This is a genomic window from Motilimonas thetidivivens (genome assembly GCF_046452435.1).
Classification (GTDB): domain Bacteria; phylum Pseudomonadota; class Gammaproteobacteria; order Enterobacterales; family CBDFNC01; genus Motilimonas.
This window is the reverse complement of record NZ_JBKFDK010000005.1, coordinates 1-193,421: the sequence shown is the minus strand read 5'-3', so window position 1 is coordinate 193,421 and position 193,421 is coordinate 1. Positions and strand designations below refer to the sequence as shown.

At 45.4% G+C, this 193,421-nt stretch carries 176 protein-coding genes, 12 tRNA genes and 2 pseudogenes; 89 read left to right on the top strand and 101 right to left on the bottom strand.

Annotated features, from left to right (window positions below; translation table 11 throughout):
• The first annotated feature begins 117 nt into the window (after positions 1-117).
• From ACK8OT_RS06210 to ACK8OT_RS06200, 3 genes are all read left to right on the top strand, one after another.
• Positions 118-465 (top strand): CPCC family cysteine-rich protein, encoded by a 348-nt coding sequence (locus ACK8OT_RS06210; RefSeq protein WP_410195623.1) that lies wholly within the window; start codon positions 118-120, stop codon positions 463-465.
• A 76-nt stretch (positions 466-541) separates the two neighbouring features.
• Positions 542-1,099 (top strand): hypothetical protein, encoded by a 558-nt coding sequence (locus tag ACK8OT_RS06205; protein ID WP_410195622.1) that lies wholly within the window; start codon positions 542-544, stop codon positions 1,097-1,099.
• A 226-nt stretch (positions 1,100-1,325) separates the two neighbouring features.
• Positions 1,326-1,616 carry a phosphoglycerate mutase family protein gene (locus ACK8OT_RS06200; protein ID WP_410195621.1) on the top strand — a complete coding sequence of 97 codons (291 nt, stop codon included), beginning with the start codon at positions 1,326-1,328 and terminating at the stop codon, positions 1,614-1,616.
• Positions 1,617-1,831: 215 nt separating this feature from the next.
• On the opposite strand, the gene ACK8OT_RS06195 is transcribed toward ACK8OT_RS06200, so the two are convergent.
• From ACK8OT_RS06195 to ACK8OT_RS06185, 3 genes are all read right to left on the bottom strand, one after another.
• Positions 1,832-2,827, bottom strand: a complete 996-nt coding sequence (locus tag ACK8OT_RS06195; protein WP_410195620.1) for a transposase — start codon at positions 2,825-2,827, stop codon at positions 1,832-1,834.
• A gap of 298 nt (positions 2,828-3,125) precedes the next feature.
• A complete protein-coding gene (locus ACK8OT_RS06190; protein ID WP_410195619.1) occupies positions 3,126-3,623 on the bottom strand; it encodes a GNAT family N-acetyltransferase in 498 nt (165 codons plus the stop codon).
• Positions 3,620-3,892, bottom strand: a complete 273-nt coding sequence (locus ACK8OT_RS06185) for a type II toxin-antitoxin system TacA family antitoxin (protein WP_410195618.1) — start codon at positions 3,890-3,892, stop codon at positions 3,620-3,622. Before ACK8OT_RS06185 ends, ACK8OT_RS06190 begins: the two co-directional genes overlap by 4 nt.
• Positions 3,893-4,139: 247 nt before the next feature.
• Between ACK8OT_RS06185 and ACK8OT_RS06180 the strand changes: the two genes are divergently transcribed.
• The 3 genes and pseudogenes from ACK8OT_RS06180 to ACK8OT_RS06170 all read left to right on the top strand — a co-directional run.
• Entirely contained in the window at positions 4,140-4,412 is a 273-nt protein-coding gene (locus ACK8OT_RS06180; RefSeq protein ID WP_410195617.1) for a hypothetical protein, read from the top strand.
• A 172-nt stretch (positions 4,413-4,584) separates the two neighbouring features.
• Positions 4,585-5,082, top strand: a complete 498-nt coding sequence (locus ACK8OT_RS06175) for a cyclin family protein (protein WP_410195616.1) — start codon at positions 4,585-4,587, stop codon at positions 5,080-5,082.
• Positions 5,073-5,192, top strand: a pseudogene (locus ACK8OT_RS06170) (type II toxin-antitoxin system YoeB family toxin); the annotation flags it as partial. The gene ACK8OT_RS06175 and the pseudogene ACK8OT_RS06170, both read left to right, overlap by 10 nt.
• Positions 5,193-5,264: 72 nt before the next feature.
• Here the strand turns inward: ACK8OT_RS06170 and ACK8OT_RS06165 are convergent.
• The 6 genes from ACK8OT_RS06165 to ACK8OT_RS06140 form a co-directional block, all read right to left on the bottom strand.
• The gene (locus tag ACK8OT_RS06165) at positions 5,265-6,089 is read right to left on the bottom strand and encodes an AraC family transcriptional regulator (protein WP_410195615.1); all 825 of its coding nucleotides are present in this window, start codon (positions 6,087-6,089) and stop codon (positions 5,265-5,267) included.
• A gap of 4 nt (positions 6,090-6,093) precedes the next feature.
• Positions 6,094-6,687 (bottom strand): LysE family translocator, encoded by a 594-nt coding sequence (locus ACK8OT_RS06160; protein ID WP_410195614.1) that lies wholly within the window; start codon positions 6,685-6,687, stop codon positions 6,094-6,096.
• Between the two features lie 135 nt (positions 6,688-6,822).
• Positions 6,823-7,236 (bottom strand): hypothetical protein, encoded by a 414-nt coding sequence (locus tag ACK8OT_RS06155; RefSeq protein ID WP_410195613.1) that lies wholly within the window; start codon positions 7,234-7,236, stop codon positions 6,823-6,825.
• A gap of 410 nt (positions 7,237-7,646) precedes the next feature.
• The gene (locus tag ACK8OT_RS06150) at positions 7,647-8,036 is read right to left on the bottom strand and encodes a hypothetical protein (RefSeq protein WP_410195612.1); all 390 of its coding nucleotides are present in this window, start codon (positions 8,034-8,036) and stop codon (positions 7,647-7,649) included.
• Between the two features lie 104 nt (positions 8,037-8,140).
• On the bottom strand, positions 8,141-8,452 hold the full coding sequence (locus ACK8OT_RS06145) for a GNAT family N-acetyltransferase (RefSeq protein ID WP_410195611.1): 312 nt from the start codon (positions 8,450-8,452) through the stop codon (positions 8,141-8,143).
• A 166-nt stretch (positions 8,453-8,618) separates the two neighbouring features.
• A complete protein-coding gene (locus ACK8OT_RS06140) occupies positions 8,619-9,167 on the bottom strand; it encodes an NAD(P)H nitroreductase (protein WP_410195610.1) in 549 nt (182 codons plus the stop codon).
• Positions 9,168-9,306: 139 nt separating this feature from the next.
• Here ACK8OT_RS06140 and sppA point away from each other — a divergent pair, with 139 nt between their 5' ends.
• Both sppA and ansA read left to right on the top strand, forming a co-directional pair.
• On the top strand, positions 9,307-11,157 hold the full coding sequence (gene sppA, locus ACK8OT_RS06135) for a signal peptide peptidase SppA (protein WP_410195609.1): 1,851 nt from the start codon (positions 9,307-9,309) through the stop codon (positions 11,155-11,157).
• A 215-nt stretch (positions 11,158-11,372) separates the two neighbouring features.
• A complete protein-coding gene (gene ansA / locus ACK8OT_RS06130; protein ID WP_410195631.1) occupies positions 11,373-12,386 on the top strand; it encodes an asparaginase in 1,014 nt (337 codons plus the stop codon).
• Here the strand turns inward: ansA and ACK8OT_RS06125 are convergent.
• Positions 12,383-12,667 (bottom strand): YeaC family protein, encoded by a 285-nt coding sequence (locus tag ACK8OT_RS06125; protein WP_410195608.1) that lies wholly within the window; start codon positions 12,665-12,667, stop codon positions 12,383-12,385. The genes ansA and ACK8OT_RS06125 overlap by 4 nt on opposite strands.
• 198 nt (positions 12,668-12,865) lie before the next feature.
• Here ACK8OT_RS06125 and ACK8OT_RS06120 point away from each other — a divergent pair, with 198 nt between their 5' ends.
• Complete coding sequence (locus tag ACK8OT_RS06120) at positions 12,866-13,684, top strand: DUF2989 domain-containing protein (RefSeq protein ID WP_410195607.1); 819 nt, start codon at positions 12,866-12,868, stop codon at positions 13,682-13,684.
• 73 nt (positions 13,685-13,757) lie between these two features.
• Here ACK8OT_RS06120 and msrB read toward each other — a convergent pair whose 3' ends face one another.
• Positions 13,758-14,141: a peptide-methionine (R)-S-oxide reductase MsrB gene (gene msrB, locus ACK8OT_RS06115; RefSeq protein WP_410195606.1), complete on the bottom strand. Its 384-nt coding sequence runs from the start codon at positions 14,139-14,141 to the stop codon at positions 13,758-13,760.
• A 567-nt stretch (positions 14,142-14,708) separates the two neighbouring features.
• Between msrB and gap the strand changes: the two genes are divergently transcribed.
• Positions 14,709-15,704: a type I glyceraldehyde-3-phosphate dehydrogenase gene (gene gap / locus ACK8OT_RS06110; protein WP_410195605.1), complete on the top strand. Its 996-nt coding sequence runs from the start codon at positions 14,709-14,711 to the stop codon at positions 15,702-15,704.
• A 656-nt stretch (positions 15,705-16,360) separates the two neighbouring features.
• Here gap and glgX read toward each other — a convergent pair.
• The 3 genes from glgX to malQ form a co-directional block, all read right to left on the bottom strand.
• The gene (glgX, locus tag ACK8OT_RS06105; RefSeq protein WP_410195604.1) at positions 16,361-18,472 is read right to left on the bottom strand and encodes a glycogen debranching protein GlgX; all 2,112 of its coding nucleotides are present in this window, start codon (positions 18,470-18,472) and stop codon (positions 16,361-16,363) included.
• A gap of 2 nt (positions 18,473-18,474) precedes the next feature.
• A complete protein-coding gene (gene glgB, locus ACK8OT_RS06100) occupies positions 18,475-20,856 on the bottom strand; it encodes a 1,4-alpha-glucan branching protein GlgB (protein WP_410195603.1) in 2,382 nt (793 codons plus the stop codon).
• A gap of 68 nt (positions 20,857-20,924) precedes the next feature.
• The gene (gene malQ, locus ACK8OT_RS06095) at positions 20,925-23,123 is read right to left on the bottom strand and encodes a 4-alpha-glucanotransferase (protein WP_410195602.1); all 2,199 of its coding nucleotides are present in this window, start codon (positions 23,121-23,123) and stop codon (positions 20,925-20,927) included.
• Between the two features lie 315 nt (positions 23,124-23,438).
• Here malQ and ACK8OT_RS06090 point away from each other — a divergent pair, with 315 nt between their 5' ends.
• Positions 23,439-24,329 carry a D-hexose-6-phosphate mutarotase gene (locus ACK8OT_RS06090; protein ID WP_410195601.1) on the top strand — a complete coding sequence of 297 codons (891 nt, stop codon included), beginning with the start codon at positions 23,439-23,441 and terminating at the stop codon, positions 24,327-24,329.
• Positions 24,330-24,556: 227 nt separating this feature from the next.
• Here ACK8OT_RS06090 and nadA read toward each other — a convergent pair whose 3' ends face one another.
• The 20 genes from nadA to ACK8OT_RS05990 form a co-directional block, all read right to left on the bottom strand.
• Positions 24,557-25,597: a quinolinate synthase NadA gene (gene nadA / locus ACK8OT_RS06085; protein ID WP_410195600.1), complete on the bottom strand. Its 1,041-nt coding sequence runs from the start codon at positions 25,595-25,597 to the stop codon at positions 24,557-24,559.
• Positions 25,598-25,705: 108 nt separating this feature from the next.
• A tRNA-Lys gene (locus ACK8OT_RS06080) sits at positions 25,706-25,781 on the bottom strand.
• 34 nt (positions 25,782-25,815) lie between these two features.
• Positions 25,816-25,891: transfer RNA gene (locus ACK8OT_RS06075), tRNA-Lys, on the bottom strand.
• Positions 25,892-25,926: 35 nt separating this feature from the next.
• Positions 25,927-26,002: transfer RNA gene (locus ACK8OT_RS06070), tRNA-Lys, on the bottom strand.
• Positions 26,003-26,037: 35 nt separating this feature from the next.
• Positions 26,038-26,113 (bottom strand) — tRNA-Lys (locus ACK8OT_RS06065).
• A 44-nt stretch (positions 26,114-26,157) separates the two neighbouring features.
• Positions 26,158-26,233: transfer RNA gene (locus ACK8OT_RS06060), tRNA-Lys, on the bottom strand.
• 75 nt (positions 26,234-26,308) lie between these two features.
• Positions 26,309-26,384 (bottom strand) — tRNA-Lys (locus tag ACK8OT_RS06055).
• Between the two features lie 197 nt (positions 26,385-26,581).
• On the bottom strand, positions 26,582-27,310 hold the full coding sequence (gene ybgF / locus ACK8OT_RS06050; RefSeq protein ID WP_410195599.1) for a tol-pal system protein YbgF: 729 nt from the start codon (positions 27,308-27,310) through the stop codon (positions 26,582-26,584).
• A gap of 29 nt (positions 27,311-27,339) precedes the next feature.
• On the bottom strand, positions 27,340-27,888 hold the full coding sequence (gene pal, locus ACK8OT_RS06045; protein WP_410195598.1) for a peptidoglycan-associated lipoprotein Pal: 549 nt from the start codon (positions 27,886-27,888) through the stop codon (positions 27,340-27,342).
• A gap of 27 nt (positions 27,889-27,915) precedes the next feature.
• A complete protein-coding gene (gene tolB, locus ACK8OT_RS06040) occupies positions 27,916-29,223 on the bottom strand; it encodes a Tol-Pal system beta propeller repeat protein TolB (RefSeq protein ID WP_410195597.1) in 1,308 nt (435 codons plus the stop codon).
• Between the two features lie 29 nt (positions 29,224-29,252).
• Positions 29,253-30,389: a cell envelope integrity protein TolA gene (gene tolA / locus ACK8OT_RS06035; protein ID WP_410195596.1), complete on the bottom strand. Its 1,137-nt coding sequence runs from the start codon at positions 30,387-30,389 to the stop codon at positions 29,253-29,255.
• An 11-nt stretch (positions 30,390-30,400) separates the two neighbouring features.
• A complete protein-coding gene (gene tolR / locus ACK8OT_RS06030; RefSeq protein WP_410195630.1) occupies positions 30,401-30,838 on the bottom strand; it encodes a protein TolR in 438 nt (145 codons plus the stop codon).
• Positions 30,838-31,518: a protein TolQ gene (tolQ, locus tag ACK8OT_RS06025; protein ID WP_410195629.1), complete on the bottom strand. Its 681-nt coding sequence runs from the start codon at positions 31,516-31,518 to the stop codon at positions 30,838-30,840. Before tolQ ends, tolR begins: the two co-directional genes overlap by 1 nt.
• 289 nt (positions 31,519-31,807) lie before the next feature.
• The gene (gene ruvB, locus ACK8OT_RS06020) at positions 31,808-32,818 is read right to left on the bottom strand and encodes a Holliday junction branch migration DNA helicase RuvB (protein WP_410195595.1); all 1,011 of its coding nucleotides are present in this window, start codon (positions 32,816-32,818) and stop codon (positions 31,808-31,810) included.
• Positions 32,819-32,900: 82 nt separating this feature from the next.
• Positions 32,901-33,515, bottom strand: coding sequence for a Holliday junction branch migration protein RuvA (ruvA, locus tag ACK8OT_RS06015; RefSeq protein ID WP_410195594.1), 615 nt, complete (start codon positions 33,513-33,515; stop codon positions 32,901-32,903).
• A 79-nt stretch (positions 33,516-33,594) separates the two neighbouring features.
• The gene (gene ruvC, locus ACK8OT_RS06010) at positions 33,595-34,116 is read right to left on the bottom strand and encodes a crossover junction endodeoxyribonuclease RuvC (protein ID WP_410195593.1); all 522 of its coding nucleotides are present in this window, start codon (positions 34,114-34,116) and stop codon (positions 33,595-33,597) included.
• Between the two features lie 68 nt (positions 34,117-34,184).
• The gene (locus tag ACK8OT_RS06005; RefSeq protein ID WP_410195592.1) at positions 34,185-34,931 is read right to left on the bottom strand and encodes a YebC/PmpR family DNA-binding transcriptional regulator; all 747 of its coding nucleotides are present in this window, start codon (positions 34,929-34,931) and stop codon (positions 34,185-34,187) included.
• Positions 34,932-34,944: 13 nt separating this feature from the next.
• On the bottom strand, positions 34,945-35,370 hold the full coding sequence (nudB, locus tag ACK8OT_RS06000; RefSeq protein WP_410195591.1) for a dihydroneopterin triphosphate diphosphatase: 426 nt from the start codon (positions 35,368-35,370) through the stop codon (positions 34,945-34,947).
• 4 nt (positions 35,371-35,374) lie between these two features.
• A complete protein-coding gene (gene aspS, locus ACK8OT_RS05995; protein WP_410195590.1) occupies positions 35,375-37,168 on the bottom strand; it encodes an aspartate--tRNA ligase in 1,794 nt (597 codons plus the stop codon).
• A gap of 70 nt (positions 37,169-37,238) precedes the next feature.
• Positions 37,239-37,454, bottom strand: a complete 216-nt coding sequence (locus tag ACK8OT_RS05990) for an FmdB family zinc ribbon protein (RefSeq protein ID WP_410195589.1) — start codon at positions 37,452-37,454, stop codon at positions 37,239-37,241.
• A 101-nt stretch (positions 37,455-37,555) separates the two neighbouring features.
• Between ACK8OT_RS05990 and ACK8OT_RS05985 the strand changes: the two genes are divergently transcribed.
• Complete coding sequence (locus tag ACK8OT_RS05985) at positions 37,556-38,422, top strand: DUF72 domain-containing protein (RefSeq protein WP_410195588.1); 867 nt, start codon at positions 37,556-37,558, stop codon at positions 38,420-38,422.
• A 34-nt stretch (positions 38,423-38,456) separates the two neighbouring features.
• Here the strand turns inward: ACK8OT_RS05985 and ACK8OT_RS05980 are convergent, their stop codons facing one another.
• Positions 38,457-39,770, bottom strand: coding sequence for a CDC27 family protein (locus ACK8OT_RS05980; protein WP_410195587.1), 1,314 nt, complete (start codon positions 39,768-39,770; stop codon positions 38,457-38,459).
• Positions 39,771-40,065: 295 nt separating this feature from the next.
• On the opposite strand from ACK8OT_RS05980, the gene cmoA reads away from it, so the two are divergent.
• From cmoA to ACK8OT_RS05955, 5 genes are all read left to right on the top strand, one after another.
• The gene (gene cmoA / locus ACK8OT_RS05975; RefSeq protein ID WP_410195586.1) at positions 40,066-40,794 is read left to right on the top strand and encodes a carboxy-S-adenosyl-L-methionine synthase CmoA; all 729 of its coding nucleotides are present in this window, start codon (positions 40,066-40,068) and stop codon (positions 40,792-40,794) included.
• Positions 40,795-40,832: 38 nt separating this feature from the next.
• Positions 40,833-41,822: a tRNA 5-methoxyuridine(34)/uridine 5-oxyacetic acid(34) synthase CmoB gene (cmoB, locus tag ACK8OT_RS05970; RefSeq protein ID WP_410195585.1), complete on the top strand. Its 990-nt coding sequence runs from the start codon at positions 40,833-40,835 to the stop codon at positions 41,820-41,822.
• 97 nt (positions 41,823-41,919) lie between these two features.
• Positions 41,920-42,687: an ATP-dependent zinc protease family protein gene (locus ACK8OT_RS05965; RefSeq protein WP_410195584.1), complete on the top strand. Its 768-nt coding sequence runs from the start codon at positions 41,920-41,922 to the stop codon at positions 42,685-42,687.
• Positions 42,688-42,759: 72 nt separating this feature from the next.
• Positions 42,760-44,271 carry an inactive transglutaminase family protein gene (locus ACK8OT_RS05960; protein ID WP_410195583.1) on the top strand — a complete coding sequence of 504 codons (1,512 nt, stop codon included), beginning with the start codon at positions 42,760-42,762 and terminating at the stop codon, positions 44,269-44,271.
• Between the two features lie 2 nt (positions 44,272-44,273).
• Positions 44,274-45,233, top strand: a complete 960-nt coding sequence (locus ACK8OT_RS05955; RefSeq protein WP_410195582.1) for an alpha-L-glutamate ligase-like protein — start codon at positions 44,274-44,276, stop codon at positions 45,231-45,233.
• Between the two features lie 72 nt (positions 45,234-45,305).
• Here ACK8OT_RS05955 and ACK8OT_RS05950 read toward each other — a convergent pair whose 3' ends face one another.
• The 4 genes from ACK8OT_RS05950 to rnm all read right to left on the bottom strand — a co-directional run bounded on the left by ACK8OT_RS05950 (position 45,306) and on the right by rnm (position 48,908).
• Complete coding sequence (locus tag ACK8OT_RS05950) at positions 45,306-46,028, bottom strand: YebC/PmpR family DNA-binding transcriptional regulator (protein WP_410195581.1); 723 nt, start codon at positions 46,026-46,028, stop codon at positions 45,306-45,308.
• Between the two features lie 283 nt (positions 46,029-46,311).
• Positions 46,312-47,175 carry a 23S rRNA pseudouridine(2605) synthase RluB gene (gene rluB / locus ACK8OT_RS05945; RefSeq protein ID WP_410195580.1) on the bottom strand — a complete coding sequence of 288 codons (864 nt, stop codon included), beginning with the start codon at positions 47,173-47,175 and terminating at the stop codon, positions 46,312-46,314.
• A 203-nt stretch (positions 47,176-47,378) separates the two neighbouring features.
• Positions 47,379-47,999 (bottom strand): L-threonylcarbamoyladenylate synthase, encoded by a 621-nt coding sequence (locus tag ACK8OT_RS05940; protein ID WP_410195579.1) that lies wholly within the window; start codon positions 47,997-47,999, stop codon positions 47,379-47,381.
• Positions 48,000-48,059: 60 nt separating this feature from the next.
• The gene (gene rnm / locus ACK8OT_RS05935) at positions 48,060-48,908 is read right to left on the bottom strand and encodes an RNase RNM (protein WP_410195578.1); all 849 of its coding nucleotides are present in this window, start codon (positions 48,906-48,908) and stop codon (positions 48,060-48,062) included.
• A 320-nt stretch (positions 48,909-49,228) separates the two neighbouring features.
• On the opposite strand from rnm, the gene ACK8OT_RS05930 reads away from it, so the two are divergent.
• The 6 genes from ACK8OT_RS05930 to trpA are packed head-to-tail and all read left to right on the top strand — an operon-like array spanning position 49,229 to position 55,840.
• A complete protein-coding gene (locus ACK8OT_RS05930; protein WP_410195577.1) occupies positions 49,229-50,821 on the top strand; it encodes an anthranilate synthase component 1 in 1,593 nt (530 codons plus the stop codon).
• On the top strand, positions 50,814-51,422 hold the full coding sequence (locus ACK8OT_RS05925; protein ID WP_410195576.1) for an aminodeoxychorismate/anthranilate synthase component II: 609 nt from the start codon (positions 50,814-50,816) through the stop codon (positions 51,420-51,422). The genes ACK8OT_RS05930 and ACK8OT_RS05925 overlap by 8 nt, the downstream gene beginning before the upstream one ends.
• A 10-nt stretch (positions 51,423-51,432) precedes the next feature.
• Positions 51,433-52,449 carry an anthranilate phosphoribosyltransferase gene (gene trpD / locus ACK8OT_RS05920; protein ID WP_410195575.1) on the top strand — a complete coding sequence of 339 codons (1,017 nt, stop codon included), beginning with the start codon at positions 51,433-51,435 and terminating at the stop codon, positions 52,447-52,449.
• Positions 52,433-53,821 (top strand): bifunctional indole-3-glycerol-phosphate synthase TrpC/phosphoribosylanthranilate isomerase TrpF, encoded by a 1,389-nt coding sequence (gene trpCF, locus ACK8OT_RS05915; RefSeq protein ID WP_410195574.1) that lies wholly within the window; start codon positions 52,433-52,435, stop codon positions 53,819-53,821. Before trpD ends, trpCF begins: the two co-directional genes overlap by 17 nt.
• A 22-nt stretch (positions 53,822-53,843) precedes the next feature.
• Entirely contained in the window at positions 53,844-55,031 is a 1,188-nt protein-coding gene (gene trpB / locus ACK8OT_RS05910; protein ID WP_410195573.1) for a tryptophan synthase subunit beta, read from the top strand.
• The gene (trpA, locus tag ACK8OT_RS05905; protein WP_410195572.1) at positions 55,031-55,840 is read left to right on the top strand and encodes a tryptophan synthase subunit alpha; all 810 of its coding nucleotides are present in this window, start codon (positions 55,031-55,033) and stop codon (positions 55,838-55,840) included. The genes trpB and trpA overlap by 1 nt, the downstream gene beginning before the upstream one ends.
• A 58-nt stretch (positions 55,841-55,898) precedes the next feature.
• On the opposite strand, the gene ACK8OT_RS05900 is transcribed toward trpA, so the two are convergent.
• The 7 genes from ACK8OT_RS05900 to ACK8OT_RS05870 form a co-directional block, all read right to left on the bottom strand.
• Positions 55,899-56,069: a DUF6435 family protein gene (locus ACK8OT_RS05900; protein ID WP_410195628.1), complete on the bottom strand. Its 171-nt coding sequence runs from the start codon at positions 56,067-56,069 to the stop codon at positions 55,899-55,901.
• 385 nt (positions 56,070-56,454) lie between these two features.
• Positions 56,455-57,552 carry an AI-2E family transporter gene (locus ACK8OT_RS05895; protein WP_410195571.1) on the bottom strand — a complete coding sequence of 366 codons (1,098 nt, stop codon included), beginning with the start codon at positions 57,550-57,552 and terminating at the stop codon, positions 56,455-56,457.
• 28 nt (positions 57,553-57,580) lie between these two features.
• A complete protein-coding gene (locus ACK8OT_RS05890) occupies positions 57,581-58,624 on the bottom strand; it encodes a DUF2955 domain-containing protein (protein ID WP_410195570.1) in 1,044 nt (347 codons plus the stop codon).
• Entirely contained in the window at positions 58,614-59,756 is a 1,143-nt protein-coding gene (locus ACK8OT_RS05885; protein ID WP_410195569.1) for an HlyD family secretion protein, read from the bottom strand. Before ACK8OT_RS05885 ends, ACK8OT_RS05890 begins: the two co-directional genes overlap by 11 nt.
• Before the next feature lie 191 nt (positions 59,757-59,947).
• Positions 59,948-61,378, bottom strand: coding sequence for a PTS glucose transporter subunit IIBC (ptsG, locus tag ACK8OT_RS05880; protein ID WP_410195568.1), 1,431 nt, complete (start codon positions 61,376-61,378; stop codon positions 59,948-59,950).
• 274 nt (positions 61,379-61,652) lie between these two features.
• Positions 61,653-62,432 carry a tRNA pseudouridine(65) synthase TruC gene (gene truC / locus ACK8OT_RS05875; RefSeq protein ID WP_410195567.1) on the bottom strand — a complete coding sequence of 260 codons (780 nt, stop codon included), beginning with the start codon at positions 62,430-62,432 and terminating at the stop codon, positions 61,653-61,655.
• The gene (locus ACK8OT_RS05870) at positions 62,429-62,761 is read right to left on the bottom strand and encodes a YqcC family protein (protein WP_410195566.1); all 333 of its coding nucleotides are present in this window, start codon (positions 62,759-62,761) and stop codon (positions 62,429-62,431) included. Before ACK8OT_RS05870 ends, truC begins: the two co-directional genes overlap by 4 nt.
• A 118-nt stretch (positions 62,762-62,879) precedes the next feature.
• Here ACK8OT_RS05870 and ACK8OT_RS05865 point away from each other — a divergent pair, with 118 nt between their 5' ends.
• From ACK8OT_RS05865 to ACK8OT_RS05845, 5 genes are all read left to right on the top strand, one after another.
• Positions 62,880-63,905, top strand: coding sequence for a DUF3549 family protein (locus tag ACK8OT_RS05865; protein ID WP_410195565.1), 1,026 nt, complete (start codon positions 62,880-62,882; stop codon positions 63,903-63,905).
• 39 nt (positions 63,906-63,944) lie between these two features.
• Positions 63,945-64,235 carry a DUF3301 domain-containing protein gene (locus ACK8OT_RS05860; protein ID WP_410195564.1) on the top strand — a complete coding sequence of 97 codons (291 nt, stop codon included), beginning with the start codon at positions 63,945-63,947 and terminating at the stop codon, positions 64,233-64,235.
• A gap of 65 nt (positions 64,236-64,300) precedes the next feature.
• Positions 64,301-64,531 carry a DUF2789 domain-containing protein gene (locus tag ACK8OT_RS05855; RefSeq protein WP_410195563.1) on the top strand — a complete coding sequence of 77 codons (231 nt, stop codon included), beginning with the start codon at positions 64,301-64,303 and terminating at the stop codon, positions 64,529-64,531.
• Positions 64,532-64,576: 45 nt separating this feature from the next.
• The gene (locus ACK8OT_RS05850; protein WP_410195562.1) at positions 64,577-64,879 is read left to right on the top strand and encodes a hypothetical protein; all 303 of its coding nucleotides are present in this window, start codon (positions 64,577-64,579) and stop codon (positions 64,877-64,879) included.
• 3 nt (positions 64,880-64,882) lie between these two features.
• A complete protein-coding gene (locus ACK8OT_RS05845; protein WP_410195561.1) occupies positions 64,883-65,653 on the top strand; it encodes a Zn-ribbon-containing protein in 771 nt (256 codons plus the stop codon).
• A gap of 53 nt (positions 65,654-65,706) precedes the next feature.
• Here ACK8OT_RS05845 and syd read toward each other — a convergent pair whose 3' ends face one another.
• Positions 65,707-66,264 carry a SecY-interacting protein gene (gene syd, locus ACK8OT_RS05840; protein WP_410195560.1) on the bottom strand — a complete coding sequence of 186 codons (558 nt, stop codon included), beginning with the start codon at positions 66,262-66,264 and terminating at the stop codon, positions 65,707-65,709.
• A gap of 56 nt (positions 66,265-66,320) precedes the next feature.
• Here syd and queF point away from each other — a divergent pair, with 56 nt between their 5' ends.
• The 6 genes from queF to ACK8OT_RS05810 all read left to right on the top strand — a co-directional run bounded on the left by queF (position 66,321) and on the right by ACK8OT_RS05810 (position 74,515).
• Entirely contained in the window at positions 66,321-67,175 is an 855-nt protein-coding gene (gene queF, locus ACK8OT_RS05835; protein WP_410195559.1) for an NADPH-dependent 7-cyano-7-deazaguanine reductase QueF, read from the top strand.
• Positions 67,176-67,248: 73 nt separating this feature from the next.
• On the top strand, positions 67,249-69,507 hold the full coding sequence (locus ACK8OT_RS05830) for a tetratricopeptide repeat protein (RefSeq protein ID WP_410195558.1): 2,259 nt from the start codon (positions 67,249-67,251) through the stop codon (positions 69,505-69,507).
• 124 nt (positions 69,508-69,631) lie between these two features.
• On the top strand, positions 69,632-71,245 hold the full coding sequence (locus ACK8OT_RS05825) for a diguanylate cyclase (protein ID WP_410195557.1): 1,614 nt from the start codon (positions 69,632-69,634) through the stop codon (positions 71,243-71,245).
• Positions 71,246-71,323: 78 nt separating this feature from the next.
• A complete protein-coding gene (ppnN, locus tag ACK8OT_RS05820; protein ID WP_410195556.1) occupies positions 71,324-72,685 on the top strand; it encodes a nucleotide 5'-monophosphate nucleosidase PpnN in 1,362 nt (453 codons plus the stop codon).
• Between the two features lies 1 nt (position 72,686).
• The gene (gene xni, locus ACK8OT_RS05815; protein WP_410195555.1) at positions 72,687-73,487 is read left to right on the top strand and encodes a flap endonuclease Xni; all 801 of its coding nucleotides are present in this window, start codon (positions 72,687-72,689) and stop codon (positions 73,485-73,487) included.
• Between the two features lie 116 nt (positions 73,488-73,603).
• Positions 73,604-74,515 carry an isocitrate/isopropylmalate family dehydrogenase gene (locus tag ACK8OT_RS05810; protein ID WP_410195554.1) on the top strand — a complete coding sequence of 304 codons (912 nt, stop codon included), beginning with the start codon at positions 73,604-73,606 and terminating at the stop codon, positions 74,513-74,515.
• Positions 74,516-74,612: 97 nt separating this feature from the next.
• Here the strand turns inward: ACK8OT_RS05810 and rlmM are convergent, their stop codons facing one another.
• The 10 genes from rlmM to hemA all read right to left on the bottom strand — a co-directional run bounded on the left by rlmM (position 74,613) and on the right by hemA (position 83,382).
• Positions 74,613-75,746 carry a 23S rRNA (cytidine(2498)-2'-O)-methyltransferase RlmM gene (gene rlmM / locus ACK8OT_RS05805; RefSeq protein ID WP_410195553.1) on the bottom strand — a complete coding sequence of 378 codons (1,134 nt, stop codon included), beginning with the start codon at positions 75,744-75,746 and terminating at the stop codon, positions 74,613-74,615.
• Positions 75,743-76,150 (bottom strand): DUF423 domain-containing protein, encoded by a 408-nt coding sequence (locus ACK8OT_RS05800; RefSeq protein WP_410195552.1) that lies wholly within the window; start codon positions 76,148-76,150, stop codon positions 75,743-75,745. The genes rlmM and ACK8OT_RS05800 overlap by 4 nt, the downstream gene beginning before the upstream one ends.
• Before the next feature lie 8 nt (positions 76,151-76,158).
• On the bottom strand, positions 76,159-76,794 hold the full coding sequence (locus ACK8OT_RS05795; RefSeq protein WP_410195551.1) for an alpha/beta fold hydrolase: 636 nt from the start codon (positions 76,792-76,794) through the stop codon (positions 76,159-76,161).
• A 1-nt stretch (position 76,795) separates the two neighbouring features.
• Positions 76,796-77,716, bottom strand: coding sequence for a transcriptional regulator GcvA (locus ACK8OT_RS05790; protein ID WP_410195550.1), 921 nt, complete (start codon positions 77,714-77,716; stop codon positions 76,796-76,798).
• Positions 77,717-78,098: 382 nt separating this feature from the next.
• Entirely contained in the window at positions 78,099-78,944 is an 846-nt protein-coding gene (gene kdsA, locus ACK8OT_RS05785) for a 3-deoxy-8-phosphooctulonate synthase (RefSeq protein WP_410195549.1), read from the bottom strand.
• Between the two features lie 9 nt (positions 78,945-78,953).
• A complete protein-coding gene (locus ACK8OT_RS05780; protein WP_410195548.1) occupies positions 78,954-79,760 on the bottom strand; it encodes a SirB1 family protein in 807 nt (268 codons plus the stop codon).
• Between the two features lie 3 nt (positions 79,761-79,763).
• On the bottom strand, positions 79,764-80,147 hold the full coding sequence (locus ACK8OT_RS05775; RefSeq protein WP_410195547.1) for a SirB2 family protein: 384 nt from the start codon (positions 80,145-80,147) through the stop codon (positions 79,764-79,766).
• Positions 80,148-80,151: 4 nt separating this feature from the next.
• Complete coding sequence (prmC, locus tag ACK8OT_RS05770) at positions 80,152-81,003, bottom strand: peptide chain release factor N(5)-glutamine methyltransferase (RefSeq protein WP_410195546.1); 852 nt, start codon at positions 81,001-81,003, stop codon at positions 80,152-80,154.
• The gene (prfA, locus tag ACK8OT_RS05765; RefSeq protein WP_410195545.1) at positions 80,993-82,084 is read right to left on the bottom strand and encodes a peptide chain release factor 1; all 1,092 of its coding nucleotides are present in this window, start codon (positions 82,082-82,084) and stop codon (positions 80,993-80,995) included. The genes prmC and prfA overlap by 11 nt, the downstream gene beginning before the upstream one ends.
• Positions 82,085-82,113: 29 nt before the next feature.
• Positions 82,114-83,382: a glutamyl-tRNA reductase gene (hemA, locus tag ACK8OT_RS05760; protein ID WP_410195544.1), complete on the bottom strand. Its 1,269-nt coding sequence runs from the start codon at positions 83,380-83,382 to the stop codon at positions 82,114-82,116.
• A gap of 128 nt (positions 83,383-83,510) precedes the next feature.
• On the opposite strand from hemA, the gene lolB reads away from it, so the two are divergent.
• The 12 genes from lolB (at position 83,511) to ACK8OT_RS05700 (ending at position 89,415) form a co-directional block, all read left to right on the top strand.
• Entirely contained in the window at positions 83,511-84,110 is a 600-nt protein-coding gene (gene lolB / locus ACK8OT_RS05755) for a lipoprotein insertase outer membrane protein LolB (protein WP_410195543.1), read from the top strand.
• Positions 84,085-84,948 (top strand): 4-(cytidine 5'-diphospho)-2-C-methyl-D-erythritol kinase, encoded by an 864-nt coding sequence (ispE, locus tag ACK8OT_RS05750; RefSeq protein WP_410195542.1) that lies wholly within the window; start codon positions 84,085-84,087, stop codon positions 84,946-84,948. Before lolB ends, ispE begins: the two co-directional genes overlap by 26 nt.
• A gap of 103 nt (positions 84,949-85,051) precedes the next feature.
• On the top strand, positions 85,052-85,999 hold the full coding sequence (locus tag ACK8OT_RS05745; RefSeq protein ID WP_410195541.1) for a ribose-phosphate pyrophosphokinase: 948 nt from the start codon (positions 85,052-85,054) through the stop codon (positions 85,997-85,999).
• A gap of 162 nt (positions 86,000-86,161) precedes the next feature.
• Complete coding sequence (locus ACK8OT_RS05740) at positions 86,162-86,770, top strand: 50S ribosomal protein L25/general stress protein Ctc (protein ID WP_410195540.1); 609 nt, start codon at positions 86,162-86,164, stop codon at positions 86,768-86,770.
• A gap of 2 nt (positions 86,771-86,772) precedes the next feature.
• A complete protein-coding gene (gene pth / locus ACK8OT_RS05735; protein ID WP_410195539.1) occupies positions 86,773-87,363 on the top strand; it encodes an aminoacyl-tRNA hydrolase in 591 nt (196 codons plus the stop codon).
• A gap of 16 nt (positions 87,364-87,379) precedes the next feature.
• On the top strand, positions 87,380-88,471 hold the full coding sequence (gene ychF, locus ACK8OT_RS05730) for a redox-regulated ATPase YchF (protein WP_410195538.1): 1,092 nt from the start codon (positions 87,380-87,382) through the stop codon (positions 88,469-88,471).
• A 277-nt stretch (positions 88,472-88,748) separates the two neighbouring features.
• Positions 88,749-88,825 (top strand) — tRNA-Met (locus ACK8OT_RS05725).
• 30 nt (positions 88,826-88,855) lie between these two features.
• A tRNA-Leu gene (locus tag ACK8OT_RS05720) sits at positions 88,856-88,940 on the top strand.
• 59 nt (positions 88,941-88,999) lie between these two features.
• Positions 89,000-89,074 (top strand) — tRNA-Gln (locus ACK8OT_RS05715).
• A 44-nt stretch (positions 89,075-89,118) separates the two neighbouring features.
• Positions 89,119-89,193 (top strand) — tRNA-Gln (locus ACK8OT_RS05710).
• Between the two features lie 45 nt (positions 89,194-89,238).
• Positions 89,239-89,315 (top strand) — tRNA-Met (locus ACK8OT_RS05705).
• Between the two features lie 15 nt (positions 89,316-89,330).
• Positions 89,331-89,415: transfer RNA gene (locus ACK8OT_RS05700), tRNA-Leu, on the top strand.
• 114 nt (positions 89,416-89,529) lie between these two features.
• Here ACK8OT_RS05700 and ACK8OT_RS05695 read toward each other — a convergent pair.
• Positions 89,530-90,696: an FAD-dependent monooxygenase gene (locus ACK8OT_RS05695; RefSeq protein ID WP_410195537.1), complete on the bottom strand. Its 1,167-nt coding sequence runs from the start codon at positions 90,694-90,696 to the stop codon at positions 89,530-89,532.
• A 527-nt stretch (positions 90,697-91,223) separates the two neighbouring features.
• On the opposite strand from ACK8OT_RS05695, the gene miaB reads away from it, so the two are divergent.
• From miaB to lipA, 17 genes are all read left to right on the top strand, one after another.
• On the top strand, positions 91,224-92,657 hold the full coding sequence (gene miaB / locus ACK8OT_RS05690; RefSeq protein ID WP_410195536.1) for a tRNA (N6-isopentenyl adenosine(37)-C2)-methylthiotransferase MiaB: 1,434 nt from the start codon (positions 91,224-91,226) through the stop codon (positions 92,655-92,657).
• Positions 92,658-92,667: 10 nt separating this feature from the next.
• A complete protein-coding gene (locus ACK8OT_RS05685) occupies positions 92,668-93,732 on the top strand; it encodes a PhoH family protein (protein ID WP_410195535.1) in 1,065 nt (354 codons plus the stop codon).
• On the top strand, positions 93,716-94,180 hold the full coding sequence (ybeY, locus tag ACK8OT_RS05680) for an rRNA maturation RNase YbeY (protein ID WP_410195534.1): 465 nt from the start codon (positions 93,716-93,718) through the stop codon (positions 94,178-94,180). The genes ACK8OT_RS05685 and ybeY overlap by 17 nt, the downstream gene beginning before the upstream one ends.
• 2 nt (positions 94,181-94,182) lie before the next feature.
• Positions 94,183-95,064 carry a CNNM family magnesium/cobalt transport protein CorC gene (corC, locus tag ACK8OT_RS05675; protein ID WP_410195533.1) on the top strand — a complete coding sequence of 294 codons (882 nt, stop codon included), beginning with the start codon at positions 94,183-94,185 and terminating at the stop codon, positions 95,062-95,064.
• A gap of 64 nt (positions 95,065-95,128) precedes the next feature.
• The gene (gene lnt, locus ACK8OT_RS05670) at positions 95,129-96,640 is read left to right on the top strand and encodes an apolipoprotein N-acyltransferase (protein WP_410195532.1); all 1,512 of its coding nucleotides are present in this window, start codon (positions 95,129-95,131) and stop codon (positions 96,638-96,640) included.
• 160 nt (positions 96,641-96,800) lie between these two features.
• Positions 96,801-99,380: a leucine--tRNA ligase gene (gene leuS, locus ACK8OT_RS05665; protein WP_410195531.1), complete on the top strand. Its 2,580-nt coding sequence runs from the start codon at positions 96,801-96,803 to the stop codon at positions 99,378-99,380.
• A gap of 14 nt (positions 99,381-99,394) precedes the next feature.
• Positions 99,395-99,886 carry an LPS-assembly lipoprotein LptE gene (locus tag ACK8OT_RS05660; RefSeq protein WP_410195530.1) on the top strand — a complete coding sequence of 164 codons (492 nt, stop codon included), beginning with the start codon at positions 99,395-99,397 and terminating at the stop codon, positions 99,884-99,886.
• Positions 99,887-100,918: a DNA polymerase III subunit delta gene (gene holA / locus ACK8OT_RS05655; RefSeq protein WP_410195529.1), complete on the top strand. Its 1,032-nt coding sequence runs from the start codon at positions 99,887-99,889 to the stop codon at positions 100,916-100,918.
• A complete protein-coding gene (gene nadD, locus ACK8OT_RS05650) occupies positions 100,911-101,579 on the top strand; it encodes a nicotinate-nucleotide adenylyltransferase (protein ID WP_410195528.1) in 669 nt (222 codons plus the stop codon). Before holA ends, nadD begins: the two co-directional genes overlap by 8 nt.
• Before the next feature lie 69 nt (positions 101,580-101,648).
• Positions 101,649-101,987, top strand: coding sequence for a ribosome silencing factor (gene rsfS / locus ACK8OT_RS05645; protein WP_410195527.1), 339 nt, complete (start codon positions 101,649-101,651; stop codon positions 101,985-101,987).
• Complete coding sequence (gene rlmH / locus ACK8OT_RS05640; protein ID WP_233069643.1) at positions 101,984-102,454, top strand: 23S rRNA (pseudouridine(1915)-N(3))-methyltransferase RlmH; 471 nt, start codon at positions 101,984-101,986, stop codon at positions 102,452-102,454. The genes rsfS and rlmH overlap by 4 nt, the downstream gene beginning before the upstream one ends.
• Positions 102,455-102,457: 3 nt before the next feature.
• On the top strand, positions 102,458-104,455 hold the full coding sequence (gene mrdA, locus ACK8OT_RS05635; RefSeq protein WP_410195526.1) for a penicillin-binding protein 2: 1,998 nt from the start codon (positions 102,458-102,460) through the stop codon (positions 104,453-104,455).
• Positions 104,452-105,558 (top strand): rod shape-determining protein RodA, encoded by a 1,107-nt coding sequence (gene rodA / locus ACK8OT_RS05630; RefSeq protein ID WP_410195627.1) that lies wholly within the window; start codon positions 104,452-104,454, stop codon positions 105,556-105,558. The genes mrdA and rodA overlap by 4 nt, the downstream gene beginning before the upstream one ends.
• A 232-nt stretch (positions 105,559-105,790) precedes the next feature.
• Positions 105,791-106,963, top strand: coding sequence for a serine hydrolase (locus tag ACK8OT_RS05625; RefSeq protein ID WP_410195525.1), 1,173 nt, complete (start codon positions 105,791-105,793; stop codon positions 106,961-106,963).
• A 146-nt stretch (positions 106,964-107,109) separates the two neighbouring features.
• Entirely contained in the window at positions 107,110-107,379 is a 270-nt protein-coding gene (ybeD, locus tag ACK8OT_RS05620; protein ID WP_410195524.1) for a DUF493 family protein YbeD, read from the top strand.
• An 87-nt stretch (positions 107,380-107,466) separates the two neighbouring features.
• On the top strand, positions 107,467-108,048 hold the full coding sequence (gene lipB / locus ACK8OT_RS05615) for a lipoyl(octanoyl) transferase LipB (protein ID WP_410195523.1): 582 nt from the start codon (positions 107,467-107,469) through the stop codon (positions 108,046-108,048).
• Complete coding sequence (gene lipA / locus ACK8OT_RS05610) at positions 108,045-109,010, top strand: lipoyl synthase (RefSeq protein WP_410195522.1); 966 nt, start codon at positions 108,045-108,047, stop codon at positions 109,008-109,010. The genes lipB and lipA overlap by 4 nt, the downstream gene beginning before the upstream one ends.
• Positions 109,011-109,098: 88 nt before the next feature.
• Here lipA and proB read toward each other — a convergent pair whose 3' ends face one another.
• From proB to ACK8OT_RS05585, 5 genes are all read right to left on the bottom strand, one after another.
• On the bottom strand, positions 109,099-110,202 hold the full coding sequence (gene proB, locus ACK8OT_RS05605) for a glutamate 5-kinase (protein WP_410195521.1): 1,104 nt from the start codon (positions 110,200-110,202) through the stop codon (positions 109,099-109,101).
• 167 nt (positions 110,203-110,369) lie between these two features.
• Positions 110,370-110,771, bottom strand: coding sequence for a sigma factor-binding protein Crl (crl, locus tag ACK8OT_RS05600; protein WP_410195520.1), 402 nt, complete (start codon positions 110,769-110,771; stop codon positions 110,370-110,372).
• A 167-nt stretch (positions 110,772-110,938) separates the two neighbouring features.
• Positions 110,939-112,198 (bottom strand): esterase FrsA, encoded by a 1,260-nt coding sequence (gene frsA / locus ACK8OT_RS05595; protein WP_410195519.1) that lies wholly within the window; start codon positions 112,196-112,198, stop codon positions 110,939-110,941.
• A 159-nt stretch (positions 112,199-112,357) separates the two neighbouring features.
• Complete coding sequence (gpt, locus tag ACK8OT_RS05590) at positions 112,358-112,819, bottom strand: xanthine phosphoribosyltransferase (protein ID WP_410195518.1); 462 nt, start codon at positions 112,817-112,819, stop codon at positions 112,358-112,360.
• Positions 112,820-112,865: 46 nt separating this feature from the next.
• Entirely contained in the window at positions 112,866-114,158 is a 1,293-nt protein-coding gene (locus tag ACK8OT_RS05585) for an NCS2 family permease (protein WP_410195517.1), read from the bottom strand.
• Positions 114,159-114,518: 360 nt separating this feature from the next.
• Here ACK8OT_RS05585 and ACK8OT_RS05580 point away from each other — a divergent pair, with 360 nt between their 5' ends.
• The 3 genes from ACK8OT_RS05580 (at position 114,519) to ACK8OT_RS05570 (ending at position 118,365) form a co-directional block, all read left to right on the top strand.
• Positions 114,519-116,156 (top strand): methyl-accepting chemotaxis protein, encoded by a 1,638-nt coding sequence (locus tag ACK8OT_RS05580; protein WP_410195516.1) that lies wholly within the window; start codon positions 114,519-114,521, stop codon positions 116,154-116,156.
• Between the two features lie 190 nt (positions 116,157-116,346).
• Positions 116,347-117,804 (top strand): aminoacyl-histidine dipeptidase, encoded by a 1,458-nt coding sequence (locus tag ACK8OT_RS05575; RefSeq protein WP_410195626.1) that lies wholly within the window; start codon positions 116,347-116,349, stop codon positions 117,802-117,804.
• A 129-nt stretch (positions 117,805-117,933) separates the two neighbouring features.
• The gene (locus tag ACK8OT_RS05570; RefSeq protein WP_410195515.1) at positions 117,934-118,365 is read left to right on the top strand and encodes a hypothetical protein; all 432 of its coding nucleotides are present in this window, start codon (positions 117,934-117,936) and stop codon (positions 118,363-118,365) included.
• Here the strand turns inward: ACK8OT_RS05570 and dinB are convergent, their stop codons facing one another.
• The 14 genes from dinB to ACK8OT_RS05500 all read right to left on the bottom strand — a co-directional run bounded on the left by dinB (position 118,366) and on the right by ACK8OT_RS05500 (position 131,515).
• A complete protein-coding gene (gene dinB / locus ACK8OT_RS05565; protein WP_410195514.1) occupies positions 118,366-119,430 on the bottom strand; it encodes a DNA polymerase IV in 1,065 nt (354 codons plus the stop codon).
• A 131-nt stretch (positions 119,431-119,561) separates the two neighbouring features.
• Positions 119,562-119,996 carry an IS200/IS605 family transposase gene (gene tnpA, locus ACK8OT_RS05560; protein ID WP_410195513.1) on the bottom strand — a complete coding sequence of 145 codons (435 nt, stop codon included), beginning with the start codon at positions 119,994-119,996 and terminating at the stop codon, positions 119,562-119,564.
• A 157-nt stretch (positions 119,997-120,153) separates the two neighbouring features.
• Entirely contained in the window at positions 120,154-120,378 is a 225-nt protein-coding gene (gene nqrM, locus ACK8OT_RS05555) for a (Na+)-NQR maturation NqrM (protein ID WP_410195512.1), read from the bottom strand.
• On the bottom strand, positions 120,375-121,400 hold the full coding sequence (locus ACK8OT_RS05550; RefSeq protein ID WP_410195511.1) for an FAD:protein FMN transferase: 1,026 nt from the start codon (positions 121,398-121,400) through the stop codon (positions 120,375-120,377). The genes nqrM and ACK8OT_RS05550 overlap by 4 nt, the downstream gene beginning before the upstream one ends.
• Positions 121,401-121,406: 6 nt before the next feature.
• A complete protein-coding gene (nqrF, locus tag ACK8OT_RS05545; protein ID WP_410195510.1) occupies positions 121,407-122,630 on the bottom strand; it encodes an NADH:ubiquinone reductase (Na(+)-transporting) subunit F in 1,224 nt (407 codons plus the stop codon).
• 41 nt (positions 122,631-122,671) lie between these two features.
• On the bottom strand, positions 122,672-123,280 hold the full coding sequence (gene nqrE, locus ACK8OT_RS05540; protein ID WP_410195509.1) for an NADH:ubiquinone reductase (Na(+)-transporting) subunit E: 609 nt from the start codon (positions 123,278-123,280) through the stop codon (positions 122,672-122,674).
• Positions 123,280-123,906, bottom strand: a complete 627-nt coding sequence (locus tag ACK8OT_RS05535) for an NADH:ubiquinone reductase (Na(+)-transporting) subunit D (protein WP_410195508.1) — start codon at positions 123,904-123,906, stop codon at positions 123,280-123,282. Before ACK8OT_RS05535 ends, nqrE begins: the two co-directional genes overlap by 1 nt.
• Entirely contained in the window at positions 123,899-124,678 is a 780-nt protein-coding gene (locus ACK8OT_RS05530) for a Na(+)-translocating NADH-quinone reductase subunit C (RefSeq protein WP_410195507.1), read from the bottom strand. The genes ACK8OT_RS05535 and ACK8OT_RS05530 overlap by 8 nt, the downstream gene beginning before the upstream one ends.
• Positions 124,671-125,879, bottom strand: a complete 1,209-nt coding sequence (locus ACK8OT_RS05525; protein ID WP_410195625.1) for an NADH:ubiquinone reductase (Na(+)-transporting) subunit B — start codon at positions 125,877-125,879, stop codon at positions 124,671-124,673. The genes ACK8OT_RS05530 and ACK8OT_RS05525 overlap by 8 nt, the downstream gene beginning before the upstream one ends.
• Entirely contained in the window at positions 125,879-127,216 is a 1,338-nt protein-coding gene (locus ACK8OT_RS05520) for a Na(+)-translocating NADH-quinone reductase subunit A (protein ID WP_410195506.1), read from the bottom strand. The genes ACK8OT_RS05525 and ACK8OT_RS05520 overlap by 1 nt, the downstream gene beginning before the upstream one ends.
• Positions 127,217-127,620: 404 nt before the next feature.
• Positions 127,621-128,727 carry a TRAP transporter substrate-binding protein gene (locus tag ACK8OT_RS05515; RefSeq protein WP_410195505.1) on the bottom strand — a complete coding sequence of 369 codons (1,107 nt, stop codon included), beginning with the start codon at positions 128,725-128,727 and terminating at the stop codon, positions 127,621-127,623.
• Positions 128,728-128,805: 78 nt separating this feature from the next.
• The gene (locus ACK8OT_RS05510; protein ID WP_410195504.1) at positions 128,806-130,185 is read right to left on the bottom strand and encodes a TRAP transporter large permease; all 1,380 of its coding nucleotides are present in this window, start codon (positions 130,183-130,185) and stop codon (positions 128,806-128,808) included.
• Entirely contained in the window at positions 130,185-130,742 is a 558-nt protein-coding gene (locus tag ACK8OT_RS05505) for a TRAP transporter small permease subunit (protein WP_410195503.1), read from the bottom strand. The genes ACK8OT_RS05510 and ACK8OT_RS05505 overlap by 1 nt, the downstream gene beginning before the upstream one ends.
• Before the next feature lie 179 nt (positions 130,743-130,921).
• A complete protein-coding gene (locus ACK8OT_RS05500) occupies positions 130,922-131,515 on the bottom strand; it encodes an alpha-ketoglutarate-dependent dioxygenase AlkB family protein (RefSeq protein WP_410195502.1) in 594 nt (197 codons plus the stop codon).
• 93 nt (positions 131,516-131,608) lie between these two features.
• Here ACK8OT_RS05500 and ACK8OT_RS05495 point away from each other — a divergent pair, with 93 nt between their 5' ends.
• The 5 genes from ACK8OT_RS05495 to pntB all read left to right on the top strand — a co-directional run bounded on the left by ACK8OT_RS05495 (position 131,609) and on the right by pntB (position 137,877).
• A complete protein-coding gene (locus ACK8OT_RS05495; RefSeq protein WP_410195501.1) occupies positions 131,609-132,172 on the top strand; it encodes a YajG family lipoprotein in 564 nt (187 codons plus the stop codon).
• A 12-nt stretch (positions 132,173-132,184) separates the two neighbouring features.
• Positions 132,185-132,766 (top strand): peptidylprolyl isomerase, encoded by a 582-nt coding sequence (locus ACK8OT_RS05490; RefSeq protein ID WP_410195500.1) that lies wholly within the window; start codon positions 132,185-132,187, stop codon positions 132,764-132,766.
• Between the two features lie 324 nt (positions 132,767-133,090).
• Entirely contained in the window at positions 133,091-134,569 is a 1,479-nt protein-coding gene (locus ACK8OT_RS05485) for an AmpG family muropeptide MFS transporter (protein WP_410195499.1), read from the top strand.
• A 375-nt stretch (positions 134,570-134,944) separates the two neighbouring features.
• Entirely contained in the window at positions 134,945-136,474 is a 1,530-nt protein-coding gene (locus ACK8OT_RS05480; protein ID WP_410195498.1) for a Re/Si-specific NAD(P)(+) transhydrogenase subunit alpha, read from the top strand.
• Positions 136,475-136,485: 11 nt separating this feature from the next.
• Entirely contained in the window at positions 136,486-137,877 is a 1,392-nt protein-coding gene (gene pntB / locus ACK8OT_RS05475; protein ID WP_410195497.1) for a Re/Si-specific NAD(P)(+) transhydrogenase subunit beta, read from the top strand.
• Between the two features lie 90 nt (positions 137,878-137,967).
• Here the strand turns inward: pntB and ACK8OT_RS05470 are convergent, their stop codons facing one another.
• The 3 genes from ACK8OT_RS05470 to ACK8OT_RS05460 are packed head-to-tail and all read right to left on the bottom strand — an operon-like array spanning position 137,968 to position 143,129.
• A complete protein-coding gene (locus tag ACK8OT_RS05470) occupies positions 137,968-141,027 on the bottom strand; it encodes an efflux RND transporter permease subunit (RefSeq protein ID WP_410195496.1) in 3,060 nt (1,019 codons plus the stop codon).
• Positions 141,024-142,055 (bottom strand): efflux RND transporter periplasmic adaptor subunit, encoded by a 1,032-nt coding sequence (locus ACK8OT_RS05465; RefSeq protein ID WP_410195495.1) that lies wholly within the window; start codon positions 142,053-142,055, stop codon positions 141,024-141,026. The genes ACK8OT_RS05470 and ACK8OT_RS05465 overlap by 4 nt, the downstream gene beginning before the upstream one ends.
• Entirely contained in the window at positions 142,056-143,129 is a 1,074-nt protein-coding gene (locus ACK8OT_RS05460; protein ID WP_410195494.1) for an efflux RND transporter periplasmic adaptor subunit, read from the bottom strand.
• A gap of 163 nt (positions 143,130-143,292) precedes the next feature.
• On the opposite strand from ACK8OT_RS05460, the gene ACK8OT_RS05455 reads away from it, so the two are divergent.
• Positions 143,293-144,042 (top strand): TetR/AcrR family transcriptional regulator, encoded by a 750-nt coding sequence (locus ACK8OT_RS05455; RefSeq protein WP_410195493.1) that lies wholly within the window; start codon positions 143,293-143,295, stop codon positions 144,040-144,042.
• Between the two features lie 36 nt (positions 144,043-144,078).
• Here ACK8OT_RS05455 and ACK8OT_RS05450 read toward each other — a convergent pair whose 3' ends face one another.
• Positions 144,079-144,939 (bottom strand): AraC family transcriptional regulator, encoded by an 861-nt coding sequence (locus ACK8OT_RS05450; RefSeq protein WP_410195492.1) that lies wholly within the window; start codon positions 144,937-144,939, stop codon positions 144,079-144,081.
• 145 nt (positions 144,940-145,084) lie between these two features.
• On the opposite strand from ACK8OT_RS05450, the gene ACK8OT_RS05445 reads away from it, so the two are divergent.
• Both ACK8OT_RS05445 and ACK8OT_RS05440 read left to right on the top strand, forming a co-directional pair.
• Positions 145,085-146,458, top strand: coding sequence for an MATE family efflux transporter (locus ACK8OT_RS05445; RefSeq protein ID WP_410195491.1), 1,374 nt, complete (start codon positions 145,085-145,087; stop codon positions 146,456-146,458).
• A complete protein-coding gene (locus tag ACK8OT_RS05440) occupies positions 146,455-146,802 on the top strand; it encodes an MGMT family protein (protein WP_410195490.1) in 348 nt (115 codons plus the stop codon). Before ACK8OT_RS05445 ends, ACK8OT_RS05440 begins: the two co-directional genes overlap by 4 nt.
• A gap of 10 nt (positions 146,803-146,812) precedes the next feature.
• Here the strand turns inward: ACK8OT_RS05440 and ltaE are convergent, their stop codons facing one another.
• The 5 genes from ltaE to ACK8OT_RS05415 form a co-directional block, all read right to left on the bottom strand.
• On the bottom strand, positions 146,813-147,826 hold the full coding sequence (ltaE, locus tag ACK8OT_RS05435; protein WP_410195489.1) for a low-specificity L-threonine aldolase: 1,014 nt from the start codon (positions 147,824-147,826) through the stop codon (positions 146,813-146,815).
• A gap of 77 nt (positions 147,827-147,903) precedes the next feature.
• Positions 147,904-148,344: a type IV pilus modification PilV family protein gene (locus tag ACK8OT_RS05430; RefSeq protein ID WP_410195488.1), complete on the bottom strand. Its 441-nt coding sequence runs from the start codon at positions 148,342-148,344 to the stop codon at positions 147,904-147,906.
• A 20-nt stretch (positions 148,345-148,364) separates the two neighbouring features.
• Positions 148,365-149,747, bottom strand: coding sequence for a hypothetical protein (locus ACK8OT_RS05425; RefSeq protein WP_410195487.1), 1,383 nt, complete (start codon positions 149,745-149,747; stop codon positions 148,365-148,367).
• A gap of 85 nt (positions 149,748-149,832) precedes the next feature.
• Positions 149,833-150,492: a PilW family protein gene (locus ACK8OT_RS05420; protein WP_410195486.1), complete on the bottom strand. Its 660-nt coding sequence runs from the start codon at positions 150,490-150,492 to the stop codon at positions 149,833-149,835.
• A gap of 12 nt (positions 150,493-150,504) precedes the next feature.
• Entirely contained in the window at positions 150,505-151,077 is a 573-nt protein-coding gene (locus tag ACK8OT_RS05415; protein WP_410195485.1) for a GspH/FimT family pseudopilin, read from the bottom strand.
• Between the two features lie 234 nt (positions 151,078-151,311).
• Here ACK8OT_RS05415 and ACK8OT_RS05410 point away from each other — a divergent pair, with 234 nt between their 5' ends.
• On the top strand, positions 151,312-151,713 hold the full coding sequence (locus tag ACK8OT_RS05410) for a type IV pilin protein (protein ID WP_410195484.1): 402 nt from the start codon (positions 151,312-151,314) through the stop codon (positions 151,711-151,713).
• A 72-nt stretch (positions 151,714-151,785) separates the two neighbouring features.
• Here ACK8OT_RS05410 and ACK8OT_RS05405 read toward each other — a convergent pair whose 3' ends face one another.
• From ACK8OT_RS05405 to ACK8OT_RS05375, 7 genes are all read right to left on the bottom strand, one after another.
• Positions 151,786-153,690: a transglycosylase SLT domain-containing protein gene (locus tag ACK8OT_RS05405; RefSeq protein ID WP_410195483.1), complete on the bottom strand. Its 1,905-nt coding sequence runs from the start codon at positions 153,688-153,690 to the stop codon at positions 151,786-151,788.
• A 23-nt stretch (positions 153,691-153,713) separates the two neighbouring features.
• Positions 153,714-155,297 (bottom strand): ABC transporter ATP-binding protein, encoded by a 1,584-nt coding sequence (locus ACK8OT_RS05400; RefSeq protein WP_410195482.1) that lies wholly within the window; start codon positions 155,295-155,297, stop codon positions 153,714-153,716.
• Complete coding sequence (locus ACK8OT_RS05395; RefSeq protein WP_410195481.1) at positions 155,294-156,334, bottom strand: ABC transporter permease; 1,041 nt, start codon at positions 156,332-156,334, stop codon at positions 155,294-155,296. The genes ACK8OT_RS05400 and ACK8OT_RS05395 overlap by 4 nt, the downstream gene beginning before the upstream one ends.
• Entirely contained in the window at positions 156,334-157,419 is a 1,086-nt protein-coding gene (locus ACK8OT_RS05390) for a microcin C ABC transporter permease YejB (protein ID WP_410195480.1), read from the bottom strand. Before ACK8OT_RS05390 ends, ACK8OT_RS05395 begins: the two co-directional genes overlap by 1 nt.
• Before the next feature lie 44 nt (positions 157,420-157,463).
• On the bottom strand, positions 157,464-159,284 hold the full coding sequence (locus ACK8OT_RS05385) for an extracellular solute-binding protein (protein ID WP_410195479.1): 1,821 nt from the start codon (positions 159,282-159,284) through the stop codon (positions 157,464-157,466).
• Positions 159,285-159,628: 344 nt separating this feature from the next.
• Positions 159,629-160,033 (bottom strand): DUF4124 domain-containing protein, encoded by a 405-nt coding sequence (locus tag ACK8OT_RS05380; RefSeq protein ID WP_410195478.1) that lies wholly within the window; start codon positions 160,031-160,033, stop codon positions 159,629-159,631.
• A gap of 135 nt (positions 160,034-160,168) precedes the next feature.
• Positions 160,169-163,300, bottom strand: a complete 3,132-nt coding sequence (locus ACK8OT_RS05375) for a sensor domain-containing phosphodiesterase (protein ID WP_410195477.1) — start codon at positions 163,298-163,300, stop codon at positions 160,169-160,171.
• A gap of 394 nt (positions 163,301-163,694) precedes the next feature.
• Here ACK8OT_RS05375 and hpf point away from each other — a divergent pair, with 394 nt between their 5' ends.
• The 3 genes from hpf to ACK8OT_RS05360 all read left to right on the top strand — a co-directional run bounded on the left by hpf (position 163,695) and on the right by ACK8OT_RS05360 (position 166,830).
• On the top strand, positions 163,695-164,033 hold the full coding sequence (hpf, locus tag ACK8OT_RS05370; RefSeq protein WP_410195476.1) for a ribosome hibernation-promoting factor, HPF/YfiA family: 339 nt from the start codon (positions 163,695-163,697) through the stop codon (positions 164,031-164,033).
• A gap of 77 nt (positions 164,034-164,110) precedes the next feature.
• A complete protein-coding gene (locus ACK8OT_RS05365; protein ID WP_410195475.1) occupies positions 164,111-165,994 on the top strand; it encodes a chorismate mutase in 1,884 nt (627 codons plus the stop codon).
• Positions 165,995-166,068: 74 nt separating this feature from the next.
• Positions 166,069-166,830 (top strand): DUF3108 domain-containing protein, encoded by a 762-nt coding sequence (locus ACK8OT_RS05360; protein WP_410195474.1) that lies wholly within the window; start codon positions 166,069-166,071, stop codon positions 166,828-166,830.
• A 58-nt stretch (positions 166,831-166,888) separates the two neighbouring features.
• Here ACK8OT_RS05360 and tyrA read toward each other — a convergent pair whose 3' ends face one another.
• The gene (gene tyrA, locus ACK8OT_RS05355; RefSeq protein WP_410195473.1) at positions 166,889-168,025 is read right to left on the bottom strand and encodes a bifunctional chorismate mutase/prephenate dehydrogenase; all 1,137 of its coding nucleotides are present in this window, start codon (positions 168,023-168,025) and stop codon (positions 166,889-166,891) included.
• A gap of 11 nt (positions 168,026-168,036) precedes the next feature.
• Entirely contained in the window at positions 168,037-169,110 is a 1,074-nt protein-coding gene (locus ACK8OT_RS05350) for a 3-deoxy-7-phosphoheptulonate synthase (protein WP_410195472.1), read from the bottom strand.
• A gap of 360 nt (positions 169,111-169,470) precedes the next feature.
• Here ACK8OT_RS05350 and ACK8OT_RS05345 point away from each other — a divergent pair, with 360 nt between their 5' ends.
• The 3 genes from ACK8OT_RS05345 (at position 169,471) to ACK8OT_RS05335 (ending at position 172,681) form a co-directional block, all read left to right on the top strand.
• Entirely contained in the window at positions 169,471-171,183 is a 1,713-nt protein-coding gene (locus ACK8OT_RS05345; protein ID WP_410195471.1) for a LytS/YhcK type 5TM receptor domain-containing protein, read from the top strand.
• A complete protein-coding gene (gene btsR, locus ACK8OT_RS05340) occupies positions 171,180-171,893 on the top strand; it encodes a two-component system response regulator BtsR (RefSeq protein ID WP_410195470.1) in 714 nt (237 codons plus the stop codon). Before ACK8OT_RS05345 ends, btsR begins: the two co-directional genes overlap by 4 nt.
• 170 nt (positions 171,894-172,063) lie before the next feature.
• Complete coding sequence (locus ACK8OT_RS05335) at positions 172,064-172,681, top strand: sugar O-acetyltransferase (protein ID WP_410195469.1); 618 nt, start codon at positions 172,064-172,066, stop codon at positions 172,679-172,681.
• Here ACK8OT_RS05335 and ACK8OT_RS05330 read toward each other — a convergent pair.
• Positions 172,678-173,529, bottom strand: a complete 852-nt coding sequence (locus tag ACK8OT_RS05330; protein WP_410195468.1) for an AraC family transcriptional regulator — start codon at positions 173,527-173,529, stop codon at positions 172,678-172,680. The two genes, ACK8OT_RS05335 and ACK8OT_RS05330, sit on opposite strands and share 4 nt — an antisense overlap.
• Positions 173,530-173,662: 133 nt before the next feature.
• On the opposite strand from ACK8OT_RS05330, the gene ACK8OT_RS05325 reads away from it, so the two are divergent.
• From ACK8OT_RS05325 to ACK8OT_RS05315, 3 genes are all read left to right on the top strand, one after another.
• A complete protein-coding gene (locus tag ACK8OT_RS05325) occupies positions 173,663-175,114 on the top strand; it encodes an MATE family efflux transporter (protein ID WP_410195467.1) in 1,452 nt (483 codons plus the stop codon).
• A 613-nt stretch (positions 175,115-175,727) separates the two neighbouring features.
• Complete coding sequence (locus ACK8OT_RS05320) at positions 175,728-177,158, top strand: carbon starvation CstA family protein (RefSeq protein ID WP_410195466.1); 1,431 nt, start codon at positions 175,728-175,730, stop codon at positions 177,156-177,158.
• Between the two features lie 235 nt (positions 177,159-177,393).
• Complete coding sequence (locus tag ACK8OT_RS05315) at positions 177,394-177,747, top strand: DUF2750 domain-containing protein (protein ID WP_410195465.1); 354 nt, start codon at positions 177,394-177,396, stop codon at positions 177,745-177,747.
• Positions 177,748-177,808: 61 nt separating this feature from the next.
• Here the strand turns inward: ACK8OT_RS05315 and ACK8OT_RS05310 are convergent, their stop codons facing one another.
• From ACK8OT_RS05310 to rlmF, 3 genes are all read right to left on the bottom strand, one after another.
• Complete coding sequence (locus ACK8OT_RS05310) at positions 177,809-179,212, bottom strand: methyl-accepting chemotaxis protein (RefSeq protein ID WP_410195464.1); 1,404 nt, start codon at positions 179,210-179,212, stop codon at positions 177,809-177,811.
• A gap of 463 nt (positions 179,213-179,675) precedes the next feature.
• Positions 179,676-181,019: an alanine/glycine:cation symporter family protein gene (locus ACK8OT_RS05305; protein WP_410195463.1), complete on the bottom strand. Its 1,344-nt coding sequence runs from the start codon at positions 181,017-181,019 to the stop codon at positions 179,676-179,678.
• 27 nt (positions 181,020-181,046) lie between these two features.
• Positions 181,047-182,069, bottom strand: coding sequence for a 23S rRNA (adenine(1618)-N(6))-methyltransferase RlmF (gene rlmF / locus ACK8OT_RS05300; protein WP_410195462.1), 1,023 nt, complete (start codon positions 182,067-182,069; stop codon positions 181,047-181,049).
• A gap of 402 nt (positions 182,070-182,471) precedes the next feature.
• Here rlmF and ACK8OT_RS05295 point away from each other — a divergent pair, with 402 nt between their 5' ends.
• Positions 182,472-183,392 (top strand): LysR substrate-binding domain-containing protein, encoded by a 921-nt coding sequence (locus ACK8OT_RS05295; RefSeq protein WP_410195624.1) that lies wholly within the window; start codon positions 182,472-182,474, stop codon positions 183,390-183,392.
• Positions 183,393-183,443: 51 nt separating this feature from the next.
• On the opposite strand, the gene focA is transcribed toward ACK8OT_RS05295, so the two are convergent.
• Complete coding sequence (gene focA, locus ACK8OT_RS05290) at positions 183,444-185,000, bottom strand: formate transporter FocA (RefSeq protein WP_410195461.1); 1,557 nt, start codon at positions 184,998-185,000, stop codon at positions 183,444-183,446.
• Between the two features lie 314 nt (positions 185,001-185,314).
• Between focA and ACK8OT_RS05285 the strand changes: the two genes are divergently transcribed.
• Both ACK8OT_RS05285 and ACK8OT_RS05280 read left to right on the top strand, forming a co-directional pair.
• Positions 185,315-185,797: a LabA-like NYN domain-containing protein gene (locus ACK8OT_RS05285; protein ID WP_410195460.1), complete on the top strand. Its 483-nt coding sequence runs from the start codon at positions 185,315-185,317 to the stop codon at positions 185,795-185,797.
• A 193-nt stretch (positions 185,798-185,990) separates the two neighbouring features.
• Positions 185,991-188,891, top strand: coding sequence for a M6 family metalloprotease domain-containing protein (locus ACK8OT_RS05280; RefSeq protein WP_410195459.1), 2,901 nt, complete (start codon positions 185,991-185,993; stop codon positions 188,889-188,891).
• Positions 188,892-188,962: 71 nt separating this feature from the next.
• Here ACK8OT_RS05280 and ACK8OT_RS05275 read toward each other — a convergent pair whose 3' ends face one another.
• Positions 188,963-189,592, bottom strand: a complete 630-nt coding sequence (locus tag ACK8OT_RS05275; RefSeq protein WP_410195458.1) for a LysE family translocator — start codon at positions 189,590-189,592, stop codon at positions 188,963-188,965.
• Between the two features lie 116 nt (positions 189,593-189,708).
• Here ACK8OT_RS05275 and ACK8OT_RS05270 point away from each other — a divergent pair, with 116 nt between their 5' ends.
• Together ACK8OT_RS05270 and ACK8OT_RS05265 are read left to right on the top strand one after the other, a co-directional pair.
• Positions 189,709-190,704 carry a Gfo/Idh/MocA family protein gene (locus ACK8OT_RS05270; RefSeq protein ID WP_410195457.1) on the top strand — a complete coding sequence of 332 codons (996 nt, stop codon included), beginning with the start codon at positions 189,709-189,711 and terminating at the stop codon, positions 190,702-190,704.
• 458 nt (positions 190,705-191,162) lie between these two features.
• A pseudogene (locus ACK8OT_RS05265) lies at positions 191,163-193,421 on the top strand (hypothetical protein); the annotation flags it as partial.

The window sequence follows — 193,421 nt, the reverse complement described above, 5'->3', positions numbered from 1 at the left end:
TCGCATTAAAATCGACGGCCAATACTCCGGTTGCTTTGTGTCGTTCGCTGTCGCTCCCAAATTAACACAAAGCAACCTACGTATTAGCCGCGCTTTATGCGGGCGTTATGAGTAAAGATGACTGACGAACTACCGTGCCCAGTTTGTGGTTTTAAAACCGTAGAAGACAATTATGGCAGTTACATGATTTGTGAAGTCTGCAACTGGGAAGACGACGGTGTCCAGCTTGCAAACCCATGTTCTAAAGGTGGAGCAAATGGTTATTCTCTTGCTGAAGCTCAAGCAAAGCTACTAAAAGAATATCCTATTCCTGTTAGCGAAGTGGATGGCATCAAGCGAAGTAAAACTTGGAGGCCACTAAACTCCAGAGAAATTGACGAAGCCAAAAGCCAGCTAAGTTCAGGACCTTGGCCAAACAAAGGGATTCTTTATGAGTCTGAAACTTATTGGTATAAAAACTCATAAGTGGGCGTTAGGCGTCAATTGGCTTTTTTAAACAACAGAGTACCTTTAACTCGTTTCAATTTAGTCGAGGCTGTATATGCACAAAGAACAATTAAGCCTACTGGTAGAGGAAGGGCACCCTGCGTATGAGTGGGCAAAAAAACAGTCGGATTCTGTAAGCGCTTTTGGTCACATTGGAACACACATAGATTGTTATGACTCAGAGCCAGAAGAGGCGAAATATGAAGTTGAAGCTGAGGTTTTAGACTGTACTGTTAGAATGCCGTTACTTAGTGATATTTCGGGTTCAGATTTTTCAGGAAAAGCACTTGTGTTGTTTACTGGGAATATCGAAAGAAATATCTATGGAACAGCAGAGTATGGAGCTATGGACACTTCAATTACAGCTGACGTTCTTGATTGCATTCTAGAAAAAGCTCCAGCATTTATCGTAATTGACAGCTACGGAATAGGTTCTCACGGTGATGAACATATTAGGTTTGATAAAAGGTGCGAGTCAAACGGCTGTTTTGTAATTGAGAATGTAAACTTATCTCAATCAGTAATAGGCACAATGAAGAAATTGCAAATTGAGTTTGATAAATCATCAAAATCAACAGGAAAAAGGTGCAAAATAACAGCGCTTTGCACCTGAATATAAGTCGCCTAACAAGAGACTAAGAATGATTCACACCGCTCGGCGCTGTCACTTCAAGCCAATTTAGTGTTTATGGCACAATGCCTTAGGTAAGGTGTCTGCGTTGTTCACACCTTAATTTGGCGTTATGCTACCGAGTCAAAATTGACTCAAATTTAACGTTTTGCAATAACAGAACGGTTCGTATAGTTTTGATAGTTATTGTTGTATTTTGGATTAACAAATGACTAAGAAGATATACGTTATAAGGCATGGTGAGACGGTGTTTAATTCAGAGCAAAGACTGCAAGGACATTGCAATTCGCCGCTCACGAACAAAGGAAAAGCACAAGCACGTTCAGTTGGCGCTGAGTTAAAGAAGCATTTGTCTGGACACAAATATCAAGTATATTGCAGCCCGCTTGGACGAACCGTACAGACTGCAACGATTATCTGTGAGGCAATTAATTTTCCCCAATTAGATTTGTTGCACGATGATCGCTTAAAGTGTACCAAATACTGGACAGCCATCTAAATAACCGCGATTTGATGGTTGAAGCTGGCGCACAAAAAGCCAGCGCAAAAGGCTGGAACTTGCTGAAAAGGTTCACTACTGATTCATTAATGAACGAAAGGTTTGGCTAAAATGTTATTAGAAATCCGTAGCTCTGACTGGATGTGTAATTTTTAGTCATGATCAATCTTGCTTGTTAAGCAAGTTACGCAGTTAGTTTGTACAGCTGGGAAAAATTAGCCAAATCCACTCAGTCGGTGACATGCTGCTTGGCCACGTGTCCAGCAGTGACCTGCTTGGATGCTATGTGCTGTGAGGTGTTCCCAGCTGCCTGCTGCGCTGCCAAAGCTACGGCTAAAGTGGCTGACAAGTTGCAGCCAGCTATCTTGCTCAATGCCCAGCTCGTGCAAAAGCTTTGGTTGATTGGCGGGAATGTAGCCACGCTTATCATCACGAATGGCGCGCCCTGTCCAGTCGACTAATTGCAGGTACTCTTCAAAATAGAATGGAATTTCATGGGGTTGGCGTGAATCAAATTGACGCTCAAAGGGCAATAGTTCGGATTTCGTTACCTGATTGGCATCTTGCTTTGCTTTATATTGCTGTATCCGCTCATAAATCGAGGTGTATTCTTGCTCTTCGATGCGCTGGCACATATCGGCACGTATTGGATTTAAATCGATATAAGCCATGCACGTCAGCAGCGCTTTTTCATCCAGCAAGGCTTGGCTTTTAAACCGCCCTTCCCAAAAATGGCCCTTACACTTGTCTTCCTGATTGGCTCTGCGGGCGATATCTTCGTTTAAACAACGCATAAACCAACTGATGTCTTTAAGGCGTTTACGCCACTTTGCAATCAACTCAGCAACCACCTCTTGTTGAGCATTGCTCTGTTGTTTACCCATTCGCCAATCATCCACCAACATGGGCATAGCAAACAATTGTTGCCAGCGGTCCACGACGTCAACATCCGATAAATCACGGTTATCGGCTAAATTAATGTGCAATATCATATGGTAATGATTACTCATAATGGCGTAAGCACAGATATCTATGGTAAAAATACTGGCGAGTTGTCTGATTTTATCCAGCAGCCAAGGCTTACGATGTTCGTAACTTTTTTGAGTGTAGTGGTCGATGCCGCATAAAAAAGCGCGACGCACGCAGCGGCTGGTGACATGGTAATAAGGCGTTGATTCAGGGCAAATCAACTGCTCGCGAGATAAAGTCATGGCCACATCCTGCTCATAAGTGGTCTGCTAACTATGGAACAGGATGTGAGTTAGCGCAAAAAGTGATGGGTGGCCTGTTACTCTCTTTTTGAGCTTTCTCCGTTTGGTTTTGTCACCGTTAGCATACCTAGGTTAAAGGTAGCTGGAGGAGGCTCAATGATTATCAAGGCGCTCAAGACGAACTAACAAACGCTTGTCATTTTTGGTTCGGTTAAGTTCAATGTTATAAGTGGTCATATTTAGTTGGGTGGTTGGTTTGTTATCCACTTAGCTTAGCGTTACTATAGGTAGCGGATCACTAGAATAAGCTTGCTCTCACATCTGCAATGGTGATGAAGAGTTTGTTTTCAGCATCTTGAAATGCTTGAAAACCATAGCGTTCATAGAAATGTTTTGCTCCGTCTTTAGCGTCAACGATAACAACTGGAAATGCAACGCTATCACTAGCGGCTAATAGCTTTCTGAGTGCGTCGATAAGCAGCCACTCACCAAAGCCTTTCCCTTTGTATCGGTCATCGACAGCAAGACGGGCAATCAGACCACCAGAGGTGGATGATTGGTGCTTTTTTTGTAACTTATCAGGCAATGCCTTTAAGTCAATTGGTGCCATTGTTAGCGTGTAAAAGCCGATGACATGTGAGTTTTCGCTATCATCTTCCAAAACAAACGTTCTGGTGTTGTCCTTCTTTGCTTGCTGACTCGCCATTCCTTTTAAGTAATTATTGAGAGCTTCGATGCCACAGTTAAATCGGTTTCTATCATGTTTAGCTTTATCTAGAAGTACCGTATTCATCATTGAGTTTTGCTCTCGTATCGATCAGCTGCAGCTTTTAGTTTTGAGTTTTGTGTTGCAGGACGGTCTAAAGCTTCCATGAGCAACATCGCATCAACTTGGCTCAGTTTTAAAGCTTGCTCACGTTCGATGACTTGTTTGGCTTTTTCGATTGCAGCGCTTAGAACAAACGAGTTGATGCTAGACATGCCAGCGATCGCGGCAGCCTTAGTAAGTAAGTCTTGTGTATCGACATCAACTCTAGCGGTGATGCGAGGCAAAGTAGTCGCCATAATGTTATCTCCTATTGTGTCAAAGTGTCACATGTGTATTATGGTCTTAAAGTGTGCAATAATCAATCTCTGTGTCACTTTGGCACGCAAACTAACAAACGACTATGGCATCAATAGGTCATTTTTACCAAATAGAGTAACTGGACAGTCATCTCTTTTGCGATTGTTATGGTGCCTTGGTATAACAATGCCTATTATTTTATGTGTCTGTCCGGTCATCCTTCGGTACAAAAGCATCGAGAAAGCAATGTCGAATAAATCCGTTTTAGAAAGGCTTTTAGTCGAAATAGATGAATACGATAAAAATCGTAAAGATCGAGATGCTTTTGCACAAAAAGTGTACGACTCAATCGAAGCCCTAGAGGGAATACCTTATTCAGTACATCAGGAAGGTAGAGATTGGCAGTATAAAATCGAAACAGAGGGTTACTTTCATGAAGAGGGCTTTGAGTCAGAAACCCAAGAAGTAATTCCCAAACTTAAAGAGTGGGTAAATGAGCTTATTCAGGCCCACAGTTAATAAGCTAGTGTTTGAAGCGTTATGTATTTTAGATCCAGTCATAATTAAAACGCGCTGAAAAAATACATACAGGGAATATAAACAAATCTAAAACAGTGAGTTACACTTCGATTTGCTACACGTTTAACCCACTATTTTTGGCCAATTGAGCAGCGTTAGACTCTGAGGGAAAATGTTCTCCGATTCGCAGAAAATTGAAACATATAAAGTTCTTGGGCAAATTGCGATGGGCTCTGGCACAAGTGAGTATAAGTGCGCTTGGGCTATGAACTTGCTTGAGCAAGGAGTGGATTCGGCACATCTTGCTGTCCTTGCGACTCTCCTGAAACCAATAAACGAGTTTGAGGCCGATGATTATTTCAATAGGGTTTTAAATGAGCTCAATATCAATCGCCCCTGTGATGAAGACGCCATAGAAGGATATGCCAGAGTTTTAATGAAAGAGGTGATCGACGGTTCTTTAACCCCAGAAGCTGGCGCCTCAATGATATATAACGCAAGCATTCAACTTGGTGTCCCCGCCTCTTTGGGAGAATTTCCAGTTCTCGAGGACGAATGGCATTGTGAATGCATTAATGGCTGGTCAAAAGAGCGCAGAAGAGCCGAAATTATTAAGGCATGCAAGGCGGCTTATAAAGCTCTTAATTACCCAAATATATTCAAAGCCTAACTGGTTTTTGGTCTCGCCATATTGATGACACTAATCGGCTTTTTTACGCTGTCGATGACCAAGCGATGACGATAATTTCGTGCCGTTATCACACTAAATCAGGTTCATAAATGCATGAACACATAGCGTGTGCTTACCCGCAAGATTAAACCCAACCAGATGAAATCCCCCTGTTGCCAACATCAAACAAAATGGGATTGGTAATACTTAGGTGTAACCGCCAATTTCTTTTTAAAATTGCGCTGAAAATGTGCTTGGTCAGCAAAGCCTAAGCTGAGCGCAACCTCACTGATGCTTTGCCCTTGCCTTAGCATGGCTTTTGACCGCTTGATCTTTTCGTCAATGAGATAGGCATAAGGGGGCTGGCCAAATTGATGGCGAAAAGCGCGGATAAACTGATAGCGACTCATCCCCGCTTCATTAGCAAGGGATTCTAGCGACTGCAGTGTGTTTAGCTCATCACACATTTTATCGCGCACCCGCTTAAGCACCGAAACGTGACTGAGATTACGCGCGACAGGCGCTTGCTGCCAAAAGCACGCCGCCACAAAATCATATAAAGCCTGCTCGGCTTGCAATTCACTTTCGGCGGCTAATAAGGCGCTAAATAAGGCTACAAATCCTTTTCTGATCAGTGGGCTACGCTCTAAATCATGCCTAAACGGGATGTAATCTACACTTTTCTGGCGCGCATTAAGTGAGACTAGATCACGCTGGATCTCACCCATTTTCAAGGCATCCACAAACAGCATGCTGTAAGACCAAAGCCCCGCTTTGGGGTTACATGAATGCAAGTCAGCCGGATTAATGGTGACAATATCACCTGTCCCCGCATCATGGCTGTGATGACGATTTTTGTAAATCGCAGCGCCTTGATCAATCATACCAAACGAAAATTCATCATGAGAATGCGCCGCATAACAAGCGCGACTTTGATTCGCTACCCGCATTTCAACCCAAGGCAGAAGCGAGCTTTGCTTAAAGTGCGTGCTGGTATCTTGCTTCATTTGATTATATCCATATCACCACGACCGAAAGAGTGAGCACCAGTGCCATCGCCCGATTAAACAGAGTTTGTCGATGCGGATACGAAAGCTGCTGAGCTAAACAATGCCCTAACCAAGCCCAAACACCAATTCCCACCAAGCAAACCAGCAGTGACACCAAAACATACAGGGCTAACCATAGCATTTTATGGTGCTGTCCGAGCACATATATACTCACACCCGACAAAGCATAAAGCCATGCTTTGGGGTTCAACAGCTGCGTGATGCTGCCCGTCCACCAGCCAGATTGAGTCCGCTTTTGATGAGCCAACGGGACGCTAGGCGCGGTAAAAATCTGGTACGCTAAGTACAGCAAAAATGCACTGCCAAACCATTGCATTAATGTTTCTAAAGCGGGTAACACGGTTAACAGACTTTGCATTAGCACACCACACAGAGCCACCACTAAAGCATATGCAAATGAGGCTGCCACCACGTGTTTTATCGCCTCTCCCACGCCCTGCGATGCTGCAGTACTGGTTGCAAGCAGGTTCACCGGACCCGGTGTAACAGCGCCAACAAAGGCAAATGTTATCATTGCAATAATTTGGCTAGTCATAACTTTCTCCTCAATCAGAGGTGTAAAGTACAGTAAAACAGCAGCCGATTATTGAATGATATTGCAGCCGTAAACTGAACGCGCTAGCAGCAGATTTTCGGCCACTAGCGCAAGTTAATCAAACGCGAGGGGAGCTTATTGGGCAGGTTTAAAACCCAAAATGGTTACTTTGGCACGCTTACTGATCAATACATTACCGAGAGAATCATAGCCTAGCTCGATACGCTCTAGTTTTATATCTTCCCCTTTGGGTAAGACTAGCGCACGTGTTTCCATGCCCTTATTCAACAGTCCCAACACGTCGTACTCTTTTTCATCGCCATTGCTCATGAAGACTTTTACGCTTTTGATTCGCACCGTACCTTGGTCAACATGCAGCTTAATTTTGCTGACGGCACGCTCTGCCATATATGGCTTTACTTCGTCGGTTTCAGATTTAAACGATACCGTTTTATGGCCAATTTCAATCCATTCACCCTTGCCCTCTGCTAATGACCACGGACTGAATACAGTGAGTAATAAACCAAAAACAAGTGCCAATTTTTTCACTCTTCCCCCTAAAGTTATGTATATCAACGCGCTAAACGTGATTCGCTGTTAAGTATATTTGATATTGCAGTGACTAATAAATATTGATTTATGCATATTTTCTTTATTTATGCACTATAAAACAGGGCTCACTGGTAAAAATTAAGTTGATTTACCTAGCTCAGTATTATCGTGGTTAAGATTGGAGCATAACTGACAGAGGAGTTTGATGGGGTATTATCGCAAAGCAGATAAAAACGAGGAGCTTGAATAGATAGCAAGAAGCTGGTTATAAAGCTTGCGCACTGTCGACACAGCGACCTTAATGCCTAGACGAAATAGAAATAACAGCGAAATAACAGGGCAGCAAGATAGTACACCTACCACTTTTTGCGCTAACTCACTTCCGCTCCCTTTGCTGGATAAGCTAGTTATATGCGCGTTGCACGATAAACCTCCCCTAAAGTCAGATCATCGTGCCATATATCCATTAGCTTTATCTGATACTTAGCGTCTATGTCTTCAGCCAAGGTTTCTATTTCTAGCGAATCTGCCATCCATTGATGGGGGTAAAGCGCACGATAGATATCAAGAATTTTATCTGTTGGTGCAAACTGCAGCCTGTCTCGCTCATCAAAAGCAAATGCCAAGGTGAAATCACTTAAAAAGCGTCGGATGTCTTGCTTAGTCGCATCAGGAAAGGCCCGCTGCCAACGACGTCCCGTACAGACACGCCGACGATACTGTTTTGGCAAAGGATCATTCCCGCAAACTAGAACAATCATAATGATGACAAATATAACAACCAGCATGAATTCCATCTTAACTCCTTGGCTAAGCTAGCTTACACGTCACAATGACAACCCACCAATCCATGGCCGAAACACCCAACTGATAACCTCACCAAACTCAACTGGCAATTATCTTATTTGCCTATTCCTAAGCCTCGCCAATCAGGGTCAAGATAAAACAGATTAACATAGCCACCTAACCTTGCGTCTTCTAGTTCAAGTCCAGCCTTGAACTCAAGCTGACCAATGATTTCGTCGCCAGCCATAACGTGTAAAAAACCACTCGGATTATGCTCTGACAAGTATTCAAACCATTCAACTGTCTCGTGTTCGCTGTAGCCAGCGTCATGGCCATAGCTAACCTTATAAGCATCTTTTCGAAAACCAAGGCAAATTGCTAAGCTTTTATTCAAATCAACTTGCGCATAGGTCAACTCTAAATCCATTTAATCATTCCAACTTAAGGCAAGCTATCCCTTTGGTATTTCAAATTGGGTAATTTAAACTGAATAAATCAAACTTGGTAATTAAAACGCAAGTAACAAAGGGCTAACCAATCATTGCCACCAGCGTGTTGCACTAAATGCAACACGCCTGATCACATACGACTAACTATAAAAAGCTGACAAAGTCATCCATGCTGAGGGTTTTCGGCGCTGGCGGCTCAGCGACCTTAGTGCCTAGATACAAAAAGCCCACTAGACTTTCGTGTTCGGTTAACCCTAAGCCTTGTTCCACGTCTTGGTTGTAGCACAATTCGCCCGAGCGCCAAATACCACCGTAACCAAGGGCTTGCGCAGCCATTTGCATCGCATGTACGGCGCAGCCTGCCGAAATCACTTGCTCGACTTCGGGGACTTTATGCTCTGGTGTCACACGGGCAACTACAGTGATCACCAAAGGCGCTCGCTGTGGCATATTTTGTGCCTTTTGCAGTGCAGCATCATCTGCACCTTGAGCTTGCATGGCTTGATAATAAATATCACCCAAACGCAATAAGCCATCACCTTGGGCAATAATAAAGCGCCAAGGGTGTAGGCCGCCATGATCGGGGGCGCGAAGGCCTGCTTGAATAATGGTTTCAAGTTCACAGCTATCGGGAGCGGGCTCGGTTAAGCGCGCACAAGAGCGACGTTTAAGTAGTAAATCCATGGCTAACATAAAGCGAGACTTCCTTTGCTAAATAGTAATCAATATCATAATAGTTGAGCTAACAAGATGAAACCTTTAGCACAAAGAGTTTTTTCTTGATGGCTTCTCTAGTAAAGTGAAGCGATAAATTAAGGAAGGGAATACGATTTTGCGTGCATTTAAGTGGATTTTTAGAACCATAGGCAAAACCATCAATTTTGTCCGGTTGTTAATATTAAATTTAATTTTTCTCGCCATTGTGGCCGTGGTTGTGCTGGCATTTAACACCGACAACAGTGTTCAAGTGCCCCAAGGTGCCGCCTTAACCTTGGATTTATCGGGGATAATTGTTGAAGAGCGCCGCCCGGTGGATCCGTTTCAAGAAATCTCCAATGAGATTTTTGGCCAAGATCCTAATCAATTTCGTGAAATTGCGTTAACCGATGTGATCCACGCTATTCGTTTTGCCCAAGCCGATAACCGCATCACCGCGATCGTTTTACGTCTCGAGCAGCTTCAGGGCACAGGGATGAATAAGCTTTTTGAAATTGGCGATGCCCTAGAAAAGTTTAAAACCAGTGGCAAGAAAATCTATGCTTATGGTGATTTCTATAGCCAAAGCCAATATTTTTTAGCCAGCTATGCCGATGAAGTGATGTTAAATCCACAAGGCGCTATCATTTTACAAGGCCTTGGGGTTTATCGTTTGTACTTTAAATCGGCTATCGAGAAACTCGATATCACCCCCCATGTATTTAAAGTGGGGACTTACAAATCCTTTGTTGAGCCTTACACTCGCGACGATATGTCAGAGCCGAGCAAAGCGGCCAATCTACACTGGCTAAATCAGCTTTGGGACAGTTATGTTAATACCGTCTCAGATCAGCGACAAATTGCCCAAGACGCGGTTGCGCCTAATATTGACAGCTATTTAAGTCGACTTCGCGCCGTCAATGGCGACCAAGCCGCTTATGCGAAAGCCACTGGGTTAGTTGATGAGTTGCGCACGCAGCAACAAGCCAAGCAATTTTTAATGGCGAATATAGGCAAAAGTAAATCAGGTGAAGGCTACCTAAACATAGATTTAAACAGTTACCTCGCCGCCATTCCCGAAGTATTTAACTACCAAGAACAAGGCCAAGATAAGGTAGCGGCGATTTTTGCAACCGGCCAAATTATGAGTGGTAAGCAACCAATTGGCGTGATTGGTGGGGAAACCTTATCCAAACTATTAAGCCAAGCTCGCGTTGATCCTCATGTTAAAGCCGTGGTACTGCGCCTTGATACTCCCGGTGGTAGCGCTTTTGCGTCTGAGCAAGTGCGCCAAGAGATTTTAGCGCTAAAACAAGCCAATAAGCCGGTGGTGGTGTCGATGAGTAGTACCAGCGCTTCAGGCGGTTATTGGATAGCGTCGGCCGCTAACGAGATAGTAGCATCACCTGTAACCCTAACAGGTTCAATTGGTATTTTTGGCATGTTTGCCACCATAGAAAATGCGCTCGCTAACATGGGCATAAATAATGATGGCGTTGGCACGCACGCTTTAAGTAGTGTCGATGTGACCCGACCTTTGCCTGATTACATGAAACAAATCATTCAAATGGGCATAGACAATGGCTATCAACAATTTATTTCAGTGGTCGCCCAAGGGCGAAATATGGATCTAGCTAAAGTGGACAAGTTAGCCCAAGGCCGCGTTTGGACCGGAAAGGATGCCAAGGAAATAGGACTTGTTGATCATCTAGGTGGTTTAGACATGGCGCTTAGCCGCGCTGTGAATCTAGCTCAACTCGAAGACTATGAAGTGAAAGTCATTCGCCCTGAGCTCAGTGCTAAAGAACAATTTATGGCTGATTTAATGGCACAATCGGCAGAATTAGTTGAGCAAAGCGTGATCAGTTCACCAACCCTGCGACAATTGCTCAAAACATTAGATGAGCAAACGGCTCCTTTAGTGCAGTTTAATGATCCCAAAGGGATTTATGCGTTATGTCCAGCATGTGATCAGGTCAAAATCTAATTTCATCTGATTGCTTAAATATTACCAAACAGCCTAGTTTTACTGGGCTGTTTGTTTTCTATCTTTACAAATGGTGTTGCACTACGTTGTTACGCTAATTTAGAGGTGCCTACATTCCTGTATTTGCGTGCCTACGGCGGCGCTCTGAAGCATGCATCTTCCGGTTGATTGGGTATATACTTAGACCATAAATTGTTTTAGCAAGAGATAAGATGTTGGCTAAAAAGTCCATTTACGTTGCCTACACAGGTGGAACCATCGGTATGCAGCGCTCTACTCGAGGTTATATTCCGGTCGCTGGGGCATTAGCGCAAAATATTGCGAACATGCCTGAATTTTACCGTGACGAAATGCCAAATTTCACCATCCATGAATACACGCCCTTAATCGATTCATCGGATATGTGCCCTGATGATTGGCAGCGCATTGCCGATGATATTGCAGCAAACTACCAAGAATACGATGGTTTTGTGATTTTACATGGCACAGATACCATGGCGTTTACCGCCAGTGCCTTGTCTTTTATGCTGGAAAATCTGGCCAAGCCGGTCATCGTCACCGGCTCGCAAATTCCCCTCACCGAGCTTCGCTCCGATGGCCAACGTAATCTTCTTAATGCACTTTTTATTGCAGCCAACTACCCGATTCCAGAAGTCAGTTTGTTTTTTAATAACAAGCTGTTTCGCGGTAATCGAACGACCAAGGTTCATGCCGATGGCTTTGAAGCCTTTGCTTCGCCTAACTTTGACCCCTTATTGGATGTGGGTATTAATATTCGCGTGGTTGCTGGCTCATTGCTGCCACCAACGGATTCCAAATTAAAAGTGGTGCAAATCACCCCTCAACCTATTGGTATTATTACGCTCTACCCTGGGATCTCATCCTTAGTCGTAGCCAATATGCTAAAGCAACCAGTAAAAGCATTGATTTTGCTCAGTTATGGCGTTGGGAATGCGCCGCAAGATAGTGCGCTACTTGAATTACTTGATCAGGCTCATCAACGAGAAATTTTGGTGGTAAATCTCACCCAGTGCATCAAAGGCAAGGTGAATATGGGCGGCTATGCCACAGGTAACGCCCTAGCTCGAGCAGGCGTGATCAGCGGGGCAGATATGACTAAGGAGGCCGCGTTAGCGAAACTGCATGCACTGCTTAGCCAAAACGGCAGTTTTGAGCAGCTAAAAGCAAGCATGCAGCTCAGTCTACGCGGTGAATTAAGCCCGGATTAATCCTGCTGAGTTATCTCGATTTTTTGCTTATATTGCTGTTTTAACTCTGATTTACTCTTCATGTGCACTTCACCACCTTTGGCTACGGTGAAGTGCTCAGGTTGCTCATTATGGTGAGCTTGCCAAGCAAAAACGGCTTGTAAAGCATACGCCTTTTGCTCTTCGGTTAACGGGTTGCCATCAAACCACTTGCCAGTTTCGACGGCGGTTCTCAAACGCTCATAAATTTCAGGGCTAAGATTGGCGACTAGTTGCTCTAACGACATATTGATTACATCCATAGTGACTGCTGTTGCTATCACGCTATCATGCCCTAAACAAGCGTTGAAATCACCTGAGATTGTTTTAATGCCAGCTTGTTAGCAGATTTGAAGTTAAAATGGTCACAATCAAATTTCTTAGGTTATCATTAAAGCTATAAATAAGACGTTGCTGCCTTGGGCAACTTCGTTATATCAATCAGTAAGATGGCAAAACTCATGTCGAAACGCTTAACCTTTCTCGTCCTTCCCTTGCTTTTTATGGCATCAGGCTGCGAGCAAAAAATCAATATCAAAGAAGTTTGCAGTAATACTCCAGAGCTTTGTAGTGATCTCAATACCGATGACGGTTGGTGTAAAGAAGAGCGCACCAATGTCATTCGTAGTCGCAAAGAACAAACGAACCCTGAGATTGATACCGACCTTGCCAAATACCATCTGCTTCGTGATTTTAAGTCTTATAAGACATGTATTGAACGCGCAGCACAGGTTGAGCCAATAATTTACAAAGATAAGAAAACCGGGCGCGTGAATGCATTAATTACTGCCGAAAATGAAATTCAACGCCTTGAACAAGAAACCATCAATTCTAATGAGCCTCACCTTGCTTACTATCATTGGCGAGTTCACGGCAATCAAGAAGCCAAAGCGCGGTTTATGGCGATAGAAGATTCCCCTGCTCTTGATGAGCCGGAGCTAGCATTAGCAATGGCCAGTTACTATTTTGAACGCGATCCAGACAAAACCGCTAAATTGCTCTATCGCGCGATCAGTAACTATAAAGGTGAGTTGCCGCCTGAAAGTATCTATGACTCGCTGACCACATTAAACCTACAAGAAAAACGCTATCCTGAGACTTATATTTGGATGCAAGTCGCTAAACAGCTTGGCAAGAAGAATGTCAGCTTACAAACATTAGAGCGCTATCAAGTATTTAGTGAAGAAGAGAAACAGAAACTAGATACGCTTGCCAAGGAGCTAGCAGAAAAAATAACCGACGGAACTTTTGTGCCTAAGGACGCAAGCTTTACGTTTTAGTGTCGCTAAACCTTACGCACTTAAGTTGAGTGTTGCTTTACTCACTAATGAGTTAAAGCAACACAGTCCCCATTTAATCTTGTTCAGTGAACTTCATACTCACCGAATTAATACAGTAACGTTTATGGGTTAATGTAGGTCCATCGTCAAACACATGACCTAAGTGAGCATGACATTGACTGCACTGCACCTCCACTCGCTGCATGCCATGGCTATTATCTTCCAGATAACGAATGGCCCCCTGAATTGATTCATCAAAAGAAGGCCAGCCACATCCAGAATCAAACTTATTTTCCGATGCAAACAATGATTGCCCACAACACACACAGTGATATACACCGGTGTCTTTGTTATGGAGCAAACCTCCGCTGAACGGGGCTTCGGTGCCTTTTTCAAAGCAGATGTGAAACTGCTCCGGAGTCAGCTTATTGCGCCAATATTCTATCGATTTTGTCATAATTTAAAGCTCATCATGTGATAGTGCATCGAAAACGGAGGGTGATTCCGCCAAATAAAGGATATTTTACCTAGTAACTGGCATACACCTCAACCAATACACAAAATATACCTTTGTACATAAGTAATTACGTAACATTTCTTGGGTCGGATTAGTCCTAAAACTTATTTCACCTTGTAAAAAAACTTGCAAAAACCCCCTTTTTGCCTTAAATTTTGTCCTAATTATGTAATTTTACTAACTTATTGTTACTTTCTTTCAGATTCCTTCTGGTTCATAGGTAAAGGTTGGTGTGAAGGTTAGCTGAGTTAGATTTTTGTAAATCGCTCACTAATTATGCAACAAAATTAACACTTGTTGTTAAAACCAATATGAACTAATGTAGGAAAATAACGAAATGCAATATCAAAAAGCGGCAAAAACAGCACTTTTTGCCATTTTGAATATTTCAAATGAAAGGATTTAACATCAAAGGCGTAAGTTTGATACGAATCAAGTTTAACACTCTTTGATTTAGGTAGTATCACCACAGTTTCCAGATAAACAAACCTGTAAGGATCTTAAAAGATGACTATTAAAGTAGGTATCAACGGCTTCGGTCGTATCGGACGTTTTGTATTCCGCGCTGCACAAGAGCGTAACGACATCGAAGTTGTAGGTATTAACGACCTAATCGACGTAGATTACATGGCATACATGCTTAAGTACGACTCAACTCACGGTCGTTTCAACGGTACTGTTGAAGTTGAAGGCGGTCACCTAGTAGTTAACGGTAAAACTGTTCGTGTAACAGCTGAGCGTAACCCAGAAGATCTAAAATGGGATGCAATCGGTGTTGACGTAGTTGCTGAAGCAACTGGTCTATTCCTAACTGACGAAACAGCACGTAAACACATCACTGCAGGTGCTAAGAAAGTTGTTCTTACTGGTCCTTCTAAAGACGCTACGCCAATGTTCGTAATGGGCGTTAACCAAGACACTTACGCTGGCCAAGACATCGTTTCTAACGCTTCTTGTACTACTAACTGTCTAGCTCCAGTAGCTAAAGTACTAAACGACAAGTTCGGTATCGAATCTGGTCTAATGACTACTGTTCACGCTACTACAGCGACTCAAAAAACTGTTGACGGTCCTTCTGCTAAAGACTGGCGCGGTGGTCGTGGTGCTTCTCAAAACATCATCCCATCTTCAACTGGTGCTGCTAAAGCTGTAGGCGTTGTTCTTCCTGAGCTAAACGGCAAACTAACTGGTATGGCTTTCCGTGTACCAACTGCTAACGTTTCTGTAGTTGACCTAACAGTTAACCTTAAAGAATCTGCTACATACGAGCAAATCTGTGCAGCGATGAAAGAAGCTTCTGAAGGCGAGCTAAAAGGTGTTCTAGGTTACACTGAAGACCAAGTTGTTTCTCAAGACTTCATCGGCGAAGTACAAACTTCTGTATTCGACGCGAAAGCAGGTGTTGCCCTAACTGACAAATTCGTTAAAGTTGTATCTTGGTACGACAACGAAATCGGTTACTCAAACAAAGTTCTAGACCTAATCGCTCACATCTCTAAGTAATTAATACTTAGTAGCGATAAGCTAGCATTTTAAAACCCGCCTAGGCGGGTTTTTTTGTACCTGTTATTCGTTGCACAACGAAATCGGACTCATGTTAAGCCCAAACAAAGTGCTAGGCCTAATCAGCTCACATCTCTAAGTAAGCATGAGTTCTTAAGAATTGAATAAGCCTGCTTTATAGCGGGCTTTTTTGTGCCTGTTATTCGTTGCACAACGAAATCGGACTCATGTTAAGCCCAAACAAAGTGCTAGATCTAATCGCTCACATCTCTAAGTAAGCATTAGTTCTTAAGAATTGAATAAGCCCGCTTTATAGCGGGCTTTTTTTGTGCCTGTTATTCGCTGCACAACGAAATCGGACTCATGTTAAGCGCAAACAAATGCTAGACCTAATAGCTCACATCTCTAAGTAATTAATACTTAGTAGCGATAAGCTAGCATTTTAAAACCCGCTTAGGCGGTTTTTTTTGTACCTGTCATTCGCTGTACAACGAAATCGGACTCATGTTAAGCCCAAACAAAGTGCTAGATCTAATCGCTCACATCTCTAAGTAAGCATTAGTTCTTAAGAATTGAAAAAGCCCGCTTTATAGCGGGCTTATATGTAGGACCGCAGCTCGCTGCGGGAAGGCTATAATGAAACGCCAGAAAAGTTATCACAAAGGATTAAATTCTTTGGCGGTGAGCAACATTAACGAATGAGCATGACTGGTGCTACGCGGACTCATTACACAGTTTGGATCACATAGCCGCCCCTCATTAACCGATGTATCAAACACACACTGCCAATTCACTAGGGTGTCTTTTAGCTCTGGCAACGTCACACTAACATCATATTCGGAGGCGTTGAAAATCAATAACCAATGTTCGGTATTGGATTCTAGCTCAAGCTGAAGCACTTGTGCGGTAGCACTATGCCACTGGCTTTTTTGCATAAAATGGCCATCGGGGTGATACCATCGGGCCTGCACAATTTCCGATTGATTTTGAAAACCATCATCCGCCAAACTCAATTGCGAAAAGATACTGGATTGCAAACGCAACTTTATCATTTGCTTACAGAAGGCTAGCTGTTGGCGCTGTAAATCAGACAAATTCCAATCGACCCAACTCACGGCATTATCTTGGCAATAGGCATTGTTATTACCGCCTTGAGTTCTCCCCATTTCATCTCCAGCCAAAAAATGAGGAGTGCCTTGGGATAAGAACAAAGTCGCAATGAGGTTACGCTTACGTTGCTCTCTGCGCTGGATCACTTGAAGATCAAAGCTCGGCCCTTCTACGCCGCTATTACTGGATAAGTTATGGCCATGGCCATCACGGCTCTCTTCACCATTGGCGTGATTGTGGCGATGCTCGTAAGACACCAAGTCCTCTAGCGTGAAACCATCGTGATAACAAATGTAATTAACACTGGTATGAATACTGCGTTTGTTTTTAGGGAAGATGTCACGCGAACCAAGAATACGGGTAGCAAACTCAGCTATTTGCCCCGAATCACCGCGCCAAAATGCACGGATATTATCCCGATATCGGTCGTTACATTCGTACCAATTGCTGGGAAATTGACCTAATCGGTAACCACCGGGACCAATATCCCAAGGCTCAGCGATGAGCTTAGCTTGGCTAAGGATAGGATCTTGAAATAGGGTTTTAAAAAAGGCGCTATAAGGCTCAAATGCGCCTCTTTCGCGCGCCAGAGTCACGGCTAAATCAAAGCGAAAACCATCCACTTGCATTTCAGTGGACCAATAACGCAATGCATCTAGGGTGAGTTTTAATGCCCAAGGTAAGTCCAAATTCACTGTGTTGCCACAGCCGGTAAAGTTAGCATGGCGAGTCGGTATGTCAGGATTATCTGCATGCTCAAAGTAGTAATAGCTGTTTTCAGCAAGCCCCTTATAGCTAAGTATTGGACCGCCGTCACCGCCTTCTGCGGTATGGTTAAATACCACATCAAGGATGACTTCAATACCTGCTTGATGAAATTGACGCACCATGGTTTTAAATTCGCTCACGGCATCTTTGATTGCATAACGTGGGTCGGGAGCGAAAAAGTTAACTGGGTTATAGCCCCAGTAGTTGGTCAGCCCTAATTCCATTAACCTTGGCTCAGCCATAAAGCTGGCAACGGGCATGATTTGCACCGCTTTAATTCCTAGAGCTGTTAAATGCGCTATTACAGCCGGGTGGCTTAATCCTAAATACGTCCCGCGTAAATCACTTGGTACAGCAGAATTAAGCCAAGTAAAACCTTTGACATGAAGCTCATACAGAATAATCTCGCTGGCCTTAAGATTTGGCTTAGTCACACCTTGCCAATCAAAACTATCATCCACAACAACGGATTTGGCCATCACATGGGCATTGGGTGCAAACTCCACCTCTTTACTCCATGTCACGGGCTTATTTAAGGCTTTGGCATAAGGATCGATTAGCAGCTTCTCGTTTATTTCGTTTTGCCTCACGTTGTGGTCGGCTTCAACAATATAGCCATATAGCTGGCCAACTTTGACCCCTTGAATAAAGGTGGACCAAAATTTACCGCGTTTTTCGGTTAACAAAAAACGCGTTTGCTCCTGCTCATGTTGATCAAATAGTACCAACCAGATCCGGTGGCAATTACTGTAAATCGAGAAGTTACAACCTGCGTCAGTCAGCTCAGCCCCCAAGGGCAAAATCCTTCCCTCCAATTGCCGAAACGGCATGCTTTGTAACGATAAAGACGTTGCATCTTGGCTTGCTACTTGGCTTAACACAGGTTTCATCTTTATGCCTTTTTACGGATGTAAAGCGTCGCTAACGGGGGCACATTGAGTTCAATTGAGTGAGATTGACCTTGATGTGCGATGGCTTGAGCATGAAAGTTAATTCCAGCATCATAATTACTGCCCCAGTAGTACTCACTATCGGTATTGACCACAATTTCATAGTCACCAGCTGTAGGTACACCTAAACGGTAATGTTCACGCGGCACAGGAGTAAAGTTACTGACGACAACAACCTGGTGCGTCTTATCCAAATTCTGACGCATAAAGGCATACATCGAATGCTCACCATCTTGATGATCTAACCAAACGAAGCCTTGTGGTTGATAATCCGCCTCATACATGGCTGGCTCAGATTGGTAGAAATGCCCTAGATCTTTACAAAGTAGCTGGTGCCCTTTGTGTTTATCGTATTCCAGTAGCCACCATCCGAGTTGCTCATTATGATTCCACTCAAATGACTGGGCTATTTCATTACCCATGAAGTTTAATTTCTTGCCGGGATGCGCAAACATAAAGCCAGCATAAGCACGTAAGTTAGCACTCGCTTGCCACTCATCCCCTGGCATTTTGCCTAATAAAGACTGCTTGCCGTGTACCACCTCATCATGGGATAGCGGTAAAATAAAATGCTCATTGTAGTGATAGACCATAGAAAAGGTCATTTCGTTATGATGATACTTACGGTACATAGGGTCTTTAGACATATACTCAAGCGAGTCATGCATCCAGCCCATATTCCACTTAAAGCCAAAACCTAAACCGCCTTCAAAGGTAGGTTTAGACACACCGGCAAAAGCGGTGGATTCTTCGGCAATAGTCATGGCATGAGGGTATTGCTGATACACTTCTTCGTTAAACCACTTAAGTAAGCTGATGGCCTCATAGTTATGATTGCCACCATCGACATTAGGCACCCATTCACCTTCGTTACGCGAATAATCCCAATACAACATGGATGCAACCGCATCAACGCGTAACCCATCAACGTGGAATTTGTCTAACCAAAACAATGCACTGGCCACTAAAAACTGGCGCACATTGTCGTTGCCAAAATCATAAATGTAAGAGTTCCAATCAGGATGCCAACCACGGCGGGGATCTTCATATTCATACAGTGGCGTGCCATCAAAGCGAGCTAAACCATGTGGGTCTGATGGGAAATGAGCCGGCACCCAGTCAATAATGACACCAATACCATGTTGATGACAGGTATCAACAAAGTGTTTAAAGGCATCTGGGTTACCAAAGCGACTCGTTGGCGCAAACATTCCCACTGGCTGATAGCCCCATGAACCGTCAAACGGAAATTCAGATACCGGCATCACCTCAATGTGGGTGTACCCCATCTCCTTGACATACTCAACCAGCTCAATCGACAGCTCATCGTAAGTTAAGTAACGACTGCCTTTGCTATCATCTGGCTTGCGACGCCATGAGCCCAAGTGCACTTCGTAAATATTCATGGCGCTGTAGCGCTTATCATTTTGCTGCGATTGGATCCATTGAGCATCTTGCCATTGATATTGGTTGTGATCATAAACCACAGAACAATGAGAAGGATACTGCTCGGCCGAAAAGCCCACAGGATCCGCTTTATGTGGCAAGCGATTACCGAGAGGGTCTTTTAGCTCATATTTATATCTTTCACCTGCGCCTAGCTCAGGGACAAACAATACCCAGTGACCACACAAACTGCGTTGCATTGGATGTCTACGGCCATCCCAATGGTTAAAATCACCAATCAAGCTAACACTTGTTGCACTTGGCGCAAATACCGCAAAACGCGTCCCACTGATAACTTCACCATTGAGTTCAAGCTCGGTTAATTGGGCACCTAACACTTGATACAGATTTTGTGGCCGATGAGTCATGGTGCTTAGCCCCTGGTAGGCTTGCTCATGAAACTGATAAGGGTCAATAAAACGATGCGCAGCGCCATTGGCATAAGTGGCCTGCAAACGATAATTAAAAGGCGCATCAATATCAGGCAGTGCTAGTTCAAATAAACCGGCTTCTCCAACACGGCTAAGTTGCGCCAAAGCTTGCTCTTCGCCAAAAGCAAACACCTCAACTTGCGTTGCTTCTGGTAACCAAGCTCTTAACAAATAGCCTTTGGCTTGTGGCAGCAAACCCAAATGCTCAAACGGTTGATTCAAGCAAGCCCCTTCAAGCGGGGTAAGTAGAGGATGTTGGTTAGCTGACGCCTTGGTTGAAGCCGCTTTCGTCACTGGCGCTTGTTTCGCTTGAGCCGCTGTTTTTGTTGTCTTAGTTACTTCAGATGAGCGGGTTGCTCGTTTTGTCGCAGTGGTTTTTTTCGCAGCGGCTTTTGGCTTAGCAGCGGCACGGGTTGTTTTTTTAGCTGGTTTTGAAGTTGTTGTCATAACGTACTCTAAAAAGTTAATGGCAACGCGCGCAGCGGGCTTCAAAATGCCCACAGCGCGCGTATCAATTATTCAGCTGCGATACTGCGGGCTAAGCTGATGTTACGGCATAGTGTTTGTATCTGTGGTTGATTAAAAATATCTTCCAGATTACAAGTTAACTTACGCCGCCAATTTGGATATTCATCACTAGTGCCTGGCACATTGACGGGTTTATCCATTTCTAAAAAGTCTTCCAGTTGCAAACTCAGCAACCGAGAGCGAGCATGAGCGAGGTGTTGTTGAATACCAAAGCTTAACTCTCGATCCATGCCAACAAAGTCAACACAATTTGATATCCGGTCAGAAATAGCCTGATGCCCAAATAAACTGTTTAGCATTTGTTGTTTGGCGCTGTGGCGATCGGCCATCAGTTGATCAACAAGCTCTTGGGTCGGATATAGTCCCAAAGTTTTACCTAAGGTAAGATCATCACAATGCCAGTAACCGCGTAAGGTTGGCATATCATGGGTTACCACGGTCGCCATTGCTTGAGCTGGGTATAAAGAAGGTGAGATATAACCGCCATCTTCGGCGGTCTCAAAACAAAAGACTCGGTAAGAATAAACGCCGGCATTTTCCAGTAACTCACCCATGCCATCAGGCACAGTGCCAAGATCTTCACCTATGATCAAACACTGATTACGTTGGCTTTCTAAGGCGAGTATTGCCAACATGATTTCAACTGGGTAGTAGACATACACCCCTTGTGCTGCACTTTCTCCAGCTGGCACCCACCATAATCGCAACAGCGCCATCACATGATCGATTCTCAAGGCCCCACAAGCTTGCATATTGGCTTGCAGTAACTTGATAAAAGCTGCAAAACCACGCTCAACTAGCTGTGAAGGATCTAATGGTGGCAAGCCCCAGTTTTGGCCAAGGGGGCCAAGCACATCCGGCGGTGCACCAACGGTGGCTTGGACACAATAATCTTGTTTGTTTGCCCAAATTTCACAGCCACCAGAAGCCACGCCTACCGCCAAGTCACGGTAAATTCCAATTTCCATTTCAAGGGCCTTGGCATGCTCATGAGCTTGGCTTAATTGCTCATCGGCTAGCCATTGTAAATAAGCCCAAAATTGGATTTCATCTGGGTGTTGTTGACGCCATTGTTGAACGCCAGCACTGTGATAGTCTTGTAACTCCTGCGGCCACGCTGGCCAACCCCAAGCGTGGCTATCTTGCTGAATTAAGTATTCATGCAGCGCATCAAACACGGCTTGCTGCATTAAGGCATCGCCCTTGTCTTTAACAAATTGATTAAAGGCATTTGCTCTCGCACTATTACTCATTAATTCGGCTTTAAACTGCTGATAGCTCAACTTTAATGCACTGAGCTTTAATTCATGAACAAGCTCATAATCGACATCTTCAACCACGCGGGCATAGTTAAGTTTGTCTTGAAAATCGCGGCTATTGAATAATGCTTGCGCGGCGCTGCTGGCTTTGAACTCAGGTAAACAGCTAACATCAATATAAATAATATTTAGCCATTGGCGCGATGAAGGGCTATAAGGGCTGGCGTTTTTGGGCATCATCGGATACAAAGAATGGATCGGATTTAAGCCGACAAAATCCCCGCCTTGCTGCTTAATATGGGCTAACAAGTGTTTTAGATCGGAAAAGTCACCTATACCCCAGTTCGTCTCACTGCGAATGCCGTATAACTGAACACTCACTCCCCACAGGCGTTTACCTGCGGCAACATTTGCTGGGGTATAACAAGCTCGAGGGGCGATAATAATTCGACTGATACCCAATGCATCTTCAACGTGTTGATCAAAAATGCGTAAATCGTGATAGCCAAGCTCTAACATCAATGGCAAGGTGACCGAATAAGCTTGAAACTCAACCTCATTAATGTGTTCAACCGCCAGCAACTGCCCATCAACCGGGCAAAATGACCCTTTGAGGATTTCACCGGACTCGGTTTCAATCTCATAGCTTAAGGTTTCGGCTACAAATTCAATCGGCAATTTAAGTTCAAGTTGCAACGGCTCTTGTTGGTAAGCCAAAATAACTGGCGCTAAGCTGGACAGCCAATGCTCCTTTAACGCATCAGCCACCTCACCAGCAAGATGCTCAGGTGAGGTATTACACCCCATCGCATTAAGAATGCGAGACACAACCTCTGGGCTGGCCTGAGTTTGATTACCCCACGCATCGGTATAATTGGGATCAATTCCCTTCATGCTAGCAAGATTTGCAAGTAGACTCTCTGACATACCACTCCCATTTTTTGGACGCTGGCCATAATAATTTAAAAATAACGCGTAAAGATGGAGCTTATATTACGCACTGACAAAAAAACGCTAGGCACAAACGTAGTTCTTCGTATTAACATCACTCGCAACGTTACTGGCTAAAAAGCACCACCAGAAACTCTGTTAGAGTTTGATTTAAAACAAACAAAGCCTCGTCTCGCCTACTGCCGAGTCGACGTGTGGCTGGTAGAATGATGACGTCAATAGCTTAATCCATCATTGTCTTTTTTATCAACTAACAATTAAAGCATAATTTTCAATGCTATATGAGGTTTTATGATAGACCATCTAAATTTAACGTCAAAACGAGATCTGTCCCCATCTGTGCAACTTATGGTAGATGGTAATGGTGTGGAATTTGTGAGTATAAACCACGCTGAGGCTCAGGCATGTTTTACCCTTCATGGCGCTCACTTACTTCATTTCCAAGCCAAAGACCAAGCGCCAGCAATCTGGTTAAGTAAAACAGCTATTTTTGATAATAGCAAAGCAATCCGTGGCGGCGTGCCTATCTGCTGGCCTTGGTTTGGTGCACCAGCTGCGGCTCTTGGTGAAGGTTTACCTGCTCATGGCTTTGCCCGCAATAGCCTATGGCAATTAGGAGAAATCAGTGAAGACCAAGATGGCGTCGTCATTTCATTCAAACTAAGTGATAGCCCTAAAACTCAAGCATTGTGGCCTTATCAGTTTGAATTAACCTTAACGGCCACCATAGCAAAAAGCTTAACCCTTAGCTTGGCCACAAAAAATACCGGCACTCAGCCACTGCAATACTTAGCGGCGTTACATACCTATCTTAATATTTCTGCGCCAGAGCAAGTTGAAGTCACGGGATTAGGTCCAACCTACATCGACAGCCTAGATAATCGAACAATCAAAAATGCAGCGCCAAGCCTGACCTTATCAGGCCCAGTCGACTCTCTTTACATTGAGCCAACTGATACCGTCAAACTCGCCGACCAAGGCCTTAGCCGCGAACTGAACATCATCAGCCAAGGCCATGACACGATAGTTGCATGGACACCTTGGATTGAAGGCGCTAAAAGCATGGCTGATATGCCGGATGACGGCTATCAAACCATGTTGTGCTTAGAGGCGGCCATCACAGGTAATGCGGTCACCGTTGCACCTGGTGAAAGCCATATTTTAAGCACCACCATTAACTAATCAACTTCAGCTTTGGTTAAAAGTATTTCAAACAGATATGGTATGAATAAGTAGCAAAGCTTCGTTTTCAGGGATGAAAACGCAGAGCGTATAAGGACATACTCACCGCGTTTTTGCGGATTACTCATACAATATAGCTTAACCAAAGCTCAGGTTAATCAGGTTTACAACGCATTAAAAAAGGGCCATCCGGCCCTTTTTATTTTAACTCAAACAATATTAAGTGATTACTTGTTATTGGCAGCAAAAGACAGCATGCGATCAAGTGGGATCATTGCTTGCTTAGCCAACTCAGGATCAACAAATACTTCATGCCCCGTTGCGTCTAATAGCGACTTTTCAATCGCTTGTAGACCATTCATGGCCATCCAAGGACAATGAGCACAAGTACGACATGTTGCGCCACTGCCCGCTGTAGGGGCTTCAATCATCTCTTTATCCGGACATGCTTGTTGCATCTTGTAGAAAATACCACGATCGGTTGCCACAATAAGTTTCTTATGTGGCAAGGTTTGCGCAGCTTTAATAAGTTGACTAGTAGAGCCCACTGCATCAGCAAGTTCAACAATATTGGCAGGCGATTCTGGATGCACTAATACTGCCGCATCGGGATAAACCGCTTTCATGTCTTTAAGGGCTTTAGCTTTAAACTCATCATGCACAATACACGCGCCCTGCCACATCAGCATTTCAGCGCCCGTTTGCTTTTCAATGTAGGCACCTAAGTGACGATCTGGCCCCCAAATGATTTTTTTGCCTTCACTGTCTAGGTGCTCAACAATATCCAATGCGATAGCGGATGTGACCACCCAATCTGCTCTGGCTTTAACCGCAGCCGACGTATTGGCATATACCACCACGGTATGATCTGGATGTTGGTCGCAAAAAGCAGAAAATTTGTCGACTGGACAGCCTAGATCCAGTGAACAAGTCGCTTCTAGAGTTGGCATCAGAACTTTCTTATGTGGTGTAAGAATTTTGGCCGTTTCACCCATAAATTTAACCCCGGCAATGATCAGGGTGTCAGCTTGGTGATCTCGACCAAAGCGTGCCATTTCTAAAGAATCAGCAACATAGCCGCCGGTTTCTTCTGCCAAGGCTTGGATCTCAGGATCGGTATAATAGTGAGCAATGAGTACCGCATTTTTTTCGATCAATAAGGCTTTGATCCGCGCTTTATACGCTTCACGCTCTGCTTCACTTAGCACTGCTGGCTTAGGTGGAAAAGGATAATCAGATTCTAGGATTGCTTGCTCAATTTGGCTCATTTGCTGTCCACGTTTATACGAGATCTAGTGGGGCGGTATTATACACGCGATGAGCAGAAAAACCATGACAGTAAAAACGAAAAAACCCCGCATTGCGGGGTTAAGAAATGGTGGGTTGTGAAGGATTTGAACCTTCGACCAATTGATTAAAAGTCAACTGCTCTACCAACTGAGCTAACAACCCGAATTGTGTCAGCGCTCTAGCGCTATTTTAAGTTTGGTGGGTTGTGAAGGATTTGAACCTTCGACCAATTGATTAAAAGTCAACTGCTCTACCAACTGAGCTAACAACCCGAATTGTGTCAGCGCTTTAGCGCTATTTTAAAGTTTGGTGGGTTGTGAAGGATTTGAACCTTCGACCAATTGATTAAAAGTCAACTGCTCTACCAACTGAGCTAACAACCCGAATTGTATCAGCGCATTAGCGCCATTTTAAAGTTTGGTGGGTTGTGAAGGATTTGAACCTTCGACCAATTGATTAAAAGTCAACTGCTCTACCAACTGAGCTAACAACCCAAATTTTTTCTATCTGCCGTTCAGCATGTCCGCTTGCTTTGTTCTGGTGGGTTGTGAAGGATTTGAACCTTCGACCAATTGATTAAAAGTCAACTGCTCTACCAACTGAGCTAACAACCCAAATTTTTTTTACCATTTACTCTTACTGAGTGTGTTGGTAATAACACTGTAACAGCGCTTGCTGATACTTGAATGTGGTGGGTTGTGAAGGATTTGAACCTTCGACCAATTGATTAAAAGTCAACTGCTCTACCAACTGAGCTAACAACCCAAGTACGCATATTGCGTGGCACACAATCATTTTTGTGTGGCTAACATCGTTTGCTAAGGGCTTTCACAGCCGCCTAGGCAACGGCGGCTTATATTACGGATTTATAAACCCAGTGCAACTTAAAAATGTATTTTTTTTCCTGACTGCCTACTAAACCAACAAACTAGCTAAATAAGCAGCCATAAAATACTTTTTTTTTATTTTAGTGCAGCTAAACGTGGCTCGGCTAGGTTTGCTGAAGCCGATCCCGGGTATTCAGAAATCACCGACTGATATAGCGATATCGCCTCGGATTTGTTACCTAGGTACTCGGCAATAATGCCGCTTTTTAGTAAAGCTTCGGCGCGTTTAGTCGAATCGGCATATTTTGTCGCAACTATATCAAATTCTACCTTAGCAGCTTCATGCTGCTGTGCATTGAACAATAACTGCCCTAACCAGTAGTGAGCGTTGGCCGAATAGCTTGAATCGGGATATGTTTGGATAAACCCTTTAAACGCACTGATGGCTTCATCGTACTTTTTATCCTGCAGCACCAGATTCACTGCCGCTTGGTAGGCCTGCTTCTCATCAGCAGGGGCCGCAGCTTCGACCTCACTAGGCTGCTCAGCTTCAACCACGGCAGGTTGTGCCAGCTTGGTATCAATTTCTTGGTATAGTTCGCGCTGTCTGGTTTGGATCTGTTCAATCTTGTAGTTTTGCTTTTCAATTGTACCAGTCAGTGTATTCATTTCGCGCTGTAACTGATTCAGCTGCTGTTGAATATCAAATTGCATTTGATTGCGTGCATCTAGCATCCGCTCAAGTGTTGCTAAACGCGTTTCTAGATCGCCCGATGCCCCAGCGGCACGAACATCCTTAACGGGAGCGGCAGCAAAAGCGTGATAACTTGTCGAAATAACGGCCATTAACATGGCCGTTTTCATAATTTTTCTCATAACCAGAGGGGGTCCCCTTAGTAAACTAGTACTGCGCGACGGTTCTCAGCATAAGCCGCTTCTGAATGAGCAAAGTTAACGGGTTTCTCTTCGCCGTAACTCACTGTACTTAGCTGTGATGCAGGTACACCCATACTTTGTAGGTAACGCACCACAGATAACGCACGGCGCTCACCTAATGCAATGTTGTATTCTGGTGTACCACGCTCATCAGTGTGGCCTTCAATGATCACTGATTTTTGTGATTCAACCAAATACTGCGCATGCGCATTTAATACTTGACGGTATTCAGGTGCAATTTCTGATTGGTCGTACGCGAAGCTAATGGTGTTTTCTAGGATAGCTTGGCCGTATTTAGCCGCCAATTGCTCTTCAAACGTCATATCGATGGGTGCAATCACTTCGGTATCAACACCGTTGCCACCGTTAGCACCATTGGCACCTTCAATACTGGTATCGACTTGAGTGCTTTCATCTTCTGTTGCTGATTGATTAGAGCTACACGCAGCTAGCGCCATTAAAGGTAGTGAAATTGCTATGCCCTTTAATACTTTGTTAAATTCCATACATTGTTCCTGTAATTTTGGATTTGATTAATTTAAGTAAGGCGACCATGCCGGTGCCCTTACCTCACCGCTACGAGCAGGTAGTTTCGCTTTAAAACGACCATCCATTGAAACCAAGGCGAGATTCTTTTTACCACCATAAATCGTGCTATAAATTATCATGCTGCCATTGGGCGCAATACTGGGCGACTCATCTAAACTTGATGTGGTCAAAACCTGTAAATCACCCGTGTCAATATCTTGACGAGCAATTTGATATTGGCCGTTATTTCGACTCACCATGACTAAGCTTTTGCCATCGAAAGTAAATGAACCGCCTAAGTTCATCTCGCCTTCCCAAGTCATCCGCTTGGTCTCGTTGGTGGCTAAATCTACTCGATAAATTTGTGGTTTACCACCCCGCTCCGAAGAGAAAATGAGCGACTTACCATCCGGCGCCCAGCTTGGCTCGGTATCAATAGCACGGTGTGATGTCACGCGTTTAAGGTCGCGGGTGCGAATATTCATCACATAAATATCGGGTTGGCCATCCTTAGACAATACCATCGCCATTTGCTGGCCATCTGGCGACCATTTTGGCGAGCCATTGATAGCCGGAAACGAAGTCAACTGGGTACGCTCTTGAGTAAAAATATCTTGGATATAGATTTGTGAGCGGTTGTTTTCAAAACTCACATAAGCTAAACGACGGCCATCGGGTGACCATGAAGGCGACATCAAAGGTTGCTGCGAGCGCACCACCATTTTTTCACCAAAACCATCATAGTCCGCAATGCGCAGCTGATAAGGAAACTCATCGGTTGGGTCTACCGCAATGTAGGCAATGCGAGTCAAAAACGCGCCTTTTTCGCCGGTGAGTTTTTCATACACTAGGTCGCTAATACGGTGGGCGTATTGACGCATTTGATTTTGATTAACCACGCTACGACGCTTATCTAGCACATAGCTTGCACTTTGAGTTTGACCAGCAATCACATCAACCAGTTCAAAGGTCACTTGGTACTTATTCGGCTCAGTCATGGTGACGACGCCCGTTACCACCGCTTCTGCTCCCAATGCAGCCCATGCCTTAAAGTCGACTTCACTGCTGTTTGCAGGCGTTTGCGGCATTTTGTCTCTAGCGACAGGATTAAACTTACCGCTGCGCATTAAATCCGTACTGACGATACTGGCTAAATCTTCTGGCACAGCCCCTTCGCCTTCAAATTTAAACGGGGAGATGCCCACCACGCGCGCACCATCAACACCTTCGGTGATGACTATTTCTAATTTGGCTTGCGCACTTGTCGCTAGCGCTAGCCATAATCCGATGAATAAAAACAGTTTCATTTTCATGATAACAAGGTTCCTTGATTGCCTTTAACTTATGGCTCTAAACGCAAATTAAAATCTTTAAATTCAGCTAACACAGCTGGATCCTTAGGTACAGGTAAAGTATTAGCTCGGTTAACCGCCGCGATTGCCGAACGACAAACCTGAGCATCCCCTTCAACCCGCTTGGTGCCAATCACTAAACCACTATTGGTCAAACGGATATTAAGTAAGCAATGCTTGCCTTTCCAGCCTGATTCAACGTGCCAGTTTCGCTCTACCTTACTTTTAATTAGCGCCGTGTATTTATCCTTTTCCGATAGCTGGTGCGACGTTAAAGCACTGGTTTGTTCCGCGGCAAACTCAGCAGCCATTAACGCTTCTAGCTCGGCTTTACGCTTGGCTTCCTCTGCTTGACGCGCACGCTCTGCGGCTTCTTTCTCTGCTTTTTCTTTTGCTTTGCGGGCCTCTTCCTGCTGGCGTTTTTTCTCAGCTTCGGCTTGTTTGGCCGCTTCTTCGGCTGCTTTTTTTTCTTCCTCGGCCTTACGAGCCTCTTCTAACTTACGCTGCTTCTCAGCCTCGGCTTTTTTGGCAGCCTCTTCAGCGGCTTTTTGCTCAGCAGCCGCTTTCGCGGCGGCTTCTTCTGCTGCTTTTCGCTGTGCTTCTTTTTCCTTGCGTGCTTGCTCGGCTTGCAGGGCTTTTTGCTCAGCCTCTTTGCGTTCAGCTTCTTTTTGCTGTTGCACACGCTGCGCTTCAAGGGCTGCCTCTTCGGCTAACTTCTGCTCGGCTTGTTTTGCTGCAACCTCGGCAGCAGCCGCCGCAGCGGCTTGCTCGGCAGCAATACGCTCTTGTTCTTTCGCCGCCCGTTGTTTTTCTAATTCTTCTACTTTTTTCTGCTCTGCCAATTGTCGCTCACGCTCTTGCTCAGCAAGCTCTTTCACCCGCTCTAGCTCTTCATTGGCAGCCGCGATACGCTCAGCCTCTTCTCTTCTTTTTTCGGCTTCACGTTGCTTAATCTTGCTTACTTGCGCATCAACCACAGACTGATCAACGACCACGGCATTGATCGCTGATCCCGATGGCGGTGGTGTAGGCTCTTTTTTAAAATCAATGCCAATAATAAACACCAGCAGTAATACTACATGCAGCGCACAGGCAATAATAAAAGGTACCCCAAATCGAGACTTCACGGCTTTCCCTGCTATTTTTGTTCTTGTGGCTGAGTCATAAGGCCAACAGACGGCACCCCAGCTTGTTGTAATAACACCATTAATCTAACAACTTGCTCATAAGCAACCGCGCCATCGCCTTTGACCACGACCGGCACTCCCGGCTCGAGTTGCAGGTGCGCTTGCACCATGGTTGTCAGTTCACTGTCTGACAATGCCGTTTCACTGTTATCGCCCACGTCAAGAAAGTAGTTGCCATCAATATCCACCGAGGCCACCAGTGGTGGTTTAGAATCTTCGGATAAGGATTCCGCTTCGGCGGTTTGCGGTAAGTCGACCTTAACCCCTTGGGTAATGATAGGTACTGTCGCCATAAAAATAATCAGCAATACCAGCATCACGTCGATGTAAGGGACTACGTTTATTTCAGCAACTGGGCGTCGATGTTTACGTTGGTAACCGCCATGCATCATGCTTGGCTCCCCTGCTCGCTCATGGATTGACGTTGCAAGATAGAAGTAAACTCTTCCATAAAGTTAGCATAGCTGTTTTCTAATCGGCCTACCTGATGAGAAAAGCGGTTGTATGCAATAACGGCGGGGATCGCCGCAAATAATCCCATGGCGGTAGCGATAAGGGCTTCGGCGATACCAGGCGCAACCATACTTAATGTGGCTTGTTGCACCTCACCTAAGGCGATAAAGGCTGTCATGATCCCCCACACCGTACCAAATAGACCGATATAAGGACTGATTGAGCCTATGGTCGCCAAGGTAGGCAGTGAAGATTCAAGTTCGTCAATTTCACGAGACAAGGTGACGCGCATTGCACGGTATGTCCCTTCCATAACGGTTTCAGGGGTTCTTCCCACAGATTTGTGCAAGCGAATGTATTCTTTAAACCCTGCATGGAATAATTTTTCACTGCCTTGGAGTGAATCGCGGCGCACCGCACTCTCTTGATAAAGCTTAGATAAATCAATGCCAGACCAGAATCTGTCTTCAAAACGGTTTACCGCTTTTAGCGCCGCTTTTAATGCCTTATTGCGCTGGAAAATAATCGTCCAAGACGCTAACGACATAGCAAGCAACATCAGCATTACCGCTTTTACCAAAAAACTAGCTTGTGAAATCAAGCCAATAAACGACATATCTGCGTGCACTAAATGATTCTCCTCTATCAATCTTTGCTTGCGCTAATGCTTCCCCTGCGAAGTTCTGCATTAGCAATCAAGAGCCATAAGCTAATCATACATGGCTCAGAAAATTTGGCGCCAATATAACCGAGCTTTAGCCAATAGAATACGACTTACAGCCTAAAATTTATTTGACCTGACCGCAAATAAAAAAAGATTCATATTCGATGGGGATCTTGTGTAAAAACAATTAACAACCTCTAACAACAAAATCCCATCAGGGGTTTAAGCCATCTGCAGCTTGTTAATTGCGACTTGGTTTATCAAATCCCAAATGATCATAGGCTCGGTCGGTGGCAATTCGCCCTCGCGGTGTGCGTTGTAAAAAGCCTTGTTGAATTAAATACGGCTCAAGCACATCTTCGATGGTTTCACGCTCTTCACCTATGGCTGCAGCTAGGTTATCTAACCCAACTGGCCCGCCCATAAATTTATCAATAATGGCTTCAAGTAACTTTCTATCCATTAAATCAAAACCTTGGTTATCTACTTCCAACATATCTAAGGCTGCTTTAGCGGCGCTTTGATTAACCACACCGGCGTGTTTCACCTCGGCGTAATCACGTACCCGACGTAATAAACGGTTAGCAATACGCGGCGTACCACGCGAGCGTCTGGCCACTTCAACACAGGCTTCTCTGTCCATGTTAAGCGCCAAAAAGTGAGCGCTACGCTCAACAATCGAGGTCAGCGCAGTCACATCATAAAACTCAAGGCGTTGTACTATGCCAAACCGATCGCGCAGAGGCGATGTGAGCGAGCCCGCTCTGGTCGTCGCACCAATCAAGGTAAATGGCGGTAAATCTAGTTTAATTGAGCGCGCCGCTGGGCCTTCGCCGATCATAATGTCGAGCTGATAATCCTCCATGGCGGGATAGAGGATCTCTTCTACCATAGGGCTAAGGCGATGAATTTCATCAATAAACAGAACATCATTAGGCTCTAAATTAGTCAGTAAGGCGGCTAAATCGCCCGCTTTTTCTAATACCGGGCCAGAGGTGGTTTTAATATTCACCTCCAACTCGTTGGCCACAATATTGGCTAAGGTGGTTTTCCCCAGCCCCGGTGGACCAAAAATCAACAGGTGGTCGAGGGCTTCTTGACGCCGTCTGGCCGCCTCAATAAAGATCTCCATCTGACTCTTAACTTGCTCTTGACCCGTATAGTCCTGTAGCAGTTTGGGTCTTATGGCGCGATCAACCACCTCTTCTTGTAAGGTGGCGCTACTGCTAATCAGTCTATCCGCTTCTATCATGATATATTCACTGCTTATTTATTAGAGACTTAGTTTTTGGTTGCAGGCGATGGTTGCTAACTATAGTTGCTAACTAGGGTTATTAGGCCATGCTTCTTAAAGCATCACGGATCAAGCTCTCACAGCTAGCGCCGTCAGTGTAAACTTGTTTAACCATGCTCTCGGCTTGAGCGGCTTTATAACCAAGGGAAATCAGCGCACCAATGGCTTCGCTCTTTTCATCCGTAGCACTCACACCGCTTTCACTGCCCGTTGTAACAGGCATAGCTGGATTGAATAAATCAGCCCCAACCCAACCCTTAAGGCGATCTTTCATCTCCACCAGCAAGCGCTCTGCGGTTTTCTTACCCACCCCCGGCAACTTCACCAAACCGGTTACGTTATTATCTTCAATACATTGCACAAACTGATTGGCCGTCATGCCAGATAAGATAGCCAAAGCTAATTTTGGCCCGACACCATTAACTTTAATTAACTCGCGAAACATGGCGCGTTCTAATTTGTCGGTAAAGCCATACAGTAACTGGGCATCTTCACGCACCACAAAATGGGTGTAAACAATCGCTTCTTGGCCCGGCTCAGGCAAATGATAAAACGAGCTCATCGGCAGTTGGACTTCATATCCTACCCCAGCCACCTCTATTAAAATTTCCGGTGCTTGCTTGTCTATTATGATGCCTCTGAGTCTTCCAATCACGACCTTTACCCTGTCTTTGCAAAAACGCTAGGATAAAAAACAACTGGATAAACATCCAGATATTTTTCCATTTTTACACTTACCGTAAGCGGCCACGCACGGTTTTGCGCACCTTACCCGCCATGGCTATCAAGCTACTTTGCGTCGCGCCATGACACATGGCCACCGCTAACGCATCGGCCGCATCCGCCTGTGGAGTCCCATCTAGCTTGAGGATGTGCTGCACCATATGCTGCACTTGCTCTTTTTTAGCGCCGCCCGTGCCAACCACGGCTTGTTTGATTTGCCGCGCCGAATATTCAGCCACAGGCAGTGCCTGATTGGTTGCGGCAACGATGGCCACACCGCGAGCTTGACCCAGCTTTAACGCCGAATCAGGGTTTTTCGCCATAAACACTTGCTCAATCGCAAACTGATCTGGCTTGTATTGCAAAATGATTTCCGTGATGCCGTTGTATATCGTGTGCAATCTGGGCGCTAGCTCGTCTCCTTGAGTGCGAATACACCCGCTCATCACATATTCAAATTTGCCATGCAGATGCCGTACTAAACCAAAACCTGTGATCCTTGAGCCGGGGTCGATCCCCAAAATTAACGCCATTAATTTGCCTTGTAAAAAGTGACATAAAAAAAGGAGCCTGACGCCCCTTATGTCTTTATCTGACTAGTTTATTCCAAGCTAGCGGCGACTTCATCGGATATATCACCGTTGTGATAAACCTCTTGTACATCGTCATCATCTTCGAGCATATCGATTAGACGCATAAACTTAGGTGCGGTATCAAGATCCAGCTCAGCCTTAGTCGATGGCACCATGGTCACTTCTGCGTTAAGGGCAACCAGTTCACAGGCATCGAGGGCATCTTTCACCGAGCCAAAGTCTTCGGGTGCTGTGTAAACCTCAAATGAACCATCATCATGGCTGATCACATCTTCCGCGCCGGCTTCAAGGGCGGCTTCCATCAGCTGATCTTCATCAACCTCTTCGCCGTAGGCAATCACCCCTTTTTTCTCAAATAAATAAGCAACCGAGCCGTCGGTACCTAAATTGCCACCGGCTTTACTAAAGGCATGACGCACACTGGCCACGGTGCGATTGCGATTATCCGTCATGGTTTCTACCATCACGGCGGTGCCGCCAGGGCCATAACCTTCATAGATAATGGTTTCTAATTCTTGACCATCCAGCTCACCTGCACCGCGTTTCACCGCGCGATCGACCGTGTCTCGCGTCATGTTATTAGACAGGGCTTTGTCGATTGCAGCGCGCAATCTTGGATTCGAATCGGGATCTGAGCCACCTTCACGTGATGCCACGGTTAACTCGCGGATCAGTTTAGTGAAAATTTTACCGCGTTTGGCATCTTGTGCCGCTTTACGGTGCTTGATATTGGCCCATTTACTGTGACCTGCCATATTAGCCTCCGAGTTATTGAGTTAGTTCAAGTAGTACCTGACGATTAGTGGCCGAACTGGCTAATGAAACTGCTTGGTTCAATGGCAACCATTTAAATTCGCTGTGTTCGCTAAGTTGAATATCGCACGTATCAGGTAGAACTAAGGTAAATTGATGTTCTAAGTTGGTGGTTACCCCAGGCGGATAACGCTTGCGCCATAATGGGCGAATGTCATATCTGACTTGTCTTGCTAGATCTAACAAGGGTAAATTTAGCACTTCAATATCGATGCCAGTTTCTTCAAGCACCTCGCGTACGGCCGCTTGGTAGGGCGTTTCGCCATCTTCTAAGCTGCCCGTGACGGATTGCCAAAACTGATCATCATCTAAGCGCCGAAGCAGTAACGCCCTGCCCTGCTTAGTGTAAATCACAACTAATACAGACTCAGGGCGCTTCACGCGATTAACCTTCAGCTTGGTCTGATTCTGGCTCTGCCGATTTAACGACTTCAATACCTAAATCATCTAAAGCAGCTGGGTTAGCGTAACCCGGTGCATTGGTTAATGGACATGCCGCGGTGAGGGTTTTCGGGAACGCCATCACATCACGGATTGAGCTAGCGCCTGTCATCAGCATCACCAAGCGGTCTAAACCAAAAGCTAGGCCGGCATGTGGCGGCGCACCAAACTTCAAGGCTTCAAGTAGGAAACCAAACTTCTCTTCGGCTTCTTCATCGCTAATGCCTAAGATACGGAAGATAGTCGCTTGCATTTTTTGGTCGTAAATACGCACCGAACCACCGCCTAATTCACAGCCGTTAAGCACCATATCGTATGCATCAGATAAGGCATTAGCCGGATCTTTTTCCAACTCTTCAGCGGTTAAGCCAGTCGGCGATGTAAATGGGTGGTGTAGCGGCGTTAAGTCACCGTTTGGTAGCTCTTCAAACATTGGGAAATCAACAACCCACAACGGCTTCCATTCGTCTTTGGTTAGGCCTAAATCTTCACCCACTTTCAAACGCAGTGCACCCATGGCTTCAGCAACCACGTTGGCTTTATCTGCACCAAATAGAATGATGTCACCGTCTTTGGCATTAGTACGCTCAAGTATTGCGGCAATAATTTCAGGGGTTAAGAACTTAGCAATCGGAGATTGAATACCGTCAGCGCCCTTAGCCACTTCATTCACCTTGATCCAAGCTAAGCCCTTAGCGCCATAAATGGTGACAAACTTACCGTAGTCATCAATGTTCTTGCGCGAAAGTGACGCTCCGCCCGGTACACATAAAACCGCGACGCGGCCTTTTTCATCGTTAGCAGGGCCTGAGAACACTTGGAATTCAACGTCTTTCAGTAAGTCCGCAACGTCGACTAATTCCATTGGGTTACGTAAGTCTGGCTTGTCAGAGCCAAAACGGCGCATCGCTTCGGCGTAAGTCATGCGCGGGAACTCACCTAAATCCACTTGCAGCAAGTCTTGGAACAGCTGACGGATCATCGACTCGGTAACCGTCATCACTTGCTCGGCGCTCATAAATGAGGTTTCGATATCGATTTGGGTAAACTCAGGTTGACGGTCGGCGCGTAAGTCTTCGTCGCGGAAACACTTAACAATTTGGTAGTAACGATCAAGACCTGCCATCATCAACAATTGCTTGAATAGCTGTGGTGATTGTGGCAGCGCAAAAAAACGACCGTTATGGGTACGGCTTGGTACTAAGTAGTCACGCGCCCCTTCCGGCGTAGCCTTGGTTAGCATAGGTGTTTCGATATCTAGGAAACCATTATCATCAAGGAAGCGACGCACTGAGCTGGTCACGCGAGCACGAAACTTAATTTTTTCCGCCATGTCAGGACGGCGCAAATCAAGGTAGCGATACTTTAGGCGCTGCTCTTCACTGTTGTTCTGATAGTTATCCAGTGATAGTGGCAGCGGCGCTGATTTGCTTAGAATTTCCAGCTCGGTACCTAAAATTTCAATGCCGCCAGTGCGCATGTCTTTATTTACTTGGCTTTGTGGACGTGGACGCACCTTACCTGTCACCTTGACACAAAATTCACTGCGCAAGCTGCTTGCACGCTCAAACACCTCGGCTAAATCGGGATCGTAAACCACTTGTACTAGGCCTTCGCGATCACGCAAATCAAGGAAAATAACGCCACCTAAATCGCGACGCTTGTTTACCCAGCCTACTAATTCTACTTGTTGTTCAATATGTTGTTCGTTTACTTCGCCGCAATATAGGGTGCGCATGCTTGTTCGTTCCTATTCTAGGTTTGGTTCAGTTGCTGCTGGTGATTGGCTTCAATCACCCAGCAAAAAATTAAGATTCTTTCGCTGCTAAATTCTTTTTGTTACCGGTTTTAAAATCGGTTTCATACCAGCCTTTGCCGCCTAAGCGAAATCCTGGCGCTGAAATTAGCTTAGTTAATGCAGGCTCGTTGCACTCTGGACAATCCTTTAAAGGGTCGTCGCTGATGCGTTGGAGTTTTTCTAACTCATGCTCACAAGCCTGACAGCGATATTCATAAATCGGCATGATCTATCTCTACTGCTTATCTTTTTGCATTTACTTAATGCGACTATTTCGCATCAGTGAAAACGCGTTATTATAATGGAAAAGCAAGGCAAGGGTAAATCGTGCAAGGCGCATCATCTCACACAAATTTACGTATCGGTATGGCTATGTGGTCAGAGCCGGCTTGGCAAGCGCGTTTAGTCAGACAAAATCAGCCAAAGCAAAGCGCTTTATTTCATTACAGCCGCGTGTTTAATACGGTTGAAGGCAATACCACCTTTTATGCCCTGCCCACTCCGGCAACAGTCACTAAGTGGCAACAAGATACGCCCGATGATTTCAAGTTCAGCTTAAAGCTGCCGCAAACCATTTCTCACCAAAAACGATTATGTGGCGTGAGCCAAGAGCTAACCGAGTTTTTTAATTTATTTGCCCCACTGCAACACAAAATTGGCTTAATCAAGCTGCAACTCCCCGCCAGCTTTGGCCCCGAGGATCTTCCCATCCTGTTAAGTTTTCTTTCGCAACTGCCCCAAGATTGGCAATATGGGGTGGAAGTACGCCACTTAGCCTATTTTGCAAAGGGTGAAGTAGAAAAACGCCTCAATGGTTTTTTAATCGAACACAAGATCAACCGGATCATTATGGACTCTCGCCCCGTGTTTTTGGCCGATGCCAGCAACCCGATTATTCAACACGGGCAAAGCCAAAAACCTAAGGTGCCTGTTCACGCCATTGCCACCAGCCAGCACCCGGTGATCCGCTTTATCGGTGATATCGAACTTGAAAATAATCGCGCCCTATTTTTTCCTTGGGTAAAAACCATCAAACAATGGCTAGCGCAAGGAAAATCGCCCTATTTATACATACACACGGCGGACAACATTCACGCCCCAGAATTAGCCAAGATGTTTGCGCTGATGCTAGGCGAGCCAGCTAGCTGGTTTAACTTGCCTGAGCCCGAGTTTAATCAATTGGATATGTTTTAACGGACCACGTACTTTTATCTTGCTTGCCATAGCTTTAGAAGGCACATGTTAAATTTTGTTTACTCCAGCTCAGATCACGCTCTTCACATGATGCACCTTGTTTACATAGGTTAACGAAGCGTTTAGCGGCATCAACATAGCGACAATCTTTTAACATGTAGCGCGATGCCATTAAAAAATACCACGCTCGTTCGTCAGAAGGCTTTAACTCGGCAGCATAACGATAAGCAATCTCAGCACTTTGGTAATCTTTTTCATTATAAAAAAACAACTTGCCTTGCAAGCGGTATAAAGAATGCGACATCACTCCATATTGAGCAATTTGCCCTAAGTCAGCCAATGCTTCGCTGGGCCGTTCTATACGAGAGTAGATTCTAGCTCTTATCGCTAACGCTTTCGGTAATAAGGGCTCTAATGATAAGGCCCGATTGGCATTCTCAAGTCCTTGTCGATACTGCTTTTGGTTAAAATAAGTCCAAGCAAGCCCAACTAGGGCATCGGTATTCATTTTATCTAATTCAAGTGAACGCTGATAAAGCATCTCTGCTTTATCATAATTTTTTGAAGCACTTAAAATGCGCGCCTTTAGATTTAAGTAGCTCATTGTTTCACCATATTGAAAAGCCTTTTGAAGATGGCCAAGCGCGCTATCTTTATCGCTATGCTTTCGCCATGCAATCTCAGCAGCAGCGTAATCCTGATAGCCAATTAAAACCCTCAAGTTAGACCAATCCTTGCTTTCGATTTCCATCTGCTGGGAAAAATCCATCAGTGCTTTCATGGAGCCCCCCCATTTTGGCGAAATTGCAGTGGCATAATTCCAATGTAGTAGGAATGAATTTGGAGTCTGCCGTTTCGCTTGTTGGTATAGGCGCTTAATTTCATCAGAATCGCCAGTGAGCATAGCCAAATTAATAAGATAGGCCCAAGCATGGGATAATTTTGGTTCCAGTACAGTTACTCTGGTTAGGTATGCAGTAGCCTTAGTTTGGTAGGACTTCATATATCTAACTTGTATCGCGCTGGTATTGCCAATGTAATCAGCCCCTCTATTTAGCCAAGCTAAATGATGATAGTAAATGCCGGCCGCTAGGTGTGCTTGCCAAGTATTAGGCTGCTTTTTCAACCAAGCACTAATCAAATCTTCAAGAGCGAGGTCACTTAATGCGAAGGGTTGAAGAACTTGTCCAAACTCACGCTCAGAAATCCCTCCCTCTCTAAAGTTTAAAAACATGGTTTCAAGCTCCTGGTTAAGACGGGGGTATCTCTTAGCTTTAAGGTCTGACAAAATTTCTGCAGGCCAAGCTGAGCTAGTGAAAAAGCAAAATAATAGAAAAAAATATCTCATGAGTCAGAACCTAGTTATTACTAAAAGTGAGAAAGCATTATCAATGACTCCAACCATTAAAAACAATAATATCAACAAGGGTTTTTGATGTACTTTTCATTAAAGAGCCAATCAGAAATTATTCCTGTTCCTATATTTGCCGCTAAATTTCAGCAATGAGGGGGGGTGTCAGAAGCTCGGCAATTGCATTCAGACGTTAATAAGCGACCAACCGATTCAGAAATTAATCCCTAAGGTATTTCACAATGGCAGACGCTTTGATTAAAATACGCCCCCTAGCAAAAGGGAGAGCCCGATGAAACACAAAGACACGATTTTTGCCGCCCCCGTTGAACAAATGGGTAATTTTACCTTTGATGAAAAAGTGGCCGAAGTGTTTCCTGACATGATTAAGCGTTCAGTGCCGGGTTATTCCAATATCATTTCGGCCATTGGCATGATCACCGCACGCTTTGCCAAGCCAAATACGCAACTTTATGATCTCGGCTGCTCCTTAGGCGCAGCGACCCTCGAAATGCGTCGCAATTTAACCCAGCCTAACTGTGAGATCATTGGCGTAGATAACTCAAGCGCCATGGTTGAGCGCTGCCAATTGCATGTGGATGCGTTTCGCAGTGATGTGCCCGTGAGCATTATGTGTCAAGACATCTGCGATATTGAGATCAGCAATGCAAGTATCGTGGTACTCAATTTCACCTTGCAGTTTATTGAAAAAAGTAAACGCCATGCCCTGATCGAGAAAATCTACCAAGGTTTAGTGCCTGGTGGCGTATTGGTATTATCGGAAAAGTTCCACTTTGACAACGACATCACCCACGACTTCTTGTTTGAACTGCACCATGACTTTAAGCGTGCAAATGGCTACAGCGAACTTGAAATCAGTCAAAAACGCAGTGCTCTCGAAGACGTCATGGTGCCTGATACCATAGAGCAGAATAAGCAGCGCTTATATCAAGCAGGGTTTAGCAACGTCGACATGTGGTTCCAGTGCTTTAACTTCGGCTCTATGGTAGCCATTAAATAAACCCATAATAATAACAATAAGGTATTTGAGGTAACTAAGTGCAGATTGATTTTAATAACTTTTATCAGCAAATTGCGAAAAATCGGCTGAGCCATTGGTTAACGACCTTACCAGCACAATTAGCCCTATGGCAGCAAGAAAACCTAAGAGGGGAATTTCCGAGTTGGCAGAAAGTACTGAAAAAGTTCCCGCCAATCGAAACCCAACATATTAACCTCAAAGATCAGGTTAGCGTAGGTCAACTGGGTGAGTTACCTCAAGGTGAACAAGCCAAATTAGCCAATTTATTAGGCAAATTTCATCCTTGGCGCAAAGGCCCCTACACGGTTCACGGCGTCCATATTGATACTGAATGGCGCTCCGACTTTAAATGGGATCGTTTGTTGCCGCATATCAGCCCACTTAAATATCGCTATGTGCTCGATGTGGGCTGTGGTAATGGCTATCATATGTGGCGCATGTTAGGTGAAGGGGCCGAGTTTGTGGTGGGCGTTGATCCCTCGCAATTGTTTCTATGCCAATTTGAAACCATTCGCCATTTTGCCAACAACAACCAAAATGTGCATTTATTGCCGCTCGGTATTCAAGAGCTGCCAGAGCTAAAAGCGTTTGATACGGTATTTTCAATGGGCGTGCTGTACCATCGTAAATCGCCTATCGATCACATCTTACAGCTCAAATCTCAGTTAGTTCCCGGCGGCGAACTGGTATTGGAAACGATTGTTATCGATGGCGGTCCAAATGATGTGCTGGTCCCAGCTGATCGTTACGCCAAAATGCGTAACATCTGGTTTATCCCAAGTGCACAGGCCTTAAAAGGCTGGGTTGAGAAGTGTGATTTTGAAGATGTACGTATCGTCGACATTAGTGAAACCACGGTAGCAGAGCAGCGCAGCACGCAATGGATGAAAAATGAGTCGCTGACAGATTTTCTTGACCCGTATGATCCAAGTTTGACCATTGAAGGTCATCCTGCGCCGAAAAGAGCCGTGATTATCGCGCGTAATCCAGAAAAACGGTTAAGCTAAAATAAATATGCCCGTACCACTTGTAGTTTAGTGGTATTTGCCTTAGTTTTGCCCACTAGTTGAGTTCTAAAAAGTGTGACCTTGTTAGGAAAAAAATATGTTTAAAAAAAGTGTGTTAGCGACATCAATACTGCTCTTAACCGCATGTGCAAGTAATCAAGAAGCAACACCGACCGTTTCACCCGAGCAATTAAATTCTGCGCTCGCTCAAAATCAACAAATCATCATTGCGCAATGCCAACAAATAAACCAAACATTGACCACCGAACTTGAGCAATTACGTCAGCAGCAAAGCCTGCAATTACAAGACGTAAAAAACACCTTTATTGCTGAAAATAAAAAGCAAAAGGTAGTCGTGGCCCCTGCACCACTGCCTGCGCCTAAATGTGAGAAGCCACCTGAGTCAAAAAATGCGGTAATCGAAGGTACCAAAGCGGATAAAGTGATTGTGGGTGAAGAAGAATGGGTACACATTTCGCCGCCAAAAATCAATTTGCTTGCTCGCGTCGATACCGGAGCGGCCGTTTCTTCTATTCACGCGGTTAATGTTACCGAATTTGAGCGCGATGGCGAAAAGTGGGTTAAATTTGAAATAGCCCATGAAGAAAGCGAACCCGCGGTTACCGTGGAAAGAAAAATTGTTCGCTACTCTAATATTCGACAATCAAGCAGCGATGAAACAGAGCGACGTCCTGTTGTTAAACTGAACATACGTTTAGGCAGTATTAAGGAATCCGCTGAGTTTACTTTAGCTAACCGTGGGCAAATGAATTATCCCGTGTTACTTGGACGTGAATTCTTAAAGGATATCACTCTGGTTGATCCTGGTAAGCAGCAAATACATCCAGAATTTAAACCAAATTAATTTTCAGGCGAGCTTTTAGCTCGCCTTACTTTTATTATCATTTAATTAAACTAGCAGGATCATTTTTTTACTATGGCCTCAAAAACCCCGTTTTATATTCTCGTTACCTTATTATTTGTGACAGGTCTCGCCCTAACCATCCAACGCCATGTGGCTTTTGAAGTGCCACTAACCCCAGGGGTCAAACGCACGGTATGGTCGGTGGATGCCAAAATCGAATTTGTTGCTAATGGGGGAGCGGTTAAAGCATCCCTCGCCACGCCGATAAGCCAACCTGGTTTTACACTATTACATCAAAATGCAGCCTCACCTGGTTATGGTCTTAACTTTATTCAAAAAGACAATATGCCGCGTGCTGAATGGACCATACGTGAAGCCACAGGAACCCAAGAGCTCTTCTATAAAGTTCAATTGTTAGAAGACGACAATACCGATCTCGGTGGTCTTGCAGCCATTCCTGAAGTAACGTCACCAGAATGGGTTGAACCCTACGGCACCGCTGCTGAGCAACTCACTTTAGACGTGACCCAACGAAGCGCAGATGCGTTTAGTTATACCCGTGAATTGCTGAAACAATTCGCCAGTAATGATCTTAGCCAAAATGCCGAGCTATTATTGAGCAGTGAGCCAGATCGCTCATATTTAGTCGTGAAGCTGCTTAATCAAGCCAATATCAGCGCTCGTGTTGTTGGCGGTCTTAAGCTCGAAGATGGCCGTCGCCGCCAGCCTCTTAATGCCTTTGTTCAAGTGTACGAAGGGGAGCAATGGCTATTATTCGATGCCAAAACAGGTAAAGAAGCTAATCGTGAAAACTTGCTGCTTTGGGAACAGACGGACTCATCATTACTGGATTTAGAAGGCGGCTACAACTCGTTAGTGACCTTCTCTATGATCAAACAAGAGCAGCCAGCTCTGATGGCGGTAAAAGAGAAATTGAGCAGCCAAGATTTACTTAACTTCTCAATCCAAAGTCTACCAATTGAAGAACAGGCACTATTTAAAGGCATTTTATTGATTCCATTTGGTGTGCTTGTTGTGGTGTTAATGCGCGTTATCGTGGGATTAAAAACATCCGGTACCTTTATGCCGGTGTTAATTGCCATGGCCTTTATTCAAACTAGCCTACTAACGGGCCTAATAGGCTTTATCTTAGTTGTCGGCACTGGCTTGATCATTCGCTCGTATTTGTCACGTCTCAATCTACTGCTGGTGTCGCGAATATCCGCCGTTATTATCATGGTTATATTGATGATCGGCTTATTCTCGGTGGTCTCGTACAAGGTAGGCTTAAGTGAAGGCCTTAAGATCACCTTCTTCCCGATGATTATTTTATCTTGGACCATAGAGCGCATGTCTGTGTTATGGGAAGAAGAAGGCGCCAAAGAGGTACTGCGTCAAGGCGGTGGTAGCTTATTGGTTGCGGTACTAGCCTACCTTGCAATGAATAATGACTATGTACGCCATATTACCTTTAACTTCCTTGGCTTACAGCTAATCATCATGTCACTAGTACTGCTGTTAGGTAGCTATACAGGTTATCGCTTATCTGAATTACGCCGCTTTAAATCTATGGTGGAGAAGTAATCATGTTTGGTTTAGCCAATCCATTTAAGCTAAAAGCCAAAGGTATTATGGGCATGAACAAACGTAACGGTCACTATATCGGCCGTTACAATAAGCGCAGCCTATACCCCTTGGTGGATAACAAATTAAAAACCAAGATCATTGCGCAAGATGCCAAGGTCACCACGCCGGCTTTAATTGGTGTCATTAGCTCTCAAGCCGAAGTGGGCAAAGTTGGAGACTTGATCAAAGGACATCCGGGCTTTGTGATCAAACCCGCTAAGGGAAGTGGTGGTAAAGGTATCTTAGTGATCACTAAAGTCGAACATGATCGCTACTATAAGCCCAATGGCGCAGAAGAAACCCATGAAGATTTTGAACGCCATGTGTCGAACATTCTGGCCGGTTTATTCAGTCTCGGTGGCGCACAAGACGTTGCCGTGATTGAGTCACTGATTGAATTCGATACTGCGTTTGATGGCTTTAGCTATGAAGGCGTGCCTGACGTACGCGTTATCGTCTTTAAGGGCTTTCCGGTGATGGCGATGATGCGCCTATCAACCACCGACTCAGATGGTAAAGCCAACTTACACCAAGGTGCGGTAGGCGTAGGTATCGACATTGGCACAGGTAAAGCACTGCACGCAGTACAATTTGGCGATCCGGTGACGCATCATCCCGACACCGGCAGAGCATTAAATGAGCTTGTGGTTCCCCAGTGGGACACGCTTATTCATTTGGCAGCAAGTTGCTATGAAATGTCAGGCTTAGGTTACCTAGGTACCGATATGGTATTGGATCGCGACAAAGGGCCTATGCTACTTGAGCTGAATGCACGACCCGGCTTAGCCATTCAAGTCGCCAATGGCGCAGGCTTGCTGCCACGCTTGCAGTTAGTTGAAAGTTTGGGTGATAAAAAAATGAAGCCAGAGGAGCGCATCGAGTTTGCTCGCAAGCACTTTTCTGCCAGTGGCACTCTATAATCCCAATTAAATTTAAGACAAAAAAATAGCCGGTTTCCCGGCTATTTTTTTATGACGCTGTAATGTAAATAATTACTCGCCTACTTCACCGTTATGGTAAACGTCTTGTACATCATCACAATCGTTTAGCATATCTAAGAACTTCTCAAATACGGCGACATCTTCACCTGTGATCGGCGCTTGCGTTTGTGGCACAAAAGTAATTTCTTCGACGTCGAACTCTAGCTCAGGCATTGCTTCAGCTAAGGCTGTCTTAGCCTTGAAAAATTCTGTGTGCGGAGCGAAAACCGTGATCACGCCATTTTCGTTTTCAATGTCAGTGACATCAACATCCGCCATCATCAGTGCTTCAAGTACCGCCTCGTCGTCTTCGCCTTTAAAAGCAAGGATAGCAAGGTGATCAAACATATGCGCCGCAGAGCCAGGAGCGCCAAGTTTCGCCCCATTTTTAAGGAATGCTTGGCGTACTTCCATGTGAGAGCGGTTGGTATTGTCGGTTAAACAATCCACAATCACCATACAGCCACCAGGGCCAAAGCCTTCATAACGTGCATGGGTGTAATCTTCACCGCCTGCCCCAGTTGCTTTTTCAATTGCACGTTCAATAACGTGACTCGGTACCTGATCTTTCTTCGCTTTTTCAATGATGCGACGCAGTGAAAGGTTAGTGTCAGGATCTGGGCCGCCATTCTTAGCGATTACATAGATTTCTTTACCGTATTTAGAATAAACTTTGGTTTTCATGCCGGCCGTTTTGGCCATCGAATCTTTACGGTTCTGGTAAGCTCTTCCCATCTCGTTCTCTCTCGATTTGTCTTTGACTTAGTATGATAAAAATTGCGGCGATTTTACTCCTCCAGCTCAATGAAGGCTAGCGATACTCTCACTTAACTGTCGAACCTCGGCTCAAGGTCAAATTTAATGGCACTTTCAACCTAAACAAAACATAACAAAAACTGCTCATGCAGTTGTACAACAAACAAAAACTGCGATTGCAGTTTAAAAACAAACAAAAACTGCAGTGGCAGTTTAAAAACAAAAAAACCTGCCGCAGCAGGTTTATTACAACGAGTTAAACTTAACGCTTACGCGTTTTCTTGCGTTCGGTGTTCTGTTTCATTTGATGTTTTTTAACCGAACGACGAATGCGGTTGTTTTGCTTACGCGCAGGGCTTTTATCTACTTTAACCTTGGTTTCGGTTTCAGGCGTTAACCCAACCGCGGTGCGTAGCAAGTTCACTTCTTTAAGCGGTAACTCATTCCAGCCCCCTTTAGGTAAACCTTTAGGCAGATTCAGTTGACCATATCGAACTCGGATCAATCGGCTTACTTGTACACCTTGGCTTTCCCATAAACGGCGTACTTCGCGGTTACGACCTTCGCTTAAGGTGACGTTAAACCATTCATTGATGCCTTCACCGCCCGATTTTTTGATCTTACTAAAAGCGGCCATGCCGTCTTCAAGCTTGACACCATCTTTCAAGCGGCGCAGCATTTCATCATCTACCTCACCAAATACCCGCACTGCATATTCACGTTCAATTTCGTGACTTGGGTGCATCATGCGGTTAGCAAGTTCACCATCGGTTGTGAACAGCAGTAAACCTGCGGTGTTGATATCCAGACGGCCAATTGCAATCCAGCGCGAGCCAAGTACCCGAGGCAAACGGTCAAATACGGTGGCTCGGCCTTCACTATCAAAGCGAGTACAAAGTTCACCCTCTGGTTTGTGATACATGAGCACGCGACATACCACGTCTTCTTCGGCTTTGGTTGCGATGATGCGTCCTTCAACGCGAAGCACTTGATCCGCTTCTGCGCGATCGCCCAACTTGGCAATCTTACCGTCAACGCTGACTTTGCCTTCGGCGATCAGCTCTTCCATTTTACGACGCGAACCAAGGCCGCTTCGTGCTAATAGTTTTTGGATTTTTTCACTCATGTTCATTCCTAACAATGATTGGCGCAGTCATCATGGACTGCTCGCCGAGATTCAACTGACTGGTGCGCCAAATTCATAAATAGAAACTCACCCCATGTGAGCTTTTTGCTATTAACCAATTGGTTTGCCTACTTCACAGCAGTCATTTTTAAAGGGCGCAAATTGTAGCAGCTTTGCGGTAAATCCCTTAATAAAAATTGCGTTTATTCAAACGGGCTAGGATCACCTGTACCACGACGTAGTACTTCAGGCTCACCTTCAGAAAAATCCACCACAGTGGTCGGTTTCTCAGAAAGGTAGCCGCCGTTTATGATCAGCTCGACTTGACGCTCTAAACGGTCACGAATTTCTTCGGGATCGTATTCGGTATGATCGTTGCCCGGTAAAATCAAACTTGAAGACATCAGCGGCTCTTCCAGCTTCTCCAATAACGCCAAGGCAATGTTATTGTCAGGAATACGGATACCTATGGTTTTCTTTTTCGGATTCATCAAACGCTTAGGCACTTCTTTGGTTGCCTTAAAAATAAAGGTGTAGGCACCTGGCGTATTATTTTTCAGCAACCTGAATGCGGCATTATCCACGCGTGCGTAATTAGCAAGCTCAGATTGATCGCGACAAACTAACGTAAAGTTATGATCTTTGTCGATTTGTCTGATTTGACAAATGCGCTCCATCGCCGCTTTGTTACCTAGCTGACAACCTATGGCGTAGCCCGAATCGGTTGGATAAACGATCACTCCGCCGTTTTTTACAATTTCAACGGCTTGATTGATAAGGCGCACTTGCGGATTATCGGGGTGGATATAAAAAAATTGACTCATTATTTTTCCTTTGCATGCGCCCATATCATTTAAAAGGCGCAACTGACTCTTATTGTTTTGTTATGATTTGGCGGCCAATTCAGGCCAATCTTGCCAAATAGGCTCTGCATCTTTTGGTAAATATAGGTTACGTCCTAAATCTGACCAACTACTGACAAGATGAAAGTCAGAGCCTTGCGAGGCTTTTAAGCCAGCCGCCTTGCCCCATTGAGCTAAGTTTATCCGGTCTTGGGGAGATTGTTGTGACATCGCCACTTCAAGGGCATCGCCACCGGCGGCGCTAAAATCACTTAATAAACGTTTCAACCATTTGTTAGACAATTTATAGTGCGTTGGGTGGGCTAACACCGCGACCCCACCAGCTTGTTTGATCACCGCGATCGCCTGCGCCATATCGGGCCAATTATGAGGCACATAGCCTGGGTTACCTCGGGTTAGGTATTTTTTAAACACCAATTGAAATGAATCAGCTATTCCTGCATTGACCATATATCGGGCAAAATGCGCCCTGGTAACTTGAGCCTCTCCGGCCAAGGCTTTAGCTCCTTCGTAGCAGCCTGGTAGGCGATTTTTCTCTAGCCGACGCCCTATTTCGATGGCGCGCGCTTCACGTTTTTCACTTTGGCCAGCAATAAATGCCTGTAAAGCGGGATCCGTTATGTCTAATCGTAATCCCACTACGTGAATTTCATGGTTTTCCCAGCCCGATGATATTTCAATCCCATTGACTAAGGTTAGCGGTAGCGCCAATTCCGCGATAGCAGCACGAGCGGGCTCAATCCCAGCCGTGGTGTCATGATCCGTAATGGCAAGCACATCAACCCGACGCTCAACCGCCCGTTGCACCAACTCTTGCGGCGTTAACAAGCCATCTGAAAACCGCGTATGAGAATGAAAGTCGACTAACATCACTGTTCCATAAATATAACTTGACTTTATAGGCCAAATAAAAGAAGAATTAGGCATCTTTAAATGTAACGAAAACGCCAAGATGTCTAATTTAACACATTCTTCTCTAATTTGGTGGTGGCACAATCCAATATAAGCGGGTTGTGTGGTTTGTTATATGTAAAATATTTTAAGAAAACCGACAAAAAGCCCGCAACTAAGCGGGCTTTTTTCGTATTAGGACTGTTAAAATGCGTATTCAGGTAAGAAAACACAATTGGCGATGGTGAATCAACAATAGAACCTCATAAAAACAATTTGTTATTCACATCGGAGTTAAAATGAAAAATACAGAATATACGGGTGAGCTAACCACCCTGCGCCGGCCTAGCCAATACAGCGCAGAATCTTTACCACTGTATCAAGCATTAAGTCGCGAGGGCGACAACAGTCTGCTGCTTGACTCAGCAGAAATTGACAGTAAAGCAGACCTAAAAAGTTTAATGTTACTCGACGCCGCAGTGCGCATCGCATGTCATGATCTTGAAGTGACCATGCAAGCATTAACCGACAATGGCTATAACCTACTGGTATTTTTAACCGAACAATTTGATGAAAAAGTAAAAGTACAGCTAACAGAGCGTACGTTACAGCTCACCTTCCCCGAGCCAGATCGCGACTCGGACGAAGACACTAGGTTAAAATCCCATTCGCCTGTCGATGGCCTTCGCACCATCATCAACAAGGTCAAAACCGACTCTGAGTTAAACGAAGCCCTATTCCTTGGCGGCGCTTTCTCATATGATTTTATCGGCACCTTTGAGCGATTACCCACGGTTCCGAATGGCACCAACCAGTGCCCTGATTATCTATTTTACGTGGCGGAAACCCTACTGCTGCAAGATCATCAAAAGCAGCGCTGTGAACTGATTGGTTCGATATTTAGCGGCCCAGATAGCCAAGCCAACCAAACAAAAATAGACCAACGCCTTAATCAAATCGCCAGCCTTTGTGAAACCTTCAGCCCCAGCCCAGCCACTACCGAGCAAATCATTGACAGTAAAATCAGCGTTGATGTATCCGACGTCGAATTTTGTCGCCAAGTCGAAACCTTAAAAGGCTACATTCGCAAAGGCGATATCTTCCAAGTGGTACCCTCACGCAGCTTCTCTCTTGATTGCCCATGCTCAATTAGTGCCTACGGCAAGCTTAAAGAAACCAACCCAAGTCCTTATATGTTTTACTTAAACGATCAGGACTTTGTGTTATTTGGCGCATCACCTGAAAGCGCGATTAAGTACTGCCATAAATCGAACGATGTCGAAATCTACCCGATTGCAGGGACACGTCGCCGCGGTTTTAACCCTGACGGCAGCATCAACAAAGATCTCGATGGCCGAATTGAATTAGAACTGCGCCTCGATAAGAAAGAAATGTCTGAGCATTTAATGCTAGTCGACCTCGCTCGTAACGACGTTGCCCGTATTTCTGAGCCAGGCACTCGCCATGTGGCCGATTTACTTAAAGTAGACCGTTACAGCCACGTAATGCACTTAGTATCTCGCGTGGTGGGTAAATTACGCGATGATTTAGATGCGTTGCATGCCTACCAAGCCTGTATGAACATGGGTACCTTGACCGGTGCACCGAAAATCCGCGCTTCGGAATTAATCCGTGAGATAGAAAAGCAGCGCCGCGGCAGTTATGGCGGCGCCGTGGGCTATCTTACCGGCCAAGGTGAAATGGATACCTGTATCGTGATCCGTTCGGCCTTTGTGCAAAACCAAGTCGCTCATGTCCAAGCCGGTGCTGGCGTAGTCTATGACTCCAAGCCACAAGCCGAAGCCGATGAAACCCGCAATAAAGCGGCAGCCGTACTTAACGCCATTGCTAAGGCTCATGGCACCACATTGGAGGCCGTCAGCCATGACTAATACAGCCCTAAACACCATAGTATTACTGGATAATTTCGACTCTTTTACTTACAACTTGGTGGATCAATTTCGCAGCCTAGGCCATTCGGTAAAAATTTATCGTAACAGTGTGGACGCCCATAAAATCAAAGCCGAACTCGATGCCATCCCAAACTCGGTACTCGTACTGTCACCGGGTCCAGGTTGTCCGTCCGAAGCCGGCTGTATGCCCGAACTGATCCAATTATGCCGCGGCCAAGTACCTATTCTGGGTATATGTTTAGGCCATCAAGCACTGATTGAGCACTATGGCGGTATTGTTGGCCCAGCCGAAGAAATCATGCACGGCAAATCATCCGACATAAACCATTGTGGCAATCGCATGTTCGCAGGCCTAAGCCAACCCCTTCCCGTTGCCCGTTATCATTCGCTGGTAGGGACTTTTGTGCCAGATAGCCTTAAAATTGTTGCCAGCTTTAACGACATGCCAATGGCGATTTATCAAGAACAAGATCGGGTGATCGGGTTTCAGTTCCATCCCGAATCAATTTTGACCAGCGAAGGCGCTAAGCTGTTAGAAGCCAGTTTAACCATACTTTCGCAGCCAGCTAGCAGAAGCTAAGGACAGCCTCATGAGCCAGATATTAGACACCTTATTTGCAGGGCAATCGCTCAGTGCCGAGCAAAGCCATGACTTTTTTAACCAAGTGATCCAAGGCGAAGTCGACCCGATTGTATTATCAGCCGCGCTCACTGCACTGAAAATCAAAGGCGAAACCCCAGAGGAAATCACCGGCGCTGCGTCAGCCTTACTTGCGAACGCGAAGGCGTTTCCTCGTCCCGAGTATGATTTCACCGATATTGTTGGCACCGGCGGAGATGGGTTTAGCACCATCAATATTTCCACCGCAAGTGCCTTTGTGGCCGCCGCTTGTGGCCTAAAAGTGTGTAAACACGGCAGTCGCAGCGTATCCAGTAAATCGGGAGCATCAGACTTACTGAGTGCGTTTGGCATTAATGTTGATATGAGCCCAGAAGTAGCGCGCCAATGCTTGGACGAGCTTAACGTGTGCTTTATTTTTGCCCCGCAATACCACGCGGGCATGCGCTTTGCGGGTCCTGTGCGCGCCGCACTCAAGACCCGCACCTTGTTTAATGTATTAGGGCCACTGGTTAACCCAGCACGCCCATCGACCGAACTTAATGGCGTTTATGATGCCAGTTTGTTGCGCCCAATTGCCGAAGTGCATAAAACCCTAGGCATGAAGCGCGTAATGGTAGTGCATGGCTCAGGCCTCGATGAATTTGCCCTGCATGGCCCAACCCAAGTGGCTGAATTGCAAGATGGCATTATCAAGGAATACACGGTGACACCGGCTGACTTTGGTTTAGAAGAATACCCTATTGAGGCCATTGTGGGCGGAACACCGGAAGAAAACAAAGCCATTATTGAGCAAATTTTACAAGGCCAAGGGACACCTGCTCAGCAAAGCGCAGTGGCCATTAACGTCGCAGCACTGTTAGTGCTCAATGGTCTGGCCAACAACTTTAAACAAGGCGCCGAGCTTGCAATCAATGCGATGCAAAGCGGCAAACCTTTAGCCTTGGTGAATAAATTAGCGGAGATGAGCAATGCCACTGCAGTCTGAATTGGAAAACACCATCTTAGGTAAGATCATCGAAGATAAGAAAACTTGGCTCGAGGCGCGCAAACTAAGCCAGCCTTTGACCGAGTTTGAACATCTATTAAAGCCCACCGAGCGCGACTTTTATGGCGCACTTGAAGCGCCGGGCACGCATTTTATTTTAGAATGTAAAAAAGCGTCACCGTCAAAAGGCTTAATTCGCCCAGAGTTCGACCTAGACCTGATTGCTAGCGCCTATAAAAACCACGCCAGTGCTATTTCGGTATTAACCGATGAGAAGTACTTTCAAGGCCAATTTGACTATGTCACTCAAGTGCGTAATCAAGTCAGCCAACCCGTGTTATGCAAAGACTTTGTGATAGATCCGTACCAAATTAAGCTAGCGCGCCACTATCAAGCCGATGCGGTGCTGCTGATGTTGTCGGTACTTAGCGATGAAGAATACATCGCCTTGGCTGAGGTTGCTCATAGTTACAACATGGGCATCTTAACCGAAGTCAGTAACGAGCAAGAAATGGCGCGCGCACTGGCACTGGATGTACGCATTTACGGCATTAATAACCGTAACTTACGTGATTTAAGTACCGACCTAAATCGCACTAAAACCCTGTCACCTTTAGTGCCAGAAGGCAAGGTAGTGATTTGTGAGTCAGGCATCTATCATCACGATCAAGTGAAAGATTTACGCCACTTTGCCAAGGGCTTCCTCGTTGGCAGCTCCATCATGGCACAAGACAATGTCGAGCTTGCGTGTCGCCGCTTGATCTTAGGTAATAACAAGGTCTGTGGTTTGACCAGTAAAGAAGCGGCCGCTGATGTCTATGCTGCGGGAGCGGTGTTAGGCGGCCTAATTTTTGTCGAAAAATCGCCGCGCTACGTGTCGCCTGAGCAAGCCAGAGCGGTGATGACAGGCGCGCCCCTTGAATATGTCGGCGTGTTTCAAAACCATGACGCCGCGCAAGTGGCTGCCATTGCCAATGAGTTAGGTTTACAGGCAGTGCAATTACATGGCGAAGAAGACGAAAACTATATTGCAGCCCTAAGACCATTATTGCCGGCGCATTGCCAAGTATGGAAAGCCATCGCCATTGATGGCGCTGAGCCAGTGCTTTGCCCAGCTGCCGATATGCAATTATTTGATACCCGTGCAGGCGGTCAATCTGGCGGTACAGGGCAAGCCTTTGATTGGCAAATCTTAGCCAAGCAAGATAAAAGTAAATTGATGTTAGCAGGTGGCATCACGCCAGAAAACGCACAGCAAGCCGCCCATCAAGATTGTTTAGGGCTAGACCTTAACTCTGGCGTTGAATCGTCGCCAGGCGTAAAAGACAAACAAAAATTACAGCGTGCATTTGCCGCTATCAGACAGTATTAAAGAACAGGATCAAGGCAAAAAGATGAGTAAATTAAATCCCTATTTTGGTGAGTTTGGCGGCATGTTTGTGCCACAAATTCTGATGCCAGCATTAAATCAATTGGAAGAAGAGTTCATTAAGGCACAAAACGATCCTGAGTTTATTGCTGAGTTTAGAGAGCTGTTAACCGAGTATGCTGGTCGTCCAACACCGTTAACCTTATGTCAAAACCTGACCAAAGGTAAAAAAACTAAGCTGTATCTAAAACGTGAAGACTTACTTCACGGCGGCGCGCACAAAACCAACCAAGTGTTAGGCCAAGCTTTACTTGCAAAGCGCATGGGTAAAAGCGAAATCATCGCCGAAACCGGTGCCGGTCAACACGGTGTGGCAACCGCACTAGCCTGTGCCTTACTGGGTTTAAAGTGTAAGGTTTACATGGGTGCTAAAGACTGTGAACGTCAAAAACCAAACGTGTTTCGTATGCGTTTAATGGGCGCTGAAGTCATTCCAGTCACCTCTGGCTCATCCACCCTAAAAGACGCGTGTAACGAAGCGCTGCGCGATTGGACTGCTAGCTATGATAAAGCCCATTACCTATTGGGTACTGCGGCTGGTCCCCATCCTTTCCCAACTATCGTGCGTGAATTCCAGCGCGTCATTGGTGAAGAAGCTCGTGCTCAGCACTTAGAGAAAGAGCAAGTACTGCCGAACAAGGTCATTGCCTGTGTTGGCGGCGGCTCTAATGCGATTGGTATTTTTGCTGATTTTATTGACGATGAGTCGGTTGAACTGATTGGCGTAGAGCCAGCTGGTAAAGGCATAGACACACCGCAGCACGGCGCACCGCTGCGTCATGGCCGCAAAGGTATCTTCTTTGGTATGGCATCTATGATGATGCAAGACGAATACGGCCAAGTAGAAGAATCTTACTCCGTCTCTGCCGGCTTAGACTTCCCATCGGTTGGCCCACAGCATGCCCATTTACACGCAATCGGGCGCGCGCAATACGAGTCGGTAACCGATGACGAAGCCTTAGCGGCGTTCCACGAACTGGCTCGTAAAGAAGGTATTATTCCTGCGCTTGAGTCTGCGCATGCCCTTGCTTACGCGCTAAAAATCATCGAGCAAGATGATAAAGAGCAAAGCATCATAGTTAACTTATCAGGTCGTGGTGATAAAGATATCTTCACCGTGGCTGAGCTATTTGAAGAAAAAGGATTATTGTAATGACTCAAAGATATGAGCAATGCTTTGCAGCATTAGCAGAGCAAAACCAAGGTGCATTTGTTCCCTTTATCGCCCTTGGCGATCCTAACCGTGAACTGTCATTAAAAATTGTCGATTGCTTGGTTGCGTCAGGTGCTGATGCCCTTGAACTTGGGATCCCTTTTTCTGATCCGGTAGCCGATGGTCCCACCATTCAAGATGCGTCAACCCGCGCCTTGAACAGCGGCACCACACCAGATACCTGTTTTGAAATGCTTGCGGAGATCCGTGCTAAGTACCCAGACCTGCCTATTGGTTTATTACTGTATGCAAACTTGGTATTTAGTAACGGTATCGATCGTTTTTATGAGCGTTGTGCGCAAGCCGGTGTCGATTCATTATTGATCGCCGATGTGCCAGTTGAAGAAAGTGCCCCCTACCGTGAAGCTGCCGCTAAATACGGTATCCACCCTATCTTCATTGCGCCGCCTAATGGTGACGAGCACACCATGGAGTTAGTGGGCAAATACGGCGGTGGTTATACCTACCTATTAAGTCGTGCGGGCGTGACAGGCGCTGAAACCAAAGCGGGTAAACCCGTTGAAAGTTTGCTGGCTAACTTAAACAAATACCAAGCGCCACCGGCATTATTGGGCTTTGGTATTTCAGAGCCGGCTCAAGTGAAAGAAGCCATTGCAGCGGGTGCTGCAGGCGCGATTTCTGGCTCAGCCGTGGTTAAGATCATTGAACAATATCAAGATGATGAAGCAGCTCTACTTGGGCACATGGCGGCATTTATCTCTAGTATGAAGGCCGCGACGCAAAAATAATGCGTTGATCTGCTGGAAAAAAAACCTCGCACTCGCGAGGTTTTTTTCACTGATTTAGTCAGCTTTTTTCTAAAGCCTCGATGTCTTGCCAGATCTGCTCGGCTTCTGCACTTAAAAAAGCAAAAGATTTCATATCACCACGTCGCTGCGCCAACATGGCTTGCTCTAACTTAGCGTCATAGCGCTTTCTTAACTTCTTTTCTGGGTTACCGAGTAGCCATTTAAGCATCATTTACACCATCTCTATTCATGATGAAAAGCATTACGTAGACAACAGCGGCTTGGCTCAAGAAAGCCAAAAGAAACCGCAAACATCAGGTCAGCTTGCCGTTATGCGGTCTATACCAAGGGCCTGTTTATCTTTGGTGGTTAATTTTTGTTCGAGATAAAAGCGTTTTGAGCAAGGCGAGCAGTGTGTAGCTTAGCATTCTAAGTAAATACTGCTCAACGACGGGCAAAACGCTTTTAGCCGAATCCGTAGGACAGCGTTTGTTGGTCATTTCTACTGCGTTAGCGCCTTTTCGCTTAGTTCACTATGCCACAAAAGCACTGCCTTGTATAAATACCCAACAAATCGCTACAAAAACCAACACAAAAGATCAACAGGCCCTAGATTACTCTGTTAGGTTGGCGTCATTGGAATCAAGCTCATCACTCGCCAGCCATGCCATCAATAATTTGTAACCTAGCGCCAACACCACAGAGCCAACAAACAGGCCAATAATACCTGACATCATCATACCGCCGATGGCACCAAGTAGAATAACCAGCATAGGAATATCAACACCACGTCCCATCAGCATAGGTTTCAAAAAGGTATCACTGACGCCAACCAGTAACGACCAAATCATAAAGAGCGTGGCGGTGGCGCCTGGCTCTACCGAATACACATAGGCGATCACCGGCCCAAGTACGATTATTGCTGGCAACTGAATAATAGCCAAAACAAGTACCAACAACGCCCATATTCCGGCGGCAGGAACACCCACAACGGCCATTCCTATGCCGGCTAGCACGGCTTGGATCAGCGCAACTCCGATTACCCCAACCACCACACTACGCACGGTTGCAGCCGATAGCGCGGTAAATTCATGACCATGACTGCCTGCTAGACGAACCGATATCTTATGCATAGCGACGCCACAGGCTTGAGCATTGGACATGAATGCGCCCGCAATCAAGGTCGAAATAATAAATTGCAGTAGGCTCAATCCTAATCCACCGACAAGCCCCGCAAAAAACATAACAATTTCCTTGATTTGCTCGGCATATTGTTTGCTGAACGCGGTCAAGTTAGCAACCGCACTTTGCCAAAGACTATATAAGGACTCACCGATAATGGGCCATTGCGCCACTTTGGGATTTGGCTCGGGTAAGGTGACTTGATCCGCTAACACAGCCTGAATAAATTCTTGCGAGCTAGTAAAGATAGAGCCTGAAAACAATACCGTGGGAGCAATGAGAGCCGCTAATACTAGCAACGTGACAATAGCACTGGCCTTACTTTGTTTAATCTTAAGCTTCTGACTCAGCCAAGTCACCACAGGGAACAAGGCAACAGCAATGATCGCCCCCCAAGTCATTGGAATAAGAAAAGGACGGACGATGTCGAAACACATATAGACCATCAACAGCACCATGATGATCTTAATTGCTGCATCTACAGCTTGCGCCGAAAACGATTGGGTAGGAGCACCTTGTTTATCTTGCATTGTTATTCCTAATGAATTGTTGAAGTAATTACACTGAGCTATTTAGCCCTAAAATTTGTTTTACTCTGTTCCAGCCTCGCCCTTCAATGAAATATGAAATCACCACAAGGTATAAACAAGCGCCACCGATTTGAGCTATGCGGGTATAAAATTTACTGTCTACATCCGCCGTTGTGGATGCCATGGTTGAGCATACCAACACCAGCAAGGTACTAAATATGGTTGAAAACACCATGGCTTTCTCAGGCATCGCGTACATTTTGTAGGCAAAGAGCATCGAAATAAGAAATATTAAACAGAGATAAAAGCTAAGCACGGGAACAAACGAGATAAGGTTATATACTGCAATCGCAATAAATCCCCCAATGACGTTAGTGATAAGCATAAACAAGCTCAATTTAACGCTTTTCTCTCCGGCCGTTTGCAATGACAAAATAGCGATAAAAATCATGGTTAAGATGGCACCTGACAGCTTGAAGGTGAAAATAAAGGCAATCACAGGAAAAGCAATAACCAATGCTTTTGCCGCTTCGAACAGGCGTTCATCGTGGCTGTGTTCAAGCTCACCATGGCTGTCTTTGACAGGATCTAAATCGGGAAAATAAATGTGCAGTAATGAAAACAAGACCACCGAGACGAGACCTGAAAAACAAAGTCCTATCCCGACCACCATACCTATGCCGGGTGAGATGATTGCGGCATAAGGTAAGATCAACGATGCCACCAACAACATGGTGGCAAAAAAATTCCACCGAGGATCGACAAATAGATAGTAAGAAATAAACATTAATGCTGCGATAAACGGCAGCAATAAAGACGGATATTCCAGCAAACCAACACTAACAAACCAAGCCAACAAGATGGTCAGCAACATAGACAGCACTAGCTCATAGACGGTTTGCACCCGCGGCGCTTTCCTATCAACCAAAAACTTGGCCAATAAAATCGGCATAATGTACGCGAGAGTCCAATTAAACAGCGCCGAGATGGCCACGGCCAGGGTAATGCCAACCGTAAATCGTAAAACACGGCGCTGTAAAATGGCGCGAGCCGTCACCCGATCAGCGGACATATGAAAGCCAGCTTAAGATGCGGATCCACAATTTGCCTATGGGTTTTAGCAAGCTAGCGTCTTCACTGTAAGCAATAACATCCGCTTGACCACCAACTCGAAGCACACCTTTCGCAGCATCATCGCTAAACACTATGGTCACGGGAAAACGTTGGGTTTCTCTTAACCAACCCGACTGCTTACTCACTTGGGCAAGTTTACCTGCTTGTTCAACTTGGCCCCAGTCAATGCCGTAATCGATGTGGGAAATTTTGCCCGCGAACACTTTTCCTGGCGCAAAATCCAGCGCAATTTCAACTTCATCACCCGGCTTTAAATTACCTAAGCTGTTCTCACGAAAATAGGCTTCTAGCCAGATTTCATCAGCGGAAATAAAGGTCATTAATGGCTGGCCCACATTAGCACGATAACCCGCCTCGAGTTTAAAGTTCGATACCCCACCGTTGGATGGTGCCGTGATTTGAGTTCGAGACAAATCTAACTGTGCTTTTTCTAATGCCAGTAATGCCGATTGCAGCTGGCTATTGTCTTCACCCTCACCACCGAGTTGCTCTTTCACCCGTTCAAGTTCGGCTTTGGCTGACGCCAACCCCGCTCTGGCAGAAGACAATGCCGCTTTCGAGTTGTCTTGTTCTGATTTAGAAACCACCCCTTTGTCGGCCAAAGACGCAATTCGGTTATATTGGGCTTGGGCGTTGACTAAGTTAGCTTGCGCTTCGGTGACGCGCGCTTGAGCCGAGGCAACGCTCGCTGTTTGCGCGCCAACACCTTGTTTGGCTTGTTCAACCCCTTCTTCGGCTTGCTTTAATGCGATTTCAAAATCGGTGGGATCTAGCTTAACCAGCACCTCTCCCGCTTGCACCAGTTGGTTAGGCTTAGCAAGAATTTCAATGACGTCAGCCGATACCTGTGGTGAAATAGGAACAACATAACCACGAACCCGCGCGAGATCAGTGGAAGGAATAAAGCGATCCGCAATTAAATGGAACAGGAACATCAGCACCAAAACCAACAACAAAATGTTCGTTATTTTTTTAATCTTGTTGGTTTTATTCTCTTTATTGAGAGTTTCTTCTGAGTGGTTATCGCTAACTTGTTGCGTTGTAGCTTGGCTTTGGGCGGGCTCTTCCATTGACACATTTATCCTAAGGAAATGACTTTTTGCTCTAGTTTAATCACCTTAGTTTACAAATGTCGACAATTTGTTGATATTTCATTAACACCAAATCATTAATCTTACTGTCACTTAAAACCAAACAAGGAGCCCTAAGGCTCCTTGTTTGGTTTTGACTATGTAATAGACAGTTTCTAAAGAAAGCTGAACTATAAGCCTGCGATATATTCTTCCATATCGGTTTTTAAGTTGTCAGATTGGGTACCAAAAATGGCTTGCACACCATCACCTGCAACCACAACCCCTTTAGCGCCAAGCTCTTTTAAACGCTCTTTGTTTACCGCATCAACACTTTTCACACTAATACGTAAACGAGTAATACAAGCATCTAAGTTAGTGATATTGTCTTTACCACCAAATGCTGCCACTAACTCTTGAGACATCTCAGAGCTTTCAACCGCGACACTGTCTTGCTCAACTTCGTCTTCACGACCCGGTGTTTTAAGGTCTAGCTTGATGATAGCAACACGAAATACCACATAGTAAATTGCTGCATAGCAAAGGCCTAATAATGGGAACATCCAACCTTTGTTTGAATTTGCAAACAGCACCACAAAGTCGATGAAACCATGAGAGAATGACGTACCGTGTACCATGCCTAGCATGTTAGTCAGTACGAATGCAGAGCCTGCCAAAACAGCGTGAATTGCATAAAGCACAGGAGCTACGAATAAGAACGCAAATTCGATTGGCTCAGTAATACCTGTTAGAAAGGAGGTGAGCGCAGCGGAGATCATGATACCACCCACTTTTGCTCGGTTTTCAGGCTTGGCTGTGTGCCAAATTGCAATTGCCGCTGCTGGCAGGCCATACATTTTAAACATGTAACCACCCGCTAGCTGACCAAAACCATTACCGGCAGCGCGTGAAGCTTCATCCGCTACTTGGTAACAAGTTAAAATACCCGTTTGCGCTACACCAGCCGCGTTTACACAGTTACCCGCTTCAAAGAAGAAAGGCACGTTCCAGATGTGGTGCAAACCAAATGGGATCAAACTACGCTCAATCACACCGTAAATACCAAACGCAACTTCTGGGTTTTGATAAGCGGCCCAATGAGAGAAAGAATTGATAACAGAGCCAATCGGAGGCCAAACCACAGAAAGCACTAACGCCAACGCGATGCTCAGAAAACCAGTGATAATAGGTACCGCACGTTTACCGGCAAAAAAGCCTAGGTAATCTGGTAGTTGAATGCGGTAGAAACGATTAAAGGCCCAGCCAGCAAGAGCACCGGCCAAAATGCCACCTAATACACCAGTGTCAATTTTATCAACTCCCATGACACCCGCCATAACACCTAATGTGGACACCATGATGCCGTATCCGACAATAGCAGCTAATGCTGCCACACCGTCGTTTTTGGTAAAACCTAATGCCACACCCACGGCAAACAGTAAGCCCATTTGGCCAAATACAGAACCACCAGCTTGTTCCATGATTTGTGAAACGATACTGGGTAAAAAGCTAAAGTTCGCCGCCCCGACCCCAAGTAAAATACCAGCAACAGGCAACACTGATACGGGAAGCATCAGTGATTTACCGACCTTTTGCAGATTTGCAAATAGCGCCTTAAACATGTTTGTTCTCCTTAAGTACAAAGTTTGACTAGCTTGCATCTGGATAAATAATGCACCCCAGTTGATAAGTTAATTAAAGCACAAAAAAAAAAGTTAAACTTGTTTTACTTCAAAAACTTAATTTAACTTATGTAACAAAAAGTAACAACACATAGGCTATAAGTATCAATAACTTAGAAAACAAGGTGATAAATGAGTATATTTGCCGTTACAGCACTGGAACAAATGCAAATTAACGTAACGGCAAAGGTGCCCGCAAAAGGCTGTATTCGACTCAAACGATCGAAGGCAGGGAAATACCGCAACGGGTTAAAAATTGGCAAAAATCCTCAGGTAGAGGAGCGACCAAGCTAATCGTCTCTTGGCTCACTGGATGACAACAAACCAGCTTAGCCGCATGTAACAATAATCTTTGGTTACCTAAGGTCTGTTTAGCAAACGCATTTTGCTTACCGTCGCCATGGCTGGTATCACCAATAATGGGGTGGCGCAGATGAGCCAAGTGGCGCCTTAATTGGTGTTTTCGCCCTGTCTTTGGCATCAGCTCCATTAAGCTCAATCTGGCACTTTGATAGCGCCCGACCGGATAAGGTAATTCAACTTGCTGCAAGCATTGATATTGGGTGATAGCCTCTTTAAAACTGGCTTCTTGGCTGGCATGTTTATCGGCTATTTTGTCTAGCTCTTCCTTTAATGGGTAATCTAATTCACCCTCGCCACACCAACCTCTGACCACGGCATAATAGGTTTTTTGTGGCTGGCGTGCTGCAAATTGTTCGCTCATGATTTTTGCTATTTCAGAGCTTAATGCAAACAAGAGTAATCCTGAGGTCGGCCGATCAAGGCGATGGATTGGGTACACATACTGTCCTAGCTGATCGCGCAGCATTTGCATGGCAAATTGGGTTGCCCCCTTGTCCAACCAGCTTCTGTGTACCAATAAGCCTGATGGCTTGTTGATCGCAACTATGTATTCATCTTGATAGACAATTTCAAGAGAGGGAATCGGTACATCCTGCTCCAGTAACGTGTCTTGTTGGTCTAACTGCGTCATGACAGCTCTCCCTGACTGAGTAATTGATCGATACGGGCGATAACCTCTTCAACCACCGCCGTCGAATTAGCGAGCTTTTGAAACGCGTGTTGCGCCATGGGCAATACGCCAATATTACTGGGCAAAGGCAACTGTTCCTGTGCCATTTGCAGTAACTTAGGGTGCAACACAAACTGCAGCCATTGCGCGAACGTTAAGGTGTCGATGCAAAATGGCAATGAGCTCTGTAAGGCTTGCTCACTGGGCGTTTCACTTTGCCATAAACCCGCTTGTCCCATGGCGTGTTTAAGCTGGGCTAATAAGGCGATTAACTGGGTGGCTTGATTCATTTATAAATGCGGTTACCAAGAATACTTGGCCGCAAATATACCATCTGCGGTGCTTAAGCCCTATAATGCCCTGCAATTTTTATCCGTTTCTGTAATTAGTTCGTAGGTGTATTCGACTATGCATATTCATTCTCTGACCGATTTTCTCGACCAAGCTCAATGCCAATACCGGATTTACGACCTAGGCCGAAAGGTACAAAAAATAAGTGCCAGTGAATTTAAAAAAGTCGAACAAAACCAAGTCCCTTACCCCTATCCATTGCAACAGCATGCTTGGCTTGCGGTGGTGTTTTGGCAAGTTGATAAACCGGAACACTATATTTGGTTTTTAAAACTGCCACTTGATGAAAGGGGCTTATTATTAGCCGGACCGCAAACTCACTTTATTCAGCTGGTGGTTGAAGCATTAGGCGCCACGCTTGAGCAACAGCCCGATGAAAAGCAACAAGAGCGCCTTGCCAATAATCCTTACACCTTCAAGCCCGCCGAGCTTAAAAAAGCCGTGTTTCATGCGCAGTTAAACTTGGATTTAGCCCGCCCTGCTTCACGTTATTACGAACAAGCCCATGCTTATTTCAGTGGTCAACTGGGCTGGCAGCAATGGCAACAACTAGGCATGCAAGGGATTGCCGATATTGCGGTAAGACTCAAACAAGACGATAACGAAAGCCATGTCATTAACGCATTAAACCAATTGCCCGAGCCCCCTTTGAGCATGTTATTGGAATGCTTAGAGCACAATGACATGACAACCCGTTTAGCCGAAACCCTCGATGAATTTGCTCGCCACAACGCGCTATCAAAACCGCATCTCGCTACCTTAGCGCTGCGCGCCATGTCATCCAGTAAAGCGACGGGCTTACGCCAAGCGCTAATAAAGCATCAGCTAACTTCGCCATTGAATCTCGATCCACAATGGTTTATTGCCGTCGCTGCGCGTTGCTGGCAAGATTTACAAGCCCCTGAGTTGCAACAGGACTATTTAGAGAAACTCGCATTAGTGGATAATGGTCAGCTTTTTGTGCAGTTATTTGCCGATTTAGTGGCTCAGCCCACCTTACGTGCCTCACTGCTAGCCGCAATACGCCAGCCCGAGCGTAGCCCAGCCATGAGCCAAGCCATTGGCCTGTTGTTTCAGCAGTAAGCGATTTGTCCAAACGGTAAGATTAACAAGGAAGAAAGAATGTCAGATTTGATTTGGTTATTGCTACTGGTTGGGATTTGTATTTGGTTTTGGCAACAGCGTAAACAAAATGAAAAGGCGCGAGAGCTCATTGAACAGCGTTGTAATGAGTTAAATTTACAGCTGGTGTCGGTGGCCAAGGAGCGCATTAATCTCAAGCTTGGAGAGCGCTTTCTTGAGCAATCCTTCATATTTGAATTTAGCAGTGACAGTGAAAACTGTTATCAAGGCAGGCTCTATATGCTTGGACAACATCAATATCATTTCGACATTCCGCCCTATCGCATTTAATTGCGAATGCAAAACAACTAGGCCTAGCTATACTAGAAAACGTGAGTTGCAGTTTGGAGGTCTGTATGGACTACGCTAATTACACCATGTCGTCTCTATTTGCTCAGTTAGGCCTAGCGAATGATGAAATGAGCATACAAAGGTTCAGTCATCAACATCCTTTGGATAACAACACCTTGCTTGCCGACGCGCCGTTTTGGAATGATTCACAGGCGGAATTTATTCGCGAACAAATTTGGCAGGATTCAGATTGGGTCGAGGTCATTGACCAGTTAGATTTAATGCTACGACGTTAAAACTAGCGTAAACTACTCCTTTTCAATTTTTGAGTAGTAAACAGCATGGAAGAAGCAATTCGCGTTGCGCAGCAGCTCGCTAAAAATGGTAAAACGCCCAGTGTCGCGCTAGTTCGAGGTAAATTACCTAAGGGTTACCCTTTGCCCAAAATTATTGCCGCCCTAAAAGTTTGGCAAGATCATCCTATGTTAGAGCCCAGCGAACCCTTGACGCAAATAGCAACTGAGCCCGAGTTGGATGAGCTAGACCAGAGAATTCAACGCCATATCGCCCATGCCGTCAGTTTACTGGAACAAGAAATTGCCGACCTACGCCGTGAAATCGACCAGCTAAAACAATCCAATTAATATATGTACATACAAGACGTTATTTTTGAGTGTTATCAAGACACGACCTTTGCTCAAGTTGAGCGAAGCATTAATCAATATCTCGATGCTTTACGCTACCAAGGTCAAATATTAGGTCGTGAGTTTCCTATCGCGATTAAAGATGGCTATTTTCAACTGCGCTTGGTAACGCCTGAAAGCAACAGTTTACATGCTTCATTTTTGAGTGACCAAGGCAAACTAGCCTTAGCCGGCCTCACTAAAGCTGGCCTACTCAGGCCTAAGATCAAACTGTTGGGTGAAGATCTGAACTCCCAAATCACCAATGCGGCTGAGCCATCATGGCAAATTTTATACACCACCTATGTTCATACTTGCTCACCTTTGCGTAGTGGCGATGATCTTAGCCCTATTCCCTTATACCGCATCCCGACCATAGCCAACGGTAGCCAAAAGCAAGCTATAAAATGGCAGGAAGATTGGGAAGCCTGTGATCAATTACAAATGAACGGCTCTATCTTAGAGCATGGTGCGCTAGCTGAAATCAGTGAGGTTGATTCGCGCTTATTTCGACGCGGTCATGATTTAACAAAACGGATTGAGTACCTGACCAAAACCCCAACTTACTATTACTTGTATCGAGTTGGCGGAGCCAGTCTAGAGCAAGAGTTGTCTCGAGCCTGCCCTCTATGTCAACAGCCTTGGCACTTAAGCACGCCTATCCTTGATATTTTTGACTTTAAATGCGATAGCTGTCGCTTAGTGTCCAATCTATCTTGGGATTTTAAGGATTAAATATAACGAACAGTTGACGCTCAATCTGCTCGGTTGAGCGCCCTTGGCCGTTTTTATTCCGGTTGCAACCGATCCAGAAACTCACCTAAGGTTGGCGCTAAAGTCTTAACCTTGCCTTTACCTAATTGCTCTAAAATCACTTCGCCAGTGTCATTAACCACAGCAAGGATTTGCATTTCATCTTCACAACTTGCAATAAACACCGTATCGGGTAATTTTAATCGACGTTGCATCAGCATATGCGCAATGACATTTTCCTGCAGTCTTTCGTAATCCGCTAAATTCCAAGCTTGAACCAAGGTAATCATCATTGGCTCAGCGCCCTCGGACATAAAACGACACGGCAAAGGATCGCAGTACCAAGTGCTAAAAAAATCATTAACATCGGGATGAACAGTGCAATTCAATGCACCAGCAACATTGTCGAAATTAACCTTGTCGGTATTGAGCGCGGGTTGCCAAGTTATCATGCCATCAATTGGGGCGCCGCGCTGACAAGGTGAAGGCCACTGCTCATCGTATTCAACCTCTGGCCATTGGTTTAATTGCTGCCAATGCGCTTCGCAGCGTTGGAAAAATGCGCTTAGTTGTTTAAGAGGTGATTGAGACACTACTTTTTGCCTGTTTTCGGTTAGAATAAGCCTATTGTAACTATTATTGAACGCCAATGAAAAAAACATCTCGCTATCAAAACGCACCGGTCCTTAATAGCTTATCTTTGGGTCAAGACACCCAATACGATGCGCCATACAATCCCGATTTATTACAGGCCGTGCCACGGGCTTTAAATCGTGACGATCTATCTCTGTCTGCAACTAACTTACCGTTTCATGGTTTCGACTTATGGGGCTTGTATGAGCTTTCTTGGCTAAACCATAAAGGTAAGCCTGTGGTGGCCACCGCGCATTGTAAAATTGATGCCAATAGTGAAAATTTGATTGAATCAAAGTCTTTTAAGCTCTATCTCAACAGCTTAAATCAGCATAAATTTGACTCTGAGCAAGCGGTGCTGGAAACCTTAATCAAGGATTTATCCGCCTGTGCCAAAGGGCAAGTTGACGTTACCTTGTATACGGATATGGACAGCAACTATGAATCCCTTGGCAGTTTCAGCGGTAGCTTGATAGATAATCTCGATATTGAAGTAGCTGACTTTGAGTTCAACCCTGAGTATTTAGCAAACAGTACGTCATCCGATGTGGTTGAAGAGACCCTATACAGTCATTTGCTAAAATCCAATTGCCTGGTTACCAACCAACCTGATTGGGGCAGTGTATTAATTAAATATCAAGGGCCGAAGATAAACCCAGAGCAATTATTGCGCTACCTTATTTCATTTCGTCAACACAATGAGTTCCATGAGCAGTGTGTTGAGCGCATTTTTCAAGATATCAGTCACTATTGCAAACCGACAAAACTGACTGTTTTTGCTCGATATACACGCAGAGGTGGACTAGATATTAACCCATTTCGTAGTAACTTTGAGAGCGGCATAACAACCCCGAGACTTTTGCGTCAATAGAGGTTTTTTTGCTGTAGGGCTGGCGTTATCATAACGCCAGCTGAGATTTATTTGTTGGAGAGCGCAGCCAATCTTGCGATTGTTTCGATCATTAAGCACCCAGTTCTTGATCTTGTTGATGGGACTAACCAGTGCAATATTCCCCGCCTACGGCTATGACGACATTACGAGCTTATCCCTCAATGACGAGCTTCAGGCTGCCTATGATTTACGCATCACAGATCCGTTAAAATGTATTGAATTGGTTGATGGCTATCTCAGCCGCAATAAATCACAGTTACAACAAACCAAACAAGGTTTTGAATTTAACGATGCCTTCTCTTTAGCTACCAACAACAGCAGCAGCATAATTAATGCATTTCAAATAAAGTCCCGTTGTTACAAAAAACTGAAAAACATTGACCAAGCCCTAGTCAATATCGAAATAGCCATTGAGCTTGCGCAAACCAGCTCACTTGCGTTTGAATTGGCTCAGGCCAAACTCAGTTACGGTAACATTCTCTTTAATCACACACAGCGCCACGTTGACGCCCTACTTGAAGTACAGCAGGCATCGCTGCAAGCAGACAGCTCCAGTCACCCGAAAACGCCTGAGCTACAATTATCAACGCACTTAGCGTTAGCTGACTTTTACACCCAAAAAGACAAATTTCAACAAGCCAACCAAGAGTTAGAAAGCGCTAAGGCCATCGCCAATAAACTCGATAAACCTCAGCTTATCGCGTGGCTAAATTATTATTGGGGACGATATTACATTCGCATCTCGCAGCCTCAATTAGCCCTGAGCCATTTTGTCGATGCCAAAAGCATGGCGGAAAACGAAGATAACTTTTTACTGATTGCCAAGGCCACCTACGAAATTGCCGACATTTACCGCCTACAGGGCAATAAATTAGACAAGGCACTGCACTATGCCAACCTGTCGGCTAATGCTTACCAAGATTTAGGCGACGAGCGCGAGCTCGCTTATGCGCAAATCTATATGGCGATTCTGCATCGTCAAAACCAAGAATATTCACTGTCCATGGTGTACTTTTGGAACGCAGGTGACCTACTAAAAGGCTTACAAGATCTCACTGGTAGTGCCTTATGCAACTTTGAAATGGGTAAAACCTTCCTGAAAATGCACAGTGTTGATGAGGCGAGAAACTATCTTAACCTAGCCCGCTTTCAATATAGCAAAATGGACGACACTAAAATGTTGGCCGATACCCTGCTCCTGTTAGGGCGACTAAACATAGAACAAGGCGAAGCGGGAATAGCAAGGATCCAATTGGAAAAGGTATTAGCGCTGAGTGAGTCGTTATCATTTTTAGAACAGCGTGAACGAGCCTATGAGCTGTTGGCTGCCGCGTATGAGTTAACCGGACACTACAAGAAGGCGATTGAAAACTTCAAACAATTCCATGCCTTACAAACCAAGATAAAGCAGTTGGAATTCACCCTAGAGCAAAACAAATTTAATGAGCAATACCAACTCATTGAACGAACTCAACAAATTACGGTGTTAGAGCAAGACAATCAAAAGTTAACCAGCAAACTTGAAAGCTTTTTACTTATTTGTGTCGTTATCGCCACTATTTTATTGGTGTTATTGTATCGCTACATACGTAACTGGCTAAAACTTAAACAACTTAAGTCATCCACTAAACAGCTAGTGGAGCAACTCAGCCACCATCCTCATACCTTGCTGCCTTGGTGGTCGAGTCAGTTAAAGTCACAGCGTCTTTATCAGTCCAAAGAGCACACTGAGGCTCAATACTACGCACTGATTTCTATTGATTTTCTGACCGACTTGTATGAAAAATATGGCGCTTTAAAAGCGCAACGAATCGAAAAAGAATTTGGCTTGCATTTACAAAGCCAACAACCCGAACACGCCACCTTTTATCAGGTACGAGACAATCAACTGCTCTATATCTGTAAACGCGATGGCAATATTCACGCTGAAACCTTGGCCAGCTTTTTGACCGATACCTTGAGCCAATTTGCCGACAAATACGAGCTCAACAGAGGGGTTGCCATCGGTATCGTTAATCATCCATTTTTGCCTAAGGCAGAGGCGGCAATTGACCATAAGCGGGTGAGCGATTTGGCCTGCTTAGCCCTACTCGGAGCGAAGCAGTTGCAGACCAGTGAGCAAAGTGCTTGGCTGGAATTGTTCGCCATCGATTGCCCTCAAGCCGCGTTTTTCAATGGCGACATCTGGCAGCTAGGCCAACAAGCTATCGCCAAGGGCTTAGTCAAAATTAACTGTAGCGGCGACAAAAATCAGATTTTGTGGCCTATTATTCAAGCCAGTAATAGCATGAAATTGAAGCCTGGCTTTTAATTGCTTAAGCTTAATTAAGTAGTTGCTTTAGACGACAGATTTCAAGCCCAAATCTTGTTTGCATAGCAGAACTATTGCACAATGCCAATTAGCGATAGGATTGAAGTTTTGACAGGGAATGTCATTGAAAACACCAACTCAGAAATGTGTCATTGTAAGCAAAGACGGTATAGCCCCCTATGCCAATAACGGGTCCAAGCGAAATAATGTCAATAAACCTAAGGCCGACATGGAAAACAAACTAATCAGCCAACTCATCGAACGACTTGCATTAAGTGCCCAAAGCCTCGACCCCGTGCTCGATGAAAAGCTTGAGCAGCTGGTCACTCAGTTGCAAAGCTCAGGTGATCTGAATAAGGTTCTTGGGGAAATAAAAGAAGTTGAGCAATACCTGCAAAAAAAGCCTATCTCCATCAAGCCTGCACTAGCAGAATTAGATAAGCAAACTCAAACGGCAGCAACCAATCTTCAGCAAGCTAAAAGTTTGCCCAATAATGTTAGGGCCAACATACGCGAGTATATGAATCGCCCAGCATCAGAAATATTACGTGAACATCAAGATAAGTTGGCGGTTTTAGTCGGTTTCTATCAGCAGTTAGTCACCCATAGTGAGCGCCCTGCGCCTAATTTTCTACGCACGCAAGCCGCAAGCAGTGGTGAGCAAGAGCAAGTAGACAGCAACATTCCAACTATCGATGCCACCTCCCACAAGCGTATCTGTGATGAACTACAAAGGCTTATCACGGAATTAGATTTTGCTGGGGAATTCGGCGAAAAATTGGCCAAGATCCGTAACCGTATTTTAAGCGGTATTGCACCAGCGCAATTGGCTGGGATCTGCTTAGAAATGATCAACTTGATCATTGATGGTACACGCGAAGAGCGCAAGGCGTCACAAGCCTTTTTGTACTCGCTAAATGAAAGCCTAAGTGCCTTCCATCAAACCTTTTGTACCTCAGTCAGTGAATCTCGTAGCATAAGAAATGAGCAATTAGAGCTTAACGAAGATCTGCGTGCTCGCCTTCGCACCATGGGACTTCAGGTAGACAATACCCATGATTTATTACAGCTCAAACTTTCAATTCAATCTCAATTGAAAGAGATAACACGCTTGTTATCTGAAAAAGAAGCCTTTGAACAACGTGAGAAAGAGCTTGAAAAACGCTTGGCTGAGATGGAAAACAAACTCAGTTTGATGAAAGACGAAACGTCTGAATATAAAAAACGCCTGAGCGCTCAAAAGCATAAGTTATTCTTAGACAGCCTAACCCAAGTGTATAACCGAGCCGCCCTTGATGAACGTCTAGAGCTTGAGTTTAAGCGCTGGCAACGCTACGACCACCCACTATGCCTAGCTATTGTCGACATAGATCATTTTAAAGCCATCAATGATAACTATGGCCACATGGCGGGTGACAAAGCGCTAAAAGTGATCGCCCGAGCCTTACAAAAATCGCTGCGCGATACCGACTTTATCGCCCGCTTTGGTGGCGAAGAGTTTGTCTTACTATTACCTAACATTAATGCCCAAGATTTACAGGCTCCGTTAGATAAACTCAGAGAAAGTATCAAAAGTATTCCGTTCAAGTTTAAAGATAATCGTGTTTCTATCACCATCTCAATTGGTGCCACCGCTTTTGTCGCAGGCGATCAACCCTTGGATGCGTTTGAGCGAGCCGACCAATCTCTATACGATGCAAAACACCAAGGCCGCGATCGAGTGGTATTAAGTATTTAGCATTCTACAAAATATAAAGCTATACTAATCATTAAGTTAAAGAGGCAATCATGCCTCTTTATTAATTAGGGGGTCATTATGATCACACACATCAGCCCCGTTGGTAGTATGGATTTACTGTCACAGCTTGAAGTTGACAGATTAAAGAAAACTGCTTCCAGCGATCTTTATCAAATGTACCGCAATTGCTCTTTGGCTGTGTTGAATTCTGGTAGTAAGACCGATAGCAGTAAAGAGATCCTCGAGAAATACGCCAATTTTGAAATCAGCGTCATTCGACGTGAGCGCGGGGTAAAACTTGAATTGTTCAATGCCCCTGAACATGCCTTTGTCGACGGCGAACTTATCTATGGTATTCAAGAACACCTTTTCTCGGTATTACGTGATTTAGTTTATGTAAACAGTCAATTACCACAGAAAATCCCTACCGATGAAGAAGAGCTCACCGCCTTTACCACCAACCAAGTGTTCTCAATTTTACGAAACTCTCGGGTGCTGCATCCTGGCGTTGATCCTAATCTGGTCGTTTGCTGGGGAGGCCACTCAATCAGTGAGGTTGAGTATGCTTACACCCGTGAAATGGGTAGCCAGTTAGGCCTGCGCGGTTTAAACATTTGTACCGGTTGTGGTCCTGGCGCAATGGAAGGCCCGATGAAAGGTGCCACTGTGGGACATGCTAAACAAAGGGTTAAAGGGGGGCGTTACATTGGCCTAACCGAGCCTAGCATTATCGCAGCCGAGCCGCCGAACCCAATCGTTAATGAGTTGGTTATCTTACCTGATATCGAAAAACGCTTGGAAGCCTTCGTCAGAATGGCTCACGGCATTATTATTTTCCCAGGAGGTGTTGGCACGGCCGAAGAGCTACTCTACATTCTTGGCATCATGATGCACCCAGAAAACAAGCGCCAACCTTTACCCATTATCTTAACTGGGCCAAAAGAAAGTGAAGAGTACTTTAGAACCATAGATGACTTTATCGGTAACACCTTAGGCTTTGAAGCACAACGTCATTATCAAATCATTATTGATGACGCAGCCAGTGCTGCGCAAGTCATTAAACAAGCCATGCCAAAAGTAAAAGACTATCGCCGCGCCATTGGTGATGCCTACTCGTATAACTGGTCATTGAAAATTGAACACGATTTCCAAGTTCCTTTTGTACCAAACCATAAAAACATGGCCGATCTCAATCTCAATTTGGATCAAGAGCCACAAGAATTAGCGGCTCATCTGCGCCGCGCATTCTCAGGTATTGTTGCTGGTAATGTGAAAGAAGACGGTATCCGAGCCATTGAAAAACAAGGCCCGTTCCAAATTGATGGCGATCCTAAACTGATGAAAATGATGGACAGACTGTTACAAGATTTTGTCAAACAAGGTCGCATGAAGCTGCCAGGCTCAAACTATGTTCCTTGCTATCAAATAATCAACAAGTAGGATGACTAACACCTTACTTATAGTGGATGCGATGAATCTTATTCGTCGCATCCACGCCGTATCACAAACGCAACATAGCACCGAGCAAGGGCAATTGATTGCAACCTTGCATGCCACCCTCAACAGTGTCAATAAGCTACTGAAACAGCTACCATCCAGCCATGTTATTGCGGTATTTGATGGGCTTGAGCCAAGCTGGCGCAGTAACATTTGGCCCGAATATAAGGCGGGTCGAACTCCCGCCCCCACAGGTTTGATTGACTACCTTGGCAATATTCAAGATGCCTTGCTTGAGCATGGGATCGAATCTTTAGTAAGTGAAGCAGACGAAGCCGATGATCTTATTGCAACCTTGTGCCAAACCTTAGCGAATAAAGGTAAGCAAAGTATTATCGTGTCCACCGATAAAGGTTTTTTCCAATTACATAATGCCTTGATTAAACAGTTCGATTACTTCAATCAACAATGGCTCAAGGCCAGCGATTATTGCCACAAGGTAGGCATATTACCAGAGCAGCTGATTGACTATTGGAGCTTAACGGGTGTCAGTAGCAGTAATATTAAAGGCGTTCCCGGTATCGGTCCTAAATCAGCGGCTAAATTACTGAGTCGTTATCGCGATTTGGAGCAACTGTTAAGTGCAAATGAACCCGAAGATAAATTGCAACAAAAAGTACGCGAGCATCAACAAGCCCTACTACTGAGTCGTGATCTCATCATACTAAAAGGGGATATTCCCTTAGGTTTCAATTTAAAAGATATTCGTTATAACAAAAACATCAACAAGAATAGGATTAATTGAAATTAATCTGCTAATCTTGCCCCATAATTAAAAGCAAAACCTATACTTGCTAAATAGCAAACTTCACAGCACGCTTTATAGATCTTGTTAGCTCTCACACTAAAGTAAGGTTAACTATGACATTTGAACGTATAGCCCTAGTGCCAAGCCGCCACGGTGAAGAGTCCATTACTCAAGCGATAGTGCAAGCACTCGATAAAATGGGGGCTGGGATCATTTTGCAACTTGCTCCATACCCTACCACTGCCGAAGACTTAGAGCAGGGCTGTGAGCTAATAGAAGATAATCAAATAGCCCTCGTTGGGCCATTAAAGGAAGAGTCGTTAGAAGAAGCTAAATTACGCAGCCAATTGCATTTGCCATTAGCATTAACGGCGCAATGCTATTACATTCTTCATTTCCCCCCGAGCCCATTTCAGCCGGTACAAGAGATTAACCTTGTATTCGATATGACTAAAGCAAGCGGAATGAACCTAGCGCTGCATTATCAGCAATTTGCCCAACAAGCATTGGAAGCTGCGCAATTCAAGCAAAAGCGTATTGTGACAGTGGTTGATGAAAGCGAACAGGACTCAGTGTTACTCGAAGCAATTACTCGCGCTGTGGAGCAAGATTTTCCTGATCTGCAAGTTCAGTTTAGCAGTATTGATGAGGTGAGCTTGAATCTTGCAAGTGACAGTGAGCGATATAACTTTATCATTACCAATAAGTTATTTGGCAAAATCATCAAAAGTCAGGTTTGTGGCAAACAGATTGCTAAACGCTTGTGCGCGAAATCCTATCTCGGCGAACAAGGTGCGATTTTTTGTGCTCTTGAGTTATCAAACAGCCTTCAACTCGAGGACGATCCTGCGGCGTTAATGTTAGCCTCGGTAAGCTTACTTGAATACTTAGGTAAGGAAAATGAAGCCGAAGCCATGCTCAATGCGCTGACTCAAACCATTGCTTTTGATGACCGCTTAACTTGTGCCTTTGGTGGCCACCACAGTGGCACCGATTTTACCCAAGCCATTCTAGAACGCTTGTAAAGCCAATGGGGAACGGATTCCCAAGCAAATGGTCCAGCCTAAAAGTTACTAGTTGATTAAATCAACTAGTAAATCAAAGACTAAATCAACGAGTAAATCAACGAGTGAATGCCTTCCAACGAATATGTACCGTCACTTCTTCACGATCGTGATAAAGATGCTTCACTTGATAATCAAATGCGTCTTCCCCTAGGCGCGCTATCATCATATCTAAGCATTCTTTTACCGCGTAATAACGGCGTTTCATTGGCAATTTAAGATTAAAAATCGCTTCGCGACAATAAGCTTGCTCGAGCCAATCGGCCATTAACTTCGCCACCCGATGGGGCTTTTCGATCATGTCACAAACCAACCAATGCACATGCGTATGCTCAGGGTATTGCACCTTGCGGCCATGTTCGTTTTTAGCCGTAAGCCAAGTCAAATTACGAATGAATGGTTGGAATTTAAAACCATCATCGGGGTAATGCTTTACTTGCCCCGTATCCATTAAGGATTGCGCGATTTGACCATTATCCACCGCAGCCACAAATAATCCGCGGCGCACTAACTGATAAGTCCAGCCCCCCGGGCACGCCCCTAAATCAACCGCCTTCATGCCCGGCGCTAAACGTACTTCCTGCTCTTCCTTAGGAATAAACAGTTGAATTGCTTCATCTAACTTAAGGGTTGAGCGACTTGGCGCAGCGCTAGGAAACTTCAATCGAGCAATGCCCATATAAAAAGGTGAACTGTTGTAAGTTAACGAATAGCCCACATAAGCCGTTTGATTATCAAGAAAACAAACATGATAACGTGGCTTTCTTGGCTGCTCTTTAGCCGTTAGCTTATTTGCTTTACGCAAGGCTGCGCGCAGCGGTACGGTAAACTTACGGCAAAAGGTCAATAACGGCTTAGTCTCATCGCCCTCAGGTGCTTCCACCCATACATCACCGCCTAATGGCAAGGTTTGCGTTGCCTCGACGATAGGCGAAACCCGATCATTGATGTCTAGATCGGTTAATAATGCACTGACCGCTATCATTTGACGGGCAAACACGAGGCGGAAAAAATCCAATTCCTTAACTAAGGTTTCGACTTGGTTAGGATCATAGCATTCAAAATAAACATAACCAGATTGGCTTTGGGTTTTAACAAAACCATAGCAATCATACATAGCGGCTTGCTCTTGGATTTCAGCAGCACAATCACTTTCAAAACCGGGGCGACAATACAGCAATAAGCCCTTCATTGTTTATTTCCTCTCAACGCTATCATGGCCAAACACAGCCAACCTAAAATAAAACACATTCCACCAGCAGGTGTTAGCAAGCCTAGCAACTTTTGCCCTGTCATTGCCCAATAATAAAAAGTGCCACAGAATAAAAAAATGCCCAACAAGAAACAGGTGCTAGCACAGTATAATAACCGATAACCACGTCCTTGGTTGATAAAAAGTGTCAACATAGCGCAAGCGAGTAGCGCTAGGGTGTGATAAAAGTGATATTGCAGCGCCAGCTCAACAAAACCCGCTAAGGGCTCAGCTAAGCTTAAGCCATGGCTAGCATAAGCACCCAGTGCCACCGCGCTGGCGCCCGATAATCCGGTAATGAACAATAGCCAACGTCCACCCCACCCTAGATTGCGTAGTTCCATGTTTTTCCCTAACACGATAAGATAAATTTTGCAGTCAACTCGATGGCTTGCTGCATATTTTGCTGATAGCTAACGCCCGAAGCCTTACGCGGTTTAAAGCTATGATCGCCATCGGTTAAAAAAGCTAATTGGATTAAAGGGGATAAAGCGTACTGCATAATTTCAGCCTGAGTTCCCATGGTATCTCGCTCACCTTGGATCAATAAACAAGGCTTAGCAGTATCAGCCAAATGCTCGCCTTTTAGCCGCTCAGGTTTGCCCACGGGATGAAATGGAAATCCCAAAAAAACACCGGCTTTAACTTGTGGCAAATGCAGCAAATGGCTAGCCATGCGCCCACCCATAGATTTCCCCCCGATCACGACATTGTCATCAGCCACCTGCTCTATCACCTGCTCAAAAGCAGCCAGCAACTGAGGGGCCTTATTTGGCGGCAACCGGCGCTCCTCAGCAAGCATGCGCTGCATATAAGGGAAATTAAACCTCACCACCCTAATGCCATGCTCGGCTACCCCTTTGGCTATCTCAGCCATAAATGGGTGCGCCATGCCCGCTCCCGCGCCATGAGCTAAAATGAAAGTATGCTCACAGGTGCTTGATTCACCATCAATAAGTAAGGCGTGCTCTATATTCAAATCATTCATCTTATTGCGTCTCTAAAATGCCCACGAGCTCTTGCTCTTCTTGCTCAACCAGTTTAATCATCCAATCACGAAATGCGGCTATTTTACCCAGCTCGGCTTGGCTTTCTTCGCACACTAAATAGTGACACTTTTTACTTTCCAGCACTTCATTAAAAGGGCACACCAAACGCCCTGCATCTAACTCGGGCTTAGCCAATACATTATGCCCCAAGGCGATGCCTTGGCCATGGATAGCGGCTTGTAACACCATAGATGAATGGCTGAAAATGGGCCCTTGATTAACATTGGTGGCATTGACTCCGACTTTCTTCATCCACGTTTTCCAATCTTTACGCGAGGTATCGTGGAGCAAGGTATGGCGACTCAGATCTTGGGGCGATTCCAGCTTTTTTGGCCCTTTAAGTAAGTCGGGTGAACACATGGGCAAAATATACTCGGTATGTAACTTGTGGCAGCGTAAATTAGGCCAGTTTCCTTTGCCGTAATAAATTGCCAAATCCACCCCGTCACGCAATAAGCCTTCATCGGCATCCACGGCTTTTATACGCACATCTATCTCTGGATACTGCTCACTAAATTTAACCAAGCGCGGCACTAACCATTGAATAGCAAAACTTGGCTGCAAGCTAACCGTTAACGCGCCAGTTGCGGTACGAGCCAATAACTTTTCCGTGGCATGATTCAAATTGGCAAAGATTTCCTTGAGGTCAAGAAAGTAGCTTTGCCCCTCTTCAGTCAGCAGCAAAGCTCGATTGCGACGTTGAAATAATTTCAAGCCAAGGTAATCCTCTAACGCTTTAATCTGATGACTAACAGCAGCTTGGGTAACAAACAACTCTTGTGCTGCGCGAGTGAAACTCAAGTGGCGCGCAGCCGATTCAAAGGTTTTTAATGCCTTCAATGGAGGCAAACGGTTATACATGGCTAATCCATTAGAAAAACTAATGACAAATATTATAAATTGTCGTTTGTTGTATCACCAGCGAAAGACTATATTTCTTTACGCAACAAAGGCTATATGTAACAAGTAGTGTTTTTCTCTAGGCTCTTGCCTCGTATTTTGTAACATTCCTTTTACAAAATACTTTACTATAGCTAATGGTTTGCAATGTTGTGTTTGCATTCATAGGTTATTCTATGAAAGGTTAAATTATGACGTGGTAAATACCGGTAATTTAATCTTCTTCTGTTTAGCTACAGTTAAGCGCTGCCATTGGCAGCGTTTTTTTTTGCTTTATTTTTACCCTATTGAACAAAAAACAAAGGCCGCATAGCGGCCCTCAAAGAGTTAGTTAACCCAACTCTTAAACAGTTTCGATTTTTTCAAAACTTTTTACTAACTCATCAAATTGTTTGATTTGCTGTAAAAATGGCTCAAGTTTCGCCAATGGCAACGCACAAGGGCCATCGCATTTTGCTTGGTCGGGATCGGGGTGTGATTCTAAGAACAAGCCCGCTAAACCTTGTGACATGCCAGCAAGAGCAAGATCAACCGTTTGACCACGGCGACCATCGGCACTGTCTGCTCGCCCACCCGGCTTTTGCAGCGCATGAGTCACATCAAAAATCACTGGGTATTGGGTTTCTTTCATGATGCCAAAACCTAGCATATCAACCACGAGGTTGTTATAACCAAAGCAGCTACCACGCTCACACAAGATCAAGCGATCATTACCTGCCTCCTCAAACTTGGTCAAAATATGGGCCATTTCATGAGGGGCTAAAAACTGCGCTTTCTTGATGTTAATCACCGCGTTGGTTTTCGCCATTGCCGCCACTAAATCCGTTTGACGACTTAAAAAAGCGGGCAGCTGGATCACATCAACCACTTCAGCTGCTGGCGCGGCTTGATAAGGTTCGTGCACATCGGTGATCACTGGGATATTGAAGGTTTGCTTAATTTCTTGAAAAATTTTCAGGCCTTCATCTAAACCTGGACCACGAAAACTATTGATAGATGAACGATTGGCTTTATCAAAAGAGGCCTTGAACACATAAGGTATGTTTAACTTTTGCGTCACTTCGACATAAGTTTCGGCCATTTTCATCGCTAAATCACGCGACTCAAGCACGTTCATACCACCGAACAAAACGAAAGGTAGGTCATTACCTACTTGTACATCACCAATAGAAACAATTTTTTGGCTCATAATATGTCCTTAGTGCATCACCCATTGTTTAGGATCCATCTGCTTAATTTTCAGTTTTAACAAACTAATTGACGGATCATCGGGGCACTTATCAATAAAGTAATTAAAATCATCAACCGCGACGTTAAAGCAGTCTAACTCATGGAAGATAAATCCGCGATCGCGTATTTCAAACGGATCACCGGGCGCTAAACGCAGCAACAGATCAGAGCAGCACAAGGCTAGATCAAACTTATTTTCCCGCAGCAATACACCTTTCTTGGTATGTAACAAGCGTCTGATAATCTCTTTCAAATTATCGGGTTGCAGATCTTGCTCAGACAATCTCGCTAGATCTCCTTTCGCGCCCCGTAATTTAAGCTCTAGCTGATGCCACTTGAGCTCCTGACCATCAAAGGGATCAATGATCACCCGCTCACCTTGCTGCTCGATTGCCAGCAAAAAATGCCCAGGGAAACAAATCCCTTGAACCTCAACCTTAGCTTGTCTAAGAAAGTGAATTAACAAAATGCCTAACGTCAGTGGAATACCGTGTCGCGTTAGTAACACTTGGCTCACTTGGGTATTACGGTATTCAAAAAAATGCTGCCAGTCGCCTTTAAACTGCCAATGTTGATAAAAAAAGCTAACCACAGCTTGCCAAGTTTCACCATCCGCTTGCCCAGTCAAGCGACTGAGGTGCGCTTCAAGCTGCTGCTGCATTAAATCTAACTCAGCATCCACCAGTGGCATATCAACTTCATTTAGCTCTTGCTCTATCAGCAAGGCCATATCAAGTAAACTCAGCTCAGTTATCTGTTCTTGAAACAACTTCACACACTACCCCAAGATGATCGCTTGATGCTTAACGGCAACATGAGCCATGTAAGCTATCCAGCTGATTGCACCAATAAAAGCGAACACCTTAATGGTTTTAGTTTTACCGCCTTTTAGGGCCATAAACTGCAGCAATAGCACGGCTAAAAATGCCAATACCTTGTCGGTTAACCAAACATTCGCAGCGGTAAATGGCATCATCCCGGTGACCGCGATTAAACCAATACCAGTCAGTACTAAGCCTGTTAAACAAGCCATGTAGCTGCCAATTAAGGCTTTATTTGCCGCCAAACGACTGCCAAACATGACCATGCCAAAACGCACCATAAACAGCACCACAGTTAATGCAATAAAAAGAAAGTGACTGTGTTTTAATGCCATATACATAATTCTAACTCCATTTACCTAAGGTAATACGTTCGTTACCGCCATAATCGGTAACCGTTTGGATATCACTGTAACCTTGTTCTGCTAACAAGGTGCGAACTGCTTTACCTTGATCATATCCGTGCTCCATCACAAGATAACCTTGCTCAATCAGATACGTTGGCGCTTGGCGAGCGATCAACGCAAGATCTGCCATACCTTTATCTTTTGCTACTAAAGCAGAGCGCGGCTCAAACCTGACGTCACCTTGCTCTAAATGATGATCTTGTTCATCGATATAAGGTGGATTTGAAACGATCAGTGAAAATTGCTGGCCAGCGACGGGTTCAAACCAACTGCCTTGCCTAAACGTGGCATTACTAATACCCAGTGCTTGGCCATTACTTTGCGCTAATTCAACCGCATCCACTTTAAGATCGACACCAATCACAGGCACTTGCGGCCACTCTGAAGCCAAGGCTAGCGCAATCGCCCCGGTGCCAGTGCCCAAATCAAGCACACCAAATTCATCGCGCTTAGGCAAACTCAGCTGCAGAGCATGCTCAACTAAGATTTCAGTATCGGGACGTGGGATCAAGGTAGCCGGGCTCACCCTAAGTGGCAGCGACCAAAATTCACGTACTTGGGTAATATGCGCCACCGGCTCGCCCGTGGCGCGCCTTGCTATCAATTGACTAAAACAGGTTTGCTCAGTCTCACTCAGTAATTTTTCGGGCCAAGTATAAAGGTAGCTGTCGGGTTTACTGAGACAAAAAGCCAATAATACCCGCGCATCTAACGCGGGCGATTCCGATTGCGCTAACTGCTGGAGCGCCCAATCTAGGGCATCAGCAATAGAAAATGGCTTAAGCGTCATTTTCTGCCAGTGCAGCCAATTGATCGGCTTGATATTCTTGCAGGATAGGCTCTATCAAGGCATTTAAATCCCCTTCCATTACCTCATTTAGACGGTAAATAGTCAGGTTGATGCGGTGATCCGATACTCGACCTTGCGGGTAGTTATAAGTACGGATACGCTCCGAGCGATCGCCACTGGCAACTAGGCTGCGGCGCATACTTTGCTCTTCGGCTTGACGTTGATCGTCAACCATGGCTTGCAAGCGAGATTGCAATACACTCATCGCACGGGCACGGTTTTTATGCTGCGAGCGCTGATCTTGACACTCAACCACCATGCCAGTTGGCAAGTGAGTAATACGAATTGCCGAGTCGGTTTTGTTAACGTGCTGACCACCGGCACCCGAGGCGCGAAAAGTATCTATTTTCAAATCCGCAGGGTTAATGTCAATGGCTTCCGATTCAGGCACTTCAGGCAACACAGCAACCGTACAAGCCGAGGTATGAATACGCCCTTGTGATTCGGTTTCAGGCACACGCTGCACGCGATGACCGCCCGACTCAAACTTCATGACGCCATAAACCGACTCGCCTTCCATTTTAGCTATGATTTCTTTATAGCCACCTTGGTCACTTTCGTTCATGTTCACCACGCTAACGCGCCAGCCACGCTTTTCTGCGTATTTGCTGTACATACGAAATAGATCACCAGCAAAAATAGCGGCTTCATCGCCACCCGCACCGGCGCGGATCTCGATATAACAATCGCTGTCATCGTTAGGATCTTTTGGCAGTAGCAGAATTTCCAGCTCACCTGTCATGGATTCTAAGGCAGACTTGGCGTTGGCAACTTCTTCTTCGGCCATTTCACGCATGTCCGGATCGTCGTCTAGCAGCATTTCTTGTGCCGATGCGTAATCTTGTTCGGCTTGCTTGTATGCATCAAAACAGTTGACCACAGTTTCAAGCTGTGAATATTCTTTGTTTAGAGCACGAAATTGCTCTTGATTTGAGATCACATCGGGCTCGCTCATCAACGCTTGAACTTCTTCATAGCGCTCTTTTAAGCCTTCCAATTTAGAGATAATGGACGGTTTCATTGTTGCTCCGGGCTACAGCCCCAAAATAATTAATTTAAGTCTCGGTCAGTACTTAAGCCAAGACCTTGGCATAAAGTTTCTAACTTGTCTTGTTGGCCGCTACGAGCCATTTCGGTTAATGATATGGTTGGCTGATGGATCAGCTTGTTGGTTAATTTAAAACCTAATTCTTTAATCACCGCCGCGGGATCTTCGCCCTGCTGTAACTGAGCTAGTGCGCGACTGACGCAGGCATCACGCAGCGATTCACTGTTATTACGGTACTCACGGATATGATTGACTGAACGTAAGGACGCCTGCCACGCCATAAAATCCTCGCTGCGCGTGGCAACAATACGCTCTGCATCGACAGCGGCCTTTTGTCTGGCTTCCAAATTTTGCTCTATGATACCTTGTAAATCATCCACGGTGTAAAGATATGCATCGTTCAGCTCGGCCACTTCACTTTCGATGTCGCGGGGCACGGCTATATCCACCAATAACATGGGCTGATGTTTACGCTGTTTAAGGGCGGTTTCGACCGCTCCTTTGCCTAAGATAGGCAGTGGCGCAGCAGTTGAGCTAATAACGATATCCGCCTGCGCTAAATAAGTAGGGATTTCACCTAAGGTCAACGCGGTTGCATTAAATTGCGATGCTAAAAGCTCTGCACGCTCGCGAGTCCGGTTCGCGACAAACATTTTCGCAACTTGTTGCTCGGCTAAGTGCTTGGCCGCCAGTTCAATGGTTTCACCCGCGCCAATTAATAGCACCTTAGTTTCTGCCAACTCAGCAAAAATTTGTTTCGACAAATTCACCGCAGCATAGGCCACCGACACCGCATTAGCGCCGATGTCGGTTTGCGTGCGAATTTGTTTGGCCACAGCAAACGAGTGCTGAAATAACTTATCGAGAATACGATAGACACAGCCAACATCACGGGCAAGTTGATAAGCTTGCTTAATTTGGCCAAGGATCTGCGGCTCACCTAACACAAGTGAGTCAAGGCCACTGGCGACGCGAATCAGATGTGATGCCGCTTCACGCTGTTTATAGCTATAAATATATGGCTGTAACCTAGCCACATCTAGATGGTGAAACTGACAAAGCCAAGCAAGTAGCTCGGTTTCATCGTCGTTGGCCAACGCGGCATAGATTTCGGTGCGGTTACACGTTGAAACTATGACTAGCTCGTTTACCGAGGCTAACGCCAGTGCACTTTGGTGGGCAGCCGCCATCGCATCTGGTGCAAAGGCAAGTTGTTCCCTTAGCGCAACAGAAGCTGTTTTATGGTTTATTCCCAGTGCAAGCAGTGTCATTTCTATTTCTTTCAAATTCGCGAGGGCGCAATTTTACGGAAAACTCCCGCTTAATAAAAGGGATTGCTGACTGGTTTTGCTTGGATTGCCTAGCTATACTGTGCAAGCATTATCAAAAGGGGTCAAATTTGAATCATTTACGTTTTTATATACTCTTTGTAATCATGGGGTTGAGTGGTTGTTCCCTGCTTTCATCCGATGCCGACAAACCGCTTCCAGAATTTAACCAACAAGCAGAATTAGCCCAGCTCGATCACTGGCAATTAACCGGAAAACTGGCCATTCGCGCAGCGGGACAAAAATCCAATGCCGTTGATATTAATTGGCGCCAACAAGGCGATGAGTTTCATATTACCTTTACCAAACTGTTTAAAACCCTATTAGAAGTGAAGCAAGATCCCTACGGCGCTTGGCTTAGGGACAGCGATGGCAATGAGCACCGTGCTGCGACGGCCGAGCTGTTAATTAAACAATTAGCGGGTTGGGATTTGCCGCTAGATCAAATGCAGCAATGGATCAAAGGCGTACCCGAAGGTGCCGAGGCTGACTATGATGACCTAGGCAATACGATTGCAATCAACGCATTGGTTGACAAACAGCCTTGGCAAATATCAATCGCTTCCCATATGCAGGTACAAGGCCTTAGCTTGCCGCAAAACCTCACCCTTAAAAATCAAGACAACACGTTGAAGTTAAAAGTTTATGAATGGATCTTCACCCAGCCTTGAGGCAATTCGCTGGCCTGCGCCTGCGAAGCTAAATTTGTTTTTGTACATCAATGGGCAGCGTCCAGATGGTTATCATGAATTGCAAACCCTGTTTCAATTTATTGATAAGGCCGATTACTTAACCATTAGCTGTAATCAGCACGGTGCCATCACGCTAAGCCCAGACAGCGATATCCCACTGGCAGATAATTTGATCTACAAAGCAGCCCGAGCCCTACAGCAATATGGTGGTACTCAACTAGGCGCAGATATTCAGTTAGAGAAAAATTTGCCAATGGGCGGTGGATTAGGCGGCGGCTCATCGGATGCTGCAACTACCCTAGTTGCTTTAAACCAACAATGGCAGCTCAACTACCCCAATCAAGTCTTGGCTGAGATAGGTGTTAAACTCGGCGCTGATGTGCCCATATTTATTCATGGTTTAGCGGCCATTGCCGAAGGCGTAGGCGAAAAGCTCACCAGCGTTGAGGTAGATGAACCTTGGTATGTTATTGCATCACCGCAAGTACATGTATCAACGGCCAGTGTATTTACCCATAAAGAGTTAATTCGTAACACGCCTAAGCGCCCTTTAGAGCAGCTCTTAACCACTGATTGGCATAATGATTGTGAGCCTTTAGTTAAAAAACAATATCCCGAGGTTGCCAAGGCAATTGACGCCTTGATAGAATACGCGCCGTCAAGATTGACTGGCACCGGCGCATGTGTCTTTGCAACATGTCAAAGCCAACAGCAGGCCCAATCAATTTTAGATAATTGCCCTGCGTGGCTTAATGGATTTGTAGCGCAGGGAAGTAATCAATCTGCTTTATATAAGCAATTGAATTTGCGAAAATAAAACATAAATCGTCGATATAGCTAAGTAGCCAAAGATGGTTATTTAGCGTCCAGCGCTTGCGCTGGTATCACCCTAAACAGGAAGCAACCTGAGGTTCCCCACCGTGCCTGACATGAAGCTGTTCACTGGTAATGCGACGCCAGAACTTGCCCAGAAGATCGCTGACCGCCTTTTCACTAAACTTGGTAGTGCCGAAGTTGGTACTTTCAGTGACGGAGAAATTAGCGTACAAATTAACGAAAATGTACGTGGCGGCGATATCTTTATTATCCAATCTACTTGCGCACCAACTAACGACAATTTAATGGAATTGATCGTCATGATTGATGCCTTGCGTCGTGCATCTGCTGGTCGTATTACGGCTGTTATCCCTTACTTTGGTTATGCTCGTCAAGACCGTCGTGTACGCTCTTCTCGTGTACCTATCACAGCTAAAGTAGTGGCTGACTTTTTGTCTAGCGTGGGTGTTGACCGCGTAATGACAGTTGACCTACACGCTGAACAGATCCAAGGTTTCTTCGATGTGCCAGTTGATAACGTATTCGGTAGCCCAGTACTACTTGAAGACATGCTGAACAAGAAACTAGAAAACCCTGTGGTAGTTTCACCGGATATCGGTGGTGTAGTACGTGCTCGTGCTCACGCGAAACTACTTGATGACGCCGACCTAGCTATCATCGACAAACGTCGCCCGAAAGCGAACGTTGCTCAAGTTATGCACTTAATCGGTGAAGTTGAAGGCCGTGACTGTATTATTGTTGACGATATGATCGACACTGGCGGCACCCTATGTCAGGCTGCAGCAGCATTAAAAGAGCGTGGCGCTAAGCGTGTATTTGCTTACGCAACGCATGCGGTATTCTCAGGTAACGCACCGCAAAACATTGCTAACTCAGTGATTGATGAAGTTATCGTGACGGACTCTATCCCACTTTCACCAGAAATGGCGAAAATTGAGAAAGTCACTCAGCTAACACTCAGTGCAATGCTGGCAGAAGCTATTCGTCGCGTAAGCAACGAAGAGTCTATCTCGGCGATGTTTCATCACTAAGCACTAAGCTGATGACGTTTGCGGCGATTTAATTACCGCCAAAGCGTAAAAACAATTTGAGAAAAAGGCGCTGCCAAGGTAACATGGCGCGCCTTTTTTTTATGGGCAATTTTTTAAGCTGGTCGCAAGCTTAAAACCATTCTATTTAATTGGAGAAACATTATGTCAACAATCACTCTTAACGCTGAAGTGCGTACAGACCTAGGGAAAGGTGCGAGCCGCCGCCTACGTCACGCAGATAAAGTTCCAGCTATCCTTTACGGTGCTGGCCAAGAAGCTGTGTCACTAACTCTTGCACACAACGACATACTAAAAGTAAACGACGTTGAAAGCTTCTACACTAGCGTTATCACGCTAACTGTTGACGGCAAAGAAGTACAAGCAGTACTAAAAGACATCCAACGTCACCCGTTCAAGCCTAAAGTTCAACACTTAGACTTCCTACGTGTTGACGCGGCTCAAAAACTGCACACTACTGTTCCACTGCACTTCATCAACGAAGAAACTGCAGCATCAGTAAAAGCAGGTGGCGTACTAGCTAAAACTGCACACGAAGTTGAAGTTAGCTGTCTACCTGGCGTACTTCCTGAGTTCATCGAAGTTGATGTTAACAAGATCGAACTAGGCCAAACACTACACCTTTCTGATCTAGTATTAGCAGAAGGCGTAGAGCTAGTAGAACTAGCTAAAGGTGCAGATCACGACCAAGCGGTAGCCACTGTTGCTCCTGCTAAAGGTGGTGCTGCTGCAGCTGAGGAAGCTGCTGAATAATCGTGACGACGAATATTAAGTTGCTTGTGGGCCTGGCTAATCCAGGCCCCGAATACCAGCAGACTCGACACAATGCTGGAGCCTGGTTTATCGAAGAACTAGCGCGCCAACATCATACCCAACTCAAACCCGAAGCCAAATTTTTTGGGTTAACCGCTCGAATCCAAATCGACAATCAAGACATTCGCTTACTGATCCCTACCACCTTTATGAATTTAAGTGGTAAAGCGATTGTAGCTATGGCCAATTTTTATCGTATTTCAGCCGAAGAAATTTTAGTCGCCCACGATGAAATGGACATGCCTCCCGGTGTCGCAAAGTTAAAACTCGGCGGTGGTCACGGTGGTCATAATGGCTTACGAGACACTATCAACAAGTTGGGTAACAATAAGAATTTTTACCGTTTACGTATCGGCATTGGCCATCCTGGCCATAAAGATAAGGTAACCGGTTATGTGCTCGGCAAAGCGCCCAGCATCGATCAAACGCGGATTGATAGCGTGATTGATGAAGCGGTTCGCTGCATCCCTATTTTAGCCAAAGACGGCATCGCCAAAGCGATGAATCGCCTTCATAGCTTTAAAGCAGATTAAATTAAGGTAAACACTCATGGGTTTTAAATGTGGTATTGTTGGTCTTCCTAATGTAGGTAAATCAACCCTCTTTAATGCATTAACGCAAGCTGGCATCGAAGCCGCTAACTTTCCGTTTTGTACAATAGAGCCTAACACGGGTGTCGTACCGGTTCCTGATTTGCGCCTTGATGCCATCGCCGAAATAGTCAAACCACAACGCGTAATTCCAACCACAATGGAATTTGTCGACATTGCAGGTCTAGTAGCGGGCGCATCTAAAGGTGAAGGTTTAGGTAACAAATTCCTTGCTAACATTCGTGAAACGGATGCTATCGGTCACGTGGTTCGTTGTTTTGAAAATGACAACATCGTTCACGTTGCGGGTAAAGTTGATCCAGCAGAAGACATTGACATTATCAATACCGAGCTGGCTCTGGCTGACTTAGAAAGCTGTGAAAAGGCCATTATCCGCGTTGGTAAAAAAGCCAAGGGCGGTGACAATGATGCTAAGTTTGAGCTAACCGTATTAGAAAAAGTGCGTGCGCATCTAGAAGCAGATCACCTGATCCGTAGCCTAGATTTAGAAAAAGAAGAGCGCGCAGCCATTGCTTACATGAGCTTCTTAACCGACAAACCGACCATGTACATTGCCAACGTCAATGACGACGGTTTTGAAAACAATCCTTACCTAGACACGGTAAGAGAAATTGCTGCCAAAGAAAATGCGGTAGTGGTTGCGGTTTGTGCTGAAATTGAGGGTGAAATAGCCGAACTTGAAGACGAAGAGCGCGCTGAGTTTATGGCGGAAATGGGTTTAGAAGAGCCCGGCCTAAACCGCGTTATTCGCAGTGGCTATGAACTACTTAATTTACAAACTTACTTTACAGCAGGTGTAAAAGAAGTACGCGCTTGGACTTTCCCACAAGGCGCTACCGCACCACAAGCTGCCGCTAAAATTCACACCGACTTTGAACGCGGCTTTATCCGCGCAGAAATCATCGGCTACGATGATTACATTCAATACAAGGGTGAAGCGGGCGCCAAAGAAGCCGGTAAATGGCGTCAAGAAGGTAAAAGCTATATCGTTAAAGATGGCGACGTGATCCACTTCCTATTTAACGTTTAAGTTTCAGCTGTAAACTATCGCACCCTAGCCTCGCATTTGCGGGGCTTTTTGGTTTTTAGTTTCCTATCATTCTATTTGTGTTGCGCCTGCTGTTTAGTTGTGGTCATTCCATTTCGATTAACAAAACAGCAACTGCATAGCCAAATGTCTAAAAACTAGGCATACAAACCAAAACTCGATTTTTTTTGCTAAAAAGGTATTGACGCTTTGGCTCTGTATCCGCATAATGCGCCCCGCAACGACGAACAGGGCCTCGCAGCCTTGAACGTAAAAGCATGGCTACATAGCTCAGCTGGTTAGAGCACATCACTCATAATGATGGGGTCCCAAGTTCAAATCTCGGTGTAGCCACCAACTTTCTTTTTAGCTAAGCTAATAAGAAGTGCGGAAGTGGTGAAATTGGTAGACACGCTAGATTTAGGTTCTAGTGCCGCAAGGTGTGAGAGTTCAAGTCTCTCCTTCCGCACCATTAATTGATTAAGTTAAACTTGATCCGTGTGAAAAGATTACACGTAAAACTCAGACAACAGGGATATCGCCAAGCGGTAAGGCACCGGGTTTTGATCTCGGCATTCTGAGGTTCAAATCCTCATATCCCTGCCAAATTCGACAAGTTGGCCCAGTGGCGAGCTGTCAAAAAGTACAACAGGGATATCGCCAAGCGGTAAGGCACCGGGTTTTGATCTCGGCATTCTGAGGTTCAAATCCTCATATCCCTGCCATATTTTCTAAATACAATCTGTGTTTAGATTATTGCAAAAAAGAATGGCTACATAGCTCAGCTGGTTAGAGCACATCACTCATAATGATGGGGTCCCAAGTTCAAATCTCGGTGTAGCCACCATTCTTTCTTTGCGCTGCGGAAGTGGTGAAATTGGTAGACACGCTAGATTTAGGTTCTAGTGCCGCAAGGTGTGAGAGTTCAAGTCTCTCCTTCCGCACCATTTATGTCTTAATCGAAACAACTCCCCTATCTATTTTTTAACTAGCCTTATACTGATTTCCAGCTATGAACGCAGCATTTTATCTGTTGTCTTGATGTTCAGAGCAGGGCTCGCTTACAAGCCCATCGCATATTTCATTACTTTATTTTTCAGTTCACCTGAGTTTTGCGCCAAGCTTAACCCTAGCTCACGCAGCCCCTGCATTCCCGGTAAACGGCTACTAAAGCTTTTATAAAACACGTCCATTGCCGACTGCATCAGTAAATTGTCGGCGCGGCGTTGCTGCTGATAACCTCGCAAGGCCTGCTGCTTTTGTGCAAGCTGAGCAATATCATTTAGCTCAAGCTCCTGAGCCAATGCTTGAACATCCTTAAAGCCAAGATTAACCCCCTGCCCTGCCAATGGGTTGATGGTATGAGCCGCATCCCCTAATAGCACCAGGCTGTGCTGAAAATAACCCTGAGCATGTTGCCTAGTTAAGGGAAAAGCGCCGGCCTGCAATACCTCAAAGTCAAAGTCGAGTTCAGCAAATTCAGCTCTGATCGCTTGCTTAAGCTCACTATGGGATAGAGAAGACAGGCGTTTAATATCCGCCACTTGGTGATACCAAGCCAATGAAGCATAAGGGCCAGCCAACGGCAAAAACGCCCTCGGCCCAGTTGTAACAAACTCTTGCCATGTAATATCTTGCTGCGCTTGATCGGTTTTAATGTTGATCAGCATACAATGCTGGCGATAATCCCACGCCGTGATGCCTATGCCCGCATGCTGACGACAAAATGACTGGGCACCGTCAGCCGCAATCAATAAGTGGGCAAACCAAACCTCACCGGATGCTAATGTCACCTTGACGCCTTCAGCTTGGTTATCAAACGCGGTTATTTTGGCTGGGTTAAGCAACTCTATATTCGGATGTGCAAGCATTGCCTGCCACAAGGCCGTTTGGATCACTTTGTTTTCTATGATGTAGCCTAACAAGGGCTGAGCAATGTCAGCGGCATCAAAGCTTAACGTTTGCCCGCCTTGTTGGCGGGTTGCTAGACGGCGATAAGGACAAATGCGCATCGAGGCGATGGCATCCCATACTCCCGCTTTCGCTAATAAGGTTTGGCTAGCAACACTGATCGCAGACACTCTCAGGTCAAGGGGATCACTGGCCACAAATTGCGGCGCATTGGCGGCTTCAACAACCGTGACTTGTAAACCAAGATCGGCAATCAGTAGCGCAGCTGTTGCCCCCACCATACCGCCACCGTTTATCATTATTTGCGTAGTTTTCATACCGCTTTGCCTAACTGCCTGATATTCAATGAAGCTATTTTAGCTAAATTGAAGGCTTACATATACCCAAGTTACCTCTAGATGCATGTTTAGCGAGAATTTGTAGGTACAAAGTGACACGGATATAAAGCAAAACCTAAAAATCATCGCCCAGTGAACAAATTTTAACCTCCAAACAGAAACAGACCCTAGGGTCTGTTGATCTTTGGTGGTTGATTTTTGTTCGAGATAAAAGCGTTTTGAGCAAGGCGAGCAGTGTGTAGCTTAGCATTCTAAGTAAATACTGCTCAACGATGCGCAAAACGCTTTTAGCCGAATCCGTAGGACAGCGTTTGTTGGTCATTTCTACTGCGTTAGCGCCTTTTCGCGTAGTTCACTATGCCACAAAGGCGCTGCCTTGTATAAATACCCAACAAATCGCTGCAAAAACCAGCTCAAAAGATCAACAGACCCTAGTAAGGCCAGACCGAAATCAGTAGAATATGCGCTCTTTTTTAGTTGTCCAGTAAGTAGAGTAGTTGCAGCAAATGAGCAAAAAACTTCATATCAAAACTTGGGGCTGTCAGATGAACGAATATGATTCATCAAAAATGGCAGACCTATTAGACGCTACCCATGGTTACACCTTAACGGAAGAGCCAGAAGAGGCGGATGTACTGTTACTCAATACCTGCTCTATTCGTGAAAAGGCGCAAGAGAAAGTGTTCCACCAGCTAGGTCGCTGGAAAAATTTCAAAGATAATAAACCCGGTTTGGTTATTGGCGTAGGGGGCTGTGTCGCATCCCAAGAAGGTGATGCTATTCGTGAACGCGCCCCGTTTGTCGATATTGTATTTGGTCCGCAAACCTTGCATCGTTTACCTGAAATGATCAAACAAGTTCAAGCCAATGACGGTGCATCTGTGGTTGACGTTTCTTTCCCTGAAATTGAAAAATTCGACCGCTTACCTGAACCAAGAGCAGAAGGTGCGAGTGCCTTTGTGTCTATCATGGAAGGCTGTTCAAAATACTGTACTTTCTGTGTGGTGCCTTACACCCGTGGTGAAGAAGTCAGTCGTCCACTTGATGACGTGCTTTACGAAATTGCCCAACTAGCCGAGCAAGGGGTTCGCGAAGTTAACCTGCTTGGCCAAAACGTAAACGCTTATCGTGGTGCGACCTTTGATGGTCAGATCTGTAGCTTTGCCGAATTACTGCGTTATGTTGCGGCCATTGACGGTATCGATCGTATTCGTTACACCACCAGCCACCCGATTGAGTTTACCGACGACATCGTTGAAGTGTATGCCGATACCCCAGAAGTAGTGAGCTTCCTGCATCTGCCGGTGCAAAGCGGTGCCGATCGTATCTTAAACCTAATGAAACGGGGGCATACGGCTATCGAGTACAAATCGACTATTCGTAAATTACGTAAAGCACGCCCTGATATCACCATTAGCTCAGATTTCATTATTGGCTTCCCTGGTGAAACCCAAGAAGATTTCGAGCAAACCATGAAGCTGATCAGCGACGTCAACTTTGACCACAGCTTTAGCTTTATTTATAGCGCACGCCCAGGTACGCCAGCAGCAGATCTGCCTGACGACGTCTCCGAAGACGAGAAAAAGCAACGTTTGTACATACTGCAAGACAGAATTAACCAACAAGCGATGCAAATTAGTCGTCAAATGCTCAACACTACCCAGCGAATTTTGGTGGAAGGGCCTTCGAAAAAGAATCCACTTGAACTGCGTGGCCGTACTGAAAACAACCGTGTGGTTAACTTTGAGGCGCCGCATAAGTTTATCGGCCAATTTGTCGACGTGAAAATTGTGGACGTTTACGCGAATTCACTACGCGGCGAGTTTATTTGTGGTGAAGATGAGATGAACTTAAGAGAATCCATTCGCCCAGCCGATATAATCAGTAAAAACCCGAACCACACCGATCACTTAGGCGTGGCTTCGTACACACCGAACTAGAGAATAAATATTGAGCACAACACTAGAAAAAGTTGAATTTGTTTTGAGCCCCGCAGATCCCGCCCGATTAGCGAATCTGTGTGGCCCCTTTGATGACAACATCAAACAAATCGAACGCCGTTTAGGGGTTGAGATCACTTACCGTAATCATGATTTTAAGGTAGTAGGCCAAGCCTTACATGCCAATGCGGCAAAAGTCATACTGCAACAGCTTTACGTAGAAACCCAAGCGGTTAAAGGTAAAGTTGCGGACTTATTGCCAGATCAAGTGCATCTGGCCATTCAAGAGTCGAAAGTGCTGGAGCATAATCATCAAGAGCACAGCGCGTATCATAAAAGTATTTCAATCAAGACCAAGCGCGGCATAATTAAACCGCGCGGCGAAAACCAAGCTAACTATGTTACTAACATTTTAACCAATGACATTAGCTTTGGTATTGGCCCTGCCGGTACAGGTAAAACCTACCTAGCGGTGGCCTGCGCGGTCGATGCCTTAGAGCGTCAAGAAGTACGCCGCATTTTGTTAACTCGCCCAGCCGTTGAAGCGGGTGAAAAGCTTGGCTTTTTACCGGGTGATTTATCACAAAAGGTCGACCCTTACCTACGTCCACTTTATGACGCTTTGTTTGAAATGCTCGGCTTTGAAAAAGTGGAGCGTTTGATTGAGCGCAACGTTATTGAAATCGCCCCCTTAGCCTATATGCGCGGGCGTACCTTGAACGATGCCTTTGTGATCTTAGACGAAAGCCAAAACACCACGGTAGAGCAGATGAAAATGTTCCTAACCCGGATCGGCTTTAACACCAAAGCGGTGATCACGGGTGACATTACGCAAGTAGACTTACCTCGCCATGTCAAATCAGGCCTGCGTCACGCCATTGAAGTACTGCCTAATGTCGAAGAAATTGGCTTTAGCTTTTTCCAAGCCGAAGACGTGGTACGTCATCCCGTGGTTGCTCGTATCGTACAAGCATATGAAGCGTTTGAGCAAAACGAGCAAGCGCAAGCACTGGCCATGAAACAAAAACGAGAAGCAGCTCGTGCTGCAGAGGCAAAAAATGGCAGTGATGCTTGATTTACAGCTAGCCTGTGAAGACCAAACTAACATTCCTAGCGCCGCAGAGCTTGAAAAATGGCTAAATGCCACCATTTCCCTAGATGAAGCTGAACTCACGGTGAGAGTGGTTGACAGCGAAGAAAGTCAGCAATTAAATTGTGACTACCGTGGCAAAGATAAACCGACTAACGTGTTATCTTTTCCATTTGAAGCCCCACCCGGTATAGAGCTACCATTACTGGGTGATTTAGTGGTATGTAAAAGCGTTGTCGAGCAAGAAGCACAAGCGCAAGGCAAGGCCTTAGATGCACACTGGGCGCACATGATCATTCACGGAGCATTACATCTACTTGGCTATGATCACATCGATGACCAAGAAGCCGAAGAAATGGAAAGCCTCGAAACCCAGATTATGCTACAACTGGGTTTTATTGATCCTTATATCAGTGAAAAGGAAGATATTTAAGCATGAGTGACGATATTCCCCAGCCCAGCGGTTCTGCCAAACGTGGCTGGTTAAGTAAATTTAGCCAAATGTTTCAAGCAGAGCCGAAGAGTCAGGAAGAACTTGTCGAGGTTATCCAAGAAGCTAACCAACGCGACTTGATAGATCAAAATACGGCCGAAATGATTGAAGGGGTACTTGATGTATCAAAAATGCGAGTGCGTGACATTATGATCCCACGCTCGCAAATGGTAACCATAGAAAAGAGTCAATCAGTTGAAGCTTTTTTACCTATAGTGATTGAGTCTGCTCACTCACGCTTTCCCGTTATCAATGAAGATAAAGACCATATTGAAGGCATCATGCTTGCTAAGGACTTGATTAGCTTCGGCTTTTCAAAACAGCAAGAAGACTTCTCGCTATCTAAGATATTGCGCCCTGCGGTGGTTGTACCAGAAAGTAAACGCTTAGATAAACTTCTCAAAGAGTTTCGCTCTGAACGCTACCATATGGCCATCGTGGTTGACGAATATGGCGGTGTATCAGGTCTGGTTACTATCGAAGATATCCTTGAGCTTATTGTTGGTGAAATCGAAGATGAAACCGACGCTGAAGATACCCCGCAAGAGGATATTCGACGCATCAGTAAACGTCATTATTCGGTACGAGCATTAACACCGATTGAAGACTTTAACGAAGAATTTAAGGTTAACTTTGCTGATGATGAGCAAGACACCATAGGTGGCATGGTCATGCACGCATTTGGTCATTTACCCGCTCGTGGTGAAAGTATCGAAATAGATGGCTTTACCTTTAAAGTGGTCAGCGCCGATAAACGCCGCCTGATCCAGTTACAAGTTAAGTTGCCAGAGACTATCTCCGAATCACTGGCCGATACCGAATAAACCGCAATAATGGCTATCGCAAGATAGCCTTTTTTTTGAAGTGACTACTCAATTGAATACCATCTTGAATAAAATATCTCCTTGGCAAGCTCGCATCATCGCTTTCATTTTAGGTAGCTTAGTGCCCCTTGCGTTTGCCCCTTATTCTTATTGGCCTGTGGTCTTTGTCAGCATTACCGGATTAATGCTGTTGCTCGATCAACGAAGTGCTAAGGAAGGCGCTAAGATAGGCTTTCTATTTGCCATGGGCATGTATGCCTTTGGCATCAGCTGGATCCATGTCAGCATGGATCTTTTTGGTGGAATGCCCACCATTGCCACTTGGTCACTGATGGCGTTGCTGTGGACTTATTTAGCCCTATTCACCCTCTTGGTCGGCTATGTTAGTCAACGATTTAAACTAACCACGTATTGGCAATACGGTTTATTCATTCCCGTTGTTTGGCTATTGTTTGACTGGCTACGAGGCCATTTCCTCACCGGCTTTCCATGGCTTTGGTTAGGTTACAGCCAAATTGACTCTCCCTTAGCCGGCTTTGCGCCAATCTTAGGCGTACAAGGTGTCACTTTAGCGATATTGTTCATTTGTGGCTGTTTGACCATCGCCATAAAACAGCAAACTTGGCTTAAAGCTGGCCTGACCATTGGCCTGATATTTGTCGTGGGTGGTTTTTTAAAGCAGCAAACCTATACCGAGCCGCAAGCGCCAAGCCAAGTTGCCTTAGTACAAGGTAACATAGACCAGAATTTAAAATGGGAGGACGAGCACTTATGGCCCTCTCTCAAGTTGTATTATCAGCTCAGTCAAATTCAACAGCCGCTGGATTTGATCATTTGGCCCGAGTCGGCCATCGCCGCACTGGAATTTAATGTCGAGCCCTTCATTGTCCGCTTAAATAAAGACATGAAAGATCGCGAGACCAGCTTGATCACCGGTATTATTGAATATCGCAGGCCCGAAAATACCTACTACAACACCTTAATTGCAGTCGGTGACACGCCATTTGAACATGGCTATGAGCCTAACCATACTAACCGCTACGCCAAGCACCACTTGTTGCCAATCGGTGAGTTTGTGCCCTTTGAAGAATGGCTGCGTCCACTAGCGCCTTATTTTGACTTGCCCATGTCTTCGTTTAACCGCGGTGATTATGTACAACCTAACCTGCAAACAAAACAAAACAAATTAGCGCCTGCTATCTGCTACGAAATCGCCTACTCAGAGCAACTAAGGCAGAATATCCAAGCCGATACCAGCATGATCTTAACGGTGAGCAATGATGCTTGGTTTGGCGACTCTAACGGCCCCCACCAGCACTTAGAGATAGCGCAAATGCGTGCCCTCGAATTTGGTCGACCTGTGCTAAGAGCCACTAATACGGGTATTACCGCTTTTATCGACCATCAGGGCAAGATCACCTCTCGAGCTGAGCAATTTAAAACCCAAGTTATCACCCAAGAAGTGATCCCAATGCAAGGTCACACGCCTTATGGTCGCTTTGGCTCTTGGCCTCTGATTATTTTTGTCAGCGCCATTTTTAGCCTTTGCATTTGGCGCTTTTACAGCTCAAATTGAATCACATTGCTAAACCATACCCAGCGTAGTAAAGGCGATATTTAGCTAAATATCGCGAATAAACCCCAGCCAAGGCCACTCCCTTATTGTTGCCTTGGTCACGCTGGGGTATCCTATGACGATAATTTTTTAACCCCATTGATGTGCGGACAAACAACATATGCAAGAGCAATACAATCCCAAGGACATAGAAACAAAAATTCAACAACAGTGGGAAACTGACAACAGTTTCAAAGTTGAAGTCGATGAAAGCAAAGAAAAGTTCTACTGCCTTTCTATGTTCCCTTACCCAAGTGGCCGACTGCATATGGGCCATGTTCGTAACTACACCTTAGGCGACGTGGTGTCGCGTTATCAGCGCATGCAAGGCAAAAATGTATTACAACCTATGGGTTGGGATGCCTTTGGCTTACCTGCTGAAAACGCAGCTATTAACAACAATACCGCGCCAGCTAAATGGACTTACGAAAACATCGAATACATGAAAACCCAGTTGAAACAGCTTGGTTTTGGTTACGATTGGGATCGTGAATTGGCCACTTGTCGCCCAGAATACTATCGCTGGGAGCAATGGTTCTTCACTAAGCTTTACGAAAAAGGCCTAGTGTACAAAAAAATGTCTACCGTCAACTGGGATCCAGTGGATCAAACCGTATTAGCCAACGAGCAAGTTATTGATGGTCGCGGCTGGCGCTCGGGCGCGTTAGTTGAACAAAAAGATATTCCACAGTGGTTTATTAAAATCACCGACTACGCACAAGAGCTACTCGATGACTTAGACCAACTAGATGAATGGCCTGAGCAAGTAAAAACCATGCAGCGCAACTGGATTGGTCGCTCTGAAGGCGTGGAAATGACCTTTGGTCTCGTTGGCCGTGACGATACCTTTGATATTTACACCACCCGACCAGATACTGTGATGGGCGTAACTTATGTTGGTATCGCGGCGCAGCATCCACTGGCATTAGAAGCAGCACAAAATAATCCTGAATTAGCCGCCTTCATCGAAGAATGTAAAAATGCCAAGGTAGCTGAAGCCGACATGGCGACCATGGAGAAAAAAGGCTTCGATACAGGTCTTAAAGCCATTCATCCACTTACTGGTGCAGAAGTCCCTGTTTACGCAGCTAACTTTGTATTAATGGGCTATGGCTCAGGTGCCGTAATGGCGGTACCTGCGCACGACCAACGCGACTATGAATTCGCTAAACAATATGGACTTGAGATTAAGCCAGTTATCAAGCCTGTTGAAGGTGAGCTTGATATTTCAGAGCAAGCTTATACCGAAAAAGGCATCTTATTTAACTCAGGTGAGTTTGATGGTCTTGATTTCCAAGGCGCTGTTGATGCAATTGCAACAAAACTAGAAAACGCAGGAAAAGGTAAGAAAACCGTTAACTTCCGTTTACGTGACTGGGGGGTTTCACGTCAGCGTTACTGGGGCACACCTATTCCTATGCTCAACCTTGAAAACGGTGAGGTAGTTCCAGTACCTGAAGATCAACTGCCAGTGGTATTACCTGAAGATGTGGTGATGGACGGCGTAACCTCTCCGATTAAAGCCGACCCTGAGTGGGCCAAAACCAGCTACAACGGTCAAGCCGCGTTTCATGAAACCGATACCTTTGACACCTTTATGGAATCTAGCTGGTACTACGCACGTTACTGCTGTGCCAACAATGATCAAATGATGTTAGATCCCAAAGAAGCTAACTACTGGTTACCTGTGGATCAATACATCGGCGGTATCGAACACGCTATTTTACACTTACTCTACTCTCGCTTTTTCCACAAACTGCTGCGCGATACCGGTTTAGTGGAATCAGACGAGCCGTTTAAAAAGCTACTGACCCAAGGCATGGTGTTGGCAGATGCCTTCTACTACGAGGACGAGAAAGGCGGTAAGGTTTGGGTATCTCCTCTTGATGTCGACGTTCAACGTGACGATAAGGGTCGTATCACAGCCGCGCAGACCAAATCAGGACAAGCCGTGGTTTACACTGGCATGAGCAAGATGTCGAAATCGAAAAACAACGGTATCGACCCTCAAGTCATGGTAGATAAATACGGCGCCGATACTGTGCGTTTATTTATGATGTTTGCCGCACCTGCCGAGCAAACCCTTGAGTGGCAAGACTCTGCAGTCGAGGGCTCACTGCGTTTCCTTAAACGTGTGTGGAAACTCGCTCATGAGCACATTAGTGCTGGCGCAGCGCCCGCTCTAGATGTTGCTAGCTTAAACGAAGCGCAAAAAAACTTACGCCGTGAATTGCACAAAACCATCGACAAGGTTTCTGACGACATCGGCCGTCGCCAGACCTTTAATACGGCGATAGCAGCGATCATGGAGCTGATGAATAAGCTAACTAAGGCGGAGCAACAACACGAGCAAGATCGCGCGCTAATGCAAGAAGCACTCGAAGCCATTGTACGTTTGCTAGCACCTATCACACCGCACATCAGTGCTTGTTTGTGGCAAGAGCTGGGGCACCAAGGTAATGTAGAAGCCGCGCCTTGGCCAGTGGCTGACGCTAAGGCCATGGTTGAAGACACTAAAACCGTGGTGGTGCAGGTGAACGGTAAACTACGCAGTAAGCTAACGGTTGCGGCTGACGCTGCCCAAGAAGCGGTTGAAACCTTAGCCAAAGCCGATGAAAACGTTGCTAAATTTATTGATGGTAAAACCATACGTAAAGTTATCTACGTTCCGGGTAAACTACTTAATATTGTTGCTAATTAATCGGTAGAGGCTCAATGTCGATATTAAAACAGGCTAGCCTATGGCTAGCCGGATTATTGCTATTAACCGGCTGTGGTTTCACACCTAAAGGCCAAGTGATTAATCGCGCTGATATTAACAGTGTGTATTTGTCCACACCCGATCCTTACGGGCAATTAACCCGTGAGGTAGAGCAGCAATTACGCTTTGCGAATATCGACATTTTGCGCCAGCCAGATGAGCAAATGGTGCAATTAAGGGTCGGTGGCGAACAACAGTCAAGCCGTGTCATTTCCTTGTATGATAACGGCCAATCCGCAGAATATGAGCTGGGCTATTCGGTGCAATATCAAATAACCCAACCAGGTAAGGAGCCTTTGAGCTTCACTATCAATATTCACCGTGATTTTCTTGATAACCCTCAGCAAGCCCTTGCATCCTCGCGCGAAGCAGAGCTTATCTTAAATGAGATGCGAGAAAATGCAGCACAGCGCATCATTCGACGTCTAACTACGCTGGAGCCTTAAGTGCGGGTTTACCCAGAATCACTGGCTAACCACTTAAAACAACTCAAAGGCTTCTATTTAGTCTTTGGCGATGAACACTTATTGCGGTTGGAAGCGCTGCGCGATATTAAACAAGCCGCGCGCCAGCAAGGTTTTCTCGAAGAGCATCAGTTTGTCACCGACAATGACATGAATTGGGATCAAGTATTTGATTGCGCCAATGCCATGTCATTATTCTCAAATCAACAAATTATCAGTATTGAAGTTAGTAAAACCGACAAACGCATTACCGACTCACTGCTTGAACTAAGCCAGCTAAATAATCCCGATATCTTGTTTATTTTCCATGGCGACAAATTAAGCCTACAGCAAATGAAGGCAAAATGGTTTGTCACGGCCTCTGAGCAAGGCTTGTATATTCCAACTAACCACCCTGAAACTAAATTTTTTCCGCAATGGATGCATAAACGCATGCGCGCTGCGGGACTCAACTGCAACAGCGATGTCGTTAACTTTATGTGTCGTAATTTTGAGGGCAATTTACTGGCCTGTGTGCAAGAAATAGAAAAGCTGGCATTACACTTTGGTCAACAGCCCCTCACCTTGCAAGACGTCGCCGATAACATTACAGGTCATACCCATTTCGGCATTTTTCAATGGTTGGACACCCTGTTTGCGGGTAAGGTCAATCGAGCCCAACGCATGTTGCAACAGCTACATGAAGAAGGGACAGACATCGTATTACTCAGCGGCACCTTAAATAACGAAGTAAAAAAACTACTCGAGTATCAATACCAGCTCAACAAGGGCGTTAAATTTGCCGAAATGATGAAAAACGCTCGCGTTTGGACCAGTAAGCAAGCCTTAATTAACCAAGCATTAACTCGTTTATCCAGTCGAGAATTAGAATATATCTACCAACTCTGCAGCCAATTAGAGCTCAGCATCAAAACCCAGTATGAGCAAAACAGCTGGCCTCAATTGCAAATGATCTGCCTCTTGTTTCAAGGAAAAACGCCAACGCATTATGAACTCCCGTTGCAATATGAATGAACAGCCCAAGCAATCAATTAACACGCTAACCAAGCCCATTGCCATTATGGGTGGCTCCTTTAACCCTGTACACTTTGGTCATTTGCGCCCCGCGCTTGAGCTACAACACCAATTAGGATTAGCCGCGGTTCATTTGATGCCAAATAACATTGCGCCCCACAAGGCGCACTATGGCAGTTCCACCGAGCAACGTTTGGCCATGCTTGAACTGGCCATCGAGGGAACGCCATCGTTAGTGTTAGATAAAACCGAGCTCACCTTGCCTCAACCTAATTACTCGGTAGCGACCTTAATTGAATTGCGTCAACGTCATCCCAACACGCCATTATGTTTTATCATCGGCATGGACTCTTTTATCAACTTACCGAAATGGCACCGCTGGCAATCGCTATTAGATTATTGCCATTTGATTGTTTGCCAGCGTCCGGGCTGGACGCCAAACTACTGCCAACAATTAATCACTCACGTTTTGCCTCATAAAACCACCGACCCGGCTCAATTACAACAGCATTTGCAGGGCCTAGTCTACTTTACCCAAGTCACGCAATTGGATATAAGTTCAAGTCAAATAAGACAATTACGCCAGCAAGGCCAAGCCATTAAATACTTATTGCCCGATAACGTGATTGCGTACATAGAGCAAAACAATCTCTATCTTTAATCAGACTACTTAATCCCCACGCAGGTTCATGTTAGAATGCCGCCCTTAAATTACTGAGAGGAAAAACCATTGCAAGCAGAAGCATTACGCCAGTTCGTGGTAGACAAAATTGAAGATTTAAAAGGCCGTGACATCACCATCTTAGATGTGCGCAGCAAATCTAACTTAACCGACGTAATGGTGGTCTGTTCAGGCAACTCTAAACGCCACGTTATCTCCATTGCCGAGAACCTTTATACCGAAGCTAAACGTGCAGGCAACAAGCCATTAGGCATGGAAGGTCAAGATACAGGTGAGTGGGTATTAGTTGATTTAGGTGACATCATTGTGCATGTAATGCAAGACGAAACCCGCGACTTTTACCAGCTTGAAAAACTGTGGGGCGATGCGGGTGAGCCAAACGCATGAAAATTCAATTAGTGGCAGTGGGCAGTAAAATGCCTGATTGGGTTGAGCGAGGCTATCAAGAATATGCTCGTCGCTTCCCCCATGACATGCCCCTTGAATTAGTGGAAATAGCCGCGGGGAAACGTGGCAAAAATGCCGATATTAAACGCATTTTACAAAAGGAAGGGGAGCTAACCTTAGCCGCCATTCCCAAGGGGAACCGCATCGTCACCCTTGAGGTCACTGGACGACCTTGGGATACCCCCACCCTTGCCAAACAATTAGATACGTGGAAACATGATGGCCGCGATGTAAGCTTGCTGATTGGCGGCCCCGAAGGGCTCGCTCCAGCGTGCATTGCTGCATCCGAGCAGAAATGGTCGTTATCGCCGTTAACCTTACCTCATCCCTTGGTGCGCGTGGTGGTGGCGGAATCACTTTATCGTGCGTGGAGTGTCACGGCTAACCATCCTTACCACAGAGAGTAATTGATGAACCAACCCAGCGTAGCAATGCGAGATCACAGCGCCGAGTCTGCGCTGTTTGTCAGACGAGTTGTGGTCAGTATTGTGTTTGTGCTGGCATTAATTTCGGTATTGTTTTTTAACCTATATTATCTTCAGGTTGAATCTTTCCAGATCTATAAAACTCGCTCCAACGACAACCGCATCAATGTGCTACCTGTGGCTCCTAACCGAGGCTTAATTTACGATCGCAACGGTGTGCTGCTCGCCGAAAACCGGCCGATATTTAGCCTTGAAATCACCACCGAAAAAATCGCCGATCTCGAAAAAACCGTCAATGACTTAGCCCAATTGCTGGGATTAGATCAGGACGCCATCGACAATTTTTACCGGCAAAAAAAGCGCCAGCGCCGCTTTAAGCCCGTTGCCCTCGTGCCCCGTTTAACCATGGAACAAGCCGCCATCTTCAGTGTTAACCAACACCAATTTGAAGGCGTCAATATCGAGGCTTATCTCAAGCGTTACTACCCCTACGGTGAAACCTTAACCCATATGTTGGGCTATGTGGGTAAGATCAACGACAAAGATGTCATACGGTTAGAACAAGAAGGCAAATCAGCCACCTATGCAGCCACACGTGACATAGGCAAACAAGGCATAGAGCGCTACTACGAAGACATGTTACACGGCGTGCCCGGCTATCAAGAAGTGGAAGTGAACAACCGCGGCAAGATTATCCGTGTGCTTAAATTTGTTCCACCCGAGCCGGGCAAAGATATCTACTTAAATATTGATTTGGCGATGCAGCAAAAGGCCAAAAAACTACTTGATGGTCGACGCGGCTCAGTGGTGATGCTCGATGCCAATGACGGTGGTGTATTAGCCTTAGCGTCTAGCCCCAGCTACGATCCAAACCTCTTTGTTCATGGAATTAGTAGCAAAAACTACAACGCCTTATTGCATTCAAAAGATCGTCCACTGATTAACCGTGCAACCCAAGGTCGCTATCCACCTGCATCTACCATTAAGATGCAAATGGCACTGCTTGGCTTAAATGAAGGAGTGGTTACGCCACAAACACGTATCTGGGATCCGGGTAGCTGGCAAATTCCTAACACCTCGAAGCGCTTTCGTGATTGGAAACGTTGGGGTCATGGCTGGGTGGATGTTTATCACGCCATAGAACAAAGCTGCGATACCTATTTCTATGACTTGATCTATCAAGTAGGGATAGATAAAACCAGCGAATTCATGAAGCAATTTGGTTTTGGCGATTACACTGGTATCGATATTGCTGAAGAAACCAGTGCGGTAATGCCTTCACGCGGCTGGAAACGCGCACGCTTTAATCAGCCATGGTATCAAGGAGATACAATCTCGGTGGGAATAGGTCAAGGCTATTGGACAGCAACGCCAATCCAACTAGCCCATGCCACCGCTAATTTAGCACGTCGCGGTGACATTATTGTGCCTAGACTGCTTAAATCCATTCGCAGTGTGAGTGGTATATTTGAAGTCCCACCTGATCACAAGCCGCCAATTGTGCTTAAAAATGAAGGCCACTGGCAAGTTGCCCTCGATGGCATGTATGGCGTAGTGAACAAAAAAACCGGTACCGCTCATAAAGCCTTTGCCGATACCGCCTATGTCGCAGCCGGAAAATCCGGTACCGCTCAAGTCATCGGTATGAAAGAAGATGAAGAATATGATGCCGATAAATTGGAGGAGCACCACAGAGACAACGCCATGTTTGTCGCTTACGCCCCATTTGATGCGCCTGAAGTCGTCACCTCCGTCGTGGTGGAAAATGCCGGAGGCGGTAGCTCTCATGCAGCGCCCGTGGCGCGTGCTATGTTAGACGCCTACTTCGAACGCAAACAAGAGCAAAAATTGAATCCTTCATTCTCGTTACCTAACGGGTTAAATAACAGTTTAAACAATGGTTTAAATAGTGGTTTAAATAGCCCTGCATTAAATCCCCTCAGTAATGAGCAGCTCGAACAAACTGAATTAGGAGCGCAATAGTGGAGCGCCGTCAAGAAAACACCATTTGGTATAAATTGCATATCGACTTGCCCTTACTACTTGGCTTACTGGGTTTGATGACAATCAGCTTGATCGTGCTCTATTCTGCTGGCGGTCAAGACATGGATTTAATGTTGCGTCAAGCAATTCGCCTCGGGTTCGGGCTTGTTACCATGTTTGTATTGGCTCAATTTTCACCTAACTTTTATGCCCGTTGGGCAATGCCGGTATTTTTAGCTGGGGTCGCCTTGTTAGTAGCCGTACTTTTAATCGGCCATGTTGGCAAGGGAGCACAGCGTTGGATCAACTTAGGTTTTTTCATGTTTCAGCCGTCAGAAATCATGAAACTGGCAATGCCATTAATGGTGGCAAGCTACATAGGCAACAGAAACCTGCCTCCCAACCTAAAACACACTTTGGTTGCCTGTGCCATCATTCTAACGCCGACCTTATTGATTTCTAAACAACCGGATCTTGGTACTTCATTGCTGGTTGCCGCTTCCGGTATATTTGCTTTGTTTCTTGCTGGGGTTAGCTGGAAGCTCATCGGGGTGGCTGTGGCCGGCGCTTCTGCCTTTGCACCTGTGCTGTGGTTTTTCTTAATGCACAATTATCAACGTCAGCGGGTACTTACCTTTTTAAACCCAGAGAGCGATCCCCTCGGCTCTGGCTACCACATTATTCAATCAAAAATTGCCATCGGCTCTGGTGGTATTTTTGGTAAAGGCTGGATGCAAGGTACCCAATCCCAACTCGACTTTTTGCCCGAGCGCCATACCGACTTTATTTTTGCTGTTTTTTCCGAAGAGTTTGGCTTAGTGGGCATAGCCCTACTCTTACTGTTATACATTTTTATCATTTGCCGTGGGTTGTACATTGCCAGTCAAGGACAAAGTGCCTTTAGCCGTTTAACAGCGGGCGCATTAACACTCACCTTCTTTGTCTACGTTTTTGTTAATATCGGGATGGTCAGTGGCTTATTACCCGTTGTCGGGGTGCCCTTACCCTTGGTAAGCTATGGGGGAACATCTATGGTAACCTTGATGGCAGGATTTGGCATTTTGATGTCAATCCATACCCATAAGCGCCTATTAGCAAATTAACTCGAGCAAACAAATCAATTTTATCTGTTTGCGATTGAACATGATGGCCATTAACCTGTCATAACCAAGAAGTTGGCTGAAAAGCTAGCACAAGTTTTGGAGACTTGCTTTCTTAAGCTTAAAGCCAACATCTGCTAATTTACAATGAGATTTTGCGCCTTGAGTCGAATTGAACTGTATTCGTATTCAGGGATTTTTCCAAAAGAGACCAAATAAAGAGACCAGCATTTCAATGTCGATAATTGCCAACATTACGCGAAAGACCGCCCTTCTTTGTTTATTTGTAAGTGCGAGTGCATTTTCTGCTCCCAAAGCGATTCCCAATGCCCCCACCATAGCCGCAAAAGGCTACATATTAATGGACTACGACTCAGGTGAAGTTCTTGCAGGCCTAAACGAAGATGTCCCGATCCCACCTGCCAGCTTAACTAAGATGATGACCAGTTATGTGATAGGTAAGGAAATCCTGTCGGGTAATATCTCGCTTGATGATCAAGTCGTGATCAGCGAAAACGCTTGGTCGAAAAATTTCCCCGACTCATCAAAAATGTTTATCGAAGTGGGCAAAACCGTCTCGGTTGCCGACTTGAACCGCGGCATTATTATTCAATCAGGCAATGATGCCTGTGTGGCCATGGCTGAGCACATTGCGGGGAGTGAAGATGCTTTTGCTGACTTAATGAATTCATGGGCAAAACAGTTAGGCATGACCAACAGCTTTTTTGAAAATAGCCACGGTTTAGATTCAGAAAATCACAATACATCCCCACGCGATATGGCGACCTTAGCCAAAGCCATGATCCGCGATGTACCTGAAGAATATGCCATCTACAAAGAAAAATCATTTACCTTCAATAACATTACTCAATATAACCGTAACTCTTTGTTGTGGGATAAAAGCTTGAATGTTGACGGCATTAAAACTGGCCATACCAGCGCAGCGGGTTACAGCTTAGTTTCTTCAGCGACCAAAGATGGTATGCGTCTTATCGCCGTGGTAATGGGCACCAAAAGTGAACAAGCGCGTAAAGAAGAAAGTAAAAAACTACTTAACTGGGGCTTTCGCTTTTTTGAGACGCTAACACCATACAACGCAGGTGATAAATTAGCTTCCGAGCGTATTTGGATGGGCGACACCGAGTATGTGGATCTGGGTTTAGCAACCAGTACCCCCATCACTATCCCACGCGGCTCGGCCAAAAGCTTAAAAGCCAACTTCGTACTTGATACTGAGCTTTCCGCTCCAATCGCGAAAGGCCAAGTGGTTGGTAAGGTATCTTATGAAATCGACGGTGAAAACCTAGCCGAGTTTCCCCTTGTTGCCCTTAACGATGTTAATGAAGGCAGCTGGTTCAGCCGTTTAATGGACTATTTCCAATTACTATTCAAACGCTGGTTTGGATAATTTGATTACGCTGCGCTCACATTGGGCGCAGCCCTCCCAAATAACCGCATTAAAAATGTGATATACCTCAACATCTAGCTGAGGTAAAATTAGCCACCTAAGCCCCCTATCTGGGCATTGATTGATTTAACATAGTGAAGTAAGCAATGGCATTAAATACGCGATTCGATGAATTTTTAGAATTCCCAAACGATTTTTTGTTCAAGGTAGTAGGAGTTGCTCAACCAGAATTGCCAGACTTAGTGGTTGAAGTGATTCAACAGCATGCACCAGGTGATTACAGCCCGACTATCCGCGCGAGTACCAAAGGCACTTACCACACCGTATCGGTAAGAGTGCAAGTTGAGAGCAAAGAGCACATCGAAACCTTATACTCTGCTTTAGGTCAAATCGATATTGTCCGTACCGTTCTTTAATCGATATCTGCAGGTTGCCCTTTGATAAGCAAAAAATTGATTGTTAGGCAGTATCCGCTTTGCGAATACCAAATAGTCTGGCAACAAATGAAAAACTTTACCGATACCCGCAGTGATGATGATGCTGATGAGATCTGGCTAGTCCAGCATCCAAGCGTTTTTACCCAAGGCCAAGCCGGCAAGGCTGAACATGTGCTGGTCGCTGGTGACATTCCTGTGGTGGCATCAGATCGCGGTGGTCAGGTCACGTACCATGGTCCGGGGCAACAAGTGGCTTATATTTTGGTGAACCTTAAACGCAAGGATTTTGGCGTGCGCGATCTGGTTAGTCATATCGAGAATGCCCTGATTGCGCTGCTACAAGAATACCAAATTGAGTCTTATGCTAAGCCCGATGCGCCAGGCGTTTACATCGACAATAAAAAAATTGCCTCGCTGGGCTTAAGGATCCGTAAAGGCTGCTCGTTTCATGGCCTAGCCTTAAACGTGGATATGGATCTTAGCCCTTTTCAACGTATTAACCCCTGCGGTTATGCTGGACTTGAAATGACTCAGCTTCGCGATTTTACTCATGCGATTGATTTTAGCCAGCTGCAACACCAGTTAATCACACAACTCAGCCAATTACTCGATTACAACGAGATACAATGGACAGGTCCCAAACAATGAGCAAACCAAATAAACCCGTTGCTGGCGTGAAATTAAGAGACGCTGACAAGGTATCTTTAATCCCTGTAAAAGTCGTTCCTAGTGACAAAGCGACCATGCTGAAAAAGCCTGACTGGATGAAGATAAAGTTGCCGAGTTCCAGTGCGCGGATCCAAGAAATCAAAGATGCCATGCGCAAAAACGATCTGCATTCGGTATGTGAAGAAGCCTCGTGCCCTAACCTCTCTGAGTGTTTCAACCACGGCACGGCCACTTTTATGATCCTTGGCGCCATTTGTACTCGACGTTGTCCATTTTGTGATGTGGCCCATGGTCGCCCGTTACCGCCGTCAGCTGAAGAGCCAAAGAAACTGGCGCAGACCATCAAGGACATGAAACTAAAATACGTCGTTATCACCTCTGTTGACCGTGATGATCTTCGTGACGGTGGTGCTCAGCATTTTGCCGACTGTATTCGTGAAATTCGCGCGTTAAACCCTGAAATTAAAATTGAGATCTTGGTGCCTGACTTTAAAGGCCGCATGGATCGTGCCTTAGAAATACTAAAAGACACACCGCCAGATGTGTTTAACCACAACCTAGAAACAGCGCCTCGGCTTTATAAAAAAGTGCGTCCGGGGGCAGATTATCAGTGGTCTCTCACCCTATTACAGCGCTTTAAAGAGCTGCACCCTAATGTCCCGACCAAGTCTGGACTCATGATGGGCTTAGGCGAAAGCAATGAAGAAATCGAACAAGTTATCAAAGATTTAAGCGCACATGGTGTGACCATGCTGACCCTAGGTCAGTATCTACAACCAAGCCGTAATCACTTGGCTGTGGAGCGCTATGTACCACCGGCTGAATTTGATGCGCTTGGCGCCATTGCTAAACAAAATGGCTTTACCCATGCGGCCTGCGGTCCATTTGTGCGCTCTTCATACCATGCCGATTTACAAGCAGCGGGTAAAGAAGTGAGCTAAGCGACTTAGCTGGCTCTTGAAGGTTAAAACTAAAAAAGGCCCTTTGGGCCTTTTTTGTTATCTGTATTTATGTCATCCATTAAGGGATTTACAGCACAACTAAATCATCACGGTGAATAGCGACCGAGCCATAAGCATAGCCTAAAGCTGACTCAATTTGCTCTGAGTGTAAGCCCTTAATTTTGGTCAATTCACTGCTCGAATAACGGGAGATCCCGCGGGCAATGACTTTACCCTCAAGATTCGTCACTAAAATCACATCACCTCGGCCATATTCACCTAACACTTGCGTGATCCCTTTAGGCAACAAACTGCTGCCCTTAGCAACCACAGCGTTGGCTGCACCTTGATCTATGACAATCTTACCTGCTGGAGGAGGACCGGCCAAAATCCATTGTTTACGATGCTCAAGTGGCGACTTTTTCGATAAGAATAGGGTACCTAAGGACTCACCTTCGGCAATACGCTTAATCACATGCTCTTCATTGCCCGCAGCAATCACCACATCAATGCCGGCACGCATCGCCACATCGGCAGCTTGTAACTTAGTGGCCATGCCACCCGTGCCTAAACCAGATACACTACCACCGGCTAACAACCGAATTTCATCAGTAATTTCCGTTATCTGTGAGATGAGTTTAGCGTCTTTATTGGTGCGAGGATCGGCCGTAAACAAACCCGATTGATCCGTTAGCAGTAGCAACAAATCGGCATCGGCGAGGATCGCAGCCAAAGCAGAGAGATTGTCATTATCGCCTACCTTGATTTCAGATGTCGCCACCGCATCATTTTCATTTACGATAGGAATAATACGGTGTTTTAATAAGGTACGCATAGTATCGCGTGCGTTTAAGAAGCGCTCACGATCATCTAAATCGGCACGCGTTAGCAGCATTTGCCCTACGTGCAAGCCATAAATATTAAACAGATTTTCCCACGTTAAAATCAGCTGACTTTGGCCAACAGCGGCCAACATTTGTTTATTCGCCACGGTAGTAGGTAAATCATGACGGCCCAAATGCTCACGACCAGCAGCAACGGCACCGGAAGTCACAACAATAATATGATGGCCAGCTTGATGCAGCTTGGCACATTGACGTACTAACTCGACCATATGAGCACGATCTAGCTTAGCACTTCCGCCAGTGAGTACACTGGTCCCTAATTTAACAACGATGGTTTTTTTTAACATGGGGCTGGCTAATTCAATAAGTAAAACATAAACCTAATTGGTCGTCATAATATCAAGTTTATGATGCGCTCACACCTGAAAAATAGGCTTTGACACAATAATGCAAAGATCACCAGCACAACGACTTTATGTGCTGGCTTAAAAGGATTATGCTGCGGTTAAAAGGACTATGCTGCGGTTAAAACAAGGTCACGATCAAGCGATGAAGAAGGCTGTAAATCCAGCTCAAAGGTGGTTTCGACCAACTCAGAGATTTTGTCAAAAAACACTTGTAGCGAGCGGGTTACTTCTACCTGATGTTTCTTTGGTACCGCTTGCTGCTGCCATGTCCCTGACACGTCATAAAATCCATAATGGTAGTGATAAGTAAAACCGGTTTCTGTCTTGGTTAATTCAAGCCACCAGCCATAAAACTCTCGCTGATCTGGCTCCGCGTTGATCCCAACACATACCGCTAAACAATCAAAGAAGAACCGCTGCTCATCACTTTGACCAATACGGAAATAAGGGCCAATATCGGTAAACTTTTTAGTCAATCTTCCTTGAGCAGGGAATTGCGCTTGTGACATATCTATTCGTCTCCATCACGTTAAGAGAGACTACCAATAACGTATAAATGCACCTTGCGCAATGCTCACTATGTCGTAGCCTGATCCAGCTCGCGTTAATTAACAGTCTGCACAATAACAGTGCAGACGATGGGCGCTAACCTGGTGTGGGCGAATAAAATCGCCCTTTAATCGACTAAATATTGCTTAATCCATTCGGCAGCTTGTTCTAAAGCGTGAAAATAGGATTGGAAGATTGGCGGTTTACTGATCACGATAGATTCGCCGCGCTTACTGCCTTTGGCAACCTTGATGATATCTTCTTCAGGGCAGATTAAGTCATCCGCATGGCCAATGCTTAACAATGGCACCTGAGTCTTGCTGCGCCCGAGTAAACCTTGGCGTGATAGCGAAAAAACCTTACAGTGATGATATAAGCGCCCACTGTCTTCACTGGTTAGCCCCATTCGATTTGCAATGGCATCCAACATCATTTGCGGCAGTGCAGCAAATCGCTCAGGCTCCAAAAATAACTTATCGACCGCCCCACCAATACTGACGGCAGCCTTAACATTAAATGGCTCAAGATAGGCTAAGCGCGTGACCAAATTAGCCCCTAAACGCCCCCCCATTAAGGCTATTTTGTCATGATCTAACCAAGGAACCTCTTTAATGTGAGCCACCACGGCACGCAGTAAAGCAGTACTGTCCTGTTCCAATTTGATGCTACTGGCAAATCCTAGCCCAGGCATATCAACGGTTAACATGGCTAAGCCCGCTGGCGCTAAATGGCGTTCGAATATTTTAAAATACTCGATTTGCATGCTATCGATAGCACCGCACACCACCACCACAGGCGAAGGAAAATCATCTTGAGCTAAATGCAGATAACACTGAATTTTTTTATTGCCATAGGGCACTTCTACCGTGCGTAAGGGACAAGGCAGTAACTTGCCCATTTCGCGATAGCATAGGTTGGCTAACGTCTGCGCCTGTAAAGCTAATTCATCCCCTTTTAGGTGGGGATAACCCGAAATAGCATAATATTGTGATGCCAGGTAAAACGCTTCTTTGGCCTGCGCTTTATCACCTAACGCTAGCGCATCTTTGGCTTTATGTTGCCAATAAGAAGCAGGCTGAGTCCATTCATAAGTCCAATTTCCCGAATGGTAATCTTTCACCGTATCGAGTAAATCCTTACGCGTCCGGCGATGTTTTGAGACCGCGATCTTGGCAAAAATTTCTTCTACCTGCACCGGATCAACGCCCTGCCAAGCCCATTGGGCACGACGTAAAGCACGATACCATCCACTCGCATTTTCATCATCCATCATCTCGCCCACGACGTGATCATCACCAGCCCCCGCTCTAGGGTTGGCAATGGTCGATGTTTCAGGATAATTAAATTTAATTTTAAACAGCTTTTCAGACAGATTTTGACTAGCCATAACAGAACTTGTTGTTGAGAGATTGACTAAATTATACGTCTTTTATGGCTATTTGGCAGAGCCAATCTGATTGGCATAATTGGCATAGATCAATGAGTTAAAAACTAACTCACGAAAAAGTATAAAAAAAAGCGGCCTAAGCCGCTTTATTGAACAGTTTTATTTCTCATCAACCAAAGGCGTGGTGTAACACAATGACATATCCCAAGGTTGCTCAATCCAAGTATCTTGAGGAATTTCAGTAATAAAATCATCCACTAAATGTTTACCTGCTGGCTTTGCAAACACAGTCACAAAGCGGGCTTTTGGTAACATCTCACGGATAACCTTAGCTGTGCCACCTGTGTCAACAAGATCATCAACCACGATAAAGCCTTCACCATCGTGATCGACGCCTTTGATTACTTTCAGCTCTTTTTGCTGGTCGTGACTGTAGCTAGCGATACAAATGGTATCGACATGGCGAATACCTAGCTCGCGAGCCAAGATAGCGGCAGGAACGAGGCCACCACGACTAACAGCAATAATACCTTTCCATTGATCAGCTGGAAGTAACTTACGCGCCAAACGGCGAGATTCTCTTTGCTCTAATTCCCAAGAGACGTAGAATTTTTTGCTCATATTTACCTCAATATGATTCAGATTGACGTTGGCGCAAAGCGATCATTTAAAACTGCAATGCAAACTTAACTGTAAATAGTATTGCCAGTACCCACACACTGCTACTAACTGACATCGCTTTACCTGTAATTAACTTAATCACAGCATAAGCAATAAAGCCAATTGCGATGCCGTGTGCAATTGAAAAAGTCAACGGCATAAGCAGAGTAACCACTACAACAGGCGCCGCTTCGGTAATGTCATGCCAATCGATGCGAGTTAAACCAGCCATCATCAATATAGCGACATAAAATAATGCACCTGCGGTAGCATAAGCGGGTACCATACCGGCAAGGGGCGCAAAGAATAAACATAATAGGAATAAAAATCCAACAATAACCGCAGTTAATCCTGTTTTTCCGCCTTCAGCCACACCGCTCACACTTTCAATGTAGCTGGTGGTGGTTGACGTTCCCATCATAGAGCCTGCAATCGATGCGCCACTATCAGCTAGTAAAGCACGATTTAAACGAGGCAGGTTGCCCTTTTCATCCAATAACTTCGCTTTATCAGCAACAGCAATCAAAGTGCCTGAAGTATCGAACAAATCAACAAATAAGAAAGCAAATACCACGCTGATCATGGCAATGCTAAAGGCCCCTTCAATATCAAGTGCAAGGAAAGTTGGCGCAACCGATGGCGGCATAGAGACTAAACCACCGTATGCAATATCGCCCACGGCCCAACCTAAAAAGGTGACCCCAAGTACCGCATACATGATGCCGCCTTTAATGCGAAAATGCACCATGGCAATAATGGCAAAAAAACCAACACAGGCCAGTAGCGAATGTAGCGATGTAATATCACCCATACTCACTAACGTATTTGGATTGCCCACCACAATACCGGCATTTTTCAATGCAATCAGAGCTAAAAATAAACCGATACCCGCAGCGATACCTGTGCGTAATGCTTGAGGAATACTATTGATGATCCACTCACGGATACGGAACAAGCTAAGCAATAAGAAGCAACAACCCGACAGGAAAACCGCGCCTAGTGCCACTTCCCAGCTATAACCCATGTCGCCGACAACGACATAAGCAAAGAACGCATTTAAGCCCATACCAGGTGCAAGCGCGACCGGATAATTTGCGTAGAAACCCATAATAAAACAGCCAATCGCTGCCGCTAAACAGGTTGCAACAAATACCGCACCACGATCCATCCCAGTATCAGACAGCATCGCAGGGTTAACAAAAATAATATACGCCATGGTTAAGAAAGTCGTAACACCAGCGATAATTTCCGTGCGCACACTGGTGCCATTCTCTTTCAGTTTAAAGATTTGTTCTAACATCTTGAGGTCCATTATTGGTTAACTCCCTATCGTAAAACAACGATTCCCTGTTGTGCTGGATAACGACTCGCTAACGCTGGCACATTATTGCTTTAATGTTGGGTAGGGGGAGATGTGTGAAATTTAGCGGCGGATTATAAAAGGCTGCTCAGCAATTAACCATGACTTTAGTCAGAATTAACATAGAATAAGCATAAAATTAATCAATCAAAATCATCAAATCGAAGCAAAAGAATCAATACTCGCTCACAGAACCATAAAGTTCCTTGTCTTAGTTAATTTAAAATGTGAACAAAACAAAGTTATCCGCCGTGATTTATTGATACAAATCAAAATAATAGAATGAATAGAGGTTCTGCTATGCTATCAATATTACGAAAGTTGTCTATCGGCCACCGTTTATACAGTAACCTAATTATTGCCTTATTGGGCATGTCTGCGTTAATCATGCTCGTACTCGTTCAATACAAACATGCCTTACTCGAAGATAAACGTGTTCAGGTTCAATTTGAAGTCGATACCGTTTATTCGCTGATCCAGTATTACCACCAGCAAGCTAAAGCGGGGATTTATGACGAAGCAATAGCCAAACAAAATGCCATGAGTGCCATTAAAGCGATTCGTTATAATAAAACCGATTACTTTTGGATCAATGATCTTGAGCCTGTCATGGTGATGCATCCAATCAAGCCAAGCCTAGATGGTAAGCCTTTGAGTGATATCAAAGACCCTAACGGTAAACGTTTGTTTGTTGAGTTTGCCAATGTGGTTAAACAACATGGCGAAGGGTTTGTTGATTATCAATGGCCTAAACCCGGATTCGAGCAACCCGTTGATAAAATTTCATTCGTTAAGGGCTACCAACCTTGGGGTTGGATCATTGGCACAGGCCTGTACATAGACGATGTGGAAACACTGTATAACAATATGATGTATCAAATAATCGGCGTATTTATCACGGTTGCCATAGTGCTGCTTGCCCTCTCCACCTTGATCATTCTTAGCATCACTAAACCACTCAAGCACACATCCCTTGCTATGGCTGAAATAGCCCAAGGTGAAGGGGACTTAACCGTGGTGTTAGCCGATCAAGGCCAAGATGAAATTGCTAAACTTGCCGAGAATTTTAATCTATTCACTCACAAGATTGCCGAGTTAGTGCGACAAATGCAGCCCGTCAGTACAAAAGTGGGCGAAACTGCAGCGCATTTAAATCAATCCGTCAACGCCAATCATCGCATCGCAGAGCAGCAGCATCACGAAACCGATGGTGTCGCAGCGGCCATGAACCAAATGCTGGCAACCACTCAAGAAGTAGCAAGCAGTGCTCAGCTTGCCGCTGACTCGGCCGCGGATGCAGACCAACGAGCTCAGCACGGTCAAGTCGCGGTTGAGCAAACCATCAGCTCCATTGCATTACTGGGCGAAGAGCTCAAACAAACCGTCACCTTGGTTAATCAGCTGGAGCAAGATAGCCAGCAAATTGGCACTATTTTAGACGTGATCCGAGGCATCGCCGAACAGACTAATTTACTGGCCCTAAATGCTGCTATTGAAGCCGCTCGCGCTGGTGAGCAAGGCCGAGGTTTTGCTGTTGTCGCCGATGAAGTGCGTACCTTAGCAACACGCACCCAAGCCTCTACCGATGAAATTCAAGAAATGATAGCCAAGCTACAAAAAGGCACCAACAGTGTCGCCTCATCGATGGAGCAAACTCAGAGCCAGTCTGATAAAACCGCCAGCCAAGCTAGTTCGGCAGGTGATGCATTAAACGAAATAGTGAGTGCAATTAATGTTATCACCGATATGAATCATCAGATTGCCAGCGCTTCCGAGCAGCAGTCAAAAGCGTTGGATGAAATCAACCGAAACGTTACCAATATCTCAGAGTTAGCAAGTGAATCCACAGCGAATAATCAAGCAACCAGTGATGTGAGTGCTCAGCTGCAACAGGTCGGTCAAGAGCTACGCCAACTCATGTCACAATTTAAGGCGTGAGCTGACCATTCTATCTTATCTAAGGGCGACTAATTTATTCGCCCTTGTTTTTGTCTGTGAGTGTATAAAAGCAGCCAAATAGCTTAGGCATAAACAACTAATAGACTCGCCTTTGCTAGATGATCCTTTATTCATTTAGGTGTCCTGCCCTATAATGAGCCAATTAATTAGCCACTATAAGCCTGTCATCATGAACCAACTAAATCAATTATCACCTCAACCACTCTGGTCTTTGTTTGAGCAAATTTGTCAAATACCTCACCCTTCAAAGCATGAGCAAGCCCTAGCGGATTGGATCATGCAATGGGCAACAGCACAAGGTTTGGCTGTCCTGCAAGACAAAATTGGTAATGTCATTATTAAAAAACCTGCGACGCCAGGCATGGAGCATAAAAAAGGGGTCATATTGCAAGCGCACCTCGATATGGTGCCGCAAAAAAATAACGATACTCAGCATGACTTCACTCAAGACCCCATCCAAGCTTATATTGATGGCGACTGGGTCACGGCCAATAACACTACTTTAGGCGCTGATAACGGCATCGGCATGGCCTCTTGCCTTGCGGTACTAGCCAGTAAGGACATCCCTCACGGCCCGATTGAAGTCTTACTGACTACAGACGAAGAAGCGGGCATGACAGGTGCGTTCGGTTTAGAGCCTGGTTATTTTGATGGCGATATCCTAATCAACACAGATTCCGAGGAAGAAGGCGAAGTCTATATGGGCTGTGCCGGCGGCGTAAATGTGAATGTTAGCTTCAAACTCAACAGACAGTCATGTGAGGCCGTTTCTGGTTTTGAGCTAACAGTGAGCGGCCTCAAGGGCGGCCATTCTGGCTGTGACATCCACCTAGGTCGCGGCAATGCCAATAAAATCTTAGCCCGCTGTTTATATGAGTTGAGTCAACAAAGTGAATTTGAATTGCAATTAAGTGAGCTGCAAGGCGGTAGTTTGCGCAATGCTATCCCACGTGAAGGCAGTGCCAAATTTGCCATTGCGACCGAGCAACAAGCGCAATTTCAAGCTGCCTTTGCCGATTTAGCTGAACAGATCAAAACAACTTTAGCCCACACCGAGCCTAACTTAGCCCTAACCTTAACCCCAACTGACATCAACACCATTTTAGATAACAGCCAACAAACCAAGCTGATCAGCGCCTTGCACGCTTGCGTGAATGGTGTGATCAGAATGAGCGATGAGTTTGCTGGTGTAGTGGAAACGTCTACGAATTTAGGTGTAGTTAGCTGCAATGAACAAGGCATTGATGTGCAATGTTTAGTGCGCTCTATGCATGATAGTAGCCGCGAAGACGTTCAACACATGCTAGCTGCCGTGTTCCAACTTGCTGATGGTAAAGTAACCTTTTCAGGAGCTTATCCAGGTTGGGCCCCCAAAGCAGACTCAGACATGCGCGATTTAGTCCAAAAGGTATATCAAGAAGAATTTGCTAAAACCCCTAAAATCATGATGATCCATGCGGGCCTTGAGTGCGGTCTGTTCAAAGCTGTTTACCCTGATTGGGACATGGTTTCCATCGGCCCAACCATCAAATTCCCTCACTCGCCGGATGAGAAAGTTCACATTGGCAGCGTTGAAAAATACTGGCAATTATTAACTAAGGTCTTGGCGGCGATACCAAACAAGTAAACCTACCCGCTGGGTGGAAACACCCAGCTACTAGTTAAACTATCTTTAATTGAAAACTACTTTAGACTCTAATCCAGCTCAGCTAATATGCATTAAAGCCTGTTAGTAATCATATTTAAGGAGGACAAGGTGACAAGGAAGCGTCTTACACCCCTTGCTGTTATAGCGACAACAGCGCTTAGTCTAAGTTGCTCAGCTCATGCTGAATCAAGTTGGGATAAAGCGTGGCAAAGTACCAAAAATGCTGGCAGCCAAGTCTGGACAGCAACCAAAGAAACCAGTCAGGATGCTTGGCAAGGCACTAAAGAAGTCTCTGCAGACGTGTGGCAGGGAACCAAAGAAGTGTCGGCTGATGTATGGCAAAACACGACCGAAGTTTCCGCAGACGTATGGGATGGAACCAAAGATGTGTCCAGTCATGCATGGCAAGAAACCACTGATTTATTTAGTAATGAACCATCAAGCAAGAACAGCTCGAGCTCAAGTAACAAGGTGAGCACCAAGCCAAAAGTCCAGTCTACCGATGAGGTTGAAGTCATCGAATATGATTGGGGTGAATAGCTAAATCAGGTTAAGTTGTTTAATGTCAGTGGACTGTGTCGTTTCGCTATTCAGCTGTGCTGATAAACCTAAAAGACGTATGCCCCTGCCCTGGCTTTTAGCCAATAATTGCAATAGCAAGGCCTGATAACATTCTGGCTCGAGTTGGGCCACTTTTTGCTCGGCTGAGCGCAATTGAAAGTCAGCAAATTTCATCTTAACCGCTAATGAACGAATTCGATCAGCCGCGCCAACGCGAGTCAGTCGTCGCTGCAGCTCTTGATATAAGTCTTTCAGGATCAGCTCACATTCCTCTTGCTGAGCGATATTATGACTAAGGGTGCGCTCAACCCCGACCGATTTTCGCTCCCGACAGGTCACGACTTCACGATTATCTATGCCTTGGCTGCGCTCCAATAACACCCGACCAAATTTACCAAACTTAGTGAGAATGACCTCTCTTGGATAAACTTGAACGTCTTTACAGGTATACAGCCCTAGCGCGTGTAATTTTTCTAGGGTGACCTTGCCAACGCCGGGAATTTTCTCAAGAGGTAAGCTGGCAACAAAGGCGTCTAACTCGGCGGGCGTGACGACACATAAGCCATTGGGTTTATTTTCATCAGACGCGACTTTAGCAATAAATTTGCAAGGAGCAACCCCAGCTGAAGCGGTTAATCCGGTTTCCTCTTCGATAGCTCGGCGAATATCTTGGGCTATGTATGTCGCAGAACCACTAAAAAGTGAAGATTCACTTACATCTAAATAAGCTTCATCTAAGGATAAGGGTTCAATAATCTCGGTGTAACGCTGGAAAATGTGTAAGACCTGCTGAGAAACCGCTTTATAGGCCTCCATTCGCCCAGGTAAAACGACGAGCTCTGGACATAACTGTAATGCCTTGTGGGTGGGCATGGCACTGCGAATGCCAAATTTACGCGCAACGTAATTACAAGTCGAAAGTACACCACGACGTGATGCAGCGCCGCCAATCGCAATAGGCAAGGATTTAAGTTCAGGATTATCACGCATTTCCACTGCCGCAAAAAAACAATCCATATCGACGTGAATAATTTTACGTTGCATAACTAATGCCCAAAAAACTGTACATAAAAACAGTATATGTATAAAAACACATTAATCAAGCTGCATGCAGTAAATAATCCACCTTCTGAAGAAGGTGGCTTTGTGTTAACCCCCTAAAAGGGGGCCTTTGTTTAGTTCAGCGCCAACTCTCTCTGCTCTTGACGCTCTTGTTTCTCTTGGTGCCTTACGTATCGGCGTATTATTTCCTCATTGATTCCTACGCTATCAACAAAATAGCCCCTTTGCCAAAAATGATTTCCCCATAACTTGTTCTTCCTTAGATATGGGAATTTGCTAAATAACTTCAAGGCTATTTTACCTTTCAAAACACCCATCAAACTTGATATTGATAATTTTGGCGGTACCTTTACCACTAGGTGAACATGGTCAACTTGTACATTCAATTCAACGACTTCACATCCAAGTTGATTACAGTAAACCTGTATGCACCGATAAACTTCTTTACCCACATTATTTTTCAATATTCGAAAACGATACTTTGGTGTCCACACAATGTGATATTGACATCTCCAAAATACGTGGGAAGCTTGGTTATATCTACTCATGTTATTTGTCCTCTTTGACTTCGCTAAAAATCGAGAGTCCATTTAGCATGAGTAGAACTTCGGGCAAAGCCCCCTATGGATGATAACCACCTACTGAAGTAGGTGGTTTAGGGCTGAAAATAAAAAAGGCCCATCGGGCCTTTATCATTATCATCATTTAGATGATGCGATTTTCTTCCAGCATTTTTCGTCTGGCTTCTGCTTTAGCCATTTTTCGCTTGCGATTATCACAAGGATCGGGGCAATCGCATTCCTTTTCAATGCCAATACTACCCAAGCCACCGCAACTACCACTGACCGCTTTCTTTTGGAAAATATAGCCAACAGACATGGCCACTATCACTAAAAGAAACACGAAAAAAGTAGCAATAAAATACGTCATTTTGCCTCCGTTAACAGATAAGGTTTAAACTGCTCGGTATAACGAGGAGTAAAGCCTGATGCTGTTTTTTCTATCATATACACGGCCAATTGTTGCTCTGTTGCAAATGCAAAGCCTTGTTCAGGCCCCATCACCATAAGAGCCGTTGCTAGGCCATCTGAGATCATCGATGATTTATCAATCACAGTGACCGAAACCAGTTTATGCTTGATCGGCATGCCGGTACTTGGGTTGATCATATGAGAAAAACGCTCACCATTTTCCTCATAGTAATTGCGATAATCTCCCGAGGTTGCAACCGCATTATCACCGGGAGTAATGACTTGCTGAATAGCACGCTCAGTGGTAACCGGCTTTTCAACCGCAATACGCCAAGCTAAGTCTTTATCGTTATGGCCTTTCATTTTAAGCTCGCCACCGATATCGACAAGGTAATTATGCTCACCCATGCTTTCAATATAGTCGGCCAAGACATCAACCCCATAACCTTTAGCAATGGATGATAAATCAACATATAGCTCAGGAATAGCTTTATGTAATGTTAAACCATCAATGGTTAAATGCTCAACGCCGGTAATCGCCTTACGTGCTGCAATTTGTTCCGCCGTTGGCATCTGTTTAGGTTTGGCGTCTGGACCAAATCCCCATAAATTAACCAAGGGACCTAAGGTAATATCCAATGCGCCCTGAGTTAATTGAGCTAACTCAATACCCTGCTGAACTACCTTAATCGTATCGGGCGAAACCGTGTGGCTCTGCTGCGCTTGGTTAAATAAGGATAACTCAGATTGCGGTCGATAAGTCGACATTTGGTCGTTGACTAGCTCAAGGCGCTTATCTAACTCAGCTTGAAAACTTGCGACATCGGTAATGGCCTCGGTGACCACCTTAACCCGATAATAGGTGCCCATCGTCGCCCCTTCCACTACCACCATTGGCTTGGTTGGCGCTTCTTGGCTACAGGCTGTAATAAAAAAGGCTAGCCCGATAAAGGCTAGCCATTGCATTATGGATTTAAACATCAGCGGTTAGCCACCAAAGTCATCCAATAGGATATTTTCGTCTTCAACACCTAAGTCTTTTAGCATGTTGATAACGGCTGCGTTCATCACCGGTGGACCACACATGTAGTATTCACAATCTTCCGGCGCTTCATGATCCTTCAGATAGTTTTCATACAATACATTATGGATAAAGCCAGTGTAGCCATCCCAATTATCTTCAGGCTGCGGATCGCTTAATGCCACATGCCATTCGAAGTTGTCATTTTCAGCTGCGATCGCATCGAAATCTTCAACGTAGAACATTTCACGCTTCGAACGTGCACCATACCAGAAGCTTACTTTACGCTTGGTATGTAGACGACGGAATTGGTCGAAGATATGAGAGCGCATAGGCGCCATACCTGCACCACCACCGATAAATACCATTTCAGCATCGGTATCCTTGGCAAAGAACTCACCAAACGGACCAGAAATAGTCACCTTATCACCCGCTTTTAAGCTGAAGATGTAAGAAGACATTTTACCACATGGTAGTTTCATGTTGTTTGGCGGCGGCGTAGCGATACGCACGTTAAGCATGATGATACCGTACTCTTCTGGGTAGTTCGCCATCGAGTAAGCACGGATAGTTTCTTCATCAACTTTAGATTCTAAGTTGAAGAAACCAAAGTGCTCCCAGTCACCACGGTATTGCTCTTCGATATCGAAGTCTTTGTATTTAACATGGTGCGCAGGCGCTTCAATTTGGATGTAACCACCCGCACGGAATGGGACCGACTCACCATCAGGGATCTGTAGTTTAAGCTCTTTAATAAAGGTCGCTTTGTTATCATTAGAGATAACGGTACATTCCCACTTCTTAACACCAAAGATTTCTTCTGGCAGCTCAATGTCCATATCTTGTTTCACGTTTACCTGACAAGCTAAACGCTCACCCTCACGAGCTTCACCTTTTGAGATATGGTCTAATTCAGTTGGTAGAATATCGCCACCACCTGATTTAATTTTAACGCGACACTGGCCACATGAACCACCGCCACCACAAGCAGACGAAACGAAGATACCAGAGTTCGCTAAGGCGCCTAGCAGTTTACCGCCAGCACCACAGGTGATGGCCTTTTCAGGATCACCATTTACTGAGATTGTAATGTCGCCAGAGGCCACTAGTTTTGATTTAGCAGACAAGATAATGAATACCAAGGCTAAAACTATAACTGTGAACATGACAACGCCGAGAATAATTTCCATCGACAATTTCCTTGCTTCAGGGGCCTAGGTAGGCCCCGAGATTACAACTGAATACCAGAGAAAGACATGAAGCCCAACGCCATTAGACCTGAAGTGATAAAGGTAATACCTAAACCACGAAGGCCATCTGGCACGTCTGCGTATTTCATTTTCTCACGGATACCAGCAAGTGCAACAATTGCCAACATCCAACCAACACCACTGCCTACGCCGTATACAAACGACTCGGCGATGTTGTATTCACGTTGAACCATAAACGATACACCACCGAAGATGGCACAGTTCACCGTGATTAACGGCAAGAAAATACCCAATGCTTGGTACAACGCAGGGAAGTACTTATCCAGAACCATTTCTAAGATTTGTACTAGTGCCGCGATCACACCGATAAAGGTGATATAACCTAAGAAGCTTAAGTCTGCATCGCCAAGGCCAGCCCACTCAAGTGCACCCGGTGCAAGTAAGTTGAAGTAAATGATTTGGTTAACAGGTACAGAAATCGCCAATACCACGATAACTGCAACACCTAGACCAAACGCTGTTTTTACTTTCTTCGAAACAGCAAGGAAGGTACACATACCTAAGAAGAAAGCTAACGCCATGTTCTCAATGAAAATTGAGCGAATAAATATACTTAAATAATGTTCCATTAGTCCTTCGCCTCAACCTGTTCAGGCTTGTATGTTCTGATTGCCCAGATCAATAACCCGATGATAAAGAACGCACTTGGCGGCAACAGTAATAGACCATTACTTTGGTACCAACCACCTGCTGACGTTAATGGCATAATCTCAATACCGAATAGCGCACCAGAACCAAAGAATTCACGGATACCACCAACAGCAATCAGAATGAAACCGTAACCTAGACCGTTACCGATGCCGTCCATGAAACTTGCGCCCGGAGGACTCTTCATTGCATATGCTTCAGCACGACCCATTACGATACAGTTAGTAATAATCAAACCTACGTAAACAGATAGCTGCTTAGAAAGTTCGAATGCCACTGCTTTCAGTACTTGGTCAACCACGATTACCAACGACGCGATAATCGCCATTTGCACGATAATACGAACACTGCCAGGAATGTGGTTACGAATAATCGAAATAAATAAGTTAGAAAATGCCGTTACGAATGTTACCGCTAAGGTCATTACAACGGCTGTTTCAAGCTTACTAGTTACCGCTAGGGCAGAACAAACACCCAAGATTTGCAGTGCAATCGGGTTGTTTGAAATAATCGGTCCTGTTAGGACGCTTTTTGCTTCACTAGCCATTGTTTAGCTCTCCTAGACCTAGTTTTTTCAGGTAAGCACCATAACCCTGCGCACCCAACCAAAAGTCAAAGGTATGCTGGATACCCGCCCCCGTTAAGGTAGCACCAGATAAACCATCAACACCGTGTACGTCACCCGCAGCCGCGCCGCCTTTAACGATTTTGATGGCAGCATTACCTTGCTCATCAAACAATTTCTTGCCTGGCCAAAGTGCTTTCCACATAGGGTTATCTACTTCACCACCTAGACCCGGTGTTTCACCGTGTTGGTAGTAAGTGATACCGTCAACTGTGTTGCCATCAGGTTGTACCGCAACAAAAGCGTACATCATGTTCCAAAGACCCGCGCCGCGAACAGGCACGATAACTCGCTCAAGGTCACCCGAATCGCTTTTAACTAGGTAAACAAGGCCTAAGTTTTCACGGCGAGAAAAGCCCGCTTTAGCTTGTTCAGGTGTAAGCTTAGTGCTCATGCTTGGGTCTTTCGCGGCTGCCAGAGGATCATATTCGTCAGCGTTTACTGCCGTAGAGTATTCACCAGTAGCTAAGTCCACTACTCGGGCTTCAATGTTTTTAGCAAACACATCTGCCATTTTTTGTGAGCCAACTTCTAAACCAGAAACGGCCAAAATATTTTTTTGCTTATCTAATAATGCGTTCGCTTGCTGAGTTGGACGTAAACCCACTGCAGCAACAGAAACAACAATAGAACAAGCTAGACAAACTCCGACTACAACCGAGATAGTTTTGCCTAAAGATTCTTTACTAGCCATTGCGTGCAAGTCTCCGTTTAACGTTTGACTGAACAACCAAGTAGTCGAATAACGGGGCGAACAAGTTAGCAAATAGGATTGCTAGCATCATGCCTTCTGGGAAAGCAGGGTTTACCACACGAATAAGGACTACCATTACACCAATCAGTGCACCGTACATCCACTTACCATTGTTGGTAAATGATGCCGACACTGGGTCAGTTGCCATAAACATCATACCGAATGCAAAGCCACCCATAACTAGGTGCCAGTGCCAAGGCACAGCGAACATCGGGTTGGTGTCTGAGCCGATCGCATTGAACAAGAATGCGGTTACGCCCATACCTATCATCACACCTGCCACAATGCGCCAAGATGCAATCTTGGTAATCATTAGGAAGGCACCACCGATTAGGATAGCTAAGGTAGATACTTCACCAATTGAACCTTGCATGTTACCAATGAAGGCATCCATCCAAGTCATTTGTGCAGTTACCGCTTCCATACCACCGTTAGCCGCTAGGCTAAGTGAAGTCGCGCCTGAGAAACCGTCTACCGCAGTCCACACTGAGTCACCCGAGATATCTGAAGGGTATGCAAAGAATAGGAATGCACGACCAGCTAATGCAGGGTTTAGGAAGTTACGGCCAGTACCACCAAAGATCTCTTTCGCGATAACAACACCGAAGGTAATACCGATAGCCACTTGCCACAGCGGAATTGAAGCTGGAACAATCAAGGCAAACAACACAGAAGTAACAAAGAAACCTTCGTTGACTTCATGGCGACGTACGGTTGCAAATAGCACTTCCCAGAAACCACCTACGATGAATGTCACCGCATAGATAGGAAGGAAGTACATGGCACCAAACATCATATTGGCAAACACGCCAGCATCAGCGCCCATGGTTACACCGAGCATTTGCAGGATAGCAACACGCCAATCGTCAAATGCTACGCCAGCACCCGTGGCAATCGCTTCGTTAGCTTGAAAACCCACGTTGTACATACCATAAAACATGGTTGGAAACGTTGCTAACCAAACGAAAATCATGATGCGTTTTAAGTCGATACCATCACGAACGTGAGAGCGACCTTTGTTTACAAAACCTGGGGTATAAGCAAACGTGGCAGCGGCTTCATAAAGCGCATACCATTTTTCGTGTTTACCACCAGGTTCAAAATGAGGCTCTAGATCCTCAATAATTTTTTTCAACATTATTAGCCTTCCTTCTCTATCGTGGTCAAACAGTCACGAAGAATAGGACCGTAGTCATACTTACCAGGACATACGAAGGTACATAAAGCCAAATCTTCTTCATCCAACTCTAAGCACCCTAAAGCCTGTGCACTATCTGTATCACCTGCAATCAAGTCACGAAGTAACATGGTTGGCAAAATATCAAGGGGCATGACGCGCTCATATTGACCAATAGGCACCATGGCACGATCACTACCACCTGTTGTAGTGGTGAAATTGAATAGCTTTTTAGTAAAACGAGATGCAAATACGTTAGCCACAGAGAATTTATTGAAGCCCGGAGCACCCCAACCTAAAAACTCTTTCTCGCGACCTTCAGCCAGCACAGACACTTGATTGCTGTAACGGCTTAAGTATGCAATCGGACCTGTTGCGTTAGTGCCGTAAAATACGGAACCGGAAATAATACGATTTTCACCCTCTTTCAGCTCACCTTTAGTCAGCTCAACTACACTTGCGCCTAAACGCGTGCGAACTAAGCGAGGCTTATTTACTACAGGGCCAGCAAGCGACACCACGCGTTCTGTGTATAGTTCACCGGTTAAGAACTGATGACCAAACGCAATCACATCTTGGTAATTAATAAACCAAACCTGTTTGTTAGCGCTAACTGGTTCGAGGAAGTGAATATGAGTGCCCGGCAAACCAGCTGGATGCGGGCCAACAAAAACATGCTCTTCAACATTTGCTGCCGTGGCTTTTGGTAAGTTCGACTCACCTTTACACACGTAAACTTTACCTTCGGTAAGACGGGCAATCACTGCCAAACCGTTTAGGTATGCTTGTTCTTGTTGATTAATGATAACTGCTGCGTCAGCCGCGAGCGGATTGGTATCCATGGCGGTGACAAAAATAGCTGCAGGGCTGGCGTCAATCGCAGGAACCTTATTAAAAGGTCGGGTACGAAATGCCGTCCATGCACCAGATGCAATTAAGTTCTGCTTAATCTTATCTTGGCTTAATGACGCTAGTTCAGTCGCATCGAATTTATCGAACGCTACGCTGTCATCGCCTTTGATAGCGATAACAACAGACTGAAGAACACGTTTGGCTCCACGGTTAATTTCTTCAACTACTCCGGATGCTGGCGCTGTGTATTGCACACCTTCATTCTTTTTATCGACAAAAAGAACTTGGCCTTTTTTTACACTGTCACCGACCTTAACTTTCATGGACGGGCGCATGCCAACATAGTCTTCGCCCAGGGTAGCTACCTTAGTGATGGCGTTGCCATCATGGATTACTTGCTCTGGAGCACCTTGAATCGGGAGATCCAGTCCTCTTTTTATTGTAATCATACTCACTTGCACTACTTTATCGGGAAGAAAGGGTTTGTGCCTAAAGACACTCTATTTATTCGCTAGACTCCTGATCTGACGCTAGTGCTACGTTCCTTTGTAACACCCCTGCGACATGAAGATAACATCCAGCTAAATTTTCAGGCGCTGTATTCTAGCATTAAAGCTGACGAAATCGCCAAAAAAAATGCTTGGTTACAGCATGTCTCCTTTAAAATTCGCGGAGTGATTAACAAATCAAACCATAGATAATGATTTCACTTGTTACAATTATTATTCCGCTGCTTTACAAAACTATAACCAAATAGGTAAAAAAATAGCGGGCAAATTGCCCGCTACTGGAATTGATCTGAATCAAACAAATGTGCCGCTAAGCCTTTACCAATAAGGCATTTTTAGGCGCTTTATTGGTTATCACGCAACTCAATATACGCTTTTGAAGACACCTTGCTGTATTCCTTAGCGTCATTTAAAAATGCCATATAAGCGTCATACACTTTCTTCATTTGCGGATCGTTAGCAACTTGCTCTTGGAGCACTTCTTCACTTAAGGTTTTCAGCTTATGCATTACCTCAGGTGGGAATTGACGTAGCTCAACACCGTGCTCATCCACTAAGGTTTTCAGTGCTTGGGCATTTTTCACCATGTATTCATCAAGCATCTCTTCGTTTGTCGCTTTTGCGGCCACTTCCACTATCATGCGCAAATCAGCAGGTAATGCTTCCATTGCTGCCTTATTCGCCATAAATTCAATGGTCGTACCTGGCTCATGCCAACCTGGGTAGTAGTAGAACTTAGCGGCTTTGTGTAAGCCAAATGCCAAGTCGTTGTATGGGCCTACCCATTCTGTCGCGTCGATCGCACCCGTTTGTAGTGAAGTGAAAATCTCGCCGCCAGGTAAGTTAACCGGCACACCACCAGCGCGCTTAAGCACCTCTCCACCTAAACCAGGTAAGCGCATTTTCAGCCCTTCTAAATCCGCCACCGTGTTAATTTCTTTATTAAACCAACCACCCATCTGAATGTCGGTATTGCCCCCCGCAAGCGGGATTAAATTAAATGGAGCATACACTTCTTGCCATAACTCAAGGCCGCCGCCATTGTGTAACCAAGCATTCATTTCTTGTGCTGTCATACCAAAAGGCATGGTAGAGAAAAACTGCGCTGCAGGTGACTTGCCTTTCCAGTAATAAGCACCCGAGTGGCCCATTTGCGCAGTACCAGCCGACACGGCATCAAATACTTGCAAAGCCGGTACTAATTCACCCGCGCCATATACCTTGATGGTTAAACGACCACCACTCATAACATTCACTTTTTCGGCAAACCGCTCCGGCGCAACCCCTAAGCCAGGGAAATTCTTCGGCCAAGAAGTCACGAGTTTCCATTTAATGTTCTCTTGTTTTACCTGCGCTTGATCATCGGCTTTTTGCTCACCGCAACCAAGCAAAGACAAGCTGGCGGCTGCGGTAATGGCAAAGGCGAAAGCCATTTTGGTTATTTTTTTCATCTCTCTCTCCTGTTACAACCACAAAGTTTATTCGCTGCTGTACTTAAGTTAGTCCAATGGGTAATGCAAGTTGTGTTATTAGTTATATATTTGATCCGGCAACCAAGTTACCAGTTGTGGCCAAATTGCAATGGCAATCAGCACCAACACCTGAATGGCGATATAAGGAGCAACGCCTTTATAAATTTCCCGTGTTGCAACCGAAGCTGGCGCAACACCGCGCAAATAAAATAAGGCAAAACCAAACGGCGGCGTTAAAAATGAAGTTTGTAAATTAACGGCGAACATGATGCCTAACCAGACAGGGTCAAACCCCATGGCCAGTAATACCGGTCCAACTATCGGCACCACCACAAAGGTGATTTCGATAAAGTCCAAAATAAAGCCTAGTAAAAACACCACCAACATCACCACTAACATGGCGCCAACTGGCCCACCCGGCATATTGGTAAACATGTCATGGATTAAATCTTCGCCGCCAAAACCACGAAAAACGAGTGAAAATACCGAGGCGCCAATCAAGATCATAAACACCATACAGGTGATTTTCAGCGTTGAGCGCACCACGTCGGCCATCACTTGTTTATTCATCTTACCTTGCAAAAACGCCAACAAAGTAGCACCAAAGGCACCAACACCAGCGGCCTCTGTCGGCGTCGCTAAGCCAAGAAGAATTGAGCCTAGAACGGCAAATATCAGCAATAAAGGAGGAACTAACGCTTTAAATAGAGCGACTTTAAGTAAAGGATCGCGCTCTTGTTGTTGCTCGGCTATGTTCTCATTGATGGTATCTTTACTGAGCCAGCTCATAAAGAAAACATAGAGCAAATAGCAGCACACTAAAATTAAGCCAGGGACAATGGCTCCAGCAAAAAGATCTCCCACTGACACCGTATCGGGTGAAAATATCCCCATTTTTATTTGCGCTTGTTGATACGCACTAGATAGCACATCGCCTAGTAATACCAAGGCAATCGAAGGTGGGATTATTTGCCCTAACGTGCCCGTCGCACAAATCGTACCGGTGGCAAAGCTCGCCTTGTAACCTTGTTTTAGCATAGTGGGTAACGACAGCAACCCCATGGTCACCACAGTGGCACCCACTATCCCCGTACTGGCAGCTAATAGCATCCCCACCATCACCACGGCGATGGCTAATCCACCTTTCACGCGCCCCATCACTTGACCCATAGAGGTCAGCAATTTCTCGGCCACTTGGGATTTCTCTAACATCACCCCCATCAGGACGAACAAAGGCACAGCCAACAAGGTTTGGTTGATCATGATGCCAAATATACGGTTGGGTAAAGCGCCTAAATAGCTGCCATCAAAGGTGCCCGTGACTATGCCAATGGATGCAAACAGTAAAGCTGTGCCAGCAAGGGAAAAAGCAACGGGGTAGCCGGCCATTAAAACCAGGCAGACCACAGCAAACATGACCAGTGAGATATATTCCATTACAACAATACCTCATCGGTTTGCTGCGCCATTGGCTGGCCCAGTAAGGTAAGTACATTCATTAAGGTTTGAGCTAAGCCTTGCAACATCAGCAGCACAGGCATTAACAGCAGGTTTGTTTTAAGGATAAACACCAAGGGTAAACCACCGGGCTCAGGACTGCCTTCCAGTAACTGCCAAGAGCTGATAACATATTCCCAGCTGCTAAAAAACAAAAATAAACACACAGGTAAAAGTAACAAACAAAAACCTAAGATATCGACCCAGGCTTTAGTGCGCGCAGTAAAGTTGCGATAAAAAACATCAACCCGAACGTGATCATCAAACTTTAAGGTGTAACCTGCACCCAGCATAAAAGTTAAAGCATGAAGATACAGGGTCGACTCCTGCAAACCTATCGAGCCATAATCAAAGCCATAACGAAGCAGTACAACCAGCAGCATCACCGACACCATCAATAGCAATAGCCACGCCAGTGAGTTGCCTAACCAATCCGAACTTTTATTAATGGCAAGCACAACCTTGCGCATTGCTGACGTTGTTTTTGTTTGTTTCAACTAGCACATCCCTGCTTTGTTTCAAATTGGTAACAAGATTAACAATCTGACAATACTAATCTAAAAAAAACATGAAACAACCAAGGCAACAAAAAAACATGAAGCAAATCAAAGCGTGATTGAAATAGCGGGAGTAAACCCCGTCTAAGCCATCGATTTAATAGCACGGAAGTATTAATTCAAATTATGTTGCGAAAGGTTAAATTGATACGAGCAGTACAAGGGCGCTGCGTTTTAGCGATTTGATGCAACCAATGATGTTGCGTACTGCCCGCCATAATCAATAAGCAGCCGTCTGCTAAGGGTAATTCAAACTTTTCACCGCTACGCTTATGACGTAATAAAAACCGCCGAGTTTGCCCCAAACTCAGTGACGCTATCACCGGGTTGCTTCCCAACTCAGGCTCATCATCACTGTGCCAGCCCATGTGATCTTGGCCATTGCGATACAAATTACCAAGTACACTATTAAACGTATGCCCACTCACCTGCTCAATTTGTGACTTGATTGCCGCTAAACAACTTGGCCAAGGCGCTACCGGTAAAGTCAGACCCGAGTAGGTATAAGGCTTATCACCACACCAGAATTGCTGCCTAGGTTGCAACACAGATTTGCCGAACATACGAATTGCTTGCTGCTGCCAATCAAGTTGCTCAAGCTGCTCAAACAAGCGCTGGCATTCACTCGGAGAATAAAACTGAGGCTGCAACCAAAGCTCTCCATCGGTCAGCTCAATTCGCTCTAAACCCTGCTGCTGGTTAAATAAATCCATAAATAATTCTACTTCCTAGGACAATAATGGGATAGATTTTACGCTTAAATACGCTATCATCAGCGCCAACGTATCACAGTTTTTAAGGCTAATATGAAATACCTAATTGCATCACTTTTCGCGATACTCATGCTCGGGGGGTGTTCCTCAACCCTGCCCATCTATCTTCACCTCTCCCCAGACGTAACAGCGCCCAGTTTGCAATATCAAAACGCCCCCAGCATTGCATTAACGTCGGCAGATCTGCGTGTTAATAAGCATATCGTGAGCATTAGCGAAAAAGACAAGAAAACTCAGCTCATCAACAACGATGCCCCCATCAATGACGTGCTTGCCGATAAACTGGGACAAGCGTTAACCAAGCAAGGTGTCCGCATAAGCGCGAACGCCAATACCAAATTCCATTTAGAAGTTATCCAACTAGTAACAGAAGTCAAACAACAACGAACTAAGCACACCGCTAAAAATACCATAGAGCTGCGCTTAGTGATCACCACTCCCAACCGTAAAGTAACCAAGCAGTACAAGAACATTAGTTCAAGTGAAGATTCATTCAGCCCAAGCTCAGCCGATTTAGAAGCCTCGCTCGATAAGCTTCTTGCTAACGTCTTAAGCCAAATGCTGTCTGATAAACAAGTTCAACAAGAAATCAAATAGAAGGACCTATTTATGATGTTTCGTAACTATATTGCCGCTTTTACCCTGCTATTATCGACTTTCATGACTAGCCAGGTATTTGCCGCCAATCCTGAAATTTTAATTAGCACAAATAAGGGCGACATCACCCTAGAGTTGTTCCAAGATAAAGCCCCTGTCACCGTTGCCAATTTTATTGCCTATATTCAGCAAGATGGCTTCAAAGAAAGCATTTTCCATCGCGTTATTCCTGAATTCATGATCCAAGGCGGTGGATTTAAGACTGATTATCAGCGTCTTGCAACAAATGCGCCGATTAAAAATGAAGCCGATAATGGCCTATCCAATAACCGTGGCACCATCGCAATGGCACGCACCAACGATCCCAATTCCGCGACTCGTCAGTTCTTTATCAATCACAGAGACAATCCCAACCTAGATCAAGGCGCTTACGGTGCAGGTTACGCTGTGTTTGGTAAAGTTATTGCTGGTATGGAAGTTGTTGATGCTATCGCTGGCGTGAAAACCGGCACCAGCTCGGCGATGCCAGGGGCTCGTGATGTGCCTAAAAGCCAAGTTGTGATCAACGCCATTAGCTTGGTTGAAAAACAATAATTATACCCAATCAACCTGGAGATGCTTGATTTCAGCAAGAGTTTACAGGCCTTGGCCGCAGGTTAGTTAGGCGCGATGCTGATTTAAGACATAGTTATTCACGGTTGTTACACTACGTTGAAAATCAGCAACAAAGCATAACAACCGACAAAACTCGCCCTTGGGAGTCGCTCTGAATCCTGCATCTTGAGGTGTCTTGGGTATCAATGCCCCCTTGGTGCCGCGCATATTATGCGATTGCACCAAGGGAATACACGCTAGCTCTTGATTTTATTGTATCGGCCTCGCACAATGCCATGGCATTTTTGATTAGAGGTCAAGCCATTGACTAACACCGAGCAAGCTAAACAACCCTTCTTTCTTTCTCTTCGCCAAGCCCTAAGTGTCTACGCCGAAAAACGTGTCGCAATTTTGTTCTTATTGGGGTTTTCAGCTGGCTTACCGATTTTACTGGTCTTTGGTACCTTATCATTTTGGTTACGCGAAGCCGGTGTTGATCGCACCCTGATTGGCTATGCTAGCTGGGCAGGCTTAGCCTATGGCTTTAAATGGGTTTGGGCTCCGATAGTCGATCGCTTACCGCTGCCATTATTAGCCAAATTATTGGGGCGTAGGCGCAGTTGGTTGCTTTTATCTCAGTTACTTATCATGGCTGCTATTACTGGCATTGCATTGACCGACCCGCTAGAAAACCTGGGTCTATTTATCGCTTTTGCCGTCTTGGTTGCCTTTGGCTCTGCCACCCAAGATATTGTTATTGATGCTTATCGTATCGAATCAGCACCAGAAAAATATCAAGCCGCGATGTCGGCAGCCTATTTAACCGGCTATCGCCTCGCCATGATCGTCGCGGGTGCCGGAGCGCTCACGCTGGCAGCATTCTATGCGGCTGATTTACAAGGCTATAGCCGCGAAGCATGGCGCTTTTCTTATTTGATCATGATGCTGTTAATGCTCGTGGGGGTGATCACTTGCTTATTCTGTCATGAACCTCAAGTGGACTTAAGCTCTGCGAATCAAGAACAAGCTCAATTGAAGCAAACCTTAGCTGAAAATGGAATGCCCAAGCCATTGGCTGGGATAGTTGCTTGGTTAAAGATATCTGTGATCAACCCTTTTGCTGATTTCTTCGTACGTTATCGCTGGCAAGCCTTACTCATTTTGGCCTTAGTCGCCACTTATCGTATTTCAGACATCGTCATGGGGATCATGGCCAACCCATTCTATGTGGATATGCAATTCAGCAAAGAGCAAATTGCAGCGGTTACCAAAGTGTTTGGTGTGATCATGACGCTAGTAGGAGCAGGTATTGGCGGTATCTTGATCCACCGCTTTGGCACCATGAAAATTTTATTCCTGGGAGCCTTACTAGCTGCAACCACTAACTTAACCTTCGCATTATTGGCTCTAACCCAGTCTCAGCCAACCCTATTGCAAACTGAAATGACTTGGTTTGATCAAGTTTGGCACCTAGAAGTAACCAACTTTCACTTATTGATTGCGGTTATCTCACTGGATAATTTAAGTGGCGGTATCGCTATCTCGGCATTTATAACCTACCTGTCTAGCTTAACTAACCGAGCTTTTTCAGCGACTCAATATGCGCTATTTAGCTCGGTGATGACCTTACTGCCTAAATTCATCGCCGGTTTTTCGGGCAAATACGTCGATAACTTTGGTTATTTCAATTTCTTTATTGCTTCCGCCGCCATTGGCATTCCGGTGTTACTTTTGATCATCTTGATAGCCCGATATGCCCCCACAACTTCATTAGAAGCAACGCCCGATGAATCTAATCAATAGCATCTTTATTTCGTTGCTGGATCCGCTCAGGTGCGCTGATGCAGAGCCCTCATTCAAACAGAGCACAAAGAACAATTTGCATAAAATGTCATTAATACAGTAAGTAAAAAGAATTTATATACCTAAATCTCGCCCTAATTTTTCTGTTTAGAACTTCCAGTTATAAAAAATGACGTAATTATCCAAAGAAAATGACTCTTTTTTCGCTTATTTAGTGGATTGAACCGGCCATTTTCTCTAGGATGGCGGATAAATGTTGTAAAATAACACCTTTATTGAAAACTAAGCTAAGCCACTGAATCATGATCCAGATCCAGCCTTGTTAATTCGTTATCAGTAAAATGTGCACAAAACTTAATAACTCAGGGAATAACTATGCAGATAGGTGTACCAAAAGAGCTGTTAGAAAATGAAACTCGTGTTGCCGCAACGCCAAAAACCGTTGAGCAACTATTAAAACTCGGATTTTCAGTTTCTATTGAGGCAAGCGCTGGTGAAAAAGCCAGCTTTAATGATCAAGACTATGTTGACGCGGGCGCGACGCTAGCAACCGACGCTAACGCCATTTGGCAATCAGACATTATCTTTAAGGTGAATGCTCCAACCTTTGATGAAATTGATTTAATCAAAGAAGGCGCGACCTTAATCAGCTTCATTTGGCCTGCACAAAACGAAGAGTTAATGGCAAAGCTAAGCAGTAAGAATATTAACGTTCTTGCTATGGATGCAGTGCCACGTATTTCTCGTGCACAAGCACTTGACGCATTAAGCTCAATGGCCAATATCGCCGGTTACCGCGCGGTGATTGAAGCCGCCAACCAATTTGGTCGTTTCTTTACCGGCCAAATCACGGCTGCAGGTAAAGTGCCACCGGCTAAAGTATTAGTTGTGGGTGCAGGTGTTGCAGGTCTAGCCGCTATCGGCGCTGCGGGTAGCTTAGGTGCTATCGTACGCGCAACAGATACCCGCCCTGAAGTGGCAGAGCAAATCGAGTCGATGGGCGCAGAGTTTTTGATGCCCGATTACGAAGAAGACGGCTCAAGCTCAGATGGCTACGCTAAGGTAATGAGTGAAGGCTATCTAAAAGCGCAAGCCGAAATGATCGCCGAGCAAGCCAAAGACGTTGACATCATTATTACTACGGCACTTATCCCTGGCCGCCCTGCTCCGCTTATCATTACTGAAGAAATGGTTCAGTCAATGAAAACCGGTAGCGTGATTGTGGATCTAGCCGCGCAAACCGGTGGTAACTGTGCTTACACCGAACACGGTAAAATTGTCGAAGTAAACGGCGTTAAAATCGTCGGTTACAGCGACCTCCCAGGCCGCCTACCAACACAATCAAGCCAACTTTACGGCACTAACCTAGTTAACTTAATGAAGTTACTGTGTAAAGAAAAAGACGGCAACATCAACATCGACTTTGAAGATGAAGTGATCCGTGGCACCACAGTAGTCAAAGAAGGCGAAATCAGCTGGCCACCACCTGCCATTAAGGTCAGTGCTGCTCCAGCGCAACCAAAAGCAGAGCCTGCACCTGTGGTTGAAGCTAAGCCGGCTAACCCTTGGTTAAAACCTGTTATTGCTGGCCTTGGCGCATTGGCATTCTTCTGGGTAGCCGACAGCGTACCAAGCAGCTTCCTATCTCACTTCACCGTATTTGTACTGGCCTGTGTGGTGGGTTACGGGGTGGTATGGAATGTTAGCCACTCGCTGCACACACCGCTAATGAGTGTAACCAACGCTATCTCTGGCATTATCGTTATCGGTGCGCTACTGCAAGTAGGCAGTGAAAATGGCTTTGCTAGCTTCTTGGCCTTTATCGGCGTGCTGATAGCCACTATTAACATAGTGGGCGGCTTTACTGTAACTCAGCGCATGCTGAAAATGTTTACTAAAGACTAAGGGGATATTCAATGTCAGCAGGAATTATGACAGCCGCTTATATCATAGCCGCTATCCTATTTATCCTTAGCCTTAATGGCTTAAGCAAACAAGAAACGGCCAGACGAGGTAATACTTACGGCATTATCGGTATGGCCATTGCGATTTTCGCCACCGTATTTAGCGATGGCGTCTCGGGTCTAGCTTGGATCATCTTAGCCATGCTTATCGGTGGTGCCATTGGTGTGCACAAGGCCAAAAAAGTTGAAATGACTGAAATGCCTGAGCTTATCGCGGTACTACACTCGTTTGTAGGTATGGCTGCGGTACTTATCGGTTTCAACTCATTCATCGTACCACCTGAAGTGGTACCAGGCCCAGATGCTCATGCCGAGCACATGATCCACTTGGTTGAGGTATTTTTAGGTATCTTTATCGGTGCCGTAACCTTTACCGGTTCGATTGTTGCCTACGGTAAATTAAGCGGTAAATTTAAAAGTGCTCCGCTTAACCTACCCGCGAAAAACTGGCTTAACGTAGCGGCACTAGGTAGCAGCACCTTATTGCTACTGATGTTCGTTAACGCTGAAAACGGCAGCATGTTTGCGCTACTTCTAATGACGCTTATTGCTTTTGCTTTCGGCGTACACTTAGTTGCCTCAATCGGCGGCGCGGATATGCCAGTGGTAGTGTCTATGCTTAACTCTTACTCAGGTTGGGCCGCTGCAGCAACCGGTTTCATGCTATCAAATGACCTATTGATCATCACAGGTGCACTAGTAGGCTCAAGTGGTGCAATTCTGTCTTACATCATGTGTAAGGCAATGAACCGCTCGTTTATCAGCGTTATCTTAGGTGGCTTTGGTTCTGAAGGCGGCACTGTAGCCAGTGATGCTGAGCACGGCGAGCACACCGAAGTGCAAGCCGAAGAAGTAGCAGAAATGCTACGCAATAGCCGCAGTGTGATCATTGTACCGGGTTACGGTATGGCAGTAGCGCAAGCGCAATACCCTGTTGCTGATATCACTCGTAAACTACGTGATAAGGGCGTGAATGTACGTTTTGGTATTCACCCAGTTGCGGGTCGCTTACCTGGCCACATGAACGTACTGTTAGCTGAAGCCAAAGTACCATACGATATAGTGCTAGAAATGGACGAAATCAATGATGATTTCTCTGATACAGACACAGTACTGGTTATCGGTGCTAACGATACCGTAAACCCAGCTGCGAAAGAGCCAGGCTCACCGATTGCGGGCATGCCAGTACTTGAAGTTTGGGAAGCGAAAAACGTAGTGGTATTTAAACGCTCAATGGCATCTGGTTATGCTGGCGTACAAAACCCACTGTTCTTCAAAGAAAACACCTCTATGCTGTTTGGTGATGCAAAAGCGTCGGTAGATAACATCCTACACGCACTGTAAACATCTGTCCCTTTGATGAATCAAGCCAGCTCATTGAGCTGGCTTTTTTATTTCCCTTACGCAGAGATGCCTGAGTAGTGCAACAATCCGTTAAGTGTGATCAGATGGGGTGTATTTTATTTGATAAAAAATAACATATAGTACCGGAACCACTATCAAGGTTAAGATGGTGGCGAAGCCCAATCCAGCGATAATAGTGATGGCCATTGAGCCAAAAAAAGCATCAAATACGAGTGGGATCATGCCAAGCATGGTCGTTAACGCCGCCATACTCACGGGTCTAACCCTCGACATAGCGCTATCAAACACCGCCTGATATTTCTCCTTGCCCGACGCTAACTCAATATTTATCTGATCGAGCAGCACAATACCATTTTTCAATATCATCCCGCTTAGGCTTAATAAACCTAAAAAAGCAGTAAAGCTAAAAGGCATGTTCGTTGCTAATAAACCAAACGACACACCAATAATGGCTAGCGGAACGGTTAACCAAATCACTATGGGTTTGCGCACCGAATTAAACAAAAACATAGTGATAATAAACATCAGTAAGTAGCCCATGGGCAAAGAGCCAAATAAGGCATCTTGAGCTTCTTTGGACGATTCATACTCCCCTCCCCAAGTGATGCTATACCCTAGCGGCAATTCAATCTTTTCAACCAAAGGTCGAATTCGTTTAAACAAGGTATCGGGCGTTTCTTCACCCAATACATCATGGTCGGCAAGCACGGTTAGGGTTCGCTTTCTGTCTTTACGTAAGATAAGCGAGTCATGTGGCTGTAATTCTACGCCATCCAAAATTTGCTCAACGGGGACATAACCTTGGATTGCAGGACTCCAAATTCTTACATTCTGCAACGATTCAAAGTTATTTCTTTCGTCTTCAGTAAGCCTTGCAATAATAGGTAGCAGATCAGTGCCATCTCGCATCAGACCAATCGCTGAGCCGCCAAAGGACAGCTGCAATGTATCGGCAAGATCTTGTTGTGAAATCCCTAACCGCTTAGCCTTAGCTTCGTTAAATAATGGCACTATCCTATCGACTGGCTGACGCCAGTCATGACGTACATTGCGCGTACCGGGATCGGCATTAAGTACTCGTTCCACCTCTTGGGCAATGTCTCGTAATACTTGCGGATCAGGCCCGCTAATTCGAGCTTCTATTTTTGAGGCTGGCGAAGGACCGAATTCCATTAACTTAAAATGAAACTCAGGGATGGGGAACTCGGCGGCGAGTTTTTCATCCAATTGACGCAGCAACTCGAACATGACGTCACGATTTTCTGTCCTGACTTGCAACTGACTATAAGCTTGATAAGACTTTTGCGGCTCATAAGTTAATGCAAACCGCTGAAGACCTTGGCCAATTGAAGTCGACACAAAGGTGACGTTATCTTGCTTTGCGAGATAACGACTTACCTGCTCGGTTTTTGCAATTGTCGATCTGATGTCTGTCCCTTCAGGCATCCACAAGTCGATATAGAACATAGGTGTATTAGAAGGTGGAAAGAAGCTTTGCTTAACCGCACCAAAACCCACAACGGCAAAAGCTAATAATCCAATTAAAGCCGCGACGGTTAGCCACCTCAATTTCATCGCCCAGGTCAAAATGGCGCCAAAGACCACAAATAACGCGCCTTTATAAGGGTCGCTGTCTGCGTCGGGCACTTCTTCCTTGAGTAATAGACTAGCTAAAAACGGCGTCAGGGTCAGTGCGGTCACCCAGCTGAGAAACAAAGAATAACAAAGTACCCAAAATAGCGAACCCATGAATTCGCCCGACGCATCTTGCGACAATCCGATGGGCGCAAATGCCGTTATCGCTATGATGGTGGCCCCAAGTAAAGGCCATTGCGTCTGCTTAACGATGTCAACCGAGGCTTGTAAACGTGTTCGACCTTTTTTCAGGCCAACTAAGATGCCTTCAACAACCACGATGGCATTATCAACCAACATACCTAAGGCAATAATCAATGCGCCAAGGGAGATACGGTGCAGCTCTACCTTGTTGTATTCCATCAAAATAAAGGTACCAAAAACCGTTAGTAGCAAGACAATACCGATGATCAAGCCACTTCTTACGCCCATGGCGAATAGTAATACCACCAGCACAATCGCCACCGCCTCGGCTAGGCTGATAACAAAATCGTTAACAGACTTTTCAACTTCGGCAGACTGATTATAGAAGTAGTCAATGTTTAGTCCCATTGGCTTGATTGATGCTAAGGCTTGCAGCTTTTCTTCAATCTTTTTCCCCACATCAACCACATTCACACCAGCTGCAAAAGAGACGGCAACGTTAATGGCGGGCTGACCATCAAATGTCACTAAGTGGATCGGCTTTTCAGCAATGCCTCGGCTAATGGTGGCCACGTCTTTTAAGTAAATTAAGTTACCTGTGTGGCGGCCGTGGATAATCAGGTTTTCTAAAGCTGTAACACTACTCATATCAACGTCAGGCTTAATCGTCATGGATTTACCATTGATCATGACCTCGCCAGAGGGCTCCACACTATTTTGCTGGTTGATCATCCCCGCTATTTGAGCCATGTCTAAATTGAGAGAAGCGAGTTTATCAAGTGACATTTCAACATGAATTTCTTCTTGTTGAGTGCCGGCAATATCTACCTTACCGACCCCGTCAATCAATTCGACTTCACGCCTAAGTTGCTTCGCGTAGCGCTCCAGTTCAATTAACGAAAAATCTTTACCTGTTAGCATCAGCATGATGCCATAGACATCGCCAAAGTCGTCCATGATTTGGATATCTCCCACTCCCGGAGGTAGAGCTGGGCTGATGTCATTAATCTTACGTCGCATTTCATCCCAGATTTGCGGTAACTCATCGGGCCCGTGAGACATGCCCATGGTGACCATAATTTGAGACAGACCGTTACTGGAAATAGATGTAATCTTATCTATGTATGGAAGCTTTCTTATTTCTTTTTCAAGAGGGTAAGTCAGCTCTTCTTCAACTTCATGGGCCATTGCCCCAGGGTAAGGCGTGATGACCATGGCATCTTTAATGGTGAAAGCAGGATCTTCTAACCGTCCCAATTCTAAAAAGGATATTGCGCCTCCTGCGGCAAGCAGCACAATAAACATCCAACTGATTACTTTGTTTTTGATTGAGTATTCTGCGATGTTCATTGAAAGTCTCCTACCACTGCCTGGCCTTCGGACAACTTACGCAAACTAGAGTTAGCAAGGATCGCTCCTTGGTTGATAGGCGCCTTAATCAAGATCCCCGAAGCACGAATAGCAACCAGCTCAACGGGAACTGCATGTGTAGCCTGTTCATTAACTTGCCAAACGTGGTAAGCCCCAGCACGCACATCCAAAACCGTTGCTGGAACCAAGAAGGTATTCGTCGACAGCGAATTTTCAACTAAAGTAACATAGGCTTTTGTACCAGGTGGTACTGGGCTCTCTGGCGCATCTGCCGTTAGCCATAGTTTGTAGTTTTTACTTTGTGGATCGGGTTGATACGTGTGCTGTAAATATCGCATTGTAATTTTTTGCTCGCTCTTTCCTTGGTCTAACACGACCTGGTATTCCTTGTGTTTAAAATCCTCGCCGAACTGTGTCAGTAAGCTATCACTCACGGTTAATTCAACATCTAACCTATCATCACGATAAATGGTTAACACTGGTTCACCGGGCGATACAAACTCGCGCTCTTCCACATGAGCTTTTGCTATCACACCGTTAACTGGGGCATACAGATAGGTATATGAAAGCTGCCTTTTCGCAAGTTGTTTACTGGTTTTACGCAGCGCAAAATTGGCTTTGGCATGATCAAGCTCCGCATCAGAAACCATGGCTTTTTTATATAGCTCTTGAGTACGAATCAATTGACTCTGTGCCAATCTCAGGTTGGCTTTAATCTCATTAAGTTGATGGACCTTCTTGGTATCATCTAAACGGGCAAGCACTTCGCCCGCTTTGATTTGTACACCTTCTTCAACAAATATTGCTTCAATTCGACCTTCTATCCGAAAGGACAAAAATGTTTGATCTGCCCCGACGACTAAGCCAGGAACTTGCCGCGCTAGGGCATGCTCAGCCGACTTAACTTGAAATGTTTCAATCCATATCGGCGGCTTTTCACGGTGGCTAATCTCAGGTGTACAAGCAAAAAGGCTCAACAAGCACACAACCATGCTTAAGTTTTTCATTTAGATCCCCCTCTCTTGCAGCCAAGGGCGAATCGCCTGCCCATGCTTGAGCTGAGTATTGCCTGCAACCACCACTAAATCCCCGTTTGCCAGTCCCTGAATAACATTTCCCGCTTGGTCTAAGGTGACATCAGTTAAAACAGCAGCCTCGCTCACTGGGTCATATACAAAAACTCTGGCTTTTTGCCCTTGTTTAGATACCCAAGCCGATTCATGTAATTGATAAGAGGTTAAGGTTTGTGGCTGAGGTAGCAGGATTTCAGCACTCATACCTGGGAGCCAGCTATGTTTATCCAATGAATCAGAGACAAGAGTTAATGCATAAGAGTTTGTCTCTTCATCTGGTTGACTAGTCATTTCTTTAAACTTGGCTTCATACCTGACGGATGGGCTGCCTGCTAATTGCATTTCATATCGCCCCTGTAACAGTCCATCTGAGTGAAACTGGTTGTAGAGTTCCACAGGCAGTAAAGCTTTGACTTCAGCAATATTGGGATTAGCTAATGACACTATGGTTTGGCCAGCTGCGACAACTTGAAAACTGTCTGCCAATTTGGCTGCAATGATTCCGTCAAAATCTGCGTAAATTTTGGTGTTGTTTAAGTCACTTTGAGCAACACTCAATGATGCTTTCGCGGAATCATAACTCGAGAGTTCATGCTCGTATGAATCTTTACTAATCAAAGCTTGTTTATAGAGACGCTTTACACGTTCGAAATTGGCCTTTGCTAGCTTAAATTCCGCTTTTTTTATCTCAAGCAACAAACGGTGATCTTCGCCATCGAGCTCAGCAATTAAGTCTCCTTGCTTAACCTCTTGTCCTATCGAGACATGAAGCTTCTCCATAAAGCCACCGACTTGAAATGACAGATCAGCTCGGTCACCCGCATCTAAGTAACCTATCAGCTTAACCGGCGCATTCACTGCTAAGGCATTCACTTCTAATACTTTTACAGGTTGAACTTGAACATTCTTAGCTACCGTGCCGGACTTAGCTTGCTCACAACCAACCGCAAGTAAAGATAGGCCTAACACAGCAATACAGCTGCATATATGTGCAGAAACAGGTCTCATTATATTCCCCCAAAAATTAACTATCCACCTGTACAATATAATAAACACTCCATAACGATCAATATATTTTCCAGTTGTACAATAAAGTAAATAGGGTAATATCAAACTGAAAAAATCTGTTAAGAACTAATCTGTGTAAATCTGTGCAAAAACGAAGAGCTTTATGAATCAAAGAAGACAAGGGCGTAGAAGCGCTGAAGATGCCAAAAAAACGCGAATAATCATCCTGCAAACAGCAGCAAATATGTTCTGTGAACTAGGCTTTGAGAGAGTGTCACTGCGAAATATCAGTGAAAAGGCCGGCGTGTCTCATAGCCTGATCCGTCACCACTTTGGTAGTAAAGAACAGATTTGGTACGCCATTAGTGAGGGTTTAGATGCGTATATAAAGAAATATATGCTTGAGGTTATTAGCCATTTTCCTAAGGGCCAATCAGCTAACCTAACGCTGTATTTATTTGTCGTGAGAATGCATGCCATGCTCCTTGAATTTAAACAACCCATACAGTTGATGGCGGATGCGATGCGCCAAGAAAGTGAGTTATATGATTATTTTCTCGATGACTCGGGTGAGATAGACAATTTAGTTAATGGCTTAACAGACCAATTTAATCTCGCGAATCCTGAGAACCAGGTGAAAGCGTGGGAAATCAAATGGCAGCTAATTATGTCTGCACACGCTGCAGCAAGTATGGCCCCTTTTATGATAGAAACTTGGCGCAGTGAAACAGCGGATCCTGAGCAATGTTTACTGTTGCACTGGGAGCTTTTTAACAAACAAATGGCAGCCACCTTTAGAATTGATGACAGCGACATGCTTCACCCCAGCAAGGTTTCCGACTTGGTCTACCATGTTCCATGCGAGTGGGGAGAGTGTAACCTGATACTGAATAATAGCTCGGCTGAAACCTGAGCATTATTGGGCACGGGTTTCAATTTTTGGTTTTTGCTACATGGTACTTTTAGTATCAAACGGCTTTTGTTTCATCGTGCTTGGGGATACACCAAAATGCTTCTTAAACCGATTGGAAAAGTTGGCAACATCGGAATACCCCAGCGCCAAGGCCACTTGGCCTACCCCCCAACGCTGCGTAACCAGCAAGTGTTTCGCTCGCGCCATTTTGATTTGAAATAAGTACTGCTTGGGGCTCATTTTTAAATGTTGTATACATAAACGGAAAAAGTGCGGCTCAGAATAATGCAGCTTGTCGGCCAGCTCACTAACCGACCAGGGGTGATGTAATTGCTGCTCTACTTGGTTAAATAAGTGACGCAACTTAATTTCGATACCACTTTGCTGGCCTTGCTTAAATAAAGATTTATGTGCAAGTTGTAATAACATATCTAAACAGTTGACCGCTAAGCCGGACTGATCACTGCCTAACTTGGCTTCCGAAAAGTACATATTCATGGCATGAAAAATGGCTTGAGCGTGTTCGCAATAACTCACTTCAGGCTCACCATTGGCTAGCCCTTGCCACTGCTCGTTGTTTTCTAAAATCAGCCAAGCCACTTGCCACTCAATAGCATCAAGCTGAAAACCATGAATAGTGCCCGCTGGCAGCAAGGTTAAAGTGTCGGCCTCAATCACCTTCTCAGCATTAGGCGTTAACATCTTTCCCTGGCCTTTGATGCTATACAACAACACATGGAAATTGGGCCGAGTTCGACGCACTAGAAAATGCTCTCGCGCTAAGCTCGTACCACACAATATAATCCCCTGATCTTGTAGGTATTTAGCTTCTTCTGGACCAAAAAATACTTCTTGGCAGGCATCCGCCGCCTCACAACAGTCTTGCCAAAAATCCATAAAGTTAACAAATGATAGTTTAGAACAACATGTTGCGAGTTTACACTATGCTAACAATTGGCAAAAGCAGTTATAGTTACTGGGTCTTATAAATCAACACCTGATCGAATCTTTTCGGTTTCCCGTTGAACCATGAGGAAGCAGGATGAGGAACAAGATAGCAACCGCCACCCACCCCGACTTCTTAGCGAAGTTATGGCAACTGGCACTGCCTATCTCATTGCAATCATTCTTGTTTTCTTTGCTAGGCTTGGTCGATATCTTAATGGTCGGTCAGCTTGGTGAGGCCGAAGTTGCCGCGGTTGGACTGGGAAACCGAGTCTTTTTTTTCAATCTTCTGATCATTTTCGGTTTATCCGGTGGCGTGAGTGTCCTCGCCGCACAGTATTATGGTAAAGGTGAAGTCTCTGGCGTTCGTCGCTGCTTAGTGTTGGCGCTGCTTTGCGCTGTCGCGATATCGCTGCCATTCGCTATTTTTTATACCTCTGATCCAGAGCAAATTATCGGTTTTGCCAGTGACGCTCCAGCCTTGATTGAATTGGGCTCAGTGTATTTAAAAATTACTGGGGCAACCATTTTATTTACCGCAATCGTTGTCCCTATCGAAGCGGCGTTAAGGGCCGTGGGGGATGCTAAAACCCCAACCAACATTGGCATCCTAGCGATTATTCTCAATGTGTTTTTAAACTGGGTGCTGATTTTTGGCCACTTAGGTTTTGATGCCATGGGCGTAGAAGGCAGCGCTTGGGGTACTACCCTATCCCGATTATTTCAAACCTTACTGCTTATCGCGTACGTGCTACGAAAACGACGCTTGATAGTGATCACTAAACCCGATATCTATCAGGCTCTACATACTAAAGAAATCAAACGTTTTGCCTTAATCGCGGTTCCTTTGCTGATCCATGACGGTTTTTGGGCATTTGGCGTGTTGGTTTACAGTTTTATTTTTGCTCGTATTGGCGTGGATGAGCTCGCGGTTATGAGTATGCTGGCCTCTGTTGAGGGCAGTATTTTTGCCTTGTTTGTTGGTTTTGCAGTAGCCTGCTCAACCATGTTGGGCCATGAATTAGGTGCCGACAAATACGATCAAGCTTGGCAGCAGTCGTGGGTGTTTATTATTTTTAGTCCGATATTAGCCATTATAATGACGTTAGTGATTTTGCTGTTTAAAGATCAGATAGCCAGCATTTTCAGTGGCTTTGAAGGTGATACCCTAGAAAGTGCCATCAGCGTGTTAACCATCATGGCATTGGCTCTGAGCATCAAGGTGCTTAATATGGTTGGTATTATGGGGGTTTTACGCAGCGGCGGGGATGTTAACTACAGTATTTTTATCGACCTATTTTGCATGTGGTGCATTGGTATTCCACTGGCATTTGTCGCGGCTACCGTATGGGGCTGGCCGTTATATTTAGTCTATTTGTGCTCGCTCAGTGAGGAGATAGTGAAGGCCGTGATGGTTGTGTTTCGCGTTCACCGTAAACTTTGGTTAAAAAACTTGGTAACCGATCGTTGAAATCTAAAGCAGATAACAAATACCAAAGGATCTACCAAGTCGTCGCCTTGATCCCTTACGGACAAGTTGCCAGCTATGGCCAAGTTGCTGATTTAGCGGGTCTACCTAAACATGCTCGCTTGGTCAGTAAAGCGTTAAAACTGGCTCCTGAGCACTTAAACCTACCTTGGCATCGCGTCATTTCGAGCCAGCTTAACATCGCTTTTCCAGCAGCAACACCTATGTACTTAGCGCAAAAGCAGTGCCTGTTGGCAGAAGGGGTTACTTTTAAAGGTAACAAGGTGGCAGCGCAATACCGTTGGCAACCGGATTTATTCACCTTGTTACAGCAGTTAGAACATTAACAAAGCACAATTAGTTTTCGAGTATATAGCTTTTAATACTTGCCACCAGCTTGTCTATCATCCCTTTATTGACATCTAAATGCGTAACTAGACGTAGCACTTGTCCACCGGAAATTAAGATCCCTTGACTTTTTAAGGCTTCTGCAAGCTTATCGAAATTGACTTGAGCAGATTTAACAAACACCATATTGGTTTGCACCAACTCAGGCTTAACCACAAGCTCACCTATTTCAGCGAGTTGATTGGCTAAGTAGGCCGCATTATCATGATCTTCAGCCAGCCTAGCCACATTATGCGCTAGTGCATATTGACCAGCCGCAGCCAGCATGCCGGCCTGACGCATACCGCCACCGCAGGTTTTACGCCAGCGTCTAGCTTGCTCAATAAAGCCTTTACTGCCCAATAATAACGAGCCAACCGGGGCGCCAAGCCCCTTAGATAAACAGATTGAGGCCGAATCAAAGTACTGCACTAGCTCACTAATTGGCACATTTAATTTAACCGCAGCATTAAAGGCACGCGCACCATCTAAATGCATTCGCAAGTTATGCTCAAAGGCTAGCGCTTGCGTTGCTGCCATATACTCTTGGCTTAACACCTTACCATTAATGGTGTTTTCCAAAGAGATCAGTTTGGTTTTAACGAAGTGGATATCATCGGCTTTAATGGCAGAGCGAACCTTAGTTAAATCCATGCTGCCGTCACTCAAGTTTTCAATCGGTTGCGCTTGGACAGACCCCAGCACAGCCGCACCGCCTCCTTCATACAAATAATTGTGAGCTTGTTGACCACAAATATATTCATCGCCGCGACCACAATGAGTCATTAAGGCTAATAAGTTGGCTTGGGTTCCTGAAGGAGTGAACAAGGCGGCATCAAAGCCCAGTAAATCCGCTGCGTATTCCTGTAAGGCATTAACACTTGGATCATCTTGGTATACATCATCACCGACAGGAGCTGTGAGCATCGCTTGGCGCATCTGTGCGCATGGTTGGGTTACGGTATCACTTCTAAAGTCAATCATAAGCAGGCCTAGCTAGCGGAAAAGTTGGCAAAGTATAACCGAGTTACAAAGCGCAAAGAAAAGGAAGTGATGAAAAATTAGTTCCCGGTAAGATCGCGAAAAATATTGTCGGATGAAAATTGACTTAATGGGCTGAGAAAGCCGCTCAACTGGACTTCATGGGCGGTTTGATTGATACCCTGCCAAGCCACAGAGATGTCAATTTTTTTCGGATTAGTAGTGCCATCTAACAACTTTAATTCTTCCACTTCCCATTTCACTTCGTAGGTGTAAATACCATAGTGCTGTGGACTCTCATGACCACTGGCAATCGCTTCAAAGTCAGCAGGCGTTAAAAAGTCCTTAAAGTCTTCCATTTTTGCTTGCGCAAGCTCAAGCGCAACCAAGCGGGCTTCCGCTTGACTGCTTTTGAGAAACAAGTGTTTTTGCAATTTAACCGTCGCCATTACCGCCACGCTGATAATCAGCACGGAGATAAGTATTTCGACTAAGCTAAATCCTTGCGCTTTACGTTGCATATTATAACGACTAAGTCCATTTACTCGTTAAAGTCACGCCAGGTGCCTGGCACCCAGCCAAATCGACTGCCTCCACCACTACTACCCACCGCAGCTAAGGTTCGTAATACTTCAGCACTGTAGTCCACTACGATAGAGCCCGACGTCAACACCACACCGTGATCAACGCCATCAATTACCACCGCGCCCTTGACACTAATAGAGCCGCCAAATTTGGCATTGATTGACGCGTTGTTCTGCGTTTCTTTATTACTATTAACCACATACACTAAGCCGTTAACCGATGCCCCACCGCGAAAATCAGCATTACCATCGATAATGAGCGTCACCGCATCTGTGGTCAAACCTGCGTTATAACCAGCGCCATCAATGCCGCCAACATGAATAGGGCAATCGCCATAGATCCAAACTACTTTTTCGCCGTTACCACCGGGAGGAACCTCACAAACACCTAAGTCGTTTGGCTCCACAAAAATAATACCTTCTTCACCATCGGCTGCACGTTGAGCAACTTCATTACGCAAGGTGGCAAAATCACTTTCTTCAGCGCCAAGATACTCGCGTTTCAAACTTTCAGGAAAGCGAGGATCTGCCAGCGAGATATCATTGTTGGCAAAGGTTGCTTCTCCCCCTTTGCCATCAGGAAATCCCGCTAAGGTATCTGCGCTGTACCAACCTAATTCATTCTCAAGGGTTGCATCACCCGCTTCTAGGGTATTTTCAAACTTACTTAAATCAGCAAAGCCATCATTACTGTAACTAAACCAATTACCTGCCAATTGCAGTGCATGGAAGCTACTCCAATAGCTTAGCTCTTGATCCGAAAAAGCTTTCGGGTTGCTAGCTAAAGACACCGCGCCTTCGATTAACGTTTGAGTATTGGTGGTGATAGGCGCTAATGGAATGCTATTGCCACCATTGCTGACATTGCCAGAAAAATAAAATTCACGACTGACGGTAGCCTGAGCTTGACCATCACGGGAGCGGCCAGTGCTGATAACATTAAGCAATTTAGGATTTTTTGGGCTTTGCTTAACGACCACTTCAACTTGGTTTGAAGCGAAGAAATTAATAAACTTTTGCGTACCAGGGTGGGAGCTTGAGCCTATGTTGATCGTTAAAGGCTCATCACTGGTTTTATTCATTAAAGACATAGCTGCAGGCTGCTGCTTACCGCCCACATCAACCTTACCAAAAGCTAACCAAGTACCGGCATAGTCCAAACCAAGCTCAGCATTCGCATAAGCCTCTTTGTAACGATAATCATTACTAGATGAGCGTATTTCAAATAGCTTGTTCTTGGCGGTATAGAAACTAAATGCCGTAGCACTGAGCATGAGTAAGATGGTGATCAATAACGTCGCCATCCCCTCTTGTTTAAGTGAGGTAATAGGTTTGATCATACAGCTCCCGTTGTACTTCTCAATGAGCTTAATTTATTGATTAACACCGAGCTTCTCTACGGAAACCCTTTACTGGTAATAATCTTCAGTAACCTTGATTGCGTACTAATACGGTTTTATCCAACTCGACATATTTGTCGCGCTGAGAATCGATAGCCGCTTTCAGGTTAATAGTCACCGTACTCATCGTTGTATTTAGGCCCTCTGATGGTACGGTGCCAGTCTCACCTTTGGCATTAACTTGGGTTAAGGCAAAGCTGAGTTTTTCTACATATATGGTGTCGTTGGTTAAACGCGTCCAATTGTTTTGTGCCCCACAAGGGGATAAACCAGAGCGTATGTAGACACCACCCTGATAAAGTTTATATCCGATATATTCTTGCGCCGTTACTTCAGGATTATTAGCATCCATATCATAAGCAAATGTAATACAAGTGCTATCAGGGGAAACCGCTATCGCTGATGAGGCATTATTATATAAATTATGGCTAAAACTTGAGCTAAATGCTGCTGATGTGGCCCCGCTCCAATATCCCGCCCGACGAATGTCGCGCGACATGAGTTCAACCAAATTTTTCATTTCTAAGTTTAGCTTACCTAAGTTGATGATCTTGCTGTTATTCACCACGCTAGTGGTGTACAAGGAAATCATCATCGCCACCACTAACAAGCCAAGTACCATAGAGATCATCAGTTCAACTAAACTGAAACCTTGTTGCTGATGCTGATGGCGGCGAAACTTCATACTGGCAACCGCTTAACTACAACTGGCGTAATCAGATGAGCCCGCTGAAGTGCAGGTTTTAACATTTCCCATGGCATTCACTGTCACTTTAACTGTATCATTTTCATCGGTTTTTAATTTCACATCACCCGCTGCGCTAAGTGGCATGCCACGTACATTATCGAAAGTGATAGTGCTACTGGCCATGCTAGTAACGTCTAAATCAATCTTGCTAAATTCACCGCCGTCGATCACCACTAAACGTTTATCAGTGCCATTAACTAAGGTACAACTATCTGTCGCGCTAGCAGCAGATTTACAATTACAAGTATCCTTAGTACCAGATACTGTGGTTAAACCAGCACACCAAGCGCCATCATCACCATCTTTAAAGGTGACGGCTATCTGAGTGTTCGCTTTGATTGATTCACTTTTTGCGTAGGTAAGTAATGAATAAAGGGATTCTGTTGCCCCCCGTAGCTCATTTTTTTTAAATAAACTGCTGTAAGAGCCCACGCCTATGCTTAATAAGATAGCAAGCACGGCAACGGCTATAAGCAGTTCCATTAAGGTAAAGCCCTGAATCTTAACTGGCTTAATTATCATCCATGACCTCATAAATTGTGATGTAGCACACTTCTAAAAATATTCCAGCAAATTTTATCACGTGCAATTTTTGACCACAATCAGCCCTACACCGCAGATCCCTAATAGGTGATGTAGATACCAAATTGGCATATACTGCTGTCATATTCTATGCATTTGACTTTATTAACAATAAAATCGGCATATCATATTTGGGTATATTAATAATGTGATTAAACACAAGGATTAAAATTAATGACAAAAATATATAAAACGGCAGGCTTCACCTTAATGGAAGTGATGATAGTCGTCGCCATCATCGGCATCTTGGCCAGCATAGCCTACCCTTCATACCAAGACTATGTGAAAAAATCCCGTCGCGCTGATGCCCAAGCGCACCTAATGAAAGCCGCCCTTGAGCAAGAGTCTTGGCGTATAACCAATGCGACTTATGCAGGAAACTTTGCCTCTTTAGCCTTAGCTACCAGTAATGCTTATTACTCTTTTAGTGTCGTCTCAAACGCTGCAAGCACATATACCCTAAAAGCAACCGCGACAACAGGTAAAGGACAAGATACTGATAAAGTAGGCTCAACAACTTGTACGCCATTAACCTTAAATCAAGCGGATGCCAAAACCCCCAGCGACTGTTGGTAAAATTTACAATGGGCCCCCCCCCAAACAATAAAGGCGCCAATTTGGCGCCTTTATTGTTTGTTAGCGAGCAGATTAAAGCTGAGTGTTCCACTCTTGCTTAGTGAGCATCTGCAGGGGTTTATTTTGTTGATGCTGATAAACCACATTGTAGGCTAATACACTTTGCACATAACCCCGCGTTTCGCGAAACGGGATCACTTCAACCCATACATCCGCAGCCAAACCAGGACTTTGCGCACGCCAACGCTTAACGCGATTTGGACCGGCATTGTAAGCCGCACTGGCCAGAATACGATTGCCGTTATAATCATCTAACAACCCTTTGATATAGGCACTGCCTAAACGCACGTTAACCTCAGGATCATACAAGCTAGATACCCCTTGATAGGGCACACCTATTTTCTTAGCGGTATACTTAGCCGTGGCTGGCATCAGCTGCATCAAGCCACGAGCGCCAACTGGCGATTGTGCTTCAACATGAAACGCACTTTCTTGACGCGCTAAAGCAAACAAATAGCTGCTGTCAACATTGCGCTCTTTGGCATACTTGTTAAAGGTCGCTGACGCCATTTGCGGGAAACGCTGCTCAACCAAATCCCAGCTCTTAGTTTCAATACTGGCTAGCACGGCAAAATGAAGCCAGCCTTGCTCTAGCGCATACTGGCCTAATTGATCCACAATTGGCTTAGGTTGACGACTAATCAAATGGCCCCATTCTGTACGCGCAATGCCATCCGCGCCGTGGTAAAACAATTCTTCAATTCGCTTCAAAACCGGCATTTGTTGAGCTATTTTCTGCTTGTCTAAGGTCACCGTTTGAATATTTAGGCTGTAAGGCACGCCTAAACGCTGCGCCGACATAAAACCGTAAAAGCTACGCTCTTTGGCTACTTCGGCAAAATACACATTTGCGGCTTTGTCTCTGCCTGCTTTTTGATTGAGTCTAGCCTGCCAATACTTCCAACGCTCATGTTGTTTAGCTTGCTCTGGTAAATGGTCAATCCACTTTAATGCGGTTTGCCACTGCTCTCTCGCTAGCGCATAACGAATACGCTGCTCAATGACATCCGCTTCACGCCATTGCGCCAATTGCTTATCAGCCCATTTTAGTTTGCCATCTAACTGACGGTACATAACGTATTGGATAAGCTTTAACTCAACTTTACGTTGCTGCGTTTCACTCAGTGCCGCTTTGGTTTGATAATATTGGTACGCTTTTAAGGCATTGGCTGGCGATTTGGGGATCAGCTTAAGCAAGCCTAACGCAATAATCTCATTGTTGTCGATGGTAATTGAGCTGTAATTTTCATACTTCAATAGTTGCTCGGGTTTGCTATAAGTCGCAGTTAACAGCTGCGCATCTTGCAAATAATGACCTTTTAAGCTCTTTTGCAAATAAGCCATCAATTTAGGCTGCTCAGCAGCAAAGGCTAGTAGCATACGCTCAAAAATAAGGGCTTGGCTTAGCTTACCCGCTTGCTGCCAGCTCGCAAATAGGGGGTCACAAGCATCGGGCAAAGAGCGCCCCGTTAACCACAACTCCTGCGCACCTTGCCAAGCTAGCTGATACTGACCAACTTGCGCCTGTGCATTGAAGTAATGACAACGTAAATGCAAATTTTTTGGTTCATTGGGATGCATAGCTAAGAAGCTACGCCATTTTTTTTGCTGCGCAAGTTTAAATAAATACTGTCGCTCTAATGTATTAGCTAAGTAAGAGTCTTGGTTTTGCGCCACAAATTGCTGTACTTTTTCAAGAGGAAGATAACCTAACTGCTGCTTTAAACCATTGTATTCAAGAAAAATGGCCAGAGGGTATTCAGTGCCAAGTTGATTTCTCAGTTGCTCTGCTTTGGTCCAATCTTTTTGTTTTTGCGCCGTTAATGCTTGCGAGTATAAGTTACGTTGCTCCGATAAAGAGCTAGCCATAGAGGAAAATGAGAAAAACAAAAGCAAACAAAAAATAGATTTACGCAAAAGTGACTCCTATTGGTTAAGAACTAATAAAATGCTGCCGACAACAACTGCCGAGTATAGTCAGATTTGGGCTGATTAAATAATGAATTTACCTCAGACTGTTCAATTAATTTCCCCCCTTTCATCACCATCACTCGATGACACATCGCCCTGATCACGGTCAAATCATGGCTGATAAACAAGTAACTCAAGCCGTATTTTGCTTGCAGTTGCTTCAACAGGTCAATAATTTGCTTTTGCACACTACGATCCAACGCAGACGTTGGCTCATCGAGCACAATCAATTTAGGCTGCAAAATCAAGGCGCGCGCAATTGCGATGCGCTGGCGTTGTCCGCCAGAAAACTCATGGGGATAACGACTCGCCGCCGAGGTATCTAAGCCTACCTCTTTTAGAACCTCATCTACCTTAGCCTGAACCTGCTCCGGCTTAAGCTGCTCATGCACTAATAGCCCTTCACTAATAATCTGCTGTACCGACATTCTCGGGCTTAAACTGCCAAAAGGATCTTGAAACACAATTTGCAGCTGCTTGCGCAAAGGAGCCAGTTGCTTCGATGTTTTAGCGCTAATTACATCGCCTAAAAAATCCACCTTACCTTGGCTTGAAATCAATCCCAATATCGCTTGCGCTAAGGTGCTTTTACCTGAGCCGCTTTCGCCAACGATGCCTAAAGTTTCCCCTTGATTAATATGTAAATCAATTCCATCAACGGCCTTAAAGTAAGACTGAGTACGGCCCAACCAACCGCCCTTATTGGCAAACCAAACCCGCATCTCATTGGCCGACAATAGCAGCTTGGGCTCGGCTAAGGGCGCCATTTCACCGCTGGGATTGGCCGCCAGTAAACTTTGGGTATAACTGTGTTTAGGCGTGGTAAATATTTCTGGTGTTTGCCCCTGCTCAACTAATTGCCCCCGTTGCATCACCACCACGTTATCGGCGTAATGACGAACTATGTTCAGATCATGGGTGATCAGTAATATCGCCATGCCAAGTTGACGTTGAAGCCTTTGCAAAAGCTCCAAAATTTGTTTTTGAATCGTTACATCAAGGGCCGTGGTTGGCTCATCGGCAATTAAAATATCGGGCTCATTGGCTAGCGCCATCGCTATCATTACCCGCTGACGCTGACCGCCCGATAGCTGATGGGGATAATGCTTTAAACGTCGCTCGGGCTCATCTATCCCCACTAGTTCGAGTAATTCTATGATTCGCCCTGTCGCTTGCTTGTAATTCCATCCTTTATGCAGCCACAATACTTCTGCGATTTGCTGACCTAAGGTATGCAGTGGGTTTAACGAGGTCATTGGCTCTTGAAAGATCATGCTAATTTGCTCACCTCGGATCTCGCGCATCTGCTCTTCACTCAGCGCCATCAGAGATTGTCCGTTAAGCAACACCTCTCCCGTTGCTTTAGCACCACCGGGAAGCAGCTGTAACAGTGACAACGCAGTAAGGGATTTGCCGCTGCCGCTTTCCCCCACCAAAGCAAGCGTTTGCCCTTTATTTAGGCTAAAGCTCACCTTATTCACTACCGCTTTATCGGCAAAATGAATACTCAGATCTGACACTGATAATAAGCTAGTTACTTGCTCCATACTCATTGGGCTCTCCTTGGATCAAAAGCATCGCGTGCAGCCTCACCGATAAATACCAACAACACCAAGATCACCGACAATGAGAAAAACGCCGTTAGTCCGAGCCAAGGCGCTTGTAAGTTAGCCTTACCTTGAGCCACCATTTCACCTAGTGACGCCGACCCCGGCGGTAAACCAAAACCAAGAAAATCCAACGCGGTTAAGGTGGTTAGCGCTCCGGTAAAGATATAAGGTAAAAACGTCATGGTGGCGATCATCGCATTAGGCAAAATATGTTTCGCCATAATGGCATTATCACCCACGCCAAGCGCCTGGGCGGCTTTAACATATTCAAGGTTACGGCCTCGTAAAAATTCAGCCCTCACCACACCGACCAAGCTAGACCAGCTAAACAGCAACATTAATCCCAGCAACCACCAAAAATTAGGCTGTACCACACTGGCCAGAATAATCAGCATAAACAGCATCGGCAGGCCTTCCCAAATCTCGATCAAGCGCTGACCCAATAAGTCTACCCAACCACCGTAATAGCCTTGAATTGCACCCGCTGTGATACCAATGATCGAGCTAGACAAGGTCAAGGCAAGGGCAAACAACACTGAAATACGAAAGCCATAAATCAACCGCGCCAATACATCGCGTCCCTGATCATCGGTACCCAACCAATTGACGCCATCGGGAGCCGAAGGGGCTGGCTCGGTCAGGGCATAGTTAATCGAATCGTATGAAAACGGGATAAGAGGCCAAAGCATCCAACCATCTTGATTGATTTTGCTCTGGATATAGGGGTCGCTAAAGTCGGTCCAAGTATCAAAGTCCCCCCCAAAAGTGGTCTCAGGATGGTCACTAAAAATCGGCATATACCAGTTTTGTTGATACGACACCAAAATAGGTTTGTCATTTGCAATCAGCTCCGCGAATAAGCTAAGTGCAAATAACACGATAAACACCCAAAGCGAATAGTAGCCGCGCTTGTTCGCTCGAAATTGCTGCCAGCGCCGCTGATTAATAGGATTTGTTTTAAAAGATTGCCATGCTTGCATTAACTGCGCCCCGCAAAGTTAATTCGAGGATCGATGAGGGTGTATGAGATGTCGGTGATTAATTTAAGCAACAACCCGACTAAGGTGAAAATATAAAGGGAGCCAAAAATCACCGGATAATCGCGATTCACAACCGACTCAAAGCCAAGTAACCCTAATCCATCAAGGGAGAAAATCACCTCAATTAACATAGACCCAGTTAAGAAAATGCCAATTAACGCCGCTGGCATCCCGGCGATCACCAGCAACATGGCATTACGGAAAATATGGCGATACAGCACCCGCTTTTCACTGCAGCCCTTGGCCTTAGCCGTCACCACGTATTGCTTGGCTATTTCATCTAAGAAGGCATTTTTGGTCAGCATGGTTAGGGCAGCAAAACTGCCGATCACCGAAGCCGTCACCGGTAAGGCTAAATGCCAAAAATAGTCGGCGACTTTACCCAGCAAACTTAGCTCAGCAAAATTATCCGAGGTTAACCCTCGCAATGGAAACCAGCTAAAATAAGTTCCCCCAGCAAAGACAACAATGAGAATAATGGCAAACAAAAACGCTGGGATCGCATAGCCAATAATCACCACGGTGCTACTCCAAACATCAAAGCGGGAATGATGGCTCGCGGCCTTTTTGATGCCTAACGGAATGGAAATAACATACACCAATAGCGTGGTCCAAAGCCCTAATGAGATAGACACAGGCATTTTTTCCAGGAGTAAATCCGTCACCTTAATGTCGCGGTAAAAACTGTCACCAAAATCAAAGCGCGCATAATTCCATAACATCACAAAATAGCGCTCTAAGATGGGCTTATCAAACCCGTATTGACGCTCTAATTGAGCGATAAACTCAGGATCTATGCCCTGTGCCCCGCGATACTTACTTTGCGAGGTTGCGTTAGCCAAGAGCTCACTGCCTTCACCCGTGCCCATACGATTGGTTGCATCGCCACCTAAGCCTTGTACCTTAGCAATGGCTTGCTCAACTGGACCGCCCGGTGCCACTTGGACGAGAAAAAAGTTAATCGTCATAATGCCAATCAAGGTTGGGATCATCAGTAATAATCGGCGAAAAATATAACTATGCATGTATTTCTCCGTAGCAACTGCTAACTGCAACGTATCTAAGACAACTATTCATCTTGGTCTGCTTCCTTTGCGCTTTTGTACCACCAAGTATCTAGGCCAATATCGTATGTGGGTTTCGTCTCAGGCTGAGCAAACTTATCCCAATAAGCGATGCGATGATAAGGGCTATACCATTGTGGAATAACAAAATGAAGTTGCCGCAAAACCCTATCTAAGGCTTGGGTGTGCAGCACCAAATCCTTACGGCTTTGCGCCGAAATTAAGCCATCCACTAACTTGTCGACAACCGGATCACATACCCCGGCGTAATTTCTTGAGCCCGGCGTCTTGGCCGCCTCACAGCTCCAGTATAAAGGCTGCTCATTGCCCGGAGAGCTAGATTGTCCCTGACGCAGAGTCGTAATATCAAAGTCAAAACTAGTAAGCCGATTAATATACTGGGAAATATCCACCAAACGGATTTCGGTGGCGATACCAATCCGGCTTAAATTACGCCGAAACGGCTGGATAATGCGCTCAAATCCCTTGTCATAAACTAAAAACTCAAAAGACAATTGCTGCCCCTTGGCATCCAGTAAACGCCCGCCTTTTAGCTCATAACCTGCCTCGGCCAATAGCGCAACCGCTTGGCGCATTTGCGCACGAATATTGCCATCACCTAAGGTTGGCTCAGGGCGATAAGCGGGTCCAAATACATCAGCAGGGAGTGAGTCTCGATAAGGCTCAAGGATCGCTAATTCCTCCTCGCTCGGCTCACCTTGAGCCGCCAGTTCAGAGTTGGCGAAAAAACTATCTCCTCGGGTATAAGCTTGATAAAAAAATTGCCGATTAAGCCACTCAAAATCAAACATCAACCCAATCGCCTCACGCACTTTGGGCGAGCTAAACTTGTCACGGCGTAAATTAAAGAAAAAGCCCTGCATACCCTGCGGGTTAGCATCACTTAACTGACGGCGAACTATCTGCTGTTGATCAAATACCTTACCCGTATAACCCGTGGCCCAGTTTTTAGCAGAATACTCCTGATGAAAATCAAATACCCCCGCTTTAAAGGCCTGAAAAGCCACGGTAGTATCGCGAAAGTAATCAAAGATCATCTCATCAAAATTATAACGCCCCACATTTACGTTTAGGTCTTTCGCCCAGTAATTTTCAACTCGGCGATAAACCACTTTTCTGCCAGCATCGAAAGACACGATTTGATAAGGCCCAGAGCCTAAGGGGATGACTAAACTCGATTTAGTGAAATCATGCTGCTGCCAAAAGTGCTTAGGTAAGATGGTCAACTGACCCAGAATGAGAGGCAACTCGCGGTTATCACCAGGTTTAAGATCAAAACGAACCTGATGTGAGTCTAGTGCAACGACCTGCTCTACCCCCGCATAATAGGATTTATAATGGGGAGCACCTTGCTCAAATAAGGTATTAAAGCTAAATACCACATCTTCACTGGTTATGGGGTGGCCATCGTGAAATCGCGCTTTGGGGTTAAGCCAAAATGTCACCGAACTGTAATCCGGCGCAACTGCAATGCCATTAGCAATTAAACCGTATTCAGTAAACGCCTCATCACTAGATTGCGTCATCAAGGTGTCATAAATTAGGCCTACCCCATCAGCCGGCGTCCCTTTTACGATAAACGGATTGAAGGAATCAAAGGTGCCCCGAGAGGCTCGCTTAAAGGCTCCGCCTTTTGGCGCATCAGGGTTAACATAATCAAAATGTTTAAAACCGGCGGGATATTTAACGTCGCCATGCATAGCAATAGCATGCTTTGCATCAGTTGGCAGCGGGTTTGCCGTTGAAGTAACTACGAATAGAAAATTTAACCCGATAAACCACCAATAAAAACGAAGTTTCCCCATCAAACTACAACCCCAAAACATGCTTAACATATTGAAAAAAAACGTACCTAGAGGGTAGCGGTAATTGTTAAATTCAACAAGAGCAAGCTATTTAAGCTTTTGGATTTTCTATGCCAATTTGCACGATAACTAAGGTCGAAAAGAGCAGCTAAGCAGGGTTATGAGCCGGGGCAAACGCATGAATGTCGTGATGTTTCTATATTCGAAATCTGTCGCAAGGATGAAGCAGTTACGTCCACAGCAATTATTGAAAGGCGATTTCACGGCGCTTCGTATAAGAATTATCAATTGGTTCTCTAGTTTGCTTACATTTCGTCCTCTCGCACACTCGCCCTGCAAACACCTTAACAAAAATCCTTAATCTGCTGCTTAGCGGTGTTTTGCATGCTTTTAACATGCTCTTTGTTAAACTTATTACCCTTCCATTCATAGTGACCACTGTTGATCATTTCGGTGCTAAAACGCAATTTACGCTTAGCCCCTTGACACAGCTCACGGCTGATCATGTCGGCAACATCTTGTTGCGAGTATTCTTTGTCGTGTTTGGTGTTTGAAGCGACTTTTGTAGCAATAGGATCGGTTTTGATGACATTGGTGGCCGCCACGTCAAACTGCTTAGCGTTGGCATCAATTTTAGGTGTTGAGCTGTAATGCACCGTCCCGTTTGCATCGGTCCAAGTATATATTTTTCCGGCTAAAACGGGCGTACTGAGCAAACTGGCTAGCAGCATTAAATACTTAAACTGCATGAAACTTTCCTTGTCACATTCACTAAGTCAAATGAAGCGACAAGTCTAACAGAAAACCAATAAAATCAAATAAAGATGAATAGACTTTGCGACAGAATGTCACAACAGCGACATCAACAGCCACTGTCGTGATAACTAGATAGTTTTTAGCCGTTTGACATATCGAACGATGGCGTCACCTGTGATGGGCTTGCTGGCTAAATAACCTTGATAAAAGTTACATTCTTGCTTTTGTAAAAACTCCAGCTGTTGTCTTGTCTCAGCACCTTCGGCAGTGACACTAAAGCCCATGTGTTTAGCCAGCGCCAATACCGCTTCAACAATGGCCATATCGCGGGTATCTCTTGGTATATCGCGGATAAATGATCTATCTATCTTAAGCTCATCGGCTGGTAAACGTTTTAAATACGACAAAGAAGAATAACCCGCACCAAAATCATCCACCGAAAAGCTGATACCTTTATCTTTTAGTAAGGTCATTTTACGAATGGTTTCTTCAGCATGGCCAAGAACCACAGACTCAGTGATCTCTAAATTGAGAAAACTCGGCTCCATGCCCGATATTCTTAAGGCTTCTTCCACTTGCTCGACAAAATCAGGATGGTGAAATTGTTTAGCACTGACATTCACGGCGATTTGAGGTATGTGAATATCTTGCTCAACCCAGCGCATATACTGCTTACATGACTCAACCAATACCCAGTAACCGATTTCGATAATCAAATCGCTTTCCTCGGCGATCGGAATAAACTCCACCGGACTGACCATCATTTTGCCTTCTGGTTGCCAGCGGATCAGCGCTTCAACACCAACGATTTCCCCTGTACTTACCATATGCTGGGGCTGATAGTGCAACAGTAATTCGTTTTTCTCTATCGCTGAGCGCAAAGCATTATGTATGGTCAAACGTTTATCGGCCTGTTTTTGCATGCCAATATCAAAGAACATTAAGGTTTTGCGTCCCGCTGATTTGGCTTGATACATGGCCGTATCGGCTTGTTTTAATAAATCGCTCGCACTTTGTTTTTTACCCGGGAATAAAGTAACCCCAACGCTGGCTCCTATGTGTAAGGTTTGCTCGCCATAGTGATATGGTGCAGACACAATTTGGATCAAACGTTCACCAACAATGTTGGCTTGCTGCTCGGCATGAGGCGGGTTTTCTGATAGATCAGGGAGTAATAAGACAAATTCATCGCCCCCTAAACGCGCTAAAATATCGTCATCTCGGATCATATTACGCAAGCGACTAGCCACCTGCTCTAAAATCCAATCGCCTGCGGCGTGACCTAATGAATCATTAATGGTTTTGAAATGATCAAGATCGATAAACAGTAAAGCGCCCACCATATTATTGGCTCGGGCTTGCTCAAAAGCATCAGACAAACTTTCAAGTAACATGCGCCGATTGGGTAAGCCAGTTAACTCATCATAATACGCTAAGTTTTCAATGCGTTTTTCGGCGGCTTTACGCTCCGACATATCTTCGAAACAAATCACGTAATGGGTCACATTACCGTCATCGTCACGCACCGAGGTAATGGTTTCCCATTGGGGATAAAGCTCACCGTTTTTACGCAAACGCCAACATTCACCGCTCCATTTCCCATCTTCATCTAACTTTTGCGATAAAGAGATATCTTGGTCACTTCGACGCTCACCATTTAAAATGCTGATATCTTGGCCAGCTACTTCATCAGCGCTATAACCAGTAATATCGGTAAAAGCATGGTTAACACGCAGAATCAGTGCATTAGGATCGGCGATAATAATACCTTCGTTGGTTTCAAAGGCCACCGCCGACAGCTTCATTTGCGCTTCGTCTTGTTTTCGCACTAATTCAGCCGAGGCGCGCACCGAAAAAGTAGTAAGCAAGGCTTTTACATTTTCATCATCAACAATGACATCGTCAGTCATTAACACCAGATAACCGATAATTTGTTCGCGAGCATTATGCAATGGCCAAGCGACATATCCTTCAACTTGCCAGTCAACAAATTCACCACAATCTGGGAAGTATTTCTTTACCTCTTTCTTAAATATCTGCGGACCGGCTTCAGCGACTCTCTCACAAGGTGAGCCCACAGTATAAAAAATCATACTTTGTTGCAGCTCGCCATCTTCAACCATGGCTAAGGTGCGCGCCGTGTAATCCGATTCAATTTCACACAACATGGCGCTACGCATTTTTAATGCCTTAGCTAACTCAGTAACTAAGGCATTAAAAAAACTTTGTCCTGTTTGTGCTGAAATCGCACTGGAAACCACATCAATTAACCCTTCACGTTGCAATCGCGCTTTTTCTTGTAGCCCGCGCTGCGCCATCTCCATCACTCGCGCAGCTAAGGCAGCAACTGATTTTAAAAACGCTTGTTCATCGATGCTCCACTGGCGCATCTTACCTGCGGCTTGACATAGAATGACCCCTTTAACCACCCCTTCGGCAACAATACTCGCCTGCATGCTAGAGCTGATATGCTCAGGCACTTCTAAACTTTGCGAGTGAGGGGCAAAGGCCATATCACTGGACACAATAATTTTGCTTTCGGTTACTGAGCTAAAAAAGGCAGGATGATCTTGACGTAATAGCACCTCTCCTAATTTGCCAAAGCCATCTCCTCGATACTCCACGCAGGTTAGGGATGTCACAGTATCATTGGCCATCCATAGACTAATGTGGCGTAATTTAAATAACTCAAATAGATGTTTGGCCAAATGGGCAAAGAAATTGGCACTGTCACCTTGACTTAAGGCAGGATCGGTTGCCAGATGCAACAACAGATCATTTTGTCTTTGACGTAGTTCATTGGCACTGCGATAGAGGGTTTGCTCGGTAGTCGTAGCAAGGATACAAGGCTTACTCAGATCATCTAAAATTGGCGTACTTAAAGCCGTTACCACCCAAAACTCTTCGCCATCGGGAGCAATCATGCGGTACTCCATTGGCGCAGGCGCTTCTCCTCGCCATGCCTCATCTAAAAAAACACGAAATGCGGCGCGATCTTCAGGGCAAACAAATTCAATCAAACGCTGACTAGTCAGCTCAGTCTGTGTAGCCACCTTTTGCATTTTGGTTGAATTACAACCTTGAAACACAATTCGGTCTTGGCCCACATCCCAATACCAAAAAACACTTTGTCCTTCGTATGGATTAGCATCTGATCGAGACTCTACCAATTTGGCTCTCGCTAAGGGTATCTCTGGTGAGTCGAGTTGATGGGCTTCTTCGGCATCATCAGCCTTTTTACTAAATATCCCTTTAAACATATATCAAATAGTTTGAACTTAGTTTGTGTAAATACGACATGATAACTTAGGCTTCCCCCATTTCGTTATCTATATAGCTAATATTTGATAAATTTGATTTATTACTTGAGAGGCAACACCGAGATGGTGAAGAGGTAGATTCAACAACATTAACCTAGCGAAAACAGCTATACGATGATTAAACCCACCCCGCTTATCCATTCAATATTGCTATAGGGTGTAGTTGAAAACAAGCAAAATTCCGGATTAATTCGGTATAAACTCGCCTAGATCATAATTTTTAGTGATAGAAATTCCCTCAATCAAAACACCGATCAAGATCACATTTTTATTTCTAAAAAATCGTAATCTGAAAGGGAACCAAAGAAAAAACATTCAAACAGGGGCGTTATTTATGACTATAGAAATCACAAGTAAACACATGACAATTACTACCCCAATGCGTGAAAAAATCACAGCTCGATTTGATCGATTAGAAAAAATGCAGATCCCCTTAATCAAGCCGCACTTCATCATTACTCAGGAGCCTAAAGGATTTAAAATTGAAGCGGCCATCGGCATTCCAAATGGGGATTTATTTGCTACCGCCAGCCATGACGATCTTTATGTCGCCATTAATAAGCTTGGCCAAAAGTTAGAAAAACAACTTCATAAACATGTAGATAAACCTAATGCACAACGCTCCGGTGCGCACAAGCGTGCGGTAGAAGAAGAGGAAGAAATTGCTGCGTAAGACTGCAGTTGGTAAAACAGTTTAAAATAGACATAATAAACCTCCCCTAGGGGAGGTTTTTTTATTCAGGAAAATGTATGGCCAGCTTAGATTTAGAAGAAATTAGACGCTCTATCACCGAACTTGATAGTCAATTATTAGCCCTATTAGCCAAACGCAAGGCCATCGCCCTTGACGTTGCCCGCAGCAAACAAGCTAACCCAAGACCGGTAAGGGACGAAGAGCGCGAACAGGCGCTCCTCGAGCGGCTCATTATTCAAGGCAAAGATCTGGGATTAGACGCACATTACATTACTGAAATTTATCACACCATCTTAGAAGACTCAGTGCGCTCCCAACAGGTCTATCTGCAACAGTTGGTCAATCCTGATTTAACCATGGCGCAAACAAGGCTCGCTTATGTTGCCGATAGTGAAAGCTTATTTGCCGGGCAAAAATACTTAAACCGACAAGGCAAAGTTTTGATTGAATGGCCCTGTAAACATTTCAAACAAACCATTCATGAAGTCGAACATGGCAATGCGGATATGGCCATCTTGCCTATCGAAAACACCAGTGCGGGCAGTATCAATGAAGTCTATGATTTGCTCCAGCACACGAGCTTATCCATTGTCGGTGAAATCGTATTAGATACAGAGTATGGCCTATATTCACCGCATTCCCTTACCTTAGCGCAAGTTAAAACCATTTATAGCACGCCGCAAATTGCGCAGCAATCGAGCCATTTTTTGCAACAGCTTGAACAAGTAGCCTTGGTATATTGTCACAGCAGCAGTGAGGCCATCAGCAAAGCCGAGCAAGATGCCAGCGCCGCATTAATATGCAGCCGCCAGCAGCCTCTTATTGAAACGTTGCAATTACTGCAAGCGCCGGTCACCAATCAGCAAGATAACTTAAGCCGCTATATCCTAGTGGCACGACAGGCGATTAAGGTCACCAGTCAAATTCCCGCAAAAACCACCTTAGTACTCGCTACCGCCCAAAGTGCGGGAGCCTTACTAAATGTCTTAAGCGTATTTAAACAATACAATTTGATCCTTACTAAACTCGAGTCTCGCCCGATCCAAGGGAATCCTTGGGAAGAAATGTTTTACATCGACTTAGCCGCGAACTTGAATGAGCCAGCGATGCAACAAGCCCTCAATGACATTACCCCGCAAACCCAGTATCTCAAGGTGCTAGGCTGCTATCCCAGTAATGAAGTCAAGGCAACCCAAGTGCCAGTAGCCCAATTGGCCAAAATTCATCACCAAGATGAAACCGACAGCACCCCAGAAAACTTGGCAGGACTCTCCCCTAACCATGACGCCTCGGCAAAATTTCAGCTCATTGCTAGCCTGAGTATTGCCAATGCCGATGACTTTATTAACGCTGCACAACCACTCAAAAATGCGGGAGTGCAGCGTATTTTAATCAATCTGGATAACGCGTTAAGTAGCCAACAACAAGGACAATGTTGGCAAGCCTGCCAGCGCCACGCAAAATCATTAAACTTGGCGTTGATACTGCCCGTTAAGCAACTCAATGAAGTTAGCACGGCTGCAAAATATGCCGATATGCTTTGGTTAAATGGCGAGCAAATGCACCATGTTGAGCTACTCGAGCAAGTCGGCCGTCAACATCGCCCTGTCGTCTTATGTCGCGCCACCACAGCCAATAACGAAAACTGGTTAAGCAGTGCAACCACCATCATGGAGCAAGGCAATCAGCAGGTCATCTTATGCGAACAGGGTTACTATCAAAACGAAGTTGGCCAGCTTAACTTGCTGCAAACCTGTCGCTTAAAAGCCCACTCGCAGTTGCCTATTTTGATGCGCCCGCAAGGTCTCCTTGCTAAAGAAGAAATGCTACTGTTAAATAAAGACTTTATGGCCTTAGGCTTACAAGGTACTGTACTGGATATTGAAGCCGACCAAACTCAGCAGTTAGAAGTATTTGGCGCCCTCAGCAAACTTGTCTAGTCGGTCAATTTAGTGACACGAGACAGAGTGGATTAAGGTCAAACAGACACTAACAGCAAACAGGAGAGTCAGTGGTGCATTTAAACCTAATAGGGTGTAAACAACTAGCACACGCCATCATTACCTCAACTGTCTTGCTGTCGAGTGCATGGTCGATGTCGTCGCTCGCAAGTGAGCTCACCCCACAGCCACAAACCTGTACCGACATACTCGACTATCAGCTAACCTACAAAGGCAGTAACGTTGGCAAAATTCAACGTCAACAAGTCTGGCAAGGCCATGACATCAAGGCCTCAACCTCGGGTAGGGTGTCATTTTTGATGTTCAAGTTTAGTGGCTCCCATCATGCTCAGCTCAGTTGGAGCCCAATTCAACAACGTTATTTAACGCGTGAATATACACAAGACGTTAAAGGTTTTAGCGACACCTCAACCCAAGCGCACTTCAGTGAAAATTCCTTAAACAGCAAACTTACCCTGAACGGCGAAAGCAAAGATTATTCGGATTTAGAACAGCCCATCGTCGATTTTGAAGCCATAGCAGTACAAATGCGTCACTACCTAATGACTCAAAGCGCCAGCGAGTTTGATTTTGTGCTGCAAAAAAGCGATAAAACCAGTCGCTACTATTTTCAAGCGCAAGGGGAAGAAACCATTAAGGTAAAAGGGCAAGATATTAAGGCCATCAAGATCAGCCAAGTGCGAAAAAAAGATCGTAAATTGCATCTTTGGTTTGCTCCTGAGCTTAACTATCAGCTCGTCAAAGCCAGTTACAAACGTAAAATAATAGATATCGAAGCCGAGTTAACTCAGCGCCAATTAGAATGCCAAAACTAGTTTGAAAATCATTTCTTTAGAACTAAAAAAGGAGCCGAAGCTCCTTTTATTTACTGAATTATTTTTCGTCTTGATAATGACGGCTGTCATGAGCTTGCTGTAACAAGGCTTTGCTCTCTTTCATAAACAGCTGTGCATAATCGCCAAACCATTCACTGACTCGATTGAACGACGCCACAAATCCCGCCTTATCACCTGCTTCGAGCAGCTTCACCGATTCCCCTAATGAGTCATGATAAGAATGGATCATTTTCAGGTTATCGGGATTAGACATAATAATGTCAGCATACAGCTCAGGATCTTGGGCAAATAAACGCCCCACCATCGCCAGCTCTAAGCGATAAATCGGCGATGACAGCTCAAGCAACTGTTTCACATCAGCATCCACCGCAGCCAAATGTACGCCATAGGCATAACTGGTGAAGTGGCGCAGCGCTTGGATCAAGGTCATGGCTTCATCATGGGCAGCAGCAGAAGTAGGATACAAACGCGCGCCCCAAATTTGCATCTGGGTAATCAACCATTGATATTGCTCAGGCTCACGGCCATCACAATAGGCAATCACCTGCTTAGCAAAGCTTGAAATATCTGGGCCAAACATAGGGTGTAAACCCACCACCGGACCGTCATGCACCGCTAACATGGCTTGCAATGGGCCAGATTTAGTACTGGTAATGTCGGCCAACACACAATCTTTAGGCAATTGGCTTAGCTTAGCTATGGTGGCTTCGGTTACCTCAATCGGCACCGCCACGATAACCAGCCCCGCTTGACGCAGTAAATCATCCGCTTTGTGCCAATCTTGCTTTTCAACCACTTCAACTTGATAGCCAGATAAACGCAGCATTTTAACGAATAGCTTACCCAGTTGTCCGCCACCACCAATGACCACGGCGTAACGTAAATCAGGATTCACGGTTTTAAAGCCGGTGTCATTTTCGCTGGCATAAGACTCACGCATGATGCGGCGTAAAATATCTTCAATCAGATCGGGCGGCACCCCTTTATTTTCCGCCTCATCGCGACGTTTAGCCAGCATAGCGGCTTCACGCTCAGGGGCATAAATCGGTAAACCGTGTTCACTTTTCACTTCACCGACTTGATGCACAAGGGCTAGGCGGCGAGCCAGTAAATCGACTAACTGTTGGTCAACGTCATCAATTTGATGACGTAAATTATCTAATGGATGCGCCATAGCTTTCCCTATTATTTGGCCAAACGAGCCTGCAATGGCTCAACCAGGCTATCATGGGTTTTCTTAAGCAAGGTCGCCGTGGTATCCCAATCGATACAGGCATCGGTTACCGATACACCGTATTGCATTTGGTCACGTGGTAACTCCGCGCTTTGATTACCTGCATTAAGGTGGCTTTCAATCATCACCCCTATGATAGAGCGGTTACCCGCTTGAATTTGACCTATCACATTGTCACAAACCTTAGGTTGCAACTCGTGATTTTTGCTTGAGTTTGCATGGCTACAATCGACCATGATGGCTGGACGCAGGCCTGCTTTTTCCATTTCTTGCTCGGCTAATGCCACATTAACCGAATCGTAGTTTGGCTGTTTACCACCACGTAAAATAACGTGCCCATCTGGGTTACCTTGGGTTTGCAGTAAGGCCACTTGGCCTTCTTGGTTAATGCCCATAAAGCGGTGTGATGCCGCAGCGGATTGCGCCGCATTAATCGCCGTCGCTAGGCTGCCGTCAGTGCCGTTTTTAAAGCCAACCGGCATAGATAAACCACTGGCCATTTCACGGTGAGTTTGTGATTCGGTAGTACGCGCGCCAATTGCCGACCAGCTAAATAGCTCGGCCAAGTATTGCGGGCTAATCGGATCTAACGCTTCCGTTGCTACCGGCAATTCCAGCTCAGCAATCCAAGCTAATAATTCACGGCCAAGATGCAAACCGGTTTCAACATCGAACGAGTTGTCCATGTGTGGGTCATTGATAAAGCCTTTCCAACCAACCGTGGTGCGCGGCTTTTCAAAATAGACTCGCATTACGATATATAGCGTGTCTTTATATTCATCATGCAATTTTTTCAAACGATAGGCATATTCTTTAGCGGCGTCTAGGTCATGGACGGAACAAGGACCACAGACGATCAGCAAACGATGATCTTTACCATGAATAATATCTGAGATAGTTGCGCGCGCATCTTGTACAAATTGCAGCGCTTTCTCTGACACAGGTAATTTTGCTTTTAGCTCTGCTGGTGTGATCAGCACTTGTTCTGAAGCAATATGAACGTTATTTAAATTATCTTTTTGCATGATAAACCCACTATTTAGATTTCGAGTTGAATATTGAAGCCTCAGGCATAAACTTATCGCCTTTACTTCGCCTATCGTTAAACCAATTCCGACATTGGTCATTTTCAGATTTCGGCTAATGCCGAGATGACAAAATACCAATCAATCCCCGATTTGCAAGCCAGTTTTAGTTTTTATCAAGTTAAAAGTGAATGAAGGGCTATATAAGCAACAACTTCTGCCCTATAAGATAGCGTTTTATGCGGGGCAGCTAACACAGTTCTACCTAAAGCTGTTGTAGTATTTAGAAAAAACAGACAAGTCCCCTTTTTGCACTTTAGCCCTTTGTGATTGGCGCTAATCCTGACAGGAACGCAGTTTATGGCTTTAATCATCTCCTTGATCCAGCAGCTCAGCGTATTTTTGGTGATCGCGTACCTGTTTAGTAAAACGCCTATTTTTAGGCCTTTAGTGTCTATTTCCGTATCTCTGCCTCATAAAGTAGTGATTTACATTGTGTTTAGTGGTTTTTGTATCATGGGCACCTATTTTGGCTTAGAGGTACAGGGGGCCATCGCCAACACCCGCGCGGTGGGGGCGGTATTGGGTGGGCTCTTGGGTGGCCCTGTCGTTGGTCTATTGGTTGGTCTAACGGGAGGCATTCATCGATACAGCCTGGGTGGATTTACCGATCTGGCGTGTATGATTTCCACCACCCTCGAAGGCTTAATGGGCGGCTTATTGCACCTCTATTTGGTCAAAAAACGTAACATCGAAGGCTTATTTAGCCCTTGGCTGGCCTGTTTTATTACTTTGGCCGCCGAAGCCATGCAGATGGGCGTGATCTTATTGATTGCCAAGCCGTTTGACCAAGCACTTGCCTTAGTCACCGTGATTGCGCCGCCCATGCTCATCGCCAACTCTCTAGGGGCTGCGCTGTTTATGCACATGATCCGCGATCAAAAAGCCATGTTTGATAAGTTTTCCAGTGCGTTTTCCGCCAAAGCCATGCTGATTGCCGAGCGCACCGTGGGCATTGCCGCCAAAGGGTTAAACCAACAAAGCGCACAGCGCATCGCCGATATCATACTAGAAGAAACCAAAGTCGGCGCCGTGGCTGTGACCGACAAACAAAAAGTCTTGGCTTTTAGCGGACTTGGCCATGAGCATCATGTGGTTGGACGTGCCATTTGCTCTGACTTAACCCTTAACGCCATCAATGAAAGCAAAGTGGTGTTTGCAGATGGTATCAACCTTCCCTATCGCTGTAGCATAGACAAAAACTGCAAACTGGGCTCAGCCATAGTGATCCCGCTACGCATTGGCGACGGCGAAGTGGTAGGCACCATCAAGCTCTACGAACCAAAGCATAAGCTATTCTTAAATATCAATAAAACTTTGGGTGAAGGGATAGCTAAACTGCTTTCCAACCAAATCCTATTTGGGCAATTTTTAGAGCAAAAACGCTTGTTAACCGAATCTGAACTGAAATTAATCCACGCGCAAATTAACCCGCACTTTTTGTTTAACGCCCTCAATACCATCAGCGCGGTCACCCGCAGCGATCCTGATAAAGCGCGGGAGTTATTACTCAACCTATCTCATTTTTTCCGCAAAAACCTCAAGCGCAGCGCCGATATCACCAGCTTGGATGAAGAGTTGAAGCATGTGGAATCTTACCTGACCATAGAGCGAGCCCGTTTTGGTGATCGCTTAACCGTCGAAATAGAGATACCAGCCGCATATCGCAATCTAATGCTGCCCTGTTTTACCCTACAGCCAATTATCGAAAACGCCATTAAACACGGCACATCACAATTGCTGGAGCAAGGTGTCATTAAAGTTTCTGCGCAGGCCGAAGCTGACTACTTATGCCTATCGGTAGTTGATAACGCAGGGCTATATCAACAACCACAAGAAAAAGATAAGGATAATGGCTTAGGCTTAGATATCGTAGATAAGCGGATTAAAAACCAGTTTGGCCCCAACTTCGGCTTAGACATTGAATGTCAGCCACAAATCAAAACCTGCGTCAGTATTCGTTTGCCCTTGCCCACCCCTGTTAACCATTCTGCCAAGGAGTTAGCCCAATGATCCGCTACCTAATCATTGATGATGAGCCATTAGCCAGAGATGAACTTAGCTACCTGATGCAAGATGAGCCAGACTTTGAGTGTATTGGCATGGCCAGTAACGCCATCGAAGCGCTCTCGTTAATTAACAAGCTGAAACCTGATCTCATTTTCTTAGATATTCAAATGCCCAAAATTACCGGCTTAGAGTTAGCTGCCATGCTAGATGAGCTGCACTTGCCCCGCATCGTGTTTGTTACCGCCTATGATGAGTTTGCGGTAAAAGCCTTTGAAGAAAAAGCGTTTGATTACATCTTAAAGCCCATCGCTGGCGCTAGATTGCAACAAACCCTCACCCGCTTACGCCAAGATTGTGCACCTAAAGCCGTCAACTTTGATGCAACCGAACAGCTCACAGTGCTGCCTTGCTACTACCAACAAACCATACGCCTGATTGCCCTTAACGAGGTGGAATATGTGCTAAGTGATCATTGCGGCATTCACGTCATCACTGCATGCGGGCAAAGTCATACTCAGTTAACCTTGAAAACCTTAGAACAAAAAACCCCACTGCTTCGCTGTCATCGCCAGTACTTAATCGCCGAACATGCCATCAAAGAAATTCAACTTCACGATAATGGTAATGCCGATATCATCACACCATCAGGCCATAAAGTACCGGTTAGCCGACGTTATTTAAAAGGCATTAAGCAACATTTTGGTTTGCAATAACCTCAGCTGAAGCGAAAACTCAAAGGGATAAGAGCCAACAAACCAACTGAGCCTCTCTCCATGATAGTTTCCCCCATAACGATGCGAGTTTATCCAACTGTCTGGGCGCGTTGTTGTGTTTATACTCACAATATCTTTACCCCGTTCCGCTTCGTTTTCAGGGAGATATTATGCATTCAACAATTGAAGATTTCAGCACATTAGAGCCTTATAACGCGTCGTTTCAGGCCAGGGTGAGCAAGGCACAGGATCTGCTTTGGCAGATTAATCAAACCCACCCCAGTGAGGAAGATAAGCGCCGAGCGCTGTTCGGTGAACTGCTAGGCAGTTATCACAACAACGCGATTGTGCCGCCCTTTCACTGCGATCTGGGTGAAAAGATCTTTTTCGGTAAGGGGGGCTTTGTGAATTATGGTCTGGTGGTGACCGATATTGCTGAGGTGCATATTGGCAACAATGTGCTGATTGGCCCAAGGGTGCAGCTATGTGCCGCTGGTCACCCTGTGCTGGCTGAAAACCGAGTTTTGCCTATCTCGTGTGGGGAGCCCATTCATATTGGCAACCGGGTATGGATTGGCGCAGGGGCGATTGTGCTAGCCGGAGTCAGCATAGGTGACAATACTGTGATTGGTGCTGGCAGTGTGGTAAATAAAGATATTCCCGCCAATGTGGTAGCGGTGGGCTCGCCCTGTAAGGTGGTTAAGCAGCTGCCGCCGCCCGATCCGGCCGCGTTTGAGCCTGTAGAAAACAACCCGTTTTATGAGGCGTCTGAACCTGGCTGTGACTAAGCCTCATTGGCACCGCGCTGTACGGCTCCCGGTGCCACCCCAAAGTACTTTTTAAACCGGTTGGAAAAGTAGCTCACATCATCATAGCCCAAGCTATAGGCGACCTGTTTGATGCTGGGGTGCTGGCCCTGTAATAACTGGCGGGCTCGGGCCATTTTTAACGACAACAGATATTGCTTTGGGCTTTGCTGCAGATACTTCAGGCAAATTCGGTGAAAATGTGGCGGCGAGTAATGCATGCGCGTCGCCAGCTCGTCGATGCTCCAGGGGTAATGCAACTGGCTTTCTACCTCACTAAACAGCTGCCTGAGTTTTACTTCTACCGGGTCGACCGTTGCGCGCTGTTGCAGTGATTTTCGTACCAACTCCATCAGCAACTGGCCGCAGCCTGCGGCGCTGCCCTCACTCAATGGGGAAGATTTCAGCTCATGATATAGCGCATGCATCAGATGGTACACCGACAAGGCCTGTTCGCAATACATGACTTCGGGCTCGCGACCAGCCAACATGTGCCACTGGCCGGTATTGTCGACGCTTAACCAAGCACATTTCCATTCGTCACCCACCAGCTCATAACCACTGATACTGTCGGCTGGTAGCAGGCTCAGGGTGTTGGCTTCGATAGGGAGGGTTTTATCAGGGGTGAGCAGGTTCGCCTGACCTTTAATGGTATACATAAAGATATGAAAACCGGGCCGAGTGCGGCAAATGCGGTAATGCTGTTTTGCCTTCATCACGCCACATAAGTGCACCTGATTCAGGGCTAGTGGCGCGGTGCTTTCGGGGCTGATAAAGCGCTCTTCACAAGCGTCGTCTACCTCTAAACAGTCTTGCCATGGTGTTGTCATTGCTCGCTTTTCCCTTTCCCTGATAGTTTATATCAAGCTGATGCGAGTTTATCCCATTTCCTGATAGTTGCCCACTGCTTATAGTGGCATGAGTTATTTCCATTGGCCCTGTGATGGGCTACAGGCAGGTAAGATGCACTCTCAATCCAAATCCACAATCGACCGGGCGTTTTATTCAAGGTTGTTTGCTATTGCCCTGCCCTTTGCGCTGCAGCTGTTACTTTATGCAGTGCTGGGGCTGGTCGACATTATGATGGTAAGCCAGCTGGGTGAGTCGTCCGTTGCGGCGGTGGGGTTAAGCAATCGCATTTTCTATTTTAATCTGGTGCTGATTTTGGGGATCACCGGCGGGGTAAACGTGCTGGCGGCGCAGTATTTTGGCAATAAGGATAATGGTGGGGTCCGCCGTTGTCTGCTGCAGGCGATCTTGGCTTCGGCGGTCTTTTCCGTGCCCTTTATTGTGCTCTACAGCCTTGCGCCAGAGCAGTTTTTGCAACTCGCCAGTGATGATGCTGAGCTGGTTTCGCTGAGCGCGGAATATATGCAGATCACTGGAATTTCACTTCTGTTTACCTGCCTAGTGGTACCGATTGAGGCGGCGCTGCGGGCCACCGGTGACAGTAAACCCCCTACCTTGATAAGTGTGGTGGCTATTGCGGTAAATATTGGCCTGAACTGGCTGCTGATTTTTGGCAACCTGGGTTTTCCCGAGCTGGGCGTGGCTGGCAGTGCCTGGGGCACGACCATTGCGCGGCTGGTGCAAACAGTTTTAATTCTCTGGCTGATATGGCGACAAAAACAATGGCTGATGCCGGTAATGGAGGATCTGAAAGGAGCCCTAACCCGCAAGCATGTAAAGCTGTTTGCCGGGGTGGCGATTCCGGTGCTTTTACATGATGGCGGCTGGGCGCTGGGTACCCTGGTGTATACCTTTATTTACGGTCAGATGGGGGTAGAAGCGCTGGCGATCATGAGTCTGCTGGCGCCGCTGGAAGGCTGTATTTATGCGTTTTTTCTGGGCTTTGCGTTGGCCTGCTCAACCATGCTGGGTCATGAGCTGGGAGCCGACCGTTATGAACATGCGTGGTCGCAATCCAAACTGTTTTTATGGCTCGGCACGGGTATTGCGGCGCTGGTGGGTATTAGCCTGTTTTTGCTAAGTGAGCAGATTGTACCGCTGTTTGGCAAGCTGGGGACTGAAACCATGCAAAACGCGGTGTATGTATTGCTGGTGCTGGCGGCAGCACTGTTTATTAAGGTGTTTAACACCGTAGCGGTGATAGGTGTATTGCGCAGCGGCGGCGATATTAAATTTTCTGCACTGATTAACCTGTGCTGTATGTGGGGCATTGGTATTCCGCTGGTGTATATCAGCGCCCTGCACTGGCTATGGCCTTTATACCTAGTGTATCTGCTGTCGATGAGTGAAGAGGTGGTGAAAGCCTGTCTGGTGATTTACCGTCTGGTGCAGCGCAAGTGGCTGAATAACCTGGTGGGAAAGAAGGATATTGAGGCTGAAGAGGTTGGTTTTGCGGTATCTGATCAGAACGACGGGCGCAGCAAAAGAAAACGGGTGATAGCCTGAGTTATTGCCACTAATCATAAACCGAATAAGCTGGCTTAAGATGTCTGAACCACTAAGGCCTGTTTGCCCATATTGTTTTGGCTGACGAACTGCTGAGGTAGCGACGTGCATCGAACATAGCATCGAGTGTCGTGCCTACATCAGACTCTTACTCATAGGCTTGCAGTAATACTGCCATAGCTAATAATGCTGATGGAATGGGCGGTTTAGCTCTGGGGCCGTCGGCATAAAGCGAAAACAGTGTTTCAGTAATGGCGTCGGCGACAATTCGATGACGATGCACTTTCAGAAAACAAAGAACTTACCGTTAGATTTTAACCGTTTACAAATAAGCTTTGCTTTAGGGGATAATGCTACAGGGCAATCCCAGATGCGATGCTCAGACATTTTAAAATGCGCTAAACTTTGGTACAAAATTTAGCACATTTGCTCTTAAATCAAGGCGAATGTCGTTCATGGTTAAAAATCAAACTGAATGGTGCCTAGGAAAACCGCTTAACACACCACTTAACCGCTTAGCCAGCCAATATGACCACTCACTCATAAAGCTGGCGCAAAATATAAGCATCTTTAATAGGCTAATGAGGTTAACTCATATATTAAGGAAGAAAGTATGTTGTGGTTTTTACTCTGCACCGGCCTATTAGTGGCGGGCTACTTTACCTACGGTAAAGTCATTGAGAAAATCTTTGGCCCTAAACCCGAGCGCCAAACTCCGGCTCATACCCTGACCGACGGGGTTGATTTTGTGCCCATGTCGAACAAAAAAGTGTACTTGATCCAACTGCTCAACATCGCAGGCGTAGGCCCTATTTTCGGCCCTATCTTAGGTGCTTTATATGGCCCGGTTGCCATGCTTTGGATTGTGATTGGCTGTATCTTTGCCGGTGCCGTTCACGATTACTTTTCCGGTATGATGTCGGTGCGCGCCAATGGTGCCAGCGTACCCACCATAGTGGGTCAACAGCTAGGCAATGTAGCCAAGCACTTTATGAATGCCTTTGCCGTGGTGTTACTGCTTTTAGTGGGTGTGGTATTCGTACTAAGCCCAGCTGGCTTGCTAAGTAATTTGTCGGACACCGGCGTTGGCGTTTGGATTGCGCTTATTTTCGCTTATTACATCATTGCCACTATCGTCCCTGTCGATAAAATCATTGGCCGCTTTTATCCCTTCTTTGGTGCCTTACTCATTTTTATGAGTGTGGGCTTAGTCATCGGCCTTGCGGTAAGCGATCACACCTTCTATTCACAAGGCATTGATTTTAGCAACTTGCATCCTTCAGATTTACCTTTATGGCCGCTGCTGTTTATCACCATCGCCTGTGGCGCGGTATCGGGATTTCATGCCACCCAATCGCCACTAATGGCGCGCTGTATGCAAAATGAAAAATCGGGTCGCTTTGTGTTCTATGGCGCCATGATAGGCGAAGGCGTTATCGCCCTAATCTGGTGTACCTTAGGTTTATCTTTCTACGAAAGCACCGATGCCCTAAACGCCACTCTAGCCGCTGGCGGCCCCTCTGCCGTGGTACACGAAGTATCAACTTCATTGCTTGGTACCGTGGGTGGCATCTTGGCTATCTTAGGTGTGATTGTATTGCCAATTACCTCAGGTGATACCGCGTTTCGTAGTGCACGATTAATCATCGCTGATTTTTTAAAGCTGCCACAACAAAGCATGCCAAAGCGCTTATTAATCGCTATCCCTATGTTTATTATTGGTTATCTAATTACCCATGCCGAGTTCGGGGTGATTTGGCGCTACTTTGGTTGGGCCAACCAAACCACCGCTATGATCATGCTATGGGCAGCCGCCGCCTATCTAGTACGTGAAAATAAATTCCACTGGATCTGCAGCATACCCGCCGCCTTCATGACCGCCGTGACCTTTACCTACCTAGCCAACGCAGGCATTGGCTTTGGTTTACCTATGGCCACCTCAACCGTGTTTGGTTTGGCAATGGCTACCCTAGCCATGGTGGTATTGTTAGTCAAAGCCCGCACGCCAGCTGCCTTACCAAGCTTACAACAAGAAAAGCAATAAGCCTTTCGCTCAATTGAGATAGGTTAATCTCACCTTGCTGTCACAGCGCAAGGTGAGTTTTTGTTTGATATTTCGAGTAACCATTAATACCGAGCTATCTTGATGTAACGTCGCCAACACGCAACTTCAGCTAAAGATATATAGACTTTATCCCGCTAGCTTCTTATGCTTGCCATATTCAACGGGTTTAATCGAACTTGTTACCATTTCTAACTTCAAGCACTGAGAGCGCACTATGTCTAAATTAACCGAAGATGTGAAAAAAAACACCGCCCTATTTGTATCCGACAGCCACAAGTCTGAAACCGTTTGGGGTTTGTGTAACGATCAAGGCCAATGGCTATCGCTAGATTCGTCGGAGTTTGAAGATTCAGAAGTGATGCCTTTTTGGAGCCAAGCCGAAGATGCACAGTGTCATTGTGTTGATGAATGGGCGAGCTTTGTGCCCACCAAGCTATCACTGGAAGAATTTTTAGAAGACTGGTTAACCACCCTAGCCGCCGATGAAGTACTAGTGGGTTTAAACTGGAACAATGAGCTCGATGGTGAAGAGTTAGAGCCAAAAGCAGTGTTAGATCTTTATCTTTAATTCGCATTGAAGATGAAAATGCAGAAAATAATCAGCGCTGCATTTTCATCTTGTTAATCAATTAGGCTTTAAGCCCTTTTAGTAACTGCTCCATCGCGTTACTTTGACGGTGCAATTGCTCTACATTATTGGCACTAGCCTCAATCAAGGCGCCAACCTCGATGGATTGTTCACGGATCCCTTCCACATTTTCAGCAATACTATTAGCAACAACGCCTTGCTCTTCTGAAGCCGTCGCGATTTGAATACTGCCATCTGAAATACCCTGATTTTGCTGTGCTAGCTGCGCAATTTCATCATTCACTTGGCTAATTAAACTTTGTCCTTGCTCAGCGGCATCCACAGTAACCGTCATGCGTTTGCTGAGTGAATGGCTGTTTCCTTGCAAGGCTTCTATCATGCCTTGAATTTCAACCGTCGCTTGTTGCGTGCGACTAGCCAAGGTTCTCACTTCATCGGCCACCACGGCAAAACCTCGACCTTGTTCACCTGCTCGCGCCGCTTCTATGGCTGCGTTTAACGCCAATAAATTAGTTTGCTCAGAAATGCCGCGAATGGTGGTGACCACCTCATCGATTCTTGCTGCATTACGATCAAGCTCAGTTACAGCTGCTGAAGCGGCGTTAATTTCATTACTTAACGCGGAGATTGACGTTAAGGTATCCGTCACCTTGTGTTGCCCCACTTTTGCCACCTGACTGGCGTGGTTAGTCTTTTCACTGGCATCGTGCGCTAAATGCGTTATTTCGGCGATGGTAGCCACCATTTCCTCGGTGGCACTGGCAAGGGAGTCTAGATGGGATTGTTGATGCCTTGACAATTCGGTACTGGCCTTAGAGCTTTGCTTCAACTCAGAGCCAATTTGTTGCATAAGTGCGACCGATTCTTGGATCGCTAATACCAATTTTTGTTCACGCTCGGCGACTTTATCTATGGTGATAGCGATGGTGCTAAACTCGTCACGCACCTTAAAGTAGTTCATGCGATGTGTTAAATCCCCCTGCGCTAAGGTGTGCAACGCCTTATTCATGGCAAACATGGCACCACCAATAAAAGTCATAATGTAGTAAACAACAGAAATAATGACACTCAGGCAAAGCACGATCAAAGTCACTTGAGTCGTACTCAACCCCTGCCAAAGGTTTAAGTGGTGGCTGGCATACAGGTTTATCTTGCCATCCAACACAGCAATAGAATCAGGCCCCATGCCTAGCTTAACCGACTCACTGCCACTCAATACGGAGCGCACTTGCTGCTCACTTAGCTGGCCAACTTCAATCAAACCTTTCATTACCTGCAACTCTTCTTGTAAGGTGCGATCGACCAAGCTATTTGCCGCAGAGTTCAGCATCAAAGCGAGTATCACCATGGCCAAAATAGGCAAAAAGAATAACAAGTAAAATTTTTGTTGAATCGAAAGGTGGATAAGGTACTTATCTATCCAGCGAAAAGGGATTTCTTTCATTATTTTTATCTCCAAACAACTCTGCTAGCAAATTATTTATCCACCAAATAAACAAATAATGGATTTTTACACCCAAGCATAAAGAAGAAAAATGCAATTCAGCAAGGTATATTTGTTAAAACCGACAACACCATCTCATTTATTAAACTAGCTAAATAAAAAAGTGCTCCCCCCTGCAACAGCCAATTCCAACATGTGTTTTAGGTAAATGAATAAGAAGCAGTCAGTTAAAGCTCAAGGATGAAAAATCAAAGATGACCTTGCTGCTAAGAGGTGAGAAGCTTCACGCCAAAAACCGCTTCACGTTTTGCTTTTGCAGCATAAATAGCACGACTATCTGAAACACCTTGAGATGGTTGAAGTGTGGTATTAATAGCCGTAATCAGCGCAGATTATTTCTACTTTTACGCAGCAGAGTGTCTGCTGCGTTAAGTACTGAGTCTCGCGTTATTTTACTAATGTGTTAGCGCTGCTTGCTAAAATATTGCTTAGTCAAGGCAAATACCACCGGACTGAGTAAGGCCAATGCGATCAGGTTCGGAATCGCCATCATTGCATTTAGCGTATCTGCTAACAACCAAACGAAATCCAGTGACAACATAGCACCAATGGGCACCACTAAGGTCCATATCAAACGAAACGGCTTAATGGCACGCTCGCCAAGCAAATATTGCACACATTTTTCACTGTACACACTCCAACCTAAAATAGTGGTAAAGGCGAAGATGGCCAGTGCAATAGCAACCACATAATTCCCCATGGGAATAGCTTGAGCAAAGGCAAGTGAGGTTAAGGATGCGCCTGTTTCACCAGACGTCCAAGTCCCTGTCACTATGATGGCTAAGCCGGTAATTGAACAAACGATTATGGTATCGATAAAGGTGCCCAGCATGGCAACTAACCCTTGCTCAACCGGGTTATTGGTTTGTGCAGCAGCATGAGCAATAGGTGCACTGCCCAAACCCGCTTCATTGGAAAACACGCCGCGGGCCACACCAAAACGAATTGCCGCCCATACGGCAGCGCCAGCAAAGCCACCTTGCGCCGCCACGGGGTTAAATGCGCTGTGCACAATTAAGCTTATTGCCGCTGGAATTTCAGTGATATTGATCGCCAGCACCACAACACCCGCAGTAAAGTAAAACACCGTCATTAGCGGTACCAGCTTACCTGCTACATCGGCAATACGTTTTATACCGCCCATCAATACCGCGCCAACTAATCCCATTAACACCAAAGCGGTGAGCCAGATAGGCACGCCAAAATTGCTATTTAACGCATCAGCAATTGAGTTTGCTTGCACTGTGTTGCCGATACCAAAGCCAGCAAAGGCACCAAAAAAAGCAAACGCAGTACCCAGCCAAGTCCATTTGCTGCCTAGGCCATTTTTGATGTAGTACATGGGGCCGCCGATGTGCTGACCATTGGCGTCCACTTCACGATACTTTACCGCCAGCACCGCTTCAGAGAACTTAGTGGCCATCCCCACGAGAGCAGTGCACCACATCCAAAAAAGCGCACCTGGGCCACCGATAAAAATAGCCGTCGCAACCCCCGCAATATTACCCGTACCAATAGTGGCAGAAAGGGAGGTCATTAGCGCATTGTAAGGGCTGATATCACCTTCCTTAGTTTCATCGCCATTACGTCCGCCCCATAACAACTTAAAGCCAGCGCCAAGCTTTAAAATCGGCATCAGCTTTAAGCCTAATGAAAGAAATAGCCCTACCCCTAAGATCATCACCAACATAGGTGTGCCCCAGACAAAGCCATTAATCAGATTGACCCACTCCGTCATTGTTTGCATCGTTTCCCTCTATTTTTGTTTTAATGATTATTGCCAGCAAGCTTGCCACGCACCTTGCTGCTCTGGCGTTTGAAAACTCCACGCCAAAATTCGGCTAATTTTTTGCCCTTGTTGCATTTGTAATACCTCCACCTGCTTAGCCCCTATCTCGCTTAGGTATTTTTTCAACGGCCTGACGTGCTCGCCCTTGGCAATTAAGCTGGTAAACCAACACACTTGCTCGGCAAACTGACAGCTTTCGCTAATCATGCCTTTGACAAAGGCTAACTCACCGCCGGGGCACCAAAGCTCGGCTTGTTGGCCACCAAAGTTAAGTTGCGGCTTTGCTTTTTGCGTGACACCCGGTTGTTTGCCCTTATTGCGGTTTAAGTTTTGCCATTTACGCTGACTGCCTTGATAGCCTTGTTCAAGTGAGCTGTGAAAAGGCGGATTACAAATCGTCAAACTGATCTTGTCATCGCCAGCAATAATCCCCTTAAAGTACTGCTTTGGATTAGTTTGTAAAGTCACCTGAACTTTTCCACTCAGCACCGGATTGGATTTTACAATGGCATTTGCGGTGTTAACCGATATCGGGTCAATATCACTACCAAGGCAGCTCCAGCCATAGCTTTGACTGGCAATAATGGGATAAATGCAATTGGCCCCGGTGCCAATATCCAGCAGTTTCACCTTACTTCCGGTGGGGACTTGGCCTTGATTTAACTTAGCTAATAACTCACTAATATGGTGAATATGATCAGCGCGCCCAGGAATGGGTGGGCATAAATAGCCTTTGGGAATTTGCCAATATAGCACCTTGTAATAATGCGCCAATAACGCTTGGTTTAGGCATAACACAGCCTGCTCATTAGCAAAATCTATGGTCTGTTCACCACGAGGACTCAATCGCACAAATTGTTTTAACGCAGGCAACACTTGCGTTAATGCCGTCATATCATAGCGCCCCTGATGCGGATTGCGTCGATGTAGCCCGGACTTAGCCAACCCGTTACCCTTTTGTGCCTTAGCTGCAGTCGGTTTGCTGCGGGTATTTATCTTATTAGCCACGACCCCCTTGGCCTTGTTTTTTGGCTTGCGCGATGTTGAAGAGGTGTTACTTTTTGTGGAACGCTGAGTTGTGTGACGTGAAGACATGAAACTCCATTATTAACCGCGTCCCTAGGCTATGTTTCTGATCAAGAGAGTGCTTAGACGCGCTATAAAAACAAACTATGCTGCTTTTTTATCACATTACACGGGATTAATTGCATAAAGCTGCAAAATTAAGAGATAAATACCGATCTACATCAAATCAAACTACAACAAAGGCGTTGCTGACGCGCCCCTTGACTTCTAAAATAGTCATCAAACACACCATCAATATTTCTGATATCTTGCTCCACCAGCAGAAATAGAAATAGATGCCACTTTCTTGTTTATCTTATCCATTTAGCGGAGCCTTAAGGCATGATGAAGTATTCTCTCAAACAACTTGCTGTATTTGATGCCGTAGCCAATCTTGAGAGCGTCAGCGCCGCAGCAAGAAAGCTATCAATGACCCAATCAGCCGTCAGCATGTCGTTATCACAACTGGAAAACCTGCTCGGTCGCCCATTATTTATTCGCCAAGGCAACCGCCTGAGCTTAAGCCATTGGGGAAAATGGCTAAGACCCAGAGCCAAACGGTTATTGCAAGACGCCCAGCAGATAGAACTTGGCCTTCATGAGCAACACATCATCAGTGGCCAAATACAATTAGGATCAAGTCAGACAGCAGCCGAACATTTACTGCCCGAACTAATCAGTAAAATTGATGAGGACTTTCCGGAATTACGTGTTGAACTGATGGTTGAAAATACCGAAAACGTCATTGAAGGGTTGCTAAATTATGAATATGAGCTCGGCATTATCGAAGGACGCAATGATGACGCTAGGATCCACTCAGAAACTTGGATGGACGATCATTTAGTCGTTATCGCCGCTCCCCATCACCCTTTTGCTCGCCATAGCACGGTGAATTTAGCGCAGCTGGAACAAGCCAAGTGGGTACTACGCGAACAAGGGGCTGGAACAAGGCGCATTTTTGATGGTGCGGTGCATGGCCTAATCGAAAACATCAATGTTTGGAAAGAGTACGAGCATGTTCCCGTGATCAAGGCCTTGGTAAAAAACGGCAATTATCTTGGCTGTGTGCCTTACCTTGATGTTGAGCAAGATGTCGCCAATGGCAACTTGGTGGTGCTTAATACGCCGCAATTAAACATGAAACGTAGCTTGTCGTTTATCTGGCGCAATGATGCCGGTGAAAATCCACTTCGAGATTGCTTTCTTGCCGAAGCGCGTCGCCTAGTTAAACGCAGAGCACGTCAGGCCAGCAAGCTGGGCCAATAAAAAATCCGCTGCAATCTAGGATTGCAGCGGTTCCGAATTGAGTTAGCTAGCTTAGGCTGCACTCACCGCTTGATTATGCGTCTCAATTTGTTGCGGTTTATGGCCGCGTACCAAGCTGTTTAGAATATGGTCGCGTTGGATCATGCCGCATAAACGCCCTTGCTCCACCACAGGATAAGCGCTGGGGCGACGTGCACTGGCAGTGCGAAGGCGCGCCTCGTAGCTTTGATAGCCGCCGCCAAGATACAGGCCACCCGAAGACACCGGAAACAGCGCTTCTTTGTCCACCACCATGGATTCTAATAATTGGGCGACGGAATCATCTGGCGTTACGGTTAAGATTTCAAACTGCATTAAATCTCCCACCACCAGCTGAATTTGTGTGCTGTATTCTTCCGACCACATGGCGCGCAATAAGTCCTGCTCCGAAACAAAACCAAGTAACCTTTGCTGTGAGTCAACCACGGCAGCGCAGCGTACTTGCTCTGCGGCTAATATCTCAATGGCTTGATATACATTCATTTCGGCGCTAAGGGTAATAGGGTTTGAATCCATCAGATCTTTTACCACTAATTGATTGATAACATTTTTCATTTCGTCTTCTTCCTGTGTTGAAAATTTATTTAATTGAATTGCTACTACTTGTTGTTTTGACTTCTTCCCCAGTTCGACCGCCCAATAGCCCAATCCAACCAAGACACCTCCGCCAACTATGTTGCCTAAGGTGACAGGGATCAGGTTATTCTTGATAAAATGCGCTAGGGTTAAGTCGTTAAATTGAGCCGATAGCTCAGCTGGATTGACCATTAAACTGCTCGCTAACGCTTCGTTGGCAAAGTTATGGATAGCGATCCCAAGCGGTACCATGAATAAATTAGCGATGCTGTGCTCAAAACCACTGCTGACAAACATGGCGACCGGCAATACCAACAACACGCTTTTACTGAGCACGTCTTTACTGCTAAAAGTCATCCAAATACCTAGGCATACCAATAAGTTACAAAGTACCCCTAAGGTAAACGCTTGGCCCCAGCTATGATGGATTTTATGTTGCGCTATATGCAGTGCGTTGAGTCCCCATTCACCGAGATCCAATTGCCACATACCCGCCATCATGACCATGACTAAGACCAGCATCGCGCCGACTAAATTGCCGCCATAAACACGAGCCCAGCAGCGAATTAACTGACCTGTGGTGATGGTTTTTTTCGCCCATGCTATGGTGGTCAAAACCGTACTGGTAAATAGCTCTCCACCACATACCACCACTAAGATCAGCCCCAAGCTAAACGCCACCCCACCAGCCAAACGCACCATGCCCCAAGGCCAGCCACTGGCGCCTGTGGTTATCGTGATATAGAAAACAAATGCTAAGGCAATAAAAGCCCCGGCAAATATTGCTAAACCAAACGAATACCAAGGTGCCTTTAGCGCCTTGTCGTGGCCATAATGAGCAGCCTGCTCTAACATGCTCTGCTTATTGCACTCGGGTTGAGCCTGCTCCAGAGCGAGCGCTGAGCGAGTAATAGGGGTACAAGCCAGCTCTTTTTCCAGTAATGCAGATGTAGCGGTCAAACGTGGTAATTGGCTCATCTGACTAACTGCCAATGGCAGCCTCCTAATAAAGCATCATCGACACTGTGTTGTTGCATATTCCCTCCTTAGCTGGGTTACCTATGAGTCACCGATGGGTTATCGGTTGATTAATGATTATTAAGACGATGCAGATTTGTTTGCATCAATGCGCCAAAACTAGACGCCTTATCAGCCTAGGGCAGCAACAAAGATAATAAAATTTGATAATTTTTAATCAGGAGTTCAAATAAACTGATACCCCAAAGTTTACTCTCCATCAATGACTTAACAGGCTGTTGAAACTGGTGTAGGGTGAGGCGTCATTTTGTTTTCGTTAAGGCTTTTTTGTGCAACACACACCACGGCGCGTCGCCATCTTTGTCGACGTGCAAAATATTTATTACACCACTCGAGAGGCCTATGGCCGGCCATTTAATTACCGTGCTTTTTGGCAAAAAATTGCCGCGCGAGATGAAATTGTCGCAGCCACAGCCTATGCCATCGCTCGTGATGATGATGGTCAGCACAAATTTCAAAGTGCCCTGCGCCACATCGGTTTTGAGGTCAAACTAAAGCCTTACATTCAGCGTAGCGATGGCTCGGCAAAAGGCGATTGGGATGTAGGCATTACCATCGACATGATGGAAGCAGCCCGTGAGGTTGATACGGTGATTTTATTGTCTGGCGATGGCGATTTTGATTTATTACTGAATAAACTGGCTGACTTTGGTGTGCGCAGTGAAGTATATGGCGTGCCGAGTTTAACCGCTAACTCACTCGTCAATGCTTGCAGCTGCTTCCACAGTATTGGTGAAGCCGACCTACAGTGACGACCTCCACAGTAAAATGAGAGCCCTCAGCTAAGATGAAATCCTCAGCTAAAGAGGTGTTGCACCCTCCTTAGCTCACTTTACCTCTACTCCAGTATCATGAAATGAGCCTTTTGATTTATCGTTTATAAATAGCATCGCTTTAATTGAAAATAGGCTACTGCTTGTAATTCACTTATTAACAAAGGACGTTATGAAAACGATTAAGCTGCTCTCCCTAGCAACCTTACTAACCGTTTCGACCAGCATGGCCGCAACGCCTCCGGCTCCCGTTAGCCATACCATCACCTTAGCTGATGGCTCTGAGCAGCGCGTCAACATTCGCGGAGGATTTGGCCAGCATTGGTATCAAACCGACCAAGGCGCAGCCATCATGCGCGACCCTAACAATAGTAATAACTGGTTTTACGCAAGCTTAACCCAAGTTCAAGGGGACTCTGGCTCAACTCATGCACAACTGACAATCAGTGACATCCCCGTCAGTGCCAGCAGTGCAGCGCCTGCTTCCTCTTACATTACGGCTGCGCCTCGCTTAGCCCAGCCTAGGTTTGATAAAACAGTCACCACGACCTTGCCAAACCGTCCATTGCAGCGCAATGTTCGCCATTTCAACAAGCCGAGTCTGGCGAGAACATCAGTGACTAGCCAACCGCTATTGGTGGTTCAAGTATCGTTTACCGATCAAGTGATGGCACATGACTTTAGCCAGCTTGTATTTGGCCGTGAGGGTCAAAGCACCGTCGATTATTTTTTAGCTAACTCAGCGAATCAATATCATGTTGTTCCAGCCAAAGAAACTGCGGGTATTGTCGATGATGGGATTATCGATGTCAGTCTCAGCCAAACGCACCCTAACTGTAACGACCAACTTTTTTGTCGTTCACGGCTAGCGAGCGCTTTTGAAGAAGCATATCAACATATTGATCCTTACATTGATTTGGCCCAATACGATAACAACCAAGACGGCGAGATCAGTCCAGATGAGCTGGCCGTTATGTTTGTATTTGCCGGCAATGATATGTCGAGCAGTATCCTGACTCCGGCCATTTGGCCGCATAAGTCGTCTCATCCAGCCATCACCTTAGATCAAGTCAGTATTTCTGAATATTGCTTGTTTGGCGACTTTCAAAATGACCATCAATCAACCCTTGGCGTGATAGTTCATGAACTAGGCCACTTAATGTTAGGCTTACCGGATCTCTATTCTTATTATGATCGCGGCTCAATCGGTGAATGGGGCTTAATGGGCGCTGGCTCTTGGACGCAAAAACCGGGCGACCTGTATGCTGGTGAAACCCCTGTCAATATGACGGCTTGGAGCAAGCAAGCGGCGGGCTTTTTAACCCCGCGCGTGCTAGATAAATCGGGGCAATACCAACTTGATACCGACCACGATAGCGCGATAGTTTACCTAGATCCTTACCTAAAAACTGCTGGCCCTCGTTTGTATATAGAAAACCGCCGCAAGCAAGGTTATGACCAGGGCTTAATCAGTGAAGGGGTCTTGATCACCAGTGTCGATATTCGCCAGCCGTTTAACGACAGCAGCCCAATGCAAGTGCAAGTTATGCAAGCCGACAATCGCAATCACTTAGGTTTTGATAATGGCCAAAGTGACGCGGGCGATCTTTATCCCGGCAGCAGTCAAAATCAATTACTCAGCGATAACTCTGCGCCTTCATTAATCAGTGTCTACGGCGGTGATACAGGCATCGAAATCAGTCAGATCCAAAGTGCTCCTCAGCAAGCAAGTTTTACCCTAACCTTGCCCGATAACGCCAACAAAAGCGCTTGGCTTACTCAACTCGAGCGAGGCTACGTTTATCGCAACCATGGCCTAAACAACATCGCTTTTGCGATTGATATCAGCGAGACCTTTGATCAAATGGTTGGCTTTAATTACTTTGTCTACCCGACCGCCCTTGCCGGAATCCACCTAACCTTAAGTCACTACCCAAACCACGCTAATGGCTTAACGCTCGATCTCAATCCACAAACACCGCAAGTACTGTGGCAAGGAGCCGCTGACTTACAACAGGGCCGGATCATACTACCCGAGCCAATTAGTTTACCGCGGGGTAAAGGTATCTTATTACTTGAAGTCTTGGGGGGAGAGCTAGAAATCAATCCGGTTTTCAGCAGCGACTACAGCAGCCGTTTATATGATCTTGCCCCCAGCTGGATTGGCACCACAGCGGAGCGCGAAGCAGGCAACCTACTTAATTACGGCTATCTCAACGTCCCCTTTGCAGCGCTATTAGAAGCCAATGAAAGCCACTTTGTCCAAGCTCAAGCCGATGCCTATCAACTTGATGAAGATACACAGCTAACTTTAAATTTAGTGGCCAACGACTTGATCCAATTAGGTTACCCAATGCAAGGTATTGAGTTGGTTTACCCCCCTCAATTAGGCCAATTTGATATCACCAGCGGCCTCTACCAACCCCATGCTAATGTACACGGCACCGACACATTCAGTTATCGAGTGGTGTTAGCTAACGGCGTTAAATCATCACCAGTACCTGTCACGGTCACTATCAACGCAGTTAATGATGAACCCACTGCGCAAAGCGATAGCTTTGAGCAAGCTGATAGCAACCTAGCGCTGCTAGATGTGCTGGCCAATGACCTTGACATTGATGGGGATACTTTAAACATCACGCGCATTGTCACTGCCCCTACTCACGGCCAAGCACGCATCGTTAATAACCAGATCGAATTTGATAGCCATCTAACCCATGCTCTTGCACCCAATGCACAATTATCCGACCAATTCAGTTATGAGATAAGCGATGGTCAAGGTGGTTTTAGCACAGCGCAAGCCCAAGTGATCATCAAGGGGCCAAAGCCTACACCCGTGCCTACGCCTGAGCCTACACCTGTACCTTCGATTGAACCAACACCTGTGCCGACACCTGTACCGACAGCAGAGCCAACGGTCACGCCAAGCACTGCGCCCAGCGATGCAACCGAACCCACAGAGCAAACCAATACCAAGACCAGCAGTAGCTCAGGTGGTGGCGGTAGCTTAACTTGGTTTAGCTTAATGGCATTGCTTGGCTTGGTGATAAGCAGACGAAAAGTAAATAACTAAAAGCCCAATAAAAATTGGACACAAAAAAAGCCGCACTCCAATGGACGCGGCTTTTTTTCATCCAGACAAGATTAGCTTCTGCTAATGAGAATTTTCACCCCTAAGGCCACCATGGCACCACCTAAAATGCGATCAAGCCAATGCCCAAGGCGCACAAATTTACGATTAATTGCAGGGCGTGATAACAGTCCGACCACAGCCGAAAACCAGGCTAATTGGATCACCATCATCCAGATCCCGTAGATAAAAAGGTGGCTTAAGGGAATTTCTGGAGTCAGCACTAAGGTAAATAAGGAAACAAAATATATCGGTGCCTTGGGATTAAGCGCATTACATAAAAAGCCCAAGCCAATGGTTTTAAAGGCCGATTGCTCCTTGGCACCAGCTGGCTCTGGCGTTGCAGGATTGACACTGGGCTTAGCCATTAAACCTTTAACACCTAGATAGCATAGATAGCTGCCACCTAAAATCTTAATAAGCCAGAGTAAATTTGAAGAATTGGCGATCACTGCCGCTAATCCAAACGCAGAATAAAGAATATGTATGGACAGGCCGAGAGCGATGCCCACGCTGCAAAGTAGCCCAGCTCGCTTGCCGCGACTTAAGGTTTGCTGCGAAACCAACACAAAATCAGGGCCAGGCGAAGCTGCCGCTAATAAATGAATGGAAGTAATTAATATTAATCCGTGAACAAGATCCAATTCAGTGCTCCTTAAGCCCTGTTAGTGCTCTAAGTAATGATAAAATCTTTACACAATATACAAGCATCAACAGCAGCACAGCAAGTTGATAGCTATCAATACAGCAGGGATATGCAATGCCACGTTTTAACTGGGGAATGATAGCCACTGGCAATATCGCCACGCAGTTCGCTAACGCAATCAATCAGACTGAACACGCTCACTTAAGCTCGGTTTACTCACGTACACTGGCCAAGGCCAAATCTTTTGCCAAGGCACACAACGCAAGCCACTACTTTGATGATCTTGCCTTGATGTTAGCCGATAGCAACTTAGATATCGTCTACATTGCCAGCCCCCACCCCTTTCATTACAGCCAAGCTAAGGCCTGTATTATGGCTGGTAAATCAGTACTCTGTGAGAAGCCAATCTGCATAAATCAACAACAAGCCGCTGAGCTGTTTGCCTTGGCCGAACAACATCAAGTACTACTGATGGAAGCCATGATGATCCCCCAATTCCCCGCCTTTGCAACACTGCAACAGCTGATTGAAAGTGGCGAATTAGGTCAGGTTAAAAGTATTCAAGCCGGCATGGGCTTTGCCGCCGAACGGGATTGGAGTAACCGGGTCTTTAACCCTGAATTAGGTGGCGGCGCGCTGCTAGATGTAGGCATATATCCGCTCACCTTTGCTTATCTACTTTGCAATAGTGAAGTAAACCAAATAAGTAGCCAAGTTGAAAAAGCGCCAACGGGCGTGGATATGCAAACGCAAATCAATATGGCCTTCCAGTGCGGCGTGCTAGCCTCGTTAAGTTGCAGTGTAGGCCATTATATACCTTGCCAAGCAAGGGTCTTGGGCGAGCAAGCCATGGCTGAAATTGATAACTTTAGCTTTGCTCCAACTGAAATTAAGATCCTTGATAAAACCGGCAGCTTAATTAAAACCATTCCCTGCCCCTATCAAGGCGACGCCTATGAGCTTGAAGTAAAACACATACAAACTTGCCTTGAGCAAGGTTTATTGCAAAGCCCCTTGATGCCAACCAAGCATAGTTTAGCTGTGTTAGGCCTAATGGATAAACTACGCCAACAATGGCAGCTTAGGTATCCAGGCGAACAAGAGCAATAAGCTCACCAATGTTGCGAATAAATGCTATGCGTCTAGAGATTCACCCAAACCTTAACCAACCTCCAATTCTCGTGTTAGGGAGCATTGTTTTGGCTCAAAGAAGGTTACAAGATTTCAGGGAAACTTGATTGCTCACACTTAATTACTACAAACTAAATTCCCTTTAAAATTAGAGCTTTAGAATGATAGGTTAGCTAAACTCTTGTTTTAACTATTTACTCCACTTCTCAACATTGGTTTTTAGTTACAGGTGAAACGAATCAAAACGCAAATTCTTGTATCGATACTTAATAGTTCAGCTTATTTTAGTAATGATTAATAACGCCCTTGATTGATGACCATTTTTTGATATCTTATCGAGCAAGTTGGAGTATGCATATTGCCAATAATAACGAACTATAGTTTTTGTCATTGATTCAAAACAATTAATGCCGATGTGGCATTAACAAGGAAGGTGTATGAGTAAAGTTAATATCAAAAGCCTGAGCATGTTACCCTTGGTGATTGGCTCTTTATCTGCCCATGCTAGTGATAGCCATTCATATTTATTAAATAGAACCGCTCTGCAACCAGCCTCAATGGCAATTGATTTTAACACCAACCCTGTACTATCTTTTGGTAACCAAGATTCCGATAAAGTAGGGGCTGTAAATGTTTCTGTTGATGGCACAACACTGACCATAGCAGAAAACCGATGGCAATATGTCCCGATAAATTACAATGTTACAGAACATACTGTCATTAGCTTTGATGTTTTAATGCACTCCTTAGGGGAAATTCAAGGTATTGCTTTTTACAATGATTTATCTCCAACCCCAACTACCACATTTCAGTTAGCTGGAACACAAAACTGGGCAAGTAGGGCCTATAGTTACACCAATCTTGGAACAGTTGAGCAAGTTCAGATTAAAGTTGGCGAAAACTTTGAAGGTAATTTTAAGAATTTGGTATTTATTTCAGATAATGATCAAAGTTCTACTGGAGACATCGAATTTCGAAATGTCGTGCTCACTGAATCTGATACAGCTGGCGAACCATACTACCTCATTGATAAAGTAGACAACTGGCAAACAATTGCTCATACATTATACGGTGATGACCTCGCGGCGTTTCCACTAGAAAGACTACTAGCTAATAAATATCCCTTAATCGAAGGAACAAAGATTCGCCTAAGTGATCTCCCAGAACACTTAACCGACAATGTGTCGCAAGATAATACTGATAGTGATAACGATGGTTTAAGAGATGAGTGGGAACTTATTTATTTTCAAAGCCTTCAGCAAGGGCGAGACGATGATATTGACCAAGATGGCCGATCTAATTATGAAGAGCAGGCTCATGGCACCAACCCACTATTAAAAAATTTCTCTCTTAATTCCAATGCATTTATAAGTGATGCAATTACCAAGATAAATTTTGCCAATGTTTCCTTAGCCCCCCACTCAAATCAAGATGAGGCGAAAACAGGCAACGTTGAAATACTAGATAACGGCAACAGCTTTCGGATGATAGGTAACCGTTGGATGACCATTCCAATGAACTATGCAGTGACAATTAATACGATTGTAGAGTTTGATTTAACAGTAAACGTACCTGGTGAAGTACAAGGCATCGGCTTTGATAATGACATGAATGCATCCTCACAATGGACCTTCAATCTTGCAGGAAGCCAAGCTTGGGGACATCGCAATTTTGTAAAACCTTTGCCCGGCGAAACTAAGCATTATCAGATCAATGCAGGCCAATATTTCCAATCTGACTTCAGCTATCTACTCTTGATTGGCGATGACGATGCCAATAAACAAAGTGATGTGACATTTAGTAACCTTAGATTGGTTGAAAAAGGTAACAATGCGCCTTTATATTACCAAGTAGAAGCGACCGACACATGGGAAACCATTGCTGCAAAGATATATGGTAGTGAAAGCGTGGCTGGAATCTTACGTAACGCCCTTTCAAATCAATATCCCTTAGAAGAGAATACGGCTATTCCTGCCGAAGCATTTTTGGCAGACATTGCTGAAATTGGCCCCGAGTGGATGGTGGACAGCGACAGTGATGGAATGCCAAATACTTGGGAAAGGCGCTTTGGCTTACGTGATTATGATCCCTTTGATGCTCATTTTGATCTTGATGCGGATGGGCTCACCAACCTACAAGAATTTCAACTTGGCTCTCGCCCTGATCTTGCCGATACAGATTTAGATGGTGAGCCAGACAGCACAGATGTCGCCCCAACCAATGCGCTATACAAACAAGATCAAGACAACGACGGCTTACCGGATACTTGGGAAGTAATCTATGGGCTAGATGTTCATGGTGCCCATGATGCAGCACATGACTTTGATGCCGATGGTTTAACTAACCTCCAAGAATTTGAGTTGGGAACATCGCCCGTAAATCCTGACACAGATAATGATGGTGTACCCGATGATAGGGATTTTGCTCCGACCAATTCGAGATACAAAATAGATCAAGATAAGGATGGAATGCCATTATCATGGGAGTTAGCCAATCGCCCCTTATCCGATGATATGTCTCACGATGCCAAGGATGACTTTGATGCTGACGGCTTAACTAACTTACAAGAGTTTTTAGCTGGCACCAATCCACATCTTGCAGATAGTGATCATGACGGCGAACTTGATGGGACCGACTTTGCGCCAACCCATCCTCAATATCGCCTTGACCAAGATCAAGACGGCTTGCCGGATGCA

Bases quoted from the DNA above. Each gene is read 5' to 3' on its own strand.
- gap (WP_410195605.1), top strand. From the start codon at position 14,709: ATGACTATTAAAGTAGGTATCAACGGCTTCGGTCGTATCGGACGTTTT.
- prfA (WP_410195545.1), bottom strand. From the start codon at position 82,084: ATGAAACCGTCCATTATCTCTAAATTGGAAGGCTTAAAAGAGCGCTAT.
- rnm (WP_410195578.1), bottom strand. From the start codon at position 48,908: ATGTTAGTCGACTTTCATTCTCATACGCGGTTTTCAGATGGCTTGTTA.
- ACK8OT_RS05950 (WP_410195581.1), bottom strand. From the start codon at position 46,028: ATGGGAAGAGCTTACCAGAACCGTAAAGATTCGATGGCCAAAACGGCC.
- ACK8OT_RS05870 (WP_410195566.1), bottom strand. From the start codon at position 62,761: ATGAATCAAGCCACCCAGTTAATCGCCTTATTAGCCCAGCTTAAACAC.
- tyrA (WP_410195473.1), bottom strand. From the start codon at position 168,025: ATGGCGCATCCATTAGATAATTTACGTCATCAAATTGATGACGTTGAC.
- ACK8OT_RS05850 (WP_410195562.1), top strand. From the start codon at position 64,577: ATGGAAGAAGCAATTCGCGTTGCGCAGCAGCTCGCTAAAAATGGTAAA.
- ACK8OT_RS05280 (WP_410195459.1), top strand. From the start codon at position 185,991: ATGAAAACGATTAAGCTGCTCTCCCTAGCAACCTTACTAACCGTTTCG.
- ACK8OT_RS05530 (WP_410195507.1), bottom strand. From the start codon at position 124,678: ATGGCTAGTAAAGAATCTTTAGGCAAAACTATCTCGGTTGTAGTCGGA.
- lipB (WP_410195523.1), top strand. From the start codon at position 107,467: ATGAAAAACTTTACCGATACCCGCAGTGATGATGATGCTGATGAGATC.
- ACK8OT_RS05295 (WP_410195624.1), top strand. From the start codon at position 182,472: ATGAAGTATTCTCTCAAACAACTTGCTGTATTTGATGCCGTAGCCAAT.
- ACK8OT_RS05310 (WP_410195464.1), bottom strand. From the start codon at position 179,212: ATGAAAGAAATCCCTTTTCGCTGGATAGATAAGTACCTTATCCACCTT.
- ACK8OT_RS05330 (WP_410195468.1), bottom strand. From the start codon at position 173,529: ATGACAACACCATGGCAAGACTGTTTAGAGGTAGACGACGCTTGTGAA.
- ACK8OT_RS05395 (WP_410195481.1), bottom strand. From the start codon at position 156,334: ATGCAAGCATGGCAATCTTTTAAAACAAATCCTATTAATCAGCGGCGC.
- ACK8OT_RS05865 (WP_410195565.1), top strand. From the start codon at position 62,880: ATGCATATTCATTCTCTGACCGATTTTCTCGACCAAGCTCAATGCCAA.
- tolR (WP_410195630.1), bottom strand. From the start codon at position 30,838: ATGCATGGCGGTTACCAACGTAAACATCGACGCCCAGTTGCTGAAATA.
- nqrF (WP_410195510.1), bottom strand. From the start codon at position 122,630: ATGGAAATTATTCTCGGCGTTGTCATGTTCACAGTTATAGTTTTAGCC.
- trpCF (WP_410195574.1), top strand. From the start codon at position 52,433: ATGCCACTGCAGTCTGAATTGGAAAACACCATCTTAGGTAAGATCATC.
- ychF (WP_410195538.1), top strand. From the start codon at position 87,380: ATGGGTTTTAAATGTGGTATTGTTGGTCTTCCTAATGTAGGTAAATCA.
- tnpA (WP_410195513.1), bottom strand. From the start codon at position 119,996: ATGAGTAGATATAACCAAGCTTCCCACGTATTTTGGAGATGTCAATAT.
- ACK8OT_RS06185 (WP_410195618.1), bottom strand. From the start codon at position 3,892: ATGGCGACTACTTTGCCTCGCATCACCGCTAGAGTTGATGTCGATACA.
- ACK8OT_RS05890 (WP_410195570.1), bottom strand. From the start codon at position 58,624: ATGTCCGCTGATCGGGTGACGGCTCGCGCCATTTTACAGCGCCGTGTT.
- ACK8OT_RS05790 (WP_410195550.1), bottom strand. From the start codon at position 77,716: ATGTATAACCGTTTGCCTCCATTGAAGGCATTAAAAACCTTTGAATCG.
- ACK8OT_RS05415 (WP_410195485.1), bottom strand. From the start codon at position 151,077: ATGATAATTAAGCCAGTTAAGATTCAGGGCTTTACCTTAATGGAACTG.
- ACK8OT_RS05895 (WP_410195571.1), bottom strand. From the start codon at position 57,552: ATGCAAGATAAACAAGGTGCTCCTACCCAATCGTTTTCGGCGCAAGCT.
- rluB (WP_410195580.1), bottom strand. From the start codon at position 47,175: ATGAGTGAAAAAATCCAAAAACTATTAGCACGAAGCGGCCTTGGTTCG.
- ACK8OT_RS05425 (WP_410195487.1), bottom strand. From the start codon at position 149,747: ATGATCAAACCTATTACCTCACTTAAACAAGAGGGGATGGCGACGTTA.
- lipA (WP_410195522.1), top strand. From the start codon at position 108,045: ATGAGCAAACCAAATAAACCCGTTGCTGGCGTGAAATTAAGAGACGCT.
- hemA (WP_410195544.1), bottom strand. From the start codon at position 83,382: ATGACACTGCTTGCACTGGGAATAAACCATAAAACAGCTTCTGTTGCG.
- truC (WP_410195567.1), bottom strand. From the start codon at position 62,432: ATGACGCAGTTAGACCAACAAGACACGTTACTGGAGCAGGATGTACCG.
- tolQ (WP_410195629.1), bottom strand. From the start codon at position 31,518: ATGTCGTTTATTGGCTTGATTTCACAAGCTAGTTTTTTGGTAAAAGCG.
- ACK8OT_RS05320 (WP_410195466.1), top strand. From the start codon at position 175,728: ATGTTGTGGTTTTTACTCTGCACCGGCCTATTAGTGGCGGGCTACTTT.
- ACK8OT_RS05325 (WP_410195467.1), top strand. From the start codon at position 173,663: ATGCACTCTCAATCCAAATCCACAATCGACCGGGCGTTTTATTCAAGG.
- rlmM (WP_410195553.1), bottom strand. From the start codon at position 75,746: ATGAAGGGCTTATTGCTGTATTGTCGCCCCGGTTTTGAAAGTGATTGT.
- ACK8OT_RS05990 (WP_410195589.1), bottom strand. From the start codon at position 37,454: ATGCCGATTTATGAATATCGCTGTCAGGCTTGTGAGCATGAGTTAGAA.
- proB (WP_410195521.1), bottom strand. From the start codon at position 110,202: ATGTTAAAAAAAACCATCGTTGTTAAATTAGGGACCAGTGTACTCACT.
- ACK8OT_RS05930 (WP_410195577.1), top strand. From the start codon at position 49,229: ATGAAAAATACAGAATATACGGGTGAGCTAACCACCCTGCGCCGGCCT.
- ACK8OT_RS05900 (WP_410195628.1), bottom strand. From the start codon at position 56,069: ATGCTTAAATGGCTACTCGGTAACCCAGAAAAGAAGTTAAGAAAGCGC.
- corC (WP_410195533.1), top strand. From the start codon at position 94,183: ATGAGTGACGATATTCCCCAGCCCAGCGGTTCTGCCAAACGTGGCTGG.
- ACK8OT_RS05550 (WP_410195511.1), bottom strand. From the start codon at position 121,400: ATGTTTAAATCCATAATGCAATGGCTAGCCTTTATCGGGCTAGCCTTT.
- ACK8OT_RS05350 (WP_410195472.1), bottom strand. From the start codon at position 169,110: ATGCAAAAAGATAATTTAAATAACGTTCATATTGCTTCAGAACAAGTG.
- trpA (WP_410195572.1), top strand. From the start codon at position 55,031: ATGACTCAAAGATATGAGCAATGCTTTGCAGCATTAGCAGAGCAAAAC.
- xni (WP_410195555.1), top strand. From the start codon at position 72,687: ATGACTAACACCTTACTTATAGTGGATGCGATGAATCTTATTCGTCGC.
- ACK8OT_RS05510 (WP_410195504.1), bottom strand. From the start codon at position 130,185: ATGGAATATATCTCACTGGTCATGTTTGCTGTGGTCTGCCTGGTTTTA.
- trpD (WP_410195575.1), top strand. From the start codon at position 51,433: ATGAGCCAGATATTAGACACCTTATTTGCAGGGCAATCGCTCAGTGCC.
- ACK8OT_RS05375 (WP_410195477.1), bottom strand. From the start codon at position 163,300: ATGTTTAAAGGGATATTTAGTAAAAAGGCTGATGATGCCGAAGAAGCC.
- crl (WP_410195520.1), bottom strand. From the start codon at position 110,771: ATGTCACAAGCGCAATTCCCTGCTCAAGGAAGATTGACTAAAAAGTTT.
- ACK8OT_RS05305 (WP_410195463.1), bottom strand. From the start codon at position 181,019: ATGCAAACAATGACGGAGTGGGTCAATCTGATTAATGGCTTTGTCTGG.
- ACK8OT_RS05585 (WP_410195517.1), bottom strand. From the start codon at position 114,158: ATGTTAGAACAAATCTTTAAACTGAAAGAGAATGGCACCAGTGTGCGC.
- ACK8OT_RS05445 (WP_410195491.1), top strand. From the start codon at position 145,085: ATGAGGAACAAGATAGCAACCGCCACCCACCCCGACTTCTTAGCGAAG.
- ACK8OT_RS06175 (WP_410195616.1), top strand. From the start codon at position 4,585: ATGTTCTCCGATTCGCAGAAAATTGAAACATATAAAGTTCTTGGGCAA.
- tolB (WP_410195597.1), bottom strand. From the start codon at position 29,223: ATGAAAATGAAACTGTTTTTATTCATCGGATTATGGCTAGCGCTAGCG.
- gpt (WP_410195518.1), bottom strand. From the start codon at position 112,819: ATGAGCAAAAAATTCTACGTCTCTTGGGAATTAGAGCAAAGAGAATCT.
- aspS (WP_410195590.1), bottom strand. From the start codon at position 37,168: ATGCGCACCCTATATTGCGGCGAAGTAAACGAACAACATATTGAACAA.
- ACK8OT_RS05845 (WP_410195561.1), top strand. From the start codon at position 64,883: ATGTACATACAAGACGTTATTTTTGAGTGTTATCAAGACACGACCTTT.
- ACK8OT_RS05520 (WP_410195506.1), bottom strand. From the start codon at position 127,216: ATGATTACAATAAAAAGAGGACTGGATCTCCCGATTCAAGGTGCTCCA.
- ACK8OT_RS05810 (WP_410195554.1), top strand. From the start codon at position 73,604: ATGACATTTGAACGTATAGCCCTAGTGCCAAGCCGCCACGGTGAAGAG.
- ptsG (WP_410195568.1), bottom strand. From the start codon at position 61,378: ATGTTTAAGGCGCTATTTGCAAATCTGCAAAAGGTCGGTAAATCACTG.
- msrB (WP_410195606.1), bottom strand. From the start codon at position 14,141: ATGACAAAATCGATAGAATATTGGCGCAATAAGCTGACTCCGGAGCAG.
- ACK8OT_RS05955 (WP_410195582.1), top strand. From the start codon at position 44,274: ATGTTTGGTTTAGCCAATCCATTTAAGCTAAAAGCCAAAGGTATTATG.
- ACK8OT_RS05965 (WP_410195584.1), top strand. From the start codon at position 41,920: ATGTTTAAAAAAAGTGTGTTAGCGACATCAATACTGCTCTTAACCGCA.
- ACK8OT_RS05795 (WP_410195551.1), bottom strand. From the start codon at position 76,794: ATGAATGATTTGAATATAGAGCACGCCTTACTTATTGATGGTGAATCA.
- ppnN (WP_410195556.1), top strand. From the start codon at position 71,324: ATGATCACACACATCAGCCCCGTTGGTAGTATGGATTTACTGTCACAG.
- dinB (WP_410195514.1), bottom strand. From the start codon at position 119,430: ATGCAACGTAAAATTATTCACGTCGATATGGATTGTTTTTTTGCGGCA.
- ruvC (WP_410195593.1), bottom strand. From the start codon at position 34,116: ATGGCGTTAATTTTGGGGATCGACCCCGGCTCAAGGATCACAGGTTTT.
- hpf (WP_410195476.1), top strand. From the start codon at position 163,695: ATGACTATAGAAATCACAAGTAAACACATGACAATTACTACCCCAATG.
- ACK8OT_RS05400 (WP_410195482.1), bottom strand. From the start codon at position 155,297: ATGAGTATGGAGCAAGTAACTAGCTTATTATCAGTGTCAGATCTGAGT.
- ACK8OT_RS06190 (WP_410195619.1), bottom strand. From the start codon at position 3,623: ATGATGAATACGGTACTTCTAGATAAAGCTAAACATGATAGAAACCGA.
- ACK8OT_RS05575 (WP_410195626.1), top strand. From the start codon at position 116,347: ATGAACCAACTAAATCAATTATCACCTCAACCACTCTGGTCTTTGTTT.
- ACK8OT_RS05740 (WP_410195540.1), top strand. From the start codon at position 86,162: ATGTCAACAATCACTCTTAACGCTGAAGTGCGTACAGACCTAGGGAAA.
- ACK8OT_RS06150 (WP_410195612.1), bottom strand. From the start codon at position 8,036: ATGGAATTCATGCTGGTTGTTATATTTGTCATCATTATGATTGTTCTA.
- ACK8OT_RS05495 (WP_410195501.1), top strand. From the start codon at position 131,609: ATGAAATACCTAATTGCATCACTTTTCGCGATACTCATGCTCGGGGGG.
- nqrE (WP_410195509.1), bottom strand. From the start codon at position 123,280: ATGGAACATTATTTAAGTATATTTATTCGCTCAATTTTCATTGAGAAC.
- leuS (WP_410195531.1), top strand. From the start codon at position 96,801: ATGCAAGAGCAATACAATCCCAAGGACATAGAAACAAAAATTCAACAA.
- nadD (WP_410195528.1), top strand. From the start codon at position 100,911: ATGAATGAACAGCCCAAGCAATCAATTAACACGCTAACCAAGCCCATT.
- ACK8OT_RS05465 (WP_410195495.1), bottom strand. From the start codon at position 142,055: ATGAAAAACTTAAGCATGGTTGTGTGCTTGTTGAGCCTTTTTGCTTGT.
- ACK8OT_RS05410 (WP_410195484.1), top strand. From the start codon at position 151,312: ATGACAAAAATATATAAAACGGCAGGCTTCACCTTAATGGAAGTGATG.
- ACK8OT_RS05580 (WP_410195516.1), top strand. From the start codon at position 114,519: ATGCTATCAATATTACGAAAGTTGTCTATCGGCCACCGTTTATACAGT.
- ACK8OT_RS06200 (WP_410195621.1), top strand. From the start codon at position 1,326: ATGACTAAGAAGATATACGTTATAAGGCATGGTGAGACGGTGTTTAAT.
- rlmH (WP_233069643.1), top strand. From the start codon at position 101,984: ATGAAAATTCAATTAGTGGCAGTGGGCAGTAAAATGCCTGATTGGGTT.
- glgX (WP_410195604.1), bottom strand. From the start codon at position 18,472: ATGAAACCTGTGTTAAGCCAAGTAGCAAGCCAAGATGCAACGTCTTTA.
- ACK8OT_RS05460 (WP_410195494.1), bottom strand. From the start codon at position 143,129: ATGAGACCTGTTTCTGCACATATATGCAGCTGTATTGCTGTGTTAGGC.
- mrdA (WP_410195526.1), top strand. From the start codon at position 102,458: ATGAACCAACCCAGCGTAGCAATGCGAGATCACAGCGCCGAGTCTGCG.
- kdsA (WP_410195549.1), bottom strand. From the start codon at position 78,944: ATGAGCCAAAAAATTGTTTCTATTGGTGATGTACAAGTAGGTAATGAC.
- ACK8OT_RS05860 (WP_410195564.1), top strand. From the start codon at position 63,945: ATGTCAGATTTGATTTGGTTATTGCTACTGGTTGGGATTTGTATTTGG.
- ACK8OT_RS05270 (WP_410195457.1), top strand. From the start codon at position 189,709: ATGCCACGTTTTAACTGGGGAATGATAGCCACTGGCAATATCGCCACG.
- ACK8OT_RS05940 (WP_410195579.1), bottom strand. From the start codon at position 47,999: ATGAGTCAATTTTTTTATATCCACCCCGATAATCCGCAAGTGCGCCTT.
- frsA (WP_410195519.1), bottom strand. From the start codon at position 112,198: ATGGCTAGTCAAAATCTGTCTGAAAAGCTGTTTAAAATTAAATTTAAT.
- ispE (WP_410195542.1), top strand. From the start codon at position 84,085: ATGAATGGATCTTCACCCAGCCTTGAGGCAATTCGCTGGCCTGCGCCT.
- ACK8OT_RS06165 (WP_410195615.1), bottom strand. From the start codon at position 6,089: ATGAAGCAAGATACCAGCACGCACTTTAAGCAAAGCTCGCTTCTGCCT.
- ybgF (WP_410195599.1), bottom strand. From the start codon at position 27,310: ATGAAAACGGCCATGTTAATGGCCGTTATTTCGACAAGTTATCACGCT.
- ACK8OT_RS06090 (WP_410195601.1), top strand. From the start codon at position 23,439: ATGATAGACCATCTAAATTTAACGTCAAAACGAGATCTGTCCCCATCT.
- ACK8OT_RS05855 (WP_410195563.1), top strand. From the start codon at position 64,301: ATGGACTACGCTAATTACACCATGTCGTCTCTATTTGCTCAGTTAGGC.
- ACK8OT_RS05800 (WP_410195552.1), bottom strand. From the start codon at position 76,150: ATGGAACTACGCAATCTAGGGTGGGGTGGACGTTGGCTATTGTTCATT.
- ACK8OT_RS06180 (WP_410195617.1), top strand. From the start codon at position 4,140: ATGTCGAATAAATCCGTTTTAGAAAGGCTTTTAGTCGAAATAGATGAA.
- ACK8OT_RS05385 (WP_410195479.1), bottom strand. From the start codon at position 159,284: ATGGGGAAACTTCGTTTTTATTGGTGGTTTATCGGGTTAAATTTTCTA.
- ACK8OT_RS05365 (WP_410195475.1), top strand. From the start codon at position 164,111: ATGGCCAGCTTAGATTTAGAAGAAATTAGACGCTCTATCACCGAACTT.
- ACK8OT_RS06160 (WP_410195614.1), bottom strand. From the start codon at position 6,687: ATGACTAGCCAAATTATTGCAATGATAACATTTGCCTTTGTTGGCGCT.
- ACK8OT_RS05925 (WP_410195576.1), top strand. From the start codon at position 50,814: ATGACTAATACAGCCCTAAACACCATAGTATTACTGGATAATTTCGAC.
- queF (WP_410195559.1), top strand. From the start codon at position 66,321: ATGAAAAAAACATCTCGCTATCAAAACGCACCGGTCCTTAATAGCTTA.
- cmoA (WP_410195586.1), top strand. From the start codon at position 40,066: ATGAAACACAAAGACACGATTTTTGCCGCCCCCGTTGAACAAATGGGT.
- ACK8OT_RS06205 (WP_410195622.1), top strand. From the start codon at position 542: ATGCACAAAGAACAATTAAGCCTACTGGTAGAGGAAGGGCACCCTGCG.
- ACK8OT_RS06145 (WP_410195611.1), bottom strand. From the start codon at position 8,452: ATGGATTTAGAGTTGACCTATGCGCAAGTTGATTTGAATAAAAGCTTA.
- ACK8OT_RS05315 (WP_410195465.1), top strand. From the start codon at position 177,394: ATGTCTAAATTAACCGAAGATGTGAAAAAAAACACCGCCCTATTTGTA.
- ACK8OT_RS05470 (WP_410195496.1), bottom strand. From the start codon at position 141,027: ATGAACATCGCAGAATACTCAATCAAAAACAAAGTAATCAGTTGGATG.
- ruvB (WP_410195595.1), bottom strand. From the start codon at position 32,818: ATGATAGAAGCGGATAGACTGATTAGCAGTAGCGCCACCTTACAAGAA.
- ACK8OT_RS05775 (WP_410195547.1), bottom strand. From the start codon at position 80,147: ATGTATATGGCATTAAAACACAGTCACTTTCTTTTTATTGCATTAACT.
- malQ (WP_410195602.1), bottom strand. From the start codon at position 23,123: ATGTCAGAGAGTCTACTTGCAAATCTTGCTAGCATGAAGGGAATTGAT.
- ACK8OT_RS05885 (WP_410195569.1), bottom strand. From the start codon at position 59,756: ATGGAAGAGCCCGCCCAAAGCCAAGCTACAACGCAACAAGTTAGCGAT.
- ACK8OT_RS05500 (WP_410195502.1), bottom strand. From the start codon at position 131,515: ATGGATTTATTTAACCAGCAGCAGGGTTTAGAGCGAATTGAGCTGACC.
- ACK8OT_RS05535 (WP_410195508.1), bottom strand. From the start codon at position 123,906: ATGGCTAGTGAAGCAAAAAGCGTCCTAACAGGACCGATTATTTCAAAC.
- pal (WP_410195598.1), bottom strand. From the start codon at position 27,888: ATGGAATTTAACAAAGTATTAAAGGGCATAGCAATTTCACTACCTTTA.
- prmC (WP_410195546.1), bottom strand. From the start codon at position 81,003: ATGACGCTTAAGCCATTTTCTATTGCTGATGCCCTAGATTGGGCGCTC.
- ACK8OT_RS05695 (WP_410195537.1), bottom strand. From the start codon at position 90,696: ATGAAAACTACGCAAATAATGATAAACGGTGGCGGTATGGTGGGGGCA.
- miaB (WP_410195536.1), top strand. From the start codon at position 91,224: ATGAGCAAAAAACTTCATATCAAAACTTGGGGCTGTCAGATGAACGAA.
- ACK8OT_RS06005 (WP_410195592.1), bottom strand. From the start codon at position 34,931: ATGGCAGGTCACAGTAAATGGGCCAATATCAAGCACCGTAAAGCGGCA.
- ACK8OT_RS05420 (WP_410195486.1), bottom strand. From the start codon at position 150,492: ATGAAGTTTCGCCGCCATCAGCATCAGCAACAAGGTTTCAGTTTAGTT.
- ACK8OT_RS06195 (WP_410195620.1), bottom strand. From the start codon at position 2,827: ATGACTTTATCTCGCGAGCAGTTGATTTGCCCTGAATCAACGCCTTAT.
- ACK8OT_RS05980 (WP_410195587.1), bottom strand. From the start codon at position 39,770: ATGAGATATTTTTTTCTATTATTTTGCTTTTTCACTAGCTCAGCTTGG.
- ACK8OT_RS05380 (WP_410195478.1), bottom strand. From the start codon at position 160,033: ATGCAGTTTAAGTATTTAATGCTGCTAGCCAGTTTGCTCAGTACGCCC.
- ACK8OT_RS05345 (WP_410195471.1), top strand. From the start codon at position 169,471: ATGGCTTTAATCATCTCCTTGATCCAGCAGCTCAGCGTATTTTTGGTG.
- ltaE (WP_410195489.1), bottom strand. From the start codon at position 147,826: ATGATTGACTTTAGAAGTGATACCGTAACCCAACCATGCGCACAGATG.
- ACK8OT_RS05515 (WP_410195505.1), bottom strand. From the start codon at position 128,727: ATGAAAAAAATAACCAAAATGGCTTTCGCCTTTGCCATTACCGCAGCC.
- ACK8OT_RS05455 (WP_410195493.1), top strand. From the start codon at position 143,293: ATGAATCAAAGAAGACAAGGGCGTAGAAGCGCTGAAGATGCCAAAAAA.
- ACK8OT_RS05390 (WP_410195480.1), bottom strand. From the start codon at position 157,419: ATGCATAGTTATATTTTTCGCCGATTATTACTGATGATCCCAACCTTG.
- ybeY (WP_410195534.1), top strand. From the start codon at position 93,716: ATGGCAGTGATGCTTGATTTACAGCTAGCCTGTGAAGACCAAACTAAC.
- ACK8OT_RS05335 (WP_410195469.1), top strand. From the start codon at position 172,064: ATGCATTCAACAATTGAAGATTTCAGCACATTAGAGCCTTATAACGCG.
- ACK8OT_RS05960 (WP_410195583.1), top strand. From the start codon at position 42,760: ATGGCCTCAAAAACCCCGTTTTATATTCTCGTTACCTTATTATTTGTG.
- pntB (WP_410195497.1), top strand. From the start codon at position 136,486: ATGTCAGCAGGAATTATGACAGCCGCTTATATCATAGCCGCTATCCTA.
- ACK8OT_RS06125 (WP_410195608.1), bottom strand. From the start codon at position 12,667: ATGGATGTAATCAATATGTCGTTAGAGCAACTAGTCGCCAATCTTAGC.
- ACK8OT_RS06120 (WP_410195607.1), top strand. From the start codon at position 12,866: ATGTCGAAACGCTTAACCTTTCTCGTCCTTCCCTTGCTTTTTATGGCA.
- ACK8OT_RS05480 (WP_410195498.1), top strand. From the start codon at position 134,945: ATGCAGATAGGTGTACCAAAAGAGCTGTTAGAAAATGAAACTCGTGTT.
- nadA (WP_410195600.1), bottom strand. From the start codon at position 25,597: ATGAGCCAAATTGAGCAAGCAATCCTAGAATCTGATTATCCTTTTCCA.
- glgB (WP_410195603.1), bottom strand. From the start codon at position 20,856: ATGACAACAACTTCAAAACCAGCTAAAAAAACAACCCGTGCCGCTGCT.
- ybeD (WP_410195524.1), top strand. From the start codon at position 107,110: ATGGCATTAAATACGCGATTCGATGAATTTTTAGAATTCCCAAACGAT.
- ACK8OT_RS05625 (WP_410195525.1), top strand. From the start codon at position 105,791: ATGTCGATAATTGCCAACATTACGCGAAAGACCGCCCTTCTTTGTTTA.
- ACK8OT_RS05660 (WP_410195530.1), top strand. From the start codon at position 99,395: ATGTCGATATTAAAACAGGCTAGCCTATGGCTAGCCGGATTATTGCTA.
- ACK8OT_RS05430 (WP_410195488.1), bottom strand. From the start codon at position 148,344: ATGCAACGTAAAGCGCAAGGATTTAGCTTAGTCGAAATACTTATCTCC.
- nqrM (WP_410195512.1), bottom strand. From the start codon at position 120,378: ATGACGTATTTTATTGCTACTTTTTTCGTGTTTCTTTTAGTGATAGTG.
- ACK8OT_RS05490 (WP_410195500.1), top strand. From the start codon at position 132,185: ATGATGTTTCGTAACTATATTGCCGCTTTTACCCTGCTATTATCGACT.
- ACK8OT_RS06140 (WP_410195610.1), bottom strand. From the start codon at position 9,167: ATGTTAGCCATGGATTTACTACTTAAACGTCGCTCTTGTGCGCGCTTA.
- ACK8OT_RS06210 (WP_410195623.1), top strand. From the start codon at position 118: ATGACTGACGAACTACCGTGCCCAGTTTGTGGTTTTAAAACCGTAGAA.
- btsR (WP_410195470.1), top strand. From the start codon at position 171,180: ATGATCCGCTACCTAATCATTGATGATGAGCCATTAGCCAGAGATGAA.
- ACK8OT_RS05450 (WP_410195492.1), bottom strand. From the start codon at position 144,939: ATGGATTTTTGGCAAGACTGTTGTGAGGCGGCGGATGCCTGCCAAGAA.
- trpB (WP_410195573.1), top strand. From the start codon at position 53,844: ATGAGTAAATTAAATCCCTATTTTGGTGAGTTTGGCGGCATGTTTGTG.